We start from the raw sequence: 224,018 nt of genomic DNA, 5'->3' as shown, positions 1-224,018 counted from the left end.
GCGCAACCGGCCCAACAGGCGGCGCTGACGTTGCCCAGCGTCCTGGGCCTGCCGCTCGACAAGGCGCGCGCCACGCTCGCTTCCATGGGCCTGGCGCTGCGTGTCGCCGCCAGCGGCGGCACTGCGACACGCGCCATTCCCGGCACGGTGATGCGCATGCAGCCGGCCAGCGGCAGCAAAGTCGCGCGCGGCAGCACGGTGCAGCTCGTGGTGGCCGGCAGCGCCTGCCGCGGCGGCTTCGTCGAGCGCGGCGCCTTCAGCGGCGACACGGCCTGCGTCGACGCCGCGACCCGCGACCAGGTGCAGCGCGACAACAAGGCCGCCGAAGCCCGTATCGACCTGAAGAGCCAGTCCTTCGGCGCCGGCTCCACCTGCTTCTCCGGCTATGTCTGGCGTGAGGCCGACCGCCTGGTGCGCGGCGATGCCTTCACCGACAAGATCTGCGTCACACCGGCGCAGCGCCAGCAGGCCGCCGACGACAACGCGCGCCAGAAGGAGCGCGTGGCCGACGGCTTTGGCGACCAGCCGGCCCGCGCGACCGTGCAGGTCGCGGCGCGTGTGCGTGACTCGGTGCGCTCCGTGTCCTTGACTGCCAACACCGCCGGCACGCCGCTGCTGCTGGTGCGTGGCAGCCAGCGTGCGCTGATCTACGACACCACGACCGGCCGCCCGCTCGGCCCTGCGGTGACTCAACTCAACTTCGCGGATGCCGCCTTCGCTCCGCAACAGGCACTGCTGCTGACGGCAGATACCGACGGTGGCGTGCGCTTCTGGGACGTGGCGAGCGGCCTGGAATCGCTGCCGGCGCTGCAGGTCGGCGGGCCGGTCCGCAACCTGACAGTCGCGCCGGGTGGCCGTTATTTGCTGACTGCCAAGTTGGACGGCACCGTGCGGGTCTGGGACCTCGCGGCCCGGCGCGCGCTGCCATCGCCCATCGAACATGCGGTGGCGAACATACAGGCCGAGACGTTCGCGTTCGACGCGCGCGGTGAGCGGGTCGTGCTGGCCGGTGGCACCGCGCCCCAGGTGGTGCGCCTGCCCGCGAGCGACACCGGCGAGCTGCGGGTCGTGCGGCCCTATGCGCTGTTCTGGCTCGGCGTGCTGGCGCTCGTGGGCGCCGCCGGCATCGCCGGGATGATCCTGTTGGCGCGCCGGCGTGCCCACAGGATCGACGCGATCACGCTGCGCAAGAGGAGTGCCGATGTCTCCGCTTGATCTCACGTCGAGCACCATGAGCGTGATGGCCCGTGCGGCCGCCGGCACGGAGACTGCACGCCGCCTCGCCAACACGCGCGGCGCCGCCGGTGCGGTCGCGCTCTTCGCCGCGGCGATGACCTGCGCCCTCCTCGCCCGCGGCGACGCGCGCACCGCGTGGTGGACCGTGTGGGCCGCGCTGCTCGTTGGGCAGATCGCGGCCACCCTGCACTGGACGCTTCGCGGCTCCACCTTCATCACCTCCTCCGCCACCTCCGGCTTGCGGCCCTGGCGGCTGGTGGGCGGCACCGCACTCGGCGTCTGGGGGCTGCTGATCTTCGAGCCCGCGCAGCGCTTTTCGCAGCGCCTGGCCTTCGAGCTCGGGCAGGGCACGCCGTGGTGGGGCGTCGCGAGCGGGCTGGCGTGGTGCCTGCTGCTGGTCAGCGTGCCGCTCGTGGTGCTGGCCGCCTACCTGGCGTGGCGCGCGCTCGCGCACGCCGTGCTGGCCGGCCGCGTGTCGGCCAACGTGCCGCACGACCTGATGTGGGTGGGCGGCGTTTCGGCGCTCGCCGCCGCGGCGCAGGCGGCATGGGCACCACTCGGCTGGGGCAACGCGCTGGAACTCAGCGGCTCGGTCTGGACGATGGCGGCGCAGCGCCTCTCGCTCTTCGTTGACGAGTACGGTGCGGCGCAGATCGTGCTCTTCGCGGTCTATGCGGCGGTGCAGGCCGTGCTGGCGCGGCCCACGCGCACCCTCGCGCCACCACTCATCGTCCTCGACCTGCGGCGCTGGAATGAAGCGACGGTGAACGACACGCGCGCGCTGCACGCTTTCGCCTGCGCGTGGGGCGAGGCGCGCGGTGGCTGCGTGCTGGTGCGCGAGGACGCGCATGCCCTGCAGGCGGCGGGCCAGCATGTGCGCTGGGCCGATGCGGCCGGCCGCCTGGCCGAGGTTTTCGCCGACGGTGCCGGCGCACCGCGCCGCTGGTGCGCCACCTGGCTGGCGCCGGCGAGTGGCCCCTTCGTGCGCGAAGCCCTGCTGGCCCAAGCGGCCGACCTGCGCGAGATGGCGCTCGCCGTGCAGGCGCATGCGCCCGGGGCAACCTGCCTCGTCATCGCCGGCAGCTGGGCCACGCCGGCCGAGGTCGAGGCGCTGCGCCTGGCCTGGCCCAAGCAGCGTGCGCTGCTGCTCGTCGACAACGCGCTCGTCACGCCGCCCATCGCGCGCCTGGCCACCGTGGGGGGCCAGCTCGGCAGCTCGCGCCAGCGGAGCCGCCTGGTGGAGGCGATAGCGCTGCGCATCCAGGAACCAGCGCCCAGCGAAAGCATCGCCGTCATCGGCCGCCCGCGCAGCGACCGCCTGTGCGACCAGCTGGCCGCACTGCTCGACCAGCGCGTCGCCGACCCCGGCCAGCGTCGCCTGGATGCGCAGCGGCCCGCGCGCGAATCGGCCACGCACTTCGACCGTGTCGTGCTGCTCGTCGACGCGGCGTGGATAGGCGGTGAGGCCGAGGCCGGCGTCGAGGCAGCGAGCCTGCAGCCGCTGCTCGAGATGACACCGCGGCTGTCGGTGTTCGCGGTGGGCGGCACCGCCTTGCTGCCGACGGCGGCGACGATGCGCGCCGCGCTCCGGCGCTGTGGCTGGGCCGGCGCCTTCAGCTACCACGGGCGGCTGTCGGAAGACCCGCAGCAATGGCCCTCGCAAGGCGGTGTCGAAAGCTTCCTCCACGGCGCCACGGTCGACCTGCCCGCCGGCACGGCCAGCATCGCGATCGGGGTGATCGCCGACGACGACGCCAGCCACCAGGCGCACGGCGTGGTGTGCCCAGCGCTGGCGCTGCGCTTCAGCGGCGACGGCGTCGCCTTCCAGCCGGCGCCGGGCACGCCGCTGCGCCTGGTCGTGCCCGTGCTGTCCCCACGTTCCATCGCGGCTTGGCGGGACGGGCAGGAGGACGCGCTGAGCCGCCGCCTGCACGACGAGCTCGAACGCGGCGTGGCCTGCCTGCCGGTGCTGATGGGCGGTGCCCGGTACGAGTGGGGCAGCAAGAGCCTGCCGCTCGTCGCGCGGCTGCACAACACGACCTACAGCATGCACCTCGGCCCGGACACGGCCACGCAGGACTTCACGCCGCTCTTCTCGATCGCGCAGCAGGCGTTGATGCAGGGCGCGCAGAAACAGCAGCCCGCAACGCCAGCGCCGATCGCCAAGGAGCCCGCCAGCGCCCCGCCCCCGACGGCTGTAGCGCCCGAACCGGCGCCGCAGCCACTGCCACGCCTGCGTGACTGCCAGTTCGGCGCCTACCTCAGCTACGCAAGCGCCGACGACGCCGCCTGGTTCGGTTGGGTGATGAGCTTCGGCAAAGAGCTGGAGGCTGCCCTCGCGGCACGCCTGCGCGGCACGCCCCTGCCCGCCTTCCTGCTCGACAGCAGCTCAGGCCCGGTGGCCGGCCCGGTCGCCGAAGAGCTGCGCCTACGCATGGAGTCGTCGTTCGCGCTGATCCTGTTCGTGCATGACAACTACCTCGAGAGCGAGTGGTGCGCGCACGAGCTCGAGATGTTCAAGGCGGTGTTCGGCGAAGCCGGCATGCGTGAGCGGCTGTACATCGTCGCGATGTCGCAGCCGGCGGCCCTGCGCCTGACGGCCAGCGCTGCCTGGGCACGCTTGATGCCCAAGGAGCAGCACGCCTGGGCGCCGTTCTACGAGGATGACGACCCGAGCCGCCCGATCGCGATCTACGCTGACAGCCAGAATCGCAGGGTCGTCAGCGCGGAGTTCTGGGACAGGCTGCTGCACATCCGCGAGGATCTGGCGAGGAAGATGCGGGCGGAGCTGGTGGCGCCGGCGCCCGAGGTGCGGCTGTGGGTCGAGATTGACCAGGCCGATCTCCCGCGGTGGGAGCCGCTGGTACAAGGCCTGCAGCAGGCCTGGGCAGAGGTCTTGCAGGCCGAGTTCCCACGGGACGAACCGGCGCCCGTGCTGCAGGTTGAACGCGCGCAGGGCGGCCCGATTGCCGATGCGGACGCGGTGCTATTCGCCTGGGAAGCGATGACGAGGACAAACCTGACTCAGCAGATCCAGGACATCAAACGGCGCCTGACCGGCTCCGAGCCGCCCCCCCTTGCCATCGCCCGCCTCGTTCCACCGAATCGGCACCTCGCTGACCTGCAGGAGCCGCCCTGGCCCTTGATCCATTTCGATACCGACACGCCCGAGCGGTTCGGTGTGCTCGAAGAGGACCGGCCAAAGCTCGCGATGTTCCTGCGCGAGATCCTGCAGCGCCGTCGCCGTCTTCAGACGTGACTCAGTCGCCCCACTTCCCGACGTACTTCTTGTAGCTCTCCAGCCAGCCGTTGGACCCGAAGCCACCCTCGCTCTGATGGGTGATGGCAATCGGCCAGGTGGCCAGGCGCAGGCCGGCGGCGCGGGCGCTGCGGCAGAAGTCCATGTCGTAGAAATGGAAGTCGAAGCGTTCGTCGAAGCCGATCTGCTTCTCACGCAGCGTGTCTCGCCTGGCGATCAGCAGCACGCCGTCCAGCAGCTCGCATTCCGCCGGCACCGGGCCGAAGGCCGAGATGGTGCCGAAGGGTGACGGCCCGTGCGAGACGATGCCACTGAGATTGGCGCGGTCGTCCCATTCGAACTTCGTCGTCGGGAAGGCCCAGGAGGGCTGCATGGGCGCGCGGCGCTTGTTGCCAGCCACGCCGATGACGTCGAAGGCATGCACAGCCGCGATGGCGTGCTCGAAGAAGAAGTAGTCGTCCAGCCAGACGTCGTCGTGGATGAAGGCGAGCACCGGTGCGCAGTCGGCGGCAGCGATGCGCTCGTTGTAGAGCGCCGGCAGGCCGCGCTTGTTCTCGAAGTAGACGCGCGGCAGCAGCCGGTTCTCGTGGGCCATGCGGCGCAGCGACAGGCCCAGGGCGGACTTGTTCCAGAACTCCGCTTCGGTGGCGCGCGTGGCGCAGACGAGGTCGATCACGGCGGTTTACCGGAGGTAGAGGGCCAGCGTGTCGCAGGGCGTGCTGCGCACGGGCGGGCACGGCGCGGTGCGGCGCGGGTTGTTGAGGGCGTAGGCCAGCTCGCGCGGGTGGTGCCACTCGTCGTAGAAGCGGCGCGAGGCGCTGGCCTGCTCGGCCAGGCGTTCAGGCGTCAGGCCGGCCAGCACGCGGATGAAGTCGTCCGGCGTTTCCCACCACAGTGCGTCTTCGTAGATCAGGTCGCGCGTGGAGTGCAGCTTGGCCAGGCTGCTCTGCTGGATCAGCACCGGCAGGCCGGCGCCCTGGGTCTCGACCAGGCCCTTGGCGCCCTGCACCGGGAAGGAGGAGATGCACAGGTCGATGCGGCTGTCGCGCAGCCAGGTCCACAGGCTGGGCACCGGCGTCTGGTGGCGAAAGCGCGCCGCATCCACACCTGCCGCGGTGAGGCGTTCGCGGAAGGCGTCCAGCGCCTCCTTGGGCAGCGTGCCCAGGTGCAGGTGATCGCCCCCCACCTCGGCCAGGCGGCGCAGGATGACGTCGAAATAGCCGTAGCGGCCTGGCGCCAGGAACTTGTTGACCGAGCCGTGGGCGCAGGTCAGCAACTGGCCGTCGGCCATGAAGGCATGGCCTTCGCGCACGCCCTGGTCCGGCGACACCAGCGGCCAGTAGGCCTGCCGGTGCACGCCCAGGTGGTGCCGGCACTGGTGGTGGGACAGGTTGGTGCAGTCCACGTGCAGCGCATGCGGCAGGAACACGCCCAGGGCCATGTCGTGGTCGGCATGGTGGAAGTACGCCGTCTCGCGTGCCACGCCGGGCTGGGCCGCGCCGACCGCCGCCACGTCGTAGTGGTGGCTGAACAGCGTCAGCAGCCCGGGCTTGAGCGCGGCCAGCTGCATCTGCAACCAGCGCAGCTTGTCGGGCAGCGACAGCGCAGGCGCCGCCAGCACCTGCACCGGGCGGTCCATGTCACGGTTGAAACGGTCCAGCGGCAACGTGCGGTCGTGCAGGTTGGTGACGATGACGACGTGCGTCAGGTCCGGCCGGGCGCGGATCACGTCCTTGAGCGCCAGCGTGTGGCCGCCCTGGCTGTCGTACACCTCGGTGACGATGTGCACGGCCAGGTGCTCGTTGTAGGCGGTGGGCGTTACAAGGCCGAGCTGCTGGGCCGACATGGCACCGGCCGCCTGGCAGAGGCGGTCCATCTCGGCCGAGCCGAAGACGACGCCGCGCGCGCGTGGGTCGTTCACCATCGCGATGACGAGGTTGGTGATCTCGAGCAGCATGGCCGGCCATTCACCGGCCGCTTGATGGCCTTCGAGGCGCCGCACCAGGTCCAGGAAATTGGGCTGGGTCATGAAAGGCGGGCCGGTGGCCCAGGGTTGGCCGGCCTTTCAGCCGGCATTGCGGCCTCCTCGCCGGACGCCGATGCCACAGTCTAGAGGCGAGGCCGCGCCCTTCGGTGGCGAGATATGGCCGCAGTTCTGCGCGTACATTGGCGTTCAGGCCCGCCCGGTTCCGGGTAGCCTTCCAACGCCTGGACATGCGCCCCGGCCTTTGCCACAGCCCTGATGAACGACATGGACGATCTGGACGACAAGCTGCGCCTCACCTTTGCCGACGCCCTGGGCCTGAGCCCGGACCAGGTGGTCGACTCACTCGCCTACGCCGACTCTCCCGCCTGGGACTCCGTGGCCCACATGTCCCTCGTCGCGGCCATCGAGGAGGCCTTCGACATCATGATCGACGCCGAGGACGTGATCGACCTGAGCAGCTTCGCCAAGGCCAAGCAGATCGTCCGCAAATACCTCTGACACTGGCCAGGCCATGGCGACTCTTCAGCCGCTCTGGGCGGCACAGCCCCAGCTCAGCGAGTCGCTGGCCCTGATCGACGAACAGGGCCAAGCCCTGAGCCGCGGCGAGCTCGACGCCCTCGTGGACGCCAGCGCCGAACGCCTGCGGGCCAGCGGTGAGCGGCAACTGGGTTTCCTGTTCTTCCGCAACCGGCTGGACGACCTGGTGCAGCACCTCGCCTGCCTGCGCAGCGGCCATGTGGCGCTGCTGTTGCCGGCCGAGATGCCCGCCACGGCGGCGCAGGCGCTGGTCGACCTCTACGCCCCGAGCTGGCTGCACGGCGCGCCGGCCGAGGTCAGGCTCGCCGAGGGCAGGCCCGCCACGCCGCTGCACCCCGACCTGGGCCTGCTGCTGAGCACCTCGGGGTCCACCGGCAGCCCCAAGCTGGTTCGCCTGGCGCGCACCGCGCTGCAGGCCAACGCGGCGTCCATCGCGGCCTATCTGCAGATCGCGCCATCCGACCGCGCGCTGACGACGCTGCCGCCGTCCTATTCCTACGGGCTGTCGGTGCTGCACAGCCATCTGCTGGCGGGCGCGTGCATTGCGCTCTCCGACGCGAGCGTGCTCAGCCCCGAATTCCTGCCACGCCTGCGCGAGCTGGGCGTCACCAGCATCGCCGGCGTGCCGTCGAGCTGGCAGATGCTGCTGCGCTCCGGCTTCGAGAAAGCTGAGCTGCCCACGCTGCGCACCATCACGCAGGCCGGCGGCCGGCTGGACGAGCCTTTCGTGCGGCGCCTGCAAGGCTGGGCAGAAGGCAGGAACGGCCGCTTCTTCGTCATGTACGGCCAGACGGAGGCCACCGCCCGCATCAGCTATGTGCCGCCCGAGCGGCTGGCGCACAAGGTCGGCGCCATCGGCATCGCCATTCCCGGCGGCGAGCTGAGCGTGGACGACGCCTGCGGCGAGCTGGTCTACCGCGGCGCCAACGTGATGATGGGCTACGCCACCGCTGCCGAAGACCTGGCCCGAGGCGACGAGCTGGGCGGCGTGTTGCGCACCGGCGACCTGGGCCGCGTGGACGAAGACAGCTTCTTCTACGTGACCGGCCGGCTCAAGCGCTTCGTCAAACTCAGCGGCAGCCGCATCGGGCTGGACGAGGTCGAGTCCCTGCTCACCACCGAACTCAAGCTGCCCGTCGCCGCCGGTGGGCGTGACGAGCGGCTCATCGTCGCCATCGAGAGCGCCGACGAGACCCTTGTCACGCAAGCCCGCGAGCTGCTCGTGCAGCAGCTCAAGCTGCCCTTGAGCCTGATCCGCATCCGGCTATTGCCCGCCCTGCCGCTGCTGCCCACCGGCAAGCGCGACTATGCGGCCTTGAACGAACTGGCTTGATGAACGCGCCCGACCTCCCCTTTGACCTCGCCCAGCCCTACGGCCTGGCGGTGCACGACAAGCGCCCGCAGCTGCTGGCCACGCTCAACGCGCTGAGCGACTGGCATGCCCAGGGCTGCACGCCCTATGCCGGCATGCGCGAGCGGTTGTTCAGTACCGCGCCGGCCGAGTCGCTCGAAGCCCTGCCCTATCTGCCCGTGCGCCTGTTCAAGACGCTGGACCTTGCCAGCGTGCCGCCCGAGCAGATCATCAAGACGCTGACCTCCAGCGGCACCAGCGGCCAGGCCGTGTCGCGCATTCGGCTGGACCGCGAAACCTCGGTACGCCAGACCCGCGTGCTGGCGGCCATCATGGCGGCCTTCCTGGGCAAGCAGCGCCTGCCCATGGTGGTGGTGGACAGCGCCGACCTGCTCAAGGACCGCACCCAGTTCAACGCCCGCGCCGCCGGCATCCTCGGCTTCTCGGTCTTCGGCCGCGACCACCACTACGCGCTGGACGCCGACCTCAAGCTCAAGGTGGAGGAGCTGCAGGCCTGGCTGGAAGCCCACCGCGGCCAGCCGGTGCTGTTGTTCGGTTTCACCTACGTGGTTTGGCTGGGGCTGTGCCAGGAGGCCGAGCGCCTGGGCGTGAAACTGGACTTCGGCCCCGAGAGCACGCTGATCCACGGCGGCGGCTGGAAGCGGCTGCAGGACCAGCAGATCAGCAACGACGACTTCAAGGCCCGGCTGCGCGAGCAACTCGGCATCCGCCGCGTCTTCAACTACTACGGCATGGTGGAACAGGTGGGCTCCATCTTCATGGAGTGCGAGCACGGCCACCTGCACGCGCCGGTGTTCGCCGACGTCGTCATCCGCCACCCGCAGACGCTGGAACCGCAGCCGGTGGGCGAGCCCGGCGTCGTCCAGGTGCTGAGCGCCCTGCCCCTGAGCTACCCCGGCCATTCGCTGCTGACCGAGGACGTCGGCACGCTGCACGGCGAAGACGACTGCCCCTGCGGCCGCCCGGGGCGGCACTTCACCGTCAGCGGCCGGCTGCCGCAGGTGGAAATGCGCGGCTGCAGCGACACGCGGGCGGTGCCGGCATGAGCGTGCGTTACCTGCTCGGTGCCGCTGACGGCACGCCTTTTGAAGACCTGCTCGACCGCTGCGCCACCGCGCCGGCCTGGGCGCCTTTCGACGCCCGCGCCACCGCCTTCGTGGCCCGCTTCTCGCAGCGCCTGCTGACCCACCCGCAGGCCCGCCAGTTCCCCGAGATGGCCGCGCTGGGCCACTGGTTCCGCGGTGCCTCGCTGCGCGACCTGGCCGCCCAGTACCCGGCCCGCCCGGGCCTGCTGCGCCTGGGCCGCGGCCTGGCCTTCCACATCGCACCGGCCAATGTGGACTCGGTGTTCATGTACTCCTGGCTGCTGTCGCTGCTGGCCGGCAACGCCAACCTCGTGCGCGTCTCGCAAAAAGGCAGCCCGCAGCAGGACTTCGTCATCGATGCGCTGCGCGCCACGCTGGCCGAGCCCGTCGGCGAGGCAGTGGCCGGCCGCTTCGTGCTGCTGACCTACCCGCACGACGACGCGATCACGCGCGCCATCTCGGCCCGCTGCCAGCTGCGCGTCGTCTGGGGCGGCGACGCCACCGTGGCCACGCTGCGCGCCATCCCGCTGCGGCCGACGGCGACCGAGCTGTGCTTCCCCGACCGCTTCTCCGCCGCGGCCATGTCTGCTGCCGCGGTGGTGGCGCTGGACGACGCCGGCCTCGCCAAGCTGGCCCAAGGCTTCTACAACGACGCCTTCTGGTTCGCCCAGCAAGCCTGCTCCAGCCCGCGCCTGCTGGCCTGGGTGGGCGACGACGCCCAGGTCGATGCCGCAGCCCCGCGCTTCTGGGCCGCACTGGCCGCCGAGCTGAAGCGCCGCGACGCCGCCGCCGAGAACAGCGGCGCGATGACGATGGCCCGCCTGGCCGCGAGCTTCGAATACGCCGCCGCGGGCCTCGCCCACCTCGGCTCCAACACCCTGGGCAGCTACCCCCTGCGCCTGGTGCTGGACCAAGGTCTAAACGCCACGGTCAAGGAAATCCACTGCGGCAACGGCCTCTTCCTGGAGCAGTGCGCCGCCAGCCTCGCCGCGCTCGCGCCGCAGTTCAGCGACCGCGAGCAGACGCTGTCGGTCTTCGGCTTCGGCACCGAGGAACTGACGGCGCTGATGCAGGCCGTGCCGCCTCGCGCCATCGACCGCCTGGTGCCCATCGGCCAGGCGCTGGACTTCTCACCGGTCTGGGATGGGCAAGATCTCATCCTGTCCTTCAGCCGTCTGATTGCCTTGCCCTCAACATGAGCATCAACCTCTCCTTGCAGGACAAGGTGGCCGTCGTCACCGGCGCATCGCGTGGCATCGGCCTGGCCTGCGTGCACAAGCTCGCCGCAGCCGGCGCCACCGTCGTCATGCTCGGGCGCGACGAGGCCAGCCTGCAGGCGGCGGCGGACGAGGTTCGCACCGCCATGCCCGAGGCCCAGCTGCAACCGCTCGCGTGCGACGTGGCGGACCCGGCCAGCGTGCGCGACGCCTTCCAGGCCGTGTTCAAGGCGCACAAGAAGCTGCACGTGCTGGTGGCCAACGCCGGCGTGCTGGACGACGCGCTGATCGGCATGGTGACGCCCGCCCAGATCGACCACACCTTCGGCGTCAACACCTCCGGCGTGCTGTTCTGCGCCCAGTACGCCAGCCGGCTGATGGCTCGCTCGGGCGGCGGCAGCATCATCAACATGACGTCCATCATGGGCCTGCGCGGCAACGTCGGCCAGGCGGTCTACGCGGGCAGCAAGGCGGCCGTGGTGGGCATCACGCTGTCGCTGGCCAAGGAGCTGGCGCCGCAGAAGATCCGCGTCAACGCGGTGGCGCCAGGCTTCATCGACACGGACATGGCCCGCTCCATCAGCGACGAGAAACGTGCCGAGCGCATCGGCGCCATTGCGATGGGCCGAGCCGGCGGCGCGGATGAGGTGGCCGACGTGGTGCTGTTCCTGGCCAGTGACATGGCCAGCTACGTGACCGGTCAGGTCGTTGGCGTGGACGGCGGCATGGCCATCTGAGTCCAAGCCTCGTCGCCAGACTCGACGAGGAAGCGCCGATAGCGCTTGCGCCCCGCCAGGTAGTCCGCCAGCGTCAGCTCGAACTGCTGCTGCTCGTCGTCCCGGGTCGTCTTCTTCGCGCCGAAGAAGAGGTGGAAGTCGATGACCCGCTGGTTGCCGTGCATCACCTCGAAGTGCGAGCGCTTGAAGCCCAACACGCCAAAGCCCAGCTCGTAGATGCTGACCGCCGTCTCGATGGCCGCGTAGTTGGGCGCATCCGCCTTCACCACCCAGCTGCCCCAGCTGAAGGAGTCACCGCGGTAGTCGTACAGGCGCACCATGCCGATGTCCTGGTCGTCCTTGTCGAGGATGACGTAGTAACGCTCCGTGCCGGCCTGCTCGCGCTCGACGTATTTCTCCAGCCAGCGCTTCTGCGCCTCCACGTCATCGGAGACCGGCGACAGGTAGCGGTTGCGCGATTCGTCCAGGCGCAGGCTGAGGATGAAGGCGGCATCCGCCGGCCGGGCCAGCCGCAGGCCGATGTGCTTGCACAGGCGCAGGATGTCCATCAAGCAACGGCGCGCACGGCGGTGATCAGCTCGTCCACTTGCAAATCGCTCATGCCCGGCCACAGCGGCAGGCTCAGCACCTCGCGGTGGATGGCCTCGGCGATGGGGAAGTCGCCCGGCCCATAACCCAGCTCGGCATAGGCCGGCTGCAGATGCGGCGCCACCGGGTAATGGATCAGCGTGCCGATGCCGCGCTCGGCCAGCGCGGCCTGCAGGCGGTCGCGGGCCTCGTGGCGGATGACGAAGCAGTGCCAGGCCGGCTCGGCACCGTCGGCCACCGCGGGCAGCACGAGCGGCGCACCGGCCAGGCCGTCGAGCAACCGGGCCGCGATGCGGCGGCGCTCGTCGGTGAGTGGGTCCAGCTCGGGCAGCTTGGCGGACAGCACGGCGGCCTGCATCTCGTCCAGGCGCGAGTTCAGGCCCTTGACCTCATTGTGGTACTTGACCCGCGAGCCGTAGTTGCGCAGCACGCGCACCGCGTCGGCCACCGCGGCGTCGCTGGTCGTCAGGCCGCCGCCATCGCCCATCGCGCCGAGGTTCTTGCCCGGGTAGAAGCTCCAGGCCGACGCATCCGCCAGGCCGCCAACGCGGCTGCCGCGCCAGCGCGCGGCATGCGCCTGGGCACAGTCGTCCAGCACGCGCAGGCCATGCTTCCTGGCTACGGCGTTGATCGCGTCCATGTCCGCCGGCTGCCCGTACAGATGGACCGGCAGGAGGGCCTTGGTGCGCGGCGTGATGGCCGCTTCGATGCGGGCGGGGTCGAGGTTGTAGGTGGCGGCCACGGGCTCCACCGGCACGGGCGTCGCGCCGCACTGACTGACGGCCAACCAGGTCGCGATGTAGGTGTTGCTGGGCACGATGACCTCGTCGCCCTCGCCCACGCCCAGCGCGCGCAGGCCCAGGTGCAGCGCGTCGAGGCCGTTGCCCAGGCCCACGGCATGGCCCGTGCCGCAGTAGCCGGCCCACTGGCGCTCGAAAGCCTCCAGCTCCTTGCCGAGGATGAACCAGCCGCTGGCGGCCACGCGGGCCAGGGCCGCGTCGATGGCGCCGCGCGAGGCGGCGTAGGTGGGCTGCAGGTCGAGGAACGGAAGCTTCATGCGGGCCGTCAAACAGGTGTCTTGCCGACTGCGGCAAGGAAGTCGTCGTAGTTGCGGATGTAGTCGTCCGCGTCGTAGGTGTCCGAGGCCAGCACCAGCAGCACGGCGTCGGCCGAGAAACGGTACTGGATGCCCCAGACCATGGGCGGGATGTGCAGGCCGACCTTGGCGCTGTCCAGCCGCAGCTCGTCGCGGTTCTCGCCGTCGTCCAGCACGATGGTGCAACTGCCCTTCACGCAGACGAGGAACTGGTGGCAGGCCTTGTGGGCGTGCTCGCCGCGCACTTCCTCGCTGGGGGCGTCGTAGACGAGGAAGAAGCGCTCGGGTGTGAACGGCAGGTGCGTGCCGATCTCGCCGAAGCTCAGCGCCCCGCGCAGGTCGACGATCTTGGGCAGGGCATGCAGCTTGGCGCCCCGCGCCTTCAGCGCCGGCAGGTTCGACCCCAGCCGCTGGGCGGAGATGGCGGGGCCGTCGACCTTGACTTCGGGCGTGTCCACATAGCCCGTGATGCGGGCCGGGTTGCCGGCGACGATGGCGCGCGGCGGCACGTCGCGCGTGACGACGGCGCCGTCAGTCACCAGCGCACCCGGGCCGATGGTCAGGCCGGGCTGGATAGTGGCGTTGGCGCCGATGCTGGCGCCGGCGCGCACGCGGGTCTTCAGGAATTCGGCGGGCTTCTGGCGGCTGCGCGGAGCGGGGTCGTTGCTGAAGGCGGCGTTGGCGCCGACGAAGACGTCGTCCTCCAGCGTGATGCCGTCCCAGACGTAGACGCCGCACTTGACGGTGACCCGGTCCCCAACGACGACGTCGTTCTCGATGAAGACGTGGTCGCAGACGTTGCAGTCGGCCCCGATGCGGGCGCCGGGCAGAACGTGGGCGAAGGCCCAGATGCGCGTGCGCGGCCCAATCTGCGTGGATTCGACCAGGGCGTGCGAATGCACGAAAGCGCCGCTGCCATCCGTCATCGATTCATCTCCCAAGCTTGGACGTTTCAGTATCTCTCGGCCATCGCGGGCCGAGCGCCGGGCCGCTCCCAAGCCGGCCCGCCCTGGCGATGTGCTTGCCGGTCAATCCGGCAAGCATCGCCGTCCCCTCGGGGGACCGGCCAAGGCACGCCTTGGACGAGGGGCTTCATCTCAGCGGGGTGGCGACGCCGCGGCCCATGCTCCAGATCAGCGCGACGACCTGCTGCGCATCGAACATCGCGTTCACATGAGCCACGCGCATGGAGTAGTAGTCGCCCTCGGCGGCCATCACGTCGAACAGCGAGCGGCGGCCGAGCTGCTGCCACTGCTGCAGCGTGGATGCGCGCACGCGGTCGCTGTTGCGCAGGATCTCGACGATGCGCCGGGCGCGGTCCAGTGTCGATGTGCCCACCTCATGCATTTCCAGCAGCCGGTAGCGCTTGGCCTCGATGGCCTCGTCGCGCTGCAGCACGGTGGCGCGGTAGCGCTGCACGGCAGCACTCGCCTGAGCATGGGCGCCGGGCTGCAGGATGGGGATGGTGACGGACACGCCGGCACCGATGTCGGTCGAACGGTCGCTCGGGCCGCCGCCGGAGCGCAGCATGGCGCTGGCGCTGCCGGTGAGGTTGACGCTGGGCTTCTGGCCGGCGATGACCGACTCGGCAAAGCTGCGCTGCGAGCGTGCCTGGGCCTCGGCCTGCGCAACGTCAGCGCCGAGCAGGATGTCGCTCTGCATCTGATCCAGGTCGGGCATCAGCGAGAGCGCTGCCGTCATGCCGATGCTGGCCGGCAGAGGCTCGCCCACCATGCGCTTCATGCGCACTTCGGTCTGGCGCAGGGCAGACATCGTCTGCTCCAGCGACAGGTCGGCCTGCTGCAAACTCTTCTGCGCCTGCACCAGCTCGCTGGCGCGGCCGCGGTCGGCCTTGGTGATGATCTCCAGCGCGTCGACCAGGCAGGCCATCTTGCGCACGTACTGCGTGTAGACCTGGCCCTGCAGCACGTAGCGGCTGCGGTCCAGCGCCAGCGAGACGACGCTCAGCGACAACTGCTCCTCGGCGCTGCGCTGGCCCTGGGCGGCCACTTCGGCCAGCTCCTTGCGCCAGTCGGTCAGCTTGGCGATGCGGCCGGAATCCCACAGCGGCATGCCGGCGGAAAGCGTGGCGCCGAGCTGGCCGCCGTTGCCCACGGTGACACCGCCGACGTTCTGGCGCACGCCGTTGGCGGCAATGCTCAGCGTCGCGGTCGGCAGGGCCAGGGCCTTGGTTTCGTCGAGGTCGAAGCGAGCTGCCTCGGTCATCAGGCGCACGGCACCCAGGGCCTTGCTGCGCGAGAGCGTCTTGTCGATCAGGATCTGCAGCGCGGCGCGCGGATCGCCGTTGTTGGTTTCCAGCGCCGACATGTCTCGGCCCAGGCGCGACAGGCCGGCGTCGTCCTCGTTGCAGCGCCCCTGCGATGCGGGCGCCTCTGCCGCGGGTGCAGGCGGTGGCGCAGCGGTCTTGGGCGGGCGCGCCTGCGCAAGCGCGAGCGGGCCGAAGGCGGCGAGGCCGAGGACGAGGAGATGGCGGAGCGGGTACAGCATGGCCCCGTCACTAGACCATCCAGCCCCCTACCCCAAAGCCCGGAAAAGCGGGCTGCGGCAGGCGCAGTTACCTCTCGCGCAGGGCTTCCTGTGACTTCATCATCGGCCGCAGCAGATAGCTCAGCACGGAGCGTTCGCCCGTCTTGATTTCGACGACCGAGGTCATGCCGGGGATGACGGGCAGCTTCTCGCCCTTGTACTTGAGGTTGTTGCGCTCGGCGGTGATGATGACGCGGTAGTGGCCCTCACCGCTCTTGTCGCCCTCGGTGACGGCATCCGGCCCCATGTAGGTGACCTTGCCCTCCAGGCCGCCGTAGGTGTTGAAGTCATAGCCAGCCAGCTTGACCTCGGCCGTCTGGCCCAGGCGCACGAAGCCGATGTCCTTGGGCTTGATCTTGGCCTCCACCAGCACCTTGGGGCCGATGGGTGCGATCTCCAGGATGGGCGCGCCGCTGCCGATGACACCACCGATGGTGCCGGCCTTGATGCTCTTGACGACGCCATGCACGGGCGACTTGAGCACCGTGCGGCTCAGCGCGTCCTGGCGCACCACCATCTGCTCGTCGAGCTGGGACATCTCGCTCTGCACGCGCACCAGCTCCTGGCTGGCTTCCTGGCGGTAGCGCGACAGCCGCTCGGCCCGCTGCTGCTGAATCTCATTGACCTGGCGGTTCAACCGCATCACTTCCACATCGCTCATCAGCCCGCTCTTGGACATGTCCTGCGCGAGCTTGAGCTCCTTGGAGATCATGCCGAGGCTGCGGTTGATGGCGCCCACCGCTTCGTCCAGCAGGCGCTTGCGGGCCTCGAAGGATTCGGCCTCGCCCTGCACGTAGCGGGCCTTGGGATCGACGTCGGCCGGCCACTGCACGCTGGCGCGGCCGTTGGCTTCAGCCGTCAGCCGCGCGGCCGCAGCTTTGAGCGACAGCAGCTTGGCCTGGCCTTCGTTCTGCTGGGCCTCCACACGGGTCGGGTCCAGCGAAGCCAGCTCCTCGCCGATCTGCACTTCCTGGCCCTCGCGCACCTTCAGCTCGCGCAGGATGCCGGCGTCGAGACTGGCGATGACCTGCTCGCGCCCGTCGGGCACGATGCGGCCGTCGCTGCGGGTGATCTCGTCCACCTTGGCCAGGGCTGACCAGGTGATGGCCACGGCGACGACGGCGCACAGCAGATACAGCGCCCAGGTGGCGCGCGGCAGCGGCTCGTCGATGTGCGCGGCGTGGATGGCGCTGACGAAGACGCCTTCCTCCTTGGTCAGGCTGCTCATACCGAGGCGGAACGCTGAACAGGCTGCGCGGAGGGATGCATGTGCACGCCTTCGGCGCTCGCGGCACCCGCCGAGGCCGGGCGCACGCCGGACAGCGCCGCCAGCACCTGGTCACGCGGGCCGTCCATGACGACGCGGCCGCCGTCGACGACGGCGATGCGCTGCACCAGTTCCAGCACGGCCGGGCGGTGGGTCACGACGACGAGGGTGGCCGTGCCGGCTGCATCACGCAGCTGGCGCAGGAAGGCCATTTCGCTCTGCGCATCCATGGAGCTGGTGGGCTCATCCATCAACAGGATCTGCGGCTTGGTGACGAGGGCACGCGCCAGGGCCACGAGCTGGCGCTGGCCGCCGGACAGCAGCTGCCCCATCTCGCCCACCGGCAGATCCCAGCCCATCGGGTGGCCGGCAACCACGCGGTCCAGGCCCGTGAGCTTGGCGACCTCGACGAGGCGGCTGGCGTCCAGATGGGACCGGCCCATCAGCACGTTGTCGCGCAGCGTGCCGAGGAAGAGGCGCGGCTCCTGGCTGACGAAGCCGACGCGGGCGCGGTACTCGGCCGGGTCGATCTGGCGCAGGTCGATACCGTCGACCTCGACCATGCCCTCGGTCGGCAGGTACAGGCCGCCGAGCATGCGCAGGATGGTGGACTTGCCACTGCCGATGCGACCCAGGATGGCGACGCGCTCGCCGGCCTCCATACGCATGGTGACGTTGCGCAGCACCTTGGGCGCGGCGGCTTCGGCCGAGGTCTGCGCGTGGGAGGTGGCTGCGGCCGGGTAGGAGAAACCGATGTCGTGCAGGCCGACCTTGCCGCTCACGTTGGCCAGCGGAACGTAGTTGCGCGTGCTGTCGCGCTCGACCGGCGCACTCATCATCTGGTTGAGCGCCATCATGGCTGCGCGCGCGCCCTGGTAGCGGGTTGCCAGGCTCACGAGGCTGCCCAGCGGCGCAATGGCACGGCTGGCGAACATGACCGAACCGATCAGCGCGCCGGCGGTGATGACGCCGTCATGGATCAGGTAGACGCCCCAGACCAGCAGGATCAGGTTGACCGCCTGTTGCAGCGTGCTGGACAGGTTCATGCTCCAGCTCGACAGCGCGCGCGAGGTCAGCGCGGTTTCGGCAACGATGGCGGTCGTGCGCTCGTAGCGGCGCAGGAAGCGGCCCTCGGCGCCCGAGGTCTTCAGGTCTTCCAGGCCTTCGAGGGACTCGACCAGCGTGCCGTGCAGGTCGGCGGTTTCCTGCATGTTGGTGCGCATCGCTCGGCGCAGCGCGCCCTGGATGGCCCAAGACAAGCCCATGATGACCGGCACGGCCAGCACCAGTACCCAGCCCAGCGGCCCGCCGATGACGAAGGTCATGCCGATGAAGATGACCAGGAAGGGCAGGTCCGACAGCGCCGACAGCGTGGCACCGGTGAAGAACTCGCGCACCATTTCCACCTGGCCCAGGTAGGCGGCGTAGGCGCCGGCCGAGGCGGGTTTGTGCTCCATGCGCACGCCCAGCGTCTGGCGGTAGAGCTTGGCGCCGATGACGAGGTCGGCCTTGCGGCCGGCGAGGTCGATGAGGTGGGAGCGCAGCTGGCGCGCGAACAGGTCGAACAGCAGCGCCACGCCGGCGCCGACGGCCAGCGTCCACAGCGTGACCATGGCTTGGTGCGGGATGACCTTGTCGTAGATGACCGACGTGACCAAGCCCGACACCAGCATCAGCACGTTGGACAGCAGGGCCGCCAGCATGGAGGCACGGTAGTAGGGCGTGAAGCGCTTGAGCGTGCCCCACAGCCAGTGCGAGGACAGGCCCTGGTCGCCGAACTTGAGCAAGGAGGATTCCGGGCTCTTGCCCGGGGCCGATTCGATCGGCGACACGGCCAGCATGAAGCCGCTGTACTCGGGCTCCAGCTCGGCCGTCGTGGCCGGCACGGCCGCCGCCTCGGGGCCGGGGAAGACGACCTCGTAGCGGCAGGCGCCGGGGGCCGCAGCAGCGGGATCCTCCAGGCGGCGCACCAGCACGCAGGCATCGCCGCCATTGAGCAGCAGCACGGCCGGCAGCAGCAGGCCGTTGATGTCGTCGATGGTCTTGCGCAGCAGGCCGGCGTTGTAGCCCGCCTCGCGCATGACGCGGATGGCGGAGTCCGGTGTCAGCAGCCCCTCCACCGGCGCACCGGCGCGCAGCGAATCGGGCGAGCGGGGCTTGCCGTGGTGGCCAGTCAGCCAGGACAGCGCCTGCAGCAGCGGGTCACCGGCGGGCTGGTTGCTCAGGCTCTCCAGCGGGTCGGCCGGCGGCGCCGGCTCGCCGTTGGCGGCCAGGCGCAGGCCCGGCGCCTGCGGCTGCCCGTCGAAGAAGGGATCGTGCTGACGTGACATTTAGGTTTTGGCGCGGGCCTCGAGGGCCAGCCGCTCGAACTCACGCTCTATATCGCGCACGATGGCCGGAATGTCAAACAACGGCGAGCTGTGGCCATGCTCGGCAAGGTAACGCTTGTAGGACGCCGCACGGGCCGGCTGGTTGCCGATCTGCACGGCGCGCTGCTCGTATTCCTCGATCGTCGTCGTGATGAGGTCGGGCAGGCCCACGGCCGTCAGCAAGCTGCCGGCCATGCGGGAGATGTAGGTCTTGCCGGAGCGCGTCAGGATGGGGGTGCCCATCCACAGGCAGTCGCTGGCCGTGGTGCCGGCGTTGTAGGGGAAGGTGTCCAGGAACAGGTCGGCGAGCTGGAAACGGGCCAGGTAGTCGGCCGGTTGGGCGCGCCCGGCGAAGACGAGGCGCTCGGGGGCGATGCCCTCCTCCACCGCCACGCGCAGCAGGTTGGCCTTGGCGAAGGGGTTGTCGGCCAGCAGCCACAGCACGCTCTTGGGCACCTGGCGCAGCACGCGCATCCAGCAGCGCCAGACCTGCTCGCTCATCTTGTGGTTGTTGTTGAAGGCGCAGAAGACGAAACCGTCCTCCGGCAGCCCGGCCTCGGTGCGCGTGGGCGGGGCGCTGGCCACGCGCTTGCGGTCGCTGACCTGGTAGCTGTGCGGCAGGTAGATCGGCTTCTCGGTGTGATACGGCAGCGCTTCAGGCGGCATCACGAAGCGATCGGCCAGGATCCAGTCCACGCCGGGAATGGCCGAGGTGGCTGGCAGGCCCAGGTAGCTCACCTGCACCGGCGCACCGCGGTAGGCCAGGATGCCGGCACGGGCGCCGCTGGTCAGGCCCTGCAGGTCGACGAGGACGTCGATGCCGGCCTCGGCAATCAGCTCGGCGGCGCGGCGGTCGGCCACGCCGTGCAGCGGGGTGTAGCTGTCCATCGCACCCTTGATACGGGCGCGCAGCGGCGTGCCGTCTTCACGGCTCCAGCTGAAGGCGTGGACTTCGAACTTGCTCTTGTCGTGCAGTTCGTAGAGCTCGGCCGTCAGCAGGCCGACGGCGTGCATGTGCAGGTCGCCCGACAAATAGCCGATCTTGATCTTGCCCTCGCGCTTGCGGCCCTTGTGCAGCGGTGGCTCGCTGACCTTGACGACCTTCTCCAGCACGAAGCGCTGGGCGGTCAGAAGTTGCAGGGCCGGGTCGTCGCTTTCGTCCAGCATGCCGAGCAGCGAGGTGCTCATCAGCAGATGGTTGTGCGTGACGTCGCCAAAGGTTTGGTAGACCGGCCAGGCGCATTGCTTCTGGCGGATGTGCACGTAGTGCTGGGCAACGTCGCTCTGGCGCGGGTCGATCTCCAGCGAGCGGCGCATCAGCGCCTCGGACTCGTCATAGCGCTTGAGCTGCTCCAGCAGCCGCGCGGCGTTGTTGAAGGCGTGCAAGCGCAGGCTCTGCGGCTCCGCACCCAGGCTTTCGGGGTTTTCGTTCTCGTAGACGGTGTGCCACTCGGCCAGCGCCTCTTCCTCGCGGCCCTGGTGTTCCAGCTGATGGCCGAGGTTCAGGCGTGCCTGGGCGAAGTTGGGAGCCAGGCCCAGGGCCAGGCGGTAGACCGTCTCGGCCTCGGTCGGGCGGCGCAGCTCGCCGAGGATGGCACCCCAGTTGAAGCAGGCCACATGACGCAGCGGCGAGGCCGTGGCGGCCACCCAGCTTTGATAGAGCAGCGCCGCGGCGTCCAGGGCGCCAGCAGCCTGCAGGCGCGAGGCGGCTTCCATGACCTGCGGCAGCGGCCACTGGCCGCTTCGGGCCAAGCTCAGCCATTGCTCGACGAGAGCAAGGCCTTGATTGCCTTCAGGCTGGGCGGCGGGGGGCGTCGACATGTCCATGCGGCAGGCGGCTTGAGCGGATGTTCTCCTGATTTTCAAGCCGCGCCGGGGGATCTGGGCGGGGGAATAGGCAGCGCTTTGCGCAGCATTTCCCGCCCGGGGCACCTCAAACTGGGGAATCAGCCGCCCAGATAGTCGTTCTTGCCCAGCGGCACGCCGGCATGGCGCAACAAGGCGTAAGTGGTTGTCGCGTGGAAATAGAAGTTCGGCAGCGCGAAATGGCGCAGATAGGTCGAGCCGTCGAACTTCAGCGGGTCGCCGGTGCGGCGCGGGATGGTGATCTCGCGGCCTTCACTGCCGTCGATGGCGTCGGCCGGCACGGACAGCACGTAGTCGCGCGTCTTCTTGATGCGTTCGATCAGGTCGTCCAGCGAGGCTTCGTTGTCCTCGAACTTGGGGGCGTCCTGGCCGGAAAGGCGAGCCACGCAGCCCTTGGATGCATCGCTGGCGATCTGGATCTGCTTGGTGAAGGGCAGCATGTCGGGCGACAGGCGCAGCGTCAGGTAGACGTCGGTCGAGAACTTCCTGGCCTCGGCGTGGGCCTTGGCGGCCTCTAGCCAGTTGAGCATGTTGCCCAGCATCTTGGCGAAGACGGGGGCGCTTGCGGCGTGCATGGAAAGAGTAGTCATCGGGTTGTCTCCATTGAGGGAAACCGATGGTAGCCAGCAGGGCGTGAGCCCGTGTCACCCCGGGGCACAATGCCCTAAAACCTGAAGCCTTCCCACGCTCGCGTTCGCTGCCTTTTTGCGGCGGCCTCGGTGCCCACCGGGAGCCCGAGCGGGCCTCGCACATGAACGTCATCATCCTCGACGACTATCAAGACGCCGTGCGCAAGCTGCGCTGCGCGGCCAAGCTGGAGCCGCTGAACGCCAAGGTGTTCACGAACACGGTCAAGGGCATCGGCCAGTTGTCCGTGCGACTGCGCGACGCCGAGGTGCTGGTGCTGGTGCGCGAGCGCACCGCCTTCCCGCGCCAGCTGCTGGAAAAGCTGCCCAAGCTCAAGCTCATCTCCCAGACTGGCCGCGTCGGCAGCCACATCGACGTGGAAGCCTGCACGCGGCTGGGCATCGCGGTGGCCGAGGGCGTGGGCAGCCCGGTGGCGCCGGCCGAGCTGACCTGGGCGCTGATCATGGCCTCCATGCGCCGGCTGCCGCAGTACATCGGCAACCTCAAGCACGGCGCCTGGCAGCAGGCCGGGCTGAAGGCGGCCTCCATGCCGGCCAATTTCGGCCTGGGGCTGGTGCTGCGCGGCAAGACGCTGGGCATCTGGGGCTACGGCAAGATCGGCCAACTCGTGGCCGGCTACGGCCGCGCCTTCGGCATGAAGGTCATGGTGTGGGGCAGCGAGGCCTCGCGCCTGAAGGCCGAGGCCGATGGCTACCAGGCCGCCCCCAGCCGCGAGGCTTTCTTCGGCGAGGCCGACGTGCTGTCGGTGCATCTGCGCCTGTGCGATGCCACGCGGGGCATCGTCACGCCCGAGGACCTCGCCAACATGAGGCCGACGGCGCTGTTTGTGAACACCTCGCGCGCCGAGCTCGTCACCGAAGGCGCCCTGGTGTCGGCGCTGAACCGCGGCCGCCCCGGCATGGCTGCCATCGACGTCTTCGAGACCGAGCCCATCCTGCAGGGCCACCCGCTGCTGCGGCTGGAGAACGCCGTTTGCACGCCGCACATCGGCTATGTCGAGCAGGACAGCTACGAGATCTACTTCGACGCTGCCTTCGACAACGTGCTGAACTTCATCAAGGCGCAGCCGACGAACATCGTCAACCCTGAAGCGCTCAAGGTGCATCGCTGAAGGCCCTGCGCTGAAGTTGCCGTGCTGAACCGTCCGGAGTCCCTCACTCACCTGTTCGTGGCGTTCACGCGGCTGGCGCTGCAGGGATTCGGCGGCGTGCTCGCCGTGGCCCAGCGCGAGCTGGTCGAGCGGCTGAACTGGATGACGAAGGAAGAGTTCGTCGAGACGCTGGCCATTGCCCAGGTGCTGCCCGGGCCCAACGTGGTCAACCTGTCGCTGATGGTGGGCGACCGATTCTTCGGCACCCGTGGCGCCATGGCGGCGCTGGCGGGCATGCTGTCGGTACCGGCAGTCATCGTGCTGGCCCTGGCCGCCGCCTATGGCCAGTTGTCCCAACACCCGATGGCCGTCAATGCGCTGCGCGGCATGGGCGCCGTGTCGGCCGGCCTCATCCTGGCCACCGGCATCAAGCTGCTGCCCGCGCTCAAGAAGAACCCCATGGGCCGCTCGACAGCCATGGGCCTCGCGCTGGCGGCCCTGCTCCTCATCGGCGTGCTGCGCTGGCCTCTTGTCGCTGTGTTGGCGCTGGTGGGCGGCGCGGGCATGGTCTTGGCCTGGCGCAAACTGAAATGAACGTGCCCGTCGACTTCGGCAGCCTGTTCCTGCACTTCCTCGTGCTGTCGCCGATGTCCATCGGCGGCGCGATCACGACGGTGCCCGAGATGCACCGCTTCCTCGTCGTCCAGACCGGATGGCTCAGCGAGACCGAGTTCACGACGTCCATCGCGCTGGCGCAGGCGGCGCCGGGGCCGAACATCCTGTTCGTCGCCGTGCTGGGCTGGAACGTGGCCGGGCTGGCGGGCGCGGCGGTGGCCATGGCGGGCATCATGTTGCCGTCGACGCTGCTGACGCTGAGCGCGACGCGCTGGGCCCGCGCCAACCGCGAGCACATCGCCGTGCGCGCGTTCTCGGCCGGCATGATGCCGCTGACGCTGGGACTGATCATCGCGACCGGCTGGCTGTTGGCACTGCCCTTCCTGCGCGCCGACGAGCACCGCTGGGGCACGCTGGCGCTGATCGCCGTCACCGTGCTGCTAACGCTGAAGACGAGGCTGGGCCTCGTCTGGATGGTGCTGGCAGGGGGTGTGCTCGGCGCGCTGGGCTTCGTGTGAAAGCTCAGACGCCGATGGCGGCCTGCACCGTCGCCGAACGCTTGCTGACAGGTGCCGTGCCCAGCGTCACCTGGGCGTAGACCTCGTCGGAACGCGGCATGAAGACGGGGGTGTTGATGTCGGCCATGCCAACCTTCTGCAGGCCGGCGTCCTCGTCCAGCCGGGAGGTCTCGATGGCGCGCTTCTCGGAAAAGTTGATGTTGCCCGCGGCCTGCACGGTGATCGTGCGATAAGCGCGCGGGATGCCGCCGCTGATCCACAGGAAGCTGCTGATCAGGTCGTCGGCACCGGTGTCGCCGGAAGGCAGGTTGTCGGCGGCGAGGTCTTCACCCATGAGCTGGATCTCCAGCCGGTAGGTGCGGCCGACGTCGCTGGCGTCGAAGGTCATCGTGCCAGCGACTGTCACGTCGCGCTTGTCGTTGCTGGTGGCGCCGAGGGTGACGGTGGGGGTGGAGAGCGTGGCCATGGTGGGCTCCTTGGGTCTGCGTGGATGGCAGCCAGGATTGGCTGCCTGCACGTACAGACGCAGGGGCGTGGCCTCAGGGATCACGGCCGAGGCCGTGAATCTTTACCCTTCCTTGGTCCCGAAGATCTTGTCGCCCGCATCACCCAGGCCCGGGATGATGTAGCCGACCTCGTTGAGGTGGCTGTCGATGGCGGCCGTCCAGCAGCGCACGTCGGGGTGGGCCGTGTTCAGCGCCTTCACGCCTTCCGGCGCGGCTACCAGCACCAGCGCGCGGATGTCCTTGCAGCCGCGTGCCTTCAGCAGGTCGACGGTGGCGATCATGCTGCCGGCCGTGGCCAGCATCGGGTCGATGATGAGTGCCGTGCGGGCTTCGAGGTCGCCGACGAACTTGTCGAAGTAGTTCACCGGCTTGAGCGTCTCGTGGTCACGCGCCAGGCCGACGACCGAGACCTTGGCGTTGGGCAGGATGTCCAGCACGCCGTCCAGCATGCCCAGGCCCGCACGCAGGATGGGCACGACCGTGACCTTGCGGCCGGCGATCTGGTCGACCTCGGCCTCGCCGCTCCAGCATTCGATGGTCACCTTCTCCAGCGGGAAGTCCTCGGTCGCCTCGTAGGTGAGCAGCCGCGCCACCTCACCGGTCAGCTCGCGGAACTTCTTCGTCGAGATGCCGGCCTCGCGCATCAGGCCGATCTTGTGTTTGACGAGAGGGTGCTTGACTTCGATGACGGCCATGGCGGGCTTCCTTTTTTTCTGAGTAGTCAGAATTATCGGCGCTGACGGAGCACCTCATACAGGCACACACCCGCGGCCACCGACACGTTCAGGCTCTCGACGGCGCCGGCCATCGGGATGTGCACGAGCTCGTCGCAAGTCTTGGCCGTCAGTTGCCGCATGCCCTCCCCTTCGGCGCCCAGCACGAAGGCGGTCGGGCGCTTCAAGTCCAGGTCGTAGATCGAGCGCTCGGCCTGGTCCGACGTGCCGACAACCCAGATGTCGCGCTCCTTGAGTTCATTCAAGGTCCGTGCCAGGTTGGTGACCATCAGGTAAGGCACCGTCTCGGCCGCGCCGCTGGCCACCTTGGCCACGGTCGCGTTCAAGCCCACCGCGCGGTCCTTGGGGGCCACGACGGCATGCACCCCGGCGCCATCGGCCACGCGCAGGCAGGCACCGAGGTTGTGCGGGTCGGTCACGCCATCCAGCACCAGCACCAGCGGCGGGCCTTCCACGGCGTCGAGCACGTCGTCCAGCGAATGCGGCTGGGTGATGGCCGCCACGCGGGCAACCACGCCCTGGTGGCGCGGGCTGCCGGCGATCTGGCTCAGGCGCTCGTCGTTGCTCTCCACGAGCTTGGCGCCGGCCTCCTTGGCACGCTCGACGAAGGCGCGCATGCGCTGATCGCGCCGCGAGGGGTCGAAATGCACCTCCGCGACCGAGGCCGGGTGGGTCTTGAGGCGGACGGTGACGGCATGGAAGCCGAACAGGACAGACTTGGGCGAACTCATGACCGCATTGTCGGCTCAGCGTCCTGCCTGGCGCCTCGCGTTCTCCATGATGTTCACGAAGCTGTCCGTCCAGAAGCGATTCTTGTTCTTGGCCAGGTGGTCCAACAGTTGGTCATGCGCCTCGCGCGTCACGCTCAGGTGCTCGGCGCCCACGCCGTGGAAGAGCAGCGACACCAGCGCGTGCTGGGCGGCGGCTTTCTCGACGAGCGCGATCAGTTGCTCGCCGCTCCAGCCCTCGACAAAGTAGACCGGCATGGCATAGGGGTCGAACCCGGCGGTATCGGTGACCATGCCCGGCCCGGCTGCCCGGTAGGCGACGAAATACGGCTTCAGCGCCGCGACGAAGTCCTGGCCGCCGGCCTGCATGTCCAGGCAGGGCGGGGTGAAGGTGCGCTGCGTCTTGCCGTCCAGCGCCTGCAGCCAGGTGTTGGCGGCAATGATCTGCTCCTGCACGGCGGCCGCCATCTGGCGGTCCAGGTCACGGTGCGGCTGCACCCATTCCCGGCCCGGCCCCTTGGCAGAGCAGCTGTGAAAGAGGCTGTGGTTGCCCAGCTCATGGCCGGCAGTGGCGGCGGCCTTCCATTCGTTCTGGCGGCCCGGCAGCGTGGGGCCGTTGATGGGCACGTAGAAGCTGGCCCGCAGGCCGCGCTTGTTCAGCGCTGGCACGACATGGTTGAGCTGGCTGTCCAGGCCGTCGTCATAGCCGAGGCTGACGGCCGCTTGCGCACCGCCCGGCCAGGCAAACGGCGCAGCCTGGGTGGCCACGGAAACCAGCAGGCCGAGCACGGCCACGAGCATCTTTCGCATCACATTCCTTCAACGCAAGAACTGAACCGCCATCAACGCGCCGATCAGCACGGGCTGGTGGACCATGTAGAAACTCAGCGACCAGCGCCCCAGCAAGGCCAACGGCCGCGGCGCGCTGCCGGCCCAGAGTTGGGGCCAGGCACGCGTGACGAGAAAACCAACCAGCATGACGCCCAGCCAGGGCAGCACCGGCACGTAGTCTTCGGTGATGGGCTTGTGCGTGACGAGGCCGGCCCAGTTCGTCCAGCGCGTGTCGAAGAAGGGCTGCTGCACCAGCCGCGGCGCGGCGATGGCGAACGCCGCCAACACCAGCAGCACCGCATTCGGCAGCCGGCTCAGGCCCATCCTCAGCAGCAACAACATCACGGCAATGCCGTGCAGCACGCCGAAGCTGATCCAGCTGTTCGGGAACATGAACCACGAACCCACCGACACCAGCAGCGCACAGCCCGCCACCTGGCTCCAACGCTTCCAGAAGCGCCCTGCCCCCTGGCCTGCCAGCACGGCGAAGGCCTGGCCACCGCCGGCGCAGAACAGGAAGAGGCTGACGATGCAGGTGCGCTGCCAGGTCCAGACCGGATCGCGGTAGAAGTCCTGGTGGATCCAGCCGAAGTGATTCAGGTCGAAGCCGAAGTGAAAGGCCGCCATCCAGACGATGGCCAGGCCGCGCAATGCATCTAGGCGGTCGGAGCGTGGAGGCTGCGCAAGCATCAGTCAGGAGCGGGAGGAAGACGCGGGATTCTGGCCCCTCTGCTGCAACTGCTGGTTACGGCGCTGCTGCATCCTTTCCTCGGCAATACGGCGGCGGGCGATGCGGTCGCCCTCATCCGGGTCTGCCGCGCTGTGCATGGCCTCGGCGCGCAGCCGCGCGTCGTAGCGGGCGCGGTCGCTCAGCTGGCTCTGCGCGGCCTGCGCCGTGCGGCTGACGGCCCAGTCGGCCTCGGTGTAGCGGCCCCGGCCGGCGCGGCATTGCAGCGCGCGGCGCACCTCGTCCTGCATGAACTGGCGCTCGGCGTCGCCCAGCGTCGTCGAGTTGCCGCGCGTCTCCATGCCGCGGATCTCGCCGTCGCCCGGGCAGGCATTGCCGGCCGGCGCGGCTGGCACCGACGCAGCCGATGCCGCACCCAGGGCCGAGCGCACCACCTCAGGCTTGAGGCTCTCCACCACGTTCGGCTGCAGGCTGCGCTCGGCCACCGGCTGGCCGCTGCCCGGGCAGGGCTTGTCGCTGAACCGCACCTGGCCCGCCACCTCGCACTTCCAGATCTGCTGCGCCCAGGCGCCAGGCACCGCCAGCCAGAGACCCATGCCCAGAAAAAAACCTAACCGCTTCATCGACAGCCCCCGTTTTGAGTTCGATGCCGCTCAACGCGGCAACCCGGTGCTTCGCTGACAGCGCCCTGCTCAGTCAGGCACCGGCACCAGCGGCCTGAGCTTGCGCTCCTCGGCTTCCAGGAAGGCAACGAACTTGTCGTCGCCCAGGAAGCGGGCACCCCAGGCATTGGCCTTGAGCGCATCGCGCCAGAACGGCGTGGCCACCAGGGCCTCCAGCGCATGCAGCCAGCGGGCGAATTGCTCGGGCGGCATGTCGCGACGCGCAAACAGGCCGCGCCAGTTCGCAAAGCTCTGCTCCACGCCCTGCTCGCCCCAGGTCGGGATGTCCTTGTGCAGGCGCTGTGGCCCGCTGGTGGCCAGGATGCGCACCTGGCCCACCTGGTGTTGTGCCAGCAGCAAAGCGTTGAAGCCGGTCACCATCGCCACACCGGTACCGGCCAGCAGGAACTGAAGCGCATCGGCATCGCCGCTGCGGAAGGCGTAGCGGTGCGTGCTGAAGGGCCCGCGCGGCACGTCCAGCAGCATCAGCTGCGCGGCCAGGTGGTCGACGCTGTCGCGCGCCGAGCCCAGCACCAGGGCCTGCTCCTGTGGCGAGCGAGCGATCTGCCGGCGCAGGTCGCCGAGGCTGGCGAGCGGCGAGTCCGGCCGCACGACGACGGCCTCGTACTCCTCGGCCAGGCAGGCCAGTGGCCGCAGGTCGCGAAAGCCGCGCCGGTAGGTGCCGCTGAGCCGGCGCGACACCAGCGACACCGACTGGATCATCACCGCGTTGCGCAGTTCCGGCCGGGCCAGGAACTCCTCCACGCCACGCCACCCGCCACCGCCGTCGACGTTCTGGTAGCTCACGGCCTGCGCGAGCTGCGCGCCCATGAGCGCCTGGCCGATGGCGCGGCCACCGCGATCCCAACCGCCACCGGGCGGGCCGGGAATGAGGATCTTCACGTCGCCCAGTTCGGCCTCGCGCGCGCCGGCCAGCAGCGGCCAAAGTGCCAGCCCAGGCGCCAACCCCTGCAAGAGCTGGCGCCTGCCTTCGGAAATTGCCCGGCGGGCGCCGTGGCTCCCACCCTGTGCGTCATGCATTGATCGCTCCCGCTCCACGCCGGCGCGAGGATAGCCGCGAGACTGCCTCTTGAGACCCAGGGCCGCACCGCAAAATGGCGGCGTCATCACTCGCTGCTGCCGTCATGGGCTTCGTCCTCCTGCGCTCCCACGTCTTTGCCCTTCTGCTCTGCACGCTGAGCGCGCTTTGCGAGCCGAGCCAGGCCCAGTCCAAGGCGCCGGCCCCACCTCGCACCGTCAGTGGCCGCGGCGCGCTGGACGCCGAGGAGATGAACAACATCGGCGTCTTCAAGCGCGTGTCGCCGTCCGTCGTGCACATCACGACGCTGGCCGTGCAGCGCGACTTCTTCTCGCTGCGCACCAGCGAGCAGCCCAGCGGCACCGGTACTGGCTTCGTCTGGGACGACACAGGCCACATCGTCACCAACTTCCACGTCATCCAGGGCGGCGACCGCGCCACCGTCACGCTGAGCGACCAGAGCAGCTACCCAGCCAAGCTGGTGGGCGCCTTCCCCGACCGCGACCTCGCCGTGCTGCGCATCGAGGCACCGCGCGACAAGCTGCCCGCCATTGCCGTGGGTGCGAGCCGCGACCTGCAGGTGGGCCAGAAGGTCTACGCCATCGGCAACCCCTTCGGGCTGGACCAGACGCTGACGACCGGCATCGTCTCGGCGCTGAACCGCGAGATCGAGTCCGTCACGCGGCGCACGATAAAGGGCGCCATCCAGACGGATGCCGCCATCAACCCGGGCAATTCCGGCGGGCCGCTGCTGGATTCGGCGGGGCGGCTGATTGGCGTCAACACAGCCATCTACAGCCCGAGCGGGGCGAGTGCCGGGATTGGGTTTGCGATTCCGGTCGACGAGGTCAACCGCATCGTGCCGCGGCTGATCCGCGACGGGCGCTTCATCAGGCCAGCGCTGGGGGTCACGGCCGGGCCGGCAAATCTGGCCCAGGTGCTGGGCGCGCCCAAGGGCGTGCTGCTCGTCAACGTGGCCGACAACAGCCCGGCCGCCGCAGCCGGCCTCAAACCCTTCGGCCGCGACCGCAGCGGGCGCATCGTGCAGGGCGACGTCATCACCGCCGTCGATGGCCAGGCCGTGGCGGACCTGGACGACATGCTGTCGCTGCTGGAGACACGGCAGATCGGGGAGAAGGTGACGTTGACGGTGTGGCGGGCGGGGCAGACGCGGAAGGTGGTGGCGACGTTGGGTAGCTCTGACTAGGACAAGGAGAAGACCTTGAACGATTTGCCAATGGCAGATGCGCGAAATGATGATCGAGTGCGAAAGCAGACCCGTGCGGCGGTCACTGCTAGAAACTTGGCCAGTGCATCAAACAACACACGATGGAACGAGCTGATCTCGCAGATCCGCGCTCTTGATGGTTGGCGTCCTTCCTATCGCTCCAAATCAGTTAGCGGCGTCGTCTCGACTTGGGATGCCGAATGGTTTTATCACCTACCTTTTCCCTTTGAGGCAGTCGAATGGTTTGATATCGGGTTGTCCGAAGAGGGGCCATTTGTTGGCATGCTGCTTCCTCGAACCAACATTGACCATCGACACGAGATCCTGCCAATCTTGGGAAAGATTGGCTTCGACTTCGAGCAGCGTGGCGACGTCGTACGTATCTGGGGCTATTTACCGAGGTCGTACGACGATTTCCCGCCGCAATGACGCAGAGACCGGGGTGGGATCGGCAAGAGCCACCCCGTAAAGTAGCGACCCGCCCGACAAGTCACCCGACTTGGGCTTACTCGACAAACGATAGGACCCCCATGGGCGCGCAATGGAAAGCCAAACACAAAGACATCGCCGCCAATGCCAAGGGCCGGCTCTTTGGCAAGCTGTCCAAGGACATCATGATTGCGGCGCGCCACGGCGCTGACCCGAAGGACAACGCGCGGCTGCGGCTGGTGGTGGAGCAGGCGCGCAAGGTGTCCATGCCCAAGGAAACGCTGGACCGCGCCATCAAGAAGGGCGCCGGGCTGACCGGTGAAGTCGTCCACTTCGAGCAGGTCATCTACGAGGGCTTTGCGCCGCACCGTGTGCCGGTGATGGTGGAGGTGCTGACCGACAACGTGAACCGCGCCGCGTCCGACATGCGCGTGCTGTTCCGCAAGGGGCAGCAAGGCACGCCAGGCTCGGTGAGCTGGGACTTCGACCACCTCGGCATGATCGAAGCCGAGCCCGCCACACCCGGTGCCGACGCCGACATGGCCGCCATCGAAGCCGGTGCGCAAGACCTGCTGCCGCCCGACGAAGAAGGCGTCACCGTCTTCCTGACCGACCCGACCGACCTCGACCTCGTCAGCCGCGCCCTGCCCGCGCAAGGCTTCACCGTGCTGAGCGCCAAGCTCGGCTACCGCCCCAAGAACCCCATCGACCCGGCAAGCCTGAACGCCGAGCAGCTGGATGAGGTGGAGAGTTTTCTTGCCGCGCTGGACGCCAACGACGACGTGCAACACGTGTACGCCGGGCTGGCGGGCTGATTCACCGGGCTCGCCGTGGCAGGCGCATGGCGCCCAGGCCAAGCAAGCCGGCAAGCATCAGCGCCCAGCTGCCGTTCTCCGGCACAGCATTCACCAGCAGCCCGCGGGCCGACGTCAGGGTGTAGCCGGCCGGCAGCGAGTACTCCACGCGCGCGCTGAAGCTCATGGAGGTGTTCAGGCTGGACATCGCCAACTCGAAGCCGCGTTCGAAAGGCGTGCCGACCACCGCGGTGAACGAGGCGGTATCGACGCGATGAAGGGTTGGCTGGGTGATGCCGCCACCGAACGTTGCGGTGCGGCCGAAGGCGAGCACATCGCGCGTCGGGTCATTGGCGATCCGATCTCCGAGCGAGTTCGCCGAGGCGCTCGGTGCCGACGAACGCTTGCCGCTGATGAAGCTGTAGCTGGTGAGCACAAAACCGGAACCGTTCCGAACCGTGGTGCCATCGATCGTGACCTTGACGTCCACCTGCACGGTGGGGGTGGGCCCCATGATCGTGAACTGATCAAACTGGACGGCATCGAAGGATGACGTGGGCGCTGTGGACGGCGTCGTCGTGGCTGACAAGCTCATGTCCAACCCGTTGACGAAAACCTGCGCACCGCCGCCCGAGGGGCTGCCGTAGTAGTCGGCAAACAAGGCCGTCAGGCTGGCGCCATTCGTCAGCGCGCACGACATGTTGTCGCCGCCCAGTGGCAGCAGGCCGGTGCACATGGAGCGAGTGGAAACGAAGTTGATTTCGCGGGTGACGCTCGGGTCCAGCGGCAGCGCCTGCGCGGTGCCACTGCAGGCGGCGGCAAAGCAGGCCAAAGCCATGAAGCGCCACGCCAGGGGAAGGTCTTTCTTCATTGCAAGCTCCCAGGTATGCCGCCGGCAGATGCGCAGGCTGCAGCTTGATGATGGGAGGAGCGGCCGGCTCGCACCACCCACAGATGACCCACAGCACTTAGCATGGAGCGATGAATCCCTCGCAGCCCGAAGCGGCAGCCGCGCAGCGGTCGGGCGAGTTGCTGGATGCCATGCGCGCGCTGTCGACCCAGGCGCCGGGCGCGCTGGACAGCGCAGCGACGTTGGCCCTGCGGGCGCAGGCGGAGGGCCACGCTGGTCTGGCCGCGGGAGCAGCCGGCCTGGTGGTGCTGGTGGAGCACCTGCAGGCCTCCACCTACCGCCACGCGATGGCCATGCTGGGCGTGCTGGCCACCGCTGGCCCGGACGCGGCCGGCACGGCGACCGAGGGCTTGCTGGCCTGGGCCGGGGCCTCGATCGCGCACGACTACGGTGTGCTGCCCTCGTGGCCGCCCGCCAACGTGGCACTGCTGATGGAGCGCGCCCGAGGAGCGCCCAGCGATGTGTCGCTGGCGCTGGCCTGTGCGCTGGGTGAGCTGTGCGAGCGCCACGGCGAAGACGCGGAGTTCGAATTGCTCTTCGCGCAGGTCGCGTCCCTCGAGAAGCAACCCGACGCCTCGCCGTTCTGGCGCGGCCATTGGGCCATCGTCGCGGCCTGGCACCTGAACGCCTTCGCCAAGGTGGACGAAGCGCGGGAGCGGCTGATGCTGGCGCAGCAGCTGGCGGCCGAGCACCGCCTGCCGGGGCTGGCCGCCGTTGCGGCGCTGCAGCGGGCGCGCCTGGTGGAGTGCACCAGCGACCCCGCAGCGGCCTTGGCGCTGGCAGCCCAGGCCGCGGCCGCAGGCGATGCAGCCAGCACGCCGCTGTGGTGGGCCGACCAAGCAGACGTGCGCTGCCGCGTGGCCCTGCGCGCGGGCGACTTCCACGCGGCCCTGGGCCACGCCCGGCGTGCCCTGGGCCACCTGCAGATGAGCGGCGCCTGGCCCGGCTACCAGGTCACCTACCTCGTGCAGGAAGGCTATGCGCTGATCGGTTGCGGCAATGCGGAGGACGCCGCCGCGCGCTTTCAGGGCCTGGGCGAGATGCAGCTGCCGCACTACCTGGCGGCACGCCTGCGCTGCCTGGCAGACCTGACCGCGTTGATCGCCGTCGGCCAGCGCCAAGGCTGGCATGCCCTGCCGAACGCAGCCCTGGCCCGCGCCATGTGCACGCTGCGCGAACTGGAGTGGCCCGGCGTGCTGCCCCTGCTGCCGCAGCACATCGGCCAGATCTTTTGCCAGGCCCTGGTGCAAGGCGCCGAGACGGACTGGGTGCGCTCGGCCATCCGCACGCGCCGGCTCGCAGCGCCAGCCGGGGCGCCCGAGACCTGGCCCTGGTCGGTGACGGTCCGCGCGCTGGGCGGTTTCGAGGTGTGCAACGACACCGGCGCCGTGCCGGGTCGCTCGGCGGAGGGCCGCAAGGCCGCCAGCAAGCCGCTCGAGCTGCTGCGCTACCTGGCCTGCCGAGGCACCGAGCCCGCATCGACCGAGGCGGTGGCCCGCGAGCTGTGGCCCGGGGATGGCCGGGAGGGCCGGCAAAAAGCCTTCGAGGTCACCGTCGCGCGGCTGCGCCGCCTGCTGGCCAACGACTCGGCCTTGCTGGTGCAGGACCACGGCATCCGCCTGAACGCGGACTGCGTCTGGGTGGATGTGCAGGCCTTGAACGACCGCCTGACGGAACACGAGCACTCACCTGCCGGCAGCGCGACGGCCGCGGCGGCCCTGGAAGCCGCGCTCAACCTCTACCGCGGCGCTTGCCTGGCGCTCAGCGAGCAGGCCTGGGCTCTGGCGGCGGCCGAGCGCTGGCGGGCCCGCCTCGCCGCGGCGCTGCTGCGCGAGGCGCGCGACGCGAGCGTCGACTCCGCCCGGGCGCGGGAATGGGTGCTACGCGCCGCGTCGGCCGACCCCGGCATCTCGAGCCATGTGGCTGCGCCAGCGCCCCATCACTTGTAGAACTCGGCGATCTTGGGGATGAATCTCTCCGGATTGCCGCCCACCAGGTTGGTCAGGACGACGATGGCCAAGCCCTCATCCGGATAGACGATGAACGCCGCGCGGTTGCCGCCGATGCCGGCGACCTGCCTTTTCGGGCTTGATGCGAGTACCGGCCAGCCGGCCGCCCAGCTGCCGTCAGCGCCACCGTTCAGCTTCTCCGCGGTCCACATGCTCCGCGCGCTGGCCGCGCTGATGAGGCGGCCGCTGGTCAGGGCGACGATCCAGTTTGCCAGCTCGGTGGCCGTCGTCTGGATACCGCCTCCCGCGTGGAGGCTGTAGGGCATGTCGTAGACCCAGTGAGACAGGCGGTCGGCATCGTCCGGCGCGAGCGTTCGGCGCGGAAAGTAGCTGTAGATCGTGGCAGCGTTCGCCACGAGGTCATAGCTGTCGCCGAACGTCGTCAGGGGCATGTCCGCCAGCGCGAACTGCCGCTCTTTCATGTAGCGCTCATAGGGCATCTTGGCCTGCTTGACGATGATCTGAGCCAGCAGGCCGTAGTTCGTCTGGTTGTAGGCAAACCTCTCACCGGGCGGCGCTTCCACGGGCTGCTGTTTGACTGCCTTCCACATGGCCGCTTCGGTGCTGCCCGTAACGGGGCCAGGTTGCTCGACGATATCGGGCAGCCCCGACGTGTGGGCCAGCAACTGCCGCACGCGGATGGACTGCCATGCGCTCGGCAGGTCATCGAGATAGCGAGACACGGGCGCCTCAAGATTCACGAGGCCGGCCTCGGCCAACTGCATCAACGCCACGCCGGTGAGCGACTTGGTGCCGGAGTTGAGCGGGAACAAGGTCTTGGCCGTTGCGGGCACGCGGTTTTCGACGTTGGCCCAGCCATAGCTTTCAGACAGCACGATCCGACCGTCCTTGATGACCGCAACCTGCAGCCCCGGTATGCGCCGCTCCTTCATCGTCTGTTGAATCAGGCGGCGCGCCTGGTCGTTCGAGGCCTCGATGGCATCAGCGGCGCGGCCGAGGCCGGGCAGTGCCAGCAGCAGTGCCGCCGTCAGGGAGACGACTGTCTCTTTTCCAAATTTCATAGGCTGTTCAGGGCGGAGCGATGGTGAGTTGGGGCGCCGGACCTTGGCGCAGCCCTTCATCGTGAGGCAGCGCCTCACTGATGACGTAAGTCAGAGCGGCTGACCGTCGGTGCCTGATCCAACACCACACTGCGCCAGCAACCACTGCTCGAACGCCTTGACCGCTGGCCGCGACTTCGCCGCCGGGTCGACGATGAGGCGATAGGCCCGCGCCGACGCGATGCCGGCATCGAACGGCGTGACGAGCTGGCCGCTGGCCAGCAGCGCGTCCACCAGCGGCCTTCGCCCCAGCGCCACGCCCTGCCCCGCCACAGCGGCGGCAATCGCCTCCGAGTAGCTCGAAAAACTCAGCCGCGCCGCCGGCCGCAGGTCGGCCAGGCCCCAGGCGCTGAGCCAGGGCTCCCACTCGGCCGGCATGCCGGCGCTGTCACCGTCCATGGCCAGGTGCAGCAGCGTATGGCGGGCCAGGTCGGGCGGCTCGCGCAGCGGCAGGCCCAGCTCACCCACCAGACGCGGGCTGCAGACGGGCAGCATGGCCTCGGCGAACAGCTGCTTGCCCTGGGCCGCGCCGATGGGGCTGTAGCGGATGGCGAGGTCGAAGCCCTCGCTGGCCAGGTTGCGGTTGCCCAGGCCCGCGTCCAGCCGCACGTCGATGCCCGGGTGGGCGCGCGTGAAGCCCGTCAGCCGCGGGATCAGCCACAGCGACGCGAAGCCCGGCGTCGTCGTCAGCGCCAGCACCTGGCGTTGGTGCGGCTCGCGCACCGTGCGCACGGCCACGCGCAGCGTGTTCAGCGCCGTGGCGCAGGCCGCGTGCAGGCGCTGGCCGTCTTCGGTCAGCGCGAGTGCCCGGTGGCGGCGCTCGAAGAGGGTGACGCCCAGTTCCTCCTCCAGCGCGCGCATCTGCCGGCTCATGGCCGACTGCGTGACGAAGCGCTCGGCGGCAGCCTGGGTGAAGCTCAGGTGCCGCGCTGCGGCCTCGAAGGCGGCCAGCAGCTGCAGCGGTGGGAGATGGTCGAGCGGCTTTGTTGACATGAGCTGAAGGAATGTGAAGCCTTCCAAATCATCGTTTGTCGGCATGGGAAGGAAGCCCCACTATCCGCCCCAGACGGCCCCGACGCAAGCATGCCAATCCGGCATGCAGCCAACACCGGATCCAGGCCCGAGGAGCACACCATGCTGATCGACGTTCCCCGCACCCGGTTGTTGCTGCAACGCGGCCAGATTTCCCGCCTGCCCGAGGCCCGCGCCACACACCTGTGCAGCGCCTCCGGCACGCTGTGGATCACCATCGACCACGACTCGCGCGACATCGTGCTGGAGCCCGGCCAATGCTTCGTTGTGCAGACCGACGAGGCCGTGACGGTGAGCGCGTTGAGCGGCCCGGCCGTGTTGGACCTGCGGCCCGCCGCCGAGGCACGGGCGTGACAGCCGACCTGGCCACGGTCGTTGTCGCCGTCCCGGCGGCCGCGCAGGACTGGCCTCTGCCCGGCGGCCACATCGCCCGCCTGCGCCCGCTGGCGCCCGGCGATGTCTGCGCCGAACAGACCTTCTTCAACGGCCTGTCGTTGGATTCGCGCCACCAGCGCTTCCACTTCGGCCTGCGCGAGCTGAGCCCGGCGCTGCTGAAGCTGCTGACCGATGTGGACCAGCGCATGCACCGGGCCTGGGTCGTCGAGCTGCCGGCGCCGCGCGGGGGCATCGTCATCGCCGATTCGCGCTTTGTCTGCGATCCGGAGCGCTCCGCCGTGGCTGAGTTTGCGTTGGCCGTGGCCGACGACTGGCAGGGCCGCGGCCTGGGCCGGCGGCTGATGGCCCACCTCATCGCTGAAGCGCGCCGCCAGGGTGTGCGGCAGCTGTTCGGCGACGTGCTGGCCGAGAACCGCCGCATGCTCGGGCTGATGCGCGAGTTCGGCATGCGGCTGCAGACCCATCCCGACGGCGCTCAACTCGTGCGGGCGACGCTGGAGCTCTGAGCCGACAGCCCGGCGATCATGCGGGCATGCGACGACTCCTCATTGCCGGCCTTGTGCTGGCCGCCGGCACGCTGCTGCTGAGCCTGGCTGCGGGTGAACTGCTGACGCGGCCTGCCAGCGCACGCATCGGCCCGCCGCCGCCCGGCCTGTCGGCCGAGATGGTGCTCATTCCCTACGGCGACGGCCAACAAGTCAGCGGATGGTTCCTGCCCGGCCGGGCCGGCGACGGCGCCATGCTTCTGCTGCACGGCGTGCGCGGCAACCGCCTGCAGATGCTGGCGCGCGCCCGCTGGCTGCAGCGCGAGGGCGTCTCCAGCCTCATCGTCGACCTGCCCTCGCACGGCGAGAGCAGTGGCGAGCGCATCACTTTTGGCCGCAACGAGGCCAAGGGCACCGAGGCCGCGCTGGCCTGGCTGCGGCAGCGCCTGCCGGGCGAAAAGCTGGGCGCCATCGGTGTGTCGCTGGGCGGCGCCTCGCTGCTGTTTGCACAGCGCCGGCCCGAGTTGGATGCACTGGTGTTGGAGTCGGTCTACCCCAGCATTGAAGACGCCGTGCGGGATCGCCTCGCCATGCGCCTGGGCGACACGGCCAGCCGGCTGCTGTCGCCCCTGCTGCTGGTGCAGATTCCGCTGCGCCTGGGCTTCGGCACTGACCAATTGCGGCCCGCTGAAGCGATCACCGGCGTGGGCTCGCCGCTGATCGTCGCCTCGGGCACCGAAGACCTGCACACGCGCTGGCCCGAGACCGAAGCCCTCTTCGTCGCCGCCCGCGAGCCCAAGGCGCTGTGGCCCGTGCGCGGCGCCGCCCATGTCGACCTGCATGACTTCGACGCCGCAGCCTACGAGGCTCGCCTGATGCCCTGGCTGCAATCACATCTGCGGAAGCGCTGAATAGGTCTGCGCGAGTGCGCGCGCCCGGATGCGAGATGCAGCGCAAGGCGCAAAGCACAGCCATGGCGTTTGCCATGGCGAGCATTTGCAACGCCGCGATGCGCTCGCAGCCGGGATGCGCGCACCGCGAGGGACCTGTTCAGTGCTTCCTATGCCCCCGGGCTGACGGGGCCAAGCGAGGATCGGCAAGATGCCGACATGTCTGCCCTGCCCCCGCTCTCCATCCTCGATCTGGCGCCCGTCGTCGAAGGCGCCACCACCCGCGAAGCGCTGCTGAACAGCCTGGATCTCGTCAAGCTCGCCGACGAACTGGGCTACACGCGCTACTGGGTGGCCGAGCACCACAACATGGAAGGCGTGGCCAGCTCAGCCACGGCCGTGCTGATCGGCCAGCTCGCCGCCGCGTCCAAGCGCATCCGCGTTGGTGCCGGCGGCATCATGCTGCCCAACCATGCGCCGCTGACGATCGCCGAGCAGTTCGGCACGCTGGCCGAACTCTTCCCCGGCCGTATCGACCTCGGCCTGGGCCGCGCGCCTGGCACGGACCGGCCCACGATGCGCGCGCTACGCCGCAGCCTGGAGAGCACCGGCGAGGACGCCTTCCCGAACGACGTGCTGGAGCTGCAGAGCTATCTCGCACCGGTAGCCGCCGAGGCGCAAGTGCGCGCCGTGCCGGGCCAGGGCACCGAAGTGCCGATCTGGTTGCTGGGCTCCAGCCTCTACAGCGCGCAACTCTCCGCCTACCTGGGCCTGCCCTTTGCATTCGCCTCGCACTTCGCGCCCGAGATGCTGATGCAGGCGTTGCAGATCTACCGCGCCACCTACAAGCCCAGCGCGCGCAACCCCAAGCCGCATGCGATGGTCGGGCTGAACGTCATCGTCGCGCCGACGGATGAAGAGGCGCAATTCCTTTTCACGTCGGCCCAGCAGCGCTTCCTGGGCATGGTGCGTGGCCGGCGCGGCAAGCTGCCGCCGCCAGTGGCGAGCATGGACACCCTGTGGTCGCCCGCCGAGGCGATGCAGGTGGAGCGCATGCTGAGCGAGTCCATCGTCGGCTCGCCAGAGACCGTGCGCGCCGGTTTGGCCGCGACGCGGGAGCGCACGCAGGCGGATGAGTTCATCGTGGCCTGCGCGGTGCATGACCACGCGCTGCGGCGGCGCTCGTACGAGCTGCTGGCGCGGCTCTGAGCCGGCATAAGCTGCCGCTCGTCGCGCAGTCGCTTCAGAAGGGAAGCAGCCCTGGTTCTACTTCACGGCTCGGGCTATGAAACCGCGAGCGCATTTGCGACGATGCACCCCATGACCAAGACGCTCCGAATGTGGATACGGGCTGCCTCCACCGCCGCGCTGCTGGCGTCGGTCTTCCAGCCCGCCAACTCCGCCGAAACCGGCGCTGCGTCGGCCGCTGCCGCCGCAGCCCCAGCGCCCGCCGCCAGCAGCAGCGTGCTGTTCTGGACCTTCGAGCAGCAGAAGGCCGGCTACCCGCACATGGAGGAGCAGTTCCCCACCCGGCTCGTCAAGCGCGGCGAGACGGTGACGCCGCTGCCTGTTGCGGCGAAGCCGCTGGATGTCACGTTCAAGGTCGCAGGCCAGACCTGGAACGTCGACGACTACATGACTCGTAACCGTGCCGCAGGCCTGCTAGTGCTGAAGGACGGCCAGGTGGTGCTGGAACGTTACGGGCTCGGCCAGACGCCGCAGATGCGCTGGACGAGCTTCTCGGTCGCCAAGTCTTTCTCATCCACGCTCGTGGGGGCCGCGATCCGCGACGGGCAGATCAAGAGCCTCGATGACGCGATCACCACCTACCTGCCGGGGCTCAAAGGCTCCGGCTACGAGGGCGTCACCGTGCGGCAGGTCCTCAACATGACGTCGGGCGTCCGCTGGAACGAAGACTATGCAGACCGCAACTCCGACGTCGCCCGCTTCGGCGGCGAGCCTAGCGTGAACGGGTCAGACCCCGTCGTCACCTACATGGCCCGCCTGCCGCGCGAAGCCGCGCCAGGCACCAAGTGGGTCTACAAGACGGGTGAGACCAACCTCGTTGGCTCCCTCGTGCGGGCGGCCACCGGCAAGACCCTGTCCGACTATCTATCGGAGAAGCTCTGGCAGCCGCTGGGCATGGAGGGCGACGCCTACTGGATGCTCGATCGCTCCGGCGCTGAAATCGCGGGCTGCTGTCTGTCGGCCACGCTGCGCGACTATGGCCGCTTTGCGTTGTTCTTCATGCGCGGGGCCCGCCTGGCCAATGGGCAAGCGGTCGTGCCGGACGGCTGGGTGGAGCAGGCCACTACCACGACACGCGAAGCCACCGAAGGCCTGCAGGGCCGCAGCGGCTACGGGCTCCAGTGGTGGACGACGCGCGGCAAGGCCTACCGTGCTTCGGGCATCTTCGGCCAGGGCATCTGGATCGATCCCGAGCTCAATCTCGTTGTGGTCACGCACAGCGCCTGGCCCGCCGCCACCGACCAACCGTCGGCCATGGTCCGGCAGGCGCTGATCGATGCGATCAGCGCGCAATATCGGAAGGACTGAGCAAGGCTTGGCCGGGAGCATTGACGCTTTCGCGCCGGCAGCGGGGGCAGCGCTTGCTCAGCATCGTGCGCGGCCGGCCCGGCAAGCTGCCGCCAGCGGTGACCAGTATGGACACGCTGCGGTTCATGACCATGCGTTGCGGCGGCGCTCGTATGAGCTGTGCTGGCGCGGCGCTGAGCCGGCACCCGCTGCCGCCGTCGCGTGACCGGTTCAGGCTGATCAGAGTCACTCGAGGTAAGTTGTCCGAGCGGCAGCGGCGATGAACACCTGACATTCGGCTGCCCTGCAACTCTTACAGCCGCTTTACCCCTCAGACTGAGCACTACATGTGCAGTTCCAGCTTCGGGCCTAGCGGTGTGTTGATCAAGCGCTGCCAGCCGGCACGTCCATTCGCGCTTTCGACCGCGCCTGCCGTTGTTCAAACCTCTTCTGCCATTCCTCAGCTAGCGGAGGCAGTTTCAGATAAATCTGCTGGCTCGCATCGCTGAACGAATACAGATCGAATACCCTGGAGAACTTCCGTTGCAGGGCTTCATCCCAGCAATATGGGGCACGCTTGGCGGTCAGCAGCTCTCTTCCCGTGAGAATCAATACCGGGTTGATTGGCCGGTCGTCCTTCCAATGCTTGCGCCCCACCTTGGCCAATCGTGCCAGGCCGAGGATCTCCTTTGGTGTCAATTCGTCGCGCAGCGTACTGAAGACCAGCACCGCGCCGGGGAACAACGCTGCAAGGTCTCGCATGCGTTGGATGTCCTTGCTCTCGAACTTCCCATACGTCTTGCATTCACCGAACAGAATGCCGTCTTGGGTTTGGCCATACGTTTGGGACCTCCAGAACATGCCAAAGTCGGCTTCCAGCTTTTTGCCGTTCTGATTCTTTGCCTCGAAACTCGGCACCGAGGTCGTTCGCATCGAAGTGAACATGCGGTCGCCCAGCAGGTCCAGAGTCAGAAGAACAGCAAAGGCACCCTCAGCAAAATTACCTACGCTGAAGGGGCCAGCGGTTCTGTACGACCACGTGCTATTGCCGGTCTTTTCGATATTGCCCGCCGAGGAGAATGTGCCCAGGCACTTCGGACACTCCAGCGACTCGCGCAGCGCAGCCACTGGGAACCACGTATTGCGCTGGCAGATCGGACACTTCGTTCGCAGCCCCAGCGTAAAGATGCCACGTTGAATGAAGTCGTCATAGCGAAATGAGACGGGACCACCCAGCCTATTCTTGAGTTCGCCAACAGAGATATCGCGCTCGTCCGTCGTTCTGCCTCTGGCTTGGGGCTTGCCACTCTTGTCGACCGGCCCGCCGTTCAAGTGCTCAATCAGACCAAGGATCGAGCGGTTGGCCAGCAACAACGGAGTTCCGCTCAGGCGTTTGAAGATCTTCTTGGCCAGGATTCCCGGGGGCGACAACTCGGCCGTCCATCCATGGTCGGCCAACCAAGCAAAGAAGACGTCTTCAGAGGCCAAGACCCTACGCGATTCGGGCGTGGGAGATGTGATGACCTTGACGAGACCATGTCGACCTATTCGCCAGCCGTCTTGGTGTCCGCCCCAACCCGAAATTGCTCGTGACAGTTTTTCGCCCTGGACCCTTGGATAGACCTCAGCCAAGTGCTCATCGGCGCCGAACATCCTGAGGTCGAATTCGTTGACGCACACCCCCTCGGAGCGGAACCATCTGTCCTTTGCCAGCTTGGGAATCAGCGGCTTGAGGCGGATGGTCAGTTCAGCTGCGGTCTCAATTTGCATCGACTCCTCGTCCTCAGCGTAGACATCCACCACTCCGCCGTCCTTGCCCCTTGCCCACTCGTTCCACAGCCGCGGATACCAATGCTGCAGCGCGAAATAGGGATTGCGAGGGCCATCCTCTGCCCCTGCCTTCAGTCCCAAGCCTGCCGCGTAGGCCTGCATGTCTTCCATGCTCATGTTGCGGCTTCGAACAAAGCGAGCGGTATCGATGATCTTTGGGTTGCCGCGCATCGTCCTTCGTTCGTCGATGAGAAACTGACGAACGGCATCGGCGAATGAGGGCAGTTTCAGAAACTGCTTGGGTAAAGGGATCACGGCTCGACCGCTAGCTCGGAGGTTCCAATAGTCGATGATGTCTTCGACACGGCTGGCATCCATGAAGAACACGCACGCGTGGTTACCAAACGGAAGTCCTTGGCTAGGCGCCAGCGCCCATGCCGTAATGCGCCTGGGGAAAAATTTGTCAGCGTCGAACAATTGCCAGCAGTTATCGGGTGTCAATTTGGGCCGCTCAATAGCCAACGGCTCGGCAAACTCTCGGTTGATAGCTTTCTCGACGTGCGCCGGGTACTCGCCAAAGACGCTTGCCCAAAACAGTGTGTGTTGCTTCGGGAGAACTGGGATCAGCGCCTTGTTCGGGCGTCGCGCCTGGTACTTGAAGCATTCGTGATACAGATCGACAAGCACATCCATCGCACCGATACCCGAGGCCGGGTCGGCTGACTCATCGTCCGCCTGACCCCATAGCTCTTCGGGCTTGACGACTCTGAGCCGGGTATCCGCAATGTAGTCAGGCAGCGTGGCCGCAAACTGCACGAGCATGTCCGGGTCGAAGGCATCGATCAGGCCCAAGACCACTGCCTTGGCGAGCGGTACCTTCGACGGTCCGTCTCGCCAACTGTTCGGCATGCGCTTGTGGACCGGGATGATCGGAAAAAATGTGCCGCCCCACAGACTGGACGCCAGTCGGATGGCCTCCCGTACCTGGAGCGCGCTGTTCGGATCTACGAGCATGGCCATCCGTAGCGGACGGACTTTGATGTTGACGGTTCCGAGCATCTTCCCTGCCTCTTCTGCTTGTGTTCTTCTTCAAGTCTAGTGAACCGCGACCGGCCGTCCTAGGATGGTCCATCTAGTGCTGCACGCAAATGGTCAGCCATTCGCTTGCATCGAACTGGAACTCATCTCCGTTGGGGTCGAGCGCACGAACCGTGACACCTGTATGCCGCGGAATGCGATCAAAGACTTGGGGCACCGACAGGCAACCGACCGGCGGCTCAGGGCTAGTCGCGCGTCTCCGCCGGGTTCGACAGCAATCACAGGCCAACGTGGGATTCTGGCTACTGCTCCAAGCGGTCGTGAGCAACCGCAGCACCCGTCGACCCCGTCATTTGCCTAATTCCCGGCCGGTGCGGCAATGACAGGTAAGACGTCCACAGCGTGCGTTGCGCCGCGGAAAACGACAGACAGCAATCGCTGCGAAGCGGTCAGTCGATAAAGCCCGCGGCTACATTGAGCTCCGCTCACCTGAGCCCTGACACCAGCGCATGCAAACGGAGACCTACTACGCAGCCACGGCGCCCCGCCTGAGCTTCCCTCCACTGGCCGGATCGTCCGCCGACGTGGAGGTTGCCGTGCTCGGTGGCGGCTTCGCCGGGCTGGCCACCGCACGCGGGCTGCAGGAGCGAGGCGTCGCCAGCGTGGCGGTGCTGGAGGCGCAGACCATCGGCCATGGCGCGTCCGGCCGCAACGGTGGCTTCGTCTTTGGCGGCTACAGCCGAGACGCCGCGGACCTGGTGAGCGACCTGGGCCTGGCGCAGGCGCGCGAGTTTTATGCCCACAGCCGCGAGGCCGTCGCACTGATCCGCTCGCGCATCGAAAGCAATGCCATCGACTGCGAACGGCAGGAAGGCGGCGCCCTGCTGCTCAACTGGTTCAGGCACAGCCCGCGCGCCGAGCGCCAGTTGCGCGATCAGGCCCAGTGGCTGCGCGAGAACTTCGGTGTCACCTGGGACGAGATCGAACCCGCGCAAGTGCGGCAGTGGCTGGACACGGAGCGTTATGGCGGCGCCCTGCTGGAGCGCGACGCCTTTCATTTCCATCCGCTGAAGTACGCGCTAGGGCTGGCTCGCGTCATCGAGCAGGCCGGGGGCCGGGTGCACGAGCACAGTGCCGTGATGGCGATTGACCGCCTGCCTGCCGGCGGCTTTGTGCTGCGCACCGCGCAGGGGGCTTCGATCCGCGCGGCCCAGGTCGTCGTGGCGGGTGGCGCGTATCTGAAGACCGTGCTGCCCCGATTGACCTGCGCGCGCCTGCCGATCGCGACCTATGTCATCGCGACCGAACCGCTGCCGCCAGCACTGCGGCCGATCCGCACACCCGCGGCCCTGTACGACAACCGTTTCGCCTTCGACTACTACCGGGCTCTGCCTGACCACCGGCTGCTGTGGGGCGGCCGCATTTCCATCCAGGAGCGTGATGCGGCTCGCATCGCGCAGTTGCTGCAGGCGGACCTGCTCAAGGTCTACCCACAGCTTGCCGCGGTGCGTGTCGCGCATGCCTGGGGCGGCCTCATGAGCTATGCCCGGCACAAAATGCCCCAGATCGGCCAGTTGGCCCCGGGCTTGTGGTTCGCACAGGCCTTTGGCGGCCACGGCGTGGCGCCGACGACGGTGGCTGGCGAGTGGCTGGCCGAGGCCATCAGCGGCCGCGCGGACCTGCCGGCCGCGCTGCAGCGTTACGGGTTGACGCCCGTCTTCGGCCAAGCGGGCCTGCTGGCGGCCCAGACCACCTACAGCTGGGCCGAGCTGCGCGATGCGCTCAGGGAACGGCTGCCCGGTTGACTACTTGATCCGCTGCTTCTCGAGCTTGCGCGCCAGCGTGCGCCGGTGCATGCCTAAGCGCCGCGCGGTCTCGCTGATGTTGAAGTCGGTCTCGGCGAGAACCTCGTGGATGCGCTCCCACTCCAGCGTCTTGATGGACGCCGTCTGGCGCTCGGTCACTTCCACGTCGGCATCGCCCTGCTTGCGCGCGAAGGCAGCCTCGATGTCATCGGTGTTGGCCGGTTTGGCGAGGTAGTGGCAGGCGCCGAGCTTGATGGCTTCCACCGCGGTGGCGATGCTGGCGTAGCCCGTCAGCACGACGATGAGCACCTCCGGGTCCCAGCCGTGCAGGTATTGCACGCAGGTCAGGCCCGAGGCACCACCGGCGAGTTTGAGGTCGACGACGGCGTGGCCGAGTTCCTCGTCCTCGGGCAGGGCGTCGAGCAGCGCCTTCATGTCGTCCAGGCAGGTGGCCCGCGCGACGCGCCAGCCGCGCCGCTCGAAGGAGCGCGACAGCGTGCGCGCGAAGGCGTCGTCGTCCTCGACGATCAGCAGCAGGCGGTCTTCTTCAGCGGCGGAAGGCATCAGATGGGAATTGTCGAGGCAGCAATGCGGCCAGCGGCAGGGTCAGCACGACCTCGGCACCACCACCGTCACGGTTGTGCGCCTGCAACTGCCCGCCCAGCGTGCGAGCGACGTTGACGGACAGGAACAGACCCATGCCGCGGCCCGGCTGGCCTTTGCTGCTCTGGTAGGGGTCGCCGAAGTGCTCCAGCATTTCGGCGCTGAAGCCGGGGCCATCGTCGAGCACGCTCAGGGCCAGCGTGTCTTCGTCGGGGCAGGCGGCCACCAGCGTGAGCGCAGCGCCGGGTGCGGCTTCAGAGGCGTTGTCGAGCAGGTTGGCGATGACCTGCTGCAGGGCGGTGTCCGAGATGATCTCGACCTCGGGCAGGTTCTCGCAGCGCAGGGCCAGGTGGGCCTGCGGGTGGGCAGCGCGCCAGTCGGCGGCCAGGCGGTCGACGAAGGCGTGCAGGTGGGTCAGCCCCGGTGCCTCGCCGCGCATCTCGCCGGCCGACATCAGGATGCCCGTCACGATGGCCTTGCAGCGCAGGATCTGGCGCTGCATCTCCTCGATCTCCTCGCGCAGCTCGGGTTCGCCGGCAAACGGCGCCATGTGCGCCCAGTCGCCAAGGATGACGCTGAGCGTGGCCAGCGGCGTGCCCAGCTCGTGCGCGGCACCGCTGGCCAGCAGGCCCATGCGCACGATGTGCACCTCCTCGGCGGCGCGCTGCTGCAGCTCGGCCAGCTCGGCGTCGCGTTGGCGCAGGTTGCGGTTGATGCGCACGATGAAGATGCTGAGCAGGCCGACGTTGAGCAGGAAGCACAGCAGCAGGCCGCCCAGGTAGTTGGGCGACAGCGTCGTGGGCGATGTCGGGTCAAGCAGCAGCGGACGATGCCATTGCATCAGCAGCACGAAGCCCGACACCGCGCTGACGATGACGGCCATCAGATAGGCCGGCCGCAGCAGCACCGACGCAACAGCCACCTGCAGCAGGTAGAGGTAGATGAAGGGGTTGTCGCTGCCGCCGGCCAGGTACAGCTGGCCGGTCAGCACGCCTACGTCCACCAGCAGCGCGATGCAGAGTTCGATCTGCGACACCGGCTGCGCGAGCTTGTTGCGCCAGATGCTGAAGAGGTTGAAGGCGACGAGGATGCCAAGCAGGCTGAGCATCTCAGCCCAGGGCAGCGCGATGCTGAGGCCCGCGTGCACGACGAGCACGGTGGCGAGCTGGCCGCCCACGGCCAGCCAGCGCAGCTCGATGAGCTGGCGCAGGTTGGCCCGGCCGGCGCGGCGCTCGGGGGCGACCACGACGGATTCAGCGACGGCTTCGGCAGTGATCGGCAGCGGTGTGGTGTTCAAGACGGGACGCGCCGGCGCTCTTCGCGGACCTGATAGACGGCCGCGGCGGCGGCCATGGCCGCGAGCGCCAGCCAGGTGATGGCGTAGACGGCGTGATTGTTGGCGAAGCGCACGACGGTCAGGCCGGGGCGCGGCCAACGCCTGGGCTGGGCGGGGTCGGCGGACTCGTCGACGAAGAAGGGGGCGACGGGGCCGGCAAGTTTCAGCTGCGTGGCGATGCCGGCGACGTCACGTGAGTACCAGCGGCCTTCGCTCGGCACGTTCTGGCGCAGCGGGCCGCCGCCGGTTTCCGTCAGACGCAGCAAGCCGATGAGTTCGACCGGGCCGCTGGGTGCCGCATGCTGATCGGGCGCGCGCTGCTCGGGCGGCACGAAGCCACGGTTGACGAGGACGGTGCTGCCATCGTCCAGCCGCAGCGGCGCGATAACCCAGTGGCCGCCGCCGAGTTCGGTCGTGGCCTGCACCAGCACCTCGCGCGGCTCGAAATGGCCAAGCAGGCGCAGGCGACGGTATTCGTCGGCCTTGGAAACCTCCGCCGACGCCGATGGCGGCGCGACGGGTTCGGTTGTCAGCTTGGCCTCGACACGCGCGATGAGGTCCTGCTTCCAGCCCAGGCGCTGAAACTGCCATGCAGCCAGCGCGATGAAACCCACGCTGGCCAGCGCCGCGCTAACGATCAGGATGATCCGCGCGGCGCGATTCATCAGGGCATGTTGCGCATCGCGGCCGGGTCCGGCGTGGGCATCATGTTGGCGTTCATGTGATACATGACCCAGACCGAGCCGGCCAGCATGATGACGACCAGGGCCGCCGTGAACAGCAGGGCCAGCATGGACCACCCCTGCTCGACCTTGGCGTTCATGTGCAGGAAATAGATCATGTGCACAACCATCTGCACGGCCGCGAAGCCGAGGATGACGAAGCCGGTCAGCTTGGGGCTGGGCAGCACCTTGGCCATGACAAGCCAGAAGGGGATGGCGGTCAGGATGACGGACAGCAGGAAGCCGGTCGCGTAGCCCTTGTAGCTGACGTGGAAGTCTTCCTCGCCGTCGAGGTGGTCGTCATGACCGTGCGTGTCGTGAGCGTGGGCAGCCATCACAGCACTCCCATCAGGTAGACGAAGGTGAAGACGCCGATCCAGACGACGTCCAGGAAGTGCCAGAACATCGACAGGCACATCAGGCGGCGGCGGTTGGCGGGCGTGAGGCCGAGTTTTTGCACCTGGACCATCAGCGTGACCAGCCAGATCGTGCCGAAGGTGACGTGCAGGCCGTGCGTGCCCACCAGCGTGAAGAAGCTGGACAGGAAGGCGCTGCGGCCCGGGCCTGCGCCCTCGTGGATGAGGTGGTGGAACTCGTAGAGCTCGATGCCCAGGAAGCCCAGGCCGAACAGGCCCGTGATGGCCAGCCAGGCCAGCAGCTGGCCTTTCTTGCGCGCCTGCATCGCGATCATCGCGAAGCCGTAGGTGATGGACGAGAACAGCAGCAGCGCGGTGTTGACGGCCACCAGCGGCAGGTCGAACAGGTCGGCGCCCGAGGGGCCGGCCGCGTAGTTGCGGCCCAGCACGGCGTACACGGCGAACAGCACCGCGAAGATGAGGCAGTCGCTCATCAGGTAGAGCCAGAAGCCCAGCATGGTGCTGTTGGGCGGGTGGTGCTCGCCACTGTGGTCGTAGTAGAGCGGCGCGCCGTTCACGTGCGTAGCAACGGTTGCAGTCATGTCAGCTGTCTCCCGGTCAGGCGGCAGAGCCAGCGGCAGCGAGGGCGCGGGTGCGCTCGTCCTCGGCGCGGGTCACCGCATCGGCCGAGATGTGATAGTCGCGGCTGTAGTTGAAGGTGTGCACGATGGCCGCGATGACAGTAGCCGCGAACGTGGCCGCCGCGATCCAGTACATGTGCCAGATCAACGCGAAGCCCATGGCCGTGGCCAGCATGCCGATGATGAAGCCGGCGCCGGTGTTCTTGGGCATGTGGATGGCCACGAAGCCCTTGCTCGGGCGCTCGGCGCCGCGCTGCTTCATGTCGTACCAGGCGTCCATCTCGTGGGCGATGGGCGTGAAGGCGAAGTTGTAGTCCGGCGGCGGCGACGAGGTCGACCACTCCAGCGTGCGGCCACCCCAGATGTCGCCCGTGGTGTCGCGCAGTTCCTTGCGGCGCCAGATGCTGACGGCGATCTGGATCAGGAAGGCCGCGATGCCCAGGGCCACGATGCCCGCGCCGATGGCGGCGACGACGAACCAGATCTGCAGCGACGGGTCATCGAAGTGGCTGACGCGGCGCGTGATGCCCATCAGGCCCAGCACGTAGAGCGGCGTGAACGCGACCCAGAAGCCGATGAACCAGCACCAGAACGAGACCTTGCCCCAGAAGGCATCCAGGCGGAAGCCGAAGGCCTTGGGGAACCAGTAGTTGATGCCGGCGAAGGCGCCGAACACCACGCCGCCGATGATGACGTTGTGGAAGTGGGCGATGAGGAACAGGCTGTTGTGCAGCACGAAGTCCGCCGCCGGCACGGCCAGCAGCACGCCGGTCATGCCACCGATGGTGAAGGTGATCATGAAGCCCACCGTCCACAGCATCGGCACCTCGAACTGGATGCGCCCGCGGTACATGGTGAACAGCCAGTTGAAGATCTTCGCGCCCGTCGGGATCGAGATGATCATCGTCGTGATGCCGAAGAAGCTGTTCACGCTGGCCCCTGAGCCCATCGTGAAGAAGTGGTGCAGCCAGACGAGGTAGGACAGGATGGTGATGACGACCGTGGCATAGACCATGGACGCGTAGCCGAACAGCTTCTTGCGGCTGAAGGTGGACACCACTTCCGAGAAGATGCCGAACACCGGCAGCACCAGGATGTAGACCTCGGGGTGGCCCCAGATCCAGATCAGGTTCACGTAGAGCATGGCGTTGCCGCCAAGGTCGTTGGTGAAGAAGTTGGTGCCGAGGTAGCGGTCGGCCGTCAGCAGCGCCAGCGTGGCGGCCAGCACGGGGAAGGTCGCGACGATGAGCACGTTGGTGCACAGCGACGTCCACGTGAAGACGGGCATCTTCATCATCGTCATGCCGGGCGCGCGCATCTTGATGATGGTGGCGATCAGGTTGATGCCCGACAGCGTCGTGCCCACCCCCGCAATCTGCAGTGACCACAAGTAGTAGTCCACCCCCACATCCGGGCTCGCCAGGATGCCCGACAGCGGCGGGTAGGCCAGCCAGCCGGTCTTGGCGAACTCGCCGATAAACAGCGACAGCATGACCAGCACGGCGCCGCCGGCCGTCATCCAGAAGCTGAAGTTGTTCAAGAACGGGAAGGCCACGTCGCGCGCGCCGATCTGCAGCGGCACGACGTAGTTCATGAACCCGGTCACGAAGGGCATCGCGACGAAGAAGATCATGATGACGCCGTGGGCCGTGAACACTTGGTCGTAGTGGTGCGGCGGCAGGAAGCCGGCGTTGTCGGCGAAGGCCATGGCCTGGTGGGCGCGCATCATCAGCGCGTCCGCGAAGCCGCGCAGCAGCATCACGACACCCAGGATGATGTACATGATGCCGATCTTCTTGTGGTCGATGCTGGTGATCCAGTCACGCCACAGATGGCCCCAGAGCTTGAACTTGGTGATCAGCGCGAACACCAGCGCGCCGCCCAGCGCGACGGCGATGAAGGTGGCGATGAGGATGGGCTCGTGCAGCGGCAGCGAGTCCCAGCCGAGGCGGCCGAGGATGGGGTGCAGCTGATCGAGCGTCTGGTGTTGGGCAACGACGGGGTTGGACATCGGTCGGTCTCAGTTCTTCTGCGCCGCAGTCGAGGCGTCGGCGATCTCGATGGGCAGGCCCAGCGGGTTGGTCGGCGTGCACAGGGCCGCCACGACGCGACGCTCGCGCTTGACGCCGTCGAAGTCGCTCCAGGTGCTGCGCATCGTGCTGGCCACGCCACCCTTGCCGGCACCGCCGGCCGCGTCGATGGCCATCATCTGGCTGGAGCACATCTTCTTGCCGTCGACGCAGCGGTCGACGATGGCGCTCCACAGGCCGGCCTCCACGCTGGCGAAGCGGCGGATGGGCTCCTTGGCGCTGGGCTGTTCGAGCTTCAGGTAGTCGGCGCGGGTCAGCGTGTTGCCGCCGGCCTTGTTGCTGGCTATCCAGCTCGCGAACTCTTCGTCAGACACGCCGTGGAACTTGAAACGCATGTCCGAGAAACCGGCGCCGCTGTAGTGGGCCGACAGGCCGTCGTACACGCCCGCTTTGTTGATGACGGCATGCAGCTGCGTCTCCATGCCCGGCATCGTGTAGATCATGCCGGCCAGCGCAGGCACGTAGAAGGTGTTCATCACCGTCGTGGACGTGAAGCGGAAGTGGATGGGGCGGTCCACGGGTGCTGCCAGTTCGTTGACGGTGGCGATACCCTGCTCGGGGTAGATGAAGAGCCACTTCCAGTCCATCGCGACGGCATAGACCTCCAGCGGCTTCACGCCGGCCACCAGGGGCTTGTCCTCGGCGATGCGGTCCAGCGGGCGGAAGGGGTCGAGCTTGTGCGTGCTGATCCAGGTGATGGCGCCCAGCGCGATGATGATCAGCAGCGGCGCACCCCAGATGACCAGTTCCAGGCGCGTGGAATGATCCCAGTCCGGCGAGTAGGTCGCCTCGGTGTTGGACTGGCGGTAACGGTATGCAAAGAACAGCGTCAGCGCGATCACCGGGACGATGATCAACAGCATCAGCAGCGTCGACGTGACGATGAGTTGCGCCTGCTGTTGCGCGATGTCGCCGTGCGGCTTCATCACGACGGCGTTGCAGCCGCTCAAGAGCAGGCCGGCCGTCAAGACCGGGACGCAACGAAGGAGGTTCTTTTTGGGGTACATCCTGAGAGGCGCGCGAGGGTTAACGATCTTGCGTGCGACGACGGAATGTAAGTTGATTGAGCCAAATCAACGATTGGACATTTTGTCCTAGGCACACACGGAGACAAGCCCGCCATGGCACTTGCTAGCAGTACCCTTTTGCCCCCCCAAAACTCCCCCGGGGCGGCCCGCACCGACGAGGAACTGGCACCCGGCGACATCGCTGTCGGCGTCATCATCGGCCGGGCGTCCGAGTATTTCGACTTCTTCGTGTTCGGCATCGCCTCGGTGCTGGTGTTCCCGCAGGTCTTCTTCCCCTTCGCCGACCGCCTGACCGGCACGCTCTACGCCTTCCTGGTCTTCGCGTTGGCGTTCGTCGTCCGACCGGTCGGCACGCTGATCGGCATGTCCATCCAGCGTCATTTCGGCCGCTCGGCCAAGCTGACAGCCGCCCTCTTCCTGCTCGGCTGCTCCACGGTCGGCATGGGCCTGCTGCCCGGCTACGCCGAGGCCGGCAGTGCAGCCATCTGGCTGCTGGCATTCGCCCGCATCGGCCAGGGCCTGGCGCTTGGCGGCTCCTGGGACGGCCTGCCCTCGCTGCTGGCACTGAATGCACCCCCACACCGCCGCGGCTGGTACGCGATGCTGGGGCAGCTGGGTGCGCCGCTGGGCTTCTTCGTCGCATCGGGCGTGTTCCTGTACGTCTACGGCAACCTGGACGCCAAGGACTTCCTGTCCTGGGGCTGGCGCTTCCCGTTCTTCACGGCCTTCGCGATCAACGTCGTCGCGTTGTTCGCGCGGCTGCGCCTGGTCGTCACGCACGAGTACGAGAAGCGCATGGAAGAGCATGAGCTCGACCCCGCCTATCTGCGCGAGCTGCTGCCAGCCCAGGGCCACCACGTCGTCATCGGCGCCTTTGCCGCGCTGGCCAGCTATGCCCTCTTCCACCTGGTGAGCGTCTTCCCGCTGTCCTGGGTGGCGCTGTATGGCAATGAAGGCATCGTGGACTTCATGAAGATGGAGTTGCTGGGCGCAGCCTTCGCGGCCGTTGCCATGCCGATGTCGGGCCTCATCGCCGACAAGATCGGTCGGCGCAGCTACCTCGGCTCCATGGCCATCGCCATCGGTGTGTTTGCGCTGTTCGCCCCCTTCATGCTCGGCGGCGGCAAGCCCGGCCAGGCGGCCTTCATCCTGATCGGCTTCGTGCTGCTGGGCTTGTCCTACGGCCAGTCGGCGGGCTCGGTGACGTCCAACTTCCTGCCGCACTTCCGCTACACCGGCGCGGCGCTGACGGCCGACATGGCCTGGCTGCTGGGCGCCGCCTTCGCGCCCGTCGTCGCGCTGTTCCTGTCCTCGCGCTTCGGCCTCGTGTCGCTCAGCGCCTACCTGCTGTCCGGCGTGTTCTGCACGCTGGTGGCGCTGCGGGTGAACAAGCGGCTGCAGGCCGCGGCTGTCGTTCAAGACTGACGACTCACGCCCCAGTCAAAGGCGGGCTTCGGCCCGCTTTTGCTTGCCGCAACAGTTTCCATTTCCGGAAAGCATCCATATACTTAGCCGCACAGGAAACTAACGACGACACCATGGCCCTGACGCTGCACTACCACCCGCTGTCTTCCTACTGCTGGAAGGTCCTGATCGCGCTGTACGAGAACGGCGCGCCTTTCGAGCCACGGCTTGTCAACCTTGGCGACCCCGCCGCGCGCGCGGCCTACGCGGCGCTGTGGCCAACCGCCAAGATCCCGCTGCTGGTCGACGGCGAACGGGTGGTGCCGGAAACCTCGATCCAGATCGAATACCTCGACCGTCGCCAGCCGGGCCAGGTGCGCCTGCTGCCGGATGACTTCGACGCGCAGCTGGAAGTGCGCCTCTGGGACCGCGTCTTCGACCTCTACGTGATGGACCCGATGCAGCGCTACATCGGCCAGGTGCTGCGCCCCGAGACCGAGCGCGATGCCCGCGCGATGACTACCTCGGTCGACAACCTCGGCATGGCCTACGACCTGATCGAACGCCGCCTGGGCGAGCGCACCTGGGCAACGGGCGATGCGTTCACGATGGCCGATTGCGCGGCTGCACCGGCGCTGTTCTACGCCGCGGTGGTCCGGCCGTTCTCACCGGAGCACGCACGGCTCAGCGCCTATTTCGAGCGCCTGCTGGCCCGCCCCTCGGTCTGGCGCTGCATCGTCGAGGCGCGCCCCGTGTTCCAGTACTACCCGCTGCGCCATGCCCTCCCCGCACGCTTCCTCGGCTGAAGGGCTGGACCGGCTGTTTGCCGCGCTGGCCGACGGCAACCGCCGCGCGATGGTCGACCGGCTCGCCCGCGGGCCTGCCTCGGTGTCGGACCTGGCCAAGCCGCTGTCCATCGCCCTGCCCTCGGCGCTCAAGCACCTTGCAGCGCTGGAGGCCGGCGGCCTCGTGCAGTCGGACAAGGCCGGCCGCGTGCGCACCTACCGCATCGCGCCGGATGCCTTCAATGGCTTGGAGGATTGGGTGGCCCAGCGCAAGGCGATGTGGCACCGCCAGTTCGACGCCCTCGACGCTCTTCTCTCGGAACAGGACAAGCCATGACGACGACCTCCGCCGCCCATACCAGCTTCGTGCTGGAGCGGCGCTTCAAGGCCTCGGCCGCCCGCGTGTTCGCCGCCTGGGCCGACCCGGCGACCAAGCTGCGCTGGAACGACTGCCATGCCGAGATGAACGCGACCGAGTTCAGCATGGACTTCCGGCCCGGCGGACAGGAGATCTACCGCAGCCAGTTGCCGGACGGGACGAAGCTCGCCGTCGACAAGGTCTTCCTCGACATCGTGACGAACGCGCGCATCGTCTTCGCGTACTCGATGGCTGCGAACGGCAAGGCCCTGTCCGCCTCGCTCGTCACGGTGGAGTTCTCAGACAGCGCTTCAGGTTCGACGCTGAAGCTCACCGAGCAACTTGCCTACCTCGACGGTCACCAGGATCTTGAGCAGCGCCGGCGCGGCACCGAAGAGGGCCTCGACCGGCTGCTGCTCGAAGTGGACGCCGCTTAACCGAGCGCCTTGCGCGCGTTCTGGAACATCCGCAGCCACGGGCTGTGCAGCGCGCGGTCGCCCGAGGTCCAGCTCATCTGCACATTGCGGAACACGCGCTCCGGGTGCGGCATCAGCGCCGTAAAGCGGCCGTCCGGCGTCGTCACCGACGTCAAGCCGCCCGGGCTCCCGTTGGGGTTGAACGGGTAGGCCTCGGTCGCCTGGCCCTGGTTGTCGACAAAGCGCATCGCCTGAATAACCTTGGCTGCGTCGCCCTGGCGCGCGAAGTTGGCAAAGCCCTCGCCGTGCGCGACGGCGATGGGCAGGCGGCTGCCAGCCATGCCCTGGAAGAACACGCTGGGTGACTCCAGCACTTCCACCAGCGACAGCCGCGCTTCGAATTGCTCGCTCTGGTTGCGCGTGAAGCGCGGCCAGGCGTCGGCGCCCGGGATGATGGGCGCGAGCGCGGCCAACATCTGGCAACCGTTGCAAACGCCCAGGGCCAGCGTGTCCTGTCGCGCGAAGAAGGCGCGGAACTGCTCGGCCAGCACCGGGTTGAACATGATGCTGCGCGCCCAGCCTTCGCCGGCACCCAGCGTGTCGCCATAGCTGAAGCCCCCGCAGGCGACGAAGGCCGCAAAGCCGTCCAGCTTGACCGCGCCGGAGTGCAGGTCGCTCATGTGCACGTCGAAGCTGTCGAAGCCGCCCTGCGCCATCGCATAGGACATCTCGATGTGCGAGTTGACGCCCTGCTCGCGCAGGATGGCGACCTTCGGCTTCGCGCCGGTGCTGACGAAAGGCGCCTCGGGCGCGAACGTCAGGTGGACATGCAGGCCCGGGTCGTCGGCCTTGCCGGCGGCCGCATGTTCCGCGTCCGCGCCGGCCGGGTTGTCGCGCAGCTGCGCAATGCGCCACGACACCTCGTCCCAGGTCTGCTGGAGGCGGGTAAGGTCGGCACCGAAGACCTTCTTCGCGTCGCGCCAGACTTCCACCTGCCGCGCTGCATTGGGCTTGGCAACGACGTGCGAATGCTTGGACAGGCCATGCGCGCGCAGCACCTGCATGACGGCATCACGGTCGGCCGCGCGCACCTGGATCAGCGCGCCCAGCTCCTCGTTGAACAGCGCCCGCAGCGTCAGCTCCTCGCGGCGGGCGCTGACCTGCGTGGCCCAGTTCTTGGAGTCACCCATGTCGGCGCGGCTGTCGCTGATGCCGTCGCCTTCGGTGACCAGCATGTCCACGTTCAGGCTCAGGCCCTGCTGGCCGGCAAAGGCCATCTCGCAGGCCGCCGCCCAGAGGCCGCCGTCAGAACGGTCGTGATAGGCCAGCAGCTTGCCCGCAGCACGCAGTTCGTTGATCGCGTTGACCAGCGACACCAGCAGTTGGGGCTCGTCCAGGTCCGGCACATCGGCGCCAAACTGGTTCAGCGTCTGCGCCAGGATCGAGCCCGCCATGCGGTGCTTGCCTTGACCCAGGTCGATGAGGATCAACGCTGAGTCCTCGCGCTGCAGTTCTGGCGTCAGCGTGCCGCGCACATCGGCGATGCTGGCGAAGGCGGTGACGATCAGCGACACCGGCGCAGTGACCTGGTTGCCATCCCACTTGGTGCGCATCGACAAGGAGTCCTTGCCGACCGGGATGGACACGCCCAGCGCCGGGCACAGCTCCATGCCCACGGCCTTGACGGTGTCGAACAGCGCGGCGTCTTCACCCGCTTCGCCGCAGGCGGCCATCCAGTTGGCGCTGAGCTTCACGCGAGGCAGCTCGATGGGCGCGGCCAGCAGGTTGGTGATGGCTTCGGCCACGGCCATGCGGCCCGAGGCCGGCGCGTTGACGGAGGCCAGCGGCGTGCGCTCGCCCATGCTCATGGCCTCGCCGGCAAAGCCGTTGAAGTCGGCCAGCGTGACGGCGCAGTCCGCCACCGGCACCTGCCAGGGGCCGACCATCTGGTCGCGGTGGTTCAGGCCACCCACCGTGCGGTCGCCGATGGTGACGAGGAAGCGCTTGCTGGCCACGGTCGGGTGGCGCAGCACGTCGAAAGCGGCCTGCTCCAGCTTGACGCCAGACAGGTCCAGCGCGCCGCCATCACGGGCCACGCGGGTCACGTCGCGCTGCATCTTGGGCGGCTTGCCCAGCAGCACGTCCATCGGCATGTCGATGGGGTGGTCGTCGCCGGACTGCTCGTCGACGAGCTTCAGATCACGCGCTTCGGTCACGACGCCGACGACGGCGAAGGGGCAGCGTTCACGCGCGCACATGGCCGCGAAGCGGTCCAGGCTGCCCGGCGCGATGGCCAGCACATAACGCTCCTGACTCTCGTTGCACCAGATTTCCTTCGGCGCCAGGCCCGACTCCTCCAGCGGCACCTTGCGGAGGTCGAAGCGCGCGCCGCGGCCGGCGTCGTTCACCAGCTCGGGGAAGGCGTTGGAGATGCCGCCCGCGCCCACGTCGTGGATGGCCAGCACCGGGTTCTCGGCACCCAGGCCCCAGCAGTGGTTGATGACCTCCTGCGCGCGCCGCTCGATCTCGGGGTTGCCGCGCTGCACGGAGTCGAAGTCCAGGTCCGCAGTGTTCGTGCCCGCCGCCATCGAGCTGGCCGCGCTGCCGCCCATGCCGATGCGCATGCCCGGGCCGCCCAGCTGCACCAGCAGGCTGCCAGCGGGGAACTCGATCTTCTTGGTCAGGTCCGACCGGATCTGGCCCAGGCCGCCGGCGATCATGATGGGCTTGTGATAGCCCCGGCGCACGCCGTCCACCGTCTGCTCGAAGACGCGGAAATAGCCCGCCAGGTTGGGCCGGCCGAACTCGTTGTTGAAGGCCGCGCCACCCAGCGGGCCTTCGATCATGATCTGCAGCGCAGACGCGATATGCGCCGGCTTGCCCACCGGGTCACGCTCCCAGGATTCCGCCGGGCCCGGCAGATGCAGGTTGGAGACCGAGAAGCCCGTCAGGCCCGCCTTGGGCTTGGAGCCGCGGCCCGTGGCGCCTTCGTCACGGATCTCGCCACCAGCGCCCGTGGACGCGCCCGGGAAGGGCGAGATGGCGGTGGGGTGGTTGTGCGTCTCCACCTTCATCAGCACCTCGGCCTGCTCGGCGCGGGCCGTGTAGGCCGAGCCCGGCGCGTCGGCGGCCATCCAGCGCTGGATGGCGTGGCCTTCCATGACGGCGGCGTTGTCCGAGTAGGCGATGACCGTGTGCTGCGGGTTGAGTTTCTCGGTGTTGCGGATCATGCCGAACAGGCTCAGCGGCTGGGCCTCGCCGTCGACGATGAAGCTCGCGTTGAAGATCTTGTGCCGGCAGTGCTCGCTGTTGGCCTGGGCGAACATCATCAGCTCGACGTCGCTGGGGTTGCGGCCGAGCTTCCTGAAGTTGGTGTCGAGGTAGTCGATCTCGTCGGCGGACAGCGCCAGGCCGAACTCGACGTTGGCCTTCTCCAGCGCCGCACGGCCCTGGCCCAGCACGTCGACATGCGCCAGCGGCTCGGCCGTGCGCTCGTCGAACAGGTGGGTGGTGTCCTCACGCTTGAAGCAGGCCGACTCGGTCATGCGGTCGTGCAGCAGCGAGGCACAGGCGTTCAGCTCGTCGGCGCTCAGCGGCTTGGCGCCACCGAGCAGGCCGCTCTTGGTCGTGACGCGGTACTCGACGACCCGCTCGACGCGCTTCAGCACCAGCCCGCAGTTGCGCGCGATGTCGGTGGCCTTGGAGGCCCAGGGGCTGACCGTGCCGAAGCGCGGCGTGACGACCACGAGGTCGCCTTGCCCGTCCGCCGCCGCCGGCTCGCCGTAGGTCAACAGCGCGGCGAAGCGCTCGCGGGTTTCGCCGTCCAGGGGACCGTCCGTCCAGACCCAATGCACCGCGCGGGCACTGATGCCAGTGATTCGGCCGCTGACCTCTTGCAGCCTGGCCAGCAAGGCCTGGGCGCGGAAATCGGAAAGGGCGTTGCCGCCCTCGAAATGGGTCAGATGCGGGGTCAGGGCCATGGGGATCCGGGGAAGCTGGGCGCGGCGCAGGGCACGCGTTTCTCTGGAGGCACCGTCCCGGGGCAAGGGACGGCGTACGGGCACCCGGGATTCTACTGAGGGCTCTCACCACAGGCCGCGACCGCACCCAAGGCCAGCGCACGGCGCGGTCATGTCACCCGGTAGACGTCCAGCACCACCCGGTCAGCCAGACGCTCTCCACAGGCCAGCGCCAGCACCTTGTTCAGGTGCAGCCAGGCCGGCGCGCCAGTCTGGAAACGCATCACGGTACGGAAGTAATAGGCCTCGCGCGGCACGGCCTCGCTGCGAGCGAGCGCGGACATCACGTCAGGCGCGGCGTGGCGCATGCCGTCGCTCTGCACCTCGATCAACGCGCCGTCGGTGGCCCGGATCACGTAATGCGCTGCGATGTCGAGCACGCCATCGGCGCGGTGGACCTGCCAGTCGACGCCGCCCTCGACGACCTCCCCATTCAACTCCGCGCCACGGACCGTGCCGCCAGCCAGCGGCACATAACGCCGTTCGCCGTACTTGGCCTGGCCAAGCGTCACGAGCGCGCCCACTCGGCAGGTCACGCGCGTCATCGGCAGCAGCAGGGGCGGTGCGGGAAGGGGGTCGGTCATCGGTCGATCGGGTCAGTCGCTATGGACAGGGTGGCACTGCGGCCTAGCATGCCCGCAAGCGTGCCTGCTGTCGCGCTGGCCAGCCGTCATCCCAGAAGATGACGCCCCGCCCTCACCCAGCGCCATCGATGAAGCTCTGCTCCCTGCCCTCGCCCGCCGATGCCACACGCGCCTCGATGGGCTCGGCGCTGGCCGCGGTGGTCGGCGATATCGGCGAGCCCGGCTTCGCGGCATCCGCCTTGCACGGCCTCAACACAGCGCATCTGCGCGCGGCCTCCTGGGCGGTCTACGAACTGCGGCCGGCCGCTGTGCCGGTGCTGCATCTGTCCGCCAGCGTCGGCGTGGCCGACACCACCCGCGAATGCTTCGCGGCCTACCTCGACGGCCTGTACCGCCGCGACCGCAGCTTCGACGACGTCGCCCCAGGCCATGCCGCCGTGCTGCGCATGCATGCCGACGATGCGCCGACGCGCGACCACCGCGAAGCCATCTATCGCCGGCACGGCGTGCTGGAGCGGCTGTCGGTGGTGCAACGAGCGTCCGATCACTCACTGCTCGCCGTCAACCTCTACCACCACCAGCACCAGGGCAGCTTCAGCGACGGCGAGGTGGCCGGCTTCGCCGAAGCAGCACCCGTGCTGCTCGCCGCCGTCCAGCGGCACCTCCGCCTGACCGTAGTCGCCGCGCCTGCGGTCACGGCGCACGCGCGCCATGCGCTGAGCCTGCGCTGCCCCGCGTTGACCGAACGCGAGCTCGACGTCTGCGAGCGGCTGCTGCGCGGCTGGAGCTACGACGGCATTGCCGCCGACCTGGGCCTGAGCCTGGCGACCGTCAAGACCTACCGCGCCCGCGCGTTCGTACGGCTGGGCATGCACTTCAAGAGCGAGCTGTTCGCGGCCTTCCTGCCCCGGCATTGAGCCGCTGTCGGCCTCTCGGATGACAGCGCCGCCAGGCCCTGCGCCGCACACTGCCCGGCCACATGACCGGAGAAAAGCCCATGACGCTGCGCCGCCGCCACGCCCTGCTGAACGTTGCCTGCGCGACCCTGCTGGCCGCCGGCCTGCCACTGCCCGCCGCAGCCCAGAGCTTTCCAGACCGGCCGCTGAAGCTGGTCGTCGGTTTCCCGCCCGGCACCGGGCCGGATGTAGTGGCGCGGCTGCTCGGCCAGAAGCTGGGCGACGCCTTGAAGCAGAACATCGTCATCGACAACCGCGCCGGCGCCGGCGGGCAGATCGCCGCACAGGCGGTGGCCAAGAGCCCGGCCGACGGCTACAGCCTGCTGCTCGGCGAAGTCGGCTCCATCAGCATCGCCCCGCCGGCCTTCGGCAAGCTGCCCTACGACCCAGCGAAGGAACTGGCCGTACTGTCGGAGGTCGTGCGGTCAGACTTCGTGCTGGTGGTGCCGGTCGCGTCGCCGTCGCAGACGGTGGCCGACCTCATCAAGGCGGCGAAGGCCAAGCCTGACCGGTTGAACTTCGCGACCTTCGGCGCTGGCACACCCGGCCACTTCGGCGCCGAGATGCTCGCCGAGCAGGCCGGCTTCAAGATCGAGCCCATCCACTTCCGCGCCACCGGCGACGCGGTGACCGCCATCGTCGCGGGTGACGTACAGGCCGCCTTCGTGACGACGGCACTGGGCGCCGCACAGATCAAGGCCGGCAAGATGCGCGCGCTCGCCACCACCGCTCCGTCACGCTCGTCCCTGCTGCCCGACGTGCCCACCTTCACCGAGGCGGGCCTGCCCAAGGTCGACTTCTCCGCCTGGTTCGCCGTCTTCGTGCCGACCGGCACGCCGATCACCGCGCAAGACCTGCTCGCCATCCAGATCGCTGCGGCCGTGAAGTCGCCGGACGTGCGTCAGAAGCTGCAGGAAAGCGGCTTCACCGTCACCGGCACCACCCGCACCGAGGCCGAGCGCACGGTGCGCGCCGAAGCGGCCCGCTGGGCGGCGGTCGTCAAAGCCACGGGTTTCAAAGGAGACTGAACCCGGCCAGCGCAGCGCCGCCAGGCGGTGCATTGCGGGGAACTACGGAGCGCGCTATTCAATTCGGCCGATTAGGATAGCGCTATCCAATCAAGACCAAGCGGCGGGCGATCATTTGGCCCCGCCCGCCTGGAACTGCTTCCTGCCCTGACGTCTCCATCTCGCCCGTCCATGACCCACTATGCGCCCGATTCCCTCATCGTCATGGGCGTCGCTGGCTGCGGCAAGTCCACGCTTGCAGCCGCCCTGGCCGACCGGATGGGTCGAGTCCTGGTGGAAGGCGATCACTTCCACAGCGAGTCCAGCCGCGCCAAGATGGCGCAAGGCGTGGCCCTGAACGATGACGACCGTGAAAGCTGGCTGGCGAGCCTGTGCGCGCAGCTGCAGCAGCACCCCGGCGGCGTGGTGGTGGCCTGTTCGGCGCTCAAGCGCAGCTACCGTGAACAACTCCGCCGCGCCTCGCCCGGGCTGCGCTTCGCCTTCCTGAGCATCGCCAAATCCGAGGCCTGCCGGCGCGTGCTGACGCGCGGCGCCCACTTCTTTGCCGTCAGCCTGGTCGACAGCCAGTTCGAGACGCTGGAGTCACCGGTGGGCGAGCCCGGTGTGCTGCAGCTGGACGCGCTCCAGCCGCTGGACGTGCTGGAAGCCGATGTCTGCAACTGGCTGATCGGCACCTCATGAGCGCCAAGCCTCTCACCAAGCGCGAGATCGTCGGCTACGGCCTGGGCGACATGGGGTTCAACTTCTACTGGACCAACATCTCGACCTTCCTGCTGATCTTCTACACCGACGTGTTCGGCATCACGGCGGGCGCGGCGGCCACGATGCTGTTCGTCGTCAAGATCTTCAACGCCTTCACCGACCCCATGATCGGCGCCTTCGCCGACCGCACGCAGACGCGCTGGGGCAAGTTCCGGCCCTATCTGCTGTTCATGCCGCTGCCGTTGGCCGTGATCGGCGTGCTGACGTATTCCACGCCCGACTTCGGCCCCACTGGCAAGCTCGTGTGGGCCTACGTGACCTACCTGCTCCTGATGACGATCTACACCAGCGTCAACCTGCCCTACAGCGCCTTGTCGGGGGTGATCTCGGGCGACGCGAGGGAGCGCAACGCGATCAACGCGTCCCGCTTCGTCTGCGGCTTCGCAGGCGGCACCATCGTCACGGCCGTGTCGCCACGGCTGGTGAGCTGGTTCGGCGGTGCCGACCACGCGCTGGGCTGGACGCTCACCATGGTGTTCTGGGGCATTGCCGCCGCGCTGATCTTCGTCTTCACCTTCAGCTCGACGACCGAGCGCGTGCAGCCCGTGCAGGCCGAGCCCTCCACCGTGCGCCAGGACCTGGCCGACCTGCGCAGCAACCTGCCCTGGATCCTGCTGTTCTTCCTCGCGCTGATCATCATGCTCAGCATCACGCTGCGCATGACCAGCGCGGCCTACTACTTCAAGTACGTGGTCAACCGGCCCGAGTTGCTGGCCACCTTCATGCCGGCCTACCTGCTGGCCGCGGCCGCGGGCACGGCGTGCACGCCGCTGCTCACGCGCTTCATCGACAAGCGCAAACTGCTGATCGGCTTGATGCTCGCCTCCACCGTGCTGTCAACGGCTTTCCTGTTCGTGCCCAGTGATCAGATCGCGCTGATGTACGCGCTGCAGATTGCGCTGGGCCTGTGCCTGGGGCCGAAGTCGCCGCTGTCGTTTGCCATGCTGGCCGACTCGGCCGACTACAACGAATGGCGCAACGGCCGCCGCGCCACGGGCATGACCTTCGCGGCCAGCTCCTTCGCGCAGAAGCTTGGCACCGCGGTCGCGGTCGGCGTCATCGGCACGCTGTTCACGGCCCTGGGCTATGTGCCCAACGTCGTGCAGTCGACTGAATCCCAGGCCGGCATCGTCTGGCTGATGTCCGTGATCCCGGCAGGCTTCACGTTACTGGCCGCGGCCATCATGGCCTTCTACACGTTGGACAACCCGACCATGGCGCGCATCCAGGCCGATCTGGCCGAGCGCAAATCCTCAACTTCAACGCCCTGAACCCCATGCTGCGTCACCTCGATGGCGGCGAGCGCTGCGAGCTCACCAGCCCCACTGCCCTGCCCCAGGCCGGCGGCTTCCTCTGGAACCGCCGCATGATGATCCAGGTCACCTGCCGCGGCTATGCCACCGCGCAGTTCATGCAGCCCGAACCGGCCAAGTACGCGCACGCGCCCAACCTGGAGGCCAAGACCTTCATGCAGCCGGAGCAGGCCTACTACGCCCACCACCCCGGCCGCTTCGTCTACGTGAAGGACGAAGACACGGGCGAGCTGTTCTCGGCGCCCTACGAGCCCGTGCGCGCGGCAGTGGACACCTTCAGCTTCGTCGTCGGCCGGCATGACCTGAGCTGGACGGTGGAGCACCTCGGCCTGCGCGTGGAGATGACGCTGGGCCTGCCGACCGACGACGTCGTCGAGCTGTGGGCCCTGCGCGTTACCAACCTGTCCGGCCGGCCGCGGCGCATCAGCGTCGTGCCGTACTTCCCCATCGGCTACATGTCGTGGATGAACCAGTCGGCCGAGTACCGTGCTGACCTCGGCGGCATCGTGGCCAGCAGCGTCACGCCCTACCAGAAGGTGGCGGATTACTTCAAGAACCAGCAGCTCAAGGACAAGACCTACTTCCTTTGCGAGCAAGCACCCGATGCCTGGGAAGCCAGCCAATCCGCGTTTGAAGGCGAAGGTGGCTTGCACCGGCCGAGCGCGCTGCAGGCCGAGCAACTGGCCGGTGGCGATGCCCGCTACGAGACGCCCGCCGCCTGCGTGCAGTACCGGTTGACGCTGCAGCCCAACGACAGCGAGACCTACCGCTTCCTGTTCGGCCCGGCGCTTGACGACGCCGAGATCGCGCAGGTGCGCGACACCTACCTCAGCGAAGCCGGATTCGCCCGCACCCGCGCGGCCTACGCCGCCTACATCGACAGCGGCCGCGGCTGCCTGCGCATCGAGACGCCGGACGCCGACTTCGACCGCTTCGTGAACCACTGGCTGCCGCGCCAGGTTTTCTATCACGGCGACGTGAACCGGCTCAGCACCGACCCGCAGACGCGCAACTACCTGCAGGACAACCTCGGCATGGCCTACATCGCGCCGAGCGTCACGCGCGGGGCGCTGCTGCATGCACTGGGCCAGCAGGCGGCCAACGGCTCCATGCCCGACGGCATCCTGCTGATCGAAGGCGCCGAGCTGAAGTACATCAACCAGGTGCCGCACACCGACCACTGCGTGTGGCTGCCCGTGTGCCTGCAGGCCTATCTGGACGAGACGGGCGACTTCGCGCTGCTGGACGTCGTGGTGAATGAACTCACCGTGGCCCAGCGGCTGGATGCCGCCATGGCCTGGCTGCAGCAAGACCGCGACGCGCGCGGCCTGAGCTTCATCGCCCAGGGCGACTGGTGCGACCCGATGAACATGGTGGGCTACAAGGGCCGCGGCGTGTCCGGCTGGCTCACCGTGGCCGCTGGCTACGCGATGAAGCTGTGGGCCGGCATCAGCTTGGATGCCGGGCGCGCCGACGCGGCCACGCGCTGGCGAGCCGCCGCGCTGGAGCTCAACGACGCCGCCAACCGCCACCTGTGGGACGGTGACTGGTTCGCGCGCGGCATCACGGACGACGATGTTGTCTTCGGCGTCAGCGCCGACACCGAGGGCCGCATCTACCTCAACCCGCAGTCCTGGGCCATGCTCAGCGGCGCCGCGAGCGAGGCGCAGCGCGTGAAGATGCTCGCCGCCATCGACGAACAGCTCGACACGCCCCACGGCGTTGCGATGTTCGCCCCGCCCTACTCCCGCATGCGCGACGACGTGGGCCGCGTCACGCAGAAGCACCCGGGCTCGGCCGAGAACGGTGCCGTCTACAACCACGCGGCCAGCTTCTACGTGCACGCTCTTTACGACAGCAGCGAGGGCGACCGCGCCTGGCGCGCGCTGCGGCGCATGCTCCCCGGGCCCGACCCAGCCGACGTGCTGCAGCGCGGCCAGCTGCCCGTCTTCATCCCGAACTACTACCGCGGCGCGCACCAGCAATACCCGCGCACGGCGGGGCGGTCCAGCCAGCTCTTCAACACCGGCACGGCCGCCTGGGCCTATCGCAGCGTCGTCGAAGGCCTGTGCGGCCTGCGCGGGCATGCCGAGGGGCTGCTGGTGAGGCCGCAGTTGCCCGATGGATGGAAGCACCTCAACGCCGAACGCGAGTTCCGCGGCGCGCGCTTCAAGCTGCAGGTGCGCCGCACGGGCACGGCTAGCGTGCTTCTGGATGGCCAGCCGCTGGCCGACGGCCTGGTGCGCGGCATCGAGGCCGGGCGCGAGTACCGCCTGGATGTCGAGCTGCCCTAGGAGCCTGCCCTCTGTCGCACAGGCTCCTAGGTGCTCTGGCGCCGCACCAGCTGAAAGCCCAGGTCCAGGTTCGGCTGCTCGACCGACTGGCCCCGCATCAGCTTCATCAGCATCTGCGCGGCCTGCTCGCCGATCTCGCGGCGTGGCGTGGCCACGGTGGTGAGCGGCGGCACCATCTGGTCGCTGCCCGGCAGGTCGTTGAAGCCCGCCACCGCCACGCGGCTGGGCACGGCCACACCCAGGCGAAGCGCCGCCAGCAGCGCGCCCTGGGCCAGGTCGTCGTTGCAGAAGAAGATGGCGTCGGTGTCGGGCGCCTCGCGTAGCACGCGCTCCAGCATGGCGCCACCCAGGGCCATGGACGAGGGCTCGGCGCTCAGCACCTTGCGCACACGGTCGCCCAAGCCCGCCTGCACCAGGGCGGCTTCATAGCCCTGGCCACGCTCCAGGGTGCGGGGGTCGAGCTGGGCGGCCACGTAGACGACGTGGCGCCGGCCGGTCTCGATCAGATGCTGCGTGATGGACCGCCCGGCTTCCCGCTGGGAGAAACCCACGCTGTGCGTGCCCCGCTCCGCCGCCACCTCCATGACGTGCACGCACGGCACGCCGCTGGCCTCGATGAGCGCGGCGGACGCCGTGCTGTGATCGCGCCCGGTGACGATGAGGCCGGCCGGCCGGTGGGCCAGGAAGCTGCGCAGCACGGCCTCCTCCTCGCCCGCGTCGTAGTGGGTGACACCGATCAGCGTCTGGTAGCCGGCCGGCACCAGGCTGTTCTGCACCGCGTCCAGCAGCTCCACGAACAAGGTGTTGCTCAACTTGGGGATGAGCACCGCCACGTGTGAGCTGCGGCTGGAGGCCAAGGCCCGTGCGGCCGGGTCGGGCACATAGCCCAGGGCAGCGGCGGCGGCCTGGACACGATCGCAGAGATCCGGGGCCACGGCCCGCTCGCCGCGCAACGCGCGGGACACGGTGATGGGGCTGACGCCTGCCGCCTGCGCCACGTCGGCCAGCGTTACCCGGCCGGTGGCCCGCGTGCGTCGTTCTGGGGCGGCGGAGGCGGGCTTGCGGCTTGGCATGGCTACATAGTATCCCCCATACCGGCGAGGTGATTCGAGTTCTAGGATAGCGCAATCCAGCCATGAACAGCGTATCGACAGACGCGCCGTTCGGACTGGCAAAACGGTGTTGTCTGCAAATTCTGAAAGAGACCGCTCCGTTTTTTTTGATTTCATTGGATAGCGCAATCCAAAGCCGGCGATCACAAGTCGCCGCATCACCGCTCACCGCCGAACCACAGAGCAGCGCCACAGGCTGCCAAACCAGGAGACATCCATGACGACACCCGGCCACAAGACCCTCATCCACCTCGCGGCGCTGGCCGCCTGCGCCGGCCTGGCCCTGTCGGCCCAGGCGCAGACAGCCGATGCCACCCCGCCAGCTGCCGAAGCCCAGCCAGACGCCGCCAGCAGCGGCTCCAACGTGCTGAACACGGTGGTGGTGTCGGGCTCGCGCATCTCTGCGCGCGGCTTCACCCAGCCCACGCCGACGACGCGCATGGTGGCCGCCGACCTGGAAAAGGTCGCCAAGCCCAACCTCTTCAACGCGCTGGCCGAACTGCCCGCGCTGCAAGGCAGCACCGGCCGCACCACCAGCACCAACAGCACCAGCAGCGGCATCCAGGGTCTGAGCTCGCTGAGCCTGCGCGGCCTCGGCCCCATCCGCACGCTGACGCTGCTGGACGGCCAGCGCGTCGTTGGCGCCAACGTCACGGGCGTGACCGACGTGAGCCAGTTCCCGCAGCTGCTCGTCAAGCAGGTGGACGTGGTGACCGGCGGTGCGTCGGCGTCCTACGGTTCGGACGCCGTCGGCGGCGTGGTGAACTTCATCACCGACAAGCGCTTCACCGGCTTCAAGGCCAATGTCGAAGCCGGCCAGACCAACTACCACGATGACAAGAACGCCACGCTCCAGGCCGCCTGGGGCAGCGGCTTCCTGGACGGCCGCGCCCACCTGACGGCCAGTGCCGAGTACAGCCGCGAAAAGGGCGTGCCCTCCCCTCGCTTCGGCGGCGCGGGTGCCAACGGCCGCGACTGGTTCAAGAACCCGGCCTTCCAGGTGCGCCCCATCGGCCAGACCACCGACGGCAAGCCGCAGTACACCTTCATCGAGAACGCGCAGCAGTTCCAGTACGCCAAGTACGGCCTCATCACCAACGGCCCGCTGCAGGGCACGGCCTTCGGCAAGGACGGCGTGCCCTTCAAGTTCAACTACGGCTCCAACGGTGTGCCCACGGGCACCGGTGCCGTGACGGGCTGCGTCACGCCTTTCTGCGTGGGCGGCGACCTGGCCGGCACGGTGGGCGGCGGCACGACGCTGGGCATGAACATGGAGCGCCAGGTGGCCTACACGCGCGGCAGCTACGAGCTGAGCGACGACCACGAGCTGTTCTTCACCTTCAACTACGGCAAGGTCGACTCGCGCTTCACGCCCAACCCCGGCGCGGCCAAGAACGACAACCTCACCATCCAGTGCGACAACCCCTTCGTGCCCGCCTCCATCCAGGCGCTGTGCGTGACCAACAACATCACCAGCTTCAAGTACGGCACGTCCAACGCCGTGTTCCCCAAGGACATCGAGGTGAACCCGGTGCGCACCCAGGCGCGCTTGGTGCTGGGTGCCAACGGCAAGTTCGACGCCTTCGGCAAAGCCTGGACCTATGACGCCTACGCGGCGCACGGCCAGAACACCATCGACATCAGCGTGGCGAACATGTCGCTCAACGCCCGCTACAACGCCGCCATCGACGCCATCCGCGGGCCTAACAACACCATCATCTGCCGCAACCCGGCGGCCGTGGCGGCGGGCTGCGTGCCGCTGAACATCATTGGCGACGTGCCGGCCAACCCGGCGGCCATGGCTTACATCGAGCCCGCCAACGGCCCGCACCAGCACTCGCGCCAGCGCCAGTCCGTCGCCAGCTTCGCCATCAACGGCGAGCCCTTCTCGCTGTGGGCCGGCCCGGTGGCCGTGGCCTTTGGTGCCGAAGCGCGCAGGGAGCAGTACTACGTCAAGGGCGACCCCTACGGCAACGGCGTGTCAGCCGCCAGCCCCAACACGCCCGAGTACCCGGCCGACCCGCTGCTCAACACCAGCATCGGCAACAACTGGTATGCCGGCAACTATCACAACGCCGAGGGCGGCTACAACGTGAAGGAAGGCTTCCTCGAGCTGAATGTGCCGCTGTTCAAGTCGGAGAGCCTGGGCGAAGCCAACTTCAACGTCGCGGGCCGCCACACGCGCTACAGCACCTCGGGCGGCGTCAACGCCTGGAAGGCCGGCACCACCTGGAAGACCGCCATCGACGGCCTGCGCCTGCGCGCCGTCACCTCGCAGGACGTGCGCGCGCCCAACCTCAGCGAGCTCTTCGCGGCACCCCTGGTCGTCAACAACACCGTCAACTACCAGGGCACGACGCTGACCGTTCAGCAGCGCACCATCGGCAACACCAACCTGCGCCCCGAGATCGCGCGCAACACTACCTTCGGCATCGTGCTGGCCCAGCCGAAGTGGGCACCCGGCTTCAGCGCTTCCATCGACTACTTCGACATCAAGGTCAAGGACGTCATCTCCTCGCTCAACGCACAGCAGGAGGTGGACCTCTGTGTGGCCGGCAACCAGGAGATCTGCGCGGCGATGGACCTCACCAGCGCGACCAAGTTCGTGACGCTGCAGGCCTTCAATCTCGCCTCCATGCGCAACAAGGGCTTCGACCTGGAAGGCGTCTACCGGTTCAACCTGAATGGCCTGGGCCTGCCAGGCAACCTCACGCTGCGCGGCCTGGCCACGCACACCAACACCTTCGTGACCAACTCGGGCGTGGTCGGCACCATCCCGAGCGAGGCGGCCGGCGTGAACCTCGGCAATACGCCGAAGTGGAAGGGCCAGTTCTCGCAGTCGTGGGACACCGATGCCGCCAGCTTCACGGTCTCGCAGCGCTGGATCAGCAAGGGCGTCTACAGCAACGAGTACATCGAGTGCCAGACCAACTGCCCGACCTCCACCGTCGTCCACCCGACCATCCTGAACAACCAGATGAAGGGCGCCTTCTACTGGGACATCGGCGGCTCGTACAAGGTCTCGAAGAACCTGTCGGTTTACTTCAAGATCGATAACCTGACGGACGTTGACCCCGTGGCCGCGCCGCAGACAGGCACGGGCTACGGCATCAACCCCTTCTTGTACGACGTGCTGGGCCGCCAGTACCGCGTGGGAGCTCGAGTGGCTTTCTGAGCCCCTCGTCCCCCGAGGGGACGGCGATGCTTGCGGCATTGAGCCGCAAGCACATCGCCAGGCGGGCCGGCTTGGGAGCGGCCCGGCGCTCGGCCCGCAAGGCTCAAATGCGCGTTGTCAGCCCGCCTGCATGCGGCCGACGACGTCGCGGACCTCGGCCAGCAGCGCGGGCACGTCGATGGTGGTCGGCTGGCGCTCCTTGAGCACCTGCCGGCCACCCACCCACACGTTGCTGACCTGCTCGCGGCCAGCCACGTAGACGAGCTGGGCGGCGGCGTTGTAGACCGGCTGGCACTCGATGTTGTCCAGCGACACGGCCACGACGTCGGCCAGCTTGCCAACTTCCAGCGAGCCGAGGTCATCGGCGCGGCCCATGGCCTTGGCGGCGCGGATGGTGGCCATCTCCAGCGCCGTGCGTGCCGTGGCTACGGTTGGGTCGCCGGTGATGCCCTTGGCCAGCAGGGCAGCCGAGCGGATCTCGCCGAACATGTCCAGGCGGTTGTTGGACGCGGCGCCGTCGGTGCCGAGGATGGTGTTGACGCCAGCGGCTTCCAGAGCCTTCAGCGGCATCACGCCCGAGGCCAGCTTGAGGTTGGAGTTGGGGTTGTGCACCAGGTGCACGCCCTTCTTCGCCATCAGCTCGATCTCGGCCTCGTTCAGGTGAACCATGTGCACGGCGATCATGCGTTCGTTGAACAGGCCCAGCTTGTCCAGCCGCTCGATCGGGCGCACGCCGTGCGCCTTGATGCCATCGCTAACCTCGCCCGCCGTCTCGTGGATGTGGCAGTGCATCTGGATGTCCAGCTTCTCGGCGAGGTCGCGCAGCTTGATGAAGGTCTCGTCCGACACCGTGTAGGGCGCGTGCGGCGCGCTGGTCCAGTCCAGCAGCTTCTCGCCCTTGTACTGCTCGTAGGCGGCGATGCCCTTGGCGATGTAGTCGTCCGGGCCGCTCGCGTAGCCGGTCGGGAAGTCGATGACGTTCATCGACACGGCAGCACGCACGCCCGAATCCACGGCGGCACGGGCCATCGCGGTCGGGAAGAAGTACATGTCGTTGATGTACGTCGTGCCGCTGCGCAGGCCTTCGGCGGCCGCGAGCTTGGAGCCGAGATACGTCCACTCTTCGCTGACCCAGCGCTTCTCCAGCGGCCAGATGTGGTTCTGCAGCCAGTCCATCAGCGGCACGTCGTCGGCCACGCCGCGCAGCAGCGTCATGGCCGAGTGCGCATGGCCGTTGATGAGGCCGGGGATCAGGATCTGCTCGGGCAGTTCGACGCGCTCGGCTTGCGGGTACTGGGCCAGCAGATCGGCACGCGGGCCCACAGCGGCAATGCGCTCGCCGTCGATCAGCAGCGCATGGTTGTCGAGCACGCCTTCGCCGGACTTCATCGTCAGGAGCCAACGGGGCAGCAGCAGGGTCTGGGTCATCTTGTTCTCCTTGTGGGATTCAGTTCGATTCGGCGAGCAGTTGCTCGACTTCGGCGCGGCGCGGCATCGCATCCTGCACGCCGGCACGCGACACGGCGAGCGCCGCGGCGGCCTGGGCGAAGGCGAGCGCCTTCTCAATGGGCTGGCCTTCGGCCAGCGCGGTGATGAGTGCACCGACGAGGGTATCGCCAGCGCCGACGGTATCGACAGCCTTCACCTTGCGGGCCGGCACGCGGCGGGTGCCTTCGGCATCGACCCAGCACAGGCCTTCGGCGCCGAGCGACACGAGCACGGCCGCCGGTCCCTTGGCGCGCAGAGCCTGGGCCAGCGCCTCCGGTTCGGCCGCACCGCCACCCAGCGTCGTGACCAGGGCCTGGGCTTCAAGCTCATTGACGACGAGCAGATCGACGAGGGGCAAGAGCGCCTCGCAGCCCGCGCGGAAGGGCGCGGCGTTCAGGACGGTCTTCACGCCAGCCGCACGGGCACGCTCGAAGGCACGGGCAATGCTCTGCAGCGGAAGCTCCTGCTGGGCCACCAGCCAGCGCAGGCCAACCAGGTTCAGCGCCTCGACCTGCTCGAGCGGCAGCGTGCCGTTGGAGCCGGCGACGGTGACGATCTGGTTCTCGGCGTCCTCGGCGCCGACGACGATGAGCGCAACGCCGGGCACCTCGTTGGCCGGCTGGGCAATGGCAGTCGTATCCACGCCCTCGCCTTTCAGCTGCTCCACCATGCCCGCGCCGTTCTCCAGCAAGCCGACACGGGCAGCCAGAGCCACCCGAGCACCCAGCCGCGCCGCTGCCACCGCCTGGTTGGCGCCCTTGCCGCCCAGGCAGGACCCAAACCGCTGGCCGCGCAACGTCTCACCCGGCAGGGGTAGCCGGGGCGCATGCACGATGAGGTCGCGGTTGACGCTGCCGAGGACGAGGATCTCAGGTGCGGACATCAGGTCTCCGAAATGAAAGAACCCCTCGGGGGAAACCGAGGGGTTCGCGTGAAGCGTGAGCCGATCAGCCGACCATCAACGTTGAGCGATGGGCTTGACGTCGCGCGGCGTGGCGCCGACGAAGAGCTGGCGCGGGCGGCCGATCTTGTACTCGGGGTCGCCGATCATCTCATTGAGCTGGGCGATCCAGCCGACCGTGCGGGCCAGCGCGAAGATGGCGGTGAACAGCGGCACCGGGATGCCGATGGCGCGCTGCACGATGCCCGAGTAGAAGTCGACGTTCGGGTAGAGCTTGCGGGCGACGAAGTACTCGTCTTCCAGCGCGATCTTTTCGAGCTTCATGGCCAGTTCGAACAGCGGGTCGTTTTCCAGGCCCAGTTCGCTCAGCACTTCGTGGCAGGTCTCGCGCATCAGCTTGGCGCGCGGGTCGTAGTTCTTGTAGACACGGTGACCGAAACCCATCAGCTTGACGCCGGAGTTCTTGTCCTTGACCTTGTTGACGAACTCGCCGATGCGGGCGACGCCGCCCTGCTTCTGGATGTCGCCCAGCATGTTCAGCGCCGCCTCGTTGGCGCCGCCGTGAGCGGGGCCCCACAGGCAGGCCACGCCGGCTGCGATGGCCGCGAACGGGTTGGTGCCCGACGAACCGCACAGGCGCACGGTGGAGGTGGAGGCGTTCTGCTCGTGGTCGGCGTGCAGCGTGAAGATGCGGTCCATCGCACGCACCAGCACCGGGTTGGGCTCGTAGCCCTCGCACGGCGTGGCGAACATCATGCGCATGAAGTTGCCGGCGTAGCTGAGATCGTTCTTCGGGTAGATGTACGGCTGGCCGATGGTGTACTTGTAGGCCATGGCCACGAGCGTGGGCATCTTGGCGATCAGGCGGATCGCCGCGATCTCGCGGTGCTCGGGGTTATTGATGTCGGTGCTGTCGTGATAGAAGGCCGACAGGGCACTGACCAGGCCCGTCATGACGGCCATCGGGTGGGCGTCACGGCGGAAGCCGCGCAGGAAGAACTGCATCTGCTCGTTGACCATGGTGTGGTGCATCACACGGTCTTCGAAGTTGGCCTTCTGCGTCTCGTTGGGCAGCTCTCCGTACAGCAGCAGGTAGCAGGTCTCGAGGTAGTCGCAGTTCACCGCGAGCTGGTCGATGGGGTAGCCGCGGTACAGCAGCTCGCCCTTGTCGCCGTCGATGTAGGTGATGGTCGAGTTGCACGACGCCGTCGACAGGAAGCCGGGGTCGTACGTGAACTTGCCGGTCTGTGCGTAGAGCTTGCGGATGTCGATGACATCCGGGCCGATGCTGCCCTTGTACAGGGGCAGGTCCATCGAGGGGCTGCCGTCGGAGAACGACAGGGTGGCTTTCACGTCGGACGGGGTCATGGTGCAGTCCTTTGAGGCTTTGAAAAACTGGTTCAGGTGCGCAGTTCGGCGAGCACGCCACGCACGGCAGTGGTGTCGATTTCACCACTGGGCTCTTTGCGGCGCAGTAACAGGTCGAGAAGGTCGTTGTCGGCCAGGTCCATCAGCGCAGTCAGGCCGTCAGCATGGCTGACGCTGATGCCCTCTGGATGACGATTGAAGAAGCGCTCGATGAGCAGATCGTTCTCGAGCAGGCCCCGACGGCAGCGCCAGCGCAGCTTGGACAGCGCGCGTTCGTCGATCATTTCAGCGATTGGGGCCTCTACTGCTTCAGCCATTCGTCAGACCGCGCGGCGGACCATCAATTCCTTGATCTTGCCGATGGCCTTCGTGGGGTTCAGGCCCTTGGGGCAGACGTCCACGCAGTTCATGATGGTGTGGCAGCGGAACAGGCGGTACGGGTCTTCGAGGTTGTCCAGGCGCTCGGCGGTGGCTTCGTCGCGGCTGTCGGCGATGAAGCGGTAGGCCTGCAGCAGACCGGCCGGGCCGACGAACTTGTCCGGGTTCCACCAGAAGCTCGGGCAGCTCGTGGAGCAGCTCGCGCACAGGATGCATTCGTACAGGCCGTTGAGCTCGTCACGCTCCTCGGGCGACTGCAGCCGCTCGGTCTCGGGCGGGATGTTGTCGTTGACGAGGTACGGCTTGATCGAGTGGTACTGCTTGAAGAACTGCGTCATGTCGACGATCAGGTCGCGCACGACGGGCAGCCCCGGCAGCGGCTTGAGCACGATCACGCCGGGCAGCGTGCGCATGTTCGTCAGGCAGGCCAGGCCGTTCTTACCGTTGATGTTCATCGCGTCCGAGCCGCAGACGCCTTCGCGGCAGGAGCGGCGGAAGGACAGGCTGGGGTCGACGGCCTTGAGCTTGTTCAAGGCGTCCAGCAGCATGCGCTCGGAGCCGTCCAGCTCGACCTCGAGGGTCTGCATGTAGGGCTTGGCGTCCTTGTCCGGGTCGTAGCGGTAAATCTGGAAGGTGCGCTTCATAAATCAGTTCCTAGTCAGTTGGGGACAGAGCTACTCGCTTCGCTCGGGCGGTCTGTCCCGCAAATTCATCAGACGGTCAGAAGGTGCGAACCTTGGGCGGAATCGAATCAACGGTCAGCGGCTTGAGGTTGACCGGCTTGTAGTCCAGGCGGTTGCCTTCGGAGTACCACAGCGTGTGCTTCATCCACTGCTCGTCGTTGCGGCCGTTCGGGTGAGCCGGCGTGTCGCCGTAGTCGTTCACCGTGTGGGCGCCGCGGCTCTCGGTGCGGGCTGCCGCCGAGACGATGGTGGCTTGCGCCGCCTCGATCAGGTTCTCCACTTCCAGCGCCTCGATGCGCGCGGTGTTGAAGACCTTGGACTTGTCCTTCAGCGTGATGTTCTTGACGCGCTCGGCAATCGCAGCAACCTGGCTCACACCTTCGTTGAGCATGGCCTGGGTGCGGAACACACCGGCGTGCTGCTGCATCGCGGCGCGCAGGTCGTTGGCCACGTCCTGGGCGTATTCGCCGCTGGTGCTGTTGTCCAGGCGCGCCAGGCGGGCCAGCGAGCGGTCCGCCGCGTCGGCGGGCAGTGCCTTGTGCGACTGCTTGCCCAGGTCTGCAGCCACCAGGTGGTTGCCGGCCGCGCGGCCGAACACCAGCAGGTCGAGCAGCGAGTTGGTGCCCAGGCGGTTGGCGCCGTGCACGCTGACGCAGGCGCATTCGCCGACGGCGTACAGGCCCTTGATGATCTCGTTCGGGTTGCCGTCCTTGGGCGCCACCACCTGGCCGTGGATGTTGGTGGGGATGCCACCCATCTGGTAGTGGATGGTCGGCACCACAGGGATCGGTTCCTTGGTGATGTCGACGTTGGCGAAGTTGTGGCCAATCTCCAGCACCGACGGCAGGCGCTTGGCGATGGTGTCGCCACCCAGGTGGGTCATGTCGAGGTTGATGTAGTCCTTGTTCGGACCACAGCCTCGGCCTTCCTTGATCTCCTGGTCCATGCAGCGGGACACGAAGTCGCGCGGCGCCAGGTCCTTCAGCGTGGGCGCGTAGCGCTCCATGAAGCGCTCGCCATTGGCATTGCGCAGGATGGCGCCTTCACCGCGGCAGCCTTCGGTCAGCAGCACGCCGGCGTTGTGCACGCCGGTCGGGTGGAACTGCCAGAACTCCATGTCTTCCAGCGGGATGCCGGCACGCGCCGCCATGCCCAGGCCGTCACCGGTGTTGATGAAGGCGTTGGTGCTGGCGGCAAAGATGCGGCCAGCGCCGCCGGTAGCCAGCAACACAGTCTTGCCTTGCAGGATGTGGACCTCGCCGGTCTCCATCTCAAGGGCTGTCACGCCCACCACGTCGCCTTCGGCGTCGCGGATCAGGTCCAGCGCCATCCATTCGACGAAGAACTGCGTGCGTGCCTTGACGTTCTGCTGATACAGCGTGTGCAGCATCGCGTGGCCGGTGCGGTCGGCCGCGGCGCAGGCGCGCTGCACGGGCTTCTCGCCGTAGTTGGCCGTGTGGCCGCCGAACGGGCGCTGGTAGATGGTGCCGTCGGCATTGCGGTCGAACGGCATGCCGAAGTGCTCAAGCTCGTAGACGACCTTGGGCGCTTCGCGGCACATGAACTCGATGGCGTCCTGGTCGCCCAGCCAGTCCGAGCCCTTGACGGTGTCGAAGAAGTGGTAGTGCCAGTTGTCCTCGGACATGTTGCCCAGGGATGCGCCGATGCCACCTTGGGCAGCGACGGTGTGCGAACGGGTCGGGAAGACCTTGGACAGCACGGCCACGTTCAGGCCGGCCAGCGCCAGCTGCAGCGAGGCGCGCATGCCGGAGCCACCGGCCCCGACGATCACCACATCAAACTTTCGGGTCGAAAGCGCCGCCATCAAAGTCTCCACAAAACCTGGATCGCCCAGCCGGCGCAACCCAACAACCAAACGATGGTGAACACCTGCAGCGCGAGGCGCACGCCAACGGGCTTCACATAGTCCATCCAGATGTCACGCATGCCGACCCAGGCGTGATACGCCAGGGACAGGATGGTCACGAAGGTCAGCAGCTTCATCCACTGCTGCGAAAAGATCGCCGCCCAGCGGTCGTAGCCCAGCGCGCCAGGCATCAGCACCTGGGCCAGCAGCACGACGGTGAACAGCGCCATCAGCACGGCGGTAACGCGCTGCGCGAGCCAGTCGCGCAGGCCGTAATGCGCACCAACCACGATGCGCTTGGAGCCGAAAGTACTCATTGTTGTTGTCCTCAGTACACGCCGAACAGCTTCGCGCCCAGCAGCAGCGTCAGCGCAACGCCGAGAACCAGCGTGACGAGCGCCGAGTTGTGGCCCTGGGCCTTGCTGACGCTGTGCGTCGCGTCCATCCACAGGTGGCGAACGCCGGCGATGAAGTGGTGCAGGTAGGACCAGATCAGGCCCAGCGCCACCAGCTTGACGAACCAGCCGGGGATGCCAGCCACGCCCGCGACGAAGACGTTCGTGAAGGCTTCGAAAGAGATTTCGGAGCTCAGGCTGCTGTCCAGCATCCACATCACGAAGGGCAACAACAGGAACATCACCAGACCGCTGACGCGGTGCAGGATGGACACGATGCCGGCCGGCGGGAGGCGGTAGCTGACGATCTGCGTGACGTGAATATTGGTATAGACCGGTCTTTTCTTGACGCTGTCCGTCATGGTCGTGCCCGTAATCAATGTGAAACCGAAAGATTCTAGGGCCAAGAACTGCGCTGGCCTTCGCGGTTGCTGCACTGCGGCATTGTCAGTTTCAGTTCAACTCATTGCGGTAGTGGTCAGCATCCGTGTGGTAGAGGCCGCGGCGCAATTCGACCGGTCGGTCGCCATAGGTGTAGGCAACGCGCTCGACACTGAGCAGAGGGGCCCCGTCGGCAACGCCGAGCAGTTCGGCAGCCTCGGCGCGGGCCGCGACAGCGCGCAGCTTCTCTTCGGCGCGCACCATGTGCACTTGGTAGCGCTCCTCGAACAGCGCGTAGAGGGTGCCGGGATAGGCGTTGATGACCTCGCTGTTCAGCCCTCGGAAATGCCGCTCCGGCAGCCAGAGGTCGTCGAGCACGACGGCCCGGCCACGGCGCAGCAGCAAGCGCCTGACCTCGATGACGGGCTCGGCCGTGCGCAGGTGCAGGGCCCGCGCCGTCTCGGCGGTGGCGCGGGCGCGCCGGCAATGCAGCAGCTCGCGGGTGAAGCCGGTGGCGCCGTCGTCGGCCACCAAACGCAGGAAGCGGTAGGCATCGCGCGGTGCCGTGTGCGTCGCGACGAAGGTGCCGGCACCCTGGCGACGCTCGACGACATGAGCCGCCGCCAGCTCGTCCATCGCCTTTCTGACCGTGCCCGCGCTGGCATGAAAGCGTTCGGCCAGCGCCGCCTCGCTGGGCAGGGCGTCGCCCGGCCGCCACTCGCCGGCAGCCAGCGCGGCAACGATCAACTGGCGAATTTGCTCGTACAGCGGGGCGGGTGACTTGGGCATACGCACATTGCAGCACAGGGTATGCCCGTACACTTGACTGGATTCGCCTTCCGATTTTTTAACTGTCCCTCGGAGACCTCCATGAGCAAGAAACCCGTTCGCGTCGCCGTCACCGGCGCTGCCGGCCAGATTGGCTACGCACTGCTGTTCCGCATCGCCTCCGGCGAAATGCTGGGCAAGGACCAGCCCGTCATCCTGCAGCTGCTGGAGATCCCCGACGAGAAGGCCCAGAACGCGCTGAAGGGCGTGATCATGGAACTGGAAGACTGCGCCTTCCCGCTGCTGGCCGGCATCGAAGCCCACAGCGACCCGATGACCGCCTTCAAGGACACCGACTACGCACTGCTCGTCGGCTCGCGTCCGCGTGGCCCGGGCATGGAACGCGCCGAGCTGCTGTCGATCAACGGCGCCATCTTCACGACGCAAGGCAAGGCCCTCAACGCCGTGGCTTCGCGCAACGTCAAGGTGCTGGTGGTGGGCAACCCGGCCAACACCAACGCCTACATCGCGATGAAGTCGGCGCCTGACCTGCCGGCCAAGAACTTCACCGCCATGCTGCGCCTGGACCACAACCGCGCTGCCAGCCAACTGGCTGCCAAGACCGGCAAGGCCGTGGCTGCCATCGAGAAGCTGGCTGTGTGGGGCAACCACTCGCCCACGATGTATGCCGACTACCGCAATGCCACCATCGACGGCCAGAGCGTCAAGGCGCTGATCAACGACGAAGAGTGGAACCGCAACACCTTCCTGCCCACCGTCGGCAAGCGCGGCGCGGCCATCATTGCCGCTCGTGGCCTGTCGTCGGCTGCCTCGGCTGCCAACGCCGCCATCGACCACATGCGCGACTGGGCCCTGGGCACCAACGGCAAGTGGGTCACGATGGGCATCCCCTCGGGCGGCGAATACGGCATCCCGAAGGAAGTCATGTTCGGCTACCCGGTCACCTGCGAAGGTGGCGAGTACAAGATCGTTGAAGGCATTGCCATCGACGAGTTCTCGCAGGAGTGCATCAACAAGACCCTGAAGGAACTGACGGACGAGCAGGACGGCGTGAAGCACCTGCTGTAAACCTTCCGCTTCAGAAACGACAAAGGCCTCCCTCGGGAGGCCTTTTTCATTGAACGACTGCCGCTCAGCGCGTGGCAGGCAGGCGGAAGGTCGACACGGTCTCCACCAGCTGCTGCGCCTGCACCTTGAGGCCATCGGCTGCGGCGGCCATCTCCTCGACCATCGCCGCGTTCTGCTGCGTGGCCTGGTCCATCTGCGTGACAGCGGTGCCGACCTGCGACACGCCCGCGCTCTGCTCGGCGCTGGACGAGCTGATCTCGCCCATGATGTCGGTCACGCGCTGGATGCTGCTGACGACACGGTCCATGGTCGCACCGGCCTGGTCGACCAGCGTGTTGCCGCGGTCCACCCGCTCCAGGCTCTGCGCGATCAGCGTCTTGATCTCGCGGGCGGCCTCGGCGCTGCGGCCGGCCAGCAGCCGCACCTCACCGGCCACGACCGCAAAGCCCCGGCCCTGCTCGCCTGCCCGTGCGGCCTCGACAGCAGCATTCAGCGCCAGGATGTTGGTCTGGAACGCGATGCCGTCGATGACCGAGATGATGTCGCCGATGCGGCGTGAGCTGTCGTTGATGCCCTTCATCGTGTCGACGACCTGCTTGACGACCTGGCCGCCCTCGGCCGCCACATGGGAAGCGTTCTGCGCCAGCTGGTTGGCCTGCTGGGCGTTGTCGACGTTGTTGCGCACGGTGGCGCCCAGCTCGTCCATGGACGCCGCCGTTTGCTGCAGCGCGCTGGCCTGGCTTTCAGTGCGGGCGCTCAGGTCCTGGTTGCCAGAGGCGATCTCCGAGCTGGCGTTCGCCACCGACTCCGAGCCATCGCGCACCTGCTGCACGATGCTGGCCATGCTGTCGCGCATGGCCTTCACGCCCTGCATGACGCTCTCGTGGCTGCTGCCCCTCAGGTCGATGTCGACGCTGAGGTCACCCTCGGCCAACTGCCGCGTGATCTCGTTGACGCGGGCGGGCTCGCCGCCCAGCTGGCGCGTGATGCTGCGCGTGATGGCCAGGCCCAGCACCAGCAGCACACCCGCCAGCACCAGCACGCCCAAGCCCACCTTCCAGACGCGCTGCCAGATGGCGGCGTCGACGGTGTCCACATAGACGCCCGAGCCGATGATCCAGCCCCAGGGCGTAAAGCCCTTCACATACGACACCTTGGGCACCGGCTGCTCGCTGCCCGGCTTGGGCCAGAGATAGGGCAAGTAGCCCGCACCGTTGGCCTTGACGATGTCGACCATCGCGACAAAGAGGGGCTTGCCGGTCGGGTCCTTGTTGTTGTTCAGCGTCTTGCCTTCCAGATCCGGCTTCATGGGATGCATCACCATGATCGGGCTCATGTCATTGATCCAGAAGTACTCGCTGCCGCTGTAGCGCAGGCTGCGCACGGCGGCCATCGCCGCCTTCTTGGCGTCCTCGTCGGACAGCTTGCCGGTGGCCACCTGGGCATGGATTTGCGCGACGACGCCGTGCGCCGTCTCGACCGCCTGTCGCACGGCCTGCTGTCGCTCGTTCAGGATCAGCTCCCGCTCCGAGAACAACAGGATGGCTGCCACCAGCAGCACACCGAGGACGGCGCCGAAGGTCTGCAAGGCCAGGCGGCGGGAAACCCTGAGCGACTCGAGCTTGAGCATGGCTTTGTCTCCTGAGATCGTTATGCGCGGATGCTGTCACGCCTGGGTCAGATATGACAGTACGTAAGCACCCTTGTGACCCCGCAAACGTCGCGATTCCGCGACCGGCGTCACATCTGGCGCAGCGCCGGGCCTGGGTACAGTGGCGCGATGAGCGCCCTCCTCCACCCTCGCCAGGCCCTGTTCGGCCATGAAGCCACGCGGCCCGCGCTGCCCGTCGTCGACCACTACTGCGGCGTCGAGGCCCGCATGCGCAAGAGCCTGGCCCTGCAAGCCGAGCTCGGCCCCGTCTTCGACATCACGCTGGACGCAGAGGACGGCGCCCCGGTCGGCGGCGAGGCCGAACACGCGCTGCTGATCGCCGAGCTGGCCACCAGCGCGGCCAACCGCTTCGGGCGCGTGGGCGCACGCGTCCACCCCTGGGGCCACGCCGCCTTCGAGGCCGACGTGGACACGCTGATCGCCAAGGCCGGCCAGCGCCTGGCCTACCTGATGATCCCCAAGCCCGAGAGTGCCGACGACGTGGACCGCGCCGCCGCCGCCATCGATGCCGCCTGCGAGCGCCACGGGGCTCCGAAGCTGCCGCTGCAGGTGCTCATCGAAACCCACGGCGCGCTGCGCGAGGTGTTCCGCATCGCTGCCCACCCGCGCATCGAGTCACTGTCCTTCGGCCTGATGGACTTCGTCTCCGCCCACGGTGGCGCCATCCCCAAGGCGGCGATGGAGCTGCCGGGCCAGTTCGAGCACCCGCTGGTCGTACGCGCCAAGCTGGAAATCGCCGCCGCGGCGCACGCCTTTGGCAAGACGCCTTCGCACTGCGTGGTCACGGAGTTCCGCGACAGCGAACGGCTGGCCGCCGCCGCCCGCCGCGCCGCGCGGGACTTTGGCTACACCCGCATGTGGAGCATCCACCCCGACCAGATCCGCCCCATCGTCGAGGCCTTCGCGCCGGCGGCAGACGAGATCGCGGAAGCCGCCGAGCTGCTGCTCGCCGCGCAGGCCGCGCAATGGGCGCCCATCTCCTTTCGTGATCGATTGCACGACCGCGCCAGCTACCGCTATTTCTGGACCGTGCTGGAGCGCGCCGAGCGCACCGGCCGCGCATTGCCGGCCGAGGCCAGGCAGGCGTTTTTCCCAGTAGCCATCGGGTAAATCACGAGCCGGTGTGCGATTTTTCGCACCGGACAATGCCTACATCTGCTCACTGCGGCGCGACCGTTTCGAGGCCATCATGCGCCGCCTCATTTCATTCTTCTCACCCCCCTACGCCCGATGCAGTTCTCCCCGCTCCGCCTCAGCGCCGCTGCCCTGATCCTCTGCGCCGCCCTCCCCGCGCTGGCCCAGACGCCCCCTCCCAAGCCCGCCGCGGCCAAGCCGGCTGCAGCCAAACCGGCTGCCAAGCCCCTGCCCGCCAAGAAGACGCCGCCCCCGCCGCCTGAGCCGGTGTTGACCGACGCCGACGAAACGCAGCTGGCCGCCGCCGAACGCGCCTACCTCGGCGACTACGCCTGCGAGTTCAAGGAGACCGTGCACATCGACAAGCACCCCAAGGTGGCCGGCTACATCAACGTGGGCTGGAAGAAACAGCTCATCACGATGAAGCCCGTGCTGTCGTCCACCGGCGCGCTGCGCCTGGAAGACGTGACCGGCCGCACGCTGATGATCCAGATCGCCAACAAGTCCATGCTGCTGGATACGAAGATCGGCCAGCGTCTGCTGGACGACTGCGTCCACCCCGAGCAGGAAAAGCTGATGGCCGCCGCCAAGGCCGCCAAGATCGCCGACCCCGAGGCCGAAGCCGCTGAGGCGGCACGCAGCGGCCTGGGCATCACGCCCACAGCGGCCGAAACACCCGCCGCGCCCCCGGTGGCGGCGAAATCGGCCAAACCAGCCAAGTCCAAGTGAGTCATCTCGGTTGAAACCCTGGGCTCAGGTATGTAGAATGAATACATACTTTCTGATGCATACCTGAGTCGCCACCTCCGTGGCGCTCAGCCGCTGGAGGCGCCATGGAAGCCACCGTTGCCGAACGTGGGCAGATCACTCTGCCCAAAGCCGTCCGAGACGCCCTCGGCTTGACCAAGGGCACCACGCTCAAGGTCGAGCTGGACGGTGGCCGCATCATCCTGCGCAAGAACGTCGACGACGCGCTGTCCAAGCTGCGCGGCCGCTTCAAGCTGGCCGAAGGCTTCACCAGCACCGACGAGGCCCTGCGCGCCCTGCGCGGCCGCGCACCCGGCGATCCTTACCCTCAGCCAGCCCCGAGCGACGAGGAATGATCGCTGTCGATTCCTCGGTACTCGTCGACGTGCTGACCGGCGACGCCCGGTATGGCGACGCCTCCGCCGAAGCGCTGGCCCTGGCCTTGAGCCAGGGTGAAGTCGTCCTGTGCGACGCCGTGGCCGCCGAGGTCCAAACCTTGCTAGACACCCGCGAGACCGTCATGGACTCGCTGAAGGAGTTCGGCTTGCGTTTCGACCCCGTCCTGGAGGCCGCCGCGGTGCGCGCCGGCCACATGCAGCGCCGCTACCGCGACCGAGGTGGCGCACGCCAGCGTGTCGTTGCAGACTTCCTCATCGGCGCTCATGCGCTCTTGCAATGCCAGGCCCTCATCACCCGCGATGACGGCTTCTTTCGCGACTATTTCAAAGGCTTGCGGCTGATCGTGCCCAAAGCCCAACACTGACCTGCACCACGGAGAACCCCCCATGCTTGCCGCCTACCGCCAACACGCTTCTGAGCGCGCCGCCCTCGGCATTCCGCCCCTGCCCCTGGAAGCCAAGCAGGTCGCCGAACTGATCGAGCTGATCAAGAACCCGCCGGCCGGTGAAGATGCCTTCCTGCTGGACCTGCTGACCCACCGCGTGCCCCCAGGCGTGGACGATGCCGCCAAGGTCAAGGCCTCGTTCCTGGCCGCCGTGGCGCACGGCGACATCGCTGTCGGCCTCATCTCCAAGGCCAAGGCCACCGAGCTGCTGGGCACCATGGTGGGCGGCTACAACGTGCATCCGCTGATCGAGCTGCTGGATGACGCCGAAGTCGCCAGCGTCGCCGCCGCCGGCCTGAAGAAGACGCTGTTGATGTTCGACTTCTTCAACGACGTGGCCGACAAGGCCAAGGCCGGCAACGCCCAGGCCAAGGACGTGATGCAGAGCTGGGCCAACGCCGAGTGGTTCACGTCGCGCCCTGAAGTCGAAAAGAAGATCACCGTCACCGTCTTCAAGGTGCCCGGCGAGACCAACACCGACGACCTCTCTCCCGCCCCCGACGCCTGGAGCCGCCCGGACATTCCGCTGCATTACCTGGCGATGCTGAAGAACACCCGCCCGGACGCGGCCTTCAAGCCCGAGGAAGACGGCAAGCGCGGCCCGATGCAGTTCATCGAGGACCTGAAGAAGAAGGGCCACCTGGTTGCCTACGTGGGCGACGTGGTCGGCACCGGCTCCTCGCGCAAGTCCGCCACCAACAGCGTCATCTGGGCCACGGGCCAGGACATCCCCTTCGTGCCGAACAAGCGCTTCGGTGGCGTCACGCTGGGCGGCAAGATCGCGCCGATCTTCTTCAACACGCAGGAAGACTCGGGCTCGCTGCCCATCGAAGTGGACGTGTCCAAGCTGGAAATGGGCGACGTCATCGACGTGCTGCCCTATGAAGGCAAGCTGGTGAAGAACGGCGAGACCGTCGTCGAGTTCAAGCTCAAGAGCGATGTGCTCTTCGACGAAGTGCGCGCCGGCGGCCGCATCAACCTCATCATCGGCCGCTCGCTGACCGCCAAGGCGCGTGAGTTCCTGGGCCTGCCCGCCTCCACACTGTTCCGCCTGCCTTCGGCCCCCGCCGAGACCAAGGCCGGCTTCACGCTGGCGCAGAAGATGGTCGGCCGTGCCGTCGGCCTGCCCGAGGGCCAAGGCGTGCGCCCCGGCACCTACTGCGAACCCAAGATGACCACGGTCGGTTCGCAAGACACCACCGGCCCGATGACCCGCGACGAGCTGAAGGACCTGGCCTGCCTGGGCTTCTCGGCCGACTTGGTCATGCAGTCCTTCTGCCACACCGCGGCATACCCGAAGCCCGTGGACGTCAAGACCCACCGCGAGCTGCCCGCCTTCATCAGCAACCGCGGCGGCGTGGCCCTTCGCCCGGGTGACGGCGTCATCCACAGCTGGCTGAACCGCCTGCTGCTGCCCGACACGGTCGGCACCGGTGGCGACTCGCACACCCGTTTCCCCATCGGCATCAGCTTCCCCGCAGGCTCCGGCCTGGTGGCCTTCGGCGCTGCCACCGGCGTGATGCCGCTGGACATGCCTGAATCCGTGCTGGTGCGCTTCAAGGGCGAAATGCAGCCGGGCGTGACGCTGCGCGACCTGGTGCACGCGATCCCGCTGTACGCCATCAAGGCCGGTCTGCTGACGGTTGCCAAGGCCGGCAAGAAGAACGCTTTCTCGGGCCGCATTCTCGAGATCGAAGGCCTGCCGGACCTGAAGGTCGAGCAAGCGTTTGAACTGAGCGACGCGTCCGCCGAGCGCTCGGCCGCCGGCTGCACGATCAAGCTGAACCCCGCGCCGATCAAGGAATACCTCACCAGCAACGTCGTGCTGATGAAGAACATGATCGCCGACGGCTATGCCGACGCCAAGACGCTGCAGCGCCGCATCGAGAAGGTTGAAGCCTGGCTGGCCAACCCCGAGCTGCTGGAAGCCGACAAGGACGCCGAGTACGCTCACGTCATCGAGATCGATCTGGCCGACATCAAGGAACCCATCCTCTGCTGCCCCAACGATCCGGACGACGCCAAGACGCTGTCCGAAGTCGCCGGCACCAAGATCGATGAAGCCTTCATCGGCTCGTGCATGACCAACATCGGTCACTTCCGCGCCGCAGCCAAGCTGCTGGGCGGCCAGCGCGACATCCCGGTCAAGCTGTGGGTCGCCCCGCCGACCAAGATGGACCAGAGCGAGCTGATCAAGGAAGGCCATTACGCCGCCTTCGGCACGGCCGGTGCGCGCACCGAAATGCCGGGCTGCAGCCTGTGCATGGGCAACCAGGCCCAGGTGCGTGAAGGCGCGACCGTGGTGTCCACGTCCACCCGCAACTTCCCCAACCGCCTGGGCAAGAACACCAACGTGTTCCTGGCCTCGGCCGAGCTGGCGGCAATTGCCTCGAAGCTGGGCCACATCCCCTCGGTGCAGGAATACCACGAGGCGATGGGCGTCGTGAACAAGGACGGTGCCTCGATCTACAAGTACCTGAACTTCGACCAGATCGAAGAGTACGCAGACACGGCCAAGGCAGTCGCGGCCTGAACCTGAAGGCTTCCAAAGCCAGCCCGCCGCGCGCAAGCCCGGCGGGCTTTTTGTTCTGGCGCGACGCCTAGCGCAAGGCGTCGATCAGGTCGTTGTGCGCCTGCGCCTGAGCATGTTCGGCAGCCGTCCAACCCTGAGGATCGCGGTCCGCCTTGCGGGCGCCGGCGGCCAGCAGCAGGTCCACCATCTCGCGCGACCCGGTGCGCGCGGCCAGCATCAGGGCCGTACGGCCCTGGGCATCGCGCAGATGAACGGGGGTGCCGGCTTGCAAGGCCGAGCGTGCCATCGCCAGGTCGGCGCGATTGACGGCCGCCAGCAGGAGGGCATTGGCCGACATGATGGGTTTCGCTGACTCCGCCGCGCCCGAGCCGGCCAGGCTTTGCGCAGCCTGCGGTGCCGCCACCCGAGCACGGGCGAGCGCGCCGCTTGAAACCGCCTCGGATCGCGCCAGCGCCTCGGAAGAGTTGGACGCCTGCGGTGCCGCCACGTCGGCCGACACCTTGGGCGGCGCAGCGGCCATCACCGGTGCAGCAGGTGGCGGCGCCATGGCGGGCCTGGCGGGTTCGGCCGCAGCAGCTGCGCTCACTTCGCTTTCTCTTTGCAGGAGAGGCGGCGTGGCGTCCGCCACCACCGCAGGCGGAGGCTGCGTGGCGCGCGGCTTGGCCTTGGCCACAACCCGCGGCGCTTCGGCGGCAGCGGCCGGTGGCGGCTCGACTGCCGGATTCGCCTGGGCCACCACGATGGCAGTCGAAGCCGGCTGGGCGGCGGCCAATCGCGGATCGGCCTCACGCGTCGGCTCGGCGGGCCGCCCCTTCAAGACGAGGACGGTCGCCAGCAGCAATCCCGCTGCCAGCAGACCCAGCGCATAGGGCTGCCAACGCCAGGCCAGCGTGCTTTGCGACACGGGCACGGCCGCAGCAGCAGCTTCCGGCCGAGGCAAGGCCGCCATCAGCCGCGCACGGCGCTGCTCGCGGCCAGCGTCATCGTCGAGCAAGGCTTGCGCGTACGCGGCCTCGGTCGCGTCGTTGGGCGTGGTGGGGTCGAACTCAGCCATCGCGCCACTCGCTCAATCGATGCCGCAGCGCCTCACGCGCGTAGCGCAGCCGGGTCTTGGCGGTCTCGGGGTGGGCCTGGGTCACGTCGGCAATCTCGGCGAGGCTGAGCTCGACCACCGTGAAGAGCAAGAACGCCTCCCGCTGCTCGACGGACAGGCGTAACAGACCGCCCTCCACGGCCTCCACGAGGCGCTTGGATGCCAGCAGTTGCTCGGGGCCAGCGACGGTAGAGGCCAGTTGGTCTGGGTCGGCCTCGTCATCGCCCTGGGGCGGACGCGCCCGCAGATGATCCAGCACGCGGTTGCGCAGCACGGTGTAGAGCCAGGTCGAGAACCTGGCCTTGGCCGGCACAAAGCTGGCGGCCTTGGCTGCAACGGCCAGCCAGCCCTCCTGGTGCAGGTCTTCCACCGTGGCACGGTCCGTGGGGTGCAGCATCTGGCGGACAAAGGCAAAGGTCTTGCGGTCATGGCGGCGGTAGAGCCGGTCGAACGCCCCCATGTCGCCGCGCAGATAGCTGGCGATGAGCTCTTCATCGGCGGGTTCACTCGCGGGCATGCAGCGCGGATGCTACTCACCAACGCGGCGGCGGGTCGGGCACATAGCCACCGCTGCCGGGGAAGGCCCGCGGCAGCCCCGGCAACGCCGCGAGCGGCCTGGGCATGATGCCCGCCGCCATCAGGTTGGCCTGGCTGTCATAGTGGATCTCCAGCAACTGCTCGGGCCGGCTGGTGCGCCGTTGGAAGCCGGTGTGCTGGATGGGAGCCCACTCCGAGGCACCATGCCCCGTGCCCAACTTGGCACGCGCCGAACTCTCGGCCTCAGCACGCCCTGCACTCTCACGTGCAGGTGCTGCCGCATCAGCCGCCGCACCGTTCAGGCGGGCCAACGGGCTGGGCGCTGCCGCGGCGGGCGGCGCCGCCGAGCTTTCATAAACGACCGGCGGCGGCATCACCACCTCGCGGAACACCGCGGCGCCGATCACCCCCACGTTGGCCGGCCGCCCGGTGCGCGCGGCATAGGAATCGCCCAGCGACGTGAACTCGAAGGCCGCGATGCGCTCGTCGCTCTTGCGCCAGCCGGTGATGTCGCAGCTTTCGCCCGGGCTCAGGACATAGCCCGACTGGCCCCAGCCCGCGGTGTCGCCAGTGATGGCGTTGACGCCATCCACCGACAACACCACCAGCACGCGCTCACCGGTGCGGTTGCTGAGCCGGATGGCATAGCGCGCGCCCGGCGTGCCGGGGCTGAAGCGGCGGCCCCGGCTGGCGTACTGGGTCAGCGAGGCGCCGCTGTCGCGGTCGATCAGCTGCATGTCGAGCAGGGGCTGAGGCATGACGGCGGCGCAACTGGCGTGCAGGCCGGCCAGGCTGGTGAGCGCGGCCAGCTGGAGCAAGGCCGTGCGGCGGCGCAGGGGGAGCAGGGAACTCATGGCGGATCCTTCGCAGGGGTAGGGACCTCTGCTTGTACGGAGCCGCCTGCCAAACAGGGTGAAATCAGGCGCGCGCGGCTCGCCAGCCGCGGTAGCGCCGGGTCAGCCGCTTGGTGCGAAGCTGGTCGGCGATCAGCGTCCACAGCGGCGAGCTTTGAAGCTGGGGCGCCTTGCCGGCCGCCATGCGCTGCAGCTGCCGGCGCACCACGGCCATGGTCGCCAGGCCCACCATCACCTTGTCTTTCCAGCCCACTTGCGGCCGCGGCGCCGCGCTGGCCTCGCCGGCCTGCCATTGGCGCGGCAGCTCCGGCGCCATGGCCAGGGCCGTGCCCAAGCCGACCAGGGCCACGCCGCCGGCCAGCACTTCCTCGGCCACGGCTGGGCGGGAGATGCCGCCGGTCGTCATCAGCGGCATCGTTGCAATGCCCGCCAGCTCGCGGGCGAACTCCAGGAAGTAAGCCTCGCGCGCCAAGGTGCGGCCGTCCGCCGTGCGGCCCTGCATGGCCGGGCTCTCGTAGCTGCCGCCGGAGAGCTCCAGCAGATCCAGGCCCTCGGCGTTCAACAGTTCGACGACGCCGCGTGCATCCTCCTGGCTGAAGCCGCCGCGCTGGAAGTCGGCCGAGTTCAGCTTGACGCCCACACCGAAGCCCGCCGGCACGGCCGCCTTCACGGCGCGCACCACCTCGACCAGCAAGCGAGCGCGGTTCACCAGGCTGCCGCCCCAGCGGTCCTCGCGCCGGTTGCTCAGCGGCGACAGGAACTGGTTGAGCAGATAGCCGTGGGCGGCGTGGATCTGCACGCCGTCGAAGCCGGCCTCGGCGGCGCGACGCGCCGTCGTCGCAAAGCGCTGGATGACCGTGGCGATCTGGGCCTCGGTCATCGGCTGCGGCGTGGCGAACAGGTTGGAATGCTTGCCCAGGTCCAGCGCCACGGCCGAGGGCGCCAACGCCACCTCGCCCATGGCCGCGAACACCTGGCGGCCGGGGTGGTTGATCTGCATCCAGACCTGGCCACCGCCGCTGCGCGCGGCCTGGGCCCAGGCCTTGAAGCCGTCCAGCGGCGAACGCTCGTCCAGCACAACGCCGCCCGGGCCCGTCAGCGCGGCCGGGTCGACCATGACGTTGCCGGTGAGCATCAGCCCGACACCGCCCTCGGCCCAGCGCCGGTACAGGCGCACGAAGCCCGGGCCCGGCACCTGGCCGGCGTCGGCCAGGCCCTCCTCCATCGCCGCCTTGACGAGGCGGTTGGGCAGATGGCGGCCGTTGGGTAGAGTCAGGGGCTGGAACAGCGGGCTGGCGGGCATGGTGAAGCGGGTTGTCAGTTGAAGCGCCGCGGATGCTAAGCTTCAAGCCAACTTGAAAGTCAAGCGACTCCCGCATGAAGATCGGCGAACTCTCCCAGCGCACCGGCATGGCCACCTCAGCCATCCGTTTCTACGAGGCCAGCGGCCTGCTGCCGCCCGCCGAGCGCGGCGCCAACGGCTACCGCCAGTACGGTGAAGCCGCGCTGCAACGGCTGCAGATGATCCAGCTCGGCCAGCGCCTGGGTTTCGGCCTGGATCAGCTGCGCGAAGTCTTCTCCGTTGACCGAGGTGAGCAGCGCCATGAACTCATCCTGGGCGGCCTGGACGCGCGCCTGGCCCAGATCGATCAGTTGATGGCCGACCTGGCTCGTCAACGCGCGGAGACCATCGCGCTGCATGCCCAGCTCACCGCCGACTGGGCCGCGGGGCGCTGCTTCGTGCCCAGCGAAGCGGACAAAGAAAAAGCGGCCTGAGGCCGCTTGTCTTGCAGGGGAACGGGCCGCTCAGGCCTTGATATCCAGCAAAGCGCCTGTGGTGTTGATCTGCGTCTGCAGCACCTTCAGGTTGGCGACGAAGGCATAGGCCGCGGACTGCTGCTCGACCACCTCGTTGGCCGGGTTGATCTCGCGTTCCGGCGCCTTGTCGACATTGGTCGGCTCGACGCTGGGGCGAGACTGGTTGCTGGCAGCCAGGTTGGCGACGTTGGACGCCGACGCGCGCAGGCGCTCGTTCGCGGCGGAGATGCCGGACAGGGCGGTGGAGAGGGCGACGTTCATCGGGATCCAGTTCTTGAGCACTCAAGCCGTACATCGGCAGCGCCCGGGTGAACTTTAGAACAAACGGCGAAAAACCCTGCATTTCGGGGGATCGCCGTGCCCCCGAGCGTGAAATCAGCCCGCCAGTTCCTCGAAACCACCGGCCGACACAAAAACCCGCACGCTGTCGCCGCCGGCCGCCTTGGCCTCCGTACAGGCCAACGCACCGGCGCCGAGCACGGCGTCCACGGTCACGAGCGTCGGCTGGATCTGCACAACGCCCAGCGACGCCTTGACGCGCGTGCGGTGCAGGCCCCAGCGCAGGCGGTAGCCGGCAACGGCCGAGCGCACCTTCTCGGCAATGATCTGCGCGTAGTGCTGGTCGCAATCGGGCAGCAGTACGGCGAAATGGTCTTCCTCCAGGCGGGCGACGAGGTCCGACGCACGCACCTTGCTGATCAGCATCTGGCCCAGGCCGTAGAGGAAATGGTCGCCCACCTCGGTGCCCATGCCCTTGATGACCTCGCCGAACCTGTCGACGTCCAGCCACAGCACCGACACCGGCTCGTTGCGGCGGCTGCCCACGTGCTCGGCCAGGCGGCGCTCGAACTCGCGGCGGTTGGCCAGTTCGGTCACGGCGTCGTGCTTGGCCGTCCAGGTCGGCTGCAGGCGCGCCGTGCGGGCGGCTGTCACGTCTTCGACGATCCACAGCGCCTCGGCCGTCGGCGCTTCCCAGTGCACCGGGGTGGCCTGCAGGCGGCCCCAGAAGCGGTGGCCGTCGCGCTTCACGTACTCGATTTCCTCGTCCAGCGGCTGGCCGGCGGTAAAGGCCGCAGCCGCGCGCTCCAGCAAAGCCGTGTGGGCCATGTCCGTGGTGTGCACGGACCGGGTGGCCTGGCCGGTGAGGTCACTGTCGTCGCCGAAGCCGAAGAGATGGTTGAACTCTTCGCTGACGACCTCGAAACGCTGGCCGGAAACAAAGGCCACGGCCGTGGGCGCGCGTACCAGCAGGGCACGCAGGCGGGCGGCGGTGGTGTCCTCGGTGGGGGCTGGGGCGACGCTGCTCATGGGGGTCTCCGAATCGATCTTCTAGGCCCGACTATCGCAGGACTGTTGGCTTTCGGCCATGACACAGATCACGGGGTTAGAGTCCGCCTCCTCGCCGCGATGCGGTGCCACGACAAGACGCGACGATGCGCTTGCTTCCCCTCCTCTCGCTCGCACTGATGGCCGGCCTTGCCCAGGCCCAGCAACTCAGTGAAACCCCTCAGGGCCTGCGTGACGCGACGCCGCGCTGGCACGCGCTGACCGGCGCCCGACTCGTGCTGGCACCGGGCCAGGTCGTGGAGAACGGCACCCTGGTCATGAAGGACGGCGTCATCGTCGCCGTCGGCGCCGGGCTGACACCGCCTGCTGGCGCCAAGGTCTGGGCACTGCAGGGCCGCACCGTCTACGCCGGCTTCATCGACGCCGCCAGCAGCATCGGCCAGGGTCGCATCGAAGCCTCGAAGGCCAAGGGGCTGACGCCCGGCCAGCGCTGGGTGCGCGCCGAGTTCCGCCAGGCCGGGGCGCTGGAGATCAAGCCCGACGAGCTCAAGGCCGAGCGCGAGCAGGGCTTCACGACGGCGCTGTCGCTGCCGCCGACGGGCGCCGTCTTTCGCGGTCAAAGCGCCTTGCTCAGCCTGCGCGACGGCAGCGACGCGCGCGGCCTGGTGCTGGCGGCCGACGTGGCCCAGCATGTGTCGCACGAATACCAGGTCTTCGACTTCGAGTCCGGTGGCCGCACGGGCCTGGTGACCTACCCGACCTCGCTGATGGGCAGCATCGCGCTGATGCGCCAGACTTGGCTGAACGCGCGCTGGGCCTCAGGCCCGCAGCCCGCGGGCGAGCGGCGCGAATTCAACGGCGCGCTGAATGCCCTCGCATCGGCCGCTGCCGGCAAGCAGCCTGTCGTGCACGAGGCGCTGGACGAGCAGGACCTGGCCCGCATCGCCAAGGCGCGCGACGAATTTGGCCTCAAGGTCATCGTCCAGGGCACCGGCCACGAGTACCGCCGGGCGCTTCAACTCAAGGCGCTGGCGCTGCCGGTCATCCTGCCGCTGGCCTACCCGGCCGCACCCGAGGTCGAGCAACCCGAAAGCGCGCTGGACGTGCCGCTGCACCAGCTGCAGCACTGGGAGCGCGCCCCCGGCAACGCCGCGGCGCTGCAGGCCGCAGGCGTCGAGTTCGCCATCTCCACGCAGGGGCTGAAAGACGTTCGCAAGGACTTCTGGCCGCGGCTGCGCCAGGCCGTGCAGCGCGGGCTCACGCCCGAAGCGGCGCTCGCCGCGCTGACGACAACGCCCGCCAAGCTGCTGGGCCAGACGCGGCTGGGCCGGCTGGCGCCGGGTCAGTTGGCCGACGTCGTCGTCGCCAGCGGCGACCTGTTCACGAGCGAGCAGGCCGAGGTGGAAATCGCTTTCGTCGACGGACAGCCGCTGCCGACCGAGGCCGGGGAGCGCTTCGACGCGCGCGGCCGCTGGACTGTGAAGCCAGCCGGTGGCACCGAACAGAGCTGGCAGATCGCCGGCACACGCGCCAAACCGACGCTGCAGGTCGACGGCAAGGCCTGCGAGCTGCAGCAGCGCGGCCGCGAACTGCTGCTGCGCTGGCCTTGCGAGAGCGGCGCCAAGGAGAGCCTGCGCCTGGAGGGCCGGGGTCCATCCATGGCCGGCGCGCTGACGCTGGCCGATGGCCGCACCCAGCCCTGGACGGCAACGCGCGCCGCGCCCTACCAGCCGCCTGTGCCCCAGGTTGTCGCTGCACCGCCCTCCCCGCCCGCCACCTTCCCGGCCGGCGTCTTCGGCCGCACTGCGCCGCCCGAGCGCCCGGCGGTCGTCCTCGTGCGCAACGCCACGCTGTGGACCAGCGCCGCCGCCGGCAACCTGGAAGCTACCGACCTGCTCGTGCGTGACGGCCGCATCGCCGCCATCGGCAAGGGCCTGGCCACGCCTGCCGGCGCCGTCGTCATCGACGCGGCTGGCAAGCACCTGACCCCCGGCCTTATCGACGCCCACTCGCACACCGCCATCCAGCGCGGCACCAATGAGTTCGCCCATTCCGTGACGGCCGAGGTGCGCGTGGCCGATGTGGTGGACCCGACCGACATCAGCATCTACCGCCAGCTCGCGGGCGGCGTGACGAGCAGCAACCTGCTGCACGGTTCGGCCAATGCCATCGGCGGGCAGAACCAGGTCATCAAGCTGCGCTGGGGTCTCGAAGCCGAGGCACTGAAGTTCGAGGGCGCCAAACCCGGCATCAAGTTCGCGCTGGGCGAGAACGTCAAGCGCGCCAACTTCCCCGCCACCGACACCGACCCGCGCTACCCAACCACGCGCATGGGCGTCGAACAGGTCATGCGCGACGCCTTCCTGGCCGCACAGCGCTACCGTGAGCAGCGCAAGGCCGACCCGGCCGCGCGCCGCGACCTGCAGATGGACGCGCTGGTGGAGCTGCTGGAGAAGAAGCGCGTCATCCACATCCACAGCTACCGGGCCGACGAGATCTTGATGTTCGCGGCCCTGGCCAAGGAGTTCGGCCTGGAGGTCGCCACCTTCCAGCATGTGCTGGAGGCCTACAAGGTGGCGCCCGAGATCGCCGCTTTAGGCGCCGGTGCCTCGGGCTTCTCGGACTGGTGGGGCTACAAGGTCGAGGTGCAGGACGCCATTCCCTACAGCGGCGCGATGACGCAGAAGGCCGGCGTGCTGACCAGCTTCAACTCCGACAGCGACGAGCTGGCCCGCCGCCTCAACACCGAAGCCGCCAAGGCACTGCGTTATGGCGGCAAGGCCTGGGGCATGACGGAAGCGGATGCATTGAAGTTCGTCACGATCAACCCGGCGAAGCAGCTGCGCATCGAGGGCCGCGTCGGCTCGCTGGAAGTGGGCAAGGACGCCGACTTCGTCATCTGGAGCGCCAACCCGCTGTCGAGCAAGGCCAAGGCCGAGCAAACCTGGATCGACGGCCGGCGTTACTTCGACCTTGGCGAAGACGCGCAGCTGCGCGAGCGCGACCGTGTCGAACAGGCACGCCTCGTGGCGCTGGCCCTGCCCGAACGGGCCAAGGCCGCGGCACCGCCCGAGGGGCGACCGGCCACGCCGCTGTCCGCCGCGCTGGACCAGCTGCAACTGCAGCGCTGGCTGCACGAAGCGAACCGCGACCGCCAGAGCTACTTCGGTGGCGACGCCTGGCATGAATGCACTCAGGACACGTTCTGACATGAAGCTCGCACTCATCACTTCGCTACTGGCCGCAGCCTTCACCGCCCAGGCCACGCCCAACACGCCGCCTCCACCGCAGCGCGAACCGCTGCTGCTGCGCAACGCCGTCATCCATCCCGTCAGCGGCCCCGTCGTCAGCGGCGGCAGCCTGCTCATCGAGGCGGGCAAGATCCGCGCGATCGGCGGCGCCGACCTCGCCGCGCCCGCAGGCGCCAAGACCATCGACCTCGGCGGCCGCCACGTCTACCCCGGCATGGTGGCGGCCAACACCAGCCTGGGCCTGGCCGAGATTCGCTCGGTCAGCGCGTCCATGGACAGCACCGAGACCGGCCCGCTGAATCCCAACGCCCGCGCGCTGGTGGCCTTCAATGCCGACAGCGAGCTGCTGCCCATCACGCGCGCCGGTGGCGTGCTGGCGGCGTTGTCGGTGCCCGAGGCCGGCCGCACTGGGCTGATCGCCGGCACCTCGGCGCTGCTGCAGCTGGAAGGCTGGAACTGGCAGGACATGGCCCTCGTGCCCGAGGTCGGCCTGCACATCGCCGTGCCGCGGCTGCGGCTGAACAGCGCCCTCTTCCCGACCCAGCCCGAGGCCCGTCTGGCAGAAATCCGCCGCTCCACCGAGGCGCGGCTCAAGCTGCTGGACGACGCCTTCGAATCCGCCAAGGCCTATGCCCTGGCCCGCGCTGCCGACCCGGCCACGCCCATCGACACGCGCTGGGAGGCGATGCGCCCGGTGCTGCCCGCCGCTGCGGGCGCCGCGTCGGCCCGGCCCGTCGTCATGCATGCGGACGACCTCGCGCAGATCCGCTTTGCGCTGGACTTCGCCGCCCGCCACGGCCTCAAGCTCATCATCAGCGGCGGTGCCGATGCCTGGCGCGTGGCCGACACGCTGCGCGAGCGGAATGTGCCCGTCATCATCGACGGCCTGCTGCGGCTGCCCATGCGCCGGGACGACCCGCCGGACGCCCTGTTCAGCCTGCCCGCCAAGCTCGCCGCAGCCGGTGTGCGCTACTGCATCGCCGACGGCGGCCGCGACTCGACAAATGCCCGCAACCTGCCCTTCGAGGCTGCTCATGCCCGCGCCTTCGGCCTGAGCGACGACGAGGCGCTGAAGGCCGTGACGCTCTACCCGGCGCAGATCCTTGGCATCTCCGACAGGCTCGGCTCGCTGGAGGTCGGCAAGCTGGCCAATCTCTTCGTGTCAGACGGCGACCCGCTGGAGCCGAGCACACGCATCGAACGGGTGTTCATCCAGGGGCGCGAGGTGGAACTCAGCGACCGGCAGACGGCGTTGCGGGACAAATACCTGAAGCGTCAGTAAACCTAGGGCGCGATCTGCTCGGCGTAGTCATACAGCGCCGACAGGATGCCTTCGCCGCGCTCGTCGGCAGTCTCGCCGAGCTGGTCGATGCGCTCCATGAAGGCCGCCAGCGTCTGTGCGCCGCCCTCCCCGTCGTGCAGCCGCGCGGCCAGGTGGGCCTGCCAGCGTTCGGCCTCCTCGGGCGACAGGCTCTGCGGGAAGTTGCGGGCACGCCAGCGGAAGACGAGTTCGTCCAGCCGCCCGTCTTGAAAGGCCAGCTTCCCTTGCGCAGCACGTTCGGCGAGCTGCTCTGGCGCCGCCGTGCGCACGCGGTTCAGCGCGCGGCGGTCCTCGTTGCCGATGAAACCGCCGTAGAGGTCTTCGTCGACGTCGGCCACCTCGAAGGGCTCGCGCTGGAAGACGTCGGCCCACAGGCCGTCCAGCAGCCGGCCTTTCTCGGCCAGCAGGCGGGCGCTGGCGAGCTGGGCCTCGACGTCATGCCCCCAGCGCTCGGCCATCGCCGGGCTGAGCGTCTTCAGGTTGCTGATGACGATGGGGCTCTTGTTGACGTGGATGGTCTTGATGGGCAGGCGCGTAACGCCTTCCGGCAGCGCGTCCTGCTTCACGAACATCCGCGCGCGGATGGCCTCGGCGTTCAGCGTCAGCAGTTCGGTCGGGTCCACCGAGCAGTCCCAGACGATCAGCTCGTTCTTGTTCGTCGGGTGCGGCGCCAGCGGCCACACCACCGCAATGCAGCCGCGCTCGGGGCCGTACATGCCGGAGATGTGCAGGAAAGGCTTGCCGATGCCGATTTCGTCCCACACGGCCTGCTTGGTGCGCAGCTTCAGGCAGAAGTCCCACAGCTTGGGCTGGGCCAGGCGCAGCTTGCGAGCCAGCGCCACGGTGGCGCGCACGTCGGACAGCGCATCGTGGGCGGCTTCGTGGGCGAGGCCGTTGGCGGCGGTCAGGTGTTCGAGCTTGAAGCTGGGGCGGCCGTCCTCGTGCTTGGGCCATTCCATGCCGTCGGGCCGCAGCGCGTAGGCGCAGCGCACGACGTCCAGCAGGTCCCAGCGGCCGCAGCCGTTCTGCCATTCGCGGGCGTACGGATCGATGAGGTTGCGCCAGAACAGGAAGCGCGTCACCTCGTCGTCGAAGCGGATGGAGTTGTAGCCCACACCCACCGTGCCGGGCAGTGCCATCACGGTCTCGATGCTGGCGGCAAATTCGTGCTCGGGCACGCCTTGAGCCAGACAGTGCTGCGGCAGGATGCCGGTCAGCAGGCAGGATTCGGGGTCGGGCAGGAAATCAGGGGCCGGCTGGCAAAACAGCATCAGCGGCTCGCCGATCTCGTTCAGTTCGGCATCGGTGCGCAGGCCGGCGAACTGGGCTGGGCGGTCGCGCCGGGGCACGCGGCCGAAGGTCTCGTAGTCGTGCCAGAAGAAGGTCAGGTCGCTCATGCCGGCACGATAGCCGATGGTGCGACCGCGCCGAGCCGAGGCCGCTCAGAGCTTGGCGATCTGCATCCTCAGCACGTACTGCATGTTGCAGGGCTTGCCGGCGCACTGGCCGGGCTTGAAGGGCGTGGCGGCCAGCACGCGCGAGGCGAAGCGGGCGAACTCCGCATCGACCTTGCCGAAGGAGTCCACATGCCGGACCGTGCCGGTGCTGTCCACATCGGCCACCAGCGTCATGCTGCCCAGGGGCGGCTGCTTGCCAGCCCCGGTCTGCACGGTCATGAACACCGGCAGCAAGCCCTCGGCGGGGTATGGCGGCTCGTCGCCGGGCGGCAGGCCTTCGTAGTTGGCCCGCACCAGGGCCTTCTCGTTGGCGTCGAGCTCGGCGTAGCGGCGGTTCAGCGGCAGGCCGTCCGAGCGGCCGGCGATCCCGGCGATATGCGAGCCTACTTCCTCGACGCGCAGCTCGAACTGCTTGCGCGGCAACGCCTGGGCCTGAGCCACGCAGGCCGCCAACACAAGGAGGGCACCAGCGGCGGCCTGTTGAGCGAGTCCAGTGTTCATGTTGATCCCCAGCGCTTTCGGGGCTGCAAAGATAACCGACGACGGTGCCTGCACAAACGGATCACATGCCAGCGCCAGTGAATTCCAGCCTCAGTACGTACTGCATATTGCAGGACTTGCCGGCGCAGATGCCGGGCTTGAATTGCGTGGCCGCCAGCACGCGCGAGGCGAAGCGGGCGAAGTCCGGGTCCACCTTGCCGAAGGAATCCACATGCCGGACCTTGCCGGCGCTGTCCACGTCGGCCACCAGGGTCAGCGTGCCCAGCGCGCCGAGCTTGTCCATGCCGTCCTTGATGGCAGTGAACACCGGCAGCAGGCCTTGAGCTGGAAAAGGCGGTTCATCGTCGGCCGGAATGCCTTCGTAGTCGGCCCGCAACCGGGCCTTCTCGCTCGCGTCGAGTTCGGCATAGCGGCGGTTCAGCGGCAACGAGGAACGGATGGCCGCCCTGCCCAGCCGTGTCCCGAGCTCCTCGACGCGGATCTCGAACTGTTTGCGCGGCAGGTCGTCCGCCCACACGGCATGACTGCTCCACGCAAGGAGGCAGAAAGCAAGCAGTCGAACCGGACGAAGAGACATGGAACACTCCTGTGTTGATGAACGGGGCGCACGATATCGGTTGATCCGCGCGCAGCCACAGGTCACGCCGCCAACAATTCACCTCGCCCGCCCGCATGAAAGCTGCCCTGCCTGCCTTCGCGATGCTGCTGTGCACAAGCCTGCCGGCGTGGGCCGACGACGCCATCTCCCCTGACCGCCCAGACTTCACGAACGGCCCCGACGTGATGGCCGCCGGCCGCTTCCAGATCGAGACCAGCGGGGCCTGGCAGCGCGATGCGTCGACCCGGCTGCGCTCGACGCCCACGTTGTTGCGGCTTGGGGTTGGCCACGATCTGGAACTGCGGCTGGAGACCGATGGTGCGCTGCGTCAGCGCAACCCCGGCGCCAGCGGCCGCGGCGATCTCGCGGTCGGATTCAAGTGGCAGATGCAGGATGGCGACGAGGCCAAGCCGGGACTCGGCTGGCTGTTCAGGATGCAGACGCCGACCGGCAGCGGGCCGTTCAAGGGCCAGGGGCTACGGCCGGGCTTGAGCTTTCTGGCGCAGTGGGAGCTGCCGGCCGGATATTCCCTCGGCACGATGGCGGGCGCCTTCGTTGACCGCAACGACGACGGCCAGCGCTACACGGCTGCCCTGCTGTCGGCCAGCCTCGGCATCCCGCTGGGCGAGAAGCTGCACGGCTTTGCCGAGATCGCCGGCCAGCAGTTGGCGTCGAGCCGCAACGGCGGCAATGTCGTCACGGCCGGCACGGGCCTGGCGTGGCAGCTCACGGACGATGTGCAGCTGGACACCGCCGTGTTTCGCGGCCTGAACCGCCACACGCCCGACTGGGCGTGGACGGTCGGTTTGTCTGCCCGCTTTTAGCGCTTCTTGACGACGACGCTGCCGATGGAATAACCGGCACCGAAGGAGCAGATCACGCCCGTGTCGCCTGCTGCCAAGTCGGCGCGGTGGTGGTGGAAGGCAATGATGGAGCCGGCCGACGCGGTGTTGGCGTATTCGTCCAGGATCAGCGGCGCAACCTCGCTGCCCGCCTCCCCGCCCACCAGCTTCTTGATGACGAGCTGGTTCATGCCCTGGTTGGCCTGGTGCAGCCAGAAGCGGCGCATCTGCGTGGGCTCCAGACCCAGCTTGGCCAGATGCGCCTCGATGTGGGCAGCGGCCATGGGCACGACTTCCTTGAAGACCTTGCGGCCCTCTTGGTAGAAGGTCAGGTCGCGCGCATCGGGGTCGCGGTCTTCGGCGCGGTTCATGAAGCCAAAGTTGTTGCGGATGTTGCTGCTGAACTGCGTCGCCAGCTGGGTGCCGAGGATCTCCCACTGGTCGGCGCCCGTGGCGTCTTCTGCGCGCTCGACGATGAGGGCCGTGCAGACGTCGCCGAAGATGAAGTGGCAGTCGCGGTCGCGCCACTCCAGGTGGGCCGACGTGATCTCGGGGTTCACCACCAGCACGCACTTGGAAGCGCCCGAGCGGACCGCGTTGAAGGCCTGCTCCAGCGCGAAGGTGGCCGAGGAGCAAGCCACGTTCATGTCGAAGCCGTAGCCTCCGGCGCCAAGCGCCTGTTGAATCTCGACCGCCATGGCCGGGTAGGCGCGCTGCATGTTGGCGCTGGAGCAGAGCACCGCGTCCACGTCAGCGCCGGTCTTGCCGGCTTGCTCCAAGGCCTTGCGCGCCGCGTCGGCGGCAATCTCGGCCATCAGCGAGATCTCGCCGTCGGCCCGCGGCTCGAAGCGCGGGTACATGCGGGTCGGGTCCAGCACGCCGGTCTTGTCGACGACGTAGCGCTGCTTGATGCCCGAGGCTTTCTCGATGAACTCGACGCTGGAGTGTGTCAAAGCGACACGCTCGCCAGCCGCGATCGCGTCGGCATGCTCGGCGTTGTTCAGGTCGGCATAGGCGTTGAAGGCCTCGACCAGCTCCGCGTTGGTGATGACATGGGGCGGGCGGTACAGGCCGGTGCCGCTGATGACCACGGCCGGGAATGAAGTTTGCATAACCGAAGACGGAAGCCGCCGCCTGCTGAAGTACGAAGGATGGAAGTTTAGCGAGCCACCTTGGTGCAGCAGCAGCGCACTACCCTGGACCCATGCACGAAGACAGCCTGCTCCCTCCCGACGACGCCCTGCGCCTGGCCCTGCACAACGAGGTGCACGCCCGGCCGCCGGCGCGCATCCGGCTGCCGGCCGTCATCGTGCACGTCGCCGTGCTGAACGACGGCGTCAGCCGGGCGCAGGAGCACACGCACCTGCAGCGCCTGCCCGGCCAGCACGCCCTGCCCGAGGAGGCACTGAACGCGAACTTCTTGCGCCTGCGCTGCGGCGAGTTCTCGCTGAAGTGGGAGCGGCATGCCGAGTTCACCCGTTACGCCGTGGTGCAGCCGCTGCCCGCCGACGCAGAACCCAGCGCGCAGACCCTGGACTCGCTGACCCTGCGCGTTGCCACCGAGTGGCTGGGCCGCATCCCGGGGCGCACCATCGCGGCCATCAAGCTGGTCATGATCGAGCGGCCGCTGACGTTCGCGCCCAGCGCACTGGCCGAGGCACGGGCGTGGTTCGGCGCGCATGCCGTCGTCGCGTCGACGATGGGCGGGCCCTTGCATGTTCACTCCCTGGTGGTGACTGACTTCTGCCTGCGTGCCACGGGCTTCGAGCACATCGTCGTGCTGGCCGAGCCCGGCACGCCCGAGACCCGCGCCGGCCGCATCTGCCAGCGCCTGCTGGAGCTGGAGACCTACCGGCTGATGGCCCTGCGCGGCCTGCCCGCCGCCAAGTCGCTGGGCGCGACGCTGGCCGAGGTGGAGGCCACGCTGGCCAGCATCACCGCGCGGCTGGAAAAGCGCGGCGCGTCGGAGGCCGAGTTGCTGGACGACCTGATCTCGACGGCCGCCCGCATCGAGCACGCAACGGCCTCGCACCAATACCGCTTTGCCGCGACCCAGGCCTACCAGGCCATCGTCGAGCAGCGCATCCTCGAACTGCACGAGGGCAAGGTGGCGGGCACGCAGTCGCTGGGCGAGTTCATGCAGCGGCGGCTCTCGCCGGCCATGGCGACGGTCAATGCGACGGCGCAACGCCTGGCCGGGCTGTCGCAGCGCATCTCACGCGCCAGCGCCCTGCTGCGCACACGTGTCGACATTGCCACCGAGGCGCAGAACCAGCAGTTGCTGGCCCAGCTCGGCGAAGGCCAGCGCACCCAGCTGCGCATGCAGGCCACCGTCGAGGGCCTGTCGCTGGCCGCCATCACCTACTACGTCGTCAGCCTGATGCTCTACGGGTTCAAGGCCCTGAAGGCCGAGGGCTGGCTGCCGGTTCAGCCCGAACTGGCGGCCGGCGCTGCCATTCCTTTCGTGCTGCTGGCCGTCTGGCAGACGACGCGGCGCATCCACCGCAAGATCTTCAACCACCACTGACGAGGATCTCCAGGCCCGGCACGCGCAGGGCCTGCAGCGCGGCCGGGTCGGCCTGGGGCGTGACGATCAACGTGGCCAGCGCCGACAGCGGCGCCACGCGGTACGGAGACACCTTGCCGAGCTTGTCGCTGCTGGCCATCAGCACGGTCTCGGCGGCGCTGGCCATCAACAGCGCCTTGACCTGGGCTTCCTCGGCGTCGCCGGTGGACAGGCCGAACCCGGCCTCTACACCCGTCACGCCCAGGAAATAGCAGTCCACCCGCAGCGACTGGATGGCCTGCGCCACGCCCGCGCCCACGGCGACGCCGGAATGCTTGAAGAGCCGACCGCCGAGCACCAGCACCTCGACGCCCGGGTGCTCGATGAGCGCCGCAGCGATGACCGGGCTGTGCGTGGCCACGGTCGCGCGCAGCGTGACCGGCAGCTGCTGAACCATGGCCAGCGTGCTGGTGCCGCCATCGACGAAGACGAGCTGGCCGTCGGACACGAGCGAAGCCGCCTTGAGGCCCAACGCGCGCTTCTCGTCCACGGCGATGCTGCTGCGCCGCGCCAAGTTGGCCAGCGCCGGCGACACCGGCAACGCGCCGCCATGCACACGCTGCAGCGCACCACGGGTGGACAGGTCGCGCAGATCGCGGCGGATGGTGTCCTCCGACACCTGCAGGCGCTCGGCCAGTTCACGGGCCAGCACGCGGCCGTGGAGTTGCAGTTCTTCCAGGATGGCCAGTTGGCGTTGTTCGGTCAGCATCTGTGGGGTTGCATGGTTTTGCGTTATTTTGCATGATTTGTTTTGAATTCAGGAAACATCATGCAAACACAGATCGATTCACGCATCACCAACCTGCCTTTGCCCGAACGGGTGCGGGTGCAGGAAGAACGGCTGCTGTCGGACAACTGGTACACGCTGAAGACGACGCGCTTCGACTTCCTGCGCAGTAACGGCCAGTGGCAAACCCAGAACCGCGAGACCTATGACCGCGGCAACGGCGCCACCCTCCTGCTCTACCAGCGCACCCGCCGCCGCGTGCTGCTGACGCGGCAGTTCCGTTATCCCGTCTTCGTGAACGGGTGGCAGCAGTTGATGGTGGAAGCCGTGGCCGGGTTGCTGGACGCGGCCGATCCGGTCAGCTGCATCCGCGCCGAGGCCGAGCAGGAAGCCGGCGTGCAGGTGCGCGAGCCGCAGCCGCTGTTCGAGGCCTACATGAGCCCCGGCTCGGTGACCGAGAAGCTGCATTTCTTCGCCGCCGAGTACGAGGACGCGGACATCGTGGGCAACGGCGGCGGCCTGGTGGATGAGGGCGAGGACATCGCCCGCTTCGAGCTCGGCTTCGACGAGGCCATGCGCGAGGTCGAGGCCGGCGAGATCGTCGATGCCAAGACCATCATGCTGCTGCGCTGGGCCGAGCGGCATGTCTTTGGGCCGTCGCCCAAGCCCGGGCCGCTGCTGGTCTTCATCGCTGGCCCCTACCGCAGCGGCACTGGGGACCGCGAGGACGCCATCGCCGCCAACGTCAAAGCCATGCAGGACGCCGCTGTGCAGGTCGCGGCCCTCGGCCATGTGCCCGTGCTGGGCGAATGGGTGACGCTGCCGCTGATCGAAGCCGCCGGCGGCCAACGCGGCGATGCGACCTGGGACCGCTACTTCCACCCCCACGCCCAGGCCCTGCTGGAACGCTGCGACCTGCTGCTGCGCATCGGTGGTGCGTCAGTGGGCGCCGACGCCATGGTCAAGGCCGCATTGACCCGTGGCCTGGGGGTGCACTACGACATGGCTTCAATGGCAACACCAACTGCGTAGAATCAATCACCGGGCCCAAATTTTGGCGTCCGGTTTTTTTTGCCCGCTCGAAAAGCGGGTGGGCAAAAAGCCGGCAGAGCCAAGTCAAGCGCTCGCAGCCCAGGTCGCGCACTGCCAAACGCGCGCCGCAACTGTGAACTTGAACGATGGAAATCTTCGACTACGACAACATCCTGCTGCTCCCACGCCGTTGCCGCGTGGAAAGCCGCTCGGACTGCGACACCTCGGTGCAGTTCGGCCCGCACCGCTTCAAGCTGCCGGTCGTGCCTGCCAACATGAAGACCGTGGTGGACGAACCCATCACCGAGATGCTGGCCCGCGAGGGCTACTTCTACGTGATGCACCGCTTCGACCTCGACAGCCTGGCCTACGCCAAGGACATGCGGGACAAGGGCCTGCTGGTGAGCTTGAGCGTTGGCGTGAAGCCGGCGGACTTTGAGCTGGTCGACCAGCTCGCCGCCGAGGGCGTGGGCGCCGACTACCTGACCATCGACATCGCCCACGGCCATGCCGAGAGCGTGCAGCGCATGATCGGCCACATCAAGCTCAAGCTGCCGGAGACCTTCGTCATCGCCGGCAACGTCGGCACACCCGAGGGCGTCATCGACCTGGAGAACTGGGGCGCGGATGCCACCAAGGTGGGCGTCGGCCCGGGCAAGGTCTGCATCACGCGGCTCAAGACCGGTTTTGGCACCGGCGGCTGGCAGCTGTCGGCGCTGAAGTGGTGCTCGCGCGTGGCCACCAAGCCCATCGTGGCCGACGGCGGCATCCGCCATCACGGCGACATCGCCAAGAGCGTGCGCTTCGGTGCGTCCATGGTGATGATCGGCTCGCTGTTCGCCGGCCATGAAGAGTCGCCCGGCACGACGGTCGAGGTCGACGGCAAGCTCTACAAGGAGTACTACGGCTCGGCGTCCGACTTCAACAAGGGTGAGTACCGGCACGTGGAGGGCAAGCGCATCCTGGAGCCGGTCAAGGGCAAGTTCGGCGACACGCTGCGCGAGATGCAGGAAGACCTGCAGAGCTCGATCTCCTACGCGGGCGGCACGCAGCTGTCGGACCTGCGCAAGGTGAACTACGTGATCCTGGGTGGAGAGAACGCGGGCGAACACCTGTTCATGTAGCAGCCGAGCGTGTCCTGGCGTTTCGGCAAGCCCGGGAGGGCGCAGCCAAAACGCTGGCGAGCACCCGTTCATGCAATCCATGCCCCTCGGGTCAACCCGGCCCTGGGATGCGGGGGTCAAGCCCCTCTTTCCCCGCGGCTATCCTTCGTGGCACAGGCAACCGTGCAATTAGCACGGTTCCACGCCACGCCAAGGGAGTGTCATGTTCAGCCGTCAAGCCATCCGCCATCTGCTCGCCGCAAGCGGCCTGCTCTTCGCCGCAGGCGTCCAAGCCGCTACCGCCAGCGCCACGCTGACCAACGTGCAGCTGCGTGTCATCGACCTGGACCCGCTGGACGGCATCACCGCTGGCGTGACGCTCACGAGCGGCGGTGACGGCTACGTCGGCTCGTCCATCTTCCTCGGCGGCGTGATGTCCGCAGGCGACTACTTCTGGGGTTCCGCCGGCAGCGCGCTGGGCCCGTTCACCTGGGGCAGCGGCGCCAACGCCACCGCTGGCCAGGTCTTCGCCGGCTCGCTGACGGGCGGCGCGGCCCCTGGCGCCACGGTTTCGTCCACGTCAAGTGCCGGCAACAGCAGCTATGCCGACGCTGGCAGCAACTCGTTCTATTTCACGCTCACCGCCAACACGCTGCTGGTACTGAGCGCTGATGCGCCCATCCTGCAGGCCACCGCCGCCGCGGGAGAAACCGCCATTGCGGCCGTCGGGATGCACATCTACAGCACTGACCAGTCCTTCCACGGCTCCAGCGTCGCCTGGCTGAACTTCTATGCCGATGGCAGTACCTACCAGGTGCTGCCCACACAGATGCAGACGGCGTTCGCCAACTTGACCGCCACATCGCAGACCGGCAATTTGAACTTCGGCGTGCACGCCAACACGGCCGGTGTGGCCGTGCCGGTCCCGGAGCCGGCCAGCGCCGGCTTGCTGGCGGCGGGTTTGGCCGGCCTCGCGGCGCTCGCCAGGCGTCGCAAGGCGGTCTGACAAAACAGCCTGTCGTCGTTCACACTCCAGGCGGCCCTCGCACGACGGCCGCCTTTTTGTTTCCATGGACTTCGAGCACTACCGCCAACACGACGCGACTTCGCTCGCGGCCGAGGTCGCGGCCGGCCGGGTCAGCGCAGACCGCCTGCTCGAGTTGGCGCTGGCCAGGCTGGCCGAAGTCCAGCCTCAACTCAACCCCGTCTGCCGGCTGATGGAGGCCGAGGCCCGCGCACAGCTGGCGCGCGGCATCGGCAGCGGCGCGCTGGCCGGCGTGCCCTGGCTCATCAAGGACGTGGCCCAGGACTACGCCGGCGTGCCCACCAGCTGGGGCAGCCGCGCCATCTCCACCCTGCCGCCGCCACGCGAGCACGCCCATGTCGTGCGGCGCATGCTGGGAGCCGGCCTCGTCATCTTCGGCAAGACCAATGCGCCCGAGCTGGGGCTCAAGGGCGTCACCGACCCGCTGGCCTTTGGCCGCAGCAGCAACCCCTGGGACGTGCGCCGCACGCCGGGTGGCAGCAGCGGTGGCTCGGCTGCGGCCGTCGCGGCGGGCGTGGTGCCGATGGCGGCAGGCAACGACGGCGGCGGCTCGCTGCGCATCCCGGCCGCCTGCTGCGGCCTCGTCGGCCTGAAGCCCTCGCGTGGCCGGGTGTCGGTGGGGCCGGGCGCGGGCGAGGTGTGGTTCGGCGCCTGCTGCGAGGGCGTCGTCTCGCGCAGCGTGCGCGACACCGCGCTGGCGCTCGACATCCTCAGCGGCCCCGAACCCGGCGACCCCGTTGCCCTGCCGGTGCCGGCCACGCCTTTCATCGACCAGATGCGCGCTCCGCTGCGCCGGCTGCGCATCGGCTGGTGCGCGGATTCGCCCATCGGTACGCCTGTGCACGACGAGGCACGCCTCGCCGTGGAGCGCGCCTCCTCCGTGCTGAAGGGCCTGGGCCACGTCGTCGAGCCGGCCAGCCCCGACATCGACGGCCCCGCACTGGCCAACAGCTTTCTGCACATCTACTTCAGCCAGGTCGCGGCGGCGGTGAGCCGCACCGTGGCTCAAAGAGCCAGCGAGGCTGGCTTCGAGCCGCTGACCCGGTTGATCGCCACGCTCGGCCGCGCCACCAGCGCCGAGCGCCTGACGCTGGAGCTGCTGCGCTGGAACGACTACACGCGCGCCTTGGGCGCCCTGCACTCGCGCTACGACCTCTACCTGACACCCACGCTCGCTTCACCGCCCGTGCTGCACGGCACGGGCGACCCGCCGCCGCTGCAGATCGCCGTGCTGGGCGTGCTGCGCGCCTCCGGCCTGCTGGGCCTGCTCAAGCGCGCCGGCCTGCTCGACGGCGTCGTGCAGCAGATGGCCACCGACAGCCTGCGCCATGTGCCCTTCACGCAGCTCGCCAACCTGACCGGCACGCCGGCGATCTCGCTGCCGCTGCATTGGACGAGCGACGGCCTGCCGCTGGGCGTGCAGTTCGTCGCCGCGCCGGGGCAGGACGGCTTGCTGCTGCAACTGGCCGCAGAGCTTGAAGCCGCCCAGCCCTGGTTCGACCGCCTGCCGCCCGCCTTCTCCTAGCGCAAGCGCACGGCCGCCTCGAAGCCCGGTTCGGCGTTGCGCAGCTCCAGCCGGCTGCCATGGGCTTCGGCCACCAGGCGGCACAGGCACAGCCCCAGGCCCACGCCGCCCTCGACGCGGGTGCGTGCGGCATCGGGGCGATAGAACGGCTGGCCCAGGTTGGGCAAGGCGTCGGGCGGCACGCCGGGCCCGAAGTCGCGCACCATCAGGCGCACACCGTCACCAGCCCGGCTCAGGCTCAGCTGCACCGCGCCAAGCGCCGCGTCGTTGTGGCGCAGCGCGTTGTGCACGAGGTTGCGCAGCAGCAGTTGCACGCGCAGCCGGTCCAGTTTCAGGACCGGCAAGTCGGGCTCGATGTGCAACTCCACGCCCGGCCGCGCCTGCTCCCGCGCCAGCGCAGCGAGGTCGCAGTCGGCCAGTTGCAGCGCCTGATGGCCGCTGCCCAGGCGCTCGCTCTCCAGCAGCGCCGTGATGAGGTCGCGCATCTGCGCCAGCTCCTCCAGCAGCGCGTCGCGCGAATCGCCCTCCCCCACCAGCTCCGCGTGCAGGCGCGCCCGCGTCAGCGGGCTGCGCAGCTCGTGGCTGATGGCCAGCAGCAGCGCGCGCTTGCCGTCCAGCATGGCCTGGATGTCCGCGGCCATCTGGTTGAAGCGCAGCGCAAGGTCGCCGATCTCGTCGCCATGGATGACCGGCACGCGGTGCGAAAACTCGCCGCGGCCGAAAGCCTCGGCGCCGGTGGCCAGCGCATGCAAGGGCCACACCATGTGGCGGATCGCGCCGAACGCCAGGCCCGTGACGAGCAGCAAAGCCGGCACCGCCCACAGCAGGCCGTAGGCGCTGCCCATCGAGCCCCACAGGATGACGCTGCTGGCCACGGCCAGCACGAGAAAGACCGCGATCAACCGCGCGACAAGCGAGTACTTGAACCGCGCGTGATGCCGGTGCCAGCGCTGATGCCAGCGATGCCGGGCGCGCCAATGCCAGTGCATGTCGCGCTTGATGGCCAGCTCCATCCGGCGCTGCTTGCGGCGCTTGCGCTCTCGCCACTGATGGTCGTAGGGGTGGTTGGGCCTCATCAGGATGCACGCTCCGGCAACGCGAAGCAGTAGCCGGCATTGCGCAAGGTCTTCAACGCTGCCAACGGCTCCAGCTTGCGGCGCAGCCGGCTGACAAGGATGTCGACGGCGCGCGTGAACAGCTCGGCCTCCTGGCCGCGCAGCCGGTTCAGGATGTCGTCGCGCGAGAACACGCGGCCAGGCTCGCGGGCCAGCATCAGCAGCAGTTCGTATTCGGTGCCGGTCAGCTCGACCAGGCCGCTGGCGCACTTCACCTCGCGGCGCGTCGTGTCGATCTCCAGGCCCTCGAAACAGAGCTTGCTCACGGGCTGGGCCACGGCAGGCGCGGCCGCTGGCGCAAAGCGCGTGCGGCGCAGAATGGTCTGCAGCCGCGCCGCCAGCTCGCGCGGCTCGAAGGGCTTGGGCAGGTAGTCGTCAGCACCCAGCTCCAGGCCGACGACGCGGTCGGTCAGGTCGCCGCGCGCCGTCAGCATCAGCACCGGCATGTCGCGCCAGGCCTCGCTGCTGGCACGCAATTGCTTGCAGAACTCGAAGCCATCCATCTCGGGCAGCATGCCGTCCAGGATGAGCGCGTCAAAACGCTCCACGGCCAGACGTGCCAGCGCAGCGCTGGGCCGGGTCACGGCCTCGAGCTGCAGGTCAAAGCGGGCGAGGTATTGCGTCAGCGGCCCGGCCAGGGCCTCGTCGTCGTCAATCAGCAGCAGTCGGTGCATGTTGCGAAAGATTGTGCACGGGGGCTCGCACCAGGGTGATGGCCTTCTCCGGGCAGGCACTGACGCAATGGCCGCAGGCCTCGCAGGCGGCGGCATTGGGCGTGAAGACTTGCTCCCAGCCATGCGCCATGCCCCTGAGCTTGCCGAAGAGGCTCAGGCCCTGGCGCTGTTCGGGAGGCAGCTTGCCCAGCGTGAACACGTTGAAGGGGCAGACGGCGATGCATTCGCCCTTGCCCTCGCAGCGGTTGCGGTCGATGTGCGGCACGAAGCGGCCGCGCGGCTGCTTGCCGCAGTGGACGTCCATCACGCGGCGTCGCCATGCCGGCGCGAGTGGCCGAAGCGCCGCATCATGAAGCGCAGCACCTGGCGCTGCTCGTTGTCCAGCGAATCGAAGAACTCGGCAAAGGTGCTGATGACGCTCGGTCCGGCGGCGCGCATCGCGTCCAGCTTGGCGTCCAGCAGCTGCTGGGCCGACTCGCGCGGGAACTGCTCGCCGGCGATCAGGCCGACCAGTTCCGGCCCGCGCGCCAGGCCCTTCAGCGCGTCGCGCTGGTTCTGGAGCTGCCCGAACCAGTCGCCAAGCCGGCGCTGCTGCTCTTCGTCGAGGTCCAGCTTGGCGCCCACTCGTGCGAGGAGGTGCTCGGCGAAGCCATCAGCGTCAGCATGGCGGCCGAAAGAATGGCCATGGTGGCCGTGATGGCCGTGCCCAAAGTGGTGGCGAAATTCGTGGTGGGCGTGCCAGCGACGAAAAAAGTTCATGGTGGTGTTCCGTGGGCGCTCGAGACCCGGTGGTTGGGATGGCACTCATGATTCCGGTTAGCACCGCGCAGAGCATCTCGACGCGGTATCGCCGGGTTTCGTTTTGTTTCGTCGCGGCAGGCCGGGGCCTGTGCGGCAGAGGGCGTGGCCCGCGTTGGCCCCTAGCACGTCTTGCCAGCGCCTCGCTCTCCCCAAACCCGCACGATCGTTCCGCCGCCACAACGTCAAGCGTGGCGGGCGGGATTTCCCCAGGCAGCCGCCGGCCCAGACCTCGAAAAATAAAACGAACGGTCGTGCTTTTATCGGGGAAGCCGACCGTCTTCATTTCACCCCGATGGAGACAAGCCATGAACGTTTCTATGCAGGGCTGGCGCCACCGCGCCGCCCGGGGAGCCGCCCTTTTGGGCTGCATGTTGGCCCTGGGCAACGTCCAGGCCGCCAACCTGAGCTGCCGCGCCGCCACGCCGCTGGAGGCCGCCACCTACACCACGCCTCTCGCCATGCCCGGCGTGATCTCGCCCAGGGACGGCACCTGCTTCCTCAACGGGCTCAAGGTCACGCGGCCCGACGGCGTGCGGCTGGCCGCGAACGTCTTCCTGCCCGCCGGCGCCAGCAACGGCTCGGCGACCAAATACCCGACGGTGATCTTCGTCACCAGCTGGGCCGTGGCCGACTTCTTCGAATACCTGGGCCAGCAGCAACGTCTGGCCCGTGACGGCTACATCGCCGTGGCCTACACGGCCCGCGGCTTCTGGGACTCCGAAGGCACCATCGGCGTGGCCGGCCCCGTGGACGTGGCCGACGTCACCGGCGTGCTGGACTGGACGCTGGCTCAGACACCGGCCGACCCGGCCCGCGTGGGCGCCGCCGGCATTTCCTACGGCGCGGGCCTGTCCCTGCTGGCCTTGGGTGCCGAGCCGCGGCTGAAAACCGCCGTGGCCCTGTCGGGCTGGGCGACGCTGCTCGACCAGATGTACCGCAACCAGGTGCCCAACCCGACCTGGCTGGACATCCTGCAGATCTCCGGCCAGCTGACCGGCCGGCTCGACCCCATCGTGGCCGAGTACAACGCCGCCATCCAGAACCCCGACACGCCGGCCTCCAAGCTCGCCGAGATCACGGCCTGGGGGCTGCCACGTTCGCCCAGCAGCGTGGTGGCCGCCATCAACCAGCGCGGCGCGCCGGTCTTCATCGGCAAGAACTGGCAGGACGACATGTTCTCGCCCAACTCGACGCTGGCCATGTTCAGCCAGCTGACCGGCCCCAAGAAGCTGATGCTGCAACCGGGCATCCACGCCTCGGCCGAGATCCCCGGCGCGCTGTTCGATGTGGACAACGCGATCTGGGACCAGGCCCACCGCTGGTTCGACCGCTGGCTCAAGGGCAAAGCCAACGGCATCGAGAACGAGCCCAAGGTGTCCCTGCAACCCAAGTTCGCCGGCTACCGCGAAACGCTGTCGAGCTGGCCGGCGCCGGAACTGCGAAACCTGGACTACCAGCTCACGCCACGCGGCGCCGTGCGCTGGGAGCTGAGTTGCCTGTGCTGGCGCGGCTTCAGCGGCGAGCTGCAGATCGGCCAGCGTGCCACCAGCGGCAGCGACAGCATCGGCAACGCGCTGGACACCACGGCCACCACCGGTCCCATCCCCGTGCTGTCGCCGCTGGCCGAGAGCGTCGGCCTGCCCGTCATCAACCAGTTGGCCACGGTGCTACCGGCCTTTGGCGTGCGCTACGAGGGCCCTTGGCTCAGCCAACCGCTCAAGCTGCGTGGCGTGCCGGCCCTCAAGCTGAAGGCCGTCCCGTCGCAGAAGCGCGGCATGCTGGTGGCCTACCTCTATGACGTCGACCTGGTGGGCTTCGGCACGCTGATCACCCATGGCGCCCGTGCCGTGCATGCGGCCACGCCGGGCCAGTCGCAGGACTTCAGCTTCGACATGGTCGCCACCGGCTACGACGTGCCGGCCGGCCACCGCCTGGTGCTGGTGTTCGACACGCAGGACAGCCTCTACGGCCCGCCGGTGCGCGCCGGCGAGCGCTTCGACATAGCGCTGGACTTCGCCTCCGGCAGCCCGCTGCAGTTGAAGCTGCAGACGCGCTGATGCGCCCGGGGCCGCCTTGGGATGTCCCTGAGGCGGCCCCCTACAATCGCGGACCCCCGAAAAGCCCTCTTTTCGCCCCAGCTTCACAGCGGGCGACGCCGCGATGACCGAACTTGCCAAGTCCTTCGAACCCGCCGCCCTGGAAGCCCATTGGGGCCCCAAGTGGGAAGCCGCCGGCCTCTATGAGCCGACCCTGGACACGGCCAAGCCTTCCTTCAGCATCCAGCTGCCGCCGCCCAATGTGACGGGCACGCTGCACATGGGTCACGCCTTCAACCAGACGGTGATGGACTCGCTGACGCGCTACCACCGCATGAAGGGCGACAACACGCTGTGGGTGCCGGGCACCGACCACGCCGGCATCGCCACGCAGATCGTCGTCGAGCGCCAACTGCAGGCCGCGGGCCAGAGCCGTCACGACCTGGGCCGCAAGAATTTCGTCGCCCGCGTCTGGGACTGGAAGCAGGAGAGCGGCAACACCATCACCGGCCAGATGCGCCGCCTGGGCGACTCGGTGAGCTGGGGCCATGAGTACTTCACGATGGACGAGAAGCTCTCGGGCGTCGTCGTCGAGACCTTTGTGCGGCTGTTCGAGGAAGGCCTGATCTACCGCGGCAAGCGCCTCGTGAGCTGGGACCCGGTGCTGCAGTCCGCCGTGTCGGACCTGGAAGTGACGAGCGAAGAGGAAGACGGCTCGCTGTGGCATATCCGCTATCCGATGGCGGACGGTTCAGGCTCGCTGGTGGTCGCCACGACCCGCCCCGAGACCATGCTGGGCGACACGGCCGTCATGGTCCACCCCGAGGACGAGCGCTATGCCGCGCTGATCGGCAAGCTGGTGAAGCTGCCGCTGACTGACCGCGAAATCCCGGTCATCGCCGACGACTATGTGGACCGCGAGTTCGGCACCGGCGTCGTCAAGGTCACGCCCGCGCATGACACCAACGACTACGCCGTCGGCCAGCGCCACAACCTGCCCATGATCGCGGTGCTGGACCTGCAGGCCAAGATCAACGACAACGCGCCCGAGACCTACCGCGGCCTGGACCGCTTCGTCGCCCGCAAGCGCGTGGTGGCCGACCTGGAAGCGCAAGGCCTGCTCGTCGAGGTCAAGAAGCACAAGCTGCAGGTGCCGCGCTGCGAGCGCACCGGCCAGGTCATCGAGCCGATGCTGACCGACCAGTGGTTTGTGGCCGTCACCAAGCCGAGTGCCGACGGCAAGAGCATTGCCGACAAGGCCATCGCCGCCGTCAAGACCGGCGCGGTCAAGTTCCACCCCGAGCAGTGGGTCAACACCTACAACCACTGGATGGGCAATCTGCAGGACTGGTGCATCTCGCGCCAGCTGTGGTGGGGCCACCAGATCCCGGCCTGGTATGGCACGGGTGGTGAGCTCTTCGTCGCGCGCAGCGAGGAAGAAGCGCAGGCCCGCGCTAAGGCGGCTGGCTACCTCGGTGAGTTGACCCGCGACCCCGACGTGCTGGACACCTGGTACTCGTCGGCGCTGGTGCCCTTCTCCACACTCGGCTGGCCTGAGAAGACGCTGGAGCAGGAGCTCTTCCTGCCGTCCTCCGTGCTCGTGACCGGCTACGACATCATCTTCTTCTGGGTCGCCCGGATGATCATGATGACGACCCACTTCACCGGCCAGGTGCCGTTCAAGGACGTCTACATCCACGGCCTGGTGCGCGACTCGCAGGGCCAGAAGATGAGCAAGAGCGAGGGCAATGTGCTGGACCCGGTGGACCTGATCCAGGGTGTGGACCTCGACACGCTGATCCAGAAGTCCACGCAGGGCCTGCGCAAGCCCGAGACGGCACCCAAGGTGGCGGCGCGCGTGAAGAAGGAGTTCCCCGAAGGCATGCCGGCCTACGGCGCCGATGCGCTGCGCTTCACGATGGCCAGCTACGCCAGCCTGGGCCGCAACATCAACTTCGACACCAAGCGCTGCGAGGGCTACCGCAACTTCTGCAACAAGCTCTGGAACGCGACGCGCTTCGTGCTGATGAACACCGAGGGCCAGGACTGCGGCCTCGCGCACGCCGAAGGCCATTGCCCGCCGGGCTACAACAAGTTCAGCCAGGCCGACCGCTGGATCACCAGCGAACTGCAGCGCGTGGAAGCGGCCGCGGCCCAAGGCTTTGCCGAGTACCGCCTCGACAACGTCGCCAATGCCGTCTACAGCTTCGTCTGGGATGAGTACTGCGACTGGTACCTGGAAATCGCCAAGGTGCAGATCCAGACCGGCGACGAAGCGCAGCAACGCGCTACCCGCCGCACGCTGATCCGCGTGCTGGAGACGACGCTGCGCCTGCTGCACCCCATCGCGCCCTTCATCACCGAGGAGCTGTGGCAGACCGTCGCTCCCGTGGCTGGCCGCAAGGCAACCGACTTCATCGGCCAGGCGCCCTACCCGGTCAGCCAGCCGGAGCGCATCGACCCGGCCGCCGACGCCTGGGTGGCTCAGCTCAAGGACGTTGTCGGTACGACGCGCAGCCTGCGCAGCGAGATGGCCCTCAGCCCCGCCGAGCGCGTGCCGCTGCTGGTGGGCGGCGACCTGTCGTTCCTGAGCGAAGCCGCCGCCGTTCTGAAGGTGCTGGCCAAGCTCAGCGCTGTCGAACTGATCGCCGACGAGGCCGAATTTGCGAAGCAGAGTGCCACGTCACCGGTGCTGGTGTACGGCGCCGCCAAGCTGGCGCTGAAGGTCGAGATCGACGTCGAGGCCGAGCGCGCCCGCCTGACCAAGGAAGCCACGCGCCTGGAAGGCGAGATCGTCAAGGCCGAGGCCAAGCTGGGCAACGAGAGCTTCGTGGCCCGCGCGCCGGCGGCTGTCGTCGAGCAGGAGCGCGCCCGCGTGGCGGGCTTCAAGGAAACGGTGGTGCGGCTGCGCGAGCAGCTGGCGCGCCTGCCTCAGTAAAAGTCGATGGCAGCGGCCGGCTGGGCCTTGTTGCCCGCCGGCGCTGGCGCCAGCAGGTCGTCGATGCCGCGCGCCACGGCCCAGGCTGCGCGCACGCGTGACTCACGCGTCGTGCCCGCCAGCCGCGGCGTCACCTGCAGTGTGCCGATGCCGTGCAGCGGCCGGCCGGTTTCCAGCCAGCCCGGCTCCAGACAATCGAACCAGGCGGCGCGCAGCTTGCCGTTGCGCAACGCGCGTGCCAGCGCCACGTCGTCCAGCAGGCCCGACTGACTCAAGCCCACGAGAATCTGCCCCGGCTTGGCGCCTTCCAGCTGGCGCTCGCCGATGAGGCCACGAAAGCGCTCGAAGAACGGCAGCATCAGCACGAGCCCGTCGCTGTGCTCGACCAGCTCCGACAGGCTGACGGACTCGATGCCCCAGCGCGCCCAGGTCAAGTCGCTCGGATGCATGGCGGGGTCGTAGCCGATGACGCGCGAGCCGAAGGCCTGCAGCAGCTGAGTCAGCACCTGGGCCGTGGGCGTCAGGCCCAGCAGGCCTATCGTCGAGCAGCCGAGCTCCCGGCCCACCTTGAGACCGTCGCTGCCTTCGATGGGCACGCGGCGCAGCAGGCTCAGCAGCGCGCCGATGGCGAACTCGGCCTCGGCGCTCGCGGTGGACGTCTGCGACCGCACGACCTCCACGCCGGCCTTGCGGCAGGCCTCGACATCGATGTTCTCGGCGCCACCGCTGGCCCGGCCGATGGCACGCAGCGCCGGCGCGGCTCGCAGCAACGCGGCGTCGATGCGCACCTCTGGCGGGGCGACGAGCGCGCGCGCATCCTGCAGCGCGTCCAGCAGGCCCTCGAAATTACCCACGAGCTCAGGCGCAAAGCGCGCGTCGTGGCGCTCGGCAAGCCATTGCACGACTTCGGCTTCCAGCGGTTCGAGGATCAGGACTGTCATGTTGGGGATCGGGTAGGCGTCCTACGCAGACCGTCACACCTCGCATGACAGAATCCGCGCGCCCCCGTCAAACGAGTTTACGTTCATGGCCTCTTCGTCCAAATCGCCGATCACCAAAGCCATCTTCCCGGTTGCCGGCCTCGGCACGCGCTTCCTGCCGGCCACCAAGGCCCAGCCCAAGGAGATGCTGCCGGTCGTCGACAAGCCGCTGATCCAGTACGCGGTGGAAGAGGCCTATGCCGCTGGTGTGCGCGAGATGATCTTCGTGACGGGCCGCCACAAGCGCCCCATCGAGGATCACTTCGACATGACCTTCGAGCTCGAGGTGGCGCTGGAGCAGTCCGGCAAGCACGATCTGCTGGAGGTGGTGCGCAGCGTCAAGCCCGACGACATGGAGTGCATCTACGTGCGCCAGGCCCAGGCCCTCGGTCTCGGCCATGCCGTGCTGTGCGGCCAGCGCCTGGTGGGCAACGAGCCGTTTGCCGTGCTGCTGGCGGACGACCTGATGGTGGGTGAGACGCCTATCCTGAAGCAGATGGTCGAGCAGTTCGCCGACTGGCGCGCCTCCATCCTCGCCGTGCAGGAAGTGCCGGCCGAGCACACCCGCCGCTACGGCATCGTTGCTGGTACCCAGGTCAACGACAAGCTGATGGACGTGAACCGCATCGTCGAGAAGCCCTCTCCCGAGGCGGCGCCCTCACGCCTGGGCGTGGCCGGCCGCTACATCCTGACGCCGGGCGTCTTCCACGAGATCGCCAACCAGCCGCGCGGCGTGGGTGGCGAGATCCAGCTGACCGACGGCATCGCCGGCCTGCTGCGCCGCGAAAAGGTGTTTGCCTATCGCTACGACGGCAAGCGCTACGACTGCGGCAGCAAGGAAGGCTTCCTGCAGGCCAACGTCGAACTGGCGCTGGCCCACCCGCAGCTAGGCCCGGGCTTCAAGGAATTCCTGCAGGGCTTGAATCTCTAAAGCCTTGCGGGACAGACTCGCCCGAGCGTAGCGAGTAGCTCTGTCCCCAACTGACCAGAGCCCTCAGCGCCTGCGCAGGACGTGAACGAACTCGTCGGCCGACGAGTTCTGTTCGACGAGCTCATTGCCCGTCTGCCGCGCAAAGGCCTGGAAGTCGCGCATCGAGCCCGGGTCCGTCGATACGACCCGCAGCAGCTCGCCGCTGAGCATCTCGGCCAGGGCCTTCTTGGCCTTCAGGATGGGCAGAGGGCAATTCAGCCCCCGCGTGTCTAGTTCACGTTGAACGTCCATCGGCTCATTCTCGCTTCATGTCCGTCAGGTCCAGCCACTTCGGCTCGATGCCGCGTGAGCGCAGCCAGGTCGCCAGCGCCTGGCCGGTGCCCTGAGGCCAGCAGCGCACGTCCTCGGGCGCAATCAACTTGTACTCGGCCAGTTCGGGCGACAACCGGATCTCGCCGCGCGCCGCCGCATGGTAGGCAATGATGATCTGGTTCATGCGCTGGAAGTCCCAGACGCCCAGCAGGCTTAAACGATCGACCTCCAGCGAAGTCTCCTCGGCGATTTCACGGCGGATGCCTTCCTCCGGCGTCTCGCCGGACTCCATGAAGCCCGTGATCAAGCCGAAGAAGCGCCCCGGCCAGGCCGCGTTGCGGGCCAGCAGAACATGGCCATCGCGGTCCACGCATTCGATGACGGCGGCCAGCACCGGCGTCGGGTTGTTCCAGTGCGTGAAGCCACAGGCCGGGCAGCGCAGCCGTTCCTTGTCCCCACCGTCCTCGGCCTGCGTGATGAGCGCGAGTTCGGTCGCACAGTCCGGACAGAAGCGATAAGGCTTCATGCGGGAAAGACGCCTGTGGACAGGTAACGGTCACCGCGGTCGCAGACGATGAATGCAATCGTCGCGTTCTCGACGCGGCGCGCGATCTGCAGCGCCACCCAGCAGGCTCCAGCCGCCGAGATGCCCGCAAACAGGCCTTCCTCGCGCGCCAGGCGCCGCGCCATGTCCTCGGCATCGTTCTGGCTGACAAGCACCAGCTCGTCCACGCCGCTGGGGTCGTAAATCTTGGGCAGATAGGCCTCGGGCCATTTGCGGATGCCCGGGATGCGCGAGCCTTCGGCCGGCTGGGCGCCAACGATACGCACGGCCGGGTTCTTCTCCTTCAGGAAGCGCGACACGCCGGTGATGGTGCCGGTGGTGCCCATGGCGCTGACGAAGTGGGTGATCTGGCCCTTCGTGTCCGCCCAAAGCTCGGGGCCGGTCGTCTCGTAGTGCACGCGCGGGTTGTCGGCGTTGGCGAACTGGTCCAGCACGCGGCCCTTGCCTTCATTCGCCATCTGCTCGGCCAGGTCCCGCGCGTATTCCATGCCGCCGGTCTTGGGCGTCAGGATGAGTTCGGCGCCGAAAGCCTTCATCGTCTGCGCGCGCTCGATGGACAGGTCCTCCGGCATGATCAGCACCATGCGGTAGCCGCGGATGGCCGCGGCCATGGCCAGCGCGATGCCGGTGTTGCCCGAGGTCGCCTCGATCAGCGTGTCGCCGGGCTTGATCTCGCCGCGCTCCTCGGCGCGCTTGATCATGCTGATGGCGGGCCGGTCCTTCACGGAGCCGGCAGGGTTGTTGCCTTCCAGCTTGGCCAGGATCACATTGCCGCGCGCGTCGTCGCCGAGCAGTCGCTGCAGGCGCACGAGGGGTGTTGCACCGATGACGTCTTCGAGGGTCGGGTAGCTCATGCGGGCCATTGTGGCAGCGGGATCAAAACACCAGCCTTGTCGAGTGCATAATCCGCCCCTCGCGTGCAAAGCGCGATGCTGTTTCCGACGGGCCCGGGTGGCGAAATCGGTAGACGCAGGGGACTCAAAATCCCCCGCCGCAAGGTGTGCCGGTTCGAGTCCGGCCCCGGGCACCAGGCGAAGCAGCAAGCGATGACGCTGTCATACACTCAAATGGCAAGCATCGGCCCTCCCGGTGCAGACGCCCTCTCCGGGCGCAAGCCGCGCGTCACATGCCACCGCTTCCTTCTGTCACCAAAGCCTTCCTGCTGGCTTGCGTCGGCTTCTTCTGCTTCTTCGAACTGTTTCCCGGCCTGGCGTTCTGGTTCGAGCTCTGGCCGCTGACTTCGGGCTACTTCCTGCCCTGGCAGGTGCTGAGTTACGCCTTCCTGCACGGCGACTTCACGCACCTGCTGTTCAACATGCTGGGGCTTTGGATGTTCGGCGGCGAGCTGGAGCGCGTCTGGGGCCCCAAGCGCTACACGCAGATCCTGATTGCCAGCACGCTGAGCGCGGCCATCGTCCAGTTGCTCTTCACCTGGGCCATCGGCGCGAATTCGCCCACGGTGGGTGCGTCGGGCGCCATCTTCGGCTTGCTGCTGTCCTTCGGCATGCTGTTTCCCAACCGCATCATCGTGCCGCTGATCCCGCCCATCCCCATGAAGGCGAAGTACTTCGTCGCCATCTTCGGGGGCCTGGAGCTCATCCTCGGGTTCAGCCGCTCCAGCGGCATTGCCCACTTTGCCCACCTGGGCGGCATGCTGGGCGCCTGGCTCCTGATCCGCCTCTGGCGCTCGCCGCGGCGCCGCGGCTAGAGGCCTTCTTTGGGCGTCGGGTAGTGCAGCGCCAGCCGCAGCTCGCGCTTGAGGCGAGCGTTGCTCATCCGGCGTGACTCGCTCCAGAAGCTCAGCTGCATCGGGCTCATCTTTTCGACGGCCTCGGCGCGCGTGATGCGCTCCGGCCTCGGCACCCCTGCCAGGTCGGCAGCCAGATCGAAGTAGTCGCCCATCAGCAACTGGCTGTCATCGCAGACGTTGACGGCCCGTTGCGGCAGGCCGCGCAGCAAGGCCAGCACGCAGGCGCGGGCCAGGTCGTCGGCGTGGATGTGATTGGTGAAAACATCGTCCTCGCGCCTCAGCACTGGCGTGCCACGCGCCAGGCGCTCGCGCGGATGGCCACCTTCCCGGTCGCGCGCGTAGATGCCGGGGATGCGCAGCAGGCTCACACGCGTGCCATGGCGGCGGCCGAAGGCGTGCAACTGGGCTTCGGCATCGACACGGCGGCGCGCGCGGTCCGTCGCGGGGTTCAGCGCGCGGGTCTCGTCGATCAGCGCACCACCGCAATCGCCATAGACACCGGTCGTGCTCGCGTAAACCAGCGCCGCCGGAGGCTTGCGTGCCAGCGCCGACAGCAGATGGCGGGTGCGCTCATCGGTGCTGCCTTGTGATGCCGGTGGTGCGAGATGCAGCACCAGATCGGCCAGGCCTGCCAGCCGCGCCAGCGTCGCCCGCTCGTCCAGGTTGCCGACCAGGGGCACGGCTCCCGCGGTGCGCAGCGCCGAAGCGCGCGCGGGGCTGGATGTCAGCGCAAATACGCGCCAGCGGCCGGCCAGCGCCTGGAGCACACGCAGGCCCACGTCGCCGCAGCCGATGATCAATAGCCTTGGGGTCATTCCAGGGTCGGGCAAAATGGCGGGCAGTCTACGGCCCCGGGCATCTCATGCGGGGCCGCTGCCTTTTTGGAAGCCATGTCCCATCAGATCACCATCCAGCCCGCCGGCCGCGTCTACACGACCGAGGGCGACGACACCCTGCTTGCCGCCGCCATCCGCAATGGCGTGGGCCTGCCCTACGGCTGCAAGGACGGCGCCTGCGGCTCCTGCAAGAGCAAGCTGCTCGAAGGCGCCGTCATCCACGGCAACCACCAGCCCAAGGCGCTCTCGGCCGAAGAGGAGGCAGCCGGCTTCGTGCTGACCTGCTGCGCACGGCCGCAGACCGACTGCACGATCGAGGCCCGCACGGTGCCCGGCGCCGGTGAGTTCCCGGTGCTGAAGCTGCCCAGTCGCGTCGCGGCCATGACGCGCCCCGCGCCCGACGTGGCCGTGCTGACCATGCAGCTCGCCGCCAACCAGAACTTCCAGTTCCGCGCCGGGCAGTACGTCGAGTTCATCCTGCGCGACGGCTCGCGCCGCAGCTACTCGATGGCGAACGCGCCGCACAGCCTGCCGGGCCAGATCGAGCTGCACATCCGCCACATGCCTGGCGGCAAGTTCACTGACCACGTCTTCGGTGCGCTGAAGGAGAAGGACATCCTGCGCATGGAAGGCCCGTTCGGCAGCTTCTTCCTGCGCGAGGATGCGACCCAGCCCATCGTGCTGCTGGCCAGCGGCACGGGTTTTGCGCCCATCAAGGCCATCATCGAGCGCGCCCGCCACATCGAGTCGACGCGGCCGATGGTGCTGTACTGGGGCGCGCGCAAGCAGGCCGACCTCTACTTGAACGACTGGGCCGCGCAGGTTGCCGCCGAGTGGCCGCAGCTGAGCTATGTGCCCGTGCTGTCCGAGCCCGACGAAGGCTGGACCGGCCGCACCGGCTTCGTCCACCGTGCCGTCATGGAAGACCAACCCGACCTGTCGGGCCACCAGGTCTATGCCTGCGGCGCACCCATCATGGTCGAGTCGGCGCACAAGGACTTCGTCGCGCAGTGCAAGCTGCCGGACGACGAGTTCTACGCGGACGCCTTCACGTCCGAAGCTGACAAACATGCAAACGCGTAGCGTGAGCATGTTTGCAGTGAAGACTCATGTTTGCCGCCCGGCGAATGTGAGTCGCAACTACAAGCACTGAGATGTTCGAACCGCCGTGGACCCCTGCTGCTGAACTAGTCGACGTACTGAAGCGTGACGGCGAAGCGGTGCTCGCACCGGGATCGCTGGAGGTGCTGGGCGTTTCGGCCAACGATCTAGACGCGCTGAAGCCCTGCTGGGACGACCTGCCGCCCGATGGCTATCTGCGCGACGGCGGCCGCTATCGCTTCCGCCGCCACGGCTGCTTCGTCGCCGACGGCGGCATGCTGACCCTCGCGCCCCACCGCGCCCATTGGCAGCCGCTGGACTACAACGCGCTGCACGGCGGCATCCAGCGCTGGTTCGTGCCGCTGGCGCAGGAGATGGTCACGTCACCCGCCTGGACGGCGCTGCTGCTGGGCCTGGCCAAGACGGCCTCGGCGCTGAAGGGCGAGCAGCCCTGGTTCATCGAGGCCCACCCTTTTCGCATCGACACCAGCGACGGCATCGGCCGCCCCACGCCCGAAGGTGCGCACCGCGACGGCGTCGATCTTGTCGCCGTGCTCTTCGTCGGCCGCCAGGGCGTCAAGGGCGGTGAGTCGCGCGTCTTCGATGCAGCCGGCCCGGCCGGGCAGCGCTTCACGATGACCCAGCCCTGGACGACGCTGCTGCTGGACGACGCACGCGTCATCCACGAAACCACGCCCATCCAGCCGATCACGGCCGGCGAGCGCGGCTGGCGCGACACGCTGGTCGTTACGCTGCGAAGCGGCGGCTTCCAGGGGCCCTGAGCCGTCAGGCGGGCGCCTTGGCCAGCAGCCGCTGCACGGTCTGCACCAGCAGGGCGTCGCTGACCGGCTTGTGCAGCACCTCCAGCCCGCTGCGGGCGAGCTGAGCCATGCGATCCGGCGCGGTATCGCCGGTGATGATGAGGGCGGGCGCCTCGCAGCCTTCGGCGCGCAGCGCAGCGATCAGTTCGGCGCCGGTGTGCTGGTCACCCAGGCGGTAGTCGGCGAGCACCATGTCGGGCCTGTAGCCACCACGCCAGAGGGCCAGCGCATCGCCCAGGGCTGAAGCCGTCAACGCCGTCCAGCCCCTGGCCTCCAACCGCGCCTGCAAGGCCTGCTGGACATCGACATCGTCATCGACGACGAGGAATTTCAGCGCTGCCGGCAGCGGGCCCGACGTTTCCTCGGAAGGCGCAGACACCGGTACAGGCACGGCATCTGCAGCCGCCAACTCTAACTCGAAGCGACTGCCCTGCCCCAGCGCACTGCTCAGCCGCAGTGCACTGCCCAGGCGCTCGGCATGGCGCCGGGCGATGGACAAGCCCAGGCCCACGCCCTTGTCGCCGGCACGCGCAGCATTGCCGATCTGGAAGAAGTCGTCGAAGACTTGGCCCTGGTCGGCAGGTGCGATGCCGATGCCGGTATCGCTGACGCTGAGCCGCCAAGCCTCCGGCGCCGCGGCCTCGACCGCCAGGGTCACGGTGCCAGCCGGCGTGAACTTGAGCGCATTGGCCACGAGGTTGTCGAGGATGCGTCGCAGCGCGGCATCGTTTCCGAGCGCCAAGGGCGCCACCTCAGGCACTTCAACCCGCACCGCCAGGCCGCGCTCGCGGGCTTGAGGCTCCCAAGCCTCGGCCGTCTGGCGCAGCAGCGCCGCCAGGTCGACGGCGCTCAGCGGCAAAGCCGTCTCGTGCGCCTCCAGCCGCGAGATCTCCAGGTATTGCGCCAGCAGCGGGTCGGCGCGCGCCATCGCCCTGGCGATGCCCTCGCCGATCTGCTTCAGCCCGGCGTGGTCCAGCTGCCGGGCGTGCTCCTCCACAGCCTCGCCATACCAGCGCATCACGGCGATGGGCTGGCGCAGGTCATGGCTGGCGGCGGCAAAGAAGCGCCCCCGGGCCACGATGGCCTCCTCGGCGCGGTCACGCTCCACGCGCAGCTGCTCGGCCCAGGTCATCTCGCGGGCGAGCACGGCCCCGTAGTCCCGCACGTAGGAGCGCAGCACGAAGAAAAACATAGCCAGCAGCAGCGCGATCGCGACACCTTCGATATCGGCGCGCACGAGCCACACGCCGCAAAAGGCCAGGAACAGCGGCGCCGCCCAGACGTCGTAGAGATGCATCAGGCCCGCCAGATTGGGCGCGCCGCCCACGGTGAGGCCCAGCATGACCATGGTGATCAGATAGAGGCCTTGCGACTCATGGCCCAGCAGCAGCGTCAGCAACACCGGCACCGGGCGCAGCAGGCCGATGACCACCAGCCACTGGAACGCAATTCGGCTGACCCGCTGCGCCTCCTCCTCGGTATCAGCCGACAGCCTGGGCAGTTGCCAGCCGCGCGCGAGGTTGACGCCCGTCATGACCACGAACCAGGCCGCCGCGGCAGTCTCCAGGCCATCGCGCCACAGCACCCAGGCCACGAGGGCATGCGCCAGTGTGATGGGCCACTGCGCGCGCAGCACCTGCGCGCGCGCCATGACCAGCCGGCGCGCCAGGGCCGACTGCGCCATTTCAGGCGTCATGCCTGGCCGCCACCCACGACCCGGAACACGGCCTCGCCACGCCGCTGCGCACCCACGGCCGCCAGCACGCCGCGCACATGGGTGTGCACGGTGTTGACGCCGATTTCCAGCTCGCGAGCGATCTCCTTGTTGCTGGCGCCGCGCAACATGATGCGAAACACCTCCGCCTGGCGCTCGGTCAGGTCCGGGAAGCGCTGCTGCAGCGATGCGGCATCGTCAGCCGAGGGCGAGACATCTGCCGGTGGATTGGCGGCCACCCGTGCCCGTTGCTGCAGCGCCCGATCCAGCAGGAAGACGCCGCCGCCCAAGGCGATCCGGATGGCTTCGAGCAAGGTGGCGCCGCTCGCGCGCTTGGGCACGAAGCCCGCCAGCCCCAGATCGAAGACCCGCTGCGGCCAGGGGGTGGGGTCGTCGCCCGACACGATGAGGATGGGCGCCCGCGACCCGGCGGCGCGCAAAGCATCGATCACCGCGTGGCCATCCTGGCGCCGGCCGTCCGCGCCCGTCAGGTGCCAATCCAGCAGGATCAGCTCGTAGCGCACATTCGCGGCCAGGCCGACGGCCACCGCCAGTTCGCTGGTCTTGTCCAACGTCAAGTCGGGCAAGCTCACCTGGAGGAAGGCCTGCAGCCCCTCCAGCACCAAATCCTCGTCGTCGATCAGCAGAGCCCGCACGTCCAAATCCCCCTGGGCGCTGTCATGCGCGCCTCTGTCATCTCAAGTGCGAAGGTTAACCGCGCCATCGGCCTTCGCGCCCTAGCCCGGTGGCCCACTAAAATTGACGCTGGCCGCGCCAAAAGCGCGGCTTCTCCCCCATCACTGCCGCGCCAAAAGCGCCCAACGCATGAACCCGACCTCCCTCTTCGGCCTGCCCGAGCAAACCGCTCACGAGCGAGTACTGCTCGCCACCGACCCGGCCACCGGCCTCAAGGCCATCCTCGCCGTGCACAGCACCGCGCGTGGCCCGGCCTTCGGCGGCTGCCGCGTCTGGCACTACGACTCCGAACTCGCCGCCCTCAACGACGCGCTGCGCCTGTCCCAGGGCATGAGCCTGAAGAACGCGCTGGCCGACCTGCCCTTCGGCGGCGGCAAGGCCGTCATCCTCAAGCCCGAGGGCGCCTTCGACCGCCCTGCCCTGTTTGCCGCCTTCGGCCGCGCCGTGCAGTCGCTCAACGGCGCCTACATCACCGCTGAAGACGTCGGCACGACGACGGCCGACATGCGCGGCATGCAGGCCGTGACGCCGTTTGTGAGCGGCATCCCGCGCGAAGGCGCCTTTGGTGGCGACCCCAGCCCCAAGACGGCCTGGGGCGTGTTCGTCTCCATCCAGGCCGGCGCCCGCCTCGTGCTGGGCCGCTCGTCGCTGGAAGGTGTGCGCGTTGCGCTGCAAGGCCTGGGCGCGGTGGGCTGGCATCTGGCCGAGTTCCTGCACAAAGCCGGCGCCAAGCTCGTCGTGGCCGACGTGGACGCCGCCAAGGTCGAGCGCGCCGTGGCCCAGTTCGGCGCAACGGCCGCCAGCGTGGCCGAGATCCTCGCGGCGGATGTCGACGTGCTGGCACCGTGCGCACTGGGTGCATCGCTGAGCGAGCACACCGTACCGACCATCCACGCCAAGCTGATCGCCGGCGCGGCCAACAACCAGCTGGCCACCTCGGCCGATGGCGACGCGCTGCAGCGCCGCGGCATCTGCTACCTGCCCGACTACCTGGTGAATGCCGGCGGCATCATCAGCGTCGCCCGCGAGTACCGTGGTGAAGGCGAGGAGACCAAGGTCATGGCCGAGGTCAGCAAGATCGCCGAGCGCGTGGAAGAGCTGCTGCAACGCGTGCAGACGGCCGACTCGACACCGGCCCGCGTGGCCGATGACTGGGCCCGCTCCAAGCTCGTCCGAGTGGCTTAAGTCCATCCCTGGTTTGGCCGGGCGGTGGCGCCCGGCCAACACTTAGAGAGCCCTCTCAAGTCCAGGGTTTGTCTCGACCGGTTTGTCCTCATGGCGACACGGCGGCTGCGCACAATTGGCGCAGGTTACGCACGATTACCGGAGACAAACCCTATGCGACGCAATACACGTCCAACCCGCGCGCTGCGCCCCTTGCTGGCAGGTATCGCCCTGCTGCCCCTGGCCCTGACGGCCCATTCAGCCGGCTACCGCTTCGGTACGCAGAGCGCCGCCTCTGAGGGCACGGCCAACGCCAACGCCGCCGAGGCCGCTGACGCGAGCACGCTGTTCGCCAACCCCGCCGGCATGACACGGCTCACCGGCTGGAACTTCTCCGGCGTCATCGACTACGTCGACCCCAAGACCAAGTTCACCGACCAGGGCTCCTACATCTCCCTGCCCGGCACCGGCCTGCAGCCACGCTCGACGGGCACCGTCGGCGACACGTTGGCATTCGCCAAGCCGGCCGTCGTGCCGCATCTCTACGCCGCCTACAAGGCCTCGGACACGCTGGCCTACGGAGTCGGGTTCTTCGTGCCCTGGGGCACCAAGCTCGACTACCGCCCGGACTGGGGCGGTCGCTACAACCTGCAGAAGGTTGAGCTGAAGTCCTTCTCGCTGAACCCCAACGTCGCCTGGAAGGCCGCGCCCGAGCTGTCGCTGGCGGCCGGCCTGAACATGCAATACATGGAAGGCAAGCTGCGCCGCGCAGTGCCTTACGCCTCGGCCTATGCCAAGGGCCTGCTGGGCGCCGCGCAACAGGCCGCCGCGGCCGGTGCGCCCGGCCTGGCGCTGCAGCTGCAGCAGCAGGCGGCGCTGATCTTCGGCAACCCGACCTACGACGGCTCCATCGCCGTCGAAGGCAAAGACTGGAGCCTGGGTTTCAACCTGTCGGCGCTGTGGGAACCCGCGGCCGGCACGCGGGTGGGCGTGGCCTACCGCAGCAGCGTCAGCCACAAGCTCAAGGGCTCGGCCGACTGGACCCAGCCGAGCAACCTGCCGGCCAATGTGCTGGCCGCCATCACCGGCGCGCCCTACAACGGCACCTCGGCGCTGGACCAGAACGACAGCGACGCCAGCCTCGCCGTGCGCACGCCCGAGTCCCTCTCGCTGCACGGCTTCCAGCAAGTGACGCCCACCATCGCCGTGATGGCCGACTTCACCTGGACGCGCGACTCGCGCCTGCAGCAGCTGCGCATCGACTTCGCCAATTCGACGGCCGACTCCATCACGCCCGAGCACTGGAAGGACAGCACCAAGGTCTCGGTGGGCGCGCAGTGGCAGGCCCTGCCCTCGCTGCTGCTGCGGGCCGGCTACAGCAAGGACCTGTCGCCCGTGCCCTCGGCCACGCGCAGCCCGGCCCTGCCCGACGCCCACCGCACCTGGGTGGCGCTGGGCGCCAACCTGGCCGTGGCGGACAACGCCAGCGTCGACTTCTCCTTCGGCAAAGTGAAGCTGAAGGACGCCGCGATGAACGCGACCGACGACGCCGAAGGTGAGACGCCCTGCAACTGCTCCTACGCAACCGCACGCGGCAACTACACCACCAAGGCCACCATCTTCGGTGTCCAGTTCAACTACAAGTTCTGAGGAGGCGACACATCATGGATCGCCGCAGTTTTCTCCGCCGCAGCGCCGCTCAAGCGGGCGCCCTGATCACCGCCTCCACCGCCCTGTCCAGCCTCGTTGGCTGCGGCGGCGGTGGCGACGCCGGTGCGCCCATCGAGCCCTTGCCCGCCACCTTCCCCGGCAGCAGCACGCCGCTGCCGACAACGGCCGCCGCCAGCGGCACGTTCAAGTTCCCGCAGTCCGTTGCCTCGGGCGACCCCAAGCCCGACGGCGCCGTGCTGTGGGCCCGCGTGGTGCCCAGTGCGGCCGATGACGTGACCAGCGCCGCGGGCGGCGGCAGCTACAACGTGACGCTGAAGATCAGCAGCGCCGCCGGCAACGCCGCCCTGCTCGGCACGACGTCCGCGCTCACAGGCACGGCCGACGCCAACGCCGACGTGCCGGTCTACGAGTTCTACGACCACACGCTGCGCCACCGTATCAGCGGCCTGCAACCGGCCACGGTCTACTACTACCAGTTCACCGCCGGCAGCAGCGTGTCGCGCATCGGTCGCTTCAAGACGGCGCCGGCCGCCGAGGCCGACATCAGCGCGTTGAACTTCGCCTTCATCTCCTGCCAGGACTGGAGCGTGAACCACTGGGCCGGCATGGACTCGCTGGCCCAGGAAAACATCGACTTCATCGTCCACCTGGGCGACTACATCTACGAAGCCGTGGGTGCGGACTACCAGGCCGGCGGCGTCGAGAGCGGCCACACGGCGCTGGCCCTGCCGAATGGCACCGCCCTGCCCACCGGCGGCAAGTACGCCACGACCATCGCCGACTACCGCTACCTCTACAAGCGCTACCGCACCGACCGCCGCCTGCAGAACCTGCACGAACGCTTCGCCTTCGTGGCCGTCTGGGACGACCACGAGTTCAGCGACGACTGCTGGCAGGACCGCGAGACCTACGACAACGGCACCTTCAACGCGACCACGCAGGTCGGCGACAACACGGCCCAGACCTCGCGCCGCCTGTCGGCCAACCAGGCCTGGTTCGAGAACATGCCGGCCGACATCAGCTTCACGCTGGACCCAGGCCAGGGCATCACCGGCATCCGCATCTACCGCGACCTGAAGTTCGGCAAGCTGATGCACCTGGTCATGACCGACCAGCGCCTGTACCGCGCCGACCATCTGATTCCTGAAGCCGCCCCGAGCCCGCTGACGGGCCAGGCCGTGGGCTCCATCGGTGCACGCTACATGGTGCCGCAGGCCACGCTGGCAGGCGTCGAGACCGCCAAGCTGACCGCCGGCGCCACGCTGCCCGACCCACTGGCCCTCGTCAGCGTGCTGGGCGGCGCACAGCGCCAGTGGTGGGTGCAGACGATGACGACCTCCACCGCGCAATGGAAGATCTGGGGCAACGAGGTCTCGCTGCTGCGCATGGGCATGGACGGCAACAAGATCCCCGGCGCGCCGGCCGCCTTCAAGGCCAAGTTCGTGCTGAACGCCGACCAGTGGGACGGCTTCAACGCCGAGCGCAAATACCTGATGGGCCAGCTGCTGGCCAAGGGCGTGAAGAACGTCGTCGCCGTCACGGGCGACATCCACGCCTTCTATGCCGGCGTCGTCATGGCCGACTACGACGCCGCCACGCCCGTGCCGGCGATGGTCGACCTCGTCACGGCCGGCGTGTCCAGCAACTCCAACTTCAGCTACTTCTACGGCGCGGCCTTGCAGCCGTCGTTTGCAGCACTGAAGCCGCTGGTGGCGACGAGCGAAGCTGAGTCCGAAGCCATTGCGATCCAGATCCTGAGCGCTGCCATTGCACTGGCAGCCGGCGTGACCGACCTGAGCAACACGGCTGCCATCCAGGCCGCCGTGCAGGGCGCCATCCTGGCCGGCAAGGTGCCTGCCGCTGCCTTTGCGCCGACGGCTTCGCTGTCCAAAGCCATCATCGTCACGTTCGATGAGACGCAGGCAGGCACGATGGGCACCGTCATCGCGAGCACGATCGCCGGCCTGGCCGCTGCGGGCAAGTCGGTTGCTGCGATGACGCTCTACGGCCTCATCCAGCAGAAGCTCGCCGCGGCGCTGGGCATCCCGCCCAACCTCGTACCAGCATCGGAAATCGTCAAGCGCCTGAACCCGTTTGCTGACTCGACCACCGCAGTCGCGCCGCCGGTCAACAACCCGTGGATCAAGCATGTCGACAGCGACGCCCAGGGCTACGCGATCGTCACGCTGAGCAAGACCGATCTGATCTGCACCTTCAAGAAGATGGCGCGCCAGGTTGGCGGAACGGCCCCGACGACGCCGGTGGCCAGCGTCAAGACAGTCCGCGTGGCTGCCGGCGTGACGGACGTCAGCGTGGTGGGCAGCCTCTGATCTCTGCAGATCACGCAAAGCAAAACGCCCGGCGGTGCCGGGCGTTTTTTTATGGGCGGCCGAGCCGCTTTTATTCGCCGAGGTAGGCAGCGCGCACCTTGGGGTCGTTCAGCAAGGCCTGGCCTTCGCCCTCCATCGTCACCTCGCCGGACTCCATCACGTAGCCGCGGTTGGCCAGCTGCAGCGCGCGGCTGGCGTTCTGCTCGACGAGCAGCACCGTGACGCCCTGGCTGTGGATGTCGTTCACGACCTCGAAGATCTTGTCCACCATGATGGGCGACAGGCCCATGGACGGCTCGTCCAGCAGCAGCACCTTGGGGCGAGCCATCAGCGCGCGGCCCATGGCCAGCATCTGCTGCTCGCCGCCGGACATCGTGCCGGCCAGCTGCTTGGCGCGCTCCTTCAAGCGCGGGAACAGGCCGAAGACCTTGTCCATGTCGGCCTGCACTTCGCCATCCTTGCGGTTGTAGGCGCCCATCTGCAGGTTCTCGATGATGGTCATGCGCGTGAAGGTGCCGCGGCCTTCGGGCACCATGACCAAGCCTTGCTTGGCCAGGTCCCAGGCGCCCTGGCCCTTGATGGCCTTGCCGAGGTATTCCACGCTGCCGGCGGCAATCGGCTGCAGGCCGGTGATGGCCTTCATCGTTGTCGTCTTGCCCGCGCCGTTGGCGCCGATCAGCGACACCAGTTCGCCTTCGCGCACCTCGAAGCTGACGCCCTTGACGGCCTGGATGCCGCCGTAGGCGACCTTGAGGCCGCTGACTTTGAGAAGGGTTTGTGCCATGTTTTTCGTCCCTCTCAATGGTTCTTGTGGCCGGCGCCGAGGTAGGCCTCGATCACCTTCTCGTTGCGCTGCACGTCGTACGGCGTGCCTTCGGCGATCTGCTTGCCGTAGTCCAGCACCGTGACGCGGTCACACAGGCCCATGACCAGCTTCACGTCGTGCTCGATGAGCAGGATGGTGCGGCCGTCGTTGCGGATGCGGTCGATCAGCTCGCGCAGCACGACTTTCTCGGTCGCGTTCATGCCGGCGGCCGGTTCGTCCAGCGCGATGAGCTGCGGGTCGGTGGCCAGAGCCCGAGCGATCTCCAGGCGGCGTTGGTCGCCGTAGCTCAGCGTGCGCGCCTTGAAGTCCGCGTACTCGCCGATGCCGACGTAGTCCAGCAGCTCCTGGGCACGCGCCTTGATCGCGGCCTCCTCGGCCTTGAACTTCGGCGTGCGGAACACCGCGCCGATCAGGCCCGACTTGGTGCGGATGTGGCGGCCGACCATCACGTTCTCGATCGCCGTCATGTCGGCAAAGAGGCGGATGTTCTGGAAGGTGCGCGCGATGCCGGCCTTGGCCACCTGATGCACCGCCTGCGGCGCGTAAGGCGTGCCGCCCAGGGCGAAGCTGCCGCCGTCCGGCACGTACAGGCCCGTGATGACGTTGAAGAAGGTCGTCTTGCCGGCGCCGTTGGGGCCGATGAGGCCGTAGACCTGGCCGCGCTGGATCTGGATGCCGACGTCGGACAGGGCCTGCACGCCGCCGAAGCGCTTGGACGCGCCGCTGACGTTGAGAACGATGTTGTCGTGTTGTGTCATGTGCGTGCTCCCCTCACTTCGCGGCCGGCGGTGCGACCTTGCCATGCTCCGGCGACGGCCACAGGCCGCGCGGGCGGGCCAGCATGATGCCGATCATGGCCAGCGCCACCAGCAGCTGGCGCAGGATGGAGGCGTCCAGGCGGCCGTCGGTCATCTGCTGCAGCGGGCCGGCAACGTAGCGCAGCACCTCGGGCAGGGCCGACAGCATCAGCGCACCGAGGATGACGCCCGGGATGTGGCCGATGCCACCCAGCACGACCATCGCAACGATCATGACCGACTCCTGCAGGCTGAAGGACTCGGGCGACACGAAGCCCTGGAAGCTCGCGAACATCGCGCCCGACACGCCGCCGAAGGTGGCGCCCATGCCGAAGGCCAAGAGCTTGAGGTTGCGGGTGTTGATGCCCATGGCCTTGGCGGCGATCTCGTCCTCGCGGATGGCCATCCAGGCGCGGCCGATGCGGGAGTTCTCCAGGCGATAGCAGATCACCACGCCTGCCACCACGAGGGCCAGGAACAGGTAGTAGTACAGCGTCACCGAAGGCAGCGTGAAGCCGAAGACGTCCCAGGACTTGCCGAGGTCCACGCCGAAGACGCGGAAGGAGTCGATCTGGCCGATGCCGCGCGGGCCGTTGGTGACGTTGAGCGGGTACTCCAGGTTGTTCAGGAACACGCGGATGATTTCGCCGAAGCCGAGCGTGACGATGGCGAGGTAGTCGCCGCGCAGCTTCAGCGTCGGCGCCCCCAGCATCACGCCGAAGAAGGCCGCCAGCGCCGCACTGGCCGGGATGACCAGCCACAGCGGTGAGTGCAGGCCGGTCGGGAACGCGGCCTGGAAGGCCTCGAAGTTCTCGCTCAGGTGCGGGCTCGCCAGCAGCGCGAACATGTAGGCGCCAACCGCGTAGAACGCGACGTAGCCCAGGTCCAGCAGGCCGGCGTAGCCGACGACGATGTTTAGGCCCAGCGCCAGCAGCACGTACAGCAAGGCCAGGTCGATGATGCGCACGGGGCCGTTGCCAAGTTGCTGCGCAAACAGCGGCACGACCAGCAGCCCGACGGCTGCGGCGATGAAGGTGATGAGTTTCTTGGTGTCCATGTCTTGGCTCCCTTCAGGCGCGGTCGGCCACACGCTCGCCGAGCAGGCCCGAGGGGCGCAGCGTCAGCACGAGGATGAGGGCCACGAAAGCGAAGATGTCGGCGTAGTGGCTGCCCAGCACGCCGCCGGTCAGGTCACCCAGGTAGCCCGCGCCGATGGCCTCGATGAGGCCCAGCAGCACGCCACCCACCACGGCACCGGCCAAGTTGCCGATACCGCCCAGCACCGCGGCCGTGAAGGCCTTCAGCCCGGGCATGAAGCCCATCGTGTGCTGCACCGTGCCGTAGTTGGCCGCCCACATCAGGCCGGCGACTGCCGCAAGCGCGGCGCCGATGACGAAGGTGGTGGAGATGATGAAGTCGGGCTTCACACCCATCAGGCCGGCCACGCGCGGGTTCTCGGCGGTGGCGCGCATCGCGCGGCCGAGTCGCGTGTAGTTCACCAGGTACATCAGGCCCGCCAGGATGCAGACCGTCAGGCCCAGGATCAGGCACTGCGTGACGGTGATGACGGGGCCGCCGAGGTCGAACGGCGTGGTGGGCAGCAGCAACGGGAAGGGCTTGGGGTTCGGCTTCCAGATGATCATCGCGAGCACCTGCAGCAGCAGCGACATGCCCATGGCGGTGATCAGTGGCGCCAGGCGCGGCGCGTTGCGCAGCGGTCGGTAGGCGATCTTCTCGACCGCGAAGTTCAACGTCGCGCAGACGACGATGGCGGCAGCGAGGCCGATCAGCATCAGCAGCCATCCGGGAATGCCGGAATCCGCCAACAGCGTGACCAGCGTCCAGCTGACCATGGCGCCGACCATCAGGATCTCGCCGTGGGCGAAATTGATGAGGTTGATGATGCCGTAGACCATGGTGTAGCCGAGGGCGACGAGGGCATACATGCTCCCGAGCACCAGGCCATTGATGATCTGTTGAATCAGAGTCTCCATGAGGGCTCCAGAAATTTTCGTTGGGCGCAGCATGCGCCACGCGACTCGGGATAAATCGCAACCCTCGTGCCAAAACAGGGTCTCGGGCAACGTTTCAAGGGTATTCACCGACGGTCTGAAACAGCCAACCGTTTGATCCGTCCCACGAGGGCAGTGCTGGTCGGATTTCACGAGTGTCGGCCACCAAAAACTGGGCGGAAATCCGCACAAACCGCACGGGTCGCGGGCGGTTCCCCGCCAGGCCCGAAAATACCGTTGCCGAGGCTGCCAACACCGCCCCGGCGTGGGCAAACTACACCGCCCCTGCCATGGTTGTGCCCGAATCCCTTCGCCCCCGCGCGCTGCGCCTGCTCCGGCTGTTGAGCCGCCCGGGCTTTCATCTCTTCCTGACCGGCCTCCTGATGGTGCTCGGCTTCGTGCTCGCGCACCGCTTGAGTGAACGCAGCGGCCGCGAACAGCTGTCGGCCCTCAGCACCGAGCGGCTGGAGCTGTACGCGTCCAACCTCGCCGCCGAGCTGGGCCGCCATGCCTCCCTGCCCAGCCTGCTCGCCATCGCACCCACGCTGCAGGCGCTGATGCAGGCCCCCGACGACCCAGCAGCCCGCCTGGCCGCGAGCCAGATGCTGGCGCGCGTCAATGTGCGGGCGGGCACCCACCAGATCTTTGTCGCTACGCCGCAGGGCCAGGTCTTGTCCGCCAGCGAGGCGCTGACGCCGCCGGCCCGCCTCGCCGAGGCGCTGGCCCAGGGCCGCGTCCACTTCTTCGCCGCCGACCCCAACACCGGCAGCACCGACTTCTACCTGCTGCACCCGCTGCGCCAGGCCAATGCGGCGGCGGGCGTCATCGTTGTGCGCTTCAACCTTGCGCCGCTGGAGGCCACGTGGGTGGACCTGGGCCTGCGCTCGCAGGGTGAACGCATCCTCGTCGCCGACGACCAGGACGTCGTCATCATGAGCTCGGTGCAGGCCTGGAAGTACGCGGTGCTGGACCATGCCGACCCATCGCGCCGCCAGGCCCTGCAGGCCAGCGCGCGCTACCCTCAAGCCATCGGCCCCGACCTGGACCTGCCGGCCTCGCTGGAGGTGCACCAGGGCCAGTGGGTGAAGCTGCCCCTGCCGGATGCTTCTGGCGCCAAACCCATGCTGGCCCAGCAGCGCCAGATCGTGCCGCTGGGGCTGCGCCTCGTGGCGTTGTCGGACCTGACCGAGGTGAAGCAGCGTGCCCAGCTCGCCGCCTGGGGTGGCGCAGCCTTCGGCGCCAGCATCGGCCTGCTCGCGCTCTACCTGTCGTCGCGCCGGCGCGCGCTGCGCCAGCTGACCCAGGCCCAGGCCGCCCTGCGCCAGACGCATGCCCAGTTGGAGCAACTGGTGGACAGCCGCACCGCCGAGCTGCGCCAGACCAACGATGCGCTCAAGACCCAGATCGCCCAGCGCCTGCAGACCGAGGGCGAGCTGCTGCAGGCCAGCAAGCTGGCCGTGCTGGGCCAGATGTCGGCCGGGCTGTCGCACGAGGTCAACCAGCCGTTGACGGCGCTGCGAGCGCTGGCGCGCAACTCGATCCGCCTGCTGGAGAGCGGCCGGCACGATGCCGTGGCCGCCAACCTGCAGATCATGGACGACATGGTGGAGCGCATGAGCCAGATCACGCGCCAGCTCAAGAGCTTTGCGCGCAAGGCCGACGAGCAGGTCACCAGCGCTGTGCCGCTGCTGGACTGCGTGCGCAACGCGCTATTGCTGCTGGAGCACCGCAGCCGCACGCTCGACCTGCAGACCGAGATCGACGTGCCGGCCGGCCTGCGCGTGCGGGCCGAGGCCAACCGGCTGGAGCAGGTGCTGGTCAACCTGTTCGGCAACGCCATCGACGCGATGCAGAACGAGACCGAACGCCGATTGGGTGTGCGGGTCATCGCACAGGACGGCGGGCGTCGCGCCCTCGTCCGAGTTCAGGACAGCGGCGCGGGTGTCGGCGAGGCCGACCTGCAACGTCTGTTCGAGCCCTTCTTCACCACCAAGCCCGCTGGCGAGGGCCTGGGCCTGGGCCTGGTGATTTCGGCCAAGATCGTGAATGAGTTTGGCGGCACGCTGCGCGCGGAGCGGCTGGAGCACGGCATGAGTTTCGAGTTCGACCTCGGGGTTGAAACCTGGGAGCACCAAGATGTTTGAAGGCTACAAGGTCGTGTTCGTCGAGGACGACCTGCCGGTGCGGGTCAGCCTCACGCAAACGCTGGAGCTGGAAGGCTTCACCGTCCAGCCCTGCCGCACGGCCGAGGAGGCCCTGCCCCACATCCAGCCCGGCGCACCCATCGTCGTCATCACCGACGTGCGCCTGCCTGGCATGGATGGCCGCGCGCTGCTGGCCCATGTGCAGGCGACAGACCCCAGCATCCCCACCATCCTCATCACCGCCCATGGCGACGTGACGATGGCCGTGCAGTCCATGCGCGCGGGTGCCTACGACTTCATCGAGAAGCCCTTCGCCCCCGAGCGCCTGCTGGACGTAACCCGCCGCGCGCTGGACCTGCGCACGCTGCGCCACTCGGCCGACGAGCTGCGCGCCCAGCTGCAGCGCGCCAGCGGCATCGAGGCTGCGTTGCTGGGCCAGTCACCGGCCATGCAGCAGCTGCGGCGCCAGGTGCTGAACCTGGCCGGCACCTCCGCCGACGTGCTCATCGTCGGCGAGACCGGCACCGGCAAGGAGCTGGTGGCCCGCTGCCTGCACGACCAGAGCCTGCGCCGGGACCGGCACTTCGTCGCCATCAACTGCGGCGGCCTGCCCGAGGCGCTGTTCGAGAGCGAGCTGTTCGGCCACGAGCCCGGCTCTTTCACTTCGGCCGCCAAGCGCCGCATCGGCAAGATCGAGCACGCCAACGGCGGCACGCTGCTGCTGGACGAGATCGAGACCATGCCCATCGCGCTGCAGATCAAGCTGCTGCGCGTGCTGCAGGAGCGGCGCATCGAACGCCTGGGCTCCAACGAGGAGCTGCCGATCAACGTGCGCTTCATCGCGGCCAGCAAGTCAGACCTGAAGGAGCAGGCCGCCAAGAACGAGTTCCGCAGCGACCTCTACTACCGCCTCAACATCGCCACGCTCACGCTGCCGCCGCTGCGCGAACGCCGTGAAGACATCCCGCTGCTGTTCGAGCATTTCGTGGTGCAAGCCTGCGTCCGCTACGAGCGAGCCGCACCCGAGCTGACGCCCGAGAAGCTGCGCGAACTGATCGCTCACGACTGGCCGGGCAACGTGCGCGAGATCCGCAACGCGGCCGACCGCTTCGTGCTGGCGCTGGACGACCTCGACCCCCAGGCCGCCCTGCAGGCCGTGCCGGCGCTGAACCTCGCGCGGCAGATGGACCTCATCGAAAAGACGCTCATCGAACAGGCGCTGCGCCGCTGCCAGGGCAAGGTGCCGGCCGCCATGGAGCTGCTGGGCACGCCTCGCAAGACGCTGTACGACAAGCTGCACCGGCATGGCATCCAGCTGGATGCGTTTCGCTAGCGGTACTTGTCGGGGTCTGGCGAATCGGTCGGATTGGCGATGACGCGCCGGAAGGCCGCGCTCATCGGCAGCTTCAGGTTCAGCCCCTGAGACGGCAGCGGCGATTCGAACCAGCGGCGGTAGATGGCATGGATCTCGCCGCTGCGGTACAGGGCAGCCAGCACCTCGTCCACCAGCGCCTTGAACTGGGGGTCGTTCTTGCGCAGGCCGATGGCATAGGGCTCGACGGTCAGGGCCTGGTCGGAGATGCGGTAGTCATCGGCACCCGGCCCCTGCTGAGCCAGAAGCGCACGCAGCAGCACGTCGTCCATCAGGAAGGCCGACGCGCGGCCGCTGCGCAGCATCTGGAAGCCTTCCGGGTCGTCCAGGCCACCGAGGATGCGGATGCCCAGGCCTTGCTTCTCGTTGACCTTGGCGAGGTGCTGGATGCTGGTGGTGCCGATGGTTGAGGCAACAGCCAAGCCGCGCAGGTCGGCCAGGCCTTGCACGCGCTCACCGCCACGGGTCATCAGCCGCGTCTCGGCGACAAAGATGGTCAGCGAGAAGGCCTGATTGCGGGCCCGCTCGGCGGTGTTCGTGGTGATCCCGCATTCCAGGTCCAGCGTGCCGTTGATGACCAGCGGCATGCGCGTGGCGGATGCAACCTCGACGCGACGCACTTCCAGGTCCGGCTGCTGCAGCTTGCCGCGAACGGCCGCAACGATGCGGTCGCAGAGCTCGACCGTGTAGCCTGTGGGGCGTAGCTGAGCGTCGAGGTAGGAGAACGGCAGCGAGGCGGGGCGGTAGCCGATGACGATGACGCCGGTGTCGCGCACACGGGTCAGCGTCGGGCCATCGGCCGCGTGCGCCGCACCCAGGCACAGCGCCAGCAGCGCCGCGCTAGCCCTGGCCAGCCGCTTCATCGTCCAGCCGGCGCAGTTCGGCAAGTTTGTCGGCAATGCGTGCCTCCAGGCCGCGCGGCACGGGCTGGTACCAGCGTTGGTCCTCCAGGCCGTCGGGCAGGTATTGCTCGCCAGCCGCATAGCCACCGGGTTCGTCGTGCGCGTAGCGGTAGGCCTTGCCGTAGCCGAGGTCCTTCATCAGCCTGGTGGGCGCGTTGCGCAGGTGCACGGGCACCGGGCGCGAGGTGTCCTGCTTGATGAACGCCTTCACCTCGTTGAAGGCCTTGTAGACCGCGTTGGACTTGGCCGCGACCGCGAGGTACACGACCGCCTGCGCCAGCGCCAGCTCGCCCTCGGGCGAACCCAGGCGTTCGTAGGTGTCCGCCGCGTCCAGCGTCATGCGCAGCGCGCGCGGGTCGGCCAGGCCGATGTCCTCGCTGGCCATGCGGATGAGTCGGCGCGCGATGTAGCGGGCGTCCACGCCGCCGTCCAGCATGCGTGCGAACCAGTACAGCGAGCCGTCCGGATTGCTGCCGCGCACGGACTTGTGGAGCGCGCTGATGACGTCGTAGAACTGGTCACCGCCCTTGTCGTAGCGGCGCAATTGCTCGCCCAGCGTGCGCTCCAGCAAGGCTTCGTCGATGAGCGTGCCATTGGCCAGCGCCGCGGCGGATTCCAGCGCGTTGAGCAACCGGCGCGCGTCGCCGTCGGCGTAGCCGATGAGGCGGTCGGCGGCATCTTTCGTTGGCGGCTCGACGCCAAGCTCCGTCGCGCCGCGAGCGATGAGCTGGCCCAGCTCTTCCGCATCCAGGCTCTTCAGCACCTGCACCTGGGCGCGTGACAGCAGCGCCGAGTTGACCTCGAAGCTGGGGTTCTCGGTCGTCGCGCCAATGAATGTGAACAGGCCCGACTCGACATGCGGCAGGAAGGCGTCCTGCTGGGCCTTGTTGAAGCGGTGCACCTCGTCCACGAAGACGACGGTGCGCCGGCCCTGCTGTGCGGCGATCTGCGCGCGGTCCACGGCCTCGCGGATGTCTTTCACGCCACCCAGCACCGCCGAGATCGCGATGAACTGCGCGTCGAAGGCGCCAGCCACGAGGCGCGCCAGCGTCGTCTTGCCGACACCGGGCGGGCCCCACAGGATCATGCTTTGCAGCCGCCCCGCCTCGAAGGACGCACGCAGCGGCATGCCGGGGCCCAGCAGATGGCGCTGGCCGATGACTTCGTCCAGCGTCTTCGGGCGCAGCCGTTCGGCCAGCGGTGGCGCGGGCGGGTCGGCGTCGAAGAGCGAACCGGTGCTCACGGTCCGATCACTGCTCGATCAGGTCAGCCCCGGCCGGCAGCTTGAACTGGAAGCGTTCGGCGCCAACGGCCACATTGGTCTGCACGGCGCTGAAGTCCAGCCGCGAGCGCTGGCCGAAGCCGTCGACGATCTCCATCGCGGCGAGTTCCTTGGCGCGAAAGCCCAGGCGCAGCGACTGGATCGTGGACTCGGCCTGCTTGGGCACGGCCTGCACCCACTCCACGCCGGCTTCGGCAGGCTGAGCTTTCAGCGCGAAGTCGCGCTCGAGGTTGCCGCCAGCCAGCAGGGCCGCGGGCGTGGCGCCCAGCGCATCGGCAAGCTTGCGTGAGCTCGCCTGGTTGAGGTCGGCGTCGTAGATCCACACCTTCTGGCCGTCGGCCACGATGACCTGCTCGAAGGGCTTGGCGTAGGCGAAGCGGAACTGGTTGGGGCGCTGGAACTCGAAGCTGCCGGAGGACACCTTCTTGCGCTTGCCATCCGGCGAAGTGACGGTCTGCGTGAAGTTGGCCTTGCCGCTCTTCACGTCGCGGGCGAAGTCGCGCAGCGCATCAACGCCATCGGCGCGGGCCGCGGAGGCAGCGATCAGCAGCGTCAGGGAAAGCAGGAGTTTTTTCATTCGTCTCGTTTGGGAACGATCAGTTCACGGCTGCCGTTGGATGCCAGAGCGCCAACGAGGCCCGAGTTCTCCATCTGCTCCAGCAGCCGCGCGGCGCGGTTGTAGCCGATGCGCAGATGGCGCTGCACCAGAGAAATCGACGCCTTGCGGTGCTGCAGCACGATGGCCACGGCCTGGTCGTACATGGGGTCGGCCTCGCCGGCGGCCTCGCCCGGCGCGGGCGCCTCGCCTCCAGCGTCGTCGAGCACGCCACCTTCGAGAATGCCTTCGATGTAATTCGGCTCACCTTGGGACTTGATGTACTCCACAACGCGGTGGACCTCGTCGTCGCTGACAAAGGCGCCGTGCACGCGGATGGGCAGGCCGGTGCCGGATGGCATGTAAAGCATGTCGCCCATGCCCAGCAGCGCCTCGGCACCCATCTGGTCGAGGATGGTGCGGCTGTCGATCTTGGAGCTGACCTGGAAGGACAGGCGGGTCGGGATGTTGGCCTTGATAAGGCCGGTGATGACGTCGACCGACGGCCGCTGCGTGGCCAGGATCAGGTGAATGCCGGCCGCGCGGGCCTTCTGCGCCAGGCGGGCGATCAGCTCCTCGATCTTCTTGCCGACGACCATCATCAGGTCGGCCAGCTCGTCGATGACGACAACGATGAAGGGCATGCGATCCAGCGGCTCGGGCTCGTCGTTGCTGAGGCTGAACGGGTTGGGAATGCTGATGCCGTTGGCCTTGGCCTCGTCGATCTTCTTGTTGTAACCGGCCAGGTTGCGCACGCCGACCTTGGACATGATCTTGTAGCGGCGCTCCATCTCGCCGACACACCAGTTCAGCGCGTTGCTGGCCTGCTTCATGTCGGTCACGACCGGTGCCAGCAGATGCGGAATGCCCTCGTAGACACTCATTTCCAGCATCTTGGGGTCGATCAGGATGAGACGAACGTCGCGGGCCTCGGCCTTGTAGAGCAGGCTGAGGATCATCGCGTTGATGCCGACCGACTTGCCTGAACCGGTCGTGCCGGCGACGAGGCAGTGCGGCATCTTGGCGAGGTCGGCGACGATGGGCAGGCCGACGATGTCCTTGCCCAGGCCCATGGTCAGCTGGGATGCGGCGTCAGCGTAGACCTGGGAGCCGAGGATCTCCGACAGGCGGATGGTCTGGCGGCGCGCGTTGGGCAGCTCCAGCGCCATGTAGTTCTTGCCCGGGATGGTCTCGACGACGCGGATGGACGTGAGGCTCAAGCTACGCGACAGATCCTTGGCCAGGCCGACGATCTGCGAGCCCTTCACGCCGGTGGCCGGTTCGATCTCGTAGCGCGTGATGACCGGGCCGGGCGACGCGGCGACGACATGCACCTCGACGCCGAAGTCGCGCAACTTCTTCTCGATGAGGCGGCTGGTCATCTCCAGCGACTCAGGCGTGACAGTGGTTTCCTGGCGTGCTGGTGCGGCGTCCAGCAGGTCCACCTGTGGCAGCTTGGCGTCGCCGGCATCGACGAACAGCGTCTGCTGGCGCTCCTTGGCCACGCGCGTGGACTGCGGCACCTCGACGACGGGCGCCTCGATGACGAGCGGCGCGTGTTCGGCTTCGACCTGGCGCTCGATCTGGCGCTCGACCTCCACCTCCTGCTCGCGCTCCTTCACGGCCTGCTCGCCAGCCTTGTGGTCGGCCTTGATCTCGCGCTTCTCGATGTGCTGCTCACGCAGCTGCTCGATGCGCTCGCCGATGGACTCGGCCAGATGGCCCCAGGAGAAGCGCAGCGCCCAGGACATGCCGGTCAGCAGCAGCACGATCCAGACGACGCCCGAGCCGGCAAAGCCCAGGCCCTTCATGCCCAACGGGCCCAGCGTGTAACCGATGAGGCCGCCCGCATGCCCGGGCAGGCGAGGCTCGACGGCGTAGAGCCGGCTCCACTCCAGCGCGCAGCTGGCGCCGATCAGCAGCAGCACGCCCGCACACCAGCGCAGGCGCCGGCTCCAGCGCACAGGCTCCGGCGTGTCATGGCGCAGCAGGCCCGCCAACCCGCGCAGCCAGGCCCGCACGGCCAGCACCGGCAGCCACCAGGCGGAGAAGCCGAACAGGAAAAGCAGGCCGTCCGACACCCAGGCGCCGAAGCTGCCGACGCGGTTGCCAACGAGATCGCGCTGGCCGCTGGTCGTGAAGGCGGCGTCGCGGATGTCATGTGTGGCCAGGGCCAGCACCAGCAGCGCCAGAACAAGGGCCGTCAGGGCCAGCCACAGCGGCGTGCGCAACAGCCGCGATGCGGCAGACGGCGGGACCGCGTCGCGCTTGGGCGCCTGGCGACGAACGGGCTTGGTGGGGCTGGCGGCTTCACCGGCGGCATCGTCACCGCCGAGCAGGGAACCGAGGGGAAAACTCATCCCCGCATTGTCACCGTCAATCGTGGGTCAGGCGTTCCTTGATGACCACCGAACCGTTCTCAAGCGTTTCAATGACGCCGCGCTCTTCCAGGTCCTTCATGACCCGGCTGACCATCTCGCGCGATGCGCCGACGACCTTGGCCATGTCCTGGCGCGAAACCTTGCCGCGGATGAGCTTGATGCCCTTCTCATCTTCGGACATGTCCAGCAGCGTGCGCGCCACGCGGCCGTAGACGTCCAGCAACGCCAGCGACTCGATCTGGCGGTCGGCGTTGCGCAGCCGCGCCACCAGCCCGCGCAGGATGCCGTAGGACAGGCTGCTGCTCTCCGGCAGGCAGCGCGCGAACTCCAGGCGGCCGAGCACCAGCATGTCGGTCTGCACCTCGGCGCGAACGGTGGCCGAGTGCGGCTCGTTGTCGATGAGGCTCATCTCGCCCACGTAGTCGCCCGACTGAAGCACGGCCAGGATGACCTCACGGCCCCGGTGGTCGGCTGTCAGCACGCGGGCGCGACCGTTCAGCAGGATGAAAAGTGCGTTGGACTTGGTGCCCTGCTCGACGATCAGTTCGCCGCGCTTGAAGCGGCGCTTCACGACGCTGTCGGCGATGGACTGAGCCTGATCGGTGGTCAGCATCGAGAACAACGGAACCCGGCGGATCAGGTCGAGGTTGGAAATCATCGCCATATGCAGTCTCCCGGTTTGGACCCAGGCCGGCGGCAAGAAATGCGCCTGCCTAAAATGGCGTGCATTGTGCACACGCGGCACGCTTCGCCGCATCGGGTTAGGCCGGGGTTCACCCCTAAGACACCCTTGCGAGCCTCCAGAACGCCCTCAACTGACCCGTCATGACCGCTACAACCCAACACCACGGCCTGCTCATCCTCGGTTCCGGCCCCGCCGGTTACACGGCCGCCATCTATGCCGCCCGTGCCAACCTCAAGCCCACGCTGATCACCGGCATGGCCCAGGGGGGGCAGCTCATGACGACGACCGAAGTCGACAACTGGCCGGCCGACGTGATGGGCGTGCAGGGGCCTGAGCTGATGCAACGCTTCCAGGAGCACGCTGAGCGCTTCCAGACACAGATCGTCTTCGACCACATCAACGCGGTCGACTTCTCCAAGCGCCCCTTCACGCTGACCGGCGACAGCGGCACCTACACCTGCGACGCGCTGATCATCGCGACGGGCGCCTCCGCCAAATACCTGGGCCTGGATTCTGAGCAGGCCTTCATGGGCCGCGGGGTCAGTGGTTGCGCGACCTGCGACGGCTTCTTCTATCGCGGCCAGGAAGTCTGCGTCGTCGGCGGCGGCAACACGGCTGTCGAGGAAGCGCTTTACCTGTCCAACATCGCCAGCACCGTCCACCTGATCCACCGCCGCGACAAGTTCCGCGCCGAGCCCATCCTGGTCGACAAGCTGATGGAGAAGGCCGCTGCCGGCAAGATCAAGCTGCACCTCTTCCAGCAACTGGACGAAGTGCTGGGCGACGCCTCGGGCGTAACCGGCGTGCGCACCCATAACGTGAAGGACGACAGCAAGGCGGAGATCACCGTCCATGGCTGCTTCATCGCCATCGGCCACCAGCCCAACACCGACATCTTCAAGGGTCAGTTGGAGATGAAGGACGGCTACATCATCACGAAGAGCGGCCTGGCCGGCTTCGCGACGATGACCAGCGTGCCCGGCGTTTTCGCTGCTGGCGACGTGCAGGACCATGTCTACCGCCAGGCCATCACCAGCGCCGGCACGGGCTGCATGGCCGCCCTGGACGCGCAGCGTTTCCTGGATCAGGAGGCCGGCTGAGCAAGGCCCTTCCGGGTTTGCGGGTTTTCCGCTACACTCGCGGGCTTGCCTGCCGGATGGATCGCATCCAAAGCTTTCAGCTGAGGAATAGCAGGCATTTGCGATCAAAGGGCCTCCCGAAGTCGGGAGGCTGGTCAGATAAGTCAAACCGGAGAAGCGTCATGGCACGCGTCTGTCAAGTCACGGGCAAGAAGCCCATGGTCGGGAACAATGTTTCCCACGCCAACAACAAAACCAAGCGTCGGTTCCTGCCGAACCTGCAATACCGCCGTTTCTGGGTGGAATCGGAAAATCGTTGGGTGCGCCTGCGCATCACGAACGCTGCTCTGCGTTTGATCGACAAGGTCGGCATCGACCAAGTCGTCGCCGATCTGCGCGCCAAGAACGCGCTCTGATCGTCGCTCACTGACCTAACGAAGGAATACGACCATGGCATCCAAAGGCGGCCGCGAGAAGATCAAGCTGGAGTCCACTGCGGGCACCGGTCACTTCTACACGACGAACAAGAACAAGAAGACCACGCCCGAAAAGCTCGAATTCATGAAATTCGATCCCAAGGTGCGCAAGCATGTCCTGTACAAGGAAATCAAGCTGAAGTGACGCGCTCGGCGATTTGATCGCCGGCCTTCCCAGCAAGAAAAACCCGCCAAGCGGCAACGCTGGCGGGTTTGTTCATTTTGGGCTGCAAGTTCAGCGGTTAGGCGCCGCAGCCACGGTCGGGCTGAATTCACGCTGCATCCAGCGGTCGATCATGCGCTTCTCATAGCGCAGCGAGTCGCCGCTGTAATAGGCGTTGAAGCCGTCCTGATAGTTCATGTCGCGCAGGCGCGTCTTGCCTTGCTGCACGACCTTGCCACCCTCGCGGATCTCATAGCTCAGCTCGATGGATGGCGACGTTATGGTGCGCATCACGCGCAGCCACTGGCCGCGCCATACAAAGGGTTCGACCTCACCCGCCAGATCCACATCCGACACGTCGAAGCGGACGTCACGCCCCGGCAGCCGCTTCTCGGCCTGCGCCACGAGGTGGGCCTCGATGTCCTTGAGCACATCCGGCTGACGGAAGCCGTTGTTGTCCTTCGTGTCCGAGAACTTCTCGGGGTTGATGAAGTTCACCTGCACGTCAGCGTGTGCGGCGGTGGATGCGAGAGCCATCACGGCCAGGGTGATCCAACAGGTCTTCATGGCAAGCCTCCTTGAGTCAGCGACTGCATGCCCCAAGTCTAGGCCAGACCAATGAAAAAGGCGCCCGAAGGGGCGCCCTTTACACCTGCGAAAACTCGCCTCAGGCGTGAGCGGCGCGCAAGCGCATAGAGAAGGCCTGCAGCTCGGCAATGCCACTCTCTTCGGCACGACGGCACCAAGCCTGCAAGTCGGCAACGAGTTGCTCGGCCGACACGTTCGTGCGCGTCCACATCTGACGCAGCTCCTCGCGCATCGTCACCAGCTTGTCGATCACCGGGCTGGCGGCTCGCGCATTGGCCAGATCGCCTTGCACGGCGACCGGAATACGGTCCTCGTCACGGTGCAGCCAGCGCTGAGCTTGCTTGAACTGGGCGAAACGCTCGCTGTGCTTACCGCTATCAGCCTGGACCTTGGCCAGTTCGGCTGCGCAGGCGGCCCTCAGGCCGCGGGCATAGCTCGCCATGACTTCGTAGCGGTTGGCGATCAGCGCCTCCAGCGTGCGGGCATCGGCGGCCGGCTTGATCTCGCCCAGGCTCAGCTTGGGCGCCGTCTTGCGAACCTTGGCCCAGCCGACCATTTCCATCGCACGGATGTAAGCCCAGCCGATGTCGAACTCGTATTTCTTGACCGAGAACTTGGCCGACGTCGGGTAGGTGTGATGGTTGTTGTGCAGCTCTTCACCGCCAATCAGGATGCCCCAGGGCACCACATTGGTGGACGCGTCGGGCGCTTCAAAGTTGCGATAGCCCCAGTAGTGGCCGATGCCGTTGATGACGCCCGTCGCCCAGACCGGAATCCACGCCATCTGAATGGCCCAGACCGTCGCACCGATGCCGCCGAACATCAGCAGGTCCAGGATCAGCATCAGCGCCACGCCCTGCCAGGAGAAGCGGGTGTACAGGTTGCGCTCGATCCAGTCGTCCGGCGTGCCGGTGCCGTACTTGCGCATGGTCTCCATGTTGCGCGATTCGGCGCGGTAGAGCTCGACGCCGGTCAGCAGCAGGGCCTTGAGGCCACGGGTCTGCGGGCTGTGCGGGTCTTCCTCGGTTTCGCACTTGGCATGGTGCTTGCGGTGGATGGCGACAAATTCCTTGGTCACCATGCCCGTCGTCAGCCAAAGCCAGAAGCGGAAGAAATGCGACGGAATCGGGCCCAGTTCCAGCGCACGGTGCGATTGAGCACGATGCAGGAAGATAGTGACCGAACAGATCGTGATGTGAGTCACAACCAGGGTGAAGGCCAACACCTGCCAGCCACTGGCGTTGAGCAGACCATCGCCCAGCCAGTTGAGCAGCGCATTCAGGATTTCGTTCATTCGTCCAAGACCTCGGCCAGAAGGGCCATGCAAAGGAAACGCAATTGTAGGGGCACCTCCCCAAAAACAAGGGGGTTGGCCCCGCGCATTCGGGCGTCAGCGTGTGAATCGACGCGGTCTTTGATACCGGTCAAGCCGCCCGCTCCCACGCGACGGCAAAAAAGCCGTCGGTGGCATGTCGATGCGGCCACAGGCGCAGCGCGCCCTCTTCCGTCAGTTCACCGGCGCGTTCAACCTGCGCCTTTGCCAGCGCCTCGGCGGCATCAAGCTGGCGGAAATCGGCATGAGCTGCCGCGAACTCCGCCGCAATGACCTCGTTTTCAGCTTCCAACAGGCTGCAGGTCGCGTACACGAGGCGGCCACCCGGCTTCACAAGGCGGGCGGCGCTGGCCAGGATGGCGCGCTGTTTGGCCTGCAGTTCGGTCACGGCCTGGGGCGACTGGCGCCATTTCAGGTCAGGGTTGCGGCGCAGCGTGCCCAGGCCCGAGCAGGGGGCGTCGACCAGCACACGGTCGATCTTGCCGGCCAGTCGCTTGATGCGGTCGTCGCGCTCATGGGCGATCTGGGCCGGGTAGACGTTGGACAGGCCGCTGCGTGCCAGGCGCGGCTTGAGCGCCGTGAGTCGGTGGCCGGAGACATCGAAAGCGTAGAGCCGCCCCGTGTTGCGCATGGCCGCGCCCAGGGCCAGCGTCTTGCCACCCGCGCCGGCGCAAAAATCCACCACCATTTCGCCACGCTTGGGTGCCAGCAGCAGGGCCAGCAGCTGGCTGCCTTCGTCCTGCACCTCGACACCGCCACTGGTGAACAGCTCCAGCTTGTTCAACGCCGGCTTGCCGTCGATGCGCAGGCCGAGGGGCGAATACGGCGTGGGCACGGCGTCGATGCCGGCGGCCTTGAGCTGGGCCTGGGCCTCCTCGCGCTTGAGCTTGAGCGCATTGACCCGCAGGTCAAGCGGCGCCGGTTCGTTCAGCACGGTGGCGAGCTTCCAGAACTCCTCTTCGCCCAACCGGGCCCGCAGCGGCTCCGCCAACCATTCGGGCATGTTGTGGCGCATCTTGGACGCCAGACTCATGGGGTCGATGGCCTGAACCTGCTCCAGCCAATGCTGTTCGGCAGGGCTGAGAGCCCCACGCAGGAAACCGACATTGCCGCGCCAGGCCAGCATGGCCAGTCGGCGGTGCATGGAGCCGCTGCCGCTCTGGGCCAGATTCTGGAACTTGATTCGCTCGCGCAGCAGCGCGTAGACGGTCTCGGCGAGGCAGGCGCGCTCGCGCTGGCCGAGGTTCTTGTGTTGACGAAAGAAGGCCGAGACGGTGGAGTCGGCCGGGGCTTCGAGCTGGTTGACGACGGCGATCAGCTCGGCGCACAGCTCCAGGAGGGCATTAGGATGCATCGCCGCATTATCCCAAGCCCGCCCCGCCACCCTGCATGAACCTCTGGACCCAGTTGCGTCTGCGCCCTCGCCTGCTGATGGCCATCCTGCTGGGCAGCGCGCTGGCAGCCTTCTGGCCGGGGCCGTTGCCAGTGATGACGCGAGCCCTCATCGGCTGGAATCTGGTGGTCTGGATCTACCTGCCGCTGGTGCTGTGGATGATGCTGTGCAAGGCGGGCGCGGCGGACGTCCAGCGCTCCGCGCGCAGCCTGGCCGAGGGCATACCGGTCATGCTGATGCTGGCCGTGCTGGGTGCGCTGGCCAGCCTGGCGGCGATCACGCTGGAGCTGCAAGCGGCCAAGCAGGCCCATGACTCGCGCTATGTGCTGCTGGCGCTGACGACCGTGGCCGGCTCCTGGCTGCTGCTGCCAGTCGAGTTCGGCCTGGCTTACGCCAGCCTCTACCACCGCCAGGGCAAGGCCGATCACGGCCTGGAGTTCCCCGGCGACGACGGCCCGCCGGATTACGGCGATTTCCTGTATTTCTCGATCACCGTCGCGGCCACGTCGCAGACCTCGGACGTCGTCGTCAGCGCGCGGCCGATGCGCCGGCTGGTGCTGCTTCAAGCCTTGCTGGCCTTCGTCTTCAACACCGGCGTGCTGGCGCTGTCGATTAACATCCTGGCCGGCCTGATCAGCTGAGCAGCAGTTGCTGGGCCGCGCCGTCGCGGTGGCGCACCACCTCGCCGTCCCACACCAGCGAACCTTCCGCAAACCAGCGCACCGCCTGCGGGTAGATGCGGTGCTCCGCTGTCAGCACGCGGGCAGACAGCGTCTTGGCGTCGTCGCTCGGCTGAACCGGCACGACACCCTGCATGACGATGGCGCCGTGGTCCAGCTCGGCGGTGACGAAATGCACCGTCGCGCCGGCGATCTTGCAGCCCATCTCCAGCGCCCGCTCATGCGTGTGCAGGCCCGTGAAGGCCGGCAGCAGCGACGGGTGGATGTTGAGCATGCGGCGCGCATAGCGGGCCGTGAAGCCCGGCGTCAGGATCCGCATGAAGCCGGCCAACACGACGAGATCGGGCGTGAAGCCATCGATGACGCGGGCCAGCTCGGCGTCGAAATCCTCGCGGATGGCATAGGCCTTGTGGTCGACGACGGCCGTCGCAATACCGCGCTCGGCCGCGAACTGCAGGCCGCCGGCATCGGGCCGGTTGCTGATGACGGCGGCGATCTGCGCCGGCCAGCCCTCAGCGGAACACGCCTTGACGATGGCCTCCATATTGGAGCCTCGTCCGGAAATCAGAATGACCAGTCGCTTCATGGGGGTGGCAGTTTAGGGGAGCGACAATCCGCGCCCCATGTCGACGACACCCTCCCCCACCCGCCAGCGCGTCCTGTCGGGCATGCGCCCCACCGGCGCCCTGCACCTCGGCCACTACCACGGTGCGATCAAGAACTGGGTGCGGCTGCAGGACACGCACGACTGCTTCTTCTTCGTCGCCGACTGGCATGCGCTCACCACCCAGCGCCCGAGCGGCGAGACGCTGACCCGCCACGTCTACGAGATGGTCACCGACTGGCTGGCCGCCGGCATCGACCCCGAGCGCTGCACCCTCTTCCTGCAAAGCCGCATGCCCGAGCATGCCGAGCTGTTCACCCTGCTGGCCATGTGCACGCCTTCCTCGTGGCTGGCGCGCATGCCGAGCTACAAGGACCAGGTCGCCGCCGACCCCGAGCTGGCGACCTACGGCTTCCTCGGCTACCCGCTGCTGCAGGCGGCTGACATCCTGCTCTACAAGCCCGCTGGCGTGCCGGTGGGTGAAGACCAGGCAGCCCACGTCGAGGTGACGCGAGAGGTCGCACGCCGCTTCAACCGGCTCTATGCCGAGGCCGCGCCGATCTTTGTCGAACCCCAGGCGCTGTTGACCGAAACCGCCCGCGTGCCGGGTCTGGACGGCCAGAAGATGAGCAAGAGCCTGGACAACGCGATCGCGATGCGCGACGAGCCCGAGGCCGTCGCCGTCAAGATCCGCACGATGCCGACCGACCCGCAGCGCGTGCGCCGCACCGACCCCGGCGACCCGGCCCGCTGCCCCGTCTGGCCGCTGCACCAGATCTACAGCGACGACGCCACCCGCGCAGCCTGCGACAGCGGCTGCCGCACGGCCAGCATCGGTTGCCTGGACTGCAAGCAGCCGCTGATCGAGGCCATCCAGCGAGAGCAGGCGCCCTGGCGAGAGCGCGCCGCGGCGCTGGACCCGCAGCAGGTGCAGTGGACGCTGGAGGTCGGCACCGAACGCGCACGAGCCGTCGCGCGCAAGACGCTGCGCGAGGTGCGCGCGGCCATGGGGCTGGTCGCTTGAGTCTCGAAACGATCCATGTCACCGACCTCGAAGCCGCCATCAACTGGTGGCGCGAGCGTTCGCCGTCGCCCGATGGCATCAGCGCCGCCCCGGAAGTGCGTGCGCTGGCCGAGGCCTACGCGCTGCTGGCGTGGCAGCGTGTCAGCGAGCTGGACGTCGACGCACTGAGCGACAAGGCCCTGAGCGCATGGCTGGCCTGGTACGAAACCACGCCGGATTCGCCCTGTATCGCCATCTGCTCCACGGCGCAGGGTGACCCGATCTGCAAGGGCTGTGGCCGCACTTTCGACGAGGTGCAGCACTGGCCGGCGCTCGGCCCCTTCGAGAAGCGCATCGTCTGGCAGCGCATCAGCCAGCAAGGCACGGCCTGGCGCTTCAACCGTTACGCCGAACGCGCACAGAAATGACCCGCATCCGCTTCAGCGACAGCGTTCGCCGCCTCGTGCCACTGGCCTGGCCCGTCCTCATCGGCCAGATCGCCGTGATGATGTTCAGCACCATCGACACGCTGATGATGGGCCGCGTCAGCCCCGAGGACCTGGCCGCGCTGGCCGTCGGCTCAGCGGCTTACGTGACCATCTTCGTGGGCCTGATGGGCGTCATCCTCGCGGTCGCGCCGATCTCGGGCCGGCAGTTCGGCGCCCAGGATCTGCCCGGAGCCGGCAGCACTTTTGTGCAGGCTCAATGGTTGTCGGTGTTGCTGTGCATCCCGGGCTGCCTGGCGCTGTGGTTCCCCGATCCCTTCACCGCGCTGGCCCAGCTCGATGCCGTCCAGGCCGCCAAGGTGCGCGCCTACACGCGGCCCGAGGCCTTTGCGCTGCCGGCCGCCCTGCTCTTCACCGCTTTCCGGGGCTTCTCCACCGCCGTCAGCCGGCCCAAGGCCGTCATGGCGATGCAGCTCACCGGCCTGGCCGCCAAGGTGCCGCTGAACGCCATCCTCGTGTTCGGCTGGGGCCCGATTCCCGCGATGGGCGTGGCCGGCTGCGGCTGGGCAACGGCCATCGCCTTGATCGGCCAGGCCGGTGCCGCGATGCTGCTGCTCAGGCGCGATGCCTTCTACCTGCCCTTCAAGATCCCGCATCTTTGGCAGACGCGGCCGCATTGGCAAGAGCTCGCGGCCCTCGTGAAGCTGGGCCTGCCGATGGGCGGCTCCATCCTCGTCGAGGTGACGGGCTTCACCTTCATGGCCTTCTTCATCGCGCGCCTGGGTGCAACGCCGGTGGCTGGCCACCAGATCGCCGTCAACCTCGTCGCGATGATGTTCATGATCGCGCTAGCGCAGGCCACGGCCGCCGGCACCCTCGTCGCCCAGCATCTCGGCGCGGATGAGAAGCGCGAGGCGCGCATCGTCGGCCGGCATGCGATGACGCTGGCCGCGTTGACCGCGGCAGCCGTCGGCGCCGTCGTCGCACTGGCGCGCGAGCCTATCGTCGCCCTCTACACATCCAATTCCGCGACGGCAGCGGCCGCGCTGCCGCTGCTCGTCTGGGTCTGGTTCTTCCACCTCGGCGACGCGATGCAGACAGTGGCCGCCTACGTGCTGCGCGCCTACCAGGTCGCCACGCTGCCGATGGTCATCTACGTCGTGGCACTTTGGGGCCTGGGCATTGGCGGCGGCTACTTCCTGGCCTTCGGCGCCCACGGTGAGGGTGCGTTGGGCTTCTGGCAGGCAGCCACGGCCGGCCTGCTGGCCGCCGCGCTGTTGCTCAGCCTGCTGCTGAAGCGCGTCTTCAACGAGAACCGCTGATCAGCTTTTCGCCGTCGCAGGCAGGAAGAGCACGAAGCGACTGCCGCCACCGTCGCGCGCCAGGCAGCGCACGCTGCCACCGTGGCGCTCGGCGATCTGCTTGACCAGGCTCAGCCCGAGGCCCACGCCGCCCGCCATCTCGGCGTGGCCGGGCAGGCGGTAGAAGGGCTCGAAGATGCGTTCGCGCAGTTCGGCCGGCACGCCGGGGCCACGATCAGCCACGACGAATTCGTAGCCGCCGGCCGCCGGCCGCAGCGCCAGCTCCACCTCGGGCCCGCCGTAGCGGCGCGCGTTGTCGAGCAGATTGCGCAGCGCGCGGCGCAGCAGGCGCTCCTGGCCGTCCACAAGTGCGGAGTCGGTCTCGGGCTCGAAGGCGGTTTCCGCGCGGGCGGCTTCCTCGGCACCCAGGGCGAGCAGTTCGACGGCGTAGGTGTCGCCAACCGAGCTGCCGGCTTCCAGTCGGCTGGCCAGCAACACCTCTTCGACGAGGGCATCAAGCTCGGCGATGTTGACGTCGATCTCGTGCGCAAGGCGCTGGCGCTGCGCCGGCGCAGCGTCGTCCAGCATCGCAAAAGCCATCTTCAGCCGCGCCAGCGGCGAGCGCAGCTCGTGGCTGGCATTGGCCAGCAGCGTCTGGTGGGAGCGCAGCAGCGTCTCGATGCGGGCGGCGGCCTGGTTGAAGCTTGTGGCCAGCGCGGCCACCTCGTCACGGCCGCCGTCGTCGACACGATGGCCGAGATGGCCTGCGCCGAACTTCTCGACACCACGCTTGAGCGCTTCGAGCCGACGTGTCAGCCGGCGCACGACCGGGTAGGCGCCCACGGCGACGCCGATGAAGAGCAACACCAGCACGACGGCCAGCGTCGACACGGCCGGCGCGCCGGGCGACACCGGGCGGTGCAGCCAGGGGCCGGTCCAGGGACCTTCGTCCCCGCGAGGCAGGCGCACGCCGGGGCCACCGCCGCCGCCCGGGCCGGAAGCACTGCCCTGCGGACCTGGCGGGCGCACGCTGCGCACCATCTCCAGGCTGCGCCCGTCGCCCAGGTTGGCGCTGACGACGATGGCACCAGGGTCATCCACACGGCGCTGGAACATCTGCGTTGTCGCGATGCGCTTGCCGTCGGCATCTTCCAGTGCCACCGGCATGCGCAGCCGCTGGCCCCAGTCCGCAAAGGATGCCGCCTGCTCCTCGCGCGGCGCCGTGACCGGCGGCAGCGCGAGCTTGAGCAACGCCGCCATCGCGTTCAACCGCTCCCCGGCCGCCAGCTCGACGTTGCCGCGCTCCTGCTCGATATGGCGCTGGAACAGCCAAGCCGAGCCGAAGGCAAAGGCCAGCAGCAGCGCTACCAGCGTCAGGTAGATGCGGACGTAGAGTGACTTCAAGCCAGGGCGTTCAGGCGGTGTCGGCGTCGGCGTCTTGCTTGCGGGCAAAGACATAGCCAGCTCCGCGCACCGTCAGCACGCGGCGGGGGTTCTTGGGGTCGTCCTCGATCACGGCACGGATGCGCGAGATGTGGACGTCGATGGAGCGGTCGAAAGCCTCCAGCGGATGGCCCTTGAGCGCGTCCATGATCTGGTCGCGGCTCAGCACCCGGCCGGGGCTTTGGGCCAGCACGACGAGCAGGTCGAACTGGTGGCTGGTCAGGTCGCAGATCTTGCTGTCCAGCCGCGCCACGCGGGCTGCCAGGTCGATCTCCAGGCGGCCGAAGCGCAGCACCTCGTCGCCATCGAGTTTGGGCTCCAGGCGGCGCAGCAAGGCCTTGATGCGAGCCTGCAGCTCGCGCGGCTCGAAGGGCTTGGCGAGGTAGTCGTCGGCGCCGAGTTCCAGGCCGAGGATGCGGTCCATGGGCTCGCCGCGGGCCGACAACATCAGCACCGGCTGGTGGCGCCAGCGCGCGTCGCCACGCAGCCAGCGGCAGAAGTCCAGGCCGTCGCCGTCGGGCAGCATCAGGTCCAGCACCAGCAGCTCGAAGCGGCTGTGGGCCAGGGCCTCGCGGGCCTGGGCCAGGTTGCCGGCCGTGCTGACTTCAAAGCCGGCAGCGCGGAGATAGTCGCCCACCATGCCGGTCAGGCGGGCATCGTCATCGATCAACAGCAGTCGGGCGCTACTCATCACCGGGGCCAGGGAAGAGAAAGGAATCCGGCGCGCTTCGGCGCCGGTGGAACGGGGCTCAAGCATCGCAGAACTCCTGTTGAACCGCGAATCAGCCGGCGTGGCGGCTGGCCATGCGAGCCTGACGCTTCTTCAGCAGCTCGGCGATCTTGGTGCGCTGCTCGGGCGTCAACACGCGGGCCGCGTCGATGCTGGCCTGGCTCAGGCGCTTGGAGGCAGTCTCGTGCAGGGCGCTGACCTGGACGCGCACGGCCTCGATGGCAGCGGCGTCGATGTTGGTGGCCGTGTAGAGCGTGGCCATCTGCTGGTGCAGCTTGACACCGGCATCGCGCTGGCCGGACAGGTCCTGGCGAGCGGCCTTGAAGATGGCTTCGATCTGGCTGCGCTGGGAGTCCGTCGCGTTGACGGCGTCGAGCAGGTGATCCATGTGGCCACCGAACAGGCCGCCGGGAGCCATCATGGCCGGGCCACCGCGGTGGCCGGGGCCGGGCTGGGCGTGGGCGGCAACACCGCCAAGGGCCAGGGCCGCAGCCACCGTACCGACGCGCAACAGATTCTGGATCTGGAAGGACTTCATCAGAGGTCTCCTGGAAGAAGAGTGAGTGAGGTCATCTTCCAGGCGGCCTGTGTGGCATCTTTGGGGCGGGGGTAAAGAACTGTGTCCCGTTGTCGTCGCCAGGCTTACGGGTCAAACCACCCGTAAGCCTGGGTGACGAATCCCCATCACTTGATCGGCTTGAAGCGCATGCGCTTCGGACGCGCGCCTTCTTCGCCCAGGCGCTTCTTCTTGTCGGCTTCGTACTCGTGGAAGTTGCCGTCGTAGAAGAACCACTGCGAGTTGCCTTCGCAGGCCAGGATGTGGGTGCAGATGCGGTCCAGGAACCAGCGGTCATGGCTGATGACCATGGCCGAGCCGGCAAACTCCAGCAGCGCTTCTTCAAGCGCGCGCAGCGTTTCCACGTCCAGGTCGTTGGACGGTTCGTCAAGCATCAGCACGTTGCCGCCCTGGGCCAGCGTCTTGGCCAGGTGCAGGCGGCCGCGTTCACCACCGGACAGCGCCCCGACGAGCTTCTGCTGGTCGTTGCCCTTGAAGTTGAAGCGGCCGAGGTAGGCGCGGCTGGGCATGATGAACTTGCCCACGATGATGTTGTCCAGGCCGCCGGAGACGTCCTGCCACACCGTCTTGTCGGCTTCCATGCTCTCGCGACTCTGGTCCACGAACGCCATCTTGGCCGTCTTGCCGATCTTGACCGTGCCGCTGTCCGGCTGCTCCACGCCCTGCAGCATGCGGAACAGCGTCGACTTGCCGGCGCCGTTGGGGCCGATGATGCCGACGATGGCACCAGCGGGCACCTTGAACGACAGATTGTCGATCAGCACGCGGTCGCCGAAGCTCTTGCTGACGTTCTCGAACTCGATGACCTCATTGCCCAGGCGCTCGGCCACGGGGATGAAAATTTCGTTCGTCACGTTGCGCTGCTGGTACTCGACGTCCGAGAGTTCCTCGAAACGGGCCAGACGCGCCTTGCTCTTGGCCTGCCGACCCTTGGCGTTGGAGCGAACCCACTTGAGCTCCTCCTTCATCGCCTTCATGCGCGCGTCTTCAGACTTCTGCTCGGTCTCCAAGCGCTTTTCCTTCTGATCCAGCCAGTCGGAGTAGTTGCCCTTCCACGGGATGCCGTGGCCACGGTCCAGTTCAAGAATCCACTCGGCCGCGTTATCCAGGAAGTAGCGATCGTGGGTGATGGCCACCACGGTGCCGGGGAAGCGCTGCAGGAACTGCTCCAGCCACTCCACCGATTCGGCGTCCAAGTGGTTGGTGGGTTCGTCGAGCAGCAGCATGTCGGGCTTGCTCAGCAGCAGGCGACACAGCGCCACGCGGCGCTTCTCGCCACCGGACAGCACGCCGATGACGGCATCCCAGGGCGGCAGGTTCAGCGCATCGGCGGCCAGTTCCAGCTGCAGGTCGGTGTTCTCGGAGCCGGCGGCGGCAATGATGGATTCCAGCTCACCCTGCTCGGCGGCCAGGGCGTCGAAGTCTGCATCCTCCTCGGCGTAGGCGGCATAGACCTCGTCCAGGCGCTTCTTGGCCGCCAACACGCCGCCGATGCCCTCTTCCACGGCCTCGCGCACGGTCTGGTCCGGGTTCAGGCGCGGCTCCTGCTCCAGGTAGCCGATCTTGATGCCCGGCATCGGCGTGGCTTCGCCCTCGTACTCCTTGTCCACGCCGGCCATGATCTTCAGGATGGTCGACTTGCCCGAGCCGTTCACGCCCAGCACGCCGATCTTGGCGCCGGGGAAGAAGGACAGCGAGATGTCCTTCAGGATGTGGCGCTTGGGGGGAACCGTCTTGTTGACGCGGTTCATGCTGAAGACGTACTGGGCCATGGGCGAATCCTTGAGGCTGAAATGGCGGCAGGCCCCTGAAGAGGGCCTGCATTGCCTGCTATTGTCGCCGAGCCGCGTTTCCAGGAAGTCAGATGCTCCGTCTTGCCGCCGCCCTGCTCGTTCTCGCCACCGGCCTCGCCCAGGCCCAGACCCTGCGCTGGTCCAGCCAGGGCGACATGCAGACCACCGATCCGCATTCGCAGAACGAGGTCATGACCAACAGCCTGAACAACCAGGTCTACGAGTCGCTGACCCGCCGCCAGAAGGACATGAGCGTCATCCCCGCGCTGGCCACCGAGTGGACGCAGGTCACGCCGCTGATCTGGCGCTTCAAGCTGCGCCCCGGCGTGAAGTTCCATGACGGCACGCCGTTCACGGCCGACGACGTGGTGTTCTCCATGCAGCGCCTGCGCGACCCCAACGCGCCGCAGCGCGTCTATGCCAATGCCGTGGGCATCCCCAAGGCCGTCGACCCGCTGACCGTCGTGTTCGCGCTGGACAAGCCCAACCCCATCGTGCCGGAACTGATGGTCAACCTCTACATCATGAGCCGGCGCTGGTGCGAGGAACATCGCGTCACGCGGCCGCTGGACTTCAAGAAGCAGGAGGAGTCGTACGCCAGCCAGAACGCCAACGGCACCGGCCCGTTCATGCTGGTCAGCCGCCAGCCGGGCGTGAAGACGGTCTTCAAGCGCAACCCGAACTGGTGGAACAAGTTCGAGGGCAATCTGCAGGAGTTCACCTATCTGCCCATCTCCAACGACGCGACGCGCACGGCCGCGCTGATCTCGGGCGAGATCGACTTCGTGCTCGACCCGCCGCCGCGCGACGTGGCGCGGCTGCGCACACTGCCCAACCTCAAGGTGCTGGACGGCGAGGAGAACCGCATCGTTTACGTCGGCATGGACCAGGCGCGCGACAAGCTGCTCTACGGCCAGGCGCCTGGCGACAAGAACCCGCTCAAGGACCTGCGCGTACGCAAGGCCCTGTATCACGCCATCGACATCGAGGCCATCAAGACCAAGCTGATGAGCGGCTATTCAGCCCCCACCGGCGGCCTGACCTCGTCGCCACGCGGCGCCTATGGCGACGCCAAGCTCGAAAGCCGCCTGCCGTACGACGTGGCCCAAGCCAAGAAGCTGCTTGCCGAGGCCGGCTACGCAGACGGCTTCGACATCACGATGGACTGTCCCAACAACCGCTACATCAACGACGAGCGCATCTGCATCGCGCTGGCCAGCATGTGGGCGCAGGTCAAGGTGCGGGTCAAGGTCAACGCGATGCCGCGCACGATGTTCTTCCCCAAGGTGGAGAAGTTCGACACCAGCCTGTTCATCGCCGGCTGGGGCGGCGGTTCGACGGACGCCGAGATCATGCTCACGCCCGTGCTGCGCAACCGCGGCGAGCAAGGCGTGGGCGTGGCCAACTACGGCGGCATCCTCAACAACGAGGCCGACGCCCTGGCGGCCGCCTCCACCGTCGAGACCGACCCCAAGAAGCGCGAGGCCCTGATCAAGTCGGCGCTGCAGGCCTACCGCGAGCAGGTCAACATCATCCCGCTGCACCGCCAGGTCATTCCCTGGGCCATGAAGCGCGAAGTCAGCATCCCGCATTCGCCGAATAACTGGGCCAGCATGGACTGGGTCACAGTCGGGAAATAGTCCAGCCGTTAGAATGGCTCCATCCGCCGCGCTTCTCAGTCTTGCGCGGCGTTCTCTTTTCAGCCCCTGCACGCTGCCCGCCCTGCCCGAAGACTGGCGCCGCTCTCCGCGGCGCGGCAGGCGATGCGACCAGGCGTGCTCACTCCCCTACCGAATGAGTTTCGATTCTCTCGGCCTGGCAGCGCCGCTGCTCAAGGCCATTGCTGACGCTGGCTACACCACGCCCACGCCCATCCAGGCCCAGGCCATTCCCGCCGTCTTGAACGGCGGCGACCTGCTGGCAGGCGCGCAAACCGGCACCGGCAAGACCGCCGGCTTCACGCTGCCGCTGCTGCACCGCCTGTCCACCGGCGAGAAGCTGCTCAACAAGCGCGGCAAGATCGCCATCCGCGCCCTCGTCCTGACGCCCACCCGCGAACTGGCCGCCCAGGTCGAGGAAAGCGTGCAGACCTACGGCAAGTACCTGCCGCTGAAGAGCATGGTCATGTTCGGCGGCGTCGGCATGCAGCCGCAGATCAACAAGCTGCGCGACGGCGTCGACATCCTCGTTGCCACGCCCGGCCGCCTGCTCGACCACGCGCAGCAAGGCACGCTGGACCTGTCGCAAGTGCAGATCCTCGTGCTCGACGAAGCCGACCGCATGCTCGACATGGGCTTCGTGCACGACATCAAGAAGGTGCTGGCCCTGCTGCCTGCCAAGAAGCAGTCGCTCTTGTTCAGCGCCACCTTCAGCGACGAGATCAAGAACCTCGCCGACCGCCTGCTCAACGCCCCGGCGCTGATCGAAGTGGCCCGCCGCAACCAGACCAACGACGCCATCGCGCAGAAGGTCCACCCGGTTGGCCGCGAGCGCAAGAAGGAACTGCTGGCCCACCTCATCAAGGGTGGCAAGGACGGCGAGCCGTGGCACCAGGTGCTGATCTTCACGCGCATGAAGCACGGCGCCAACCGCCTGACCGACTACCTGAATGACCAAGGCATCAGCGCCATGGCCATCCACGGCAACAAGAGCCAAGGTGCCCGCACCAAGGCGCTGGCCGACTTCAAGACCGGCGACCTGACCTGCCTGGTGGCCACCGACATCGCTGCGCGCGGCATCGACATCGACCAACTGCCCCACGTCGTCAACTTCGAGCTGCCCAACGTGGCCGAAGACTACGTGCACCGCATCGGCCGCACCGGCCGCGCCGGCGCCACGGGCGAGGCGGTCAGCCTGGTCTGTGTCGACGAGAACGGCTTCCTGAAGGAAATCGAGCGCCTCATCAAGCGCGAGATTCCCAAGGAAATCGTGCCCGGCTTCGCGCCCGATCCCAACGAGCGTGCCGAGCCCATCGTGCTGGGCCGCACCGTGCTCAACCCCAACGGCAGCCGGGGCCGCAACCCCAACCCGCCGGCCGGTGCCAATGGCCGCGGCAACGGCGGTGGCCGTGGTGGCCGCCCCGGTGGCGGCGGTGGCGGTGGTGCTGGCCGTGGCGGCGACAGCCGTGGCGGTTCGCGCGACGGTGGCCGTGAAGGCCAAGGCCGCTCGGGTGGCAAGCCCGCCGGCCACACCGGCGTGGGTGGTGCCAAGACGGCGCCCAAGCCGCATGCCGAGCATGCTCCGCGCGCTGCCGGCGCCCAGCCCGCCCGTGGCAACAACGGCGGCGCCCCGCGCCACAACAACGGCCCGCGCCTGACGCAGCCCAAGCGCTGATCCACAGCGTTCGCACACGCGGCCTGTCCCTCACGGGGCAGGCCGTTTTTATTGGCTGATCTAATCCCGCCCAATGCTTCTGCCGCCCTCAGTCAGCCCCCCCACTGCCCTGCCCGAACAGGACCTGCAAGCCCTGTTCGACAGCCTGCTGCTGCTGGGCAGCGTGGCCAGCATCACAGCCGTGCAGCAGTGGCTGGAGATCACCGGCCGGCAGCGCGGCGACGGCCAGCCCTTCGACGCCGACAGCGTTCGCGTCGGCCTGCAGCAACTGGTGGCCCAGGGCCGTGCCCAGTACCAGCCCGGCAAGGGCACACGCGCTGACCTGACCGAGCACATCGAGCGGCTGCAAACACTGCTCGGCCGCCCCGAGGCCAGGCAGCACTGGCGCCAGCGGCTGTGGCTGCTGGGCGCCGGCCGCGGCGACTGGCGGGACCCGGTCGGTTGGGTGAACTTCCGCAGGCCCGAGGAGATGAGCGCTGCGCTGCGGCTGATGATCTTCTCCGGCATGCCGGCCGCCGAATTCAGGCACCTGCTGCAGACGCAGCTCACCGAGCTGAAAGCACCGGCGCTGACCCTTCAGACGCTGATCGAACCCTGGCTACCCGGTGCGCTGGCGTTGATCGATGCCGAGATGCGCGACGAGTTGCTGGCCCAGTTGCTTGACGCCCTGCCCGCCCGCCACGCCGTCGCCATCGAACTGCGACAGTGGCTGCAGGCCAGCACCGACCCGCTGCAAACACCCGCCCCGCTGCGCGCCCGCCTGGCCGAGGCCGCCATGCTGGCGCTGGACTTCGACGCCGCCGAGCGCCACCTGCACGGCCTGGCCACCCCGGGCGTCACTCTGCTCGCCGCCACCCGCCTGCTCGCAGCCGGCCGCTGGGCCGAGGCCAGCACCGGCTTCGAGGCCGCCATCAAGGCCATCCACACCGCCAGCCGCAGCCGCCGCGGCGCGTTGCCGCTGGACACTGCGCGCCTGTACCTGCTCAGCCTGCTGGCCCAGAGCGATCCCAAGGCCTGGGCGCTGGCGCGCAAGTACGCCATCGCCGAGTCCGGCACTCGCAACCCCACGGCCTATGAGTCCTGGGGCGTGTGGGCGCATGGCATCGGTGCACGGCTTGGCGACGACGCGTTCCTTGACGCCGCCTTCGCGCCCCGCGCCCCGGGCGACGCCGCACCGGTCGACCGCTTGCTGCTGTGTGCCTGGCTCGGCAAACCCGCGCCGGGCTGGACACCCGAGCTCGCCGCGGATCTGCTCGCCAGCCTGGGGCCCGACGAGGCCTTGCTCGCCGAATACCTGAGCGCCGCCCTGCAGCGCCTGGAACTGGGTGGCGGCGAGCCCCGCCGCGCCGCCAACTACCTCGGCAGCCCACGCCAGCCCTGGCAGGACGCGCTCGCCGCCATCGCCGCGCTCAGCGACGACGGCAAGCCCGCCGCCAGCGGCGCCGCCGAACTGGCCTGGCAGCTCACCCTGGACGCCGCCGGCCGCGTGCACACGCTGGAGCCGCTGGAAATGAACCCCGGCGCCCGCGGCGGCCTCAAGTTCAAGCCCGTGACGCTGGCCAAGCTGAAGAAGCAAGGCGCCCAGCGCAGCCGCGACAACCTGGTGCTGCGCCACATCGAGCGCGACGCCTGGGCCGGCGTGCACGACCTGCGCCTGGACGTGAGCCAGGCGATGGTGGCGCTGATCGGCCACCCGCACCTGATGCTGGCCGACGCGCCAGGCCGCTGGGTGGAGCTGGTGGAGGGCCAGCCCGAGCTGGAGGTGCGGCGTGTCGGCAGCGGCGCGGACGACGCCTTCGAGTTCCACCTGCACCCGCCGCTGATCGCGCAAGAGCCGGCCCACACCGGGCTGCGCTTCGGCGCCCAGGCCGACCTCGAAGGCGAGCGCCGCAACGGCCAGCGCGTGCTGCTGGAAGGGCCCACGCGAGCGCGGCTGATTCGCATCACACCCACCCAGCGCCGTGTGGCCGAGCTGGTGGCGCAGGGCTGGCGCGTGCCGGCCAGCGCCACGCAGGAACTGGCCGGCGCGCTGCAGGTGCTGACCGGCCACTTCCAGCTGCACAGCGACGCCGAAGCCGGTGAACGCGTCAGCGGCGACAGTCGTCTGCACGCCCGCCTCACCCCCGAGCGCGAGGGCCTGCGCCTGCAACTGGTGGCCCAGCCCTTCGGCCACTTCGGCCCCGCCGTCACGCCGGGTGCGGGCCTCGCGCGGCTGATGTGCCTGCACGAAGGCCAGAGCCTGACCACCGAGCGCGACCTGGCTCTTGAGGCCCAACACCGCCAGGCCGTGCTGGAGGCCCTGCCCTTCCTGGACCCCGAACTGCCGGCCGACCAGGCCTGGCAGCTGCCCGATGCCGAGCAGGCACTGGCCGCCGTCGAGCGCCTGCCCACGCTGGAGGCAATAGCCGCGCTGGACTGGCCCAAGGGCAAGCCGCTCAAGGTGCTGCCGCTGTCGGGCGGCGCCCTCAGCGTGGAAGTCAGCAGCGGGCGCGACTGGTTGTCGCTGACCGGCCAGGCCGCGCTGGACGAAGGCCGTGTCGTGGGCCTGCAGGAGCTGCTGGCGCTGGCCCGCGCGAGCGGCAGCCGCTTCGTGCGCATGGCCGAGGGGCAATACCTGGCCCTGTCGGACCAGCTGCGCCAGCAACTGCGCGACCTGGACGCGCTGGCCTCGGTGAAGAAAGGCGCGCTGCAGTTGCCGCTGGCCGGCGCCGCCTGGCTGGAGCAGAACCTGCGCGACGTGCAACTCAGCGGCGACCCGCGCTGGCGCGAACGCCTGGGCCAGCTCGCCGCCGCCGCCACGCTGCAGCCGCAGCTGCCACCCACGCTGCGCACCGAGCTGCGTGGCTACCAGGCCGAGGGTTTTGCGTGGATGAGCCGCCTGGCCGCCGCCGGCCTGGGCGCCTGCCTGGCCGACGACATGGGCCTGGGCAAGACCATCCAGACGCTGGCCCTGCTGCTCACGCGGGCCGAGGCCGGCCCGGCGCTGGTGCTGGCCCCCACCTCGGTCTGCGGCAACTGGCAGGCCGAGGCGCTGAGCTTCGCGCCGACGCTGAACTGCCATGTCTACGCCGATGCCGCCGACCGCGACGCGCTGCTACAGGCCGCCAGGCCGGGTGACGTCATCGTGGCCAGCTATGCCCTGGCCCAGATCGACGCCGAACGCTTCGCTGCACGGCGCTGGGCCACGCTGGTGCTGGACGAAGCCCAGGCGCTGAAGAACGCCGCCACCAAGCGGGCGAAATCGGTGGCCGAGTTCGACGCCGATTTCCGCCTGGCACTCTCGGGCACGCCGGTGGAGAACCGGCTGGCGGATCTGTGGTCCGTCATGAACCTCATCAACCCCGGGCTGCTGGGCACGGCGCAGCAATTCAACGAGCGCTTCGCCGGCCCCATCGAGCGCCAGCAGGATGCCGCAGCCCGTGCCCGGCTGCGCCGGCTGGTGGCGCCCTTCCTGCTTCGCCGCACCAAGGCGCAGGTGCTGCAAGACCTGCCACCGCGCACCGAGATCGTCCACCGCGTGGAGCCCACCGAGCAGGAGCGCCACTTCCTCGAGGCGCTGCGCCGCGACGCCCGCGCGGCCGTGGCCGCAGCCGCGGCGGGGGGCGAACGCGCCGCGCCCATGCAGGTGCTGGCCGAACTGATGCGGCTGCGCCGCGCGGCCTGCGACCCGCGCCTGGTGTCGCCCGAGCTGGGCCTGGTGGGCAGCAAGATGGCCGAGTTCGAGCGCATCGTGCGTGAGCTGGTGGACGGCGGCCACAAGGCGCTGGTCTTCAGCCAGTTCACCGACTACCTGGACCTGCTGCAGGCAAGGTTGACGCAGATGGACGTGCCCCACCAGCGCCTGGACGGCAGCACGCCCGCGGCCGAGCGCACCAAGCGGGTCGCGGCCTTCCAACGTGGCGAGGGCGAGGTCTTCCTGATCAGCCTGAAGGCTGGCGGCTTCGGCCTGAACCTGACGATGGCCGACTACGTGCTCATCGTCGACCCCTGGTGGAACCCCGCCGCGGAGGACCAGGCCAGCGGCCGCGCCCACCGCATGGGCCAGCAGCGGCCAGTCACCGTCTACCGGCTGGTAACCGCCGGCTCGGTGGAGGAACGCATCATCGAGCTGCACCGCGACAAACGCGGCCTGGCCGAAGGCATGCTGGAAGGCCATGAACAGGCCAGCCCCTTGGACGCGCAGGCGCTCGCCGCCTTGTTGGAGGACTGAATGCACATCACCTGGATTGCCGGCGCCACCGGCCTCGTCGGCCGCGCGTTGTGCGCCGAACTGCCCGACGCCATCGCACTGGTGCGCAAGCCGCAGCCGGGCGCCATGACCGTCGACTACGCGCGGCCCGAGACCTTTGCCGCGCTGCCCGCGCCGCGCAGCGTCTTCATCGCGCTGGGCACGACCATGGCCCAGGCCGGCTCGCAGGCCGCCTTCCGCGCGGCGGACTTCGACGCCGTGCTGGCCGTGGCTCGTGCGGCCCGGGCGGCGGGGGCCACGCACTGCGCTCTCGTCTCGGCCTTGGGCGCCGACGCGCGCTCCGCGGTGTTCTACAACCGCGTCAAGGGCGAGGCCGAGGATGCCTTGATCGCACTGGGCTTCGAGCGCCTGGTCATCGCGCGGCCGTCGCTGCTGGACGGTGAACGCGCGGGCCTGGCCCAGCCGCGCCGCAGCGGCGAGGCCTGGACGCTGCGGCTGACCCGGCCCATCGCCGGCCTCATTCCCAAGGCCTGGCGGCCGATCACGCCCGACAGGGTCGCCCGAGCCATGCGGCTTGCGCTGGATCAGCCCGGCCCGGCCGTGCAGGTGCTTGAATCCGGCGTCATGCAAACGCTGGGGCCTCCATGAAGCTCACCTTCCTCGGTGCCGCCGACACCGTCACCGGCTCGCGCCACCTGCTGACGCTGGGCGACCAGCGGCTGCTGCTGGACGCCGGCCTCTTCCAGGGTTTCAAGACGCTGCGCGAGCGCAACTGGATGCCCCTGGGTGCGCCCGCGATGCAGCTCGACGCCGTGCTGCTGTCGCACGCCCACCTGGACCACTGCGGCTATCTGCCAGCGCTGCGCCGCCAGGGCTTCAAGGGCCTCATCTACGCCACCTCCGCCACGCGTGACCTCTGCGACGTGCTGCTGCGCGACAGCGCGCATCTGCAAGAGGAAGATGCCCGCCGCGCCAACAAGGACGGCAGCAGCCGCCACGAGAAGGCCCTGCCGCTTTACAGCGTGCGCGAGGCCGAGGCGACGCTGAAAGCTTTCGCGCCGCTGCCCCGCGACGGCAAGCTCAAGCTCGGCGACACCGACATCCGCTTCACGCCGGCGGGCCATCTGCTGGGCGCCAGCAGCATCCACGTCAGCCGGGGTGGCCGCAGCCTGCTGTTCTCGGGCGACATCGGCCGCGTGAACGACCTGCTGATGCCCGTGCCCCAGGTGCCGGCCGCAGCCGATGTGGTGTTGATCGAATCCACCTACGGCAACCGCCTACACCCGGCGGAGGACGTGCAGGCGCGGCTGGCGCAGGTGCTGCGCACCACCTTCAAGCGCGGCGGCTCGGTGCTGCTGCCCAGCTTCGCGGTCGGCCGCGCCCAGTCCCTGCTGCTGTTGCTGCAGCGGCTGCGCAACGCCGGTGAGCTGCCGCTGGACGTACCGATCTGGCTGGACAGCCCGATGGCCGAGCAGGCCACCGAAATCACGCTCAAGCACGCGCGGCTGCTGCGCATCGGCGCCAGCGAGGCCCGCAGCCTGACCGACCGCGTGCACTACGTGACCAAGCAGGCCCAGAGCCTCAAGCTCGCCGCCAGCCTGACCCAGCCGCGCGCCAAGCCCAGCATCGTCATTTCCGCCAGCGGCATGGCCACGGGCGGCCGGGTACTGAACTACATCGAGGCGCTGGCGCCCCAGGCCCGCCACCACATCGCCTTCCCCGGCTTCCAGGCCGGCGGCACGCGCGGTGCGCGCATGGTGGCGGGCGAACGCGAGATCAAGATCCGCGGGCGCTGGGTGCCGGTGAACGCGGAGATCAGCCACCTGGACGGCCTGTCCGGCCATGCCGATGCCGACGGCCTGCTGCAGTGGCTGCGTGCCCTGCCCCGCCCGCCGGAGCAGGTCTACGTCGTGCATGGCGAGCCGGCCGCCGCAGACGCGCTGCGCGGCCGCATCCAGGATGAACTCGGCTGGCCGGTGCGCGTGCCCCAGCACGGCGAAACCGTCGACTGGTGATGGATGGCCTGGGGCCGGCGTTCGGCGTCTCCAACGAGCTGATCACGGGGCTGACCGCGGCGCTGGGCAGCGGCCTGCTCATCGGACTGGAGCGCGAACGCCACAAGCAGCGCGGCATGCACCGCGAGCCCGGTGGGCTGCGCACCTTCACGCTGGCCTCGCTGGCCGGCGCGCTGGCGCAGGCACTGGCGCAGCCTGGCCTGCTGGCGGTAACGGCCCTGGCCATCACGGCGCTGGCAGCCGCTGCCTACGCCCGCGGCCGCGGCCGCGATCCCGGGCTGACCCGGGCGCTGGCCCTGCTGGTCACTTGCCTGATCGGGGCTCTGTGCGTGACTGCCCCGCTGCTGGGCGCACCCGCCGCCGTCGTCGTGACGGCGCTGCTGGCCGCCCGCACGCGGCTGCACCGGTTCGCCACCGCGGTGCTGCGCGAGGAGGAGTTGCACGACGGCCTGCTGCTGGGCGCGCTGGCACTGGTCGTGCTGCCGCTGATGCCGCAGCAGCCGCTGCCCTGGCTGGCCGGCATGAAGGCGTATTCGCTGATGGGGCTGATGCTGTTGCTGCTGGCACTGCAGGCGGTGGGCCATATCGCGCTGCGCCTGGCCGGGCCGCAGGCGGGGCTGGCGCTGTCGGGCCTGCTGTCGGGGCTGGTGTCCAGCACGGCCACCATCGCGGCCATGGGCGCCAAGGCGCGCGCCGAGCCGGGGCTGCGCCTGGCCTGCGCCGCCGGCGCGGTGATGTCCACCTGCGCCACCTGGCTGCAGGCCCAGGCCATGCTGTTCGCGATGGCGCCCCAGGCCGCGCTGGCCGCGCTGCCTATCTCACTGCTTGGCATCGCGCTGTGCGGCGGCCTGGGTTGGCTGCTGGCCCGCCGCTCACGCCAACTGGAGCAGGACGGCAACGCGACCTCGCAGGTTGCCAACCGCCGCGGCCCGCTGCGCCTGCGCGAGGCACTGCTGCTGTCGCTGATGCTGAGCGCCGTGGCCGTGGCCGTGAGCTGGGCTCGGGATCACTTCGGGGCCTCCGGCCTCTACGGCGCCGTGGCACTGGCGGCCTTTGCCGATGTGCATGCCCCCATCGCCTCGCTGGCCGGCCTGCAGGCCGCCGGCACCATCGGCACCGGCCAGGCGCTGCTGGGCCTGCTGCTCGCCTTCGCCTGCAACAGCGCCACGCGCAGCATCACCGCCGTGGTTGCCGGTGGCTGGGGCTTCGCGCGCTTCGTCATCCCGGCGCTGGCGGCGCCGCTGCTGCTGGGCGCCGGCCTGGCCGCCTTGCTTCACGGTGGCCTGGCATGACGCTGGTCATCACACCTGCCGCGGTGGACTTCTCCGACCCCGACGCACCGGCCTCGCCCACGTTCGGCGACGTCTACCACTCGCGCGCCGGCGCCCTGCCCCAGGCCCGCCACGTCTTCATCGCCGGCAACGGCCTGCCGGGCCGCTGGCAGGGGCGCGAGCGCTTCGTCGTGCTGGAAACGGGCTTCGGCCTGGGCAACAACTTCCTGGCCACCTGGGACGCGTGGCGGCAAGACCCGGCCCGCTGCGAGCGCCTCGTCTTCGTCAGCGTGGAGAAGCACCCGCTGAAGCGCGAGGACCTGGCCCGCGCGCACGCAGGCAGCCCGCTGGCCGAATTGGTCGCCGAGCTCACCAACCGCTGGCCGCCGCTGACCTCGGGCCTGCACACGCTGAGCTTCGAGGGCGGCCGCGTGGAGCTGATGCTGGGCCTGGGCGATGCGCGCGAGTTGCTGCGCGAACTGGTGCTGCAGGCCGACGCCTTCTACCTCGACGGCTTCGCGCCCCAACGCAACCCCGAGCTGTGGGACGCCTGGCTGCTGAAAAGCCTGGCCCGCCACGCCGCGCCCGGTGCTACGGCATCAACCTGGAGCATCTCGCGCCCCATGCGCAAGGCGCTGGCTGCGAACGGCTTCGCGGTCGAGCTGGCACCGGGTTTTGCGAACAAGCCGGAGATGACCGTCGCCCGCTTCGCGCCGCACCACCTGCCGCAGCGCCCGGCGGGGCGCGAGCCGCTGGCGCCGGGCGCACGTCGCGCACTCATCGTCGGCGCCGGCCTGGCAGGGGCAGCCTGCGCGCTGGCCCTGGCTCGCGAAGGCGTGGCCTGCACCGTCATCGACGCGCTCGCCGCCCCGGCCCAGGCCAGCTCGGGCAACCCGGCGGGCCTGTTCCACGGCACCGTCAACCCGGACGACGGCCCGCACGCCCGCTTCAATCGCGCCGCGGCGCTGGCCACGCAGGCGCTGCTGGCCGATCTGGGCCTGCCTCACCAGCGCGGCCTGCTGCGGCTGGAGACGCGGCTGGCGGTCGAGGCCATGCAGGGCGCGCCGGGCTACGTGGAGGCGCTGTCCACCGAGACAGCATCGGCCCGGGCCGGCACCGCCCTCGCCCACCCGGCCTGGTTCTACCCCGGCGGCGGCGCGCTGGACCCGGCCGCCTACACGCGGGCCATGCTGGCCGCGAGCGGCGCGGAGCTGAAGCTGGGCACCACGGTTGCAGCGCTGCGCGAGGCCGCCGATGGCTGGCAGCTCCTGAACGACGCTGGCGAGGTGATCGTCAGTGCGCCCCTCGTTGTGCTGGCCGGCGGGCACACCCAGCTGCCCCTGCTCGGCGAACTGGCCAGCGACCTGGTCGTGCAACGCGGCCAGCTCAGCCATCTGCCGGCGGCGCCCTGGTGCCCGGCCCTGCCCATTGCCGGTGACGGCTACGCGATTGCCGACGGCCAGGGCGGCCTGTGGTGCGGCGCGACAGCCCAGGACGGCGACCTCGACCCCGCGCTGCGCGAGGCCGACCAGGCTGACAACTTCTCGCGCTACGCCCGCTTGGGCAGTTTGGCCGAGCCGCCACACGCGGCACTGGCCGGCCGCGTGGGCTGGCGCCTTCTCGCACCCGATCGCCTGCCGCTGATCGGTGGCCTGGCAACACCTGGCCCGCTGGCCGAGCAGCTGCGCCTGCAGCCACGCCGGGCGGGCTTGCTCGTCTGCACGGCCTTCGGCTCGCGCGGCATCGGCTGGGCGGCGCTGGCGGGGCGCCTGGTGGCGGCGCTGGCCCTGGGCGGGCCGCGGCCGCTGGAGGCCGATCTGCTGGATGCCGTCGATCCGGTGCGCTTCGCGTTGCGGCGCCAACGCCGGCCCGTGAGAGGGTGAACGGAGCCCCCTGGGCCCGGCTTCGCACAACTATTGCCGCTTTGCCCGGCTGATCGACGGTCCGGCCCTATGGCCCGGGCCGCACACTGCACGTTTGCGCGGGCGGTGTCCCGCGTCTTCTTTCCCCATGGAGACGACAGCATGTTCGGTTCTGGCAGCGGTTCACAGAAGATGAAATTGGCGCTGTGCGCCGTCATCGGTGTCGTGACGGTGGGTGTCGGCATGGCGCTCTCGGGGCTCGGCGACAACGCGGGCTCGGCCAAGACCTGGCTCATCGCCAGCCTCGTGCTGACTTGGGTCGCGGGGCTGGTGGGCCTGCTCAGCGGCGGCGGCAAGGGCTCCAGCCTGCACGCGGCCACCGAGGCCGCCGAGGCACTGGCGCGGTTCGACCTGACCCACGCCATCCCGAGCGGCGGCTCCGACGACGTGGGCCGGCTGATGACAGCCCTGGAGGCCACCCAGCGTTCACTGCAAAAGATCATCGGCGACGTGCGCAGCGCGGCCGACAGCATCGGCACGGCCAGCGCCGAGATCGCGACCGGCAACCTCGACCTCAGCCAGCGCACCGAGCAAACGGCGAGCAACCTGCAGAACGCCGCGTCGGCGATGTCCGAGCTAACGGGTACCGTCAAGCAGACGGCCGATGCCGCGATGACGGCCAACCAGCTCGCCAGCTCGGCGGCCTCGGTGGCCCAGCGCGGTGGCCAGGCCGTCTCCCAGGTCGTCTCGACGATGGAAGAGATCAGCCAGAGCTCGCGCAAGATCAACGACATCATTGGCGTCATCGACGGCATCGCCTTCCAGACCAACATCCTGGCGCTGAACGCCGCCGTCGAAGCGGCACGTGCCGGTGAACAAGGCCGCGGCTTCGCGGTGGTGGCTGCCGAGGTGCGGTCGCTGGCCCAGCGGTCCGCGGGCGCTGCCAAGGAAATCAAGACGCTGATCAGTGCCAGCGTCGAGCGCGTGGACTCCGGCACCCAGCAGGTGCAGGCGGCCGGCAGCACGATGACCGAGATCGTCGCCAGTGTGCAGCGCGTGACCGACATCATTGGCGAGATCAGCGCCGCGGCACGTGAGCAGAGCGAGGGCATCAGCTCCGTCAACGGCTCCGTCGTGCAGCTCGACCAGATGACCCAGCAGAACGCCGCGCTGGTGGAGGAATCCGCCGCCGCCGCCGAAAGCCTGCGCGAGCAGTCGACCCGCATGGCCGAGGCCATCGCCGTGTTCAAGCTCGGCGGCTCTGCGCACCGCGCGGCGACGGCCAAGGCGCCGGCTGCGCACAAGCCGGCGTTCAGCAAGCCCGCAGCAAAGACCGCGACGAAGGCTGCCGCGAAGCCCGCGGCTGCGCCCAAGGCTGGCAACGGCACAACCCGGCCCGCGCCGGCTGCGCCGCGCAAGACCGAGACCGCAGCGGCGGCGCCGGCCCCAAGGGCTGCCGCGCCCGCACCGGGCAACGACGGCGACTGGGAAACCTTCTGAAGCCGGCGGCCCTGAGCCGCGCTGCCTCCTCACAAGAAAAGCCGGGTTCGCCCGGCTTTTCCTTTGTGGGCCCCGCGTTGGGAATCGGGACCTCCCCGTCGCAGCAGCGGGCGACAGGGCAGCCCTCTGGCTGCGTGTGGGGGCGGCCCGCATAGTCCGGCCCGGTACCGCCCGCCCACCCGGCGCCGCGGGCCGCTGCAGCAGTACTCCAGCAGCAACATCCCTCACCGGAGTTCCCACCATGTTCCGAACCAGCCACAAGCTGTCATTCCTCGTTCTGGCCGCGTTGGCGTCGATCGCCCAGGCGCAAGCCCCCCAAAGCGCTGATGAAGCGGCCCGCGCGACCCAGATGCGCGCGAGCGCCGAGGGCCTGGCACGGCAATTCCCGGGCCTGAGCCTCGACGGCAAGGACCACAGCTATGCGCTGCGCAACATCGTCGTCGACGATGACGGCGCCAGCCACGTGCACCTGGATCGCCGCATCGGCGGCCTGCGCGCCATCGGTGCCGACCTCATCGTGCAGACCGACCGCTTCGGCAACCTGGCAACCATGCACCGCAGCGTGGCCATGCTGCCCGCGCTGGCCGCGTCGGCCCGCCCCGCCTTTTCCCAGCTGAAGGCCGTGCGCGTGGTGGGCGATGCCTTCCCCGGCGGCACCGTGCAGAAGAATGCCGAGCAGGTCATCTGGGCCCGCGAGGATCAGCCGCGGCTGGCCTGGGAGGTGCTCGTCTCCGGCGATGCCGATGACGGCACGCCGTACGAGAAGCATGTCGTCATCGACGCCACCAACGGCCAGCAGCTCGACGTCTGGGACGACATCCAGACCGCGGCGGCTGCCGGTACCGGCAAGACGCTGTACAGCGGCAACGTGGCGCTGACCACCAACAGCATCAGCGGCGGCTACGAGCTGCGCGACCCGACCCGCGGCAGCACCTACACGATCAACCTGAAGAACAAGACCAACGGCGGCAGCATTGCCACCGACGCCGACAACACCTGGGGCAACAACGCCTCCAGCGACACCAACAGCGCCGCTGCCGACGCCCAGTACGGCACCGCCGTGACCTGGGATTACTACAAGAACGTGCACGGCCGCAACGGCATCGCCAACAACGGCACCGGCGCCTACAACCGCGTGCACTACAGCCGCAACTACAACAACGCCTACTGGTCGGACTCGTGCTTCTGCATGACCTACGGCGACGGCGACGGCACCTCGCTCAAGCCCCTGGTGGCGCTGGACGTGGCCGGCCACGAGATGACGCACGGCGTCACCAGCCGCACGGCGGGCCTGATCTACTCGGGCGAATCGGGCGGCCTGAACGAGGCCACGTCGGACATCTTCGGCACCATGGTGGAGTTCTATGCCGCCAATGGCAACGACGCCGGCGACTACCTGATCGGCGAGAAGATCATGGTGGGCGGCGGTTCGCTGCGCAGCATGGTCAAGCCCAGCAGCGACGGTGGCTCGGCGGACTGCTGGTACTCCTCGGTGAAGAACCTCGACGTGCACTACAGCTCGGGCGTGGCCAACCACTTCTTCTTCCTGCTCGCCGAGGGCACCAGCAGCAGCTACGGAAGCAGCCCGACCTGCGTGGCCGGCAACACGCGCGTGGCCACCGGCAGCGCCTCGCTGAGCGGCATCGGCCGCACCGCAGCGGCCAAGATCTGGTATCGCGCGCTGACGACCAAGTTCACCACCAGCACCAACTACGCCGCGGCCCGCAAGGCGACCATCACCGCCGCGCAGGAACTGGCCGCGACGCTGGGCACCGACTACTCCAGCAAGGTCGCCGCGGCCTGGACCGCGGTCGGCGTGAACTGAGCCTGAACGCTCAGGAATCGGCTTTGGAATCGGGGGCGCCTGGCTGAGAGGCTGGCGCCCCTTTTTGCTTGTAGCTGGCCTTGCGGCCACGCGCCGGGTACCAGACCTCGCGCTCCACCCAATGGGCCAGGCGGCCGGCGCGGTCGCTGCGCTGTGCCCGCAGCCAGGTCAGCGCGGCCTCGTCGAGCCAGTAGCTGCCGTCCCGCAGCTCGCGCAAGGATTGGGGTTGATCCCGCCTCAGCGTGCGCAGCGGCAGCGGCGCGCCGAGCGCCGTCGACAGGTCGTCCAGCGCAATCCAGCGGTGTGCGTCGATCTCGTCATCCAGCACGCGGATGCGGTGGCCCTTGAACTGGTAGAACCGCCCCTGCACCGGCCGGAAGGCGAGATGGCGCAGGCCGCGCCACGAGGTTTCGCTCAAGGCGATCAGATCGGCAGAGAAGGCGCGCGCCCACAACATGAGGCTGGCCAGCAGGCCGGCCCAGCCGCTGGCCCACCAGAGCAGGGCCGTCACACCGCCGCACAGCAGCAGCTTGAACAGCACGCTGCGCCACCAGTGGGTGCGCTCGTGGCTGGCCGCGTCGAAGCCGTGCGGCTCGCGCGACATGGGCGTCAGAAGCTCAGCGTCTTGACACCGTCGGCACCGCCCAGCAGGCAGACCTGGGCCTTGTGGCGAGCGAACACACCGACCGTGACGACGCCGGGCCACTGGTTGACCTCGGTCTCGAAGCCCAGCGGGTCGGTGATGGACAGGCCGGTCACGTCGAGGATGTGGCCGCCGTTGTCGGTGACGACGCCTTCGCGCAGCTTGGCGACACCGCCCAGCTTGGCGAAGCGGCGCGTCAGCTGGGCCGCGGCCATGGGAATGATCTCGACCGGCAGCGGGAACTTGCCCAGGGCCTGCACGAGCTTGGATTCGTCGGCGATGCAGACGAAACGCTCGGCCAGGTCGGCGACGATCTTCTCGCGCGTCAGCGCGGCGCCGCCGCCCTTGATCATGTAGCCGCTGTGATCGATCTCGTCGGCGCCGTCGATGTAGACGGTCAGGCCGGTCACCTCGGTGGCGTCCAGCACCTTGATGCCGTGCTTGAGCAGCCGCTGTGTCGAGCGTTCGGAGCTGGAGACGGCACCGGCCACGGCAACGCCGCTGGCCGCGAGGGCATCGATGAAGCAGTCCACCGTGGAGCCGGTGCCGACGCCGAGGATCTGGCCGGCGGGGACGTAGTCCAGTGCCGCGCGGCCAACGAGTTGCTTGAGCTGGTCTTGGTTCATGACCCGGATTTTGCGGGATCGGAGGGGCGAGAACCCTTCCGATCCCTTCGGGCCTTACTTGATGACTGCCGTCTTCGCAGCCGAATCGACCGCCACCTGGCGTGCGTTGTCCCAGGCCGTGAAGCGGTACTCGACAACGTCACCCTTCTTCAGGCCACCGGCCGTGTAGCGGCTGGTGCTGCCGTCCTGGCGCATGCGCACGGTCTGGGCGTCGCCGCCGTTGACCGTGTAGTGCACGTCCACCCAGCCCGTCGCCGCGGCGGCGAATTCGAGCGTCGTGGTGCCGACCTGGGCGGAGTCGCCGGAAAGCGCGGCGGTCTTGGCCAGCGTGGGTGCACGCAGTACCACCTGCGGCGTGCCCGGAACACCCGAGTCCCAGACGATGTCGTCGAACGCGATCTGGAACTGGGCTCCCGGCAAGGCACCGTCGACGCTGAAGAACTGGAACAGGTCCAGCATGGACTGCAACGCAACCTTCGGCCCGGCGATCTCGGCCACCGGGATGGTGGCCGTGCCCCAGTCGCCGTTGCGCACCAGGCCGTAGGCCGTCGTGTTGGCCGGGAAGGTGACTGCGCTCTGGTTGGTATAGGTGTCGTAGATGCCGATGCGGAAGGCGACGTTGGCCGGCGCCTTGATCTTGAGCTTGATGTTGCCGTTGCGGAAGCCGCTCATGTCATGCACCTGGCGCGACTGGATGCTGCCGCCGAACCACTGCCCCGGAGAGAAGTAGCTGAAGGCCAGCACGCCCGAGCCCTCGAAGGGCGGCAGGTTGCCCGCGGTCATCGAGCCCTGGTTCCAGATGAAGACATCTGCCGAGACGCCCGGCACCTGCTTGTTGTCGACCGGCGTGTTGTCGGTGAAGACACCGAACTTGCCGACCTCGGGCTGGATGCCGATGCCGAGCTTGACCTCGCCCAGGCCGTCGAGCTCGTAGACACGCACGTAGTCCACATAGGTCGTGGCCGGCAACGGCGCCGTGATCTGCGCGGGCGTGCCGGCGGGCGTGAAGTTGCCGCCCACGGCCATGTTCATCAGCAGGTAGAAGGGCTGTTGCAGAGAGGGCGAGGCGATGGTGATCGGCGCCTTGTACATGTCGTACTCGCGGCCGTTGTCCAGCACCGTGAAGCGCATCTGCGTGTCCGTCCAGTAGAGGCGGTAAGTCACGAAGCGGTTGGCGAGCGAGCGGCTGGGCGTGTACCAGTTCTTCGTCTGCCAGGCGGTCGAGGCCGCGCAGCTTTCATTGCCCGGCACGCAGGCATCCTGGTGGAAGAAGATGACGTTGGAGCCGACGAACTGGTCGGGCGAGATGGCCGGCAGGCCGGCGGGTTGGCGGCCGCCCTGCTCCATCATGTCGATCTCGCCGTTGCGCGGCCACACCTGGGGGCTGGTACCCAGCAGCCAGGCGGCCGGCCACAGGCCCACGCCGACCTTGGGCGTGGCCATGCGCACTTCGATGAGGCCGTACTTCACCTGCACCTTGCCGGACGAGTCGATCTTGCCGGAGGTGAACTGGTTGGCGCCGTTCACCTCGCGCTTGGCCGTGATGGCCAGCGCGCGCGTGCCGGGCTCGAAAGGCACGTCAGCAATGCTGAGGTTGTTGGGGCTGTAGAACTGCAGCTCCTGGTTGCCGTAGCCGCAGAGGTTGATCTGGCAGCCGTTGCCGTTGGACGGGGTCCAGAGGCTGGTGTTCAGGCTGGCGCCGTTGAACTCCTCGGACCACAGCAGCTTGCCGACGACGGGGCTGGTGACGCTGGCGGATGCGGCGGCGCTGGCGGCCAGCAGCAGGCTGCCGATGAGATGTTGACGGTTCATGGTGTTCATCCTTGGGCGTTGGACTTGCGGCTACCGCGACGGGCCGCGGCCGCGACGAGCAGGCCGCCGGCGAGCAGCAGGCCGTAGGTGGCAGGCTCAGGCACGGCACTGGTGACCGTGATGCGGGCACCGGGCATGCCGATGTAAGGCGTGTTCACTTCCGCCCAGACACCGCCGGTGGACGCGGCCCAATTGGCGGTGGGGTTGTTGGTGGCGCTTTGCCACTGGCCTTCGAAGCCGGCGTCAGCCACGGCGGCCAGCCAGTAGTTGCCGGCCGCCAGCGTCCAACCGGTGGGCGTCAGCGTCGTGTTGGCCCAGGGGTCGACGAGATGGGTGCTGTGCAGCCAGCTCGTACCGGTCGGCAGCGCGCCCGTGCGCGCCAGGATGCCCACCGTGACGCCACCGACACCGTCAATGGTGCTCAGGATGGACTCGATGCTGGTGGCGCTGGTGATGGCGAACGGGACGGCAATGCTGTTGCCCAGGGCCAGCGGCGTCGGCCAGCCCTCCAGGTAGTTGATGTCGGGGCCGTAGGAGTCGAGCACGACGGTGCCGGCGGCGCTGGCATGGGCCGCCAGGCCGCAGAGCAGCAGCGCGGCGGCCGTCTTGGTGAGTGCGTGAAATTGGAATTGCATGGCTTGTCTCCTTGGGTCTCAGGCGCGGCGGCGGCGGGCGATGGCGCCGACGACGCCCAGGCCAGCCAGCAGCAAGGCGTAGCTGCCGGGCTCGGGCACGGCAGCGGTGGTCAGCGTGAGCGTGAGGTCGTCCACGAGGACGGCGTTCGGCCGGCCATCAAGCAGCGGGCCGACGGCGGTGCCGATCTCGATGAAGAGCGCGGTCGTGCCGGCCGGGATCGCCGCGGCCTGGAAGCTGATCTGCGTCCAGCCGCTGGTGTTGATCTGGCTCTGGAACTGCTGGTTGAGGGCCAGGACGTTGCCGCTGGTGCCCATGTACTGCAGCTTGACGAAGGCGTTGCCGGTGGTGCTGGCGTCGCCCTTGGCCCAGAAGCTCAGCCAGGGCGTGTCGCCCACGTTGGCCGCGCCCAGGGCCGGCATGCCGCCGTGGCCGACCGAGTCCTGCAGTGCGATGGAGGCGTCGAAACCGTTGGGTGCGCTCAGCAGCAGGGAATTGCTGCCGGAGTGGGCGTCACCCGACAGCGTGGCCGGGCTGCTGGTGGCAGCCGTCAGCCAGCCCGCGGCGATCTGGCCGGCCCCACCGGCAGCCTCGAAGCCGCCGTTGGCAAAGCCGTTGGTGGTGGTGGCGCTGGCGGCGCCGGCGAGCAAGGCGGCGGCAATCGCCACGGAGGTCTTCAGATTCAGCATGTTGTCTCCTGGAGGGTGTGGGCTCTGGCGTCCCGATGGAGGCGACGACGTACTGCTGCCGGTCGCCAAAACTGAAAGCGCTTTCTGAAAGCGCTTTCAATGCGGCGCGACCATATGGCCAGGGATTTCCGCTGTCAATGTGGAGTGCCCTTGCTCCTCGGGTTAGACCCGCCCCCAAAGTTCACAAAGAGAAAAGCCGCCGCGGCTGGCCCGCCGGGCGGCTGAAGGAGCGACGGACGCGTGCGACGTCAGGCCGAATAGAACTTGCCGTGGAAGCCGTAGGGCACCCAGTAAGGCAGCCAGGCTCGCGCCACCGGCCCTGCGGCCAGGGCCATCGCGTCGAAGACGCTGAGGAAGCTGCGCTGGCGGCGCGCGTCATAGCCCATGCCGACCAGCCAGCCCTCCCCTTCGCGGGTGCTGCCGGGCTTGGGCACGAGCACATGCTCCTCGACGACGGTGTCCGCACCGAAGCTGAAGCGCTCGCGCGCGCCACTCTCGATGTCCAGCCGCATCAGGCCGTTGAAGCCCCAGCGCGCGCCGGTGTCGACAGCGGTGGGGTACCAGACGAAGCGGTGGCGCTGCGCGACGACACGCGGGTCGACGACGGGGAACTCGACGGCCTCGTCGCGCGCAGCCACGCTGAGCCGGCCGGTCTGCAGGTCGATCTCCAGCACCCGCGGCGTCGACACATCGCGCGCCGTGCGCTCGCCGCGCATGATCTGCTGCGCCCCAGTGTTGAACTCCGGCAGCGGCGTGCTCTGCACATAGTCCAGCCGCAGCGTGCGGCCGTCGTCCCAGGCATTGCCGAAATGGAAGACCTGGGCGGCCGGCATCTCGAAAATGCGCTGCCTGGAGAAGTCCGCCTTGTCGACGACCAGCACACGGGTCGGCTGTTCGCCGGCCCAGCGCATCGCGTCGATCATGGACGCGCCAGCACGCACGGCTGCCATGTCCATGGTGATGGGTGCAAGCAGGAAGACGAGGTGGCGCTGCGACACGGCAAAGTCATGCAGCATGGCCGGCGCGCTCACGTCCAGCAGCGCGTGGCGGCGCACGGTGCCGGCGGCATCGAGCTGGTAGACCACGAGCCGGCCGTTGGCCGTGCCGAAGTTCCACACCGTGCCGTCAGGCTCCACCTTGGGGTGGGCCGAGAACGGCATGCCGCGCAGCTCGGGCGCCCAGGTCTTGACGCCGCGGGTGGCCAGCGTGGCCGGGTCCAGCTCGTAGGCGCTGCCACCCTCCCACAGCGCGTAGAGGTGGTCGCCCTGCAGCAGCACGCTGGTGTTGGCCACGTTGACGCTGTCAGGGCCGCGCACCGGGAGTTCGGCCTTGATGGCCGTGCCGAAGGCGGGCAGCAGGAAGCGGCCGGCCTGCTGTTCGGCGCGGAATTTGTCGGTCTGCACGAAGCGGGCGCGGTGGCTGGCGCGGCCGTCCTGCAGCGTCCAGGATTGCACGAGGCCGTCGCCGTCGAACCAGTGGTGGTAGCGCTTGTCGGCACGCTGCATCAGGCCCGGGCCGTTGCGGAAATAGCGGCCGCGCAGCGCGGCGGGCAGGCGGCCTTCGATGGCGGTGCTGGCGGTGTCCAGGTCTTCGCCCGCCAGGCCACGCATGGGCACCAGCTCGGGCGCATCGGCCGCAAAACCGTCGGCCGGCAGGCCCAGGGCCAGCAGTTCAGGGCTGAGGCCACCGGCCAGCAGCGCGGTGACGAAGGAACGGCGTGTCGTGGTCATGGCCGCCTCCGTTCAGTTCAGGCGGACCTTGACCGGCATGCCGGCCACGGGCGTCACGACGGCTTGTTCGAACTTCGGCGGGCCGAAGTTGCCGGCCGCGTTGTTCGAGAAGCCATAGGGCTCCGTCGGAATGCCCATCGCGTTCATGTCGAGACGGCCGTTGGCGTTGGCGTCCTGGAACAAGCTGATGGCCAGCGGGCCGTCGGGCAGGTCCTTGAGCACGACGCTGAACTTGCCGCCCACCGCCTCGGCACCGAGGGTGAAGCGATGCCCGGCCTGCGGCTGGCGCAGCCAGCTCGTGGGCTCGGTGAACACAGCCACCATCAGGGTGGCGCCCTGCAGTCGGCTGGCGTCCAGGCCCTCAACCTCGAGGGTGACATCGGCCGCCTGGCTGCACAGCGGCAGCAGGGCGAACAGGGCGGCGGCAAGAGCTTTGTTCATCGCGGTCTCCAGGGTTCAGCAGTGGGAATGGCTGAATTCTGGAAACCGCCCCGCCGCGGCGCGAGCGCGCTGCGACGGGTGGGCCTTGGATGGCGCCAGTGGCGCCAAGCCGGCGTCAGTTGCGGCGCTTTTGGACGGCGGCGGCCAGTTCGCGCAGCAGTGGCTCGGTCTGAGCCCAGCCCAGGCAGGCGTCGGTGATGGACACGCCGGGCTTCAGGTCGGCCTTGGTCTGGCCCTCGGCCAGGTCTTGCCGGCCAGGCTGCAGATGGCTTTCGATCATGACGCCGGTGATGCGCTGGTCACCCCCCGCGATCTGGCCTGCCACGTCACGGCCGACATCGATCTGGCGCTCGTACTTCTTGCTGGAGTTGGCGTGCGAGAAGTCGATCATGACCTGCTCGCGCAGGCCCGAGGTCTTGAGCGCGTCGCAAGCGGTGTTGACCGACGCTGCGTCGTAGTTGGGCGCCTTGCCGCCACGCAGGATGACGTGGCAGTCCTCGTTGCCGCGCGTCTCGAAGATGGCGGCCGTGCCCATCTTGGTCATGCCCATGAAGGCATGGGCGCTGCTGGCGGCCAGCACGGCGTCGCTGGCGACCTTGATGCCGCCGTCGGTGCCGTTCTTGAAGCCGACCGGGCAGCTCAGGCCCGAGGCCAGCTGGCGGTGGCTCTGGCTCTCGGTCGTGCGCGCGCCGATGGCGCCCCAGGCAATCAGGTCGGAGATGTACTGCGGCGACAGCAGGTCCAGGAACTCGGTGCCGGCCGGCAGACCCAGCTCGTTGACGTCCAGCAGCAGCTGGCGCGCCAGGCGCAGGCCCTCGTTCATGTGGAAGCTGCCGTCCAGGCGCGGATCGTTGATGTAGCCCTTCCAGCCCACCGTCGTGCGCGGCTTCTCGAAGTACACGCGCATGACGATCAGCAGGTCGCGGCTCAGCTCCTCGCGCGCCGTCTTCAGCAGGCGGGCGTAGTCCATCGCCTGGTCGTGGTCGTGGATGGAGCAAGGGCCGACGATGACGAGCAGGCGGTCGTCACGGCCATGCAGGATGGCGCTGATCTCCTGGCGGGCACGCTCGACCAGCTCCAGCGTCGCGTCGGGGATGGCCAGCTCTTCAAGCAGCAGGGCCGGGCTGATCAGTGCGCGGACGGCGCCGATGCGGGTGTCGTCGGTGCGGGTCGTGTCGCGCGTCTCATCGCGGGAGCCGGCTTCGCGGTCGTGGTGGGGGTCGTCGAGGGGTTTCATGTGCAGGGCTCCCAGGGAAGCCTCGCATTTTCACCGCTTGGCGGCAGCAAAGCACACGGCCAGCGCAGAGAGCCCGAATCCGGCCATCGCCAGGGGCTCCAACCGCTCGCCCAGCAGCACGAAACCCATCAGCGCCGACACGCCCGGGATCAGGAAGAAGAGGCGCGCCACCTGCCCCGCCTGGCCGCGGCGGATCATGATGAACATCAGGCTGAAGGCGCCGATGGAGTTGACCAGGCCCAGCCACAGCCAGGAGCCGATCAGCTCGGGCGCCCAGTCGATGGCGAAGCCTTCCGTCGGCCCGGCCACCGCGGCCACGGCCAGGGCTGACACGGCCATCTGGATGCCGGCGCCGCTGCGCAGGTCCATGTGGGCGCAGAAGCGCTTTTGGTAGAGCGTGCCTGCGACGAGACCCAGCAGCCCGAGGCCCGCGACGGCGTAGGCCGTCCAGGCGCCGTTCAAGGGCTTGTCGGCAATGACCAGGGCCACACCCATCAGGCCGCCGAGAAGTGCCAGCAACTGGTGCCGACCGATGCGCTCGGCCAGCCAAAGATGCGCTCCCAGCGCGGTGGCCAGCGGCATCAGCCCGATCAGCAGGCCGGCCACGCCGGCGCTCAGGCCCCACTGCAGCGCGAAGTAGATGCATGAGAAGTGCAGCACCTGCATCAGCAGGCCAACGACGGCCAAGTGCCCCCAGCCGCGCGCACGGTGCGGCCAGGGCGCGCCGGTGGCGGCGGCGACAGCCAGCAGCACGACGGCGGCAAGGCCGAAGCGCAGCGTCAGCAACGTCAACGGCCCGGTGTGCGGCAGCGCCAGCTTGCCCGCCACGTAGCCACTGCTCCACAGCAGGATGAACAGCAACGGCAGGCTGGACGCGGCAACGGCAGACAGCAGCTGCGCCGAGAGGCTGGGTCGGAACGACCGGGCCATGCAGGGCGACAAGGTGGTGGACATGGCAGCTCCTTTGAAAAGGCAGGGCTCGACTCTAGAAACCAGCGATACAAGACACAATCCAGCAAAAAGTCGATTCAGAGTTTCCAAACGGAGCACGATGAGATGGGCCGACTCGAAGACCTGCAAGCCTTTGCCCGCGTCGTCGACGCACGCGGCTTCTCCGGCGCCGCGCGGCTGCTGGGCACCACCAAGTCGGCTGTCAGCAAACAGGTCGTGCGGCTGGAAGACCAGCTCGGCACCCGGCTGCTGCACCGCACGACGCGCAGCGTCAGCCCCACGGCCGAGGGCCGCAGCGTCTACGAGCGCGCGTTGCGCCTGCTGGACGAAAGCCTGGCGCTGGAGACCGAACTGGCCGGCCGCCGCGACGAACCGCGCGGCGTGCTGCGGCTGTCGGTGTCCACGGCTTTCGGCAACCTGCAGTTCACGGCGCTGATGGCCGAGTTCTGTGCCCGGCATCCGCAGATCGACGTCGTGCTGGGGCTGAACGACCGCTATGTGGACCTGGCCGAGGAAGGCTTCGACGTCGTGCTGCGGCTGACGCACAAGCCGTCCGACGGGCTGGTGGCGCGGCGGCTGGCCGCCATCCGCTTCGTGCTGTGTGCGGCGCCGGCCTACCTCGAAGCCCATGCCGAGCCGAAGACGGTGGCCGACATCGCCGGCCACCGCTGCCTGCGCTTCGGCTACCTCCAGTCGCCTGACCGCTGGCGCTTCCGACACGCCGAAGCCGGCGAGACCGAGGTCGAGACCCGCGGCGCCCTGCGCTTCGAAAGCGGACTGACTGCCAACAGCAGCGAATCCCTGCGCGTGGCGACCCTGGCCGGCATGGGCTTGGCCGTGCTGCCCACCTATGCCATCGGCGCCGACCTTCGCGCCGGCCGACTGAAGGCCGTGCTGCCCGACTGGCAGCCCGTGGGCGGCTTGGCCGACGCCGACACCCTCTACGCCGTCTACCTGCCCAGCCGCCACCCGGCGCCCAAGGTGCGGGCGCTGATCGACTTCATGCTGGAGAAGATGGGCGAGGTGCCGCCGTGGGATCGAGAGAGCTAACCGATTTTTTCACCGCACCCTTGGCAGAAACGCGCGTCTGGCATGTTGCGCGCTCCGCAGTGCCGGCAGAACAGCTGCTGCGCTGGCGCCTCGGCGCTGCCGGGCGAGGCCAGCAAAGTGGCCACCTCACCTTGCAGCGCCGGCGCACCCACGGCACCCGTGAGCGCTCGTTCCGTCTGCGCGAGCGCGGCGATGCGATTCATGTCCTCGGCGCTGTTGGGTGCCACCAGGCTGGCTCGACTGCGGCCGAAATCGCTCAGATGCTGGCCCAGCTCCTTCGCCTCGGCATCGGTCGAGAACATCGCGGTGATCTGGCGCGATCCATCCTTGCCGAACACGACGGACTCGATACGAGCCCGCCAGACGCGCAAGGTCATGGCTTCGGTGCGCACGATCTGGTTGCTCGTTTGCACGCGGGCGGTGAACTGGTTGCCCGTGCCAACGCTGGCCGTCTGGTAGGTGCCTTCCATCTCGACCCAGGTCATGGCGGATTGGAAGTCGAAACGCCCCCACAGCTGCGCGGACGAACGCAGGCAGAAGCCTGCGACCACCAGGAAGATGGTCGACGCGCCAAGCAACTGCAGTGGCAGCTCCTGCTCCTGCAACGCGCGCTGGGCAACCAGACAACCACAAACGCTGGCCACGAGCGTGAGCACCATCGCGTAGAGGTCGAGGGCGGCCAGGAAGCGGTGGCGCTCCGATCCCAGGGCTTGCAGAACCGACGCCGGCACCATGTTCGGCATGGGGATGGGCTGCGATTCCTCCAGTAGCTCGCCGCTGAACGCGCCGGAATGCAGTTCGGGCTGGATGCTCGGCACGCCACGCGCATAGCGTCGATTCGGGATGCGTTCCGTCCACTGCTCCTGCATCCGGCGTTCCAGCTCGTCCAGCAACAGCCCCGGCGGCACATTCAGCGACAGGCGCAACTGCTCCGAACTCGTCTGCGTGGGCGGCGGCGGCGCGATCTGGTTCAGTGAGGCGAGCAACAGCAGCCCCGAAGCCACCGTGCCCGAGATCAGCAGCATGAAGGTCTGCGGCGCCAGCGAGAACGGCAGCACCGGCAGCCCCTTGCTGAGCATGCTCACGACAGCAGGCCCGATCACGGCTGCCACGATCAACAGCACCAGGGTGCGGGTGCTGAGTTCGGCCCGCCCGCCGCCCAGGAAAGGGCGAAGCAGAAAAACCAGCCCGAAGGCGAAGTAAGCCGCCGACAGCAGCGGCCGGCTGGCCTCCGCCCCGAAGACGCCCCAGGCCAGCACGAAGCTGAGCGAGGCCGCCACCATGGCGCACACGTTGAAAAAAGCACTCCGAGCCTGGCTCTGCACGGGCAAGGGCGCCGTGATGAGCTTGGGCACCCAGTGGTACAGCACGCCATCGATGGCGCCGGACGGCTCCGGATAGGTCAGCGCCCCCTCCCGCAGCAAGCGCTTGATTTCATCCGCCGCGGGCGAGTTGCCGCTGGCGGCCTGTGGGATGTCCGGCGCCAGGGAATGCGGCCGGCCGCGACCGAAGAAAAAGCGCAGCCGCTTGGCTGCCACGCCCGCTGCCAACACGCCAACGAAAAGCAGCGCGATGCCAATACCCAACGGGATAGGCGCCAGCGAGTGCCTGGCGGCCACCAACACGTACAGCCCCGCCAAGACGAGCACCGCGCTGGACGCCAGCAACAGGTGGTTCTGAACCTTGTAGGGGTTGGGTAGCTCCAGCGTGGCGCCGGCCGAGCTGTAGTCGTAGCTCAAGTGGAGCTCCTTGTTTGAAGTGATCCGCTGGACCGGCAAGCCATTGCACGCGGCACCGCCGGTAGCGCCCCAGCGTAATGCACTTGGGCCAGCTAGTTGGCAGCGGCTGAGAGAATTGCGGGCTATGCCGCTGATCCCCTACGCCCTCACCCGCCCCTTCCTCTTCGGCCTGGACCCGGAGCACGCCCACGAGCTGACGCTGAACAGCATCGCCAAGCTGCAGAACACGCCCGCGCAGCTGCTCTGGTGCGGCGAACGCATCAGCGACCCGGTGACGATTGCCGGCCTGCGCTTCCCGAACCGCATCGGCCTGGCCGCCGGCCTGGACAAGAACGGCCGCTGTATCGACGGCCTGGGCGCGATGGGCTTCGGCTTCATCGAGGTGGGCACCGTGACGCCCAAGGGCCAGCCCGGCAACGACAAGCCGCGCATGTTCCGCCTGCCCGAGGCCAACGCGCTGATCAACCGCCTGGGCTTCAACAACGAGGGCCTGGCGAGCTTCGTCGCCAACGTGCAGCGTGCCCACAGTTTCCGCAAGGCCGGCGGCATCCTTGGGCTGAACATCGGCAAGAACGCCGCCACGCCCATCGAGAACGCGGCCGACGACTACCTGCTGGGCCTGGACGGCGTGCATCCGCATGCCGACTACATCACCGTCAACATCTCCAGCCCCAACACCAAGAATCTGCGCGCGCTGCAGAGCGATGCGGCGCTGGACGCGCTGCTCGGCGCCCTGCAGAAGCGCAAGCAGCAGCTGGACGCGCAGAGCGGCCGACGCGTGCCGATGTTCGTCAAGATCGCGCCTGACCTGGAGGAAGACCAGGTCGCCGTCATCGCGCAGACGCTGACCGCCAACGGCATCGACGGCGTCATCGCGACGAACACGACGATTGCCCGTGATGCGGTGCAGGGCATGCAGCATGCGAACGAGACGGGCGGCCTGTCGGGTGCACCGGTCTTCGAGGCCAGCAACCGCGTCATCCGCCTGCTGCGCGCGGCGCTGCCGGCGGGCTATCCGATCATCGGCGTGGGCGGCGTGCTGAGCGGCGCCGACGCGCGCGCCAAGATCGAGGCCGGGGCCGACCTTGTGCAGGTTTACACCGGCCTCATCTACAAGGGCCCGGCCCTCGTCAGCGACTGCGCGAGGGCCCTGGCCCAACGCTGACACCGCCATGCGCCTCGCCGCCCTCGCCTTCTGCCTCGCGCTGCTCGCCGGCTGCGCAACGCCGGACCGCGATGCGCGGCTGCAGCCCGGCGTCAGCCGCGAGGCGGACATCGTCGCCATCTACGGCGCACCGGGGCGCATCTGGCCCGAGGCCGATGGCGGCCGCACGCTGGAGTATTCGAGCCAACCCATGGGCCGGCATGCCTACATGGCCCGCCTCACGGCCGATGGCCGGTTGCTCGGCATCGAGGACGGCCTCGCCCCCGCCGGCCGTGCGCGCATCGAGCCCGGCATGACGCCCGAGCAGGTCAGCCGCATCCTCGGCCGCGAACGCACACGGGTGTTTTTCCGCAACAGCGGCGAGGACGTCTGGGACTGGACCATCGAGCCGGACCAGGCCGGCTACGGCCTGCGCTTCAATGTCCACTTCAAGGACGGGCTCGTCGTGCGCACGACGCAGAGCATGGTGTTCCCGAGCCGCATGCCCTTCTTCGACGAATGAAGGCCTGACCCTAAATTCCGGCCGCTGGATCGATTAGGCTTCGCCCCGTTTTTCAGGGAGAAGTCATGAGATCCATGTCAAAGGCCGGCATCGCACTGGCCCTGTTGTCATCTGTCTGCAGCTGGGCCCAGGCGCCCAAGCTGCCCATCGCGGCCTTCTTCGGAGCGCCCGCCTTCGAACGCGCCGTGCTGTCGCCGGACCAGAGCCGCGTCGCCGTGCTCGTCAACCGCCCCGGGGAGCGCACCAAGCTCGCCCTGGCGCGCGTGGACGACGACAGCCCGACCGATGTCGTCGCCGCCGTCGACCAGCTCGACGTGGCCAGCATCCACTGGCTGAGCTCGACGCGACTGGTCTTCCAGGCCGGCCAGCGCCACGAACTGCGCGACACGCCGGTCTCCGTGGGCCTGTGGGTGCTGGATGTGCCCAGCGGCGACGTCAAGCAGCTGATCTCCACCCGGTTCAACATCAACCCCGGCCAGGCCCAGACCGGCACGCGCGTCAAGGAGGCGGTGGACAAGCTGCTGCCCTGGAACTGGCGGCTGCTGCGCGCGCTGGATGACGGCAGCGACGACGTCATGGTGCAGCGCTACACCTGGGACGAGACGGGCGAGTTCAGCCACGAGGTGCTGGGGCGGCTCAACACCCGAACCGGCAAGCTGACCCTGATCACGGACAACGTGCCCAACCACGTGGCGCGTTGGCTGGTGGACCGCAAGGGGCAGCCCCAGGCCTGCATCACGTATGAAGGTGCCGGGTTCGGCGTCCACCTCTTCGACGCCGACAGCAAGTCCTGGAAGCTCTGGCGCTCCGGGCGCCGCAACATCGACGCGATGCCCATGCCGCTGGCACGCCTGCCAGGCGGTGACCTGCTGGTGGCCGGCTACGACCGGGCCGAGTCCAAGGGTGACATCCGCATCGTCCAGCGCCTGACCGCAGCCGGCGAAACGCGACAGACGCTGCTGAGCATTCCCGGCTATGACTGGAGCGGCGAGGTCGTGCTCGACCGCGACAGCGACCGGCCGCTGGGCCTGCGCTACGAGGCCGACGCCGCCGACACCGCCTGGTTCGACAAGGACATGAAAGCCTTGCAGGCGGAAATCGACAAGCTGCTGCCCGCGACGGTGAATCACCTCAGCTGCCGCGACTGCCTGAAGGACCGGCGCGTCCTCATCCACGCGGCGTCGGACCGGCAGCCGGAAATCATCTACGCCTACGACCGCGACGGTCGCCAGCTCAAGACGCTGTTCCGCTCGCGCCCGACGCTGAAGGCCGCCGACATGGCGCCGCGCGAAGTGCTGCGCGTGAAGACGCGCGACGGGCTGGAAATGCCTGTCCAGCTGACCAGGCCCCTGGGCGCCGCCGGCGCGAGGCCTGCCGTCGTGCTGGTGCACGGCGGCCCCTGGGTGCGCGGCAATCACTGGTACTGGGACGGCATGGCCCAGTTCCTCGCCAACCGTGGTTACCTGGTCATCGAGCCCGAATACCGCGGCAGCGAGGGCTATGGCGTGCGGCACGAGAACCTCGGCCGCCGGCAGTGGGGCCAGGCCATGCAGGCCGATCTGGCCGACGCGGCGCAATGGGCGGTCGACAAGGGCTTTGCGGACGGCAAACGCCTGTGCGTCGCCGGCGCCAGCTACGGTGGCTACGCGACGCTGATGGGCCTGGTACGCAACCCCGAGCTCTTCCGCTGCGGCTTTGAATGGGTGGGCGTGACCGACCTCGATGCGATGTTCAGCCGCAGCCGCACCGACATCCAGCGCCTGTGGGAACACGATCTCAAGACGCTGATTGGCGACCCTGAGAAGGATGCCCAGATGTTTGCCGAGAACTCGCCTGTGCGGCAGGCGGCCAAGATCAAGCAGCCGCTGCTGATGGCCTACGGCGCCGAGGACCGCCGCGTCGAGGCCCAGCAGGGCGTGGACATGAAGAAGGCCCTGGAAGCTGCGGGCTACCAGGGCCTGGAGTGGGTCGTCTACCCGAACGAGGGCCATGGCTGGCGCTCGCTGGAGACGAACAAGGACTTCTGGGGGCGCGTCGAGCGTTTCCTGGAGCGCCACATCGGCGGCGCTCCGGTCAAGCCCTGAGCGGCTGCAGCGGCGCGGTCGATTAGGCTCCGCCCCGTTTTCAGGGAGAAGTCATGAGATTCATAGCGCGAGCCAGCATCACGCTGGCTTTGCTATCGGCTGCCAGCGGCTGGGCCCAAGCACCCAGGCTGCCCATCGAGGCCTTCATGAGCCCGCCGATGTTCGAGCGTGCGACGCTGTCGCCCGACATGAGCCAAGTGGCGGTGCTGGTCAATCGCCCGGGTGAACGCACGCAGCTGGCGCTGGTCAAGCTTGACGACGTCAACGGCACCCGACTGGCTGCGGCGGTCAACGATCTCGACATCGTCAGCACGCACTGGTTGAGCCCCACGCGGCTGGTCTTCCAGACCGGACAGGCTCACAAGTTGCGCGATGAGCCGATCGCGACCGGGCTGTGGCTGCTGGACCTGACCAGCGGCGAGAGCAAGCCCCTGATCGCCGACCGTCCCGATCATTTCATCTCCAGGAACAAGTCGGCTTTTGACAAGCTGCTGCCCTGGGATTGGCGTTTGCTGCGTGCCCTGAAGGACGGCAGCGAAGACCTGATGCTGGAGCGTGCCGAGTGGCAATCCACCGGCGAGTTCAGTCACGTGGTGCTGGGCCGCTACAACACGCGCAGCGGCAGGCTCTCCCTCGTCACCCAGAACGTGCCGGCCAACGTCTGGGAATGGGTGGTCGACGGCAAGGGCCGACCGGAGGCCTGCGTGACCGTGAGCGGCGCCAACTTCGGCATTCATCTTTTCGACGCTGAAAGCCAGAGCTGGAAACTGTGGCGCACGGGGCGCCGCAACATCGACGCCATGCCGGACCCACTGGCGCGCTTGAGCGGCGGCGACCTGCTGGTGAGCACCTATGAAGCCGACGGCGACACCCGCGTCGTGCAGCGGCTGCGCACCACGGCTGAAGGCAAGGGGGAGACGCTGCTCAACATCCCGGGCTACGACTGGCGCGGCCGTGTCATCCTCGATCCCCAGACCCATCGGCTGCTGGGCCTGGGCTATGAAGCCGACGCCGCCGACACCGCCTGGTTCGACAAGGACATGAAGGCCCTGCAGGCAGAGATCGACAAGCAGTTGCCGGCCACGGTCAACCACATCGGCTGCTCCGACTGCCTCAGAGACAACCGGTTGCTGGTGCATGCGGCCTCCGACCGGCAGCCCGAGACCATCTACGTGTACGACCGTGCCGAGCGCAAGCTGAGCACGCTGTTCCGCTCCCGCCCGAGCCTGCGCGCCGCCGACATGGCGCCACGCGAGGTGCTGCGCATCACCGCGCGTGACGGCTTGTCCCTGCCCGTGCAGCTGACGCGGCCGCTGGGCGCAGCAGGCCCCCGCCCGGCCGTGGTGCTGGTGCACGGTGGCCCGTGGGGGCGCGGCAACCACTGGTTCTGGGAGGGCGAAGCCCAGTTCCTGGCTAATCGCGGATATCTGGTCATCGAGCCCGAGTTCCGGGGCAGCACCGGCTACGGCACCGGGCACCAATACCTCGGCCGCAAGCAGTGGGGCCAGGCGATGCAGCACGACCTCGCAGACGCCGCGAAATGGGCCATCGACAAGGGCCTGGCCGACCCCAAGCGCATCTGCATCGCCGGTGCCAGCTATGGCGGTTATGCGACCTTGATGGGTCTGATCCGCGATCCGGCGCTTTTCGCCTGCGGTATCGACTGGGTCGGCGTGACGGACCCGGCCTATATGTTCAGCCGCAGCAGGACGGACGTCGAGAGTATCTTCAAGGACAACGACCTGAAGCTGACCGTGGGTGACCCGGTCGCCGATGCGCCCATGCTGGCGGCCAACGCCCCAGTCAAGCTCGCGGCGCAGTTGAAGCAGCCGCTGCTGATGGCCTATGGCGCCGAGGACCGCCGCGTCGAACTGCAGCAGGGCATCGACATGAAAAAGGCCCTGGAAGCGGTGGGCTACCGGGGCCTGGAGTGGGTCGTCTATGACAACGAGGGCCATGGCTGGCGCTCGTTGGAGACGAACAAGGACTTCTGGGGGCGCGTGGAGCGCTTTCTGGAGCGCCACATCGGTGGCGCTCCGGTCAAGCCGTGATCAGCGGTCGTCGCGGCGGCGGCGCGACACGACGAAGCCGATGACGCCGAGGCCCGCGCCCAGCAGGGCGTAGGTCTCGGGCTCGGGCACCGGCACAGCCGATGCCGCCGAGTTGATGGAGTAGGCAGCAACACCAGCGGCGTTGCCGAAGACCGAGTAGTAGTAATCGCCAGCGGCCAGCGACACGGTGTGAACCGTCGGTGCGCCGGCATAGGTCCAGGCACCGAAGCCGATGTCGTCGACCGTGCCGACCAGGCCGTCAACACCCACCGAGAACAGGCTGTACGTGCCTGCACCGATGGCGCCCAGGGAACTCAGGCTGCTCGCCACGTCGGACTGAGCGCCCAGCGAGAACGAAAAGGTGTCAAAGATGATCCCGCCGGCCGTGAGGCCGAGGGCGCTTTCGAGCAGATCGTGCTGCCCCCAGGCCGTGCTGGCAGCCTGGCTGCTCAGCGCGGTAAGTGCCACCACTGATGCGGCGGCGATAGATTTCAACTTCATTGCGTAGCTCCTGACTTGACGGTCAAGCACAACCGCCAATTTCATTGTGCAGTGCAGCGAAGCCACGTAAACCCTAGCGACACCCTTCGGCTTAGGGAGGCCGGCCGCTATGTTGTAGCGGCATGTAAATAGAACGCTAGGCATTGTCAGTTGTGCGCCAAGTCACCGTGTGCTGACACGTTTACTGAGCGCATATGCATCGTCAGTCGACACTGAGCCGCGCGACTTTTTGCAGGCCATCCACGGCCTTGCCCTTGCGAGCCCGCTTGCCGGCGTGAGCCGCCAGGGACTGGTTCCTCAGCGACTCCTCGCGCGGTTTTCCGCCACGGCCGCTGCCGAGCACGCGCAGCTGGGTCGTGAAGCAGGCGACCGACACGACGCTGTCCTTGTCCTCCAGGTCCATCAGCATCAGGCCCTTGCCGCCCTTGGGCTGGTGCTTGAGCTCGTCCAGCGGGAAGCTCAGCAACCGCCCCTGGGCGCTGAGCACGCCGAGTTGCAGCGCAACGGCATCGGTCGGCACGAAGGCCAGCAGCGGCGTCTCGCCTTCATCCAGCGCGAGGAAGGTCTTGCCGGCTTTCTGGCGGCCGACGAGGTCGCCGATCTGGGCGATGAGGCCATAACCGGTGGAGCCGGCCATGACGATGCGCGTTGCGGGTGAGCCCGCGATGTAGTGCGCGATCTGCGTGCCGCTCTCCAGCTCGATCAGCGTCGTGATGGGCTGACCATCGCCGCGGCCGCCAGGCAGGGCCGAGATCGGCACCGAGTAGACGCGGCCATTGCCGCCCATGACGATGAGCGGGTCCACGCTGCGGCAGCGGAAATGCCCCCACAGCGCATCACCGGCCTTGAAGGTCTGGGCCGCGACGTCGACCTCGTGGCCCTTGAGCGCCCTCACCCAGCCCTTCTGGCTGACGATGACGGTGACGGGCTCGTCGACGATCTTCACCTCGGCGGTGACGCGCTTCTCGGCCTGGATCAGCGTGCGGCGGTCGTCGCCGAACTGCTTGGCGTCGGCTTCGATCTCCTTGATGACCGTGCGGCGCAGCGCTGCCGGCGAGCCGAGGATGTCTTCCAGCTTCGTGCGCTCGTCGCGGAACTTGGCCAGCTGCTGCTCGATCTGGATGGCCTCCAGCCGCGCCAACTGACGCAGCCGGATTTCAAGGATGTCCTCGGCCTGGCGATCACTCAAGTTGAAGCGGGCGATCAGCGCGGGCTTCGGTTCATCCGATTCCCGGATGATCTTGATGACCTCCTCGATATTCAGCAGCACGAGCTGCCGGCCTTCGAGCACGTGGATGCGGTCGTTGACGTGAGCGAGGCGATGCTCGGTGCGACGGCGAATCGTCGTCTGGCGGAAGCCGACCCATTCGGTCAGCACCTCGCGCAGGCTCTTCTGCGTCGGCCGGCCGTCGGCGCCGATCATCGTCATGTTGACGGAGGCGCTGGTCTCCAGGCTGGTGTGGGCCAGCAGCGCGTTGATCAGGTCCTGCTGCTCGACCGTGCGGCTCTTGGGCTCGAAGACGATGCGCACGGCCGCATCCTTGCTGGACTCATCGCGCACGCCGTCCAGCACGGCCAGCAGCCCGGCCTTGAGCTGCAGCTGCTCGGCGGACAGCGTCTTCTTGCCAGCCTTGACCTTGGGGTTGGACAGCTCCTCGATCTCTTCCAGCACCTTCTGCGCGCTGGTGCCGTGCGGCAGCTCGGTCACGACGAGCTGCCACTGGCCGCGGGCCAGGTCCTCGATCTTCCAGCGGGCGCGCACCTTCAGGCTGCCGCGGCCGGTCGTGTAGGCAGCGCGGATTTCCTCTGCCGCACTGATCAACTGGCCGCCGCCGGGGAAGTCCGGGCCCGGCACCAGATCGAACAACGCGTCGTCGGACAGCTTGTCGTCTCTCAGCAGCGCGACCGCAGCGGCCGCCACTTCACGCAGGTTGTGGCTGGGGATCTCGGTTGCCAGGCCCACGGCAATGCCGCTCGCGCCGTTCAGCAACACGAAGGGCAGCCGCGCCGGCAGCTCGATGGGCTCCTGCAGCCGGCCGTCGTAGTTGGCGCGGAAGTCCACCGTCTCCTCATCGATCTCGTCCAGCAGCAGCCGGGCGATGGGAGCAAGGCGGGCTTCGGTGTAGCGCATCGCCGCGGCACCGTCGCCGTCACGGCTGCCGAAGTTGCCGTGGCCGTCGATCAGCGGATAGCGCAGCGAGAAGTCCTGGGCCATGCGCACCAGGGCGTCGTAGACGGACTGGTCGCCGTGCGGATGGAAGTCGCCCAGCACGTCGCCAACGACCTTCGCGCCCTTGACGGGCTTGGCACCGGAATTGCCGCTCCAGCCCAGGCCCAGCAGCTTCATCGCATAGAGGATGCGGCGCTGCACGGGCTTCTGGCCATCGGAATAGGACGGCAGGGCACGGCCCTTGACGACGCTGAGCGCGTATTCGAGATAGGCCTGCTGGGCGTAGGCGGCCAGCGTCAGCGCGTTGCTGTCGCCGCCGTTGGAACCGCCGTCGGTGGGCGAGTTGAAATCGATGGGGGTCTGGGAACTCATGGATGCAAGGTCAAACGCTGCGCGCGGGCCGGCTGGCTCTGCTGCAGCAGGGCCCAGTACAGCTCGAGAACGAGATGCACATGGGCCTGGGTTTCGTCGATGTCGGGCACGCGGTTGCCGGCGCGGCGCACGGCGCCCTCGCCGGCATTCCAGGCCGCCAGTGCCGCGTCGATGCGGCCAAAGCGGCGCAGCAGGTCGGCCAGCATGCGCGCGCCGGTTTGGATGTTGATGCGGGGCTCGATCAACCGCGCGGCGTCGGCCGGCGTTGCGTAACGGGTGGCCGTCTCAGGGGTGATCTGCATCAGGCCCATAGCGCCGCGCGGCGACACGGCACCGCGCTGGTAGCCGGACTCCACCGCAATGATGGCCTTCAGCAGTTCGGCGTCCACGCCGTGCTGGGCGGCGGCCTCGCGCACCCAGGGTTGCACGGCTTTGACTTCGGGTGCGATGTCCAGCCAGTTCAGCAGGGCCAGCCCGGCGTCGGCCTTGCCCGGCACGCGCTGCATGCCGACGCTGCCAAGCACCGGCGTGTAGCGGGCGCTCAGCTGGCGCGGCGCGAAGTGGGCCACGCCGGTCGCGTCGACATAGCCCCACAGCTCGGCATGCGCAGGAAGCGCGAGGGCAAGCAGCAGGAGCAGAGCCACCTTCATGCGCCCTCCAGCCCGAGTGCCACACGCGCCTGGTACTCGCGGTCGAGCAGCGACATGACGATCAGCGAGTCGTAGCCATCGGCGCCGTCGGTCGTCACGCGCACGCTTTCGCGCAGCCGGCCCTCCTCGACGAAGCCTTCGCTGCGATACAGCTCGAAAGCTCGCGTGTTCAGCGCCTTCACGTCCAGCCAGAAGCGGTGGGACTTCAGCTGCGTGAAGGCCATGGCCTTGAGTTGCCGCACCGCGGCCCGCCCCAGGCCACGGCCCTTGGCTTGCAGCACCAGGCGCTTCAGCTCGACCGAACCGTTCGGATTGCGGCAGCCTTGGAGGATGACGAAGCCGATGCGTTCTAGCGCATCCCCCTCCTCCACGATGAAGTGCCGGGAGTCGGGGAAGCGGATGGCGCCTTCATGCTGGGTGCGCTCCCAGGGCGTGATGAAGGGCAGGTTCGCACCGTCGCGCTCGACCGAGACGACCCAGTCGAGGTCGGACAGCATGGTCGGGCGCAGTCTGAGGCTCATGCGCCCTCGAAGCCTTGCAGCACGGCGACGACGTTGCGGCCGATAGCCTCGGTGGCGTAGCCGCCTTCCTGGATGAAGAGCGTCGGCACGCCGAAGGCGGCCAGGCGCTGGCCCATCGCGCGGAACTCGGGCTCGTCCAGCTTGAAGTGCGAGATCGGGTCGCCGCCGTAGGTGTCCACACCCAGCGACACGATGAGGAGATCGGGTTTGTAGGCCGTCAGCCGAGCCAGGGCTGCGTCCAGCGCGGCGAACCAGTCGTCATTGGCCACGCCCACCGGCAATGGGAAGTTGGCGTTGAAGCCCGCGCCCTCGCCTGCACCGGTCTCGTCGGCATGACCGAGGAAGAACGGGAACTCGGTGCGCGGGTCGCCGTGGACGCTGGCGTAGAACACGTCGGCGCGGTCGTAAAAGATGGCCTGGGTGCCGTTGCCGTGGTGGTAGTCCACGTCCAGGATGGCCACGCGCGCCAGGCCCGCGTCGCGTGCCGCCTGGGCGGCGACGGCGGCGTTGTTGATGAAGCAATAGCCGCCGAAGAAATCGGCACCGGCATGGTGGCCGGGCGGGCGGGTCAGCACATAGGCCGAGCGCTGGCCGGCCAGCACGAGGTCCAACGCGGTCAACGAAGCCTGCGCGCCGGCATAGGCCGCGACCCAGCTGCCAGCCGTCAGCGGCGTGCCGCTGTCCATCGAATACAGGCCCATGCGTGCCGCAAAGCTTGCCGGCTCGACGTCGCTGCGCAGCGAGCGCACCGGCCAGACGGCCGGGAAGGCATCGCCCTCGCCGCCCATGGCCAGCCACTGGGCGTGCGCGCCCTCGATGAAGTTCAGATAGCGCGCCGAATGCACCCTCTCCAAAGGAGCACGGCCATGGTCGACCGGCGCGAGCACGTCGCCCAGGCCCGCGGTTTGCACCGCCTGCAGGATGTAGTCGGCACGCGCCGGGATCTCGAACGCCGGCACCAGGCGGCCGCGGAAGAACTCATGCGTTGCCGCATGAGCCGCGTGGCTGGCGTTGTAGACCGTCTGCATCAAACGTCCACTTCCACCGCGTCGCCGTGCAGTTCCATCAGCTCGCGGCGCGACGCTGCCTCGCCCTTGCCCATCAGCTTGTTGAAGGCGTCCACCGTGGCGCCAAAGTCGAGCAGGCCGTACTCCACGCGCGACAGGCGGCGCGTTTCCGGGTTCAACGTCGTGTCCCACAGCTGCTCGGCGTTCATCTCGCCCAGGCCCTTGAAGCGGCTGATGCTCCACGAGCCCTCACGGGCGCCTTCCTTGCGCAGCTTGTCCAGCGTCGCGGTCAGTTCGCCCTCGTCCAGCGCGTAGAGCTTGGCCGCCGGCTTCTTGCCGCGGGCCGGCGCGTCCACGCGGTACAGCGGCGGGCGGGCGATGAACACATGGCCCGTCTCAACCAGCTTGGGGAAGTGGCGGAAGAAGAGCGTGAGCAGCAGCACCTGGATGTGCGAGCCGTCCACGTCGGCGTCCGACAGGATGCAGACCTTGCCGTAGCGCAGGCCGCTCAGATCCGGCGTGTCGTTGGGGCCGTGCGGGTCCACGCCCAGCGCGACCGAGATGTCATGGATCTCGTTGTTCTTGAACAGCAGGTCGCGCTCCACCTCCCAGGAGTTCAGCACCTTGCCGCGCAGAGGCAGGATGGCCTGCGTCTCCTTGTCGCGGCCCATCTTGGCGCTGCCGCCGGCCGAGTCGCCCTCGACGAGGAAGACCTCGTTGTGCAGCAGGTCGCGGCTCTCGCAGTCGGTCAGCTTGCCGGGCAGCACGGCCACGCCAGAGCCTTTTCGTTTTTCAACTTTCTGACTGGCGCGTTGCCGAGTTTGCGCCTGCTTGATGACCAGCTCGGCCAGCTTCTTGCCATGGTCCACATGGTGGTTGAGCCACAGCTCCAGCGCCGGCTTCACGTAGGCCGACACCAAGCGCAGCGCATCGCGCGAGTTCAGGCGTTCCTTGGTCTGGCCCTGGAACTGCGGGTCCAGCACCTTGGCCGACAGCACGAAGCTGGCGCGAGAGAACACGTCGTCGGGCATCAGCTTCACGCCCTTGGGCAGCAGCGAGTGCATCTCGATGAAGCCCTTGACCGCGCCGAACAGGCCGTCCTTCAGGCCCGACTCGTGCGTGCCGCCGGCCACGGTCGGGATCAGGTTGACGTAGCTCTCACGCAGCGGCGCGCCGTCCTCGGTGAAGGCCACGCACCACGACGCGCCCTCGCCTTCGGCAAAGTTCTCGCTCTCGCCGGCCGTGGCAAAGCCTTCGCCCTCGAACAGCGGGATCAGCGGGTCGCTGCTAAGCGACTGCGCCAGGTAGTCACGCAGGCCGGCCTTGTAGAGCCACGTGGTCGTCTCGCCGGTCTTCTCGATCTTCAGCGTGACGGTGACGCCGGGCATCAGCACGGCCTTGGAGCGCAGCAGATGCACCAGCTCATGCTTGGGCAGCTCGGCGCTCTCGAAATACTTCGCCTCGGGCCAGACGCGGACCGTCGTGCCCTGCTTGCGGTCGCCGCTGGCGGCCGGGCGGGCCACCACCTGCTGCACCACGTCGCCATGCTCGAAGGCGATGCCGGCCACCTGCTTGTCGCGCCAGACCGCCACTTCCAACCGCTTGGCCAGTGCATTGGTCACCGACACGCCAACGCCGTGCAGGCCGCCCGAGAAGCTGTAGGCGCCGCCCGAGCCCTTGTCGAACTTGCCGCCGGCGTGCAGCCGCGTGAAGACGATCTCGACGACGGGCACGCCCTCCTCGGGGTGCAGGCCAAAGGGAATGCCACGGCCGTCGTCTGCGATGGACACCGAGCCATCGACATGCATGGTCACGTCGATGCGCTTGCCGAAACCGCCCAGCGCCTCGTCGGCGGCGTTGTCGATGACCTCCTGGATGCAGTGCAGCGGGTTCTCGGTGCGGGTGTACATGCCCGGCCGCTGTTTGACGGGCTCCAGGCCCTTCAGAACACGGATGGAGGCTTCGCCATAAGCGGCAGGAGAGGAAGGCGGACGACTCGACATAGGGGCGGGATTCTATGGAGGCGCGCCGACGCGCCCTTTCAGCGGTGTCAGCGCGCCGGGCAGGCGGCGTAGGCGGCTTGCACCTGTGCGCGTTTCACCGGGTCGGCACGGTCACCGATGGCGGCCCGGTTGTCGGTGTAGGTGCAACCGGCGTCCTCGGCCTTCCAGGAGCGCGTATCGAGCAGGTCGTCGCCGCCCGGCTTCTGGCCGCGCTCGGCCCAGGTGACGAGGTCGTCGAATGCCGTCGTGACCTCGGCGGTGGTGAAGCTGCAATGGCCGACATCGCGGATGAGCCGCTGCGTCAGCCGCTGCAAATTGCCCTGGGCCGATACCCGTTGCCGGTAGCGGATCTGCATGTCGATCGGCACCGTCAGATCGCCCAAGGTCTGCAGCGCCATCACGGGCGCGGTCAGCTGGCCCGTCGTCAGTGGCATCCAGCGCAAGCCCTGGCTTTGCAGCGGATTGGCGTCCGGCTCGGCGCTGAGCCGGCGCACCACGGTATTGAGTTGCCGGGCCTCTTCATCCGGCGCTGCATCACTGAATTTGTACTGGACCTGCTGGGTATCCATTCCCTTCAGCGCCAAGATACCGTCAAGTGTCGGTTTCCCATTCATCAACGAGAACCGAACGTTGTGATGGTAGGGATCCATCCACCCTTCGCGGAAAAATGGCCTTTGCCCGCCGCTGAGCTGCTCCATCAACGCAGCGAGCTTGACCACGCCAGGATGGCTGGGATTTCCGGTATTGGTGGAATTCGGCAGCATGGCCTGCATTGCAGTCAGGTTCTGGGCATAAACCAGGCTCGGATAATCTTCGGCCGGAAAACCCAGCAGCTGCTGCATGGCCAATTGGTAGGCCGCCATATAGTTATACCAATCCACACCCGACACCGAGCCACACAGCGCCAAGGCGCCGGCGTAGCTCAATGGATTACGGGCATTGCGCACAACCTCGGTCTCGACCGCCGCCGCTGCAATATGCCCACCCATGGACATGCCGGCAATATAGATGCGCTGCGGCGCCGTCAGCGTCCGGCCATGCTGGGCTGCCAGCTGCTGGAACCTGGCCGCCAGCTTGTTGGTGTCCTCGATGCCTGCATTGACATCGTAGAAATTGCGGGTGTAACTCGACGCAGCCCAGGCATAGCCCTTTTGCAGCAGGTGCCGACGAATCAGCGGGTTCTCGATGAAAAGCGTCGACTCGCTCCAATATCCCCGCGCCCACATGACGAGAGAACCATTCCATTGCTTGGGCACCTCGACGCGATAGGCCGCACCGTCCAATACCCCCACCCACCGATCCGTATCCACGCCAACGCCGTCCAATGCCGGTAGGGAAGCCTCCACCGGCACCACGAAACTCCTGGAATCCTGCACGCGCGTCAATCGCGGCGGCGGAGTAACAGGCCCGGGTTCAGCCGACCCGCCACCGCCACCGCCGCAGCCACCCAATATCAGGCCAGCACACAAAACGGCAACACGGCAGAAATTAGCACCGAACCGAATATTGAAGCAGCCCTTCACTTCCTGATTATTTATTGCACGCACAAATCATCCCTGACAAAGCTCTTATGCACAGGCATTTTGCCGTATTCGGATGTCAAGGCTCGTAACAGCACGCCTCGGCACCGAGGCGACCATGATTTAGCATCGCGCACCTCTCAAAGCCCGCCCAAAACTCTTGCTCCGCTGCCTGCTTGCCTCGTTGATATTGGCGCCCGCGCTCACGCTGGCCCAGCCCTACCAAGCCAGCGCCCCGCTGAGCTGGGAGTTGAAGAACGCCCGCTGGTTCGATGGCCGCCAGATCCAGCGCGGCAACCTCTACGTCGAGAACGGCGTGTTCGTCGCCAAGAAGCCGGCCAAGGTCAACCGCAAGATGGACCTGCGCGGCCAGCAGGTGCTGATCAACCCGCTCGCCGAGGCCCACAACCACAACCTGCAGACGGCCTGGGGCTGGGGCCAGTTCGCCGAGAAATACATCGACGACGGCGTGTTCTACGCCGCCATGCTCTGCGGCGACCCGGCTGGCGTCGCAGAAGTCCGCCCGCTGGCCGCAACGCCGGCCGCGCCCGACGTCAGCTTCGTCACCGCCTGCATCACCTCGCCCGACGGCTACCCGCTGGCCGCCGTGCTGCCCGAACCCACTGCCGAGGCCGCGGCGGCCCAGAGCCAGATCGTCCTTGTCGACAGCCCCGAACAGGCGCGCACCCAATGGCCGGCCATCAAGTCGCGTGGCGGCACCTGGCTGCGCATCGTGCTGGCTCACAGCGAGCGGCCCGAGCTGAGGCAGCAGGCACCCATGTTCGGCCGCCTGGGCCTGCGGCCCGACACGGCCAGTGAGCTGACGCGCCTGGCCCATGCCGAGGGTCGGCGCGTCGTCGCCCACGTCGAAACGGCCGCCGATTTCGACGCGGCGCTGGCGGCCGGCGTCGATGCCATCGCCCACCTGCCCGGCTATGCCAACACGCTGGACGAATCGCCCAAGCGCTTCGCCATCAGTGAAGCCGCGGCAAGCCAGGCGGCGCGCCAGCGCACTGCGGTCATCACCACGACTGCTGCGACTGCGCTGTTCAAGCTCGACGCCACAGCGCTGGCCGCGCTGCGCGAGGTGCAACGCGCCAACCTCACCCGGCTGCAGGCGGCCGGCGTGCCCTTGTTGGTGGGTTCGGACGTGTTCATCGGCACTGCACGCGCCGAGCTGCATGCGCTGGACGAGCTCGGCCTCGACCGCGCAACGCTGCTGCGCCTGGCCACGCACGACACGCCTCGCGCCCTCTTTCCCAACCGCAAGCTCGGCTGCTTCGAGGCCGGCTGCGAGGCCAGCTTCCTGCTGCTGGGCGGTGACCCGATTGCCGATCTGACGCAAGTCGACATGCCGCTGCTGCGCGTCAAGCAGGGCCGGCTGCTGACCCGGCTGGCCGACGTGGCGGCGTCCAGCTCGCAGGCCAGCACATCCACGGCGGATCCGCCCAAGCCCGCAAAGAAGAAGGCCGCCGCCAAATCCAAGACGCCCAGCAAGGCCAAACGGCGCTGATTACAGTCCCCCGATGAACACCCCCCGCCCCGCCTCCACCGGCTTGTCCGTGCAGCAGGTGCTGCTCTGCGGCGCCATGATCGTCACGCTGTCGATGGGCATCCGCCACGGCTTCGGCTTCTGGCTGCAGCCCATCATCACGGAGCGCGGCTGGACGCGGGAGACCTTCTCCTTCGCGATGGCGGTGCAGAACCTCTCGTGGGGCATTGCCGGGCCCATCGCCGGCATGCTGGCCGACCGGTTCGGCGCCTGGAAGGTGCTGATCGCCGGCGGTGTGACGTACGCCTGCGGCTTGCTGCTGATGGCCGTGACCAGCCATCCGCTGAGCTTCACCCTTGGCGCAGGCGTGCTGATCGGCATCGCCCAGTCGGGCTCCACCTACGCCGTCATCTACGGCGTGCTGGGCCGCACGGTGTCGCCGGAGAAGCGCTCCTGGGCTTTCGGCGTCGCGGCGGCTGCGGGCTCCTTCGGCCAGTTCGTGATGATCCCCGTCGAGACCTGGCTCATCAGCCATCTCGGCTGGCAGGGCGCCTTGTGGCTGCTGGCCGGCGCGGCCTTGCTGATCGTGCCGCTGGCGCTCGGCGTGCGCGAGCGCAGCGTGGCCGCCTTCAGCGGCGCCCACCAGAGCATCGGCCAGGCACTGCGCGAGGCCTTTGGCTACCGCAGCTTCCAGTTGCTGATGCTGGGCTACTTCGTCTGCGGCTTCCAGGTCGTCTTCATCGGGGTGCACCTGCCCAGCTATCTGAAGGACCATGGGCTGGGCATCGGTGTGTCGACCGGCGCGCTCATGCTGATCGGCCTCTTCAACATCTTCGGCACCTATGCGGCCGGCATGCTGGGCCAACGTTTCCCCAAGCGCTACCTGCTGTCGGCCATCTACGGCCTGCGCGCAGTGGCCATCGTCATCTTCATCTCGGTGCCGCTGACGCCGATGAGCGTCTACATCTTCGCGGCCGTCATCGGCTTCCTGTGGCTGTCCACGGTGCCACCGACGAATGCCGTCGTCGCGCAGATCTTCGGCGCCCAGCATCTGTCCATGCTGGGTGGCTTCGTCTTCTTCAGCCACCAGATCGGCAGCTTCCTGGGCGTCTGGCTGGGCGGCAAGCTCTACGACACGACCGGCAGCTACGACGTCGTCTGGTGGCTGGCCGTGGCGCTGGGCGTGGTGGCCATGCTGGCCAACCTGCCGGTGCGCGAGGCGCCCATCCTGCGAGCTCAACCGGCATGAAGCCGCGCCGCTGGATCTGGCCCGCGCTGGCCGTCGCCGTGCTGACGGCGACCGTGGCGGCCTACCGCCACCCGGCGGTCATGATCCAGCTCAGCGAACAGATCTGGTCCTGCTTCGGATGACAGGCACGCCGTCCGCCTGGCTGCAGCGCTTTGCACCGACACCGCCGGGCACCGCGCTGGACGTGGCCTGCGGCTCCGGCCGCAACCTGCGCTGGCTGGCGGAGGCCGGCTGGCAGGTCACCGGCGTCGACCGTGACACTGCCGCCACGGCGCCTCTGCAAAGCCTTGCAAAGATCATCGATGCCGACATCGAGAGCGGCCCCTGGCCTTTGCAGCAAACCTTCGACCTCGTGGTGGTCTGCAACTACCTGTGGCGCCCGCTGTTCGACACGATCAAATCCGCCGTCAAGCCCGGCGGTTGGCTGATCTGGGAAACCTTTGCCGACGGCCAGCAGACCATCGGCCGGCCATCGCGCCCCGATTTCCTGTTGCAGCGGGGCGAACTGCTGCGTGTCTGCGGCGACTGGCGCATCGCGGCTTACGAAGACGTGTTCGAGGGTGGCGTCAACCCAAGGTTCGTCCAGCGCGTTGCGGCCATTCGGCCGCCGTCGGCAGCCTAAAATCGCCAGATTCCTTAAGAAATTTCCACCATGAAGCCCATCCTCGGCAGCATCGTCGCCCTCGTCACGCCCATGAACGAGGACGGCAGCATCGACTACCCCGCCCTGCGCCGCCTGATCGGCTGGCATGTCGAGGAAGGCACGGCCTGCGTCGGCGTCGTCGGCACCACGGGCGAGTCGCCCACCGTCAGCATGGAAGAGAACCGCGAAATCATTCGTGTCGCGGTTGAACATGGCAAAGGCCGCATTCCCATCCTGGCCGGCACCGGCGCCAACTCCACGGCCGAAGCCATCGAGCTGAGCCGCTATGCCAAGGAAGTCGGCGCGGACTGCACGCTGTCCGTCGTGCCCTACTACAACAAGCCCTCGCAGGAAGGCATCTATCAGCACTTCAAGGCGATTGCCGAGGCCGTGGACATCCCCATGATGCTCTACAACGTGCCCGGCCGGACCGTTGCCGATATGGCACCCGAGACCACGCTGCGCTGCGCCAGCCTGCCCGGCGTCTTCGGCGTCAAGGAAGCCACCGGCAACATCGAGCGCGCGGCCTTCCTGATCAAGCATGCGCCGGCGGGCTTTCACATCTACTCGGGCGACGACGGCACGGCGGTTGCGCTGATGCTGCTCGGCGGCCACGGCAATGTCAGCGTGACGGCCAACGTCGCGCCGCGCCAGATGGCCGAGCTGTGCCGCCTGGCCATTGAAGGCAACGCCATCGAGGCCCGCAAGATCCACCTGAAGCTGCTCGGCCTGCACAAGCAGCTGTTCTGCGAACCCAGCCCCGGCCCGGCCAAGTGGGCGCTGTCGCGCCTGGGCCGCTGTGGCGCGGCTCTGCGCCTGCCAATCACGCCGTTGACGGCGGACGGTCAGGCCAGCGTCGGCCAGGCCATGGTCGAAGCCGGATTGCTCTGAAGGCTCTGGTCTAATGCGCGGCTGCGCCGGCAAGGTCCGGCGCCTTTGTTCCCCGGAGATTTCCAGCGTGATGTCCCTTTCCTCGTTTCGCCCCACGGCGACCCGCCTGGCCTGCACGGCCTTTGTCCTGTCGCTCGCCGGCTGCAGCGCGATCGACAGCATGTTTTCGACGGACAAGGTCGACTACAAGGCCGCCTCGCGCCAGACCCAGGGCCTGGACATCCCGCCCGACCTGACCCAGCTCGCCAAGGACAACCGTGCCCAGGTGCAGGGCGGCTCCATCACCGCCTCCGCGCTGTCCGCGGTGAAGCCGGCCAATTCGACCAACGCGCAGTCGCTGGTGTCCGGCAGCGTGGCCGCCAATGCGGCCGGCGACGTGCGCCTGGAGCGCAGCGGCGCCGAGCGCTGGCTGCACACCGCGGCTACGCCCGAGCAACTCTGGCCCCAACTGCGCACCTTCTGGCAGGAACGTGGCCTGGAAGTCGTCAAGGAGCAGCCCGAGGTCGGCGTCATGGAGACCAACTGGGGCGAGAACCGCGCCAAGCTGCCGCAGGACTTCATCCGCTCGACCATCGGCAAGGTCTTTGACGGCCTGTATTCGACCGGCGAGCGCGACATGTACCGCACCCGCGTCGAGCGCAGCGCCACGGGCACCGATATCTTCATCAGCCACCGCGGCATGCAGGAGGTCTACACCTCGCAAGGCCGCGAGTCGACTGCCTGGCAGAATCGCCCGGCCGACCCCTATCTCGAAGCCGAGATGCTGTCGCGCCTGATGCTCAAGCTCGGCGGCAAGGAAGACGCTGCCAAGACCGTGGTCGCCGAGGCCGGCAAGCCGGCGACGGCCACGACGCCCAGCACGCTCAAGGTCGGCGGCGAGACCCAGCGCCCCGAGCGCCGCGCGCTGTCGGAAGTGCCGGACAGCCTCAGCGTCAACGACGGTTTCGACCGCGCGTGGCGCCGTGTCGGCCTGTCGCTGGACCGCCATGGCTTCACGATCGAGGACCGCGACCGCGCGGCTGGCCTGTTCTACCTGCGCTACGCCGACCCCGAGCAGGCAGGCAAGGACGAGCCCAACTTCTTCCAGCGCCTGTTCGGCGCCAAGGCAGCCACGGCGGTGCGCTACCGCGTCTCGGTCAAGGCCGATGGCGTGAAGAGCATGGTGCGCATCCTGGACGACCGCGGCCAGGCCATCGCGGACGACAACGCCAAGCGCATCCTCAGCCTGCTGATGGATGACCTGAAGTAAGCCTCGCGCTGAACAGGAAGTCGCTGCCGTGATGCGCTTTTGCAGCCTCGGCAGCGGCAGCGGCGGCAACTCGACGCTGGTCGAGGCCAGCCAGGGCATCACGAGCACGCGGCTGCTCGTCGATGCCGGCTTCAGCGTCCGCGAACTCGTCAAACGCCTTGCACGCGCGGGCTGCACGCCCGAGGAAGTCGATGCGGTCTTCATCACCCACGAGCACGGCGACCACATCGGTTGCGCCCTCGCCTTCGCGACGCGCTACCGGCTGCCGCTGATCACGAGCCGCGGCACCTGGCGAGCCGTGGGCAATGCCGAATTCGATCCAGCCCTGCTGCGCATCGCCAAATGCGGCGAGGCCATGCCGCTGGGCGACATGGAACTGCGGCCCTTCTCGGTGCCGCACGACGCCAATGAGCCACTGCAACTGGTGCTCGATGAGGGCGCGCTGCGGCTGGGCATCGTCACCGATCTGGGCAGTGCGCCGGACAGCGTGGCCGAAGCGCTGAAGGGCTGCCAGGCATTGCTGCTGGAGTGCAACCACGACGAGGGCATGCTGCGCACCGGCCCGTATCACCCGGCGCTGAAGAAACGCATCCTGGGCAGCCACGGTCATCTGTCGAACACCGCCGCCGCAGACCTGCTGGTGCGCTGCCTGCACGCGGGGCTGCAAACTGTTGCGGCAGCCCACCTCAGTGAACACAACAACAGCCCGGACCTGGCTCGCGCGGCATTGGCCGAAGCCCTCGGCGACACGGAATCAGATATTCGCGTCGCTCATCCAACCCTGGGTTTGGACTGGTTGGCTCTGAACTGAGTTACGCGGCGAAATCACATCGCGCAAAGTTTTGTAATCGCGGCCGCAAACCAAGCCAAAGCGTCGCGAAAAAGAAAAAAGCCGCCGCTGCTTGCGCAGCGACGGCTCTTTCCGTGGGGACGAAGCGATTACTTCGAAGCGGCCGAAGCGGCAGCGTCAACGACGGCAGAAGCGCCGGCATCAACTGCGCTGGCGGCGGCCGAAGCGGCATCGACAACGGCCGAAGCGGCGACAACGGCTGCGGCCGGAGCCTCAACCTTGGGTTCTTCCTTCTTGCTGCAAGCGCTCAGGGCCACGGCAGCCAGCAGGGAAGCCAACAGGATCGACTTATTCATACTTGTCCTCAAACGTTTAAACGACGGTGCACACCATAACTTTGGGGTCGTGCATCGATGCTCTTGCACCAACGGCCGACCCCGACAGAACAAGACGCGGAAAACCTCGAGCGCTTCCCTCGCCTAGCCCGCAATTATAGGGGTTTGTGTAACGCCAACGCTCACAACCCCAAAGTCGTGGGCGCAAATGAATCGCTGGAGCGTTGCGCCAGGGCATCAAACCATTCCAGGCCGCGCAGGCGCTGCGCGGCCTCCAGGCTGACCTCGCCGCGCCATAAATGGCGGTCGAAGAGACGCAGCGTCAGCGTCGATTCCGCACCTACAGCCAGCAGCAAGCTTTCAGGCGCGGCTTCCAGCCGAACCTCGGGCTCGACAGCACGCGCCGTCACGCAGTGCGCATAGTCGCGCCGCCAGCGGACGAAGCGCGGATGGCGGCGCACGACATCGTCGTATTGCAGCGCCAGCAGATGCAACTGGCGGCCATGCCGGGCCCAGGCCGCCAGCGCGGCGAGGGCTTGCGCGTCGGACAAGGGCCAGTCGACGAAGCTGGCGTCCCAGGCGTGCAGTTCACGACAGCCCTGCTCGCCGGCCCAGGCCAACGTCCCGATGACCAGGCGCTGGAAGTCGGCACGCCCGGCGAAACTTTGTGCGTTCACAGGTACCCCCTTTGCGCTGTGCGTTGTCCGGCCAAGCGGGAATGTCGATCGGGGCTCATGGCGCCAAGGGTTGCACCCAGCCGTCCTCGGTCCACTGGTCCAGCAACTCGCGCGCATCGGGCGAGAGCCGGGCGACCTCGGCCACATTCAGCAGGCGGCGGTCGGCCAGGCCGCGCATCAGCACCGCGTCGCGCCCACCGGCACGGAAGCTCTCGCCGTTCAGGAAGACATGCGTCGTGTCATAGAGCATGCGGCTGCGACGGTCGAGCATGGCGCCTCGCCCCGGCGGCAGCGGCTCGCCAGCGTCGAACCAGACCGTCGCCTTGGGTTCGGTCAGCGCCTCGCCCAGGGCCCGCTCCAGCGCCTGTGGACGCTGCACGGCAGCCTCGACGGCGCGGCGCGCGAAGTCCAGCAGCGCCGCCGGCACGCGGGCCGACTCGGTCGTGGCCTCCTGGCGCGGGTCGGCGTAGAGCTTGCCGGCGCTGTCGACGTCGTCAAGCAGGCGCGGCAGCAACTCGGCCGCCAGGCCATCGGCCGTCGAAGCGCGAAAACCGACCGACGCCGTGACGCAGCCGCCGCCCACGGCAACGCCGTCATGCGCCCAGCCGGGCGGCAGATAGAGCATGTCGCCCGGCTCGAGAACAAACTCCTGCTCGGGCTTGAAGTTGGCGATGATCTTCAACGGCACATCGTCCCGCAGCACGGCGTCGCGCTGCGCACCGATGCGCCAGCGGCGCTGGCCGGCGAGCTGGATGAGGAAGACGTCGTAGGAATCGAAATGCGGGCCGACACCGCCGCCGTCGCTGGCCACGGACAGCATCAGGTCGTCCAGGCGCGCGTCGGGCACGAAGCGAAACAGGTCCAGCAGCGCACGCGCCTCGTCCAGATGCTGGTCCAGCCCCTGTACGAGCAGCGTCCAGCCTGGCTTGTTCATTGCCGGCAGGCGGGCGATGGGGCCTTGCTTGAGCTTCCAGTCGCCGTCGAAAGATGTGACGAGCCTCGACTCGACGTCGTCACGTGCGGCAAGCGCCGCGAGGTCTTTCAGCGCAGCAGGCGGCGCAGCGTTGGCAAAGGCCTGGCGCACCAGAAGCGGCTTTTTCTGCCAATGCTTGCGCATGAACTGCGCCTGGCTCAGGCCGGCGAGCATGGGGGTCGGGAGGTCGATCTGCATGAACACATTGTGCCGAGGCCTGCGTGCGAAAATCTCTTCCATGCAAGCGACCCGCCCCTGTGTCGTCTCCCTTCGCTGGAGACTCGAAGATGCCCAAGGCCAGCTCATCGACGAGCTGACCGAACCCATGGAATTCCTGCTCGGCGGGGAGGACCTGTTCGCCAAAGTGGAGGAGGCCTTGGAGGGCCAGGAGGTCGGCTTCGAAACCGACCTCGCGCTGCAGCCCGAGGAAGCATTTGGCGACTACGACTCCAATCTCGTCTGCTTCGAGGCGCGCACCCTGTTCCCGGACGGCGTCGAACCCGGCTTGCAGATCGAAGGCCTGCCGGAAGGTGCTGCCACCGAGGGCATGCCCGAGGACGTGGTCTACACGGTCACCGAGGTCTACCCCAAGCACGTCGTGCTGGACGGCAACCACCCGCTGGCCGGCATCGGACTGCGCATGCACCTGACGCTGCTGGACGTACGAGTGGCGACCGAGCAGGAAGTCGAAGCCGGCTCGGTCGGCGAGCCGATCTTCATGGTGCAGACCGGCGCGCCGCCGGACGAGAAGCTGCACTGAGGCCTGCCGAAGGACATCCGGCATGCACAGCCGGATGGCATGAACCGAAGGCGCCTCACGGCGCCTTTTTGCTTTAGCTCTTGCCCGTCGAGCCGAAGCCGCCGGCGCCACGCTCGGACGTATCGAAGCTGTCCACGCGGCGGAACTGCGCCTGCACGACAGGCACGATGACCAGTTGGGCGATGCGCTCGAAGGGTTGGATGACGAACTCGGTCTGGCCGCGGTTCCAGCAGCTCACCATCAACTGACCCTGGTAGTCGCTGTCGATGAGGCCCACGAGGTTGCCGAGCACGATGCCGTGTTTGTGACCCAGGCCGGAGCGCGGCAGGATGATGGCCGCCAGCCCCGGGTCGCCGATGTGGATGGCCAGGCCCGTCGGGATCAGCGTCGTCTGGCCTGGGGCCAGCGTGATCGCTTCGTCGAGGCAGGCGCGCAGGTCGAGGCCGGCGCTGCCGGGCGTGGCGTAGGCGGGGATCTGCTCGGCCATGCGGGCGTCGAGCACTTGCAGGTCAATCGGGGTCATCGGAGTCGTTTCGAAAGTTCTTGGATCAGCTCGCGCGCGAGGCTGAGCTTGTCGGCACGGGGCAGTTCACGCTGACCCTGCTCGTCGATGAGCAGCAGCGCGTTGTCATCGCGGCCGAAGGTGGCTGGGCCGAGGTTGGCGACGATCAGCGGGATGCCCTTGCGGCGGCGCTTGGCGTCGGCGTGTTCGGCGAGCTTTTCGCTCTCGGCCGCGAAGCCGACACAGTAAGGCGGCTTGGGCAGCTTGGCCACGGCCGCGAGGATGTCGGGGTTCTCGGCCATCGCAATGGTCGGCGCTGTTGCGCCACCTTCGGCCTTCTTCAGCTTGTGCTCGTGCGTCTGGGCGGGGCGCCAGTCGGCCACAGCGGCCGTCGCGATGAAGGCGTGCTGGTGAGCGGCCAGCGGCAGCACGGCATCGAACATCTGCTGGGCGCTCTGCACGTTGATGCGTTGCACGCTGCGCGGCGTGGGCAGATGCACCGGCCCGGCGACCAGCGTCACGTCGGCACCGGCCTCGGCCGCGGCGCGAGCGATGGCAAAGCCCATCTTGCCGCTGCTGTGGTTGGTGATGCCGCGCACCGGATCAATGGGCTCGAAGGTCGGCCCGGCGGTGATGAGCAGCTTCTTGCCCAGCAGCATCTTGGGCGCCAGGAAGGCTTCGACGTCGTCGAAGATTTCCTGCGCTTCCAGCATGCGGCCATCGCCGATCTCGCCGCAGGCCTGATCGCCGTTGGCAGGCCCGATGACGGTCGCGCCGTCGGCCTTGAGCTGCCCGACGTTGCGCTGCGTGGCCGGGTGGGCCCACATCTCACGGTTCATGGCCGGCACGACCAGCAGCGGGCACTCATGGATGCGGCGCGCCAGCGCGGTCAGGCTGATGAGGTCGTCCGCCCTGCCCTGGGCCAGCGCGGCGATGGCGTCGGCACTCGCGGGCGCCATCAGCATCACATCGGCCTCGCGGCTGAGGTTGATGTGGGCCATGTTGTTGTCGGGCCGCGCATCCCACTGGCTGGTGTAGACCGGGCGGCCGGACAGGGCTTGCATGGTCACCGCGGTGATGAACTGCTCGGCGGCCTCGGTCATCATGACCTGCACCGTCGCGCCGCCCTTCACGAACAGGCGCGTCAGTTCGGCGATCTTGTAGCCGGCGATGCCGCCGGTCATCGCGAGGAGGATGTGTTTGCCGTGCAGTGGACTCGTCATCAGCGCTTCCTGAACACCAGGTCCCACACGCCATGTCCGAGCTTGATGCCACGGTTCTCGAACTTGGTCAGGGGACGGTAGGCGGGCTTGTCAGCATAGCCGGCCGCAGTGTTCAGGAAATGGGGCTCGGCCGTCAGCACTTCAAGCATCTGCTCGGCATAAGGCTGCCAGTCGGTCGCACAGTGCAGATAGCCGCCGGGCGCGAGGTGCTGCACGAGCCTGGCGATGAACTCGGGCTGGATCAAGCGGCGCTTGTTGTGGCGCTTCTTGTGCCAGGGGTCGGGGAAGAAGATGTGCACGCCGGCCAGCAGGTCGGGGCCGATCATGTCGCGCAGCACTTCCACCGCGTCGTGCTGGACGATGCGGATGTTGCTCAGCTGCTTCTCGTCGATGAGCTTGAGCAGCGCGCCGACGCCGGGTTCGTGCACCTCGCAGCCGATGAAGTCGTGATCGGGCAGCGTGGCGGCGATCTCGGCGGTGGCGCCGCCCATGCCGAAGCCGATCTCCAGCACCAGCGGGGCCTTACGGCCGAAGAGGCCCGCAACGTCCAGGCGCTCAGGCTTGTAGGGCAGCACGAACTTGGGGCCCAGCTCGGCCAGGGCCTTGATCTGGCCCGTGCCCATGCGGCCGGCGCGCGTGACGAAACTCTTGATCGCCCTGCGTGGCGGGTCCTGCGGCGGGTCCTTCTCTTCCATCAGCCCACCTCGGCCATGACCATGGGCGTGGCGGCGATGTCGGCATCGCCCAGCGAGCAGGCTGCCAGGTAGGAAGCGATGGCGCGATCGGCTGCGGCGTCATCGGCCGCGTGGATCAGCGCCAGCGGCTCGCCGGCGGCAACGCGCGTGCCGAGCGGTTTCACGTCAGAGAAGCCGACGCGCATGTCGATGGCGTCACCCGCCTTGCGGCGGCCACCACCCAGCTCGACGATGGCCACGCCGAGATCGCGGGTCGACATGGTCGTGATGACGCCGGCGCGCGGTGCTGCCACGGGCTTCACCACCGGCGCGGCGGCCAGGTAGGCGTCGGGGCGCTCCATCAGGTCGGCCGGGCCGCCCAGGGCGACGACCATCTTGGCAAACTTCTCGGCGGCGGCGCCGGAGTCCAGCGCGGCCTGCAGCTTCACACGCGCAGCGGCCGTGCTGGCAGCCAGGCCGCCCAGCACCAGCATCTCGGCGCACAGCGCCAGCGTCACCTCGTGCAGGCGCGGCTCGCGGTATTCGCCCTTCAGGTAGCGGATGGTCTCGATGACTTCCAGCGAGTTGCCGACATCGGTGCCCAGGATCTGATTCATGTCGGTGATCAGCGCGCGTGTCTTCAGGCCCGCGCCACCGGCAACGGCGACGATGCTCTCGGCCAGTTCCTTGGCGAACTCGGGCGTGGACGCGAAGGCGCCATTGCCGCACTTGATGTCCATGGCCAGGCCTTCGAGGCCGGCGGCGAGCTTCTTGGACAGGATGCTGGCGGTGATCAGCGGCACGCTCTCGACGGTGGCCGTCACGTCGCGCGTGGCGTAGAAGCGCTTGTCGGCGGGCGCCAGGTCGGCCGTCTGGCCAATGATGGCGCAGCCGAGCGTGCGGACGATCTGGTCGAAGCGCGCCGGGTCGGGCGTCGTCGTGTAGCCGGGAATGGCCTCCAGCTTGTCGACCGTGCCACCGGTGTGGCCGAGGCCCCGGCCGGCAATCATCGGCACATAGCCACCGCAGGCCGCCACCATGGGCGCCAGCATCAGGCTGACCTTGTCGCCCACGCCGCCGCTGCTGTGCTTGTCGAGCACCGGGCCGGGCATGTCGGGCCAGCGCATGACGCGGCCGGAGTTCATCATCGCGCGGGTCAGCAGCACGGCTTCGTCACGGCCCATGCCCTTGAGGAACACGGCCATGCCGAGGGCGGCCACCTGGCCTTCGCTCCAGGAGTTGTCGACGAGGCCGCGGACGAAGTGGTTGATCTGCGCTTCGTTGAGCGGCTGGCCGTCGCGCTTGGCGCGGATGATTTCTTGAGCAAGCATGGTTCAGTAGGCGGCGGTGACCGCGGCGGATTCAGCGCCAGAGAGAACGGATTCGATATCGGTGAGCAGGCCGCTGGCGCCAAAGCGCAGGCGCTGCGGGTTGAGAGCGTCAGCGCCGAGGGCGGCTTCTGCCTGGGCGATGTAGCCAGCAGCGTCAGCCACGGAGCGCACGCCACCCGAGGCCTTGAAGCCGGCGGCGGACAAGCCGCTGACGGCGATCTCCTTCAGCATCACCGCAGCGGCTTCGGGTGTCGCGCCGACCTTGGTCTTGCCGGTGCTGGTCTTCACAAAATCGGCACCGGCCGCCAGCGCCAGGCGCGTGGCCTGGGCGATGCGTTCGGGCGTGGCCAGTTCGCCAGACTCGATGATGACCTTGAGCGTCAGCGGGCGGCTGGCGAAGCGGACTTCGGACAGGAACTCGGCCACCTCGGTGCTGTTGCCGGCGATCAAAGCGCGATACGGCAGCACGACGTCGACCTCGTCGCCACCGGCCTGGGCGATCTCGGCGACATCAGCCAGCGCGCGTTGCACATCCAGCGAACCGTCGGGAAAGTTGGCGACGGCGGCGACCTTGATGGACGCCGGCAGCGCGGCACGCGCCTGGGCAACAAAGCGCGGCCAGACACAGACGGCCGCCACCGGGCCGTTCGCGGTCTGCGCGCGACGGCACAGCGCGTCGATGTCGGCCGCGGTGTCGGCGTCGTTGAGGCTCGTCAGATCCAGGCAGGCCAGCGCCGTGCGGGCCGCCGCCTTCAGATCGGCAGTCATAGCGTCAGCTCGGCAAAGCTCGCCACCAGGGCAGCAAGGAAGGAGGCCGCGCGTTCACCGGAAATCTGCGCCTGCTTCAGCGTCAGGTCATGCGTCAGCGCCTCGGCGGACAGGCCTGCGGCCATGTTGGTCATCAGCGCAATGCCCATGACCTTGAGGCCGGCGTGGCGGGCCAGGATGGTTTCCGGCACGGTGCTCATGCCGACGGCATCGGCGCCCCAGGCGGCAAACATGCGGATCTCGGCGGCCGTCTCGAACTGCGGGCCCAACGCCCAGCAGTAGGTGCCTTCGCCCAGCATCAGGTTCTCGCGCTTGGCCAGCGCCAGCGCGTGCTTGCGCAGCTCGCCGTCATAGGCGTTGACCATGTCGACAAAGCGATGGCTGCCTTGCTCGCCCACCAGCGGGCTGCGCTGCGGCGCGTTGATGTGGTCGGCGATCAGCATCAGGCTGCCCGGCGGCATGTGGCCGCGCAGCGACCCGGAGGCGTTGGTCTGCAGCAGCAGCTTCACGCCCCAGGATTTCAGCGTGCGCAGTGCGCCAGCCATGCCGGTGCAGTCGCCGCTCTCATAGGTGTGGGCGCGGCCGCGCAGGAAGATGACGCGCTGGTTGCCGATGTTGCCGACGACGATCTCGTTGACATGGCCCTCGACCTTGGGCTGCGGAAAGGCCGGCAGCTCGGTGTAGGGCAGGTTCTTGGCATCCTGCACATGGCTGACCGCACCGGCCCAACCGGAGCCGAGCACGACGGCGACTTCAGGAGCGTTGCCGAACAGGGATTGCAGCTTCTCGACGCTCGCGGTGATCGCGACGCCGAGGGTTTTGTTGTCGATCATGGGAAACCTCAGAAATTCAGATGGGATGGCCCGAAGCTGTGAGGCAGCAATTCGGCCAGGGTCCAACGTTGGCGGATACCGCCAGGATCGCCGGCAATGATGACGAGCTCTTCGGGAACGGAGAACTCCCGCAGCTTCTGCCGGCAGCCGCCGCAGGGGGTGATCACGTCCGGGCCCGGGCCCGTCACGAGGACGGCCCTGGCCTGCTTGCCGCCGGCCATGATCATGGCCGTCAGCGCCGAGGGCTCGGCGCACCAGCCCTGCGGGTAGGACGCGTTCTCCATGTTGGCGCCGATGTGGATGCGGCCCTGCTCGTCGAGGATGGCCGCGCCGACCTTGTACTTGGAGTAAGGCGAATGCGAGAACTCGCGCGCGCGCAGCGACTCGGCGAGCAGGCGGTTCAGCAGGTCTTGGGTCAATTCCATTTCAGCGTTCCTTCACGTAAGGCTTGCCCAGCGCCTGGGGGGCGATGGCAGAACCAATGAAGCCAGCCAACAGGACCACCGTCAAGATATAGGGCAAAGCCTGGATCAGCTGCACGGGTACTTCGCCACCGCCCAATCCAGCGGGTAGCTGAACACCCTGCATGCGGATCGCGACAGCATCCAGGAAGCCGAACAGCAGGCAGGCGGCCATGGTCGGCAGCGGCTTCCACTTGCCGAAGATCATCGCGGCCAGCGCGATGAAGCCACGGCCGGCGGTCATGTTGGGCGCGAACGATGCGTTCTGCGCCAGCGTCAGGTAGGAGCCCGCCAGGCCACAGAGCACGCCGTTCATCAGCAGCGCCTGGTAGCGCAGGCCCTGGACGGACATGCCGGCGGCTTCGACCATGGCTGGGTTCTCGCCAACGGCGCGCAGGCGCAGGCCCGGGCGGGTGCGTTCCAGGAAGAACCAGACGGCCCCGACCATCACGAAGGCCAGGTAGACCAGCACGTTGTGGCTCAGCAAGCCGTGGCCAAAGACGGAGGCGAACCAGTTGCCCGGCTGAGGCTCGGCAAAGCCCTTGGCGATGGCCGTGAGGCGCACGTCGGGCTCGATGGGCGGCGTCTGGCCGCCCTGCTGGAACCAGGCGATGCCCAGCACCACCGTGAGGCCGGCGGCAATCATGTTCAGCGCTACGCCGGAAACGACCTGGTCGCCGCGGTTGCTGACGCAGGCAAAGCCGTGCACCAGCGACGCGACACAGGCAACAGCGATGGCCGCCATGACACCGTAAGCCGCGGAATGCGTGACCGAGGCGGCGGCCGCAGCCGCAAAGGCTGCGAACAGCATCTTGCCTTCCAGGCCTAGGTCGACAACGCCAGCGCGCTCGGACAGCACGCCCGCCATCGCGCACAGCAGCAGCGGCGCGCTGACGCGCAACGTGGACGCCAGCACCGAGGCGATCAGGACTTCATCCATCAGCGGCCTCCCTTCAACATGCCGTAGAGGCGCGCGAACAGCGGCGCGCTGACGGTGGCCATCGCGCCCGAGAACAACACGATCAGGCCTTGAGCCGTGACGACCATCTCGCGGCTGAAGCCTTGCAGCTCGAACGACACCTCGACACCGCCTTGGTAGAGCACGCCGAACAGCAGCGAGGCCAGCACGATGCCGACCGGATGGTTGCGGCCCATCAGCGACACGGCGATGCCGGTGAAGCCGGCGCCGGCGACGAAGTCCAGCGTCAGCTTGCCCTGCACGCCCGAGATCTCGTTGATGCCGACCATACCAGCCAGTGCGCCGGAAATGGCCATGGCGATCATGACCTGGGCTCGCGGGCGGATGCCGGCGTAGTGGGCGGCACGCGGCGCGCTGCCGACCGAGCGCACGGCATAACCGGCCGCGCTCTTCCACAGGAACCAGCCGACGAAGACGCAGGCGACCAGCGCGATGACGAGGCTGAGGTTCAGCGGCGAAGACGGCAGCTCGTAGCCCAAGGCCGCAGCCATCTGGTGCAGCGCCGGCATGCGGGCACTCTCGGCGAACTCGGCGGACTCGACCGACATGCTGCCGGCCGGGCGCAGCCAGTTCACCAGCAGGTAGGCGTTCAACGCGGCGCCCAGGAAATTGAACATGATCGTCGTGATGACGATGTGGCTGCCGCGCCAGGCCTGCAGATAGGCCGGCAGCGCCGCCCACAGCATGCCGAAGAAGGCAGCCGCGATGACCAGCAGCGGCAGCAGCACGAGGGCCGGCAGCTTGGCACCCAGCCACAGCGCCACCAGCGCCACGCCCACGCCGCCCAACGTCGCCTGGCCTTCGCCACCGATGTTGAACAGGCCGGCATGGATGGCCACGGCCACGGCCAGGCCCGTGAAGATAAAAGTCGTCGCGTAGTACAGCGAATAGCCCAGGCCGCGCACACTGCCCAGGGCGCCGTTCAGCAGCACCGTCAGCGCCTGCCAGGGGCTGTGGCCGATGACCATGACGACGAGGCCAGCCACGACCAGCGCGACGGCGAGGTTCCACAGCGGCAGCAGGCCGATGTCGATCCAACGGGGGAGAGTCATGGGTTGGCTCATGCGGCCACTCGTTCTTCTTGTGCGGCCATCAATAGGCCAAGACGTTTTTCATCACACTCTTCGATGGCCAGCTCGCCGGTGATGCGGCCGCAGTTCATGACGACGACGCGGTCGGCCAAAGCCAGGATTTCGTCCAGCTCGCTGCTGACCAACAGCACCGCGCAACCGGCATCGCGCAGCGCGCGCAGCTGGCCGTGGATGAATTCGATGGCGCCGATGTCGACGCCGCGGGTGGGCTGGCCTACCAGCAGCACGGTCGGCTGCTCGCCGATCTCGCGCGCCAGGATGAGCTTCTGCTGGTTGCCGCCGGAGAACTTGGACGAGCCCAGGTTTTCGTCGCGCGGGCGCACGTCGAAGCGCTCCTGCATCGCGCGGGTCGCGTCGCGCATGGCAGCGTGGTTCATCGCGGCGCCCTTGCGATATTTGGGCAGGTTCTGGTAGCCCAGCACGGCGGATTCCCAAGCCGGGAAGCTCATGACCAAGCCCACAGCATGCCGATCCTCGGGCACATGGGCGAGCCGCAGCGGGCGTGCGCGGGCCGTGTCCAGCCAGGCCTCGGGCGTGAATGACGCGCCGCCCAGCTCCATGCGGCCGCCCTCGGGCGCACGCAGGCCGGACAGCACCTCCAGCAGCTCGCTCTGGCCATTGCCCGACACGCCGGCCACGCCGACGATCTCGCCGGCCTTCAGCGTCAGGCTGACGTTCTTCAGCGCGGGCACACCGTTGGCGTGCTTGAGGCTCAGGCCGGAGGCTTGCAAACGGACCTCGCCCGCATGCACTTCCAGGCCCTCGGGCCGGCCCAGCGTGACCTTGCGGCCAACCATGCTCTCGGCCAGCGCTTCCTCGCTCCACTCGGAGATCGGGCGCGTTTCGACGACCTGCCCCGCACGCATCACCGTGACGGCGCTGCACAGGCTCATGACTTCCTTGAGCTTGTGCGTGATGAGGATGAGCGTCGTACCGCGTTCCTTCAACCGACGCAGCGTGACGAAGAGCTGGTCGGTTTCCTGCGGTGTCAGCACCGCGGTGGGTTCGTCAAGGATCAGGATCTTGGCGCCGCGGTACAGGGCCTTCAGGATCTCCAGCCGCTGCAGCTCACCCACCGGCAGATCGGCCACCACGGCATCGAGCTGCACGGTGAGACCGGTCTCCTGCATCAGCACCTGCAGCTTGGCGCGCACCTTGGCCTTGGAGGCGCTGAGGAAGAAGCCGTCCTCGGCGCCGAGCATGATGTTTTCCAGGCAGGTCAGCGTCTCGACCAGCATGAAGTGCTGGTGAACCATGCCGATGCCCAGGGCGATCGCCTGCTGGGAATTGGCAATGCGGACCTGCTGGCCGTTGACCTCAATATGCCCCGCATCGGCGTGGTAATAGCCGTAGAGGATGGCCATCAGCGTGCTCTTGCCGGCACCGTTCTCGCCGACGAGGCCATGCACGCTGCCCGCGGCGATGTCGAACGACACTTCGCGGTTGGCCTGCACGGCGCCGAAGCGCTTGGAGATGCCCTGAAGGCGGACGGCTGGAACGGCTTGCTCTGGCATGTCGGGGCGTGAACGCTCTTTAGTCAGTTGAGGACGGAGCTGCCAGCGAGTACGCCGGCAGGTCCATCCCGCAAGGCCATCAGTATTTACAGGCGTTGTCCGCCATGTAGTCGGCGACCTTGACCTTGCCGGCAATGATGTCGGCCTTGACGGCGTCGACCTTGGCCTTCAGCGCCGGGTTCAGCAGCTTGGCGTTGTTGTCGTCAACCGCATAGTCCACGCCGCCTTCCTTCAGGCCCAGCACGCTGACGCCGGGCTTCCAGCCCTTGAGCACGTTGTAGACGGCCACGTCCACGCGCTTGACCATGGAGGTCAGCATGGTGCCGGGCTGGATGTGGTTCTGGTTGCTGTCCACGCCAATGGCGAGCTTGCCGGCATCCTTGGCAGCCTGGTAGACGCCCACGCCCGTGCCGCCAGCGGCGGCGAAGACGACGTCCGAGCCCTTGGCGAACTGGCTCTTGGCGAGTTCACCGCCGCGGGTCGGGTCGTTCCAGGCGGTCGACGTGGTACCCGTCATGTTGGAGAAAACCTCGACCTTCGGGTTCGTGACCTTGGCGCCCTGCTCGTAGCCGCACTGGAACTTGCGGATCAACGGGATGTCCATGCCGCCGACGAAGCCGACCTTGCCGGTCTTGCTGACCAGGGCCGCCATCGCACCGACCACATAGCTGCCCTCGTGCTCCTTGAAGAGCAGGGACTGCACGTTGGGCAGGTCGACCTTGGCGTCGATGATGGCGAATTGGGTCTTGGGGAAGTCCTTGGCCACCTGCTGCAGGGCCGACGCCTGGGCGAAACCGATGCTGATGATGGGGCTGGCGCCCTTCTCGGCCATGCGGCGGATGGCCTGCACGCGCTGGGTGTCGTTGCTGATCTCGAACTCGAGATAGGTCTTGCCGGTTTCCTTCTTCCACGCTTCGGCACCCTGGTAGCCGGCCTGGTTGAAGGATTTGTCGAACTTGCCGCCCATGTCGAAGATCACCGCCGGCTGCTGAGCCTGGGCCATGGCCGAGGCGACCAGCAAGGTCAAGGCAGCAAGACGGGGCAGAGAGGTCGTCATGGGCATGGGGTGAGCAAGGCGAAAGGGGCGCATTGTAGAAAACATCCCTCAAGTTTTACTGGGTAGGAAAATACCGATTCCCCGCGACTCAATGGGCTCGGCTGTGGCGCAGGCGCCGATGAGCCGCTCGAGCATGGGGTAGCCAGCCGAGTGTCGCCCAACGCCGCCACATCAAAAGACCTCGAATCCACTCATCCGCCGCGTAGGCGATCCAGACGCCCACCAGCCCCCAGCCCAGGTGGACGCCCAGGAACCAGCTGCCCCCGGCCAGCACGATGGCCATGGAGGCCGAACCCACCATCACCGGGTAGCGCGCGTCACCCGCGGCACGCAGCGCGTTGATGACGACGAGGTTGAAGCTGCGCCCGGGCTCGACCAGCACCGTCCACCACAGCAGGGTGCAGCCCAGCGCAACGATGGCGGGGTCGGACGTGAAGCGGGTCAGCAGCCACGGCCCGGCCAGCGCAAAGGAAGTCGATACGACCAGCGCCAGCGCAATCCCCAGCGCCAGAGAGCGCCGCACCAGCCGGTTGGCGGCATGCAGCTTGCCCGCGCCGATCATGTGGCCCACCATGATCTCGACGGCAAAGCTGATGGCCAGGCTGAACATCAAGATCACGTGCAGGAACTGCATCGTGTAGGCATGCGTGGCCAGCGCATGGGCGCCGAGCTGGGCAATGGCCGCCAGGCTGGTCATGAAGGCCAGGCGCCAGGAGATGTTCTCGGCCGCACCGGGGATGCCGATGTGCAGCACGGTCGCCAGCGGCGCCCGCACCAGCCGCCACCAGTCCGCCGCTCGCAGGCGCAGGTCCAGCCGGGTGCGCCACAGCAGGATGTGCGCCGCCAGGCCCACGCCGCGCCCCAGGGCGCAAGCCAGGGCATAACCCACCAGCCCCATGCGCGGCATAGCCAGCAGGGCCACCACCAGCGTGATGATCTGGATGACGACGACGACGGACAGCGCCTCCCGGCTGCGCAGATGCGAGCGCATGACGCTGGACATGTTGGCGTTCCAGGCGTCCAGCATCAGCGCCGGCGCCAGCGCCTGCAGCAGCGTCTTGGCCAGCGGCGCCACTTCGGGCGGCGCGTTCACCAGCGTCAGCAGCGGGCCAGCGGCCACCAGTGCCGCCACAGCCCCGCCCACGCCCAGCCAGGTGCTGGCGCCGACGACCGCGCGCGCCACCGCGTCGGCCTGGTCACGCCGGCCGGCACCCAGCGCCTGCGTGACGGCCACGCTGACGCCGGCGCCGATGACGCGGAACAACACAAAGAGGGCGGCGAACACCTGGTTGGCCAGGCCGAAGGCGGCGCCGCTGTTGTCGGACAGCCGGGCGGCCAGGGCCGTGCCGATGATGCCGATGCCGATGCCCAGCAGCAGCTCCAGCAGCATCGGCCAGGTCAGCGCAAACAGGCGCGGACGAGCGGTCATGCCGGGAAAGCCAGGCCGACCCTGAACGCCAAAAAGGCGCGTTTCACACAAGTCACAACAACCTCGCCAGAATGGGCCGGAATCCTATAGGAGTAACCATGCCGAAACCCACCGCCCATGCGTTTGCCAACACCCAGGCCAAGTTCAAGACCCCGGCCGGCAAGTCCGGGCAGTTTTTCTCGCTGCCCAAGCTGGCCGAGGCCTTCCCGAACGTGAGCCGCATGCCCATCTCCATGCGCATCGTGCTGGAGAGCGTGCTGCGCAACTGCGACGGCAAGAAGGTGACGGCCGAGCACGTGGAGCAGTTGGCGAACTGGAAGCCCAACGCGGCCCGCGTGGACGAAATCCCCTTCGTCGTCGCCCGCGTGGTGCTGCAGGACTTCACCGGCGTGCCGCTGCTGGCTGACCTGGCCGCGATGCGCAATGTGGCCGCCTCGCTCGGCAAGAACCCCAAGACCATCGAGCCACTGGTGCCGGTAGACCTCGTCGTCGACCACTCGGTCATGATCGACCACTACGGCACGAAGAAGTCGCTGGACCTGAACATGAAGCTGGAATTCGAGCGCAACCGCGAGCGCTACGAGTTCATGAAGTGGGGCATGCAGGCCTTCGACACCTTCGGCGTGGTGCCCCCGGGCTTCGGCATCGTCCACCAGGTCAACCTGGAGTACCTGGCGCGCGGCGTGCACAAGGGCAAGGACGGCGTCTTCTACCCCGACAGCCTCGTCGGCACCGACAGCCACACGACCATGATCAACGGCATCGGTGTCGTCGGCTGGGGTGTGGGCGGCATCGAGGCCGAGGCGGGCATGCTGGGCCAGCCGGTGTACTTCCTCACACCCGACGTCGTCGGCTTCGAGCTGACCGGCCAGTTGCGCGAAGGCGTCACGGCGACCGACCTTGTGCTCACCGTCACCGAGATCCTGCGCAAGCACAAGGTGGTCGGCAAGTTCGTCGAGTTCTTCGGCGAGGGCACCCGCACACTTGCCCTGCCCGACCGCGCAACCATCGCCAACATGGCGCCCGAGTACGGCGCCACGATGGGCTTTTTCCCGGTGGACGAGAAGACGGTCGACTACTTCAAGGGCACCGGCCGCAGCAAGGCCGAGATCGAGGCTTTCGAGGCCTACTGGCGAGCGCAGGCGATGTTCGGCGTGCCCAAGGCCGGCGACATCGACTTCACCTCCGTCGTCTCGCTGGACCTCGGCACCGTGGCGCCCAGCCTGGCCGGCCCGAAGCGCCCGCAGGACCGCATCGAGATCACCCATCTGTCGTCCAACTTCGCCGAGCTGTTCAGCAAGCCCACCGCGGAGAACGGCTTCAACCAGCCGGCGGACAAGCTCGGCACGACCTTCAAGGCCGACAACGGCCTCGACGTGAAGAACGGCGACGTGCTGATCGCCGCCATCACGTCCTGCACCAACACCAGCAACCCCGGCGTGCTGCTGGCCGCCGGGCTGCTGGCCAAGAAGGCGGTGGAGGCCGGGCTCAAGGTCTCGCCGCACATCAAGACCTCACTCGCACCGGGCTCGCGCATCGTCACCGAGTACCTGCAAAAGGCCGGCCTGCTGCCCTACCTGGAAAAGCTCGGCTTCAACGTCGCCGCCTACGGCTGCACGACCTGCATCGGCAACGCTGGCGACCTGACGCCCGAGTTGAACAAGGTCATCCAGGACAACGACCTGGTCTGCGCGGCGGTGTTGTCGGGCAACCGCAATTTCGAGGCACGCATCCACCCGAACCTGAAGGCCAACTTCCTCGCCAGCCCGCCGCTGGTGGTGGCCTACGCGATTGCCGGCACCGTCACGCGCGACCTGATGACCGAGCCCGTCGGCTACGGCAGACAAGGCAAGCCGGTCTACCTGGGCGACATCTGGCCCACCAGCGACGAGATCTACGCGCTGATGAAGTACGCCATGAACGCCAAGGCGTTCCGGGAGAACTACGACCAGGTCGCCAGGAAGCCCGGCAAGCTCTGGGACGCCATCAAGGGCGTGAAGGGCCAGGTCTACAACTGGCCCAAGAGCACCTACATCGCTCAGCCGCCCTTCTTCGACGGCTTCACGATGGAGCCCAAGGCGCTGATCTCCGGCGTCAAGGGCGCCAAGGTGATGGCGCTGTTCGGTGACTCGATCACCACCGATCACATCAGCCCGGCCGGCTCCTTCAAGGAGACCACGCCGGCTGGCAAGTTCCTGCTTGCCAACAGCGTGCTGAAGGCCGACTTCAACTCCTACGGTGCCCGCCGCGGCAACCACGACGTGATGATGCGCGGCACCTTCGCCAACGTGCGCGTGAAGAACCTGATGCTGCCCGCCCTGCCTGACGGCTCGCGCGAGGAAGGCGGCTACACGCTGAAGAACGGCGTGAAGACCCCCATCTACGACGCCGCGATGGACTACATCGCCGAAGGCACGCCCACCGTCATCTTTGCGGGCGAAGAGTACGGCACCGGCTCCAGCCGCGACTGGGCCGCCAAGGGCACGCAGCTGCTAGGCATCAAGGCCGTCATCGCCAAGAGCTTCGAGCGCATCCACCGCAGCAACCTGATCGGCATGGGCGTGCTGCCGCTGCAGTTCAAGCCCGGCACGAGCTGGGAAAGCCTGAAGCTCACCGGCGCCGAGACCATCGGCATCACGCTGGCCGACGAGATCAAGCCCCAGGGCGACGCGGCGATGACCATCACCCGCGCCGACGGCAGCAGCGAGACCGTGGTGCTGACGCTGCGCATCGACACGGCCATCGAGGTGGACTACTACAAGCACGGCGGCATCCTGCCGTTCGTCCTGCGCCAGCTGTTGGCGGCCTGACGACTCGATCCTCCCCGCGCGAAATAGCGCGACTGCGGGCGCTTGTCTAGACGAGTGCCCGCGATTTTTTTGGGGACAGGTTTGTCCCGAAACGCGCCCATCGGCCGGCTCACCAGAATCCGCGGCTTCTTCAACCCAGCGCCCCGCAACGGGGCCGACAGGAGCTTGCATGAAGACCTGGTTCAAGCTGACCACCATCGCCCTTGCCCTTGCCGCCACAAGCGGCGTGCAGGCGGCGGCCGCCGAGTGTCTGGACGTGCGCCTCAGCAGTGCCGCCCCCATCGTCAACGGCGACGTGGACGTCCATGTGGACGTCGCCGTGACCAACCAGTGCCGCACTGCCGTGCAGGTGCTGCGCTGGCAGCTGCCGAGCGACACGATGAGCGGTGCGCTCTTTCGCGTCACGCGTGACGACAAGCCGGTGCGCTACACCGGCGCCGTCATCAAGCGCGCGGCACCGCAGGCCAAGGACTATGTCGAGATCGCCGCTGGCGCGACGCTGAACTACAAGGTCGAACTGACCGGCCACTACGACTTCAGCAGGAACGGCCGCTACGCCATCGAGTTCCAGAGCGACCGGGGCACGCACGGCTCGGGTGCGCAATCCATGCGCAGCGCCGCGGCCATGTATCTGTGGGCGCAGAACCGCAGCGAGAAGCTGGATGGCGCCGCCACGGCAGACGACACGTCCGACGGCCGCAACGCCCTGGCTTCGACCAACGTCACCGCCGCAGCCGCCAGCCTCTCCTACACCGGCTCCTGCA

199 protein-coding genes, 1 tRNA gene and 1 pseudogene (2 of these 201 cut by a window edge) are annotated in these 224,018 nt (G+C 68.1%); 88 read left to right on the top strand and 113 right to left on the bottom strand.

Annotation, left to right across the window (positions count from 1 at the left end; translation table 11 throughout):
- On the top strand, window positions 1-1,215 hold the end of the coding sequence (locus tag AC07V5_RS22795) for a PASTA domain-containing protein (RefSeq protein ID WP_495117993.1). The gene continues 3,876 nt to the left of window position 1, outside the view; the window shows 1,215 of its 5,091 coding nt (coding positions 3,877-5,091); the start codon falls outside the window, past its left edge; it ends in the stop codon at window positions 1,213-1,215.
- Window positions 1,202-4,495, top strand: coding sequence for a hypothetical protein (locus AC07V5_RS22790; RefSeq protein WP_495117992.1), 3,294 nt, complete (start codon window positions 1,202-1,204; stop codon window positions 4,493-4,495). The genes AC07V5_RS22795 and AC07V5_RS22790 overlap by 14 nt, the downstream gene beginning before the upstream one ends.
- A 1-nt stretch (window position 4,496) precedes the next feature.
- Here the strand turns inward: AC07V5_RS22790 and AC07V5_RS22785 are convergent, their stop codons facing one another.
- Both AC07V5_RS22785 and AC07V5_RS22780 read right to left on the bottom strand, forming a co-directional pair.
- The gene (locus AC07V5_RS22785; RefSeq protein ID WP_495117991.1) at window positions 4,497-5,171 is read right to left on the bottom strand and encodes a hypothetical protein; all 675 of its coding nucleotides are present in this window, start codon (window positions 5,169-5,171) and stop codon (window positions 4,497-4,499) included.
- Between the two features lie 6 nt (window positions 5,172-5,177).
- A complete protein-coding gene (locus AC07V5_RS22780) occupies window positions 5,178-6,524 on the bottom strand; it encodes a hypothetical protein (RefSeq protein ID WP_495117990.1) in 1,347 nt (448 codons plus the stop codon).
- A gap of 222 nt (window positions 6,525-6,746) precedes the next feature.
- Between AC07V5_RS22780 and AC07V5_RS22775 the strand changes: the two genes are divergently transcribed.
- From AC07V5_RS22775 to AC07V5_RS22755, 5 genes are read left to right on the top strand one after another with little or no spacing between them, the layout of a single operon-like run.
- A complete protein-coding gene (locus AC07V5_RS22775; RefSeq protein WP_495117989.1) occupies window positions 6,747-6,980 on the top strand; it encodes an acyl carrier protein in 234 nt (77 codons plus the stop codon).
- Window positions 6,981-6,993: 13 nt separating this feature from the next.
- Window positions 6,994-8,352 carry an AMP-binding protein gene (locus AC07V5_RS22770; protein WP_495117988.1) on the top strand — a complete coding sequence of 453 codons (1,359 nt, stop codon included), beginning with the start codon at window positions 6,994-6,996 and terminating at the stop codon, window positions 8,350-8,352.
- Window positions 8,352-9,437 (top strand): LuxE/PaaK family acyltransferase, encoded by a 1,086-nt coding sequence (locus AC07V5_RS22765; RefSeq protein ID WP_495117987.1) that lies wholly within the window; start codon window positions 8,352-8,354, stop codon window positions 9,435-9,437. Before AC07V5_RS22770 ends, AC07V5_RS22765 begins: the two co-directional genes overlap by 1 nt.
- Window positions 9,434-10,675, top strand: a complete 1,242-nt coding sequence (locus AC07V5_RS22760; protein WP_495117986.1) for an acyl-CoA reductase — start codon at window positions 9,434-9,436, stop codon at window positions 10,673-10,675. Before AC07V5_RS22765 ends, AC07V5_RS22760 begins: the two co-directional genes overlap by 4 nt.
- Window positions 10,672-11,430 (top strand): SDR family NAD(P)-dependent oxidoreductase, encoded by a 759-nt coding sequence (locus AC07V5_RS22755; RefSeq protein ID WP_495117985.1) that lies wholly within the window; start codon window positions 10,672-10,674, stop codon window positions 11,428-11,430. The genes AC07V5_RS22760 and AC07V5_RS22755 overlap by 4 nt, the downstream gene beginning before the upstream one ends.
- On the opposite strand, the gene AC07V5_RS22750 is transcribed toward AC07V5_RS22755, so the two are convergent.
- The 8 genes from AC07V5_RS22750 to AC07V5_RS22715 form a co-directional block, all read right to left on the bottom strand.
- Window positions 11,394-11,978, bottom strand: coding sequence for a GNAT family N-acetyltransferase (locus tag AC07V5_RS22750; protein ID WP_495117984.1), 585 nt, complete (start codon window positions 11,976-11,978; stop codon window positions 11,394-11,396). The two genes, AC07V5_RS22755 and AC07V5_RS22750, sit on opposite strands and share 37 nt — an antisense overlap.
- A complete protein-coding gene (locus AC07V5_RS22745) occupies window positions 11,978-13,075 on the bottom strand; it encodes a DegT/DnrJ/EryC1/StrS family aminotransferase (RefSeq protein ID WP_495117983.1) in 1,098 nt (365 codons plus the stop codon). Before AC07V5_RS22745 ends, AC07V5_RS22750 begins: the two co-directional genes overlap by 1 nt.
- Window positions 13,076-13,083: 8 nt before the next feature.
- Entirely contained in the window at window positions 13,084-14,040 is a 957-nt protein-coding gene (locus AC07V5_RS22740) for a WxcM-like domain-containing protein (protein WP_495117982.1), read from the bottom strand.
- A gap of 166 nt (window positions 14,041-14,206) precedes the next feature.
- The gene (locus AC07V5_RS22735) at window positions 14,207-15,622 is read right to left on the bottom strand and encodes a TolC family protein (RefSeq protein WP_495117981.1); all 1,416 of its coding nucleotides are present in this window, start codon (window positions 15,620-15,622) and stop codon (window positions 14,207-14,209) included.
- 67 nt (window positions 15,623-15,689) lie between these two features.
- Entirely contained in the window at window positions 15,690-16,889 is a 1,200-nt protein-coding gene (locus AC07V5_RS22730; RefSeq protein WP_495117980.1) for an HlyD family type I secretion periplasmic adaptor subunit, read from the bottom strand.
- Window positions 16,886-19,258 (bottom strand): type I secretion system permease/ATPase, encoded by a 2,373-nt coding sequence (locus AC07V5_RS22725; RefSeq protein ID WP_495117979.1) that lies wholly within the window; start codon window positions 19,256-19,258, stop codon window positions 16,886-16,888. The genes AC07V5_RS22730 and AC07V5_RS22725 overlap by 4 nt, the downstream gene beginning before the upstream one ends.
- Window positions 19,259-21,118, bottom strand: a complete 1,860-nt coding sequence (locus AC07V5_RS22720; protein ID WP_495117978.1) for an O-linked N-acetylglucosamine transferase, SPINDLY family protein — start codon at window positions 21,116-21,118, stop codon at window positions 19,259-19,261.
- A gap of 125 nt (window positions 21,119-21,243) precedes the next feature.
- A complete protein-coding gene (locus tag AC07V5_RS22715) occupies window positions 21,244-21,753 on the bottom strand; it encodes a DUF1993 domain-containing protein (protein ID WP_495117977.1) in 510 nt (169 codons plus the stop codon).
- Between the two features lie 161 nt (window positions 21,754-21,914).
- On the opposite strand from AC07V5_RS22715, the gene AC07V5_RS22710 reads away from it, so the two are divergent.
- Genes AC07V5_RS22710 through AC07V5_RS22700 form a run of 3 tightly spaced genes read left to right on the top strand, consistent with a single transcriptional unit; the run spans window position 21,915 to window position 24,034 of the window.
- A complete protein-coding gene (locus tag AC07V5_RS22710) occupies window positions 21,915-22,922 on the top strand; it encodes a D-2-hydroxyacid dehydrogenase family protein (protein ID WP_495117976.1) in 1,008 nt (335 codons plus the stop codon).
- Window positions 22,923-22,943: 21 nt separating this feature from the next.
- Window positions 22,944-23,495: a chromate transporter gene (locus AC07V5_RS22705; protein ID WP_495117975.1), complete on the top strand. Its 552-nt coding sequence runs from the start codon at window positions 22,944-22,946 to the stop codon at window positions 23,493-23,495.
- A complete protein-coding gene (locus AC07V5_RS22700; protein WP_495117974.1) occupies window positions 23,492-24,034 on the top strand; it encodes a chromate transporter in 543 nt (180 codons plus the stop codon). The genes AC07V5_RS22705 and AC07V5_RS22700 overlap by 4 nt, the downstream gene beginning before the upstream one ends.
- A gap of 4 nt (window positions 24,035-24,038) precedes the next feature.
- On the opposite strand, the gene AC07V5_RS22695 is transcribed toward AC07V5_RS22700, so the two are convergent.
- The 7 genes from AC07V5_RS22695 to AC07V5_RS22665 form a co-directional block, all read right to left on the bottom strand.
- On the bottom strand, window positions 24,039-24,500 hold the full coding sequence (locus AC07V5_RS22695) for a hypothetical protein (RefSeq protein WP_495117973.1): 462 nt from the start codon (window positions 24,498-24,500) through the stop codon (window positions 24,039-24,041).
- 102 nt (window positions 24,501-24,602) lie between these two features.
- Complete coding sequence (upp, locus tag AC07V5_RS22690) at window positions 24,603-25,235, bottom strand: uracil phosphoribosyltransferase (protein ID WP_495117972.1); 633 nt, start codon at window positions 25,233-25,235, stop codon at window positions 24,603-24,605.
- A 32-nt stretch (window positions 25,236-25,267) separates the two neighbouring features.
- Window positions 25,268-26,005: a 23S rRNA (guanosine(2251)-2'-O)-methyltransferase RlmB gene (gene rlmB, locus AC07V5_RS22685; protein ID WP_495117971.1), complete on the bottom strand. Its 738-nt coding sequence runs from the start codon at window positions 26,003-26,005 to the stop codon at window positions 25,268-25,270.
- A 15-nt stretch (window positions 26,006-26,020) separates the two neighbouring features.
- On the bottom strand, window positions 26,021-26,812 hold the full coding sequence (locus AC07V5_RS22680) for a polysaccharide deacetylase family protein (protein ID WP_495117970.1): 792 nt from the start codon (window positions 26,810-26,812) through the stop codon (window positions 26,021-26,023).
- Window positions 26,813-26,821: 9 nt separating this feature from the next.
- The gene (locus tag AC07V5_RS22675) at window positions 26,822-27,523 is read right to left on the bottom strand and encodes an acetyltransferase domain-containing protein (protein ID WP_495117969.1); all 702 of its coding nucleotides are present in this window, start codon (window positions 27,521-27,523) and stop codon (window positions 26,822-26,824) included.
- A 3-nt stretch (window positions 27,524-27,526) separates the two neighbouring features.
- Window positions 27,527-28,117: a hypothetical protein gene (locus AC07V5_RS22670; RefSeq protein ID WP_495117968.1), complete on the bottom strand. Its 591-nt coding sequence runs from the start codon at window positions 28,115-28,117 to the stop codon at window positions 27,527-27,529.
- A gap of 96 nt (window positions 28,118-28,213) precedes the next feature.
- A complete protein-coding gene (locus AC07V5_RS22665; RefSeq protein WP_495117967.1) occupies window positions 28,214-29,224 on the bottom strand; it encodes a tripartite tricarboxylate transporter substrate-binding protein in 1,011 nt (336 codons plus the stop codon).
- Window positions 29,225-29,328: 104 nt separating this feature from the next.
- Here AC07V5_RS22665 and AC07V5_RS22660 point away from each other — a divergent pair, with 104 nt between their 5' ends.
- The 3 genes from AC07V5_RS22660 to AC07V5_RS22650 all read left to right on the top strand — a co-directional run bounded on the left by AC07V5_RS22660 (window position 29,329) and on the right by AC07V5_RS22650 (window position 31,694).
- A complete protein-coding gene (locus tag AC07V5_RS22660; RefSeq protein ID WP_495117966.1) occupies window positions 29,329-30,429 on the top strand; it encodes a S1C family serine protease in 1,101 nt (366 codons plus the stop codon).
- Between the two features lie 15 nt (window positions 30,430-30,444).
- The gene (locus tag AC07V5_RS22655; RefSeq protein ID WP_495117965.1) at window positions 30,445-30,879 is read left to right on the top strand and encodes a DUF6678 family protein; all 435 of its coding nucleotides are present in this window, start codon (window positions 30,445-30,447) and stop codon (window positions 30,877-30,879) included.
- A gap of 101 nt (window positions 30,880-30,980) precedes the next feature.
- On the top strand, window positions 30,981-31,694 hold the full coding sequence (locus AC07V5_RS22650; RefSeq protein ID WP_495117964.1) for a YebC/PmpR family DNA-binding transcriptional regulator: 714 nt from the start codon (window positions 30,981-30,983) through the stop codon (window positions 31,692-31,694).
- Window position 31,695: 1 nt separating this feature from the next.
- Here the strand turns inward: AC07V5_RS22650 and AC07V5_RS22645 are convergent, their stop codons facing one another.
- Window positions 31,696-32,544, bottom strand: coding sequence for a hypothetical protein (locus AC07V5_RS22645; protein WP_495117963.1), 849 nt, complete (start codon window positions 32,542-32,544; stop codon window positions 31,696-31,698).
- A gap of 110 nt (window positions 32,545-32,654) precedes the next feature.
- Here AC07V5_RS22645 and AC07V5_RS22640 point away from each other — a divergent pair, with 110 nt between their 5' ends.
- Window positions 32,655-34,532 (top strand): AfsR/SARP family transcriptional regulator, encoded by a 1,878-nt coding sequence (locus AC07V5_RS22640; protein WP_495117962.1) that lies wholly within the window; start codon window positions 32,655-32,657, stop codon window positions 34,530-34,532.
- Here the strand turns inward: AC07V5_RS22640 and AC07V5_RS22635 are convergent.
- Both AC07V5_RS22635 and gcvA read right to left on the bottom strand, forming a co-directional pair.
- Complete coding sequence (locus AC07V5_RS22635; RefSeq protein WP_495117961.1) at window positions 34,523-35,674, bottom strand: serine hydrolase domain-containing protein; 1,152 nt, start codon at window positions 35,672-35,674, stop codon at window positions 34,523-34,525. The genes AC07V5_RS22640 and AC07V5_RS22635 overlap by 10 nt on opposite strands.
- 30 nt (window positions 35,675-35,704) lie before the next feature.
- Window positions 35,705-36,646 (bottom strand): transcriptional regulator GcvA, encoded by a 942-nt coding sequence (gene gcvA / locus AC07V5_RS22630; RefSeq protein WP_495117960.1) that lies wholly within the window; start codon window positions 36,644-36,646, stop codon window positions 35,705-35,707.
- Window positions 36,647-36,787: 141 nt separating this feature from the next.
- On the opposite strand from gcvA, the gene AC07V5_RS22625 reads away from it, so the two are divergent.
- The 5 genes from AC07V5_RS22625 (at window position 36,788) to AC07V5_RS22605 (ending at window position 41,012) form a co-directional block, all read left to right on the top strand.
- A complete protein-coding gene (locus AC07V5_RS22625; RefSeq protein ID WP_495117959.1) occupies window positions 36,788-37,039 on the top strand; it encodes a DUF2917 domain-containing protein in 252 nt (83 codons plus the stop codon).
- The gene (locus AC07V5_RS22620; RefSeq protein WP_495117958.1) at window positions 37,036-37,587 is read left to right on the top strand and encodes a GNAT family N-acetyltransferase; all 552 of its coding nucleotides are present in this window, start codon (window positions 37,036-37,038) and stop codon (window positions 37,585-37,587) included. The genes AC07V5_RS22625 and AC07V5_RS22620 overlap by 4 nt, the downstream gene beginning before the upstream one ends.
- A 26-nt stretch (window positions 37,588-37,613) precedes the next feature.
- On the top strand, window positions 37,614-38,477 hold the full coding sequence (locus tag AC07V5_RS22615; protein ID WP_495117957.1) for an alpha/beta hydrolase: 864 nt from the start codon (window positions 37,614-37,616) through the stop codon (window positions 38,475-38,477).
- Window positions 38,478-38,684: 207 nt separating this feature from the next.
- Window positions 38,685-39,665 (top strand): LLM class flavin-dependent oxidoreductase, encoded by a 981-nt coding sequence (locus AC07V5_RS22610; protein ID WP_495118025.1) that lies wholly within the window; start codon window positions 38,685-38,687, stop codon window positions 39,663-39,665.
- 111 nt (window positions 39,666-39,776) lie between these two features.
- On the top strand, window positions 39,777-41,012 hold the full coding sequence (locus AC07V5_RS22605) for a serine hydrolase domain-containing protein (protein WP_495117956.1): 1,236 nt from the start codon (window positions 39,777-39,779) through the stop codon (window positions 41,010-41,012).
- A 363-nt stretch (window positions 41,013-41,375) separates the two neighbouring features.
- Here AC07V5_RS22605 and AC07V5_RS22600 read toward each other — a convergent pair whose 3' ends face one another.
- Window positions 41,376-43,820: a hypothetical protein gene (locus AC07V5_RS22600; RefSeq protein WP_495117955.1), complete on the bottom strand. Its 2,445-nt coding sequence runs from the start codon at window positions 43,818-43,820 to the stop codon at window positions 41,376-41,378.
- A 73-nt stretch (window positions 43,821-43,893) separates the two neighbouring features.
- Window positions 43,894-44,016 carry a peptide deformylase gene (locus AC07V5_RS22595; RefSeq protein ID WP_495117954.1) on the bottom strand — a complete coding sequence of 41 codons (123 nt, stop codon included), beginning with the start codon at window positions 44,014-44,016 and terminating at the stop codon, window positions 43,894-43,896.
- Between the two features lie 292 nt (window positions 44,017-44,308).
- On the opposite strand from AC07V5_RS22595, the gene AC07V5_RS22590 reads away from it, so the two are divergent.
- Window positions 44,309-45,604, top strand: coding sequence for an NAD(P)/FAD-dependent oxidoreductase (locus AC07V5_RS22590; RefSeq protein ID WP_495117953.1), 1,296 nt, complete (start codon window positions 44,309-44,311; stop codon window positions 45,602-45,604).
- Here the strand turns inward: AC07V5_RS22590 and AC07V5_RS22585 are convergent, their stop codons facing one another.
- The 7 genes from AC07V5_RS22585 to cyoA are packed head-to-tail and all read right to left on the bottom strand — an operon-like array spanning window position 45,605 to window position 52,359.
- The gene (locus AC07V5_RS22585; protein WP_495117952.1) at window positions 45,605-46,168 is read right to left on the bottom strand and encodes a response regulator transcription factor; all 564 of its coding nucleotides are present in this window, start codon (window positions 46,166-46,168) and stop codon (window positions 45,605-45,607) included.
- Entirely contained in the window at window positions 46,152-47,504 is a 1,353-nt protein-coding gene (locus AC07V5_RS22580) for an ATP-binding protein (protein ID WP_495117951.1), read from the bottom strand. Before AC07V5_RS22580 ends, AC07V5_RS22585 begins: the two co-directional genes overlap by 17 nt.
- Window positions 47,501-48,208, bottom strand: a complete 708-nt coding sequence (locus AC07V5_RS22575) for an SURF1 family protein (RefSeq protein ID WP_495117950.1) — start codon at window positions 48,206-48,208, stop codon at window positions 47,501-47,503. The genes AC07V5_RS22580 and AC07V5_RS22575 overlap by 4 nt, the downstream gene beginning before the upstream one ends.
- Complete coding sequence (gene cyoD / locus AC07V5_RS22570; protein WP_495117949.1) at window positions 48,208-48,600, bottom strand: cytochrome o ubiquinol oxidase subunit IV; 393 nt, start codon at window positions 48,598-48,600, stop codon at window positions 48,208-48,210. The genes AC07V5_RS22575 and cyoD overlap by 1 nt, the downstream gene beginning before the upstream one ends.
- A complete protein-coding gene (cyoC, locus tag AC07V5_RS22565; RefSeq protein WP_495117948.1) occupies window positions 48,600-49,223 on the bottom strand; it encodes a cytochrome o ubiquinol oxidase subunit III in 624 nt (207 codons plus the stop codon). Before cyoC ends, cyoD begins: the two co-directional genes overlap by 1 nt.
- Before the next feature lie 16 nt (window positions 49,224-49,239).
- Complete coding sequence (cyoB, locus tag AC07V5_RS22560; protein ID WP_495117947.1) at window positions 49,240-51,273, bottom strand: cytochrome o ubiquinol oxidase subunit I; 2,034 nt, start codon at window positions 51,271-51,273, stop codon at window positions 49,240-49,242.
- Window positions 51,274-51,282: 9 nt separating this feature from the next.
- Complete coding sequence (gene cyoA, locus AC07V5_RS22555) at window positions 51,283-52,359, bottom strand: ubiquinol oxidase subunit II (protein ID WP_495117946.1); 1,077 nt, start codon at window positions 52,357-52,359, stop codon at window positions 51,283-51,285.
- A 114-nt stretch (window positions 52,360-52,473) separates the two neighbouring features.
- Between cyoA and AC07V5_RS22550 the strand changes: the two genes are divergently transcribed.
- The 4 genes from AC07V5_RS22550 to AC07V5_RS22535 all read left to right on the top strand — a co-directional run bounded on the left by AC07V5_RS22550 (window position 52,474) and on the right by AC07V5_RS22535 (window position 55,364).
- The gene (locus AC07V5_RS22550) at window positions 52,474-53,805 is read left to right on the top strand and encodes an MFS transporter (protein WP_495117945.1); all 1,332 of its coding nucleotides are present in this window, start codon (window positions 52,474-52,476) and stop codon (window positions 53,803-53,805) included.
- A gap of 113 nt (window positions 53,806-53,918) precedes the next feature.
- Entirely contained in the window at window positions 53,919-54,590 is a 672-nt protein-coding gene (locus AC07V5_RS22545; protein ID WP_495117944.1) for a glutathione S-transferase family protein, read from the top strand.
- Window positions 54,562-54,906, top strand: a complete 345-nt coding sequence (locus AC07V5_RS22540) for an ArsR/SmtB family transcription factor (RefSeq protein ID WP_495117943.1) — start codon at window positions 54,562-54,564, stop codon at window positions 54,904-54,906. The genes AC07V5_RS22545 and AC07V5_RS22540 overlap by 29 nt, the downstream gene beginning before the upstream one ends.
- Window positions 54,903-55,364 (top strand): SRPBCC family protein, encoded by a 462-nt coding sequence (locus AC07V5_RS22535; protein WP_495117942.1) that lies wholly within the window; start codon window positions 54,903-54,905, stop codon window positions 55,362-55,364. The genes AC07V5_RS22540 and AC07V5_RS22535 overlap by 4 nt, the downstream gene beginning before the upstream one ends.
- Here AC07V5_RS22535 and purL read toward each other — a convergent pair.
- Window positions 55,361-59,323 (bottom strand): phosphoribosylformylglycinamidine synthase, encoded by a 3,963-nt coding sequence (gene purL / locus AC07V5_RS22530; RefSeq protein ID WP_495117941.1) that lies wholly within the window; start codon window positions 59,321-59,323, stop codon window positions 55,361-55,363. The two genes, AC07V5_RS22535 and purL, sit on opposite strands and share 4 nt — an antisense overlap.
- 149 nt (window positions 59,324-59,472) lie before the next feature.
- Window positions 59,473-59,946 (bottom strand): DUF3237 domain-containing protein, encoded by a 474-nt coding sequence (locus AC07V5_RS22525; protein WP_495117940.1) that lies wholly within the window; start codon window positions 59,944-59,946, stop codon window positions 59,473-59,475.
- Window positions 59,947-60,074: 128 nt separating this feature from the next.
- On the opposite strand from AC07V5_RS22525, the gene AC07V5_RS22520 reads away from it, so the two are divergent.
- The 5 genes from AC07V5_RS22520 to AC07V5_RS22500 all read left to right on the top strand — a co-directional run bounded on the left by AC07V5_RS22520 (window position 60,075) and on the right by AC07V5_RS22500 (window position 66,299).
- A complete protein-coding gene (locus AC07V5_RS22520) occupies window positions 60,075-60,863 on the top strand; it encodes a helix-turn-helix transcriptional regulator (RefSeq protein ID WP_495117939.1) in 789 nt (262 codons plus the stop codon).
- Between the two features lie 80 nt (window positions 60,864-60,943).
- Complete coding sequence (locus tag AC07V5_RS22515) at window positions 60,944-61,930, top strand: Bug family tripartite tricarboxylate transporter substrate binding protein (RefSeq protein WP_495117938.1); 987 nt, start codon at window positions 60,944-60,946, stop codon at window positions 61,928-61,930.
- A gap of 171 nt (window positions 61,931-62,101) precedes the next feature.
- A complete protein-coding gene (locus AC07V5_RS22510; RefSeq protein WP_495117937.1) occupies window positions 62,102-62,611 on the top strand; it encodes a gluconokinase in 510 nt (169 codons plus the stop codon).
- Window positions 62,608-63,963, top strand: a complete 1,356-nt coding sequence (locus tag AC07V5_RS22505; protein WP_495117936.1) for an MFS transporter — start codon at window positions 62,608-62,610, stop codon at window positions 63,961-63,963. Before AC07V5_RS22510 ends, AC07V5_RS22505 begins: the two co-directional genes overlap by 4 nt.
- Before the next feature lie 5 nt (window positions 63,964-63,968).
- Window positions 63,969-66,299, top strand: a complete 2,331-nt coding sequence (locus tag AC07V5_RS22500; protein ID WP_495117935.1) for a GH36-type glycosyl hydrolase domain-containing protein — start codon at window positions 63,969-63,971, stop codon at window positions 66,297-66,299.
- A gap of 26 nt (window positions 66,300-66,325) precedes the next feature.
- Here AC07V5_RS22500 and gntR read toward each other — a convergent pair whose 3' ends face one another.
- The gene (gene gntR, locus AC07V5_RS22495; RefSeq protein ID WP_495117934.1) at window positions 66,326-67,372 is read right to left on the bottom strand and encodes an HTH-type transcriptional regulator GntR; all 1,047 of its coding nucleotides are present in this window, start codon (window positions 67,370-67,372) and stop codon (window positions 66,326-66,328) included.
- 256 nt (window positions 67,373-67,628) lie between these two features.
- Here gntR and AC07V5_RS22490 point away from each other — a divergent pair, with 256 nt between their 5' ends.
- Complete coding sequence (locus tag AC07V5_RS22490) at window positions 67,629-70,586, top strand: TonB-dependent receptor plug domain-containing protein (protein ID WP_495117933.1); 2,958 nt, start codon at window positions 67,629-67,631, stop codon at window positions 70,584-70,586.
- A gap of 117 nt (window positions 70,587-70,703) precedes the next feature.
- On the opposite strand, the gene AC07V5_RS22485 is transcribed toward AC07V5_RS22490, so the two are convergent.
- From AC07V5_RS22485 to AC07V5_RS22445, 9 genes are all read right to left on the bottom strand, one after another.
- Window positions 70,704-72,014, bottom strand: a complete 1,311-nt coding sequence (locus tag AC07V5_RS22485; protein WP_495117932.1) for a TRZ/ATZ family hydrolase — start codon at window positions 72,012-72,014, stop codon at window positions 70,704-70,706.
- Between the two features lie 19 nt (window positions 72,015-72,033).
- On the bottom strand, window positions 72,034-72,957 hold the full coding sequence (locus AC07V5_RS22480) for a ribokinase (RefSeq protein WP_495117931.1): 924 nt from the start codon (window positions 72,955-72,957) through the stop codon (window positions 72,034-72,036).
- 75 nt (window positions 72,958-73,032) lie between these two features.
- On the bottom strand, window positions 73,033-74,343 hold the full coding sequence (gltA, locus tag AC07V5_RS22475) for a citrate synthase (RefSeq protein ID WP_495117930.1): 1,311 nt from the start codon (window positions 74,341-74,343) through the stop codon (window positions 73,033-73,035).
- A gap of 32 nt (window positions 74,344-74,375) precedes the next feature.
- On the bottom strand, window positions 74,376-74,660 hold the full coding sequence (locus AC07V5_RS22470; RefSeq protein ID WP_495117929.1) for an FAD assembly factor SdhE: 285 nt from the start codon (window positions 74,658-74,660) through the stop codon (window positions 74,376-74,378).
- 3 nt (window positions 74,661-74,663) lie between these two features.
- A complete protein-coding gene (locus tag AC07V5_RS22465; RefSeq protein WP_495117928.1) occupies window positions 74,664-75,365 on the bottom strand; it encodes a succinate dehydrogenase iron-sulfur subunit in 702 nt (233 codons plus the stop codon).
- Window positions 75,366-75,441: 76 nt separating this feature from the next.
- Complete coding sequence (sdhA, locus tag AC07V5_RS22460; protein ID WP_495117927.1) at window positions 75,442-77,229, bottom strand: succinate dehydrogenase flavoprotein subunit; 1,788 nt, start codon at window positions 77,227-77,229, stop codon at window positions 75,442-75,444.
- The gene (gene sdhD, locus AC07V5_RS22455; RefSeq protein WP_495117926.1) at window positions 77,229-77,588 is read right to left on the bottom strand and encodes a succinate dehydrogenase, hydrophobic membrane anchor protein; all 360 of its coding nucleotides are present in this window, start codon (window positions 77,586-77,588) and stop codon (window positions 77,229-77,231) included. Before sdhD ends, sdhA begins: the two co-directional genes overlap by 1 nt.
- Window positions 77,589-77,599: 11 nt before the next feature.
- Entirely contained in the window at window positions 77,600-78,028 is a 429-nt protein-coding gene (sdhC, locus tag AC07V5_RS22450) for a succinate dehydrogenase, cytochrome b556 subunit (protein ID WP_495117925.1), read from the bottom strand.
- Window positions 78,029-78,119: 91 nt separating this feature from the next.
- Window positions 78,120-78,836, bottom strand: coding sequence for a GntR family transcriptional regulator (locus tag AC07V5_RS22445; protein ID WP_495117924.1), 717 nt, complete (start codon window positions 78,834-78,836; stop codon window positions 78,120-78,122).
- 81 nt (window positions 78,837-78,917) lie between these two features.
- Here AC07V5_RS22445 and AC07V5_RS22440 point away from each other — a divergent pair, with 81 nt between their 5' ends.
- Window positions 78,918-79,904, top strand: a complete 987-nt coding sequence (locus AC07V5_RS22440; protein WP_495117923.1) for a malate dehydrogenase — start codon at window positions 78,918-78,920, stop codon at window positions 79,902-79,904.
- A gap of 64 nt (window positions 79,905-79,968) precedes the next feature.
- On the opposite strand, the gene AC07V5_RS22435 is transcribed toward AC07V5_RS22440, so the two are convergent.
- Entirely contained in the window at window positions 79,969-81,534 is a 1,566-nt protein-coding gene (locus AC07V5_RS22435) for a methyl-accepting chemotaxis protein (RefSeq protein ID WP_495117922.1), read from the bottom strand.
- A 150-nt stretch (window positions 81,535-81,684) separates the two neighbouring features.
- Between AC07V5_RS22435 and AC07V5_RS22430 the strand changes: the two genes are divergently transcribed.
- From AC07V5_RS22430 to acnB, 5 genes are all read left to right on the top strand, one after another.
- Window positions 81,685-82,686 (top strand): HpcH/HpaI aldolase/citrate lyase family protein, encoded by a 1,002-nt coding sequence (locus tag AC07V5_RS22430; RefSeq protein ID WP_495117921.1) that lies wholly within the window; start codon window positions 81,685-81,687, stop codon window positions 82,684-82,686.
- 120 nt (window positions 82,687-82,806) lie between these two features.
- Window positions 82,807-83,439: a hypothetical protein gene (locus AC07V5_RS22425; RefSeq protein ID WP_495117920.1), complete on the top strand. Its 633-nt coding sequence runs from the start codon at window positions 82,807-82,809 to the stop codon at window positions 83,437-83,439.
- Between the two features lie 104 nt (window positions 83,440-83,543).
- Window positions 83,544-83,813, top strand: a complete 270-nt coding sequence (locus AC07V5_RS22420; RefSeq protein ID WP_495117919.1) for an AbrB/MazE/SpoVT family DNA-binding domain-containing protein — start codon at window positions 83,544-83,546, stop codon at window positions 83,811-83,813.
- Window positions 83,810-84,220: a type II toxin-antitoxin system VapC family toxin gene (locus AC07V5_RS22415; RefSeq protein WP_495117918.1), complete on the top strand. Its 411-nt coding sequence runs from the start codon at window positions 83,810-83,812 to the stop codon at window positions 84,218-84,220. Before AC07V5_RS22420 ends, AC07V5_RS22415 begins: the two co-directional genes overlap by 4 nt.
- A 22-nt stretch (window positions 84,221-84,242) precedes the next feature.
- On the top strand, window positions 84,243-86,834 hold the full coding sequence (acnB, locus tag AC07V5_RS22410; RefSeq protein ID WP_495117917.1) for a bifunctional aconitate hydratase 2/2-methylisocitrate dehydratase: 2,592 nt from the start codon (window positions 84,243-84,245) through the stop codon (window positions 86,832-86,834).
- Between the two features lie 67 nt (window positions 86,835-86,901).
- Here acnB and AC07V5_RS22405 read toward each other — a convergent pair whose 3' ends face one another.
- The 4 genes from AC07V5_RS22405 to AC07V5_RS22390 form a co-directional block, all read right to left on the bottom strand.
- Window positions 86,902-87,888: an ankyrin repeat domain-containing protein gene (locus AC07V5_RS22405; RefSeq protein WP_495117916.1), complete on the bottom strand. Its 987-nt coding sequence runs from the start codon at window positions 87,886-87,888 to the stop codon at window positions 86,902-86,904.
- Complete coding sequence (locus AC07V5_RS22400) at window positions 87,881-88,444, bottom strand: sigma-70 family RNA polymerase sigma factor (RefSeq protein WP_495117915.1); 564 nt, start codon at window positions 88,442-88,444, stop codon at window positions 87,881-87,883. Before AC07V5_RS22400 ends, AC07V5_RS22405 begins: the two co-directional genes overlap by 8 nt.
- A 16-nt stretch (window positions 88,445-88,460) precedes the next feature.
- Complete coding sequence (locus AC07V5_RS22395; RefSeq protein WP_495117914.1) at window positions 88,461-89,318, bottom strand: hypothetical protein; 858 nt, start codon at window positions 89,316-89,318, stop codon at window positions 88,461-88,463.
- 64 nt (window positions 89,319-89,382) lie between these two features.
- Window positions 89,383-90,621, bottom strand: a complete 1,239-nt coding sequence (locus AC07V5_RS22390) for an NADH:flavin oxidoreductase/NADH oxidase family protein (protein ID WP_495117913.1) — start codon at window positions 90,619-90,621, stop codon at window positions 89,383-89,385.
- Window positions 90,622-90,695: 74 nt separating this feature from the next.
- Between AC07V5_RS22390 and AC07V5_RS22385 the strand changes: the two genes are divergently transcribed.
- Window positions 90,696-91,094: a MerR family transcriptional regulator gene (locus AC07V5_RS22385; protein WP_495117912.1), complete on the top strand. Its 399-nt coding sequence runs from the start codon at window positions 90,696-90,698 to the stop codon at window positions 91,092-91,094.
- Between the two features lie 30 nt (window positions 91,095-91,124).
- Here the strand turns inward: AC07V5_RS22385 and AC07V5_RS22380 are convergent, their stop codons facing one another.
- Complete coding sequence (locus tag AC07V5_RS22380; RefSeq protein ID WP_495117911.1) at window positions 91,125-91,397, bottom strand: flagellar basal body rod protein; 273 nt, start codon at window positions 91,395-91,397, stop codon at window positions 91,125-91,127.
- A 114-nt stretch (window positions 91,398-91,511) separates the two neighbouring features.
- On the bottom strand, window positions 91,512-92,444 hold the full coding sequence (locus AC07V5_RS22375; RefSeq protein ID WP_495117910.1) for a GGDEF domain-containing protein: 933 nt from the start codon (window positions 92,442-92,444) through the stop codon (window positions 91,512-91,514).
- Window positions 92,445-92,569: 125 nt separating this feature from the next.
- On the opposite strand from AC07V5_RS22375, the gene AC07V5_RS22370 reads away from it, so the two are divergent.
- Window positions 92,570-95,632, top strand: a complete 3,063-nt coding sequence (locus AC07V5_RS22370; RefSeq protein WP_495117909.1) for an amidohydrolase family protein — start codon at window positions 92,570-92,572, stop codon at window positions 95,630-95,632.
- A 1-nt stretch (window position 95,633) separates the two neighbouring features.
- Complete coding sequence (locus tag AC07V5_RS22365) at window positions 95,634-96,956, top strand: amidohydrolase family protein (RefSeq protein ID WP_495117908.1); 1,323 nt, start codon at window positions 95,634-95,636, stop codon at window positions 96,954-96,956.
- Window positions 96,957-96,958: 2 nt separating this feature from the next.
- Here the strand turns inward: AC07V5_RS22365 and sbcB are convergent, their stop codons facing one another.
- From sbcB to AC07V5_RS22350, 3 genes are all read right to left on the bottom strand, one after another.
- Window positions 96,959-98,392 (bottom strand): exodeoxyribonuclease I, encoded by a 1,434-nt coding sequence (sbcB, locus tag AC07V5_RS22360; protein ID WP_495117907.1) that lies wholly within the window; start codon window positions 98,390-98,392, stop codon window positions 96,959-96,961.
- A gap of 45 nt (window positions 98,393-98,437) precedes the next feature.
- A complete protein-coding gene (locus tag AC07V5_RS22355) occupies window positions 98,438-98,953 on the bottom strand; it encodes a hypothetical protein (RefSeq protein ID WP_495117906.1) in 516 nt (171 codons plus the stop codon).
- A gap of 61 nt (window positions 98,954-99,014) precedes the next feature.
- Window positions 99,015-99,530 carry a hypothetical protein gene (locus AC07V5_RS22350; protein WP_495117905.1) on the bottom strand — a complete coding sequence of 172 codons (516 nt, stop codon included), beginning with the start codon at window positions 99,528-99,530 and terminating at the stop codon, window positions 99,015-99,017.
- 95 nt (window positions 99,531-99,625) lie between these two features.
- On the opposite strand from AC07V5_RS22350, the gene AC07V5_RS22345 reads away from it, so the two are divergent.
- Window positions 99,626-100,375 carry a transporter gene (locus AC07V5_RS22345; RefSeq protein ID WP_495117904.1) on the top strand — a complete coding sequence of 250 codons (750 nt, stop codon included), beginning with the start codon at window positions 99,626-99,628 and terminating at the stop codon, window positions 100,373-100,375.
- Here AC07V5_RS22345 and AC07V5_RS22340 read toward each other — a convergent pair.
- Entirely contained in the window at window positions 100,372-101,505 is a 1,134-nt protein-coding gene (locus tag AC07V5_RS22340) for a beta-ketoacyl-ACP synthase III (RefSeq protein ID WP_495117903.1), read from the bottom strand. The two genes, AC07V5_RS22345 and AC07V5_RS22340, sit on opposite strands and share 4 nt — an antisense overlap.
- Before the next feature lie 92 nt (window positions 101,506-101,597).
- Here AC07V5_RS22340 and AC07V5_RS22335 point away from each other — a divergent pair, with 92 nt between their 5' ends.
- Window positions 101,598-102,920, top strand: a complete 1,323-nt coding sequence (locus tag AC07V5_RS22335) for a DUF3422 family protein (protein WP_495117902.1) — start codon at window positions 101,598-101,600, stop codon at window positions 102,918-102,920.
- Here AC07V5_RS22335 and AC07V5_RS22330 read toward each other — a convergent pair.
- On the bottom strand, window positions 102,907-103,668 hold the full coding sequence (locus AC07V5_RS22330) for a DeoR/GlpR family DNA-binding transcription regulator (protein ID WP_495117901.1): 762 nt from the start codon (window positions 103,666-103,668) through the stop codon (window positions 102,907-102,909). The genes AC07V5_RS22335 and AC07V5_RS22330 overlap by 14 nt on opposite strands.
- A gap of 60 nt (window positions 103,669-103,728) precedes the next feature.
- On the opposite strand from AC07V5_RS22330, the gene AC07V5_RS22325 reads away from it, so the two are divergent.
- The 4 genes from AC07V5_RS22325 to AC07V5_RS22310 all read left to right on the top strand — a co-directional run bounded on the left by AC07V5_RS22325 (window position 103,729) and on the right by AC07V5_RS22310 (window position 108,391).
- Window positions 103,729-104,718 carry an ADP-ribose pyrophosphatase gene (locus AC07V5_RS22325; protein WP_495117900.1) on the top strand — a complete coding sequence of 330 codons (990 nt, stop codon included), beginning with the start codon at window positions 103,729-103,731 and terminating at the stop codon, window positions 104,716-104,718.
- 146 nt (window positions 104,719-104,864) lie between these two features.
- Window positions 104,865-105,842 carry a GMP reductase gene (locus AC07V5_RS22320; protein ID WP_495117899.1) on the top strand — a complete coding sequence of 326 codons (978 nt, stop codon included), beginning with the start codon at window positions 104,865-104,867 and terminating at the stop codon, window positions 105,840-105,842.
- Between the two features lie 202 nt (window positions 105,843-106,044).
- Window positions 106,045-106,827 carry a VPLPA-CTERM sorting domain-containing protein gene (locus AC07V5_RS22315; RefSeq protein ID WP_495117898.1) on the top strand — a complete coding sequence of 261 codons (783 nt, stop codon included), beginning with the start codon at window positions 106,045-106,047 and terminating at the stop codon, window positions 106,825-106,827.
- Between the two features lie 64 nt (window positions 106,828-106,891).
- Window positions 106,892-108,391, top strand: coding sequence for an amidase (locus AC07V5_RS22310; RefSeq protein WP_495117897.1), 1,500 nt, complete (start codon window positions 106,892-106,894; stop codon window positions 108,389-108,391).
- Here the strand turns inward: AC07V5_RS22310 and AC07V5_RS22305 are convergent.
- From AC07V5_RS22305 to AC07V5_RS22290, 4 genes are read right to left on the bottom strand one after another with little or no spacing between them, the layout of a single operon-like run.
- Window positions 108,388-109,467: a HAMP domain-containing sensor histidine kinase gene (locus tag AC07V5_RS22305; RefSeq protein WP_495117896.1), complete on the bottom strand. Its 1,080-nt coding sequence runs from the start codon at window positions 109,465-109,467 to the stop codon at window positions 108,388-108,390. The two genes, AC07V5_RS22310 and AC07V5_RS22305, sit on opposite strands and share 4 nt — an antisense overlap.
- A complete protein-coding gene (locus AC07V5_RS22300; RefSeq protein WP_495117895.1) occupies window positions 109,467-110,180 on the bottom strand; it encodes a response regulator transcription factor in 714 nt (237 codons plus the stop codon). Before AC07V5_RS22300 ends, AC07V5_RS22305 begins: the two co-directional genes overlap by 1 nt.
- A complete protein-coding gene (locus tag AC07V5_RS22295; RefSeq protein WP_495118024.1) occupies window positions 110,158-110,484 on the bottom strand; it encodes an ATP-binding protein in 327 nt (108 codons plus the stop codon). Before AC07V5_RS22295 ends, AC07V5_RS22300 begins: the two co-directional genes overlap by 23 nt.
- Window positions 110,484-110,939: a Spy/CpxP family protein refolding chaperone gene (locus AC07V5_RS22290; RefSeq protein WP_495117894.1), complete on the bottom strand. Its 456-nt coding sequence runs from the start codon at window positions 110,937-110,939 to the stop codon at window positions 110,484-110,486. Before AC07V5_RS22290 ends, AC07V5_RS22295 begins: the two co-directional genes overlap by 1 nt.
- A gap of 410 nt (window positions 110,940-111,349) precedes the next feature.
- Between AC07V5_RS22290 and AC07V5_RS22285 the strand changes: the two genes are divergently transcribed.
- Complete coding sequence (locus tag AC07V5_RS22285) at window positions 111,350-113,038, top strand: CocE/NonD family hydrolase (RefSeq protein WP_495118023.1); 1,689 nt, start codon at window positions 111,350-111,352, stop codon at window positions 113,036-113,038.
- Between the two features lie 103 nt (window positions 113,039-113,141).
- The gene (locus tag AC07V5_RS22280) at window positions 113,142-115,955 is read left to right on the top strand and encodes a valine--tRNA ligase (protein ID WP_495117893.1); all 2,814 of its coding nucleotides are present in this window, start codon (window positions 113,142-113,144) and stop codon (window positions 115,953-115,955) included.
- On the opposite strand, the gene AC07V5_RS22275 is transcribed toward AC07V5_RS22280, so the two are convergent.
- Window positions 115,949-116,896, bottom strand: coding sequence for an NAD(P)-dependent oxidoreductase (locus tag AC07V5_RS22275; protein ID WP_495117892.1), 948 nt, complete (start codon window positions 116,894-116,896; stop codon window positions 115,949-115,951). The genes AC07V5_RS22280 and AC07V5_RS22275 overlap by 7 nt on opposite strands.
- 85 nt (window positions 116,897-116,981) lie before the next feature.
- On the opposite strand from AC07V5_RS22275, the gene galU reads away from it, so the two are divergent.
- Window positions 116,982-117,866 carry a UTP--glucose-1-phosphate uridylyltransferase GalU gene (galU, locus tag AC07V5_RS22270; protein ID WP_495117891.1) on the top strand — a complete coding sequence of 295 codons (885 nt, stop codon included), beginning with the start codon at window positions 116,982-116,984 and terminating at the stop codon, window positions 117,864-117,866.
- A 63-nt stretch (window positions 117,867-117,929) separates the two neighbouring features.
- On the opposite strand, the gene AC07V5_RS22265 is transcribed toward galU, so the two are convergent.
- Genes AC07V5_RS22265 through cysM form a run of 3 tightly spaced genes read right to left on the bottom strand, consistent with a single transcriptional unit; the run spans window position 117,930 to window position 119,597 of the window.
- Window positions 117,930-118,157, bottom strand: coding sequence for a sulfurtransferase TusA family protein (locus tag AC07V5_RS22265; RefSeq protein ID WP_495117890.1), 228 nt, complete (start codon window positions 118,155-118,157; stop codon window positions 117,930-117,932).
- 4 nt (window positions 118,158-118,161) lie between these two features.
- On the bottom strand, window positions 118,162-118,704 hold the full coding sequence (locus AC07V5_RS22260; RefSeq protein ID WP_495117889.1) for an NUDIX domain-containing protein: 543 nt from the start codon (window positions 118,702-118,704) through the stop codon (window positions 118,162-118,164).
- On the bottom strand, window positions 118,701-119,597 hold the full coding sequence (gene cysM / locus AC07V5_RS22255; RefSeq protein ID WP_495117888.1) for a cysteine synthase CysM: 897 nt from the start codon (window positions 119,595-119,597) through the stop codon (window positions 118,701-118,703). The genes AC07V5_RS22260 and cysM overlap by 4 nt, the downstream gene beginning before the upstream one ends.
- Window positions 119,598-119,688: 91 nt before the next feature.
- Between cysM and AC07V5_RS22250 the strand changes: the two genes are divergently transcribed.
- A tRNA-Leu gene (locus AC07V5_RS22250) sits at window positions 119,689-119,773 on the top strand.
- 96 nt (window positions 119,774-119,869) lie between these two features.
- Window positions 119,870-120,451 (top strand): rhomboid family intramembrane serine protease, encoded by a 582-nt coding sequence (locus AC07V5_RS22245; protein ID WP_495117887.1) that lies wholly within the window; start codon window positions 119,870-119,872, stop codon window positions 120,449-120,451.
- Here AC07V5_RS22245 and AC07V5_RS22240 read toward each other — a convergent pair.
- Window positions 120,448-121,308: an SDR family oxidoreductase gene (locus AC07V5_RS22240; RefSeq protein WP_495117886.1), complete on the bottom strand. Its 861-nt coding sequence runs from the start codon at window positions 121,306-121,308 to the stop codon at window positions 120,448-120,450. The genes AC07V5_RS22245 and AC07V5_RS22240 overlap by 4 nt on opposite strands.
- A 75-nt stretch (window positions 121,309-121,383) precedes the next feature.
- Here AC07V5_RS22240 and AC07V5_RS22235 point away from each other — a divergent pair, with 75 nt between their 5' ends.
- Together AC07V5_RS22235 and AC07V5_RS22230 are read left to right on the top strand one after the other, a co-directional pair.
- Window positions 121,384-122,412 carry a CDP-6-deoxy-delta-3,4-glucoseen reductase gene (locus tag AC07V5_RS22235; RefSeq protein ID WP_495117885.1) on the top strand — a complete coding sequence of 343 codons (1,029 nt, stop codon included), beginning with the start codon at window positions 121,384-121,386 and terminating at the stop codon, window positions 122,410-122,412.
- Between the two features lie 71 nt (window positions 122,413-122,483).
- Window positions 122,484-123,212 (top strand): 2OG-Fe dioxygenase family protein, encoded by a 729-nt coding sequence (locus tag AC07V5_RS22230; RefSeq protein WP_495117884.1) that lies wholly within the window; start codon window positions 122,484-122,486, stop codon window positions 123,210-123,212.
- 4 nt (window positions 123,213-123,216) lie between these two features.
- On the opposite strand, the gene AC07V5_RS22225 is transcribed toward AC07V5_RS22230, so the two are convergent.
- A complete protein-coding gene (locus AC07V5_RS22225) occupies window positions 123,217-124,947 on the bottom strand; it encodes a sensor histidine kinase (protein WP_495117883.1) in 1,731 nt (576 codons plus the stop codon).
- On the bottom strand, window positions 124,944-125,621 hold the full coding sequence (locus AC07V5_RS22220) for a response regulator (protein WP_495117882.1): 678 nt from the start codon (window positions 125,619-125,621) through the stop codon (window positions 124,944-124,946). The genes AC07V5_RS22225 and AC07V5_RS22220 overlap by 4 nt, the downstream gene beginning before the upstream one ends.
- Window positions 125,622-125,790: 169 nt before the next feature.
- On the opposite strand from AC07V5_RS22220, the gene AC07V5_RS22215 reads away from it, so the two are divergent.
- The 3 genes from AC07V5_RS22215 (at window position 125,791) to AC07V5_RS22205 (ending at window position 130,826) form a co-directional block, all read left to right on the top strand.
- Window positions 125,791-126,846 carry a Leu/Phe/Val dehydrogenase gene (locus tag AC07V5_RS22215; RefSeq protein WP_495117881.1) on the top strand — a complete coding sequence of 352 codons (1,056 nt, stop codon included), beginning with the start codon at window positions 125,791-125,793 and terminating at the stop codon, window positions 126,844-126,846.
- 192 nt (window positions 126,847-127,038) lie between these two features.
- Window positions 127,039-128,475, top strand: a complete 1,437-nt coding sequence (locus tag AC07V5_RS22210; protein WP_495117880.1) for an OmpP1/FadL family transporter — start codon at window positions 127,039-127,041, stop codon at window positions 128,473-128,475.
- 14 nt (window positions 128,476-128,489) lie between these two features.
- Window positions 128,490-130,826 (top strand): alkaline phosphatase D family protein, encoded by a 2,337-nt coding sequence (locus AC07V5_RS22205; protein WP_495117879.1) that lies wholly within the window; start codon window positions 128,490-128,492, stop codon window positions 130,824-130,826.
- A 70-nt stretch (window positions 130,827-130,896) separates the two neighbouring features.
- On the opposite strand, the gene AC07V5_RS22200 is transcribed toward AC07V5_RS22205, so the two are convergent.
- From AC07V5_RS22200 to AC07V5_RS22185, 4 genes are read right to left on the bottom strand one after another with little or no spacing between them, the layout of a single operon-like run.
- Window positions 130,897-131,610: an ABC transporter ATP-binding protein gene (locus AC07V5_RS22200; RefSeq protein WP_495117878.1), complete on the bottom strand. Its 714-nt coding sequence runs from the start codon at window positions 131,608-131,610 to the stop codon at window positions 130,897-130,899.
- 14 nt (window positions 131,611-131,624) lie between these two features.
- Complete coding sequence (locus tag AC07V5_RS22195) at window positions 131,625-132,410, bottom strand: ABC transporter ATP-binding protein (RefSeq protein ID WP_495117877.1); 786 nt, start codon at window positions 132,408-132,410, stop codon at window positions 131,625-131,627.
- 13 nt (window positions 132,411-132,423) lie between these two features.
- Window positions 132,424-133,506 carry a branched-chain amino acid ABC transporter permease gene (locus AC07V5_RS22190; protein ID WP_495117876.1) on the bottom strand — a complete coding sequence of 361 codons (1,083 nt, stop codon included), beginning with the start codon at window positions 133,504-133,506 and terminating at the stop codon, window positions 132,424-132,426.
- A gap of 13 nt (window positions 133,507-133,519) precedes the next feature.
- Window positions 133,520-134,443, bottom strand: coding sequence for a branched-chain amino acid ABC transporter permease (locus AC07V5_RS22185; RefSeq protein ID WP_025564063.1), 924 nt, complete (start codon window positions 134,441-134,443; stop codon window positions 133,520-133,522).
- 314 nt (window positions 134,444-134,757) lie between these two features.
- Here AC07V5_RS22185 and AC07V5_RS22180 point away from each other — a divergent pair, with 314 nt between their 5' ends.
- Both AC07V5_RS22180 and AC07V5_RS22175 read left to right on the top strand, forming a co-directional pair.
- Window positions 134,758-136,605, top strand: a complete 1,848-nt coding sequence (locus tag AC07V5_RS22180; RefSeq protein WP_495117875.1) for a sensor histidine kinase — start codon at window positions 134,758-134,760, stop codon at window positions 136,603-136,605.
- Window positions 136,598-137,938, top strand: a complete 1,341-nt coding sequence (locus tag AC07V5_RS22175) for a sigma-54-dependent transcriptional regulator (protein ID WP_495117874.1) — start codon at window positions 136,598-136,600, stop codon at window positions 137,936-137,938. Before AC07V5_RS22180 ends, AC07V5_RS22175 begins: the two co-directional genes overlap by 8 nt.
- On the opposite strand, the gene AC07V5_RS22170 is transcribed toward AC07V5_RS22175, so the two are convergent.
- Genes AC07V5_RS22170 through AC07V5_RS22150 form a run of 5 tightly spaced genes read right to left on the bottom strand, consistent with a single transcriptional unit; the run spans window position 137,935 to window position 143,801 of the window.
- The gene (locus AC07V5_RS22170) at window positions 137,935-138,840 is read right to left on the bottom strand and encodes an amino acid ABC transporter substrate-binding protein (RefSeq protein WP_495117873.1); all 906 of its coding nucleotides are present in this window, start codon (window positions 138,838-138,840) and stop codon (window positions 137,935-137,937) included. The two genes, AC07V5_RS22175 and AC07V5_RS22170, sit on opposite strands and share 4 nt — an antisense overlap.
- Window positions 138,818-140,122 carry a replication-associated recombination protein A gene (locus AC07V5_RS22165; RefSeq protein WP_495117872.1) on the bottom strand — a complete coding sequence of 435 codons (1,305 nt, stop codon included), beginning with the start codon at window positions 140,120-140,122 and terminating at the stop codon, window positions 138,818-138,820. Before AC07V5_RS22165 ends, AC07V5_RS22170 begins: the two co-directional genes overlap by 23 nt.
- Window positions 140,123-140,129: 7 nt before the next feature.
- Window positions 140,130-140,738: an outer membrane lipoprotein periplasmic chaperone LolA gene (gene lolA, locus AC07V5_RS22160; RefSeq protein WP_495117871.1), complete on the bottom strand. Its 609-nt coding sequence runs from the start codon at window positions 140,736-140,738 to the stop codon at window positions 140,130-140,132.
- Window positions 140,735-143,116 (bottom strand): DNA translocase FtsK, encoded by a 2,382-nt coding sequence (locus AC07V5_RS22155; RefSeq protein ID WP_495117870.1) that lies wholly within the window; start codon window positions 143,114-143,116, stop codon window positions 140,735-140,737. The genes lolA and AC07V5_RS22155 overlap by 4 nt, the downstream gene beginning before the upstream one ends.
- 16 nt (window positions 143,117-143,132) lie before the next feature.
- On the bottom strand, window positions 143,133-143,801 hold the full coding sequence (locus AC07V5_RS22150; RefSeq protein WP_056196243.1) for a Crp/Fnr family transcriptional regulator: 669 nt from the start codon (window positions 143,799-143,801) through the stop codon (window positions 143,133-143,135).
- A 161-nt stretch (window positions 143,802-143,962) separates the two neighbouring features.
- On the opposite strand from AC07V5_RS22150, the gene trxB reads away from it, so the two are divergent.
- The 3 genes from trxB to rpmG all read left to right on the top strand — a co-directional run bounded on the left by trxB (window position 143,963) and on the right by rpmG (window position 145,522).
- A complete protein-coding gene (gene trxB, locus AC07V5_RS22145) occupies window positions 143,963-144,922 on the top strand; it encodes a thioredoxin-disulfide reductase (RefSeq protein WP_495117869.1) in 960 nt (319 codons plus the stop codon).
- Window positions 144,923-145,083: 161 nt separating this feature from the next.
- Window positions 145,084-145,317 carry a 50S ribosomal protein L28 gene (gene rpmB / locus AC07V5_RS22140; protein ID WP_495117868.1) on the top strand — a complete coding sequence of 78 codons (234 nt, stop codon included), beginning with the start codon at window positions 145,084-145,086 and terminating at the stop codon, window positions 145,315-145,317.
- 34 nt (window positions 145,318-145,351) lie between these two features.
- Window positions 145,352-145,522, top strand: coding sequence for a 50S ribosomal protein L33 (rpmG, locus tag AC07V5_RS22135; RefSeq protein ID WP_056274272.1), 171 nt, complete (start codon window positions 145,352-145,354; stop codon window positions 145,520-145,522).
- 90 nt (window positions 145,523-145,612) lie between these two features.
- Here the strand turns inward: rpmG and AC07V5_RS22130 are convergent, their stop codons facing one another.
- From AC07V5_RS22130 to AC07V5_RS22120, 3 genes are all read right to left on the bottom strand, one after another.
- Window positions 145,613-146,107, bottom strand: coding sequence for a DUF3016 domain-containing protein (locus AC07V5_RS22130; protein WP_495117867.1), 495 nt, complete (start codon window positions 146,105-146,107; stop codon window positions 145,613-145,615).
- Window positions 146,108-146,207: 100 nt separating this feature from the next.
- On the bottom strand, window positions 146,208-147,422 hold the full coding sequence (locus AC07V5_RS22125) for a DesA family fatty acid desaturase (RefSeq protein ID WP_495117866.1): 1,215 nt from the start codon (window positions 147,420-147,422) through the stop codon (window positions 146,208-146,210).
- A gap of 130 nt (window positions 147,423-147,552) precedes the next feature.
- Window positions 147,553-148,815, bottom strand: coding sequence for an RsmB/NOP family class I SAM-dependent RNA methyltransferase (locus AC07V5_RS22120; RefSeq protein ID WP_495117865.1), 1,263 nt, complete (start codon window positions 148,813-148,815; stop codon window positions 147,553-147,555).
- Window positions 148,816-148,850: 35 nt separating this feature from the next.
- Between AC07V5_RS22120 and AC07V5_RS22115 the strand changes: the two genes are divergently transcribed.
- Window positions 148,851-149,495 (top strand): DUF1345 domain-containing protein, encoded by a 645-nt coding sequence (locus tag AC07V5_RS22115; protein ID WP_495117864.1) that lies wholly within the window; start codon window positions 148,851-148,853, stop codon window positions 149,493-149,495.
- Here AC07V5_RS22115 and purN read toward each other — a convergent pair.
- On the bottom strand, window positions 149,488-150,120 hold the full coding sequence (purN, locus tag AC07V5_RS22110) for a phosphoribosylglycinamide formyltransferase (protein ID WP_495117863.1): 633 nt from the start codon (window positions 150,118-150,120) through the stop codon (window positions 149,488-149,490). The two genes, AC07V5_RS22115 and purN, sit on opposite strands and share 8 nt — an antisense overlap.
- A 37-nt stretch (window positions 150,121-150,157) precedes the next feature.
- Between purN and trpS the strand changes: the two genes are divergently transcribed.
- The 3 genes from trpS to AC07V5_RS22095 are packed head-to-tail and all read left to right on the top strand — an operon-like array spanning window position 150,158 to window position 152,909.
- Window positions 150,158-151,162 (top strand): tryptophan--tRNA ligase, encoded by a 1,005-nt coding sequence (gene trpS / locus AC07V5_RS22105; protein ID WP_495117862.1) that lies wholly within the window; start codon window positions 150,158-150,160, stop codon window positions 151,160-151,162.
- Window positions 151,159-151,569, top strand: a complete 411-nt coding sequence (locus AC07V5_RS22100; protein ID WP_495117861.1) for a DUF3717 domain-containing protein — start codon at window positions 151,159-151,161, stop codon at window positions 151,567-151,569. Before trpS ends, AC07V5_RS22100 begins: the two co-directional genes overlap by 4 nt.
- Window positions 151,566-152,909, top strand: a complete 1,344-nt coding sequence (locus AC07V5_RS22095) for an MATE family efflux transporter (protein WP_495117860.1) — start codon at window positions 151,566-151,568, stop codon at window positions 152,907-152,909. Before AC07V5_RS22100 ends, AC07V5_RS22095 begins: the two co-directional genes overlap by 4 nt.
- Here the strand turns inward: AC07V5_RS22095 and AC07V5_RS22090 are convergent, their stop codons facing one another.
- The 4 genes from AC07V5_RS22090 to ettA form a co-directional block, all read right to left on the bottom strand.
- Window positions 152,910-154,292 carry a HAMP domain-containing sensor histidine kinase gene (locus AC07V5_RS22090; protein ID WP_495117859.1) on the bottom strand — a complete coding sequence of 461 codons (1,383 nt, stop codon included), beginning with the start codon at window positions 154,290-154,292 and terminating at the stop codon, window positions 152,910-152,912.
- A 10-nt stretch (window positions 154,293-154,302) separates the two neighbouring features.
- Window positions 154,303-155,022, bottom strand: a complete 720-nt coding sequence (locus AC07V5_RS22085) for a response regulator (protein WP_495117858.1) — start codon at window positions 155,020-155,022, stop codon at window positions 154,303-154,305.
- A 91-nt stretch (window positions 155,023-155,113) separates the two neighbouring features.
- Window positions 155,114-155,599: a Spy/CpxP family protein refolding chaperone gene (locus AC07V5_RS22080; protein ID WP_495117857.1), complete on the bottom strand. Its 486-nt coding sequence runs from the start codon at window positions 155,597-155,599 to the stop codon at window positions 155,114-155,116.
- Window positions 155,600-155,745: 146 nt separating this feature from the next.
- A complete protein-coding gene (gene ettA, locus AC07V5_RS22075) occupies window positions 155,746-157,410 on the bottom strand; it encodes an energy-dependent translational throttle protein EttA (protein WP_495117856.1) in 1,665 nt (554 codons plus the stop codon).
- A gap of 92 nt (window positions 157,411-157,502) precedes the next feature.
- Between ettA and AC07V5_RS22070 the strand changes: the two genes are divergently transcribed.
- The 9 genes and pseudogenes from AC07V5_RS22070 (at window position 157,503) to AC07V5_RS22030 (ending at window position 173,426) form a co-directional block, all read left to right on the top strand.
- Window positions 157,503-159,071, top strand: a complete 1,569-nt coding sequence (locus tag AC07V5_RS22070; RefSeq protein WP_495117855.1) for an ABC transporter substrate-binding protein — start codon at window positions 157,503-157,505, stop codon at window positions 159,069-159,071.
- 154 nt (window positions 159,072-159,225) lie between these two features.
- The gene (locus AC07V5_RS22065; RefSeq protein ID WP_495117854.1) at window positions 159,226-160,764 is read left to right on the top strand and encodes a DEAD/DEAH box helicase; all 1,539 of its coding nucleotides are present in this window, start codon (window positions 159,226-159,228) and stop codon (window positions 160,762-160,764) included.
- A gap of 73 nt (window positions 160,765-160,837) precedes the next feature.
- Window positions 160,838-164,974, top strand: a complete 4,137-nt coding sequence (locus tag AC07V5_RS22060; RefSeq protein WP_495117853.1) for an SNF2-related protein — start codon at window positions 160,838-160,840, stop codon at window positions 164,972-164,974.
- Complete coding sequence (locus AC07V5_RS22055; RefSeq protein WP_495117852.1) at window positions 164,975-165,601, top strand: Rossmann-fold NAD(P)-binding domain-containing protein; 627 nt, start codon at window positions 164,975-164,977, stop codon at window positions 165,599-165,601.
- A complete protein-coding gene (locus tag AC07V5_RS22050; protein ID WP_495117851.1) occupies window positions 165,598-166,968 on the top strand; it encodes an MBL fold metallo-hydrolase RNA specificity domain-containing protein in 1,371 nt (456 codons plus the stop codon). Before AC07V5_RS22055 ends, AC07V5_RS22050 begins: the two co-directional genes overlap by 4 nt.
- Window positions 166,968-168,260, top strand: a complete 1,293-nt coding sequence (locus AC07V5_RS22045) for an MgtC/SapB family protein (RefSeq protein ID WP_495117850.1) — start codon at window positions 166,968-166,970, stop codon at window positions 168,258-168,260. The genes AC07V5_RS22050 and AC07V5_RS22045 overlap by 1 nt, the downstream gene beginning before the upstream one ends.
- A complete protein-coding gene (gene mnmC / locus AC07V5_RS22040; RefSeq protein ID WP_495117849.1) occupies window positions 168,257-170,122 on the top strand; it encodes a bifunctional tRNA (5-methylaminomethyl-2-thiouridine)(34)-methyltransferase MnmC2/FAD-dependent 5-carboxymethylaminomethyl-2-thiouridine(34) oxidoreductase MnmC1 in 1,866 nt (621 codons plus the stop codon). Before AC07V5_RS22045 ends, mnmC begins: the two co-directional genes overlap by 4 nt.
- Before the next feature lie 657 nt (window positions 170,123-170,779).
- A pseudogene (locus AC07V5_RS22035) lies at window positions 170,780-171,601 on the top strand (methyl-accepting chemotaxis protein); the annotation flags it as partial.
- A gap of 241 nt (window positions 171,602-171,842) precedes the next feature.
- Complete coding sequence (locus tag AC07V5_RS22030; RefSeq protein ID WP_495117848.1) at window positions 171,843-173,426, top strand: M4 family metallopeptidase; 1,584 nt, start codon at window positions 171,843-171,845, stop codon at window positions 173,424-173,426.
- Between the two features lie 10 nt (window positions 173,427-173,436).
- Here AC07V5_RS22030 and AC07V5_RS22025 read toward each other — a convergent pair whose 3' ends face one another.
- From AC07V5_RS22025 to AC07V5_RS21985, 9 genes are all read right to left on the bottom strand, one after another.
- Window positions 173,437-174,030 carry a hypothetical protein gene (locus AC07V5_RS22025; RefSeq protein ID WP_495117847.1) on the bottom strand — a complete coding sequence of 198 codons (594 nt, stop codon included), beginning with the start codon at window positions 174,028-174,030 and terminating at the stop codon, window positions 173,437-173,439.
- Window positions 174,031-174,035: 5 nt separating this feature from the next.
- Window positions 174,036-174,695: a ribose-5-phosphate isomerase RpiA gene (gene rpiA, locus AC07V5_RS22020; protein ID WP_495117846.1), complete on the bottom strand. Its 660-nt coding sequence runs from the start codon at window positions 174,693-174,695 to the stop codon at window positions 174,036-174,038.
- 54 nt (window positions 174,696-174,749) lie between these two features.
- Window positions 174,750-176,507, bottom strand: a complete 1,758-nt coding sequence (locus tag AC07V5_RS22015) for a glycoside hydrolase family 16 protein (RefSeq protein ID WP_495117845.1) — start codon at window positions 176,505-176,507, stop codon at window positions 174,750-174,752.
- 5 nt (window positions 176,508-176,512) lie between these two features.
- The gene (locus AC07V5_RS22010; RefSeq protein WP_495117844.1) at window positions 176,513-177,142 is read right to left on the bottom strand and encodes a PEP-CTERM sorting domain-containing protein; all 630 of its coding nucleotides are present in this window, start codon (window positions 177,140-177,142) and stop codon (window positions 176,513-176,515) included.
- Between the two features lie 18 nt (window positions 177,143-177,160).
- On the bottom strand, window positions 177,161-177,829 hold the full coding sequence (locus AC07V5_RS22005) for a PEP-CTERM sorting domain-containing protein (RefSeq protein ID WP_495117843.1): 669 nt from the start codon (window positions 177,827-177,829) through the stop codon (window positions 177,161-177,163).
- A 248-nt stretch (window positions 177,830-178,077) separates the two neighbouring features.
- On the bottom strand, window positions 178,078-179,559 hold the full coding sequence (locus AC07V5_RS22000; protein ID WP_495117842.1) for a carotenoid oxygenase family protein: 1,482 nt from the start codon (window positions 179,557-179,559) through the stop codon (window positions 178,078-178,080).
- A 12-nt stretch (window positions 179,560-179,571) separates the two neighbouring features.
- Window positions 179,572-180,000 carry a DUF2141 domain-containing protein gene (locus tag AC07V5_RS21995; RefSeq protein WP_495117841.1) on the bottom strand — a complete coding sequence of 143 codons (429 nt, stop codon included), beginning with the start codon at window positions 179,998-180,000 and terminating at the stop codon, window positions 179,572-179,574.
- A 115-nt stretch (window positions 180,001-180,115) separates the two neighbouring features.
- On the bottom strand, window positions 180,116-181,237 hold the full coding sequence (locus tag AC07V5_RS21990) for a 3-deoxy-7-phosphoheptulonate synthase (protein WP_495117840.1): 1,122 nt from the start codon (window positions 181,235-181,237) through the stop codon (window positions 180,116-180,118).
- 30 nt (window positions 181,238-181,267) lie between these two features.
- Window positions 181,268-182,191 carry a DMT family transporter gene (locus AC07V5_RS21985; protein WP_495117839.1) on the bottom strand — a complete coding sequence of 308 codons (924 nt, stop codon included), beginning with the start codon at window positions 182,189-182,191 and terminating at the stop codon, window positions 181,268-181,270.
- A gap of 102 nt (window positions 182,192-182,293) precedes the next feature.
- Between AC07V5_RS21985 and AC07V5_RS21980 the strand changes: the two genes are divergently transcribed.
- Complete coding sequence (locus AC07V5_RS21980) at window positions 182,294-183,238, top strand: LysR family transcriptional regulator (RefSeq protein WP_495117838.1); 945 nt, start codon at window positions 182,294-182,296, stop codon at window positions 183,236-183,238.
- Here the strand turns inward: AC07V5_RS21980 and AC07V5_RS21975 are convergent.
- Entirely contained in the window at window positions 183,235-184,977 is a 1,743-nt protein-coding gene (locus AC07V5_RS21975; protein ID WP_495117837.1) for a zinc ribbon domain-containing protein, read from the bottom strand. The two genes, AC07V5_RS21980 and AC07V5_RS21975, sit on opposite strands and share 4 nt — an antisense overlap.
- Before the next feature lie 124 nt (window positions 184,978-185,101).
- Here AC07V5_RS21975 and AC07V5_RS21970 point away from each other — a divergent pair, with 124 nt between their 5' ends.
- The 4 genes from AC07V5_RS21970 to AC07V5_RS21955 all read left to right on the top strand — a co-directional run bounded on the left by AC07V5_RS21970 (window position 185,102) and on the right by AC07V5_RS21955 (window position 190,779).
- Entirely contained in the window at window positions 185,102-186,142 is a 1,041-nt protein-coding gene (locus AC07V5_RS21970; protein ID WP_495117836.1) for a quinone-dependent dihydroorotate dehydrogenase, read from the top strand.
- Between the two features lie 7 nt (window positions 186,143-186,149).
- Window positions 186,150-186,644, top strand: coding sequence for an outer membrane protein assembly factor BamE (locus AC07V5_RS21965; RefSeq protein WP_495117835.1), 495 nt, complete (start codon window positions 186,150-186,152; stop codon window positions 186,642-186,644).
- Window positions 186,645-186,709: 65 nt separating this feature from the next.
- Window positions 186,710-188,728: an alpha/beta hydrolase family protein gene (locus AC07V5_RS21960; RefSeq protein WP_495117834.1), complete on the top strand. Its 2,019-nt coding sequence runs from the start codon at window positions 186,710-186,712 to the stop codon at window positions 188,726-188,728.
- Between the two features lie 53 nt (window positions 188,729-188,781).
- Window positions 188,782-190,779: an alpha/beta hydrolase family protein gene (locus AC07V5_RS21955; RefSeq protein WP_495117833.1), complete on the top strand. Its 1,998-nt coding sequence runs from the start codon at window positions 188,782-188,784 to the stop codon at window positions 190,777-190,779.
- On the opposite strand, the gene AC07V5_RS21950 is transcribed toward AC07V5_RS21955, so the two are convergent.
- From AC07V5_RS21950 to AC07V5_RS21920, 7 genes are all read right to left on the bottom strand, one after another.
- Window positions 190,780-191,280, bottom strand: coding sequence for an FxDxF family PEP-CTERM protein (locus tag AC07V5_RS21950; protein WP_495117832.1), 501 nt, complete (start codon window positions 191,278-191,280; stop codon window positions 190,780-190,782).
- Window positions 191,281-191,482: 202 nt separating this feature from the next.
- A complete protein-coding gene (gene parC, locus AC07V5_RS21945) occupies window positions 191,483-193,822 on the bottom strand; it encodes a DNA topoisomerase IV subunit A (RefSeq protein WP_495117831.1) in 2,340 nt (779 codons plus the stop codon).
- Complete coding sequence (locus AC07V5_RS21940; RefSeq protein ID WP_495117830.1) at window positions 193,819-194,472, bottom strand: lytic transglycosylase domain-containing protein; 654 nt, start codon at window positions 194,470-194,472, stop codon at window positions 193,819-193,821. The genes parC and AC07V5_RS21940 overlap by 4 nt, the downstream gene beginning before the upstream one ends.
- On the bottom strand, window positions 194,469-194,993 hold the full coding sequence (locus AC07V5_RS21935; RefSeq protein ID WP_495117829.1) for a GNAT family N-acetyltransferase: 525 nt from the start codon (window positions 194,991-194,993) through the stop codon (window positions 194,469-194,471). Before AC07V5_RS21935 ends, AC07V5_RS21940 begins: the two co-directional genes overlap by 4 nt.
- Complete coding sequence (locus tag AC07V5_RS21930) at window positions 194,990-196,021, bottom strand: histone deacetylase family protein (RefSeq protein ID WP_495117828.1); 1,032 nt, start codon at window positions 196,019-196,021, stop codon at window positions 194,990-194,992. Before AC07V5_RS21930 ends, AC07V5_RS21935 begins: the two co-directional genes overlap by 4 nt.
- On the bottom strand, window positions 196,021-198,003 hold the full coding sequence (locus AC07V5_RS21925; RefSeq protein WP_495117827.1) for a DNA topoisomerase IV subunit B: 1,983 nt from the start codon (window positions 198,001-198,003) through the stop codon (window positions 196,021-196,023). The genes AC07V5_RS21930 and AC07V5_RS21925 overlap by 1 nt, the downstream gene beginning before the upstream one ends.
- Before the next feature lie 47 nt (window positions 198,004-198,050).
- Window positions 198,051-199,526 (bottom strand): alpha/beta hydrolase, encoded by a 1,476-nt coding sequence (locus AC07V5_RS21920; RefSeq protein ID WP_495117826.1) that lies wholly within the window; start codon window positions 199,524-199,526, stop codon window positions 198,051-198,053.
- Between the two features lie 181 nt (window positions 199,527-199,707).
- On the opposite strand from AC07V5_RS21920, the gene AC07V5_RS21915 reads away from it, so the two are divergent.
- The 7 genes from AC07V5_RS21915 (at window position 199,708) to AC07V5_RS21885 (ending at window position 205,858) form a co-directional block, all read left to right on the top strand.
- Complete coding sequence (locus AC07V5_RS21915) at window positions 199,708-201,036, top strand: amidohydrolase family protein (protein WP_495117825.1); 1,329 nt, start codon at window positions 199,708-199,710, stop codon at window positions 201,034-201,036.
- 13 nt (window positions 201,037-201,049) lie between these two features.
- Window positions 201,050-202,264 carry an MFS transporter gene (locus AC07V5_RS21910; protein WP_495117824.1) on the top strand — a complete coding sequence of 405 codons (1,215 nt, stop codon included), beginning with the start codon at window positions 201,050-201,052 and terminating at the stop codon, window positions 202,262-202,264.
- Window positions 202,261-202,386, top strand: a complete 126-nt coding sequence (locus AC07V5_RS21905) for a hypothetical protein (RefSeq protein ID WP_495117823.1) — start codon at window positions 202,261-202,263, stop codon at window positions 202,384-202,386. Before AC07V5_RS21910 ends, AC07V5_RS21905 begins: the two co-directional genes overlap by 4 nt.
- Window positions 202,383-202,886, top strand: a complete 504-nt coding sequence (locus AC07V5_RS21900; RefSeq protein ID WP_495117822.1) for a class I SAM-dependent methyltransferase — start codon at window positions 202,383-202,385, stop codon at window positions 202,884-202,886. The genes AC07V5_RS21905 and AC07V5_RS21900 overlap by 4 nt, the downstream gene beginning before the upstream one ends.
- Window positions 202,887-202,916: 30 nt before the next feature.
- Window positions 202,917-203,798: a 4-hydroxy-tetrahydrodipicolinate synthase gene (gene dapA, locus AC07V5_RS21895; RefSeq protein WP_495117821.1), complete on the top strand. Its 882-nt coding sequence runs from the start codon at window positions 202,917-202,919 to the stop codon at window positions 203,796-203,798.
- Window positions 203,799-203,868: 70 nt separating this feature from the next.
- Window positions 203,869-205,047, top strand: a complete 1,179-nt coding sequence (gene bamC / locus AC07V5_RS21890; RefSeq protein WP_495117820.1) for an NlpB/DapX family lipoprotein — start codon at window positions 203,869-203,871, stop codon at window positions 205,045-205,047.
- Window positions 205,048-205,078: 31 nt separating this feature from the next.
- Window positions 205,079-205,858, top strand: coding sequence for an MBL fold metallo-hydrolase (locus AC07V5_RS21885; protein ID WP_495118022.1), 780 nt, complete (start codon window positions 205,079-205,081; stop codon window positions 205,856-205,858).
- A 128-nt stretch (window positions 205,859-205,986) separates the two neighbouring features.
- Here the strand turns inward: AC07V5_RS21885 and AC07V5_RS21880 are convergent, their stop codons facing one another.
- The 3 genes from AC07V5_RS21880 to AC07V5_RS21870 all read right to left on the bottom strand — a co-directional run bounded on the left by AC07V5_RS21880 (window position 205,987) and on the right by AC07V5_RS21870 (window position 208,020).
- On the bottom strand, window positions 205,987-206,193 hold the full coding sequence (locus tag AC07V5_RS21880) for a hypothetical protein (protein WP_495117819.1): 207 nt from the start codon (window positions 206,191-206,193) through the stop codon (window positions 205,987-205,989).
- A gap of 161 nt (window positions 206,194-206,354) precedes the next feature.
- Window positions 206,355-206,849, bottom strand: a complete 495-nt coding sequence (locus tag AC07V5_RS21875) for a hypothetical protein (protein ID WP_495117818.1) — start codon at window positions 206,847-206,849, stop codon at window positions 206,355-206,357.
- A gap of 55 nt (window positions 206,850-206,904) precedes the next feature.
- The gene (locus AC07V5_RS21870) at window positions 206,905-208,020 is read right to left on the bottom strand and encodes a JmjC domain-containing protein (RefSeq protein WP_495117817.1); all 1,116 of its coding nucleotides are present in this window, start codon (window positions 208,018-208,020) and stop codon (window positions 206,905-206,907) included.
- A gap of 40 nt (window positions 208,021-208,060) precedes the next feature.
- Here AC07V5_RS21870 and AC07V5_RS21865 point away from each other — a divergent pair, with 40 nt between their 5' ends.
- Window positions 208,061-208,582 (top strand): FKBP-type peptidyl-prolyl cis-trans isomerase, encoded by a 522-nt coding sequence (locus AC07V5_RS21865; protein ID WP_495117816.1) that lies wholly within the window; start codon window positions 208,061-208,063, stop codon window positions 208,580-208,582.
- A 73-nt stretch (window positions 208,583-208,655) separates the two neighbouring features.
- Here the strand turns inward: AC07V5_RS21865 and dut are convergent, their stop codons facing one another.
- From dut to AC07V5_RS21805, 12 genes are all read right to left on the bottom strand, one after another.
- Window positions 208,656-209,105, bottom strand: coding sequence for a dUTP diphosphatase (gene dut, locus AC07V5_RS21860; RefSeq protein WP_495117815.1), 450 nt, complete (start codon window positions 209,103-209,105; stop codon window positions 208,656-208,658).
- A complete protein-coding gene (gene coaBC / locus AC07V5_RS21855) occupies window positions 209,102-210,307 on the bottom strand; it encodes a bifunctional phosphopantothenoylcysteine decarboxylase/phosphopantothenate--cysteine ligase CoaBC (protein ID WP_495117814.1) in 1,206 nt (401 codons plus the stop codon). The genes dut and coaBC overlap by 4 nt, the downstream gene beginning before the upstream one ends.
- The gene (gene trmB / locus AC07V5_RS21850) at window positions 210,307-211,002 is read right to left on the bottom strand and encodes a tRNA (guanosine(46)-N7)-methyltransferase TrmB (RefSeq protein WP_495117813.1); all 696 of its coding nucleotides are present in this window, start codon (window positions 211,000-211,002) and stop codon (window positions 210,307-210,309) included. The genes coaBC and trmB overlap by 1 nt, the downstream gene beginning before the upstream one ends.
- Window positions 211,002-212,312, bottom strand: coding sequence for a thymidine phosphorylase (deoA, locus tag AC07V5_RS21845; RefSeq protein ID WP_495117812.1), 1,311 nt, complete (start codon window positions 212,310-212,312; stop codon window positions 211,002-211,004). The genes trmB and deoA overlap by 1 nt, the downstream gene beginning before the upstream one ends.
- A gap of 3 nt (window positions 212,313-212,315) precedes the next feature.
- Entirely contained in the window at window positions 212,316-213,080 is a 765-nt protein-coding gene (deoC, locus tag AC07V5_RS21840; protein WP_495117811.1) for a deoxyribose-phosphate aldolase, read from the bottom strand.
- Window positions 213,077-213,913, bottom strand: a complete 837-nt coding sequence (locus tag AC07V5_RS21835; RefSeq protein WP_495117810.1) for a purine-nucleoside phosphorylase — start codon at window positions 213,911-213,913, stop codon at window positions 213,077-213,079. Before AC07V5_RS21835 ends, deoC begins: the two co-directional genes overlap by 4 nt.
- A gap of 8 nt (window positions 213,914-213,921) precedes the next feature.
- Entirely contained in the window at window positions 213,922-214,338 is a 417-nt protein-coding gene (gene cdd / locus AC07V5_RS21830) for a cytidine deaminase (RefSeq protein ID WP_495117809.1), read from the bottom strand.
- A gap of 1 nt (window position 214,339) precedes the next feature.
- Window positions 214,340-215,314 carry an ABC transporter permease gene (locus AC07V5_RS21825; protein WP_495117808.1) on the bottom strand — a complete coding sequence of 325 codons (975 nt, stop codon included), beginning with the start codon at window positions 215,312-215,314 and terminating at the stop codon, window positions 214,340-214,342.
- A complete protein-coding gene (locus AC07V5_RS21820) occupies window positions 215,314-216,405 on the bottom strand; it encodes an ABC transporter permease (RefSeq protein ID WP_495117807.1) in 1,092 nt (363 codons plus the stop codon). Before AC07V5_RS21820 ends, AC07V5_RS21825 begins: the two co-directional genes overlap by 1 nt.
- Before the next feature lie 8 nt (window positions 216,406-216,413).
- A complete protein-coding gene (locus AC07V5_RS21815; RefSeq protein ID WP_495117806.1) occupies window positions 216,414-217,958 on the bottom strand; it encodes an ABC transporter ATP-binding protein in 1,545 nt (514 codons plus the stop codon).
- A 79-nt stretch (window positions 217,959-218,037) separates the two neighbouring features.
- The gene (locus AC07V5_RS21810) at window positions 218,038-219,021 is read right to left on the bottom strand and encodes a BMP family lipoprotein (RefSeq protein WP_495117805.1); all 984 of its coding nucleotides are present in this window, start codon (window positions 219,019-219,021) and stop codon (window positions 218,038-218,040) included.
- Window positions 219,022-219,103: 82 nt separating this feature from the next.
- Window positions 219,104-220,444 (bottom strand): MATE family efflux transporter, encoded by a 1,341-nt coding sequence (locus AC07V5_RS21805; protein ID WP_495117804.1) that lies wholly within the window; start codon window positions 220,442-220,444, stop codon window positions 219,104-219,106.
- Between the two features lie 98 nt (window positions 220,445-220,542).
- Here AC07V5_RS21805 and acnA point away from each other — a divergent pair, with 98 nt between their 5' ends.
- Complete coding sequence (acnA, locus tag AC07V5_RS21800) at window positions 220,543-223,254, top strand: aconitate hydratase AcnA (RefSeq protein WP_495117803.1); 2,712 nt, start codon at window positions 220,543-220,545, stop codon at window positions 223,252-223,254.
- A gap of 169 nt (window positions 223,255-223,423) precedes the next feature.
- On the top strand, window positions 223,424-224,018 hold the 5' portion of the coding sequence (locus AC07V5_RS21795) for a M35 family metalloendopeptidase (protein ID WP_495117802.1). Its footprint extends 491 nt past the window's final position; 595 of the gene's 1,086 nt are visible here — the first part of the coding sequence; the start codon lies at window positions 223,424-223,426; the stop codon falls past the right edge of the window.

Source organism: Roseateles sp. GW821-FHT02E12 (assembly GCF_059421665.1).
The sequence above is the reverse complement of the archived record's forward strand: the minus strand, read 5'-3'. Positions and strand labels throughout refer to the sequence as shown.

What these genes read in the sequence shown, in the direction of transcription:
- AC07V5_RS22390 (WP_495117913.1), bottom strand. Translation starts at nt 90,621, where the DNA reads ATGCCCGCCAGCCCGCTGTTCCAGCCCCTGACTCTACCCAACGGCCGC.
- AC07V5_RS22735 (WP_495117981.1), bottom strand. Translation starts at nt 15,622, where the DNA reads ATGCTGTACCCGCTCCGCCATCTCCTCGTCCTCGGCCTCGCCGCCTTC.
- AC07V5_RS21870 (WP_495117817.1), bottom strand. Translation starts at nt 208,020, where the DNA reads ATGCAGATCGACCTCCCGACCCCCATGCTCGCCGGCCTGAGCCAGGCG.
- trxB (WP_495117869.1), top strand. Translation starts at nt 143,963, where the DNA reads ATGACCGCTACAACCCAACACCACGGCCTGCTCATCCTCGGTTCCGGC.
- AC07V5_RS22515 (WP_495117938.1), top strand. Translation starts at nt 60,944, where the DNA reads ATGACGCTGCGCCGCCGCCACGCCCTGCTGAACGTTGCCTGCGCGACC.
- AC07V5_RS21925 (WP_495117827.1), bottom strand. Translation starts at nt 198,003, where the DNA reads ATGTCGAGTCGTCCGCCTTCCTCTCCTGCCGCTTATGGCGAAGCCTCC.
- AC07V5_RS22755 (WP_495117985.1), top strand. Translation starts at nt 10,672, where the DNA reads ATGAGCATCAACCTCTCCTTGCAGGACAAGGTGGCCGTCGTCACCGGC.
- AC07V5_RS22315 (WP_495117898.1), top strand. Translation starts at nt 106,045, where the DNA reads ATGTTCAGCCGTCAAGCCATCCGCCATCTGCTCGCCGCAAGCGGCCTG.
- AC07V5_RS22385 (WP_495117912.1), top strand. Translation starts at nt 90,696, where the DNA reads ATGAAGATCGGCGAACTCTCCCAGCGCACCGGCATGGCCACCTCAGCC.
- AC07V5_RS22230 (WP_495117884.1), top strand. Translation starts at nt 122,484, where the DNA reads ATGTTCGAACCGCCGTGGACCCCTGCTGCTGAACTAGTCGACGTACTG.
- AC07V5_RS22660 (WP_495117966.1), top strand. Translation starts at nt 29,329, where the DNA reads ATGGGCTTCGTCCTCCTGCGCTCCCACGTCTTTGCCCTTCTGCTCTGC.
- AC07V5_RS22345 (WP_495117904.1), top strand. Translation starts at nt 99,626, where the DNA reads ATGAAAGCTGCCCTGCCTGCCTTCGCGATGCTGCTGTGCACAAGCCTG.
- AC07V5_RS22575 (WP_495117950.1), bottom strand. Translation starts at nt 48,208, where the DNA reads ATGAATCGCGCCGCGCGGATCATCCTGATCGTTAGCGCGGCGCTGGCC.
- gcvA (WP_495117960.1), bottom strand. Translation starts at nt 36,646, where the DNA reads ATGTCAACAAAGCCGCTCGACCATCTCCCACCGCTGCAGCTGCTGGCC.
- AC07V5_RS22760 (WP_495117986.1), top strand. Translation starts at nt 9,434, where the DNA reads ATGAGCGTGCGTTACCTGCTCGGTGCCGCTGACGGCACGCCTTTTGAA.
- sdhC (WP_495117925.1), bottom strand. Translation starts at nt 78,028, where the DNA reads ATGACGGACAGCGTCAAGAAAAGACCGGTCTATACCAATATTCACGTC.
- AC07V5_RS21905 (WP_495117823.1), top strand. Translation starts at nt 202,261, where the DNA reads ATGAAGCCGCGCCGCTGGATCTGGCCCGCGCTGGCCGTCGCCGTGCTG.
- AC07V5_RS22485 (WP_495117932.1), bottom strand. Translation starts at nt 72,014, where the DNA reads ATGACCCAGACCCTGCTGCTGCCCCGTTGGCTCCTGACGATGAAGTCC.
- AC07V5_RS22285 (WP_495118023.1), top strand. Translation starts at nt 111,350, where the DNA reads ATGTTGGCCCTGGGCAACGTCCAGGCCGCCAACCTGAGCTGCCGCGCC.
- AC07V5_RS22260 (WP_495117889.1), bottom strand. Translation starts at nt 118,704, where the DNA reads ATGAAGCCTTATCGCTTCTGTCCGGACTGTGCGACCGAACTCGCGCTC.
- AC07V5_RS21880 (WP_495117819.1), bottom strand. Translation starts at nt 206,193, where the DNA reads ATGAATAAGTCGATCCTGTTGGCTTCCCTGCTGGCTGCCGTGGCCCTG.
- AC07V5_RS22330 (WP_495117901.1), bottom strand. Translation starts at nt 103,668, where the DNA reads ATGCTGACCGAACAACGCCAACTGGCCATCCTGGAAGAACTGCAACTC.
- AC07V5_RS22060 (WP_495117853.1), top strand. Translation starts at nt 160,838, where the DNA reads ATGCTTCTGCCGCCCTCAGTCAGCCCCCCCACTGCCCTGCCCGAACAG.
- AC07V5_RS21960 (WP_495117834.1), top strand. Translation starts at nt 186,710, where the DNA reads ATGAGATCCATGTCAAAGGCCGGCATCGCACTGGCCCTGTTGTCATCT.
- rpmG (WP_056274272.1), top strand. Translation starts at nt 145,352, where the DNA reads ATGGCATCCAAAGGCGGCCGCGAGAAGATCAAGCTGGAGTCCACTGCG.
- AC07V5_RS21970 (WP_495117836.1), top strand. Translation starts at nt 185,102, where the DNA reads ATGCCGCTGATCCCCTACGCCCTCACCCGCCCCTTCCTCTTCGGCCTG.
- gltA (WP_495117930.1), bottom strand. Translation starts at nt 74,343, where the DNA reads ATGACCCCGTCCGACGTGAAAGCCACCCTGTCGTTCTCCGACGGCAGC.
- AC07V5_RS22745 (WP_495117983.1), bottom strand. Translation starts at nt 13,075, where the DNA reads ATGAAGCTTCCGTTCCTCGACCTGCAGCCCACCTACGCCGCCTCGCGC.
- AC07V5_RS22525 (WP_495117940.1), bottom strand. Translation starts at nt 59,946, where the DNA reads ATGACCGACCCCCTTCCCGCACCGCCCCTGCTGCTGCCGATGACGCGC.
- cysM (WP_495117888.1), bottom strand. Translation starts at nt 119,597, where the DNA reads ATGAGCTACCCGACCCTCGAAGACGTCATCGGTGCAACACCCCTCGTG.
- AC07V5_RS22365 (WP_495117908.1), top strand. Translation starts at nt 95,634, where the DNA reads ATGAAGCTCGCACTCATCACTTCGCTACTGGCCGCAGCCTTCACCGCC.
- cdd (WP_495117809.1), bottom strand. Translation starts at nt 214,338, where the DNA reads ATGGAATTGACCCAAGACCTGCTGAACCGCCTGCTCGCCGAGTCGCTG.
- AC07V5_RS22370 (WP_495117909.1), top strand. Translation starts at nt 92,570, where the DNA reads ATGCGCTTGCTTCCCCTCCTCTCGCTCGCACTGATGGCCGGCCTTGCC.
- AC07V5_RS22470 (WP_495117929.1), bottom strand. Translation starts at nt 74,660, where the DNA reads ATGGCTGAAGCAGTAGAGGCCCCAATCGCTGAAATGATCGACGAACGC.
- mnmC (WP_495117849.1), top strand. Translation starts at nt 168,257, where the DNA reads ATGACGCTGGTCATCACACCTGCCGCGGTGGACTTCTCCGACCCCGAC.
- AC07V5_RS22195 (WP_495117877.1), bottom strand. Translation starts at nt 132,410, where the DNA reads ATGACACAACACGACAACATCGTTCTCAACGTCAGCGGCGCGTCCAAG.
- AC07V5_RS22055 (WP_495117852.1), top strand. Translation starts at nt 164,975, where the DNA reads ATGCACATCACCTGGATTGCCGGCGCCACCGGCCTCGTCGGCCGCGCG.
- AC07V5_RS22275 (WP_495117892.1), bottom strand. Translation starts at nt 116,896, where the DNA reads ATGACAGTCCTGATCCTCGAACCGCTGGAAGCCGAAGTCGTGCAATGG.
- AC07V5_RS22015 (WP_495117845.1), bottom strand. Translation starts at nt 176,507, where the DNA reads ATGAACCGTCAACATCTCATCGGCAGCCTGCTGCTGGCCGCCAGCGCC.
- ettA (WP_495117856.1), bottom strand. Translation starts at nt 157,410, where the DNA reads ATGGCCCAGTACGTCTTCAGCATGAACCGCGTCAACAAGACGGTTCCC.
- sbcB (WP_495117907.1), bottom strand. Translation starts at nt 98,392, where the DNA reads ATGAGCGACCTGACCTTCTTCTGGCACGACTACGAGACCTTCGGCCGC.
- AC07V5_RS22600 (WP_495117955.1), bottom strand. Translation starts at nt 43,820, where the DNA reads ATGCTCGGAACCGTCAACATCAAAGTCCGTCCGCTACGGATGGCCATG.
- AC07V5_RS22505 (WP_495117936.1), top strand. Translation starts at nt 62,608, where the DNA reads ATGAGCGCCAAGCCTCTCACCAAGCGCGAGATCGTCGGCTACGGCCTG.
- AC07V5_RS22030 (WP_495117848.1), top strand. Translation starts at nt 171,843, where the DNA reads ATGTTCCGAACCAGCCACAAGCTGTCATTCCTCGTTCTGGCCGCGTTG.
- AC07V5_RS21810 (WP_495117805.1), bottom strand. Translation starts at nt 219,021, where the DNA reads ATGCCCATGACGACCTCTCTGCCCCGTCTTGCTGCCTTGACCTTGCTG.
- AC07V5_RS21805 (WP_495117804.1), bottom strand. Translation starts at nt 220,444, where the DNA reads ATGACCGCTCGTCCGCGCCTGTTTGCGCTGACCTGGCCGATGCTGCTG.
- parC (WP_495117831.1), bottom strand. Translation starts at nt 193,822, where the DNA reads ATGAGTTCCCAGACCCCCATCGATTTCAACTCGCCCACCGACGGCGGT.
- AC07V5_RS21985 (WP_495117839.1), bottom strand. Translation starts at nt 182,191, where the DNA reads ATGTCCACCACCTTGTCGCCCTGCATGGCCCGGTCGTTCCGACCCAGC.
- AC07V5_RS22710 (WP_495117976.1), top strand. Translation starts at nt 21,915, where the DNA reads ATGAACGTCATCATCCTCGACGACTATCAAGACGCCGTGCGCAAGCTG.
- AC07V5_RS22025 (WP_495117847.1), bottom strand. Translation starts at nt 174,030, where the DNA reads ATGTCGCGCGAGCCGCACGGCTTCGACGCGGCCAGCCACGAGCGCACC.
- AC07V5_RS22535 (WP_495117942.1), top strand. Translation starts at nt 54,903, where the DNA reads ATGACGACGACCTCCGCCGCCCATACCAGCTTCGTGCTGGAGCGGCGC.
- AC07V5_RS22720 (WP_495117978.1), bottom strand. Translation starts at nt 21,118, where the DNA reads ATGTCGACGCCCCCCGCCGCCCAGCCTGAAGGCAATCAAGGCCTTGCT.
- AC07V5_RS22445 (WP_495117924.1), bottom strand. Translation starts at nt 78,836, where the DNA reads ATGCCCAAGTCACCCGCCCCGCTGTACGAGCAAATTCGCCAGTTGATC.
- cyoC (WP_495117948.1), bottom strand. Translation starts at nt 49,223, where the DNA reads ATGACTGCAACCGTTGCTACGCACGTGAACGGCGCGCCGCTCTACTAC.
- AC07V5_RS22500 (WP_495117935.1), top strand. Translation starts at nt 63,969, where the DNA reads ATGCTGCGTCACCTCGATGGCGGCGAGCGCTGCGAGCTCACCAGCCCC.
- AC07V5_RS22675 (WP_495117969.1), bottom strand. Translation starts at nt 27,523, where the DNA reads ATGCTTGCGCAGCCTCCACGCTCCGACCGCCTAGATGCATTGCGCGGC.
- AC07V5_RS22790 (WP_495117992.1), top strand. Translation starts at nt 1,202, where the DNA reads ATGTCTCCGCTTGATCTCACGTCGAGCACCATGAGCGTGATGGCCCGT.
- sdhA (WP_495117927.1), bottom strand. Translation starts at nt 77,229, where the DNA reads ATGGCGGCGCTTTCGACCCGAAAGTTTGATGTGGTGATCGTCGGGGCC.
- rpmB (WP_495117868.1), top strand. Translation starts at nt 145,084, where the DNA reads ATGGCACGCGTCTGTCAAGTCACGGGCAAGAAGCCCATGGTCGGGAAC.
- trpS (WP_495117862.1), top strand. Translation starts at nt 150,158, where the DNA reads ATGTCGACGACACCCTCCCCCACCCGCCAGCGCGTCCTGTCGGGCATG.
- AC07V5_RS22175 (WP_495117874.1), top strand. Translation starts at nt 136,598, where the DNA reads ATGTTTGAAGGCTACAAGGTCGTGTTCGTCGAGGACGACCTGCCGGTG.
- AC07V5_RS21900 (WP_495117822.1), top strand. Translation starts at nt 202,383, where the DNA reads ATGACAGGCACGCCGTCCGCCTGGCTGCAGCGCTTTGCACCGACACCG.
- AC07V5_RS22305 (WP_495117896.1), bottom strand. Translation starts at nt 109,467, where the DNA reads ATGAGGCCCAACCACCCCTACGACCATCAGTGGCGAGAGCGCAAGCGC.
- AC07V5_RS22770 (WP_495117988.1), top strand. Translation starts at nt 6,994, where the DNA reads ATGGCGACTCTTCAGCCGCTCTGGGCGGCACAGCCCCAGCTCAGCGAG.
- galU (WP_495117891.1), top strand. Translation starts at nt 116,982, where the DNA reads ATGGCCTCTTCGTCCAAATCGCCGATCACCAAAGCCATCTTCCCGGTT.
- AC07V5_RS21885 (WP_495118022.1), top strand. Translation starts at nt 205,079, where the DNA reads ATGCGCTTTTGCAGCCTCGGCAGCGGCAGCGGCGGCAACTCGACGCTG.
- purN (WP_495117863.1), bottom strand. Translation starts at nt 150,120, where the DNA reads ATGAAGCGACTGGTCATTCTGATTTCCGGACGAGGCTCCAATATGGAG.
- deoA (WP_495117812.1), bottom strand. Translation starts at nt 212,312, where the DNA reads ATGCTTGCTCAAGAAATCATCCGCGCCAAGCGCGACGGCCAGCCGCTC.
- AC07V5_RS22115 (WP_495117864.1), top strand. Translation starts at nt 148,851, where the DNA reads ATGAACCTCTGGACCCAGTTGCGTCTGCGCCCTCGCCTGCTGATGGCC.
- AC07V5_RS22405 (WP_495117916.1), bottom strand. Translation starts at nt 87,888, where the DNA reads ATGGCTGAGTTCGACCCCACCACGCCCAACGACGCGACCGAGGCCGCG.
- acnB (WP_495117917.1), top strand. Translation starts at nt 84,243, where the DNA reads ATGCTTGCCGCCTACCGCCAACACGCTTCTGAGCGCGCCGCCCTCGGC.
- AC07V5_RS22095 (WP_495117860.1), top strand. Translation starts at nt 151,566, where the DNA reads ATGACCCGCATCCGCTTCAGCGACAGCGTTCGCCGCCTCGTGCCACTG.
- AC07V5_RS22325 (WP_495117900.1), top strand. Translation starts at nt 103,729, where the DNA reads ATGCAAACACAGATCGATTCACGCATCACCAACCTGCCTTTGCCCGAA.
- AC07V5_RS22725 (WP_495117979.1), bottom strand. Translation starts at nt 19,258, where the DNA reads ATGTCACGTCAGCACGATCCCTTCTTCGACGGGCAGCCGCAGGCGCCG.
- AC07V5_RS22080 (WP_495117857.1), bottom strand. Translation starts at nt 155,599, where the DNA reads ATGAAGTCCTTCCAGATCCAGAATCTGTTGCGCGTCGGTACGGTGGCT.
- AC07V5_RS21825 (WP_495117808.1), bottom strand. Translation starts at nt 215,314, where the DNA reads ATGGATGAAGTCCTGATCGCCTCGGTGCTGGCGTCCACGTTGCGCGTC.
- AC07V5_RS22155 (WP_495117870.1), bottom strand. Translation starts at nt 143,116, where the DNA reads ATGAGTTTTCCCCTCGGTTCCCTGCTCGGCGGTGACGATGCCGCCGGT.
- AC07V5_RS21820 (WP_495117807.1), bottom strand. Translation starts at nt 216,405, where the DNA reads ATGACTCTCCCCCGTTGGATCGACATCGGCCTGCTGCCGCTGTGGAAC.
- acnA (WP_495117803.1), top strand. Translation starts at nt 220,543, where the DNA reads ATGCCGAAACCCACCGCCCATGCGTTTGCCAACACCCAGGCCAAGTTC.
- sdhD (WP_495117926.1), bottom strand. Translation starts at nt 77,588, where the DNA reads ATGAGTACTTTCGGCTCCAAGCGCATCGTGGTTGGTGCGCATTACGGC.
- cyoA (WP_495117946.1), bottom strand. Translation starts at nt 52,359, where the DNA reads ATGTACCCCAAAAAGAACCTCCTTCGTTGCGTCCCGGTCTTGACGGCC.
- AC07V5_RS22335 (WP_495117902.1), top strand. Translation starts at nt 101,598, where the DNA reads ATGCACGAAGACAGCCTGCTCCCTCCCGACGACGCCCTGCGCCTGGCC.
- AC07V5_RS22695 (WP_495117973.1), bottom strand. Translation starts at nt 24,500, where the DNA reads ATGGCCACGCTCTCCACCCCCACCGTCACCCTCGGCGCCACCAGCAAC.
- AC07V5_RS21940 (WP_495117830.1), bottom strand. Translation starts at nt 194,472, where the DNA reads ATGAAGGTGGCTCTGCTCCTGCTGCTTGCCCTCGCGCTTCCTGCGCAT.
- AC07V5_RS21910 (WP_495117824.1), top strand. Translation starts at nt 201,050, where the DNA reads ATGAACACCCCCCGCCCCGCCTCCACCGGCTTGTCCGTGCAGCAGGTG.
- cyoB (WP_495117947.1), bottom strand. Translation starts at nt 51,273, where the DNA reads ATGTCCAACCCCGTCGTTGCCCAACACCAGACGCTCGATCAGCTGCAC.
- AC07V5_RS22290 (WP_495117894.1), bottom strand. Translation starts at nt 110,939, where the DNA reads ATGAACTTTTTTCGTCGCTGGCACGCCCACCACGAATTTCGCCACCAC.
- AC07V5_RS22245 (WP_495117887.1), top strand. Translation starts at nt 119,870, where the DNA reads ATGCCACCGCTTCCTTCTGTCACCAAAGCCTTCCTGCTGGCTTGCGTC.
- AC07V5_RS22125 (WP_495117866.1), bottom strand. Translation starts at nt 147,422, where the DNA reads ATGAACGAAATCCTGAATGCGCTGCTCAACTGGCTGGGCGATGGTCTG.
- AC07V5_RS22280 (WP_495117893.1), top strand. Translation starts at nt 113,142, where the DNA reads ATGACCGAACTTGCCAAGTCCTTCGAACCCGCCGCCCTGGAAGCCCAT.
- AC07V5_RS22430 (WP_495117921.1), top strand. Translation starts at nt 81,685, where the DNA reads ATGAGCGCCCTCCTCCACCCTCGCCAGGCCCTGTTCGGCCATGAAGCC.
- rlmB (WP_495117971.1), bottom strand. Translation starts at nt 26,005, where the DNA reads ATGAGTTCGCCCAAGTCTGTCCTGTTCGGCTTCCATGCCGTCACCGTC.
- AC07V5_RS22650 (WP_495117964.1), top strand. Translation starts at nt 30,981, where the DNA reads ATGGGCGCGCAATGGAAAGCCAAACACAAAGACATCGCCGCCAATGCC.
- purL (WP_495117941.1), bottom strand. Translation starts at nt 59,323, where the DNA reads ATGGCCCTGACCCCGCATCTGACCCATTTCGAGGGCGGCAACGCCCTT.
- AC07V5_RS21965 (WP_495117835.1), top strand. Translation starts at nt 186,150, where the DNA reads ATGCGCCTCGCCGCCCTCGCCTTCTGCCTCGCGCTGCTCGCCGGCTGC.
- AC07V5_RS22775 (WP_495117989.1), top strand. Translation starts at nt 6,747, where the DNA reads ATGGACGATCTGGACGACAAGCTGCGCCTCACCTTTGCCGACGCCCTG.
- AC07V5_RS22380 (WP_495117911.1), bottom strand. Translation starts at nt 91,397, where the DNA reads ATGAACGTCGCCCTCTCCACCGCCCTGTCCGGCATCTCCGCCGCGAAC.
- AC07V5_RS22415 (WP_495117918.1), top strand. Translation starts at nt 83,810, where the DNA reads ATGATCGCTGTCGATTCCTCGGTACTCGTCGACGTGCTGACCGGCGAC.
- bamC (WP_495117820.1), top strand. Translation starts at nt 203,869, where the DNA reads ATGTCCCTTTCCTCGTTTCGCCCCACGGCGACCCGCCTGGCCTGCACG.
- AC07V5_RS22590 (WP_495117953.1), top strand. Translation starts at nt 44,309, where the DNA reads ATGCAAACGGAGACCTACTACGCAGCCACGGCGCCCCGCCTGAGCTTC.
- AC07V5_RS22295 (WP_495118024.1), bottom strand. Translation starts at nt 110,484, where the DNA reads ATGGACGTCCACTGCGGCAAGCAGCCGCGCGGCCGCTTCGTGCCGCAC.
- AC07V5_RS22265 (WP_495117890.1), bottom strand. Translation starts at nt 118,157, where the DNA reads ATGGACGTTCAACGTGAACTAGACACGCGGGGGCTGAATTGCCCTCTG.
- AC07V5_RS22355 (WP_495117906.1), bottom strand. Translation starts at nt 98,953, where the DNA reads ATGAACACTGGACTCGCTCAACAGGCCGCCGCTGGTGCCCTCCTTGTG.
- AC07V5_RS22480 (WP_495117931.1), bottom strand. Translation starts at nt 72,957, where the DNA reads ATGTCCGCACCTGAGATCCTCGTCCTCGGCAGCGTCAACCGCGACCTC.
- AC07V5_RS22120 (WP_495117865.1), bottom strand. Translation starts at nt 148,815, where the DNA reads ATGCATCCTAATGCCCTCCTGGAGCTGTGCGCCGAGCTGATCGCCGTC.
- AC07V5_RS22240 (WP_495117886.1), bottom strand. Translation starts at nt 121,308, where the DNA reads ATGACCCCAAGGCTATTGATCATCGGCTGCGGCGACGTGGGCCTGCGT.
- AC07V5_RS22005 (WP_495117843.1), bottom strand. Translation starts at nt 177,829, where the DNA reads ATGCTGAATCTGAAGACCTCCGTGGCGATTGCCGCCGCCTTGCTCGCC.
- gntR (WP_495117934.1), bottom strand. Translation starts at nt 67,372, where the DNA reads ATGCCAAGCCGCAAGCCCGCCTCCGCCGCCCCAGAACGACGCACGCGG.
- AC07V5_RS22375 (WP_495117910.1), bottom strand. Translation starts at nt 92,444, where the DNA reads ATGAGCAGCGTCGCCCCAGCCCCCACCGAGGACACCACCGCCGCCCGC.
- AC07V5_RS21930 (WP_495117828.1), bottom strand. Translation starts at nt 196,021, where the DNA reads ATGCAGACGGTCTACAACGCCAGCCACGCGGCTCATGCGGCAACGCAT.
- AC07V5_RS22350 (WP_495117905.1), bottom strand. Translation starts at nt 99,530, where the DNA reads ATGTCTCTTCGTCCGGTTCGACTGCTTGCTTTCTGCCTCCTTGCGTGG.
- AC07V5_RS22010 (WP_495117844.1), bottom strand. Translation starts at nt 177,142, where the DNA reads ATGCAATTCCAATTTCACGCACTCACCAAGACGGCCGCCGCGCTGCTG.
- AC07V5_RS22150 (WP_056196243.1), bottom strand. Translation starts at nt 143,801, where the DNA reads ATGGCGATGATTTCCAACCTCGACCTGATCCGCCGGGTTCCGTTGTTC.
- AC07V5_RS22000 (WP_495117842.1), bottom strand. Translation starts at nt 179,559, where the DNA reads ATGACCACGACACGCCGTTCCTTCGTCACCGCGCTGCTGGCCGGTGGC.
- AC07V5_RS21935 (WP_495117829.1), bottom strand. Translation starts at nt 194,993, where the DNA reads ATGAGCCTCAGACTGCGCCCGACCATGCTGTCCGACCTCGACTGGGTC.
- AC07V5_RS22065 (WP_495117854.1), top strand. Translation starts at nt 159,226, where the DNA reads ATGAGTTTCGATTCTCTCGGCCTGGCAGCGCCGCTGCTCAAGGCCATT.
- AC07V5_RS22425 (WP_495117920.1), top strand. Translation starts at nt 82,807, where the DNA reads ATGCAGTTCTCCCCGCTCCGCCTCAGCGCCGCTGCCCTGATCCTCTGC.
- AC07V5_RS22490 (WP_495117933.1), top strand. Translation starts at nt 67,629, where the DNA reads ATGACGACACCCGGCCACAAGACCCTCATCCACCTCGCGGCGCTGGCC.
- AC07V5_RS22130 (WP_495117867.1), bottom strand. Translation starts at nt 146,107, where the DNA reads ATGAAGACCTGTTGGATCACCCTGGCCGTGATGGCTCTCGCATCCACC.
- AC07V5_RS22585 (WP_495117952.1), bottom strand. Translation starts at nt 46,168, where the DNA reads ATGCCTTCCGCCGCTGAAGAAGACCGCCTGCTGCTGATCGTCGAGGAC.
- AC07V5_RS22050 (WP_495117851.1), top strand. Translation starts at nt 165,598, where the DNA reads ATGAAGCTCACCTTCCTCGGTGCCGCCGACACCGTCACCGGCTCGCGC.
- AC07V5_RS22520 (WP_495117939.1), top strand. Translation starts at nt 60,075, where the DNA reads ATGAAGCTCTGCTCCCTGCCCTCGCCCGCCGATGCCACACGCGCCTCG.
- AC07V5_RS22635 (WP_495117961.1), bottom strand. Translation starts at nt 35,674, where the DNA reads ATGAAGGGCTGCGCCAAGGTCCGGCGCCCCAACTCACCATCGCTCCGC.
- AC07V5_RS22300 (WP_495117895.1), bottom strand. Translation starts at nt 110,180, where the DNA reads ATGCACCGACTGCTGCTGATTGACGACGACGAGGCCCTGGCCGGGCCG.
- AC07V5_RS22765 (WP_495117987.1), top strand. Translation starts at nt 8,352, where the DNA reads ATGAACGCGCCCGACCTCCCCTTTGACCTCGCCCAGCCCTACGGCCTG.
- AC07V5_RS22645 (WP_495117963.1), bottom strand. Translation starts at nt 32,544, where the DNA reads ATGAAGAAAGACCTTCCCCTGGCGTGGCGCTTCATGGCTTTGGCCTGC.
- AC07V5_RS22190 (WP_495117876.1), bottom strand. Translation starts at nt 133,506, where the DNA reads ATGGACACCAAGAAACTCATCACCTTCATCGCCGCAGCCGTCGGGCTG.
- AC07V5_RS21835 (WP_495117810.1), bottom strand. Translation starts at nt 213,913, where the DNA reads ATGATCGACAACAAAACCCTCGGCGTCGCGATCACCGCGAGCGTCGAG.
- AC07V5_RS22045 (WP_495117850.1), top strand. Translation starts at nt 166,968, where the DNA reads ATGGATGGCCTGGGGCCGGCGTTCGGCGTCTCCAACGAGCTGATCACG.
- AC07V5_RS22320 (WP_495117899.1), top strand. Translation starts at nt 104,865, where the DNA reads ATGGAAATCTTCGACTACGACAACATCCTGCTGCTCCCACGCCGTTGC.
- AC07V5_RS21990 (WP_495117840.1), bottom strand. Translation starts at nt 181,237, where the DNA reads ATGAAACCCCTCGACGACCCCCACCACGACCGCGAAGCCGGCTCCCGC.
- rpiA (WP_495117846.1), bottom strand. Translation starts at nt 174,695, where the DNA reads ATGAACCAAGACCAGCTCAAGCAACTCGTTGGCCGCGCGGCACTGGAC.
- AC07V5_RS22440 (WP_495117923.1), top strand. Translation starts at nt 78,918, where the DNA reads ATGAGCAAGAAACCCGTTCGCGTCGCCGTCACCGGCGCTGCCGGCCAG.
- AC07V5_RS22545 (WP_495117944.1), top strand. Translation starts at nt 53,919, where the DNA reads ATGGCCCTGACGCTGCACTACCACCCGCTGTCTTCCTACTGCTGGAAG.
- AC07V5_RS21950 (WP_495117832.1), bottom strand. Translation starts at nt 191,280, where the DNA reads ATGAAGTTGAAATCTATCGCCGCCGCATCAGTGGTGGCACTTACCGCG.
- trmB (WP_495117813.1), bottom strand. Translation starts at nt 211,002, where the DNA reads ATGGAAGAGAAGGACCCGCCGCAGGACCCGCCACGCAGGGCGATCAAG.
- AC07V5_RS22700 (WP_495117974.1), top strand. Translation starts at nt 23,492, where the DNA reads ATGAACGTGCCCGTCGACTTCGGCAGCCTGTTCCTGCACTTCCTCGTG.
- AC07V5_RS22510 (WP_495117937.1), top strand. Translation starts at nt 62,102, where the DNA reads ATGACCCACTATGCGCCCGATTCCCTCATCGTCATGGGCGTCGCTGGC.
- dut (WP_495117815.1), bottom strand. Translation starts at nt 209,105, where the DNA reads ATGACCCCGATTGACCTGCAAGTGCTCGACGCCCGCATGGCCGAGCAG.
- AC07V5_RS22400 (WP_495117915.1), bottom strand. Translation starts at nt 88,444, where the DNA reads ATGCCCGCGAGTGAACCCGCCGATGAAGAGCTCATCGCCAGCTATCTG.
- deoC (WP_495117811.1), bottom strand. Translation starts at nt 213,080, where the DNA reads ATGACTGCCGATCTGAAGGCGGCGGCCCGCACGGCGCTGGCCTGCCTG.
- AC07V5_RS22310 (WP_495117897.1), top strand. Translation starts at nt 106,892, where the DNA reads ATGGACTTCGAGCACTACCGCCAACACGACGCGACTTCGCTCGCGGCC.
- AC07V5_RS21815 (WP_495117806.1), bottom strand. Translation starts at nt 217,958, where the DNA reads ATGCCAGAGCAAGCCGTTCCAGCCGTCCGCCTTCAGGGCATCTCCAAG.
- coaBC (WP_495117814.1), bottom strand. Translation starts at nt 210,307, where the DNA reads ATGACGAGTCCACTGCACGGCAAACACATCCTCCTCGCGATGACCGGC.
- AC07V5_RS22680 (WP_495117970.1), bottom strand. Translation starts at nt 26,812, where the DNA reads ATGCGAAAGATGCTCGTGGCCGTGCTCGGCCTGCTGGTTTCCGTGGCC.
- AC07V5_RS22225 (WP_495117883.1), bottom strand. Translation starts at nt 124,947, where the DNA reads ATGACGCCTGAAATGGCGCAGTCGGCCCTGGCGCGCCGGCTGGTCATG.
- dapA (WP_495117821.1), top strand. Translation starts at nt 202,917, where the DNA reads ATGAAGCCCATCCTCGGCAGCATCGTCGCCCTCGTCACGCCCATGAAC.
- AC07V5_RS22740 (WP_495117982.1), bottom strand. Translation starts at nt 14,040, where the DNA reads ATGACGGATGGCAGCGGCGCTTTCGTGCATTCGCACGCCCTGGTCGAA.
- AC07V5_RS22205 (WP_495117879.1), top strand. Translation starts at nt 128,490, where the DNA reads ATGGATCGCCGCAGTTTTCTCCGCCGCAGCGCCGCTCAAGCGGGCGCC.
- AC07V5_RS22200 (WP_495117878.1), bottom strand. Translation starts at nt 131,610, where the DNA reads ATGGCACAAACCCTTCTCAAAGTCAGCGGCCTCAAGGTCGCCTACGGC.
- AC07V5_RS22465 (WP_495117928.1), bottom strand. Translation starts at nt 75,365, where the DNA reads ATGAAGCGCACCTTCCAGATTTACCGCTACGACCCGGACAAGGACGCC.
- AC07V5_RS22435 (WP_495117922.1), bottom strand. Translation starts at nt 81,534, where the DNA reads ATGCTCAAGCTCGAGTCGCTCAGGGTTTCCCGCCGCCTGGCCTTGCAG.
- AC07V5_RS22665 (WP_495117967.1), bottom strand. Translation starts at nt 29,224, where the DNA reads ATGCATGACGCACAGGGTGGGAGCCACGGCGCCCGCCGGGCAATTTCC.
- lolA (WP_495117871.1), bottom strand. Translation starts at nt 140,738, where the DNA reads ATGAAAAAACTCCTGCTTTCCCTGACGCTGCTGATCGCTGCCTCCGCG.
- AC07V5_RS22615 (WP_495117957.1), top strand. Translation starts at nt 37,614, where the DNA reads ATGCGACGACTCCTCATTGCCGGCCTTGTGCTGGCCGCCGGCACGCTG.
- AC07V5_RS22540 (WP_495117943.1), top strand. Translation starts at nt 54,562, where the DNA reads ATGCCCTCCCCGCACGCTTCCTCGGCTGAAGGGCTGGACCGGCTGTTT.
- AC07V5_RS22420 (WP_495117919.1), top strand. Translation starts at nt 83,544, where the DNA reads ATGGAAGCCACCGTTGCCGAACGTGGGCAGATCACTCTGCCCAAAGCC.
- AC07V5_RS22730 (WP_495117980.1), bottom strand. Translation starts at nt 16,889, where the DNA reads ATGAGCAGCCTGACCAAGGAGGAAGGCGTCTTCGTCAGCGCCATCCAC.
- AC07V5_RS22235 (WP_495117885.1), top strand. Translation starts at nt 121,384, where the DNA reads ATGTCCCATCAGATCACCATCCAGCCCGCCGGCCGCGTCTACACGACC.
- AC07V5_RS21995 (WP_495117841.1), bottom strand. Translation starts at nt 180,000, where the DNA reads ATGAACAAAGCTCTTGCCGCCGCCCTGTTCGCCCTGCTGCCGCTGTGC.
- AC07V5_RS21865 (WP_495117816.1), top strand. Translation starts at nt 208,061, where the DNA reads ATGCAAGCGACCCGCCCCTGTGTCGTCTCCCTTCGCTGGAGACTCGAA.
- AC07V5_RS22170 (WP_495117873.1), bottom strand. Translation starts at nt 138,840, where the DNA reads ATGAAGCGGCTGGCCAGGGCTAGCGCGGCGCTGCTGGCGCTGTGCCTG.
- AC07V5_RS22550 (WP_495117945.1), top strand. Translation starts at nt 52,474, where the DNA reads ATGGCACTTGCTAGCAGTACCCTTTTGCCCCCCCAAAACTCCCCCGGG.
- upp (WP_495117972.1), bottom strand. Translation starts at nt 25,235, where the DNA reads ATGGCCGTCATCGAAGTCAAGCACCCTCTCGTCAAACACAAGATCGGC.
- AC07V5_RS22395 (WP_495117914.1), bottom strand. Translation starts at nt 89,318, where the DNA reads ATGAGTTCCCTGCTCCCCCTGCGCCGCCGCACGGCCTTGCTCCAGCTG.
- AC07V5_RS22070 (WP_495117855.1), top strand. Translation starts at nt 157,503, where the DNA reads ATGCTCCGTCTTGCCGCCGCCCTGCTCGTTCTCGCCACCGGCCTCGCC.
- AC07V5_RS22085 (WP_495117858.1), bottom strand. Translation starts at nt 155,022, where the DNA reads ATGAGTAGCGCCCGACTGCTGTTGATCGATGACGATGCCCGCCTGACC.
- AC07V5_RS22640 (WP_495117962.1), top strand. Translation starts at nt 32,655, where the DNA reads ATGAATCCCTCGCAGCCCGAAGCGGCAGCCGCGCAGCGGTCGGGCGAG.
- AC07V5_RS21955 (WP_495117833.1), top strand. Translation starts at nt 188,782, where the DNA reads ATGAGATTCATAGCGCGAGCCAGCATCACGCTGGCTTTGCTATCGGCT.
- AC07V5_RS22670 (WP_495117968.1), bottom strand. Translation starts at nt 28,117, where the DNA reads ATGGGTCTCTGGCTGGCGGTGCCTGGCGCCTGGGCGCAGCAGATCTGG.
- cyoD (WP_495117949.1), bottom strand. Translation starts at nt 48,600, where the DNA reads ATGGCTGCCCACGCTCACGACACGCACGGTCATGACGACCACCTCGAC.
- AC07V5_RS22625 (WP_495117959.1), top strand. Translation starts at nt 36,788, where the DNA reads ATGCTGATCGACGTTCCCCGCACCCGGTTGTTGCTGCAACGCGGCCAG.
- AC07V5_RS22215 (WP_495117881.1), top strand. Translation starts at nt 125,791, where the DNA reads ATGAACCCGACCTCCCTCTTCGGCCTGCCCGAGCAAACCGCTCACGAG.
- AC07V5_RS22780 (WP_495117990.1), bottom strand. Translation starts at nt 6,524, where the DNA reads ATGACCCAGCCCAATTTCCTGGACCTGGTGCGGCGCCTCGAAGGCCAT.
- AC07V5_RS22185 (WP_025564063.1), bottom strand. Translation starts at nt 134,443, where the DNA reads ATGGAGACTCTGATTCAACAGATCATCAATGGCCTGGTGCTCGGGAGC.
- AC07V5_RS21980 (WP_495117838.1), top strand. Translation starts at nt 182,294, where the DNA reads ATGGGCCGACTCGAAGACCTGCAAGCCTTTGCCCGCGTCGTCGACGCA.
- AC07V5_RS22340 (WP_495117903.1), bottom strand. Translation starts at nt 101,505, where the DNA reads ATGCAAACTTCATTCCCGGCCGTGGTCATCAGCGGCACCGGCCTGTAC.
- AC07V5_RS22750 (WP_495117984.1), bottom strand. Translation starts at nt 11,978, where the DNA reads ATGGACATCCTGCGCCTGTGCAAGCACATCGGCCTGCGGCTGGCCCGG.
- AC07V5_RS22715 (WP_495117977.1), bottom strand. Translation starts at nt 21,753, where the DNA reads ATGACTACTCTTTCCATGCACGCCGCAAGCGCCCCCGTCTTCGCCAAG.
- AC07V5_RS22605 (WP_495117956.1), top strand. Translation starts at nt 39,777, where the DNA reads ATGACCAAGACGCTCCGAATGTGGATACGGGCTGCCTCCACCGCCGCG.